This window comes from Bacillus kwashiorkori (assembly GCF_001375515.1).
Lineage (GTDB): Bacteria > Bacillota > Bacilli > Bacillales > Caldibacillaceae > Bacillus_BK > Bacillus_BK kwashiorkori.
Window position 1 is genome coordinate 1 of sequence record NZ_CTDX01000016.1, and the last position, 230,686, is coordinate 230,686.

Annotated in this window: 215 protein-coding genes, 21 tRNA genes, 2 riboswitches and 4 other annotated features (1 of these 242 cut by a window edge); of the genes, 186 read left to right on the forward strand and 50 right to left on the reverse strand. The window is 35.0% G+C overall.

The window, feature by feature from the left end:
• Position 1: 1 nt before the first annotated feature.
• The 14 genes from BN1242_RS09155 (at position 2) to BN1242_RS09220 (ending at position 1,320) form a co-directional block, all read left to right on the forward strand.
• Positions 2-77, forward strand: a tRNA-Lys gene (locus tag BN1242_RS09155).
• A gap of 3 nt (positions 78-80) precedes the next feature.
• Positions 81-162, forward strand: a tRNA-Leu gene (locus BN1242_RS09160).
• Positions 163-176: 14 nt separating this feature from the next.
• A tRNA-Gly gene (locus tag BN1242_RS09165) sits at positions 177-251 on the forward strand.
• 6 nt (positions 252-257) lie between these two features.
• Positions 258-346 (forward strand) — tRNA-Leu (locus BN1242_RS09170).
• A 7-nt stretch (positions 347-353) separates the two neighbouring features.
• Positions 354-430: transfer RNA gene (locus tag BN1242_RS09175), tRNA-Arg, on the forward strand.
• 9 nt (positions 431-439) lie between these two features.
• Positions 440-513 (forward strand) — tRNA-Pro (locus BN1242_RS09180).
• A gap of 10 nt (positions 514-523) precedes the next feature.
• Positions 524-599: transfer RNA gene (locus BN1242_RS09185), tRNA-Ala, on the forward strand.
• Positions 600-615: 16 nt separating this feature from the next.
• Positions 616-689 (forward strand) — tRNA-Met (locus tag BN1242_RS09190).
• Positions 690-722: 33 nt separating this feature from the next.
• Positions 723-799 (forward strand) — tRNA-Ile (locus BN1242_RS09195).
• A 9-nt stretch (positions 800-808) separates the two neighbouring features.
• Positions 809-901: transfer RNA gene (locus BN1242_RS09200), tRNA-Ser, on the forward strand.
• Positions 902-955: 54 nt separating this feature from the next.
• A tRNA-Met gene (locus BN1242_RS09205) sits at positions 956-1,029 on the forward strand.
• Between the two features lie 4 nt (positions 1,030-1,033).
• A tRNA-Asp gene (locus tag BN1242_RS09210) sits at positions 1,034-1,110 on the forward strand.
• Positions 1,111-1,138: 28 nt separating this feature from the next.
• Positions 1,139-1,214: transfer RNA gene (locus BN1242_RS09215), tRNA-Phe, on the forward strand.
• 30 nt (positions 1,215-1,244) lie between these two features.
• A tRNA-His gene (locus BN1242_RS09220) sits at positions 1,245-1,320 on the forward strand.
• On the opposite strand, the gene BN1242_RS13660 is transcribed toward BN1242_RS09220, so the two are convergent.
• On the reverse strand, positions 1,309-1,503 hold the full coding sequence (locus BN1242_RS13660) for a hypothetical protein (RefSeq protein WP_158661064.1): 195 nt from the start codon (positions 1,501-1,503) through the stop codon (positions 1,309-1,311). The genes BN1242_RS09220 and BN1242_RS13660 overlap by 12 nt on opposite strands.
• Before the next feature lie 268 nt (positions 1,504-1,771).
• Here BN1242_RS13660 and BN1242_RS09225 point away from each other — a divergent pair.
• The 5 genes from BN1242_RS09225 (at position 1,772) to BN1242_RS09245 (ending at position 2,194) form a co-directional block, all read left to right on the forward strand.
• Positions 1,772-1,845, forward strand: a tRNA-Gly gene (locus BN1242_RS09225).
• A gap of 10 nt (positions 1,846-1,855) precedes the next feature.
• Positions 1,856-1,929, forward strand: a tRNA-Ile gene (locus BN1242_RS09230).
• A gap of 18 nt (positions 1,930-1,947) precedes the next feature.
• A tRNA-Asn gene (locus BN1242_RS09235) sits at positions 1,948-2,022 on the forward strand.
• Between the two features lie 6 nt (positions 2,023-2,028).
• Positions 2,029-2,116 (forward strand) — tRNA-Ser (locus tag BN1242_RS09240).
• A gap of 6 nt (positions 2,117-2,122) precedes the next feature.
• Positions 2,123-2,194, forward strand: a tRNA-Glu gene (locus BN1242_RS09245).
• A 316-nt stretch (positions 2,195-2,510) separates the two neighbouring features.
• On the opposite strand, the gene BN1242_RS09250 is transcribed toward BN1242_RS09245, so the two are convergent.
• Entirely contained in the window at positions 2,511-3,464 is a 954-nt protein-coding gene (locus BN1242_RS09250) for a 1,4-dihydroxy-2-naphthoate polyprenyltransferase (RefSeq protein WP_062354770.1), read from the reverse strand.
• A gap of 308 nt (positions 3,465-3,772) precedes the next feature.
• On the opposite strand from BN1242_RS09250, the gene BN1242_RS09255 reads away from it, so the two are divergent.
• From BN1242_RS09255 to BN1242_RS09275, 5 genes are all read left to right on the forward strand, one after another.
• Positions 3,773-5,173 (forward strand): isochorismate synthase, encoded by a 1,401-nt coding sequence (locus BN1242_RS09255; RefSeq protein ID WP_062354774.1) that lies wholly within the window; start codon positions 3,773-3,775, stop codon positions 5,171-5,173.
• Positions 5,166-6,911 carry a 2-succinyl-5-enolpyruvyl-6-hydroxy-3-cyclohexene-1-carboxylic-acid synthase gene (menD, locus tag BN1242_RS09260; protein ID WP_238985127.1) on the forward strand — a complete coding sequence of 582 codons (1,746 nt, stop codon included), beginning with the start codon at positions 5,166-5,168 and terminating at the stop codon, positions 6,909-6,911. Before BN1242_RS09255 ends, menD begins: the two co-directional genes overlap by 8 nt.
• A gap of 25 nt (positions 6,912-6,936) precedes the next feature.
• On the forward strand, positions 6,937-7,749 hold the full coding sequence (gene menH / locus BN1242_RS09265; protein WP_087941745.1) for a 2-succinyl-6-hydroxy-2,4-cyclohexadiene-1-carboxylate synthase: 813 nt from the start codon (positions 6,937-6,939) through the stop codon (positions 7,747-7,749).
• 16 nt (positions 7,750-7,765) lie between these two features.
• Positions 7,766-8,584, forward strand: a complete 819-nt coding sequence (gene menB, locus BN1242_RS09270; RefSeq protein ID WP_062354778.1) for a 1,4-dihydroxy-2-naphthoyl-CoA synthase — start codon at positions 7,766-7,768, stop codon at positions 8,582-8,584.
• A 100-nt stretch (positions 8,585-8,684) separates the two neighbouring features.
• Positions 8,685-10,169: an o-succinylbenzoate--CoA ligase gene (locus tag BN1242_RS09275; protein WP_062354780.1), complete on the forward strand. Its 1,485-nt coding sequence runs from the start codon at positions 8,685-8,687 to the stop codon at positions 10,167-10,169.
• Between the two features lie 67 nt (positions 10,170-10,236).
• On the opposite strand, the gene BN1242_RS09280 is transcribed toward BN1242_RS09275, so the two are convergent.
• Positions 10,237-11,268, reverse strand: a complete 1,032-nt coding sequence (locus BN1242_RS09280) for a metal ABC transporter solute-binding protein, Zn/Mn family (RefSeq protein ID WP_062354783.1) — start codon at positions 11,266-11,268, stop codon at positions 10,237-10,239.
• Between the two features lie 296 nt (positions 11,269-11,564).
• A complete protein-coding gene (gene yidD / locus BN1242_RS09285; protein ID WP_420806030.1) occupies positions 11,565-11,804 on the reverse strand; it encodes a membrane protein insertion efficiency factor YidD in 240 nt (79 codons plus the stop codon).
• A 305-nt stretch (positions 11,805-12,109) separates the two neighbouring features.
• On the opposite strand from yidD, the gene BN1242_RS09290 reads away from it, so the two are divergent.
• A complete protein-coding gene (locus BN1242_RS09290; protein ID WP_087941746.1) occupies positions 12,110-12,544 on the forward strand; it encodes a Dps family protein in 435 nt (144 codons plus the stop codon).
• A 57-nt stretch (positions 12,545-12,601) separates the two neighbouring features.
• Here BN1242_RS09290 and BN1242_RS09295 read toward each other — a convergent pair whose 3' ends face one another.
• From BN1242_RS09295 to BN1242_RS09300, 3 genes are all read right to left on the reverse strand, one after another.
• Entirely contained in the window at positions 12,602-12,856 is a 255-nt protein-coding gene (locus tag BN1242_RS09295) for a DUF6154 family protein (protein ID WP_062354793.1), read from the reverse strand.
• A 159-nt stretch (positions 12,857-13,015) separates the two neighbouring features.
• Positions 13,016-13,174 (reverse strand): DUF6612 family protein, encoded by a 159-nt coding sequence (locus BN1242_RS13850; RefSeq protein ID WP_338022896.1) that lies wholly within the window; start codon positions 13,172-13,174, stop codon positions 13,016-13,018.
• A gap of 52 nt (positions 13,175-13,226) precedes the next feature.
• Complete coding sequence (locus tag BN1242_RS09300) at positions 13,227-13,862, reverse strand: DUF6612 family protein (protein ID WP_062354796.1); 636 nt, start codon at positions 13,860-13,862, stop codon at positions 13,227-13,229.
• A gap of 163 nt (positions 13,863-14,025) precedes the next feature.
• On the opposite strand from BN1242_RS09300, the gene ytkD reads away from it, so the two are divergent.
• A complete protein-coding gene (ytkD, locus tag BN1242_RS09305) occupies positions 14,026-14,499 on the forward strand; it encodes an RNA deprotection pyrophosphohydrolase (RefSeq protein ID WP_062354800.1) in 474 nt (157 codons plus the stop codon).
• 60 nt (positions 14,500-14,559) lie between these two features.
• On the opposite strand, the gene BN1242_RS09310 is transcribed toward ytkD, so the two are convergent.
• From BN1242_RS09310 to BN1242_RS09320, 3 genes are all read right to left on the reverse strand, one after another.
• Positions 14,560-15,312 (reverse strand): ABC transporter permease, encoded by a 753-nt coding sequence (locus BN1242_RS09310; RefSeq protein ID WP_420806031.1) that lies wholly within the window; start codon positions 15,310-15,312, stop codon positions 14,560-14,562.
• Between the two features lie 34 nt (positions 15,313-15,346).
• Positions 15,347-16,120 (reverse strand): ABC transporter ATP-binding protein, encoded by a 774-nt coding sequence (locus BN1242_RS09315; RefSeq protein WP_062354806.1) that lies wholly within the window; start codon positions 16,118-16,120, stop codon positions 15,347-15,349.
• Between the two features lie 96 nt (positions 16,121-16,216).
• A complete protein-coding gene (locus BN1242_RS09320; RefSeq protein WP_062354810.1) occupies positions 16,217-17,209 on the reverse strand; it encodes an ABC transporter substrate-binding protein in 993 nt (330 codons plus the stop codon).
• A gap of 679 nt (positions 17,210-17,888) precedes the next feature.
• Between BN1242_RS09320 and BN1242_RS09325 the strand changes: the two genes are divergently transcribed.
• The 5 genes from BN1242_RS09325 (at position 17,889) to opp4C (ending at position 23,656) form a co-directional block, all read left to right on the forward strand.
• Complete coding sequence (locus tag BN1242_RS09325) at positions 17,889-18,920, forward strand: ABC transporter ATP-binding protein (RefSeq protein WP_062354814.1); 1,032 nt, start codon at positions 17,889-17,891, stop codon at positions 18,918-18,920.
• Positions 18,917-19,930 carry an ABC transporter ATP-binding protein gene (locus BN1242_RS09330; protein WP_062354817.1) on the forward strand — a complete coding sequence of 338 codons (1,014 nt, stop codon included), beginning with the start codon at positions 18,917-18,919 and terminating at the stop codon, positions 19,928-19,930. Before BN1242_RS09325 ends, BN1242_RS09330 begins: the two co-directional genes overlap by 4 nt.
• A 74-nt stretch (positions 19,931-20,004) precedes the next feature.
• Positions 20,005-21,741, forward strand: a complete 1,737-nt coding sequence (opp4A, locus tag BN1242_RS09335; protein ID WP_238985128.1) for an oligopeptide ABC transporter substrate-binding protein — start codon at positions 20,005-20,007, stop codon at positions 21,739-21,741.
• Positions 21,742-21,768: 27 nt separating this feature from the next.
• A complete protein-coding gene (gene opp4B / locus BN1242_RS09340; RefSeq protein ID WP_062354820.1) occupies positions 21,769-22,734 on the forward strand; it encodes an oligopeptide ABC transporter permease in 966 nt (321 codons plus the stop codon).
• Positions 22,735-22,747: 13 nt separating this feature from the next.
• Positions 22,748-23,656 carry an oligopeptide ABC transporter permease gene (gene opp4C / locus BN1242_RS09345; RefSeq protein ID WP_062354824.1) on the forward strand — a complete coding sequence of 303 codons (909 nt, stop codon included), beginning with the start codon at positions 22,748-22,750 and terminating at the stop codon, positions 23,654-23,656.
• A gap of 145 nt (positions 23,657-23,801) precedes the next feature.
• Here opp4C and pckA read toward each other — a convergent pair whose 3' ends face one another.
• Positions 23,802-25,391, reverse strand: coding sequence for a phosphoenolpyruvate carboxykinase (ATP) (gene pckA / locus BN1242_RS09350; protein ID WP_062354827.1), 1,590 nt, complete (start codon positions 25,389-25,391; stop codon positions 23,802-23,804).
• Between the two features lie 436 nt (positions 25,392-25,827).
• Positions 25,828-25,955, forward strand: a riboswitch (SAM riboswitch).
• A gap of 191 nt (positions 25,956-26,146) precedes the next feature.
• Between pckA and metK the strand changes: the two genes are divergently transcribed.
• Positions 26,147-27,349, forward strand: coding sequence for a methionine adenosyltransferase (gene metK, locus BN1242_RS09355; protein ID WP_062354829.1), 1,203 nt, complete (start codon positions 26,147-26,149; stop codon positions 27,347-27,349).
• Between the two features lie 32 nt (positions 27,350-27,381).
• Here metK and BN1242_RS09360 read toward each other — a convergent pair whose 3' ends face one another.
• Positions 27,382-27,909, reverse strand: coding sequence for a gamma carbonic anhydrase (locus BN1242_RS09360; RefSeq protein WP_062354831.1), 528 nt, complete (start codon positions 27,907-27,909; stop codon positions 27,382-27,384).
• A 323-nt stretch (positions 27,910-28,232) separates the two neighbouring features.
• Here BN1242_RS09360 and BN1242_RS09365 point away from each other — a divergent pair, with 323 nt between their 5' ends.
• Entirely contained in the window at positions 28,233-29,303 is a 1,071-nt protein-coding gene (locus BN1242_RS09365) for a tetraprenyl-beta-curcumene synthase family protein (protein WP_062354833.1), read from the forward strand.
• Positions 29,304-29,510: 207 nt separating this feature from the next.
• On the opposite strand, the gene mnmM is transcribed toward BN1242_RS09365, so the two are convergent.
• Both mnmM and mnmL read right to left on the reverse strand, forming a co-directional pair.
• The gene (gene mnmM / locus BN1242_RS09370) at positions 29,511-30,083 is read right to left on the reverse strand and encodes a tRNA 5-(aminomethyl)-2-thiouridylate-methyltransferase MnmM (RefSeq protein ID WP_062354835.1); all 573 of its coding nucleotides are present in this window, start codon (positions 30,081-30,083) and stop codon (positions 29,511-29,513) included.
• Positions 30,070-31,053, reverse strand: a complete 984-nt coding sequence (gene mnmL / locus BN1242_RS09375) for a tRNA modification radical SAM protein MnmL/YtqA (RefSeq protein ID WP_062354838.1) — start codon at positions 31,051-31,053, stop codon at positions 30,070-30,072. The genes mnmM and mnmL overlap by 14 nt, the downstream gene beginning before the upstream one ends.
• A gap of 259 nt (positions 31,054-31,312) precedes the next feature.
• Here mnmL and BN1242_RS09380 point away from each other — a divergent pair, with 259 nt between their 5' ends.
• From BN1242_RS09380 to BN1242_RS09395, 4 genes are all read left to right on the forward strand, one after another.
• The gene (locus BN1242_RS09380) at positions 31,313-31,579 is read left to right on the forward strand and encodes a YtzC family protein (RefSeq protein ID WP_062354841.1); all 267 of its coding nucleotides are present in this window, start codon (positions 31,313-31,315) and stop codon (positions 31,577-31,579) included.
• Positions 31,580-31,874: 295 nt separating this feature from the next.
• On the forward strand, positions 31,875-33,071 hold the full coding sequence (locus tag BN1242_RS09385) for an MDR family MFS transporter (protein ID WP_062354844.1): 1,197 nt from the start codon (positions 31,875-31,877) through the stop codon (positions 33,069-33,071).
• 82 nt (positions 33,072-33,153) lie between these two features.
• Positions 33,154-33,390, forward strand: a binding site (T-box leader).
• Positions 33,391-33,495: 105 nt separating this feature from the next.
• The gene (leuS, locus tag BN1242_RS09390) at positions 33,496-35,913 is read left to right on the forward strand and encodes a leucine--tRNA ligase (RefSeq protein ID WP_062354848.1); all 2,418 of its coding nucleotides are present in this window, start codon (positions 33,496-33,498) and stop codon (positions 35,911-35,913) included.
• Between the two features lie 109 nt (positions 35,914-36,022).
• Positions 36,023-36,205 (forward strand): sporulation protein Cse60, encoded by a 183-nt coding sequence (locus BN1242_RS09395; protein ID WP_062354851.1) that lies wholly within the window; start codon positions 36,023-36,025, stop codon positions 36,203-36,205.
• 166 nt (positions 36,206-36,371) lie between these two features.
• Here the strand turns inward: BN1242_RS09395 and BN1242_RS09400 are convergent, their stop codons facing one another.
• Entirely contained in the window at positions 36,372-37,634 is a 1,263-nt protein-coding gene (locus BN1242_RS09400; RefSeq protein ID WP_062354856.1) for a BaiN/RdsA family NAD(P)/FAD-dependent oxidoreductase, read from the reverse strand.
• 329 nt (positions 37,635-37,963) lie between these two features.
• On the opposite strand from BN1242_RS09400, the gene BN1242_RS09405 reads away from it, so the two are divergent.
• Complete coding sequence (locus tag BN1242_RS09405; protein WP_062354860.1) at positions 37,964-39,571, forward strand: putative polysaccharide biosynthesis protein; 1,608 nt, start codon at positions 37,964-37,966, stop codon at positions 39,569-39,571.
• 92 nt (positions 39,572-39,663) lie between these two features.
• On the opposite strand, the gene BN1242_RS09410 is transcribed toward BN1242_RS09405, so the two are convergent.
• Entirely contained in the window at positions 39,664-39,891 is a 228-nt protein-coding gene (locus BN1242_RS09410) for a hypothetical protein (RefSeq protein WP_238985129.1), read from the reverse strand.
• Positions 39,892-40,109: 218 nt separating this feature from the next.
• Between BN1242_RS09410 and BN1242_RS09415 the strand changes: the two genes are divergently transcribed.
• Positions 40,110-40,823: a pseudouridine synthase gene (locus BN1242_RS09415; RefSeq protein WP_062354863.1), complete on the forward strand. Its 714-nt coding sequence runs from the start codon at positions 40,110-40,112 to the stop codon at positions 40,821-40,823.
• A gap of 83 nt (positions 40,824-40,906) precedes the next feature.
• On the opposite strand, the gene BN1242_RS09420 is transcribed toward BN1242_RS09415, so the two are convergent.
• The gene (locus tag BN1242_RS09420; RefSeq protein ID WP_062354866.1) at positions 40,907-41,128 is read right to left on the reverse strand and encodes a DeoR family transcriptional regulator; all 222 of its coding nucleotides are present in this window, start codon (positions 41,126-41,128) and stop codon (positions 40,907-40,909) included.
• A 238-nt stretch (positions 41,129-41,366) separates the two neighbouring features.
• Between BN1242_RS09420 and pepV the strand changes: the two genes are divergently transcribed.
• From pepV to BN1242_RS09445, 5 genes are all read left to right on the forward strand, one after another.
• Positions 41,367-42,785, forward strand: a complete 1,419-nt coding sequence (gene pepV / locus BN1242_RS09425; RefSeq protein WP_062354869.1) for a dipeptidase PepV — start codon at positions 41,367-41,369, stop codon at positions 42,783-42,785.
• Between the two features lie 231 nt (positions 42,786-43,016).
• Positions 43,017-43,592 carry an RNA 2',3'-cyclic phosphodiesterase gene (gene thpR, locus BN1242_RS09430; protein WP_062354872.1) on the forward strand — a complete coding sequence of 192 codons (576 nt, stop codon included), beginning with the start codon at positions 43,017-43,019 and terminating at the stop codon, positions 43,590-43,592.
• Between the two features lie 12 nt (positions 43,593-43,604).
• Complete coding sequence (locus BN1242_RS09435) at positions 43,605-44,555, forward strand: NERD domain-containing protein (RefSeq protein ID WP_062354877.1); 951 nt, start codon at positions 43,605-43,607, stop codon at positions 44,553-44,555.
• Positions 44,556-44,604: 49 nt separating this feature from the next.
• A complete protein-coding gene (locus tag BN1242_RS09440; RefSeq protein WP_062354881.1) occupies positions 44,605-45,537 on the forward strand; it encodes a diacylglycerol/lipid kinase family protein in 933 nt (310 codons plus the stop codon).
• 156 nt (positions 45,538-45,693) lie between these two features.
• The gene (locus BN1242_RS09445; protein ID WP_062354886.1) at positions 45,694-46,467 is read left to right on the forward strand and encodes a phosphotransferase family protein; all 774 of its coding nucleotides are present in this window, start codon (positions 45,694-45,696) and stop codon (positions 46,465-46,467) included.
• A gap of 124 nt (positions 46,468-46,591) precedes the next feature.
• Here BN1242_RS09445 and BN1242_RS09450 read toward each other — a convergent pair whose 3' ends face one another.
• Positions 46,592-46,870: a YtzH-like family protein gene (locus BN1242_RS09450; RefSeq protein WP_062354889.1), complete on the reverse strand. Its 279-nt coding sequence runs from the start codon at positions 46,868-46,870 to the stop codon at positions 46,592-46,594.
• 184 nt (positions 46,871-47,054) lie between these two features.
• On the opposite strand from BN1242_RS09450, the gene trmB reads away from it, so the two are divergent.
• Positions 47,055-47,708: a tRNA (guanosine(46)-N7)-methyltransferase TrmB gene (gene trmB, locus BN1242_RS09455; RefSeq protein ID WP_062354892.1), complete on the forward strand. Its 654-nt coding sequence runs from the start codon at positions 47,055-47,057 to the stop codon at positions 47,706-47,708.
• Positions 47,709-47,785: 77 nt separating this feature from the next.
• Positions 47,786-48,628, forward strand: a complete 843-nt coding sequence (locus BN1242_RS09460; RefSeq protein WP_062354895.1) for a YtnP family quorum-quenching lactonase — start codon at positions 47,786-47,788, stop codon at positions 48,626-48,628.
• A 253-nt stretch (positions 48,629-48,881) separates the two neighbouring features.
• Here the strand turns inward: BN1242_RS09460 and BN1242_RS09465 are convergent, their stop codons facing one another.
• On the reverse strand, positions 48,882-49,199 hold the full coding sequence (locus BN1242_RS09465; RefSeq protein WP_062354899.1) for a PepSY domain-containing protein: 318 nt from the start codon (positions 49,197-49,199) through the stop codon (positions 48,882-48,884).
• A gap of 163 nt (positions 49,200-49,362) precedes the next feature.
• Here BN1242_RS09465 and BN1242_RS09470 point away from each other — a divergent pair, with 163 nt between their 5' ends.
• The 12 genes from BN1242_RS09470 (at position 49,363) to BN1242_RS09520 (ending at position 60,859) form a co-directional block, all read left to right on the forward strand.
• Positions 49,363-50,436 (forward strand): M42 family metallopeptidase, encoded by a 1,074-nt coding sequence (locus BN1242_RS09470; protein ID WP_062354902.1) that lies wholly within the window; start codon positions 49,363-49,365, stop codon positions 50,434-50,436.
• A 68-nt stretch (positions 50,437-50,504) separates the two neighbouring features.
• On the forward strand, positions 50,505-51,038 hold the full coding sequence (locus tag BN1242_RS09475) for a DUF84 family protein (RefSeq protein WP_062354905.1): 534 nt from the start codon (positions 50,505-50,507) through the stop codon (positions 51,036-51,038).
• 23 nt (positions 51,039-51,061) lie between these two features.
• The gene (locus BN1242_RS09480) at positions 51,062-51,574 is read left to right on the forward strand and encodes a hypothetical protein (RefSeq protein WP_062354907.1); all 513 of its coding nucleotides are present in this window, start codon (positions 51,062-51,064) and stop codon (positions 51,572-51,574) included.
• A 138-nt stretch (positions 51,575-51,712) separates the two neighbouring features.
• Entirely contained in the window at positions 51,713-52,027 is a 315-nt protein-coding gene (locus BN1242_RS09485; protein WP_062354909.1) for a thioredoxin family protein, read from the forward strand.
• A gap of 11 nt (positions 52,028-52,038) precedes the next feature.
• Positions 52,039-52,848, forward strand: a complete 810-nt coding sequence (locus BN1242_RS09490) for a DUF1444 domain-containing protein (RefSeq protein ID WP_062354911.1) — start codon at positions 52,039-52,041, stop codon at positions 52,846-52,848.
• 30 nt (positions 52,849-52,878) lie between these two features.
• On the forward strand, positions 52,879-53,484 hold the full coding sequence (gene ytpR / locus BN1242_RS09495) for a YtpR family tRNA-binding protein (protein ID WP_062354913.1): 606 nt from the start codon (positions 52,879-52,881) through the stop codon (positions 53,482-53,484).
• A gap of 129 nt (positions 53,485-53,613) precedes the next feature.
• Complete coding sequence (locus tag BN1242_RS09500; protein WP_071435507.1) at positions 53,614-56,244, forward strand: DNA translocase FtsK; 2,631 nt, start codon at positions 53,614-53,616, stop codon at positions 56,242-56,244.
• A gap of 278 nt (positions 56,245-56,522) precedes the next feature.
• A complete protein-coding gene (gene murC / locus BN1242_RS09505; RefSeq protein ID WP_062354915.1) occupies positions 56,523-57,830 on the forward strand; it encodes a UDP-N-acetylmuramate--L-alanine ligase in 1,308 nt (435 codons plus the stop codon).
• A gap of 216 nt (positions 57,831-58,046) precedes the next feature.
• On the forward strand, positions 58,047-58,502 hold the full coding sequence (locus tag BN1242_RS09510) for a DUF948 domain-containing protein (RefSeq protein WP_062354917.1): 456 nt from the start codon (positions 58,047-58,049) through the stop codon (positions 58,500-58,502).
• A gap of 11 nt (positions 58,503-58,513) precedes the next feature.
• Positions 58,514-58,924, forward strand: a complete 411-nt coding sequence (locus BN1242_RS09515) for a YtxH domain-containing protein (RefSeq protein WP_077216179.1) — start codon at positions 58,514-58,516, stop codon at positions 58,922-58,924.
• Between the two features lie 76 nt (positions 58,925-59,000).
• Positions 59,001-59,138: a hypothetical protein gene (locus tag BN1242_RS13535; RefSeq protein WP_203226054.1), complete on the forward strand. Its 138-nt coding sequence runs from the start codon at positions 59,001-59,003 to the stop codon at positions 59,136-59,138.
• A gap of 203 nt (positions 59,139-59,341) precedes the next feature.
• Complete coding sequence (locus tag BN1242_RS09520) at positions 59,342-60,859, forward strand: FAD-dependent oxidoreductase (protein ID WP_062354923.1); 1,518 nt, start codon at positions 59,342-59,344, stop codon at positions 60,857-60,859.
• Positions 60,860-60,921: 62 nt separating this feature from the next.
• Here BN1242_RS09520 and BN1242_RS09525 read toward each other — a convergent pair whose 3' ends face one another.
• Positions 60,922-63,060, reverse strand: a complete 2,139-nt coding sequence (locus BN1242_RS09525; protein ID WP_062354926.1) for a cell division protein FtsA — start codon at positions 63,058-63,060, stop codon at positions 60,922-60,924.
• Between the two features lie 202 nt (positions 63,061-63,262).
• Here BN1242_RS09525 and BN1242_RS09530 point away from each other — a divergent pair, with 202 nt between their 5' ends.
• The 4 genes from BN1242_RS09530 (at position 63,263) to motS (ending at position 67,400) form a co-directional block, all read left to right on the forward strand.
• Positions 63,263-64,333 (forward strand): bifunctional 3-deoxy-7-phosphoheptulonate synthase/chorismate mutase, encoded by a 1,071-nt coding sequence (locus tag BN1242_RS09530; protein WP_062354929.1) that lies wholly within the window; start codon positions 63,263-63,265, stop codon positions 64,331-64,333.
• 369 nt (positions 64,334-64,702) lie between these two features.
• A complete protein-coding gene (ccpA, locus tag BN1242_RS09535) occupies positions 64,703-65,701 on the forward strand; it encodes a catabolite control protein A (RefSeq protein WP_062354935.1) in 999 nt (332 codons plus the stop codon).
• A gap of 104 nt (positions 65,702-65,805) precedes the next feature.
• A complete protein-coding gene (gene motP / locus BN1242_RS09540; RefSeq protein ID WP_062356949.1) occupies positions 65,806-66,612 on the forward strand; it encodes a flagellar motor protein MotP in 807 nt (268 codons plus the stop codon).
• On the forward strand, positions 66,612-67,400 hold the full coding sequence (motS, locus tag BN1242_RS09545) for a flagellar motor protein MotS (RefSeq protein WP_062354937.1): 789 nt from the start codon (positions 66,612-66,614) through the stop codon (positions 67,398-67,400). Before motP ends, motS begins: the two co-directional genes overlap by 1 nt.
• A gap of 146 nt (positions 67,401-67,546) precedes the next feature.
• On the opposite strand, the gene BN1242_RS09550 is transcribed toward motS, so the two are convergent.
• Genes BN1242_RS09550 through BN1242_RS09560 form a run of 3 tightly spaced genes read right to left on the reverse strand, consistent with a single transcriptional unit; the run spans position 67,547 to position 70,009 of the window.
• Positions 67,547-68,716, reverse strand: a complete 1,170-nt coding sequence (locus BN1242_RS09550; RefSeq protein WP_062354941.1) for an acetoin utilization protein AcuC — start codon at positions 68,714-68,716, stop codon at positions 67,547-67,549.
• Complete coding sequence (locus tag BN1242_RS09555; RefSeq protein WP_062354945.1) at positions 68,713-69,360, reverse strand: acetoin utilization AcuB family protein; 648 nt, start codon at positions 69,358-69,360, stop codon at positions 68,713-68,715. Before BN1242_RS09555 ends, BN1242_RS09550 begins: the two co-directional genes overlap by 4 nt.
• A gap of 16 nt (positions 69,361-69,376) precedes the next feature.
• Positions 69,377-70,009: a GNAT family N-acetyltransferase gene (locus BN1242_RS09560; RefSeq protein ID WP_062354949.1), complete on the reverse strand. Its 633-nt coding sequence runs from the start codon at positions 70,007-70,009 to the stop codon at positions 69,377-69,379.
• A gap of 162 nt (positions 70,010-70,171) precedes the next feature.
• On the opposite strand from BN1242_RS09560, the gene acsA reads away from it, so the two are divergent.
• A complete protein-coding gene (gene acsA / locus BN1242_RS09565) occupies positions 70,172-71,881 on the forward strand; it encodes an acetate--CoA ligase (protein WP_062354952.1) in 1,710 nt (569 codons plus the stop codon).
• Between the two features lie 83 nt (positions 71,882-71,964).
• Here the strand turns inward: acsA and BN1242_RS09570 are convergent, their stop codons facing one another.
• Complete coding sequence (locus tag BN1242_RS09570) at positions 71,965-74,769, reverse strand: transglycosylase domain-containing protein (RefSeq protein ID WP_071435509.1); 2,805 nt, start codon at positions 74,767-74,769, stop codon at positions 71,965-71,967.
• A gap of 115 nt (positions 74,770-74,884) precedes the next feature.
• Positions 74,885-75,105: a binding site (T-box leader), on the forward strand.
• 152 nt (positions 75,106-75,257) lie between these two features.
• Here BN1242_RS09570 and tyrS point away from each other — a divergent pair.
• Positions 75,258-76,514: a tyrosine--tRNA ligase gene (gene tyrS / locus BN1242_RS09575; RefSeq protein WP_062354955.1), complete on the forward strand. Its 1,257-nt coding sequence runs from the start codon at positions 75,258-75,260 to the stop codon at positions 76,512-76,514.
• A gap of 46 nt (positions 76,515-76,560) precedes the next feature.
• Here the strand turns inward: tyrS and BN1242_RS09580 are convergent, their stop codons facing one another.
• Positions 76,561-78,108 (reverse strand): glycosyltransferase family 2 protein, encoded by a 1,548-nt coding sequence (locus BN1242_RS09580; protein ID WP_062354958.1) that lies wholly within the window; start codon positions 78,106-78,108, stop codon positions 76,561-76,563.
• Between the two features lie 194 nt (positions 78,109-78,302).
• Between BN1242_RS09580 and BN1242_RS09585 the strand changes: the two genes are divergently transcribed.
• The 10 genes from BN1242_RS09585 to BN1242_RS09630 all read left to right on the forward strand — a co-directional run bounded on the left by BN1242_RS09585 (position 78,303) and on the right by BN1242_RS09630 (position 87,982).
• Entirely contained in the window at positions 78,303-78,857 is a 555-nt protein-coding gene (locus BN1242_RS09585; RefSeq protein WP_062354962.1) for a DUF2238 domain-containing protein, read from the forward strand.
• A gap of 588 nt (positions 78,858-79,445) precedes the next feature.
• Positions 79,446-79,784 (forward strand): hypothetical protein, encoded by a 339-nt coding sequence (locus BN1242_RS09590; protein WP_062354965.1) that lies wholly within the window; start codon positions 79,446-79,448, stop codon positions 79,782-79,784.
• The gene (locus tag BN1242_RS09595; protein ID WP_062354968.1) at positions 79,762-81,708 is read left to right on the forward strand and encodes a V-type ATP synthase subunit I; all 1,947 of its coding nucleotides are present in this window, start codon (positions 79,762-79,764) and stop codon (positions 81,706-81,708) included. The genes BN1242_RS09590 and BN1242_RS09595 overlap by 23 nt, the downstream gene beginning before the upstream one ends.
• Positions 81,709-81,778: 70 nt before the next feature.
• The gene (locus BN1242_RS09600; protein ID WP_062354971.1) at positions 81,779-82,258 is read left to right on the forward strand and encodes a V-type ATP synthase subunit K; all 480 of its coding nucleotides are present in this window, start codon (positions 81,779-81,781) and stop codon (positions 82,256-82,258) included.
• A 54-nt stretch (positions 82,259-82,312) separates the two neighbouring features.
• On the forward strand, positions 82,313-82,870 hold the full coding sequence (locus tag BN1242_RS09605) for a V-type ATP synthase subunit E (RefSeq protein WP_062354973.1): 558 nt from the start codon (positions 82,313-82,315) through the stop codon (positions 82,868-82,870).
• A 10-nt stretch (positions 82,871-82,880) separates the two neighbouring features.
• Positions 82,881-83,882 carry a V-type ATP synthase subunit C gene (locus BN1242_RS09610; RefSeq protein WP_062354976.1) on the forward strand — a complete coding sequence of 334 codons (1,002 nt, stop codon included), beginning with the start codon at positions 82,881-82,883 and terminating at the stop codon, positions 83,880-83,882.
• Positions 83,875-84,180 (forward strand): V-type ATP synthase subunit F, encoded by a 306-nt coding sequence (locus BN1242_RS09615; protein ID WP_062354978.1) that lies wholly within the window; start codon positions 83,875-83,877, stop codon positions 84,178-84,180. The genes BN1242_RS09610 and BN1242_RS09615 overlap by 8 nt, the downstream gene beginning before the upstream one ends.
• 12 nt (positions 84,181-84,192) lie before the next feature.
• Positions 84,193-85,956, forward strand: a complete 1,764-nt coding sequence (locus BN1242_RS09620; RefSeq protein ID WP_062354981.1) for a V-type ATP synthase subunit A — start codon at positions 84,193-84,195, stop codon at positions 85,954-85,956.
• The gene (locus tag BN1242_RS09625) at positions 85,949-87,346 is read left to right on the forward strand and encodes a V-type ATP synthase subunit B (RefSeq protein ID WP_062354984.1); all 1,398 of its coding nucleotides are present in this window, start codon (positions 85,949-85,951) and stop codon (positions 87,344-87,346) included. The genes BN1242_RS09620 and BN1242_RS09625 overlap by 8 nt, the downstream gene beginning before the upstream one ends.
• Positions 87,347-87,982, forward strand: coding sequence for a V-type ATP synthase subunit D (locus tag BN1242_RS09630; protein WP_062354988.1), 636 nt, complete (start codon positions 87,347-87,349; stop codon positions 87,980-87,982).
• Positions 87,983-88,164: 182 nt separating this feature from the next.
• Here BN1242_RS09630 and BN1242_RS09635 read toward each other — a convergent pair whose 3' ends face one another.
• The 3 genes from BN1242_RS09635 to BN1242_RS09645 are packed head-to-tail and all read right to left on the reverse strand — an operon-like array spanning position 88,165 to position 89,830.
• Entirely contained in the window at positions 88,165-88,404 is a 240-nt protein-coding gene (locus BN1242_RS09635; RefSeq protein WP_476693109.1) for a thioredoxin family protein, read from the reverse strand.
• Between the two features lie 39 nt (positions 88,405-88,443).
• Positions 88,444-89,451 (reverse strand): permease, encoded by a 1,008-nt coding sequence (locus BN1242_RS09640; RefSeq protein WP_476693110.1) that lies wholly within the window; start codon positions 89,449-89,451, stop codon positions 88,444-88,446.
• Positions 89,423-89,830, reverse strand: coding sequence for an ArsR/SmtB family transcription factor (locus tag BN1242_RS09645; RefSeq protein ID WP_238985130.1), 408 nt, complete (start codon positions 89,828-89,830; stop codon positions 89,423-89,425). The genes BN1242_RS09640 and BN1242_RS09645 overlap by 29 nt, the downstream gene beginning before the upstream one ends.
• A 301-nt stretch (positions 89,831-90,131) precedes the next feature.
• Here BN1242_RS09645 and BN1242_RS09650 point away from each other — a divergent pair, with 301 nt between their 5' ends.
• The 6 genes from BN1242_RS09650 (at position 90,132) to BN1242_RS09675 (ending at position 95,488) form a co-directional block, all read left to right on the forward strand.
• Complete coding sequence (locus BN1242_RS09650; protein WP_062354995.1) at positions 90,132-90,476, forward strand: ArsR/SmtB family transcription factor; 345 nt, start codon at positions 90,132-90,134, stop codon at positions 90,474-90,476.
• Between the two features lie 14 nt (positions 90,477-90,490).
• Positions 90,491-91,786, forward strand: a complete 1,296-nt coding sequence (locus BN1242_RS09655) for an arsenic transporter (RefSeq protein WP_062354998.1) — start codon at positions 90,491-90,493, stop codon at positions 91,784-91,786.
• Positions 91,787-91,801: 15 nt separating this feature from the next.
• A complete protein-coding gene (arsC, locus tag BN1242_RS09660) occupies positions 91,802-92,221 on the forward strand; it encodes an arsenate reductase (thioredoxin) (RefSeq protein ID WP_062355001.1) in 420 nt (139 codons plus the stop codon).
• Positions 92,222-92,578: 357 nt separating this feature from the next.
• A complete protein-coding gene (locus tag BN1242_RS13490; RefSeq protein ID WP_062353753.1) occupies positions 92,579-93,796 on the forward strand; it encodes an IS1182 family transposase in 1,218 nt (405 codons plus the stop codon).
• On the forward strand, positions 93,775-94,377 hold the full coding sequence (locus tag BN1242_RS13855) for a transposase (protein ID WP_082412274.1): 603 nt from the start codon (positions 93,775-93,777) through the stop codon (positions 94,375-94,377). The genes BN1242_RS13490 and BN1242_RS13855 overlap by 22 nt, the downstream gene beginning before the upstream one ends.
• A gap of 358 nt (positions 94,378-94,735) precedes the next feature.
• Positions 94,736-95,488, forward strand: coding sequence for a hypothetical protein (locus BN1242_RS09675; RefSeq protein ID WP_062355008.1), 753 nt, complete (start codon positions 94,736-94,738; stop codon positions 95,486-95,488).
• A 97-nt stretch (positions 95,489-95,585) separates the two neighbouring features.
• Here BN1242_RS09675 and BN1242_RS09680 read toward each other — a convergent pair whose 3' ends face one another.
• Together BN1242_RS09680 and BN1242_RS09685 are read right to left on the reverse strand one after the other, a co-directional pair.
• Positions 95,586-96,320, reverse strand: coding sequence for a hypothetical protein (locus BN1242_RS09680; RefSeq protein ID WP_062355011.1), 735 nt, complete (start codon positions 96,318-96,320; stop codon positions 95,586-95,588).
• 26 nt (positions 96,321-96,346) lie between these two features.
• Entirely contained in the window at positions 96,347-96,715 is a 369-nt protein-coding gene (locus tag BN1242_RS09685) for a hypothetical protein (RefSeq protein ID WP_062355014.1), read from the reverse strand.
• Positions 96,716-97,373: 658 nt separating this feature from the next.
• On the opposite strand from BN1242_RS09685, the gene BN1242_RS09690 reads away from it, so the two are divergent.
• From BN1242_RS09690 to tnpC (BN1242_RS09715), 6 genes are all read left to right on the forward strand, one after another.
• Positions 97,374-98,771: a DEAD/DEAH box helicase family protein gene (locus BN1242_RS09690; protein ID WP_238985131.1), complete on the forward strand. Its 1,398-nt coding sequence runs from the start codon at positions 97,374-97,376 to the stop codon at positions 98,769-98,771.
• 63 nt (positions 98,772-98,834) lie between these two features.
• On the forward strand, positions 98,835-99,035 hold the full coding sequence (locus tag BN1242_RS09695; protein WP_062355021.1) for a hypothetical protein: 201 nt from the start codon (positions 98,835-98,837) through the stop codon (positions 99,033-99,035).
• A complete protein-coding gene (locus tag BN1242_RS09700; protein ID WP_062355023.1) occupies positions 99,035-99,238 on the forward strand; it encodes a hypothetical protein in 204 nt (67 codons plus the stop codon). Before BN1242_RS09695 ends, BN1242_RS09700 begins: the two co-directional genes overlap by 1 nt.
• 369 nt (positions 99,239-99,607) lie before the next feature.
• Positions 99,608-99,802 carry a hypothetical protein gene (locus BN1242_RS09705; protein WP_062351737.1) on the forward strand — a complete coding sequence of 65 codons (195 nt, stop codon included), beginning with the start codon at positions 99,608-99,610 and terminating at the stop codon, positions 99,800-99,802.
• The gene (gene tnpB, locus BN1242_RS09710; protein WP_062351739.1) at positions 99,799-100,152 is read left to right on the forward strand and encodes an IS66 family insertion sequence element accessory protein TnpB; all 354 of its coding nucleotides are present in this window, start codon (positions 99,799-99,801) and stop codon (positions 100,150-100,152) included. Before BN1242_RS09705 ends, tnpB (BN1242_RS09710) begins: the two co-directional genes overlap by 4 nt.
• A 91-nt stretch (positions 100,153-100,243) precedes the next feature.
• Positions 100,244-101,815, forward strand: a complete 1,572-nt coding sequence (gene tnpC / locus BN1242_RS09715; protein ID WP_062352944.1) for an IS66 family transposase — start codon at positions 100,244-100,246, stop codon at positions 101,813-101,815.
• 568 nt (positions 101,816-102,383) lie between these two features.
• On the opposite strand, the gene BN1242_RS09720 is transcribed toward tnpC (BN1242_RS09715), so the two are convergent.
• A complete protein-coding gene (locus tag BN1242_RS09720; protein ID WP_338022903.1) occupies positions 102,384-104,933 on the reverse strand; it encodes a Spaf_1101 family AAA-like ATPase in 2,550 nt (849 codons plus the stop codon).
• Positions 104,934-105,071: 138 nt separating this feature from the next.
• On the opposite strand from BN1242_RS09720, the gene BN1242_RS13955 reads away from it, so the two are divergent.
• Positions 105,072-105,293 (forward strand): DUF7695 domain-containing protein, encoded by a 222-nt coding sequence (locus BN1242_RS13955; RefSeq protein ID WP_062355027.1) that lies wholly within the window; start codon positions 105,072-105,074, stop codon positions 105,291-105,293.
• A 585-nt stretch (positions 105,294-105,878) separates the two neighbouring features.
• Here the strand turns inward: BN1242_RS13955 and BN1242_RS09730 are convergent.
• A complete protein-coding gene (locus BN1242_RS09730) occupies positions 105,879-106,523 on the reverse strand; it encodes a hypothetical protein (protein WP_062355029.1) in 645 nt (214 codons plus the stop codon).
• A gap of 260 nt (positions 106,524-106,783) precedes the next feature.
• Here BN1242_RS09730 and BN1242_RS09735 point away from each other — a divergent pair, with 260 nt between their 5' ends.
• From BN1242_RS09735 to BN1242_RS09760, 6 genes are all read left to right on the forward strand, one after another.
• A complete protein-coding gene (locus BN1242_RS09735; RefSeq protein ID WP_062351737.1) occupies positions 106,784-106,978 on the forward strand; it encodes a hypothetical protein in 195 nt (64 codons plus the stop codon).
• Positions 106,975-107,328, forward strand: coding sequence for an IS66 family insertion sequence element accessory protein TnpB (gene tnpB / locus BN1242_RS09740; protein WP_062351739.1), 354 nt, complete (start codon positions 106,975-106,977; stop codon positions 107,326-107,328). Before BN1242_RS09735 ends, tnpB (BN1242_RS09740) begins: the two co-directional genes overlap by 4 nt.
• Before the next feature lie 91 nt (positions 107,329-107,419).
• The gene (gene tnpC, locus BN1242_RS09745; protein WP_062352944.1) at positions 107,420-108,991 is read left to right on the forward strand and encodes an IS66 family transposase; all 1,572 of its coding nucleotides are present in this window, start codon (positions 107,420-107,422) and stop codon (positions 108,989-108,991) included.
• Positions 108,992-109,120: 129 nt separating this feature from the next.
• Positions 109,121-109,342, forward strand: coding sequence for a hypothetical protein (locus tag BN1242_RS09750; protein WP_062355032.1), 222 nt, complete (start codon positions 109,121-109,123; stop codon positions 109,340-109,342).
• Between the two features lie 131 nt (positions 109,343-109,473).
• A complete protein-coding gene (locus BN1242_RS09755) occupies positions 109,474-109,692 on the forward strand; it encodes a hypothetical protein (protein ID WP_062355035.1) in 219 nt (72 codons plus the stop codon).
• 327 nt (positions 109,693-110,019) lie between these two features.
• Entirely contained in the window at positions 110,020-110,271 is a 252-nt protein-coding gene (locus BN1242_RS09760) for a hypothetical protein (RefSeq protein ID WP_238985132.1), read from the forward strand.
• A gap of 502 nt (positions 110,272-110,773) precedes the next feature.
• Here the strand turns inward: BN1242_RS09760 and BN1242_RS09765 are convergent.
• Positions 110,774-111,772: a replication-relaxation family protein gene (locus BN1242_RS09765; protein WP_062355038.1), complete on the reverse strand. Its 999-nt coding sequence runs from the start codon at positions 111,770-111,772 to the stop codon at positions 110,774-110,776.
• A 512-nt stretch (positions 111,773-112,284) separates the two neighbouring features.
• Positions 112,285-113,655: a hypothetical protein gene (locus BN1242_RS09770; protein ID WP_062355041.1), complete on the reverse strand. Its 1,371-nt coding sequence runs from the start codon at positions 113,653-113,655 to the stop codon at positions 112,285-112,287.
• 451 nt (positions 113,656-114,106) lie between these two features.
• Between BN1242_RS09770 and BN1242_RS09775 the strand changes: the two genes are divergently transcribed.
• Together BN1242_RS09775 and BN1242_RS09780 are read left to right on the forward strand one after the other, a co-directional pair.
• Positions 114,107-114,496, forward strand: coding sequence for a type II toxin-antitoxin system MqsR family toxin (locus tag BN1242_RS09775; RefSeq protein ID WP_062355044.1), 390 nt, complete (start codon positions 114,107-114,109; stop codon positions 114,494-114,496).
• Between the two features lie 17 nt (positions 114,497-114,513).
• Complete coding sequence (locus BN1242_RS09780; RefSeq protein WP_062355049.1) at positions 114,514-115,527, forward strand: type II TA system antitoxin MqsA family protein; 1,014 nt, start codon at positions 114,514-114,516, stop codon at positions 115,525-115,527.
• Between the two features lie 216 nt (positions 115,528-115,743).
• On the opposite strand, the gene rpsD is transcribed toward BN1242_RS09780, so the two are convergent.
• Complete coding sequence (rpsD, locus tag BN1242_RS09785; RefSeq protein WP_062355053.1) at positions 115,744-116,346, reverse strand: 30S ribosomal protein S4; 603 nt, start codon at positions 116,344-116,346, stop codon at positions 115,744-115,746.
• 382 nt (positions 116,347-116,728) lie between these two features.
• Here rpsD and BN1242_RS09790 point away from each other — a divergent pair, with 382 nt between their 5' ends.
• Positions 116,729-117,310 (forward strand): hypothetical protein, encoded by a 582-nt coding sequence (locus tag BN1242_RS09790; protein ID WP_062355056.1) that lies wholly within the window; start codon positions 116,729-116,731, stop codon positions 117,308-117,310.
• Positions 117,311-117,332: 22 nt separating this feature from the next.
• Positions 117,333-119,171 carry a sensor domain-containing diguanylate cyclase gene (locus BN1242_RS09795; protein ID WP_062355058.1) on the forward strand — a complete coding sequence of 613 codons (1,839 nt, stop codon included), beginning with the start codon at positions 117,333-117,335 and terminating at the stop codon, positions 119,169-119,171.
• A gap of 209 nt (positions 119,172-119,380) precedes the next feature.
• Here BN1242_RS09795 and BN1242_RS09800 read toward each other — a convergent pair whose 3' ends face one another.
• A complete protein-coding gene (locus BN1242_RS09800; protein WP_062355061.1) occupies positions 119,381-119,860 on the reverse strand; it encodes a GAF domain-containing protein in 480 nt (159 codons plus the stop codon).
• A 258-nt stretch (positions 119,861-120,118) separates the two neighbouring features.
• On the opposite strand from BN1242_RS09800, the gene ezrA reads away from it, so the two are divergent.
• The 5 genes from ezrA to BN1242_RS09825 all read left to right on the forward strand — a co-directional run bounded on the left by ezrA (position 120,119) and on the right by BN1242_RS09825 (position 126,386).
• Positions 120,119-121,804 carry a septation ring formation regulator EzrA gene (ezrA, locus tag BN1242_RS09805; protein ID WP_062355064.1) on the forward strand — a complete coding sequence of 562 codons (1,686 nt, stop codon included), beginning with the start codon at positions 120,119-120,121 and terminating at the stop codon, positions 121,802-121,804.
• A gap of 114 nt (positions 121,805-121,918) precedes the next feature.
• The gene (locus BN1242_RS09810) at positions 121,919-123,064 is read left to right on the forward strand and encodes a cysteine desulfurase family protein (protein WP_062355067.1); all 1,146 of its coding nucleotides are present in this window, start codon (positions 121,919-121,921) and stop codon (positions 123,062-123,064) included.
• Positions 123,065-123,068: 4 nt separating this feature from the next.
• The gene (thiI, locus tag BN1242_RS09815) at positions 123,069-124,274 is read left to right on the forward strand and encodes a tRNA uracil 4-sulfurtransferase ThiI (RefSeq protein WP_062355070.1); all 1,206 of its coding nucleotides are present in this window, start codon (positions 123,069-123,071) and stop codon (positions 124,272-124,274) included.
• A 110-nt stretch (positions 124,275-124,384) separates the two neighbouring features.
• Positions 124,385-124,582: an alpha/beta-type small acid-soluble spore protein gene (locus BN1242_RS09820; protein WP_062355073.1), complete on the forward strand. Its 198-nt coding sequence runs from the start codon at positions 124,385-124,387 to the stop codon at positions 124,580-124,582.
• Between the two features lie 175 nt (positions 124,583-124,757).
• A complete protein-coding gene (locus BN1242_RS09825; RefSeq protein WP_062355076.1) occupies positions 124,758-126,386 on the forward strand; it encodes an amidohydrolase in 1,629 nt (542 codons plus the stop codon).
• Between the two features lie 80 nt (positions 126,387-126,466).
• On the opposite strand, the gene BN1242_RS09830 is transcribed toward BN1242_RS09825, so the two are convergent.
• Positions 126,467-127,270, reverse strand: a complete 804-nt coding sequence (locus BN1242_RS09830; protein WP_062355079.1) for an NAD kinase — start codon at positions 127,268-127,270, stop codon at positions 126,467-126,469.
• Positions 127,271-127,388: 118 nt separating this feature from the next.
• Between BN1242_RS09830 and sppA the strand changes: the two genes are divergently transcribed.
• From sppA to BN1242_RS09870, 8 genes are all read left to right on the forward strand, one after another.
• Positions 127,389-128,399, forward strand: coding sequence for a signal peptide peptidase SppA (gene sppA, locus BN1242_RS09835; protein ID WP_062355083.1), 1,011 nt, complete (start codon positions 127,389-127,391; stop codon positions 128,397-128,399).
• Between the two features lie 13 nt (positions 128,400-128,412).
• Positions 128,413-129,042 (forward strand): RDD family protein, encoded by a 630-nt coding sequence (locus tag BN1242_RS09840; protein WP_077216182.1) that lies wholly within the window; start codon positions 128,413-128,415, stop codon positions 129,040-129,042.
• A gap of 248 nt (positions 129,043-129,290) precedes the next feature.
• Entirely contained in the window at positions 129,291-129,959 is a 669-nt protein-coding gene (locus BN1242_RS09845; RefSeq protein ID WP_062355086.1) for a DUF2953 domain-containing protein, read from the forward strand.
• Positions 129,960-129,972: 13 nt separating this feature from the next.
• Complete coding sequence (ytfJ, locus tag BN1242_RS09850; protein WP_062355091.1) at positions 129,973-130,419, forward strand: GerW family sporulation protein; 447 nt, start codon at positions 129,973-129,975, stop codon at positions 130,417-130,419.
• A gap of 206 nt (positions 130,420-130,625) precedes the next feature.
• Complete coding sequence (gene tpx / locus BN1242_RS09855) at positions 130,626-131,126, forward strand: thiol peroxidase (protein ID WP_062355094.1); 501 nt, start codon at positions 130,626-130,628, stop codon at positions 131,124-131,126.
• 204 nt (positions 131,127-131,330) lie between these two features.
• Positions 131,331-132,314: a class I SAM-dependent methyltransferase gene (locus tag BN1242_RS09860; protein WP_062355098.1), complete on the forward strand. Its 984-nt coding sequence runs from the start codon at positions 131,331-131,333 to the stop codon at positions 132,312-132,314.
• 279 nt (positions 132,315-132,593) lie between these two features.
• Complete coding sequence (locus BN1242_RS09865) at positions 132,594-133,787, forward strand: acetate kinase (RefSeq protein ID WP_062355101.1); 1,194 nt, start codon at positions 132,594-132,596, stop codon at positions 133,785-133,787.
• A gap of 135 nt (positions 133,788-133,922) precedes the next feature.
• Positions 133,923-134,756 (forward strand): EcsC family protein, encoded by an 834-nt coding sequence (locus tag BN1242_RS09870; RefSeq protein WP_062355105.1) that lies wholly within the window; start codon positions 133,923-133,925, stop codon positions 134,754-134,756.
• A gap of 110 nt (positions 134,757-134,866) precedes the next feature.
• Here BN1242_RS09870 and BN1242_RS09875 read toward each other — a convergent pair whose 3' ends face one another.
• Positions 134,867-135,319 (reverse strand): universal stress protein, encoded by a 453-nt coding sequence (locus BN1242_RS09875; protein ID WP_062355108.1) that lies wholly within the window; start codon positions 135,317-135,319, stop codon positions 134,867-134,869.
• Between the two features lie 830 nt (positions 135,320-136,149).
• Here BN1242_RS09875 and ald point away from each other — a divergent pair.
• Positions 136,150-137,283, forward strand: a complete 1,134-nt coding sequence (gene ald, locus BN1242_RS09880) for an alanine dehydrogenase (RefSeq protein ID WP_062355111.1) — start codon at positions 136,150-136,152, stop codon at positions 137,281-137,283.
• Between the two features lie 109 nt (positions 137,284-137,392).
• Here ald and BN1242_RS09885 read toward each other — a convergent pair whose 3' ends face one another.
• Positions 137,393-138,490, reverse strand: a complete 1,098-nt coding sequence (locus BN1242_RS09885; protein WP_062355115.1) for a M24 family metallopeptidase — start codon at positions 138,488-138,490, stop codon at positions 137,393-137,395.
• Between the two features lie 353 nt (positions 138,491-138,843).
• Here BN1242_RS09885 and BN1242_RS09890 point away from each other — a divergent pair, with 353 nt between their 5' ends.
• The 3 genes from BN1242_RS09890 to BN1242_RS09900 all read left to right on the forward strand — a co-directional run bounded on the left by BN1242_RS09890 (position 138,844) and on the right by BN1242_RS09900 (position 141,458).
• Complete coding sequence (locus tag BN1242_RS09890) at positions 138,844-139,524, forward strand: metal-dependent hydrolase (RefSeq protein ID WP_062355119.1); 681 nt, start codon at positions 138,844-138,846, stop codon at positions 139,522-139,524.
• A 280-nt stretch (positions 139,525-139,804) separates the two neighbouring features.
• A complete protein-coding gene (locus tag BN1242_RS09895) occupies positions 139,805-140,035 on the forward strand; it encodes a hypothetical protein (RefSeq protein ID WP_062355122.1) in 231 nt (76 codons plus the stop codon).
• 118 nt (positions 140,036-140,153) lie between these two features.
• Positions 140,154-141,458 (forward strand): DRTGG domain-containing protein, encoded by a 1,305-nt coding sequence (locus tag BN1242_RS09900; protein WP_062355125.1) that lies wholly within the window; start codon positions 140,154-140,156, stop codon positions 141,456-141,458.
• 43 nt (positions 141,459-141,501) lie between these two features.
• Here the strand turns inward: BN1242_RS09900 and BN1242_RS09905 are convergent, their stop codons facing one another.
• Positions 141,502-141,807 carry a YtpI family protein gene (locus BN1242_RS09905; RefSeq protein ID WP_062355128.1) on the reverse strand — a complete coding sequence of 102 codons (306 nt, stop codon included), beginning with the start codon at positions 141,805-141,807 and terminating at the stop codon, positions 141,502-141,504.
• Between the two features lie 144 nt (positions 141,808-141,951).
• On the opposite strand from BN1242_RS09905, the gene BN1242_RS09910 reads away from it, so the two are divergent.
• Positions 141,952-142,890 carry a DHH family phosphoesterase gene (locus BN1242_RS09910; protein ID WP_062355131.1) on the forward strand — a complete coding sequence of 313 codons (939 nt, stop codon included), beginning with the start codon at positions 141,952-141,954 and terminating at the stop codon, positions 142,888-142,890.
• A 64-nt stretch (positions 142,891-142,954) separates the two neighbouring features.
• Here BN1242_RS09910 and ytrI read toward each other — a convergent pair whose 3' ends face one another.
• Together ytrI and ytrH are read right to left on the reverse strand one after the other, a co-directional pair.
• Positions 142,955-143,458 (reverse strand): sporulation membrane protein YtrI, encoded by a 504-nt coding sequence (gene ytrI, locus BN1242_RS09915; RefSeq protein WP_062355134.1) that lies wholly within the window; start codon positions 143,456-143,458, stop codon positions 142,955-142,957.
• Positions 143,455-143,787, reverse strand: a complete 333-nt coding sequence (gene ytrH, locus BN1242_RS09920; protein WP_062355139.1) for a sporulation membrane protein YtrH — start codon at positions 143,785-143,787, stop codon at positions 143,455-143,457. The genes ytrI and ytrH overlap by 4 nt, the downstream gene beginning before the upstream one ends.
• 223 nt (positions 143,788-144,010) lie before the next feature.
• Here ytrH and dnaE point away from each other — a divergent pair, with 223 nt between their 5' ends.
• The 8 genes from dnaE to BN1242_RS09960 all read left to right on the forward strand — a co-directional run bounded on the left by dnaE (position 144,011) and on the right by BN1242_RS09960 (position 154,757).
• Positions 144,011-147,379, forward strand: a complete 3,369-nt coding sequence (gene dnaE, locus BN1242_RS09925) for a DNA polymerase III subunit alpha (protein WP_062355141.1) — start codon at positions 144,011-144,013, stop codon at positions 147,377-147,379.
• 155 nt (positions 147,380-147,534) lie between these two features.
• The gene (gene ystJ / locus BN1242_RS09930) at positions 147,535-148,761 is read left to right on the forward strand and encodes an NADP-dependent malic enzyme (RefSeq protein WP_062355144.1); all 1,227 of its coding nucleotides are present in this window, start codon (positions 147,535-147,537) and stop codon (positions 148,759-148,761) included.
• A gap of 20 nt (positions 148,762-148,781) precedes the next feature.
• The gene (locus BN1242_RS09935; RefSeq protein ID WP_062355148.1) at positions 148,782-149,390 is read left to right on the forward strand and encodes a FadR/GntR family transcriptional regulator; all 609 of its coding nucleotides are present in this window, start codon (positions 148,782-148,784) and stop codon (positions 149,388-149,390) included.
• A 125-nt stretch (positions 149,391-149,515) separates the two neighbouring features.
• Positions 149,516-150,391, forward strand: a complete 876-nt coding sequence (accD, locus tag BN1242_RS09940) for an acetyl-CoA carboxylase, carboxyltransferase subunit beta (protein WP_062355151.1) — start codon at positions 149,516-149,518, stop codon at positions 150,389-150,391.
• Complete coding sequence (accA, locus tag BN1242_RS09945) at positions 150,376-151,353, forward strand: acetyl-CoA carboxylase carboxyl transferase subunit alpha (RefSeq protein WP_062355155.1); 978 nt, start codon at positions 150,376-150,378, stop codon at positions 151,351-151,353. Before accD ends, accA begins: the two co-directional genes overlap by 16 nt.
• A gap of 162 nt (positions 151,354-151,515) precedes the next feature.
• On the forward strand, positions 151,516-152,475 hold the full coding sequence (gene pfkA / locus BN1242_RS09950; protein WP_062355157.1) for a 6-phosphofructokinase: 960 nt from the start codon (positions 151,516-151,518) through the stop codon (positions 152,473-152,475).
• 20 nt (positions 152,476-152,495) lie between these two features.
• The gene (gene pyk, locus BN1242_RS09955) at positions 152,496-154,256 is read left to right on the forward strand and encodes a pyruvate kinase (RefSeq protein WP_062355160.1); all 1,761 of its coding nucleotides are present in this window, start codon (positions 152,496-152,498) and stop codon (positions 154,254-154,256) included.
• Between the two features lie 114 nt (positions 154,257-154,370).
• The gene (locus tag BN1242_RS09960) at positions 154,371-154,757 is read left to right on the forward strand and encodes an FxsA family protein (RefSeq protein WP_062355164.1); all 387 of its coding nucleotides are present in this window, start codon (positions 154,371-154,373) and stop codon (positions 154,755-154,757) included.
• Positions 154,758-154,821: 64 nt separating this feature from the next.
• Here the strand turns inward: BN1242_RS09960 and ytvI are convergent, their stop codons facing one another.
• Positions 154,822-155,928: a sporulation integral membrane protein YtvI gene (gene ytvI, locus BN1242_RS09965; protein WP_062355167.1), complete on the reverse strand. Its 1,107-nt coding sequence runs from the start codon at positions 155,926-155,928 to the stop codon at positions 154,822-154,824.
• A gap of 70 nt (positions 155,929-155,998) precedes the next feature.
• Between ytvI and BN1242_RS09970 the strand changes: the two genes are divergently transcribed.
• The 25 genes from BN1242_RS09970 to BN1242_RS10090 all read left to right on the forward strand — a co-directional run bounded on the left by BN1242_RS09970 (position 155,999) and on the right by BN1242_RS10090 (position 182,303).
• Positions 155,999-156,457: a DUF441 domain-containing protein gene (locus BN1242_RS09970; protein ID WP_062355170.1), complete on the forward strand. Its 459-nt coding sequence runs from the start codon at positions 155,999-156,001 to the stop codon at positions 156,455-156,457.
• A gap of 680 nt (positions 156,458-157,137) precedes the next feature.
• Positions 157,138-158,253, forward strand: coding sequence for a citrate synthase (citZ, locus tag BN1242_RS09975; protein WP_062355173.1), 1,116 nt, complete (start codon positions 157,138-157,140; stop codon positions 158,251-158,253).
• A gap of 77 nt (positions 158,254-158,330) precedes the next feature.
• Positions 158,331-159,599: an NADP-dependent isocitrate dehydrogenase gene (gene icd, locus BN1242_RS09980; protein ID WP_062355176.1), complete on the forward strand. Its 1,269-nt coding sequence runs from the start codon at positions 158,331-158,333 to the stop codon at positions 159,597-159,599.
• A gap of 350 nt (positions 159,600-159,949) precedes the next feature.
• Positions 159,950-160,684 (forward strand): response regulator transcription factor, encoded by a 735-nt coding sequence (locus BN1242_RS09985; RefSeq protein WP_062355179.1) that lies wholly within the window; start codon positions 159,950-159,952, stop codon positions 160,682-160,684.
• Entirely contained in the window at positions 160,681-162,447 is a 1,767-nt protein-coding gene (gene pnpS, locus BN1242_RS09990; protein ID WP_062355182.1) for a two-component system histidine kinase PnpS, read from the forward strand. Before BN1242_RS09985 ends, pnpS begins: the two co-directional genes overlap by 4 nt.
• Positions 162,448-162,553: 106 nt before the next feature.
• Entirely contained in the window at positions 162,554-163,528 is a 975-nt protein-coding gene (hflK, locus tag BN1242_RS09995; protein ID WP_062355185.1) for an FtsH protease activity modulator HflK, read from the forward strand.
• Positions 163,521-164,444, forward strand: coding sequence for a protease modulator HflC (hflC, locus tag BN1242_RS10000; protein ID WP_062355187.1), 924 nt, complete (start codon positions 163,521-163,523; stop codon positions 164,442-164,444). Before hflK ends, hflC begins: the two co-directional genes overlap by 8 nt.
• A 139-nt stretch (positions 164,445-164,583) precedes the next feature.
• Positions 164,584-167,217 (forward strand): DNA polymerase I, encoded by a 2,634-nt coding sequence (gene polA / locus BN1242_RS10005; protein WP_062355189.1) that lies wholly within the window; start codon positions 164,584-164,586, stop codon positions 167,215-167,217.
• Between the two features lie 27 nt (positions 167,218-167,244).
• On the forward strand, positions 167,245-168,072 hold the full coding sequence (mutM, locus tag BN1242_RS10010; RefSeq protein ID WP_062355192.1) for a DNA-formamidopyrimidine glycosylase: 828 nt from the start codon (positions 167,245-167,247) through the stop codon (positions 168,070-168,072).
• Between the two features lie 183 nt (positions 168,073-168,255).
• Positions 168,256-168,888 carry a sporulation membrane protein YtaF gene (gene ytaF, locus BN1242_RS10015; RefSeq protein WP_062355195.1) on the forward strand — a complete coding sequence of 211 codons (633 nt, stop codon included), beginning with the start codon at positions 168,256-168,258 and terminating at the stop codon, positions 168,886-168,888.
• A 70-nt stretch (positions 168,889-168,958) separates the two neighbouring features.
• The gene (gene coaE, locus BN1242_RS10020) at positions 168,959-169,558 is read left to right on the forward strand and encodes a dephospho-CoA kinase (RefSeq protein WP_062355198.1); all 600 of its coding nucleotides are present in this window, start codon (positions 168,959-168,961) and stop codon (positions 169,556-169,558) included.
• Positions 169,559-169,847: 289 nt separating this feature from the next.
• Positions 169,848-170,879, forward strand: a complete 1,032-nt coding sequence (locus BN1242_RS10025) for a glyceraldehyde-3-phosphate dehydrogenase (protein WP_062355201.1) — start codon at positions 169,848-169,850, stop codon at positions 170,877-170,879.
• A 485-nt stretch (positions 170,880-171,364) separates the two neighbouring features.
• The gene (gene speD / locus BN1242_RS10030) at positions 171,365-171,748 is read left to right on the forward strand and encodes an adenosylmethionine decarboxylase (protein WP_062355205.1); all 384 of its coding nucleotides are present in this window, start codon (positions 171,365-171,367) and stop codon (positions 171,746-171,748) included.
• Between the two features lie 158 nt (positions 171,749-171,906).
• On the forward strand, positions 171,907-172,296 hold the full coding sequence (locus tag BN1242_RS10035; protein WP_062355208.1) for a hypothetical protein: 390 nt from the start codon (positions 171,907-171,909) through the stop codon (positions 172,294-172,296).
• A gap of 69 nt (positions 172,297-172,365) precedes the next feature.
• Positions 172,366-172,833, forward strand: coding sequence for a transcriptional regulator NrdR (nrdR, locus tag BN1242_RS10040; protein ID WP_062355211.1), 468 nt, complete (start codon positions 172,366-172,368; stop codon positions 172,831-172,833).
• 122 nt (positions 172,834-172,955) lie between these two features.
• On the forward strand, positions 172,956-174,329 hold the full coding sequence (locus BN1242_RS10045) for a replication initiation and membrane attachment family protein (RefSeq protein WP_062355214.1): 1,374 nt from the start codon (positions 172,956-172,958) through the stop codon (positions 174,327-174,329).
• A 41-nt stretch (positions 174,330-174,370) separates the two neighbouring features.
• Positions 174,371-175,303, forward strand: a complete 933-nt coding sequence (gene dnaI, locus BN1242_RS10050; RefSeq protein WP_062355217.1) for a primosomal protein DnaI — start codon at positions 174,371-174,373, stop codon at positions 175,301-175,303.
• A gap of 90 nt (positions 175,304-175,393) precedes the next feature.
• Positions 175,394-176,251: a putative sporulation protein YtxC gene (locus BN1242_RS10055; protein ID WP_062355220.1), complete on the forward strand. Its 858-nt coding sequence runs from the start codon at positions 175,394-175,396 to the stop codon at positions 176,249-176,251.
• Positions 176,252-176,276: 25 nt separating this feature from the next.
• Positions 176,277-176,526, forward strand: a binding site (T-box leader).
• A 136-nt stretch (positions 176,527-176,662) separates the two neighbouring features.
• Complete coding sequence (gene thrS / locus BN1242_RS10060) at positions 176,663-178,603, forward strand: threonine--tRNA ligase (protein WP_062355223.1); 1,941 nt, start codon at positions 176,663-176,665, stop codon at positions 178,601-178,603.
• Positions 178,604-178,804: 201 nt separating this feature from the next.
• A complete protein-coding gene (locus tag BN1242_RS10065; RefSeq protein ID WP_062355227.1) occupies positions 178,805-179,566 on the forward strand; it encodes a kanamycin nucleotidyltransferase C-terminal domain-containing protein in 762 nt (253 codons plus the stop codon).
• A gap of 139 nt (positions 179,567-179,705) precedes the next feature.
• Positions 179,706-179,838, forward strand: a sequence feature (ribosomal protein L20 leader region).
• A 96-nt stretch (positions 179,839-179,934) separates the two neighbouring features.
• Positions 179,935-180,438: a translation initiation factor IF-3 gene (gene infC / locus BN1242_RS10070; protein ID WP_062355230.1), complete on the forward strand. Its 504-nt coding sequence runs from the start codon at positions 179,935-179,937 to the stop codon at positions 180,436-180,438.
• A gap of 23 nt (positions 180,439-180,461) precedes the next feature.
• On the forward strand, positions 180,462-180,650 hold the full coding sequence (rpmI, locus tag BN1242_RS10075) for a 50S ribosomal protein L35 (protein ID WP_062355235.1): 189 nt from the start codon (positions 180,462-180,464) through the stop codon (positions 180,648-180,650).
• A 38-nt stretch (positions 180,651-180,688) separates the two neighbouring features.
• Positions 180,689-181,048, forward strand: a complete 360-nt coding sequence (gene rplT, locus BN1242_RS10080; RefSeq protein WP_062355238.1) for a 50S ribosomal protein L20 — start codon at positions 180,689-180,691, stop codon at positions 181,046-181,048.
• Between the two features lie 202 nt (positions 181,049-181,250).
• Positions 181,251-181,511 carry a DUF1294 domain-containing protein gene (locus tag BN1242_RS10085; RefSeq protein WP_062355242.1) on the forward strand — a complete coding sequence of 87 codons (261 nt, stop codon included), beginning with the start codon at positions 181,251-181,253 and terminating at the stop codon, positions 181,509-181,511.
• Between the two features lie 210 nt (positions 181,512-181,721).
• The gene (locus BN1242_RS10090; protein ID WP_338022898.1) at positions 181,722-182,303 is read left to right on the forward strand and encodes a TVP38/TMEM64 family protein; all 582 of its coding nucleotides are present in this window, start codon (positions 181,722-181,724) and stop codon (positions 182,301-182,303) included.
• Positions 182,304-182,584: 281 nt separating this feature from the next.
• On the opposite strand, the gene BN1242_RS10095 is transcribed toward BN1242_RS10090, so the two are convergent.
• Complete coding sequence (locus BN1242_RS10095; protein WP_062355249.1) at positions 182,585-182,992, reverse strand: hypothetical protein; 408 nt, start codon at positions 182,990-182,992, stop codon at positions 182,585-182,587.
• 145 nt (positions 182,993-183,137) lie between these two features.
• Here BN1242_RS10095 and BN1242_RS10100 point away from each other — a divergent pair, with 145 nt between their 5' ends.
• Entirely contained in the window at positions 183,138-183,635 is a 498-nt protein-coding gene (locus BN1242_RS10100) for a dUTP diphosphatase (RefSeq protein WP_062355253.1), read from the forward strand.
• A 152-nt stretch (positions 183,636-183,787) separates the two neighbouring features.
• On the opposite strand, the gene BN1242_RS10105 is transcribed toward BN1242_RS10100, so the two are convergent.
• From BN1242_RS10105 to BN1242_RS10115, 3 genes are all read right to left on the reverse strand, one after another.
• Positions 183,788-185,671 (reverse strand): ABC transporter ATP-binding protein, encoded by a 1,884-nt coding sequence (locus BN1242_RS10105; protein ID WP_062355257.1) that lies wholly within the window; start codon positions 185,669-185,671, stop codon positions 183,788-183,790.
• Positions 185,668-187,395 (reverse strand): ABC transporter ATP-binding protein, encoded by a 1,728-nt coding sequence (locus BN1242_RS10110; protein WP_062355260.1) that lies wholly within the window; start codon positions 187,393-187,395, stop codon positions 185,668-185,670. Before BN1242_RS10110 ends, BN1242_RS10105 begins: the two co-directional genes overlap by 4 nt.
• Positions 187,396-187,481: 86 nt before the next feature.
• Positions 187,482-187,901, reverse strand: a complete 420-nt coding sequence (locus BN1242_RS10115) for a MarR family winged helix-turn-helix transcriptional regulator (RefSeq protein WP_062355263.1) — start codon at positions 187,899-187,901, stop codon at positions 187,482-187,484.
• A 214-nt stretch (positions 187,902-188,115) separates the two neighbouring features.
• On the opposite strand from BN1242_RS10115, the gene BN1242_RS10120 reads away from it, so the two are divergent.
• The 4 genes from BN1242_RS10120 (at position 188,116) to BN1242_RS10135 (ending at position 192,794) form a co-directional block, all read left to right on the forward strand.
• The gene (locus tag BN1242_RS10120) at positions 188,116-189,204 is read left to right on the forward strand and encodes a M42 family metallopeptidase (RefSeq protein ID WP_062355266.1); all 1,089 of its coding nucleotides are present in this window, start codon (positions 188,116-188,118) and stop codon (positions 189,202-189,204) included.
• A 573-nt stretch (positions 189,205-189,777) separates the two neighbouring features.
• Positions 189,778-191,010 (forward strand): ABC transporter substrate-binding protein, encoded by a 1,233-nt coding sequence (locus tag BN1242_RS10125; protein ID WP_062355269.1) that lies wholly within the window; start codon positions 189,778-189,780, stop codon positions 191,008-191,010.
• 95 nt (positions 191,011-191,105) lie between these two features.
• Positions 191,106-191,966, forward strand: a complete 861-nt coding sequence (locus BN1242_RS10130; protein WP_203226056.1) for a carbohydrate ABC transporter permease — start codon at positions 191,106-191,108, stop codon at positions 191,964-191,966.
• Between the two features lie 3 nt (positions 191,967-191,969).
• Positions 191,970-192,794 carry a carbohydrate ABC transporter permease gene (locus tag BN1242_RS10135; RefSeq protein ID WP_062355272.1) on the forward strand — a complete coding sequence of 275 codons (825 nt, stop codon included), beginning with the start codon at positions 191,970-191,972 and terminating at the stop codon, positions 192,792-192,794.
• 83 nt (positions 192,795-192,877) lie between these two features.
• On the opposite strand, the gene BN1242_RS10140 is transcribed toward BN1242_RS10135, so the two are convergent.
• Positions 192,878-193,690, reverse strand: coding sequence for an MBL fold metallo-hydrolase (locus BN1242_RS10140; RefSeq protein WP_062356967.1), 813 nt, complete (start codon positions 193,688-193,690; stop codon positions 192,878-192,880).
• 208 nt (positions 193,691-193,898) lie between these two features.
• A complete protein-coding gene (sspI, locus tag BN1242_RS10145; RefSeq protein WP_062355276.1) occupies positions 193,899-194,108 on the reverse strand; it encodes a small acid-soluble spore protein SspI in 210 nt (69 codons plus the stop codon).
• Between the two features lie 159 nt (positions 194,109-194,267).
• On the opposite strand from sspI, the gene BN1242_RS10150 reads away from it, so the two are divergent.
• From BN1242_RS10150 to BN1242_RS10230, 16 genes are all read left to right on the forward strand, one after another.
• Positions 194,268-195,017: a TrmH family RNA methyltransferase gene (locus tag BN1242_RS10150; RefSeq protein ID WP_062355279.1), complete on the forward strand. Its 750-nt coding sequence runs from the start codon at positions 194,268-194,270 to the stop codon at positions 195,015-195,017.
• Positions 195,018-195,658: 641 nt separating this feature from the next.
• The gene (gene pheS / locus BN1242_RS10155; RefSeq protein ID WP_062355282.1) at positions 195,659-196,699 is read left to right on the forward strand and encodes a phenylalanine--tRNA ligase subunit alpha; all 1,041 of its coding nucleotides are present in this window, start codon (positions 195,659-195,661) and stop codon (positions 196,697-196,699) included.
• Positions 196,700-196,786: 87 nt separating this feature from the next.
• Complete coding sequence (gene pheT, locus BN1242_RS10160; protein ID WP_062355286.1) at positions 196,787-199,201, forward strand: phenylalanine--tRNA ligase subunit beta; 2,415 nt, start codon at positions 196,787-196,789, stop codon at positions 199,199-199,201.
• Between the two features lie 249 nt (positions 199,202-199,450).
• Positions 199,451-199,714 carry a cell division protein ZapA gene (zapA, locus tag BN1242_RS10165; RefSeq protein ID WP_062356973.1) on the forward strand — a complete coding sequence of 88 codons (264 nt, stop codon included), beginning with the start codon at positions 199,451-199,453 and terminating at the stop codon, positions 199,712-199,714.
• Positions 199,708-200,244 carry a CvpA family protein gene (locus BN1242_RS10170; protein ID WP_062355289.1) on the forward strand — a complete coding sequence of 179 codons (537 nt, stop codon included), beginning with the start codon at positions 199,708-199,710 and terminating at the stop codon, positions 200,242-200,244. Before zapA ends, BN1242_RS10170 begins: the two co-directional genes overlap by 7 nt.
• An 84-nt stretch (positions 200,245-200,328) precedes the next feature.
• On the forward strand, positions 200,329-202,059 hold the full coding sequence (polX, locus tag BN1242_RS10175; RefSeq protein WP_062355292.1) for a DNA polymerase/3'-5' exonuclease PolX: 1,731 nt from the start codon (positions 200,329-200,331) through the stop codon (positions 202,057-202,059).
• A gap of 33 nt (positions 202,060-202,092) precedes the next feature.
• Positions 202,093-204,441, forward strand: coding sequence for an endonuclease MutS2 (locus BN1242_RS10180; RefSeq protein ID WP_062355295.1), 2,349 nt, complete (start codon positions 202,093-202,095; stop codon positions 204,439-204,441).
• A 73-nt stretch (positions 204,442-204,514) separates the two neighbouring features.
• The gene (locus tag BN1242_RS10185) at positions 204,515-204,928 is read left to right on the forward strand and encodes a DUF350 domain-containing protein (protein WP_062355298.1); all 414 of its coding nucleotides are present in this window, start codon (positions 204,515-204,517) and stop codon (positions 204,926-204,928) included.
• A 599-nt stretch (positions 204,929-205,527) separates the two neighbouring features.
• Positions 205,528-207,225 (forward strand): long-chain-fatty-acid--CoA ligase, encoded by a 1,698-nt coding sequence (locus BN1242_RS10190; protein WP_062355302.1) that lies wholly within the window; start codon positions 205,528-205,530, stop codon positions 207,223-207,225.
• Positions 207,226-207,500: 275 nt separating this feature from the next.
• On the forward strand, positions 207,501-208,088 hold the full coding sequence (locus tag BN1242_RS10195) for a TetR/AcrR family transcriptional regulator (RefSeq protein ID WP_062355305.1): 588 nt from the start codon (positions 207,501-207,503) through the stop codon (positions 208,086-208,088).
• A 49-nt stretch (positions 208,089-208,137) separates the two neighbouring features.
• On the forward strand, positions 208,138-208,911 hold the full coding sequence (locus BN1242_RS10200; RefSeq protein ID WP_062355308.1) for an enoyl-CoA hydratase: 774 nt from the start codon (positions 208,138-208,140) through the stop codon (positions 208,909-208,911).
• Positions 208,912-209,054: 143 nt separating this feature from the next.
• A complete protein-coding gene (locus BN1242_RS10205) occupies positions 209,055-209,828 on the forward strand; it encodes an electron transfer flavoprotein subunit beta/FixA family protein (RefSeq protein ID WP_062355311.1) in 774 nt (257 codons plus the stop codon).
• Positions 209,829-209,921: 93 nt separating this feature from the next.
• A complete protein-coding gene (locus BN1242_RS10210; protein ID WP_062355312.1) occupies positions 209,922-210,899 on the forward strand; it encodes an electron transfer flavoprotein subunit alpha/FixB family protein in 978 nt (325 codons plus the stop codon).
• 256 nt (positions 210,900-211,155) lie between these two features.
• On the forward strand, positions 211,156-211,470 hold the full coding sequence (gene trxA / locus BN1242_RS10215) for a thioredoxin (RefSeq protein WP_062355315.1): 315 nt from the start codon (positions 211,156-211,158) through the stop codon (positions 211,468-211,470).
• Positions 211,471-211,602: 132 nt separating this feature from the next.
• A complete protein-coding gene (gene uvrC, locus BN1242_RS10220) occupies positions 211,603-213,381 on the forward strand; it encodes an excinuclease ABC subunit UvrC (protein WP_062355318.1) in 1,779 nt (592 codons plus the stop codon).
• Positions 213,382-213,509: 128 nt separating this feature from the next.
• A riboswitch (Lysine riboswitch) is annotated at positions 213,510-213,688 on the forward strand.
• A 169-nt stretch (positions 213,689-213,857) separates the two neighbouring features.
• Entirely contained in the window at positions 213,858-215,090 is a 1,233-nt protein-coding gene (locus tag BN1242_RS10230; protein WP_062355324.1) for an aspartate kinase, read from the forward strand.
• Between the two features lie 157 nt (positions 215,091-215,247).
• On the opposite strand, the gene BN1242_RS10235 is transcribed toward BN1242_RS10230, so the two are convergent.
• A complete protein-coding gene (locus tag BN1242_RS10235; protein ID WP_077216185.1) occupies positions 215,248-215,697 on the reverse strand; it encodes a YslB family protein in 450 nt (149 codons plus the stop codon).
• Positions 215,698-215,982: 285 nt separating this feature from the next.
• On the opposite strand from BN1242_RS10235, the gene BN1242_RS10240 reads away from it, so the two are divergent.
• The 17 genes from BN1242_RS10240 to lonB form a co-directional block, all read left to right on the forward strand.
• Entirely contained in the window at positions 215,983-216,597 is a 615-nt protein-coding gene (locus BN1242_RS10240; protein WP_062355327.1) for a succinate dehydrogenase cytochrome b558 subunit, read from the forward strand.
• A gap of 110 nt (positions 216,598-216,707) precedes the next feature.
• Positions 216,708-218,459, forward strand: coding sequence for a succinate dehydrogenase flavoprotein subunit (gene sdhA, locus BN1242_RS10245; RefSeq protein WP_062355330.1), 1,752 nt, complete (start codon positions 216,708-216,710; stop codon positions 218,457-218,459).
• A gap of 16 nt (positions 218,460-218,475) precedes the next feature.
• A complete protein-coding gene (gene sdhB / locus BN1242_RS10250; RefSeq protein WP_062355332.1) occupies positions 218,476-219,237 on the forward strand; it encodes a succinate dehydrogenase iron-sulfur subunit in 762 nt (253 codons plus the stop codon).
• 145 nt (positions 219,238-219,382) lie between these two features.
• The gene (locus tag BN1242_RS10255) at positions 219,383-219,862 is read left to right on the forward strand and encodes an acyl-CoA thioesterase (protein WP_062355335.1); all 480 of its coding nucleotides are present in this window, start codon (positions 219,383-219,385) and stop codon (positions 219,860-219,862) included.
• Between the two features lie 204 nt (positions 219,863-220,066).
• A complete protein-coding gene (locus BN1242_RS10260) occupies positions 220,067-220,291 on the forward strand; it encodes a helix-turn-helix domain-containing protein (protein ID WP_033828593.1) in 225 nt (74 codons plus the stop codon).
• Positions 220,292-220,526: 235 nt separating this feature from the next.
• Positions 220,527-220,967 carry a MarR family winged helix-turn-helix transcriptional regulator gene (locus BN1242_RS10265; protein ID WP_062356979.1) on the forward strand — a complete coding sequence of 147 codons (441 nt, stop codon included), beginning with the start codon at positions 220,527-220,529 and terminating at the stop codon, positions 220,965-220,967.
• Positions 220,968-220,996: 29 nt separating this feature from the next.
• Entirely contained in the window at positions 220,997-221,794 is a 798-nt protein-coding gene (racE, locus tag BN1242_RS10270) for a glutamate racemase (protein ID WP_072136186.1), read from the forward strand.
• Between the two features lie 295 nt (positions 221,795-222,089).
• Positions 222,090-223,127 carry a GerMN domain-containing protein gene (locus BN1242_RS10275; protein ID WP_062355338.1) on the forward strand — a complete coding sequence of 346 codons (1,038 nt, stop codon included), beginning with the start codon at positions 222,090-222,092 and terminating at the stop codon, positions 223,125-223,127.
• Positions 223,128-223,258: 131 nt separating this feature from the next.
• Positions 223,259-224,011 (forward strand): ribonuclease PH, encoded by a 753-nt coding sequence (rph, locus tag BN1242_RS10280; protein WP_062355341.1) that lies wholly within the window; start codon positions 223,259-223,261, stop codon positions 224,009-224,011.
• Between the two features lie 27 nt (positions 224,012-224,038).
• Entirely contained in the window at positions 224,039-224,662 is a 624-nt protein-coding gene (locus tag BN1242_RS10285; protein WP_062355344.1) for an XTP/dITP diphosphatase, read from the forward strand.
• Entirely contained in the window at positions 224,643-225,140 is a 498-nt protein-coding gene (locus tag BN1242_RS10290) for a metallophosphoesterase family protein (RefSeq protein ID WP_062355347.1), read from the forward strand. The genes BN1242_RS10285 and BN1242_RS10290 overlap by 20 nt, the downstream gene beginning before the upstream one ends.
• 391 nt (positions 225,141-225,531) lie before the next feature.
• A tRNA-Arg gene (locus BN1242_RS10295) sits at positions 225,532-225,605 on the forward strand.
• Positions 225,606-225,774: 169 nt separating this feature from the next.
• Positions 225,775-225,848, forward strand: a tRNA-Arg gene (locus BN1242_RS10300).
• Between the two features lie 214 nt (positions 225,849-226,062).
• Complete coding sequence (locus BN1242_RS10305; protein WP_062355350.1) at positions 226,063-227,040, forward strand: tetratricopeptide repeat protein; 978 nt, start codon at positions 226,063-226,065, stop codon at positions 227,038-227,040.
• Between the two features lie 160 nt (positions 227,041-227,200).
• A complete protein-coding gene (gene tig / locus BN1242_RS10310; RefSeq protein WP_062355354.1) occupies positions 227,201-228,493 on the forward strand; it encodes a trigger factor in 1,293 nt (430 codons plus the stop codon).
• Positions 228,494-228,995: 502 nt separating this feature from the next.
• The gene (gene clpX, locus BN1242_RS10315) at positions 228,996-230,258 is read left to right on the forward strand and encodes an ATP-dependent protease ATP-binding subunit ClpX (protein ID WP_062355356.1); all 1,263 of its coding nucleotides are present in this window, start codon (positions 228,996-228,998) and stop codon (positions 230,256-230,258) included.
• Positions 230,259-230,598: 340 nt separating this feature from the next.
• Positions 230,599-230,686, forward strand: partial view of an ATP-dependent protease LonB gene (gene lonB, locus BN1242_RS10320; protein ID WP_062355359.1) — the 5' end (the start) only. 1,589 nt of this gene lie beyond the right edge of the window; only the first 88 of its 1,677 coding nucleotides appear in the window; it begins with the start codon at positions 230,599-230,601; its stop codon lies beyond the right edge, outside the window.

Here is a 230,686-nt window from a genome sequence, read left to right on the forward strand (position 1 = left end):
CGAGCCATTAGCTCAGTCGGTAGAGCATCTGACTTTTAATCAGAGGGTCGGAGGTTCGAGTCCTCCATGGCTCACCATTAGCGGGTGTGGCGGAATTGGCAGACGCACTAGACTTAGGATCTAGCGCCGCAAGGCGTGGGGGTTCGACTCCCTTCACCCGCATAAACTTATTTTTTGCGGAAGTAGTTCAGTGGTAGAACACCACCTTGCCAAGGTGGGGGTCGCGGGTTCGAATCCCGTCTTCCGCTCCAAAGTGTGCCGGGGTGGCGGAACAGGCAGACGCACAGGACTTAAAATCCTGCGGTAGGTGACTACCGTACCGGTTCGATTCCGGTCCTCGGCACCATTTACAAGCGCCCGTAGCTCAATTGGATAGAGCGTCTGACTACGGATCAGAAGGTTATGGGTTCGACTCCTTTCGGGCGCGCCATAGAATTAACGGGAAGTAGCTCAGCTTGGTAGAGCACATGGTTTGGGACCATGGGGTCGCAGGTTCGAATCCTGTCTTCCCGATAGTAAGTTTGGGGCCTTAGCTCAGCTGGGAGAGCGCCTGCTTTGCACGCAGGAGGTCAGCGGTTCGATCCCGCTAGGCTCCACCAATAAAAATATTATTATGGCGGCGTAGCTCAGCTGGCTAGAGCGTACGGTTCATACCCGTGAGGTCGTGGGTTCGATCCCCTCCGCCGCTATTTATTTTCCATAATAATATATTAAAATCAGTTGGACCTTTAGCTCAGCTGGTTAGAGCAGACGGCTCATAACCGTCCGGTCGTAGGTTCGAGTCCTACAAGGTCCACCATAGTATTGCGGAGGAGTACCCAAGTCTGGCTGAAGGGGTCGGTCTTGAAAACCGAGAGGCGGGTCAAACCGCGCGGGGGTTCGAATCCCTCCTCCTCCACCACATTAGCACTACACTATTTGCGTCAAGAACCCTTCATTTTATTAATAATATCGTCGCGGGGTGGAGCAGTCTGGTAGCTCGTCGGGCTCATAACCCGAAGGTCGTAGGTTCAAATCCTATCCCCGCAATATTGGTCCGGTAGTTCAGTTGGTTAGAATGCCTGCCTGTCACGCAGGAGGTCGCGGGTTCGAGTCCCGTCCGGACCGCCATTATTAACAAATTCTTTTAACTAATTTCGGCTCGGTAGCTCAGTCGGTAGAGCAAAGGACTGAAAATCCTTGTGTCGGCGGTTCGATTCCGTCCCGAGCCACCATTTATTTTAATAGCCACTTAGTCAATTATGGCGGCTATGGCGAAGTGGTGAACGCATCGGATTGTGGCTCCGACATTCGTGGGTTCGATTCCCACTAGTCGCCCCATATAAACAACATAAAATATAATGCGGGTGTAGTTACGAGCGAAGCATCTTTGAAAATACGACGAGTTGCCCCGAAGCCCCCATCACCTCTGAAAAAGCTAGAAGATGCAGGGGCATAATGGTAAAACCACAGCCACGAGCGACTCAACCGTGAATCATCTACGAGTTGCCTCGACGCATCCATCCTCTTCGAATAAGCTATCAGAGGAAGATGCATGACAAGGAAGGCTGTCCGTTCTCAAGAACAAATACTTAAAAAATAACCATAATTTTATAATGCGGGTGTAGTTTAATGGTAAAACCACAGCCACGAGCAATACATCTTTGAAAATACTACGAGTTGCCTCGACGCATCCAACATCTTCGAATAAGCTATCAGAGGAAGAGGCATGACAAGGAAGGCTATCTGCTTTCAAGAACAAATACTTAAAAAATAACCATAATTTTATAATGCGGGTGTAGTTTAATGGTAAAACCACAGCCTTCCAAGCTGTTGTCGTGGGTTCGATTCCCATCACCCGCTCCATTAACATAATGGGCCTGTAGCTCAGCTGGTTAGAGCGCACGCCTGATAAGCGTGAGGTCGATGGTTCAAGTCCATTCAGGCCCATTTCTATAAATTTATTATTCCGCAGTAGCTCAGTGGTAGAGCTATCGGCTGTTAACCGATCGGTCGCAGGTTCGAATCCTGCCTGCGGAGCCATTAATTGGAGAAGTACTCAAGTGGCTGAAGAGGACGGTTTGCTAAACCGTTAGATCGGGTTACCGGTGCGCGGGTTCGAATCCCGCCTTCTCCATACTGCGGCCCGTTGGTCAAGCGGTTAAGACACCGCCCTTTCACGGCGGTAACACGGGTTCGAATCCCGTACGGGTCATAATAATTTCGGTCTAGAGATTATTTAAAAGTTATTTACTTTTAAATAATCTCTTTTTTTTGGCTCTATACTAAAGACTCTAAACCATATGTTGGGGATAAAGGTCAATTTATGTAAGCATAAAAAAACACGCTATCTCCAATTTCTTTTATACTTGAATTGACAAAGATACAAGTTAAAAGAGGAGAAGCGTGTATATGAATAATACCATATTTTTCCCAGGTTTAGAAGATGCAATTGTTACAAAAAGAGAAGAATAAATGGAACTATTCGAAGTCTGTAGCTTACAACGAGCGTCTATATAATTGATAATTTCTTAAAATAAATAAGAGAATAGGAATGCAATAGATACTAGAATGCCAAATAAAGTATTTGTTTGAGCAGTTGCTTTCATGGCAGGCATCATTTCTAAAGGCTTTGTTTTACCAATAAATTGTTTTACAGCTTTTATTGGTTTCGGTAAGCTTATTAATACAATTAGTAACCATGGTGTTAAATCATTAAAAAGTATGAGTGCAAAAACAAATAGATAAGATACGATAAACATTGCGGCTAAAATTTTGATAGCATTGTTTCTTCCTACTAATATCGCTAAAGTTTTTCTACCATTTTCTTTATCCCCGTCCAAATCACGAATATTGTTTGATAAGTTAATGGCCCCTATTAAAATAGCGATAGGGATTGAGACAAGGATGCTAATATCAGTTATTACGCCAGTTTGAATATAAAATGAAATTAAGATTATTACTACTCCCATAAATAGTCCTGACATTAATTCACCAAAAGGAGTATAAGCGATTGGAAATGGTCCCCCTGTATATAAATACCCTACTAAAATAGAAATAGAGCCAACAAGGGCAATCCACCATGTGCTATTCATACAAATATAAATTCCTAATAATACCGCTCCAATACATAGACTAATAGCTAATGTTAATATGGTTTTCGGTTTGACACCGTCTCGGACGATTGCACCGCCGATTCCAACTGAGTGTTCATTATCAAGACCACGTTTATGATCATAGTACTCATTAAACATGTTTGTTGCTGCTTGTATGAATAAGCTTGCGGTTAACATTGCTAAAAACAACCCAACATGTAAAGATTGATTGTATTGATAGGAGATTACTGTGCCGATAAATACTGGTACAAATGCTGCTGTTAAAGTATGTGGTCTCGTTAATTGCCACCAAACTTTCCAGCCTTCATTTCTCTCAATAGGTATATGTTCAATACGGCTTGTCTCCTTTGCTTGCATTCTTGGTTGCATGAAAATCTCTCCTCAGCAGTATTTTTGAATAACTTGTGAACAGTATCTTATTTTAAGTTTATGAAATACGAAGATAGGTGTCAATGAATTAATATTTTTATCGAATATGATTTTTAGCAAGTAAGGGAAAAATTTCAAAAAGAGGTATATTGGAAATAACACATACAGCTTTTCAATGCAGTTAATTTTTTTTATTCATGGTATAATTAATTTTAGTTACATATTTGAACAAACAATATAATTAGTTAACTAGGTTTATTTTAAACTAATACTAGATTTTTAGAAGTTTTTATCGAGGTGAATAAACAATGGCTCTAGATGGACATAGTTCATTAACAATAAATAAGCTATTAGAAAATGGAATTCAAAAAGCACAGGAAAAAGATAGCAATATCTTAATAAGTATGGTAAACAAGATAAATTTTTATCCAAAAAATCCATACTTGAAAGGTCAAAAGTTTTTTTGGAAAGATAAAAGTACTAGTATATATGGTTTTGGTTTTGTAAAATGCATCAAAATCGGAGCAACAGATGATCGGTTTAAAGAAGTTTCAGATCAATGGGAGCAAATAAGAGCTAATGCCATTATTGATAACCCTTTTGAAGAACAAGCAGTAGGACCTTTGCTTTTTGGCAGCTTATCATTCGATCATGTTCACTTAGATAATCAGTTGTGGAAGAATTTCCAAAATGGTCTTTTTTATATACCCGAGTTCATGATTACAGTAACAGAAAATGGCAGTTTTTTAACAATTAATATAGTTTGTACAAATAAATCTGATCCGTTGGAGTTGACTAATCAGCTAATTGAAAAAAGAGAAAAAATTATTAATTGTATAAAAAAGCAAACCGATAACTATATTCGTCTAGAAGAAATGGAACCAAAAATTTTGGATGATCAGGCAGATAAATGGATAAATAATGTTCAAGAGGCAATTACATTATTAAATGATCATTATCTCCAAAAAGTTGTACTTGCCCGTGAAATTCGTTTAGCATTCGATAATGATATATCTAATGAACATATAATTCAAAAATTAGTATCTGAACAGCAAGATAGTTATGTATTTGCATTAGAAAGTAAAGAAGATATATTTATTGGTGCAAGTCCAGAACGTTTAGTGAAAAAAATAGGGACAAAGGTGTTTTCCTCCTGTGTCGCAGGTTCGGCAAAGAGGGGGAGTAACAAGGATGAAGATAATTTTTTAGGCGAACAATTATTAAATGACAAGAAAAATTTAGCAGAACACCAATTTGTTGTGCAAATGATTACGGATGCATTTTTTAAATACTGTGATTCAATAAAAAAGCCTAATCGACCAGATTTAATGAAAATTAGGGATATTCAACATTTATATACTCCAGTCGAAGGACGGTTAATGGATCATCATACTATTTTCGATTTAGTTAGCGAGTTACACCCAACACCAGCATTAGGAGGTACACCGAAAGAAACGGCACTATCCTTGATTCGTGATTTAGAGTTATTTGAAAGAGGTATGTACGCTGCCCCAATTGGCTGGGTGGACTATAGAGGCAATGGAGAATTCGTTGTAGGTATCCGTTCAGGACTGTTACAAGGGAAGGAAGCGTCTATTTTTGCCGGTTGTGGAATTGTAAAAGATTCTGATCCACAACTAGAATACGAAGAAACGAATATAAAATTTCGCCCAATGTTACGATTATTAGGAGGACAACTGGATGATTAATTACACACAAGCTTTAACGAGATACATTGGTGCCTTTGTAGATGAATTAGCTCAATCTGGTGTAAAAAGAGTCGTTGTTAGTCCTGGGTCACGTTCCACACCGATTGCTATGTTACTAGCTGAACATCCTGAAATTAATGTGATGATGCATATGGATGAACGATCAGCAGCTTTTTTTGCTTTAGGAATCGCCAAAACTGCCAATGAGCCAGTTGCAATCGTTTGTACTTCAGGGACAGCCGCGGCAAACTATTTTCCAGCAATTGTTGAAGCAAAATATGCAAGAGTACCATTAATTGTCATAACAGCGGATCGACCACATGAACTTAGAGATGTTGGTGCTCCTCAAGCAATTGATCAAATCGACTTATACGGTAAACATGTAAAATGGTTTATTGATTTACCTTTACCGGAAGATACACAATCAATGTTGCATTACATTCGAACAGTATGCTCAAGAGCAATTAATAGGGCAAAGCAAGCCCCATTTGGGCCAGTTCATTTGAATTTTCCGTTACGGGAACCACTTATTCCAAATATGGAAGATCCATTAAAATTTGCTCGTAATAATCGGATAAAAACAGTTCAGGTGAATAATGGGCAACTGGATTTATTAGATAGTGATTATCGAAATATTGCCGACTGTCTCCCAAAAAAAGGAGTCATTATTTGCGGTCCAATAGACAAGTATGATGAAGGATTTGCGAATGCGATTTTCGCTCTTGCGGAAAAACTTCAGTATCCAATATTGGCGGATCCTCTTTCCCAATTGCGATCAGGTATTCAATATGGCAGACAAATTATTGATGGCTATGATACATTTTTGCGTGACCGGACGGTGAGAGATTCATTAAAACCAGAGTTAATTGTAAGATTTGGTGCAATGCCTATTTCGAAGGCGTTATCATTTTATTTGAAAGAACACCAGGAAGTATCACAAATGGTTATTGATGAACGTTCAGGTTGGCGTGATCCGGTAGCAAGTGCATATAAAATGATTTATTGTAATGAAACAATTTTTTGCAATCGGCTTTATACTTATTTGAATAATTATGAAGCTGTGACCGATTGGAATGATAAATGGGTTGAACTTAATCATTTTGTGAAGAATGCTTCAAAAATAATCAATGAATCCGAGGATAGTATTAACGAAGGGAAAATATTCCATTTGCTGTCCTCTTTATTACCTGATGAAGCTACTGTAGTAATAGGTAATAGTATGCCAATAAGGGACGCAGACTCCTTTTTCCAATACACGAAGAAAAAAATAAAACTTCTTGCAAATCGAGGAGTTAACGGTATTGATGGAGTAGTGTCTACCGCATTAGGAACTAGTGTGATTGAAAAAAATACGTACTTAGTTATTGGTGATTTAAGTTTTTATCATGATTTAAATGGATTGTTGGCTGCTAAATTACATCACTTAAAACTAACGATTATCTTGATTAATAATAACGGAGGTGGTATTTTTTCACTCCTCCCACAAAAACAACATCCGAACCATTTTGAAACATTATTTGGCACACCGACAGATTTACAATATGAGTATGCGGTAAAAATGTACGATGGCACATATTTTAGTGTGGAAAATTGGCATGAATTTGCAAAAGCCATGAAAGTTTCAGAGGAAAATACCGGATTGACTGTCATAGAAGTATTTACAAATCGAGAGGAAAATGCAAATTTGCGTCGAAATTATTGGGATTATGTTTCCCAGGAAATAAGAAAACTACTTTAACTTTTTTTGTAAGGTGCGATAAAAAGTGAATGTATTGATAAATGGAATGTCATATAGTTTTAATTTGTTTGGTCCTGAAGATGGAGAACCATTACTGTTACTACATGGGTTTACAGGAACGAAAGAAAGTTGGGCTCCAATACTCCCGCAGTTAAGTTCAAAATTTCTTGTAATTACTCTTGATTTACCAGGTCATGGGCAGACAGATAGCTCGGCAAATATTAAATATTTCACTATGGAGTCTGTTGTTGAGTCCATATCAGTATTATTAACAAAATTAAAGATAGAGAAAACGAATATATTAGGTTATTCAATGGGTGGACGTGTAGCATTATCTTTCTTATGTATGCAGCCAGACCGTGTGAAAAAATGTGTTTTGGAAAGCAGTTCCCCAGGTTTGAAAACAAAAGAAGAAAGACTGCAAAGACAATGTAATGATAAAAAGTTAGCAAATTTCCTCTTGGAAAAGGGAATAGAAGAATTTGTTAATTATTGGGAGAACATCCCTCTTTTTTCAACTCAAAAATTATTAGATGAACAAACAAAGAAATATATAAGACAGGAAAGAATATCTCAAAATCCTATTGGTCTAGCAAATAGTTTAAAAGGAATGGGGACTGGGGTACAACCTTCATGGTGGGGGCATTTGTCTAAAATTACACACCCAGTTTTAATTTTAACAGGGGAAGAGGATCGAAAATTTTGTGAAATTGGTAAAGAAATGGTAAGTTTATTATCTAATGGTATATATGCAGAAATACATGATTCTGGACATGCAATTCACGTGGAAAAAAAAGAAAAATTTGTTAAAATGGTAATGGACTTTTTAAATGAATAGGATTGGAGGACAAAACATGGTAAGAGAATGGGTTAATGAGAGAAAGTATGAAGATATTTTATATGAAACATATAATGGTATCGCGAAAATCACTATAAATCGTCCCGAAGTAAGAAACGCTTTTCGACCTAAAACAGTGATGGAGCTTATTGATGCTTTCAGTTATGCTCGCGATGATTCAAAAATTGGAGTTATTGTTTTAACAGGTGCTGGAGATAAAGCATTCTGTTCTGGCGGTGATCAAAAAGTTCGTGGCCACGGTGGCTATGTAGGAGAGGACCAAGTTCCACGGCTGAATGTTTTAGATTTGCAACGATTAATTCGAGTTATTCCGAAGCCAGTTATCGCCATGGTTGCAGGATATGCCATTGGTGGAGGTCATGTGTTACATATCGTTTGTGACTTAACGATTGCCGCTGACAATGCGATTTTTGGACAAACAGGGCCAAAAGTAGGTAGTTTTGACGGTGGTTATGGAGCTGGATATTTAGCAAGAATTGTTGGACATAAAAAGGCTCGTGAAATTTGGTATTTATGTCGTCAATATAATGCACAAGAAGCATTAGAAATGGGACTGGTAAATACAGTTGTACCACTGGAACAATTGGAAGAAGAAACAGTGAAATGGTGTGAAGAAATTTTAGAGAAAAGTCCTACAGCAATCCGCTTCTTAAAAGCAGCCTTCAATGCTGATTCTGATGGACTAGCGGGAATTCAACAACTTGCTGGTGATGCTACGTTATTGTATTACACAACCGAGGAAGCGAAGGAAGGACGCGACGCATTTAAAGAGAAGCGGAAGCCTGACTTTGATCAATTCCCACGTTTCCCATAATAAGGAAAGTCTTTAAGTAATATGAGCGGGACTGTCAGAGGAGGCATTTTTCTAGACAGGCCCGCTTCTTTATGTAGGAAAATGTAAAGGAGGGGAAATTTTGCATTCCACAGAAGTTATTCCTAACTGGCTTGTAAAGCGTGCGTCGTTAACACCTAATAAAATCGCAATCGTTTTTCAAGGGCAAGTATTAACATTTCAAGAGTTATTTGTACAGGTTAAATGCACGAGTAAAAGGTTAACAACTTTAGGTATTAAAAAAGGGGATAGAGTGGCAACATTTCTTAACAATCATATTGATACGGTAATTACCCTTCACTCCCTTCAATTAATAGGCTGTACAACCATTTTATTAAATACGAGACTATCTGAGCAGGAACTACTATTTCAATTAACTGATAGTGGCGTAAAGCACCTCATTGTCGATCAAAGTATTTTTCCAATTAAAAGTAAAATTGGTGTTCAAATAATTACAAAGGCTGAACTAGAGCAGGCGGAAGAAGCAGAGTTCCCACTAGTTAGGGAGTTTACGTTAACTGACATATGTACAATATTATACACATCAGGGACTACTGGATTTCCGAAAGGTGTATGCCAATCCTATGGCAACCATTGGTGGAGCGCAATTGGATCGGCACTAAATCTGGGGCTGCACGATAATGATACGTGGCTCCTATCTGTTCCGCTTTTCCATATTAGCGGCTTTTCCATTCTAATAAGAAGTGTTATATACGGAATTCCTATTATCCTTCACGAAAAGTTCGATGAGAAAAAAATAAATGACGAACTTATTAGTGGGAGAACAACTATTATTTCTGTTGTGTCTACGATGGTTAGCCGACTACTTGAAGACCTTGAAAATCGTAACTATCATCCAAATTTCCGTTGCATGCTTTTAGGAGGGGGACCAATTTCACAAAGTTTATTAGAGAAATGTAAAGAAAAAAAGATTCCTATATTTCAAACGTACGGTATGACGGAAACTGCTTCACAAATTGTTACATTAAGTCCAGAGTACAGCATGGTGAAATTAGGGTCTGCGGGGAAACCACTGTTTCCAGCTCAATTGAAAATCATAAAAGATGGAATGGAATTGCAAGCTATGGAGATCGGCGAGATTGTTGTCAAGGGACCAAATGTAACTAGTGGTTACTATAATCGCCCAACTGCGAATAAAGAAAGCTTTACGAGCGATGGCTGGTTTTTTACTGGTGATGTTGGCTATTTAGATAAAGAAGGCTTTTTATATGTAGTTGACAGGCGTTCAGATTTAATTATTTCTGGCGGAGAGAATGTTTACCCAGCTGAAATTGAGAACGTTATCCAAAGCCATAAAGCAATTGCGGAAGCGGCTGTTACTGGTATCAATGATCAACAGTGGGGACAAGTTCCGATTGCCTTTTATGTCGTTAAAAAAGGATACCAAGTTTCAGAGGTGGAACTTATTTCGTTTTGTCAGCAAAGATTAGCTAAATACAAAATTCCTAAAAAATGGCGAGAAGTGAACGAGCTGCCTCGCAATGGTTCTAATAAAATATTGAGGAGATTGTTAAAACAGCTTGTTATTGATGAAAGGATAGACTAAATTCTAAACCGTATGTAAATTGATAAAAAACTGAGGCAGAAAGCATTTTTCACCTCAGTTTATTTGTTTAATCATTTAACGCTTTTTGTAAAGTTTCTAAGTTCTTTTCCATTAAAGAAAAATAGTCTTCCCCAGCTTGAATATCTTTTTCTGTTAATACAGAAAGGTTATGAATCGGCAAAGAAGAAATCCCTGCTTCTTTTCGAATAACATCTACTAGTCTATTATTAATATTTTGCTCTACTAATATATAGTTTAATTTTGCTTCTTTTACAGTATCAATAATTTCTTTTAACTGCTTTTGTGATGGCTCTTGAGATGTTGAAATTCCACTGACACTTAACTGATCTAAATGATACCGTTTTTCCCAATAGCCATATGCTGCATGGGAAACAATAAATTGCGAGCGTTTTTTATTATTCGATAGTTCAACATATTTTTCATGTAAAGCTTGTAAATTTTCTGCTAACTCATCGTAATTTTTCTGGAAGTACTCCTTCTGTTCAGGCATTTTTGCACTAATATTTTCAAAAATGACCTTTGCTAACTGTTTTGCATATAATGGGTCAATCCATAAATGGGGATCTATCGAACCGTGATTGTGCCCGTCATGCTCATTCTCATCATGTTCGCCATCCTGGTCATGTCCATCGTTTTCATCACCATGGTCATGTCCTTCTTGCTCATCATCGTGGTCATGTCCTTCTTGCTCGTTATCCAAATGAATTAACTCTCCTGTTGCGATTACTTTTACTCCTTCTTTTTCCATAATGGATTTGGTTTTATTGACAAATCCTTCTAAATTATAGCCAATATAGAAGAATAGATCACTGTTAGCAATGTCGATAATATCTTTCTGAGATGGCTCATAAGTATGTTCGTCTACACCAGGGGGGTAAATGGATTGAACATGAACGTATTTTCCTCCAATTTTTTCCGAAAAAGTTTGTAGCGGATAGACGGTTGTATAAATAGTTAAAATGACACTATCTTTTTTATTACTTGTTTCTTTAATGTTACAACTAGCAAGTAAAATTGTAATGGCAAAGATTATTAAAAAACTTATTCCCATTTGTAAAAACTTATGTTTATGTTTCATCCTAATTCTCCCTTCAGAAATAGTCCCTGTATAAATCGTATTGATTACGATTTATATCCCTTTTGTATATTACACGACATTAATGGTGATTGCAAGAAAAAATTTTTTTAACAGGAGTTTTGGATTTGTTGAAAACATAATTGACTAATCAATTTCTGTATTAGAATATGTACATTTTGCGGCATCTCATTCAAAATACAAAAAAAACAAATAAGCCGGACTTGCACAGCGATTGAATGCGAAGTCGGCTTAAAATTGATTATTCGAATAAAATAGTTCATTCACTAATAACGTCCCTAATTATTTGTCTTCTTTTTCGGCCATTCTAATGGTACATAGTCAATACCGCCAGGGTGTAACGGGTGACATTTTAGAATACGTTTGATTGTTAAATATCCCCCTTTTAAAGCTCCAAACCTTTCCACCGCTTCTAAACCATAACTTGAACATGTTGGGTAAAACCTACATGTAGGAGGCTTTATTGGCGATATGAATTTTTGATAAAAACGTATGAAACCTATGAAGGCTTTTTTTATCATCGTTAGTCTACTTCCTTTAGTTTGTTATTAATGATAAAGTGTATTCGTAATATTAGCTGATGTCAATAATTCTTAAATGAATATTCATCATTCTTTCACAGATTTATCCAATGTATGGAAATCGTTATGCTATTATATGGAAGTAAGGAATTTTGCTACTTAAATGTGTATCGTTTTATATTATTGTTTGCTCAATAATTCACTTACCCCTTTTTTCCATACATAATTGTAACACGAAAGGAAAAAAGTAGATAAAGAAAAGCATGATTTCCTTAACTTTAGTATAATTTGGAGGGATTACAATGATTAATAATGAGATTAAAGGAAATTTAAATGGACTTTTAGCAGACTTTACTGTCATGTATATGAAGCTCCATCATTATCATTGGTTTGTTAAAGGACCTCATTTTTTCACATTACATGAAAAATTTGAGGAATTATATAATGAGGTTACTGGTCATGTTGACGACATCGCAGAGCGTTTATTAACAGTTGGAGAAACTCCTATTTCAACATTAAAAGAATGCTTAGAAACAGCGACAACCAAAGAAGCAACAACTGTAGGAACTGAAAAGGAAATGGTCGAAGAATTATTAGCAGACTTCCGCACAATTATGGATAAATTAAATGCTGGTTTAGCACTAACTGAAAACGAGCCAGGAACAAACGATTTATTATTAGGCATCCTTACTAGCTTGGAAAAACATAGCTGGATGTTACGTGCATATATAGGTTAATGAAAAAGCTCGCCTTAACATGGCGAGCTTTTTACTAATTGATTTCATGAAGAATTTTTAGTGAAAGAAGTTAGGTTTATCAATACTTTCGGTATCTTTACTTTCTTTATTAATCATTTTTTCTTTCAACTGATTAACCATATATGTTCCAGTTATTTCAAATAACTCTTCATAACTAAGTTCAGCTAACAATAATAACATATCTTCCCGAGAAAGTTCTTGCAGTATTGCTCCGACTAGTAAATCAATATCTTCTTCATCTGCTGTTAGCCGATCCTTATAATAATTATACACATCATCGATGAATTTCATTGTCAGTCCTCCTATATTTGTTGGAGCATTCATTATTACAGACTATTTTCCCTGCTAATGAAAAATTAAACATGATTTTTGAATTACAAAAGGTTGCTCCTATTATAGTGAGCAACCTTTTGAAAATTATTAAAGTGCTATTTCATTTATTAATTGTTTTTAGCTTCCAAAATCATATTCAACAGCAGCATCTAATACTTCTTTTGGAACAATAATTTGATCAATTTTATCAAAATTTGATAGCTTCATCGTCGAAGTTTGACTTGTTGTTAATGTTTCTCCTTCCATAGTAAAACTCATATCTAAATCAATTTTCATATTCTCAGGATAAAAAGTATTTTTATTTATATAGATTTCATATTGTAATTTTTCAATTATGAAACATATCTAAAATATCTAATTCACCAAGAACTGCTGTTTCTGAAATAGGTGCTAATTCTTTCATAATATCTTTAAATTTATCACCAGCTGCATTTAAATGAAGAATATAGTGATTGTCGTTCTGTTCGAATGTAAAATCTTTAATAAACTGTTGCAGAACTTTCAGTTGTTCATTAATGTCTAGTTGATTAGTAGGCATTTGACTTATCTCTTCGTACATTTCATTTGGCATTTTGATCCATTCATTAGATTCTGGTGCAAAGAAATATACTCCGTCTTGCGTTAAATAGAGTTCCACTTCTGTTTCAGGTGTTACTTCCATCCCTTCCATTCTAATTGTTTGATGCATGGAAAGCGGATCAATTAAAACGTCTGCATCCGTATTCATTGTAATTGAGATCGGTTCACTATCTGCACCAAATTGCATCTTTTGTAACATATCCATATTTAACGTTACACTTTTTAAGTTACTTGTTGCCGTTAATGACTTTTCATACACTTGTTCTAATGTCAATGAACTATTTCCACTAACTTTTCCATCGCCCGTTGGTTTTGCAGTAGTTCCGCAAGCAGAAATAAATAAAAGAACTATACCTATGAATAAAATTTGAATCCATTTTTTCATCGATTTTCACACTCCTAATTTTTTCGTATCGACAGTTATTGTACGATATAATTGCTGTAAAAGGTTCAATTTTATAGAAAATCCTACTTAATACCTAGATTAGAAGTAATCGGATGTCAAAAATATGCTAAAATAACATTACGAATATAAAGGAGTGAAAACTTTGGAAATTTTTTTAGATAAAAATGGACAAAAGGTGCAATTATCATTCCAAAAAAATAAATTTCCACTAAGGTCCATTCATGTTTTAGTGATATGTAGTTATCTTGATAAATGGGTATTAACAAAGCATAAAGTAAGGGGCTTGGAATTTCCAGGTGGTAAAGTTGAAAAAGGAGAAACGTTGGAAGAAGCGGCAAGACGGGAAGTACTAGAGGAAACTGGTGGAATCATCGAAGAAATTCGATTTGTTGCGGAATATTTAGTAGAGGCTAAGGATAATCCATTTGTTAAATCTGTTTTTTATGCAAAAATACAAAAATTTGACGGAAATCAAACATACTTTTTTGAAACAGATGGACCTGTCTTAAAGTCGAAGGAGCTCCTCCAAGAAAGATTGAGTAAAGAGTATAGTTTTATCATGCAAGATGAAGTAATACCTAGTTGTTTGAACTTCATTGAAAGGCATTTACTATAAATATCGATATAAAAAAAGATGTCCCTAAAAAATAAATTAAAGGGACAGTTTCTTGCTAGCTTAATGTCTGATTAATTTTTTCTCTACTAATTCGACTAATTTATACATAATAGTCGCAAATATGGCAATTATTAGTAAAGATAACATAACGAGGGTAAAATTAAATACTTGGAAACCGTAAATAATTAAATATCCTAAACCTTGTTTAGATACGAGAAATTCTCCGACAATGACACCGACCCAGGATAGACCGACATTAACTTTTAATGTCGAAATAATAGTTGGAAAAGAGGAAGGCAAAATCGCTTCTTTAAAAATTTGTGATCTTGTGGCACCGAATGTTTGCAGTACTTTTACATAATTAGGATCGACTTCACGGAAAGATGTATATACGACAATTGTTGTAATGATGATAGAAATGATAGCTCCCATTGCAATAATGGAAGTCATTTTTGGCCCGAGTGCAACGATTAAAATTGGCCCGAGTGCAACTTTTGGCATGGCATTTAAAATTACTAAATAAGGATCTAATATTTTGGAAAGCAGCGGTGACCACCAAAGCATTGCAGCAAGAAGTGTTCCAAGCACAGTTCCTAGGATAAATCCAAGCACCGTTTCAAACAAGGTAGTCGTAATATGAGTAATGAGCGAACCATCAACGATATTTTCCCAAAATAAACTCGATACTTTTGATGGTGAGCTGAATATTAATGGATTCACCCATTTAAGTTGACTGGCTAGTTCCCAAGCAGCGAAAAATAATAGAAAGATGAAAAGTTGGAAAAAGATGACGATGCGTTTTTCTCGAATCATTGATTGTTTATATTTGGAGTGTAATAGATCAATATCAATTTTCTGTTTCAAAACTTTCCAACTCCTTCCATATTTGTTGGAAATATTCATTGTAATTCGGATGGTTTCTTGCTTCAAATGGTGTCAGTTGTTTCAACTCATCTGGAATCGTAAAAACTTTAAAAATCGTTCCCGGGCCTTTAGACATGAGAATAATTCGATCGCTCATTGCAATTGCCTCGCCAATATCATGTGTGACAAGTAACGCGGTTTTTTTATATTGTTTTAAAATTTCAAAGACGAGATCTTCTAATTTTAACTTAGTCTGATAATCTAAAGCCGAAAATGGTTCATCTAAAAGAAGTAATTTCGGATTAGTAGCAAGTGTCCTTACTAATGCTACTCGCTGTCGCATTCCCCCGGACAACTGGGTTGGAAACTGTTCTTCAACTCCTGACAAGCCAATTTCGGCTAACAATTGCAAAGACTGGGTTGTTTTTTCTGCTGTTAACTTTCCGTTTATTTTTAATCCTAATAAAATATTTTCTTTTATTGTTTTCCAAGGAAATAAATAATCTTGTTGCAACATGTAGCCGATTTGTTTCTTATTCTCTTGTACTGTTTCCCCTTCTATAACAACCTTCCCGACTGTTGGGCTAATTAAGCCAGCAATAATAGAAAGTAGTGTTGATTTACCGCAACCACTTGGACCAATTAATGAAACAAATTCTCCCTCTTCAATAGAGAGGGAAATATCCATGAGTGCCGTCGTTTTTGAATTTTTTGAGAAATAAAGATGGGTAACATCATTAACCGATAAAATGCTCATGTACGGCCTCCTTAAATTTATAATGAAAAATACTATACTAAAAAAGTATTTATATAGTAGAAACTCGGAAAAAAGTAATTGAAGCAGGAATGAATATTATTTCATAATTTTTTCTGCAATCTCTATATTAACTAATGTTCCATGGTCTACCCGTTCTGGTAATTCACCAGCTTCTTCCATAATATCTTGTAAATTCTTCCACTCTTCTTCATCTAATAAAGGATTCTCAGCAAACGATTTTTGTCCTTTATAACGTTCCACAACCATTTCAATTATTTCTAATTCAGTGTCTTCAAAGTAAGGCTGGATTATTTTTGCAACTTCTTGTGCTGGCTGGTCATACACCCATTGTTGTGCTTTATAAACTGCACGTGTGAAACGTTCCACTAAATCTTGATTATCGTTAATAAAACTTTCTTTCGCCATAAAAGTTGTATATGGAACATGGCCGCTTTCAGTTCCGAAAGAAGCAACAATATAACCTATTCCTTCTTGTTCAAACATGCTCGCTTGCGGTTCAAATAATTGGACAAAATCTCCTGTGCCCGATGCAAATGCATTAGCGATATTTGCAAAATCTATATTTTGTAATAACTCTAAGTCGTTATGAGGATCGATACCGTGTTTTTTTAAGACGAACTCACCAACCATTTGTGGCATACCACCCTTCCTTTGACCTAAAAAAGTGGAATCTTTCAACATCTCCCATGTAAAGTTGTCAAGCTTTTCTCGAGAAACAAGAAATGTTCCATCTGTTTGAGTTACTTGGGCAAAATTAATAACTGGATCGTCACTGCCTTGTGTATAAACATAAATGCTAGTTTCTGAACCAACTAAAGCAATATCAGCACCATCTGATATTAACGCTGTCATCGTCTTATCTCCACCCCAAGTAGTTTGTAATTTAATTTCTATACCCTCTTCTTCAAAAAAACCTTTTTCAATAGCTACATATTGTGGTGCATAAAAGATGGAACGGGTAACTTCAGCAATCCGAATTGTATCCTTGTCATGTTTGCCACAAGAACTTAACGACAAAAGCATCATAATACTTATAAAAACGACACATAACTTAATGAATTTTTTCATAAATTATCCTCCCCAAATTAATTCAGCAAAATAAAAAAAGACTTTCCAAGTTACTTCAACTTAACTGACAAACTAGCACGAAGGAAAAATGAACAGTCCTAATAAATGACTTTGTTGTACATGTCGATAATAAGATTTTGTAAGCAAGGAAATAAATGAGTAAACTGGTTAAATGTATTTGATACATTATTCTATGTAAAGAGATAAAAATGTGTGTATGCCTAGAACAACAAGACATTAATTATATTTAAAAATAATAAAACAAATCGCTGACTTCATATGAAGCCTGTCAAACAGGTTTCATAAAACTAATAATTAGCATTGTTTTGTTAATAAAAAATTTCTGAAAAAAATTAGGACAAAGTACTTGAATTATCTATATTTAGATAGTATTCTATTAATAATATAAAAAGTAAGTATTAGTTAATTCAACTTTATCAGAATAACAATGTATATTAACAAAATTTTTTTTATAGGAAAATAATAAAAAAGTCTTGCAATTGTAATGTAACTGTAATATTATTTAATCTAAATACATGGCAGATAAAATTAAATAATCAAATAATATCCGGACCCAGCAATATGGAAAAGAATTTATTCTTAAATTCCATAAGTACATAAAAAAAGTAGATTTATTGAAACTTAATTGACAGAATATTTAATAAATTAGAGGTGTGTCATGAATAACAAACACGGAACAACTAAAGGGGAAACAATATTATTAGAGGTGAACAGCTTAGAAACAGCATTTAAAATTGATGGGGAATATTACAATGCTGTTGATAATGTCTCGTTTAAAGTGAAAAAAGGTCAAGTGCTAGGTATTGTTGGTGAATCTGGTTGCGGAAAAAGTGTTATGTCACTATCTATCATGCACTTGTTGCCAAAAGGAATCGGGCAAATCCGTAATGGTGAAATTACCTTTAATGGAACGAGAATTGATCAGCTATCAGAAAAGGATTTTAATAAAGTCCGCGGTAAGGATATTGCAATGATTTTCCAAGAACCGATGACATCTCTTAATCCAGTCTTTACAATAGGTTATCAATTAACAGAAGTTTTATTTAACCATATGAAAATATCAAAAGAAAAGGCGCGAGTGGAGGCTGTTACGCTTTTAAAAAGTGTCGGTATCTCTCGACCAGAAAAAATTGTAGATGAATATCCACACCAATTATCTGGTGGAATGAGACAAAGGGTCATGATTGCGATGGCAATCGCCTGCCAGCCGCAATTACTAATTGCTGATGAGCCAACAACAGCTTTAGATGTAACAGTCCAAGCCCAAATATTAGAATTATTAAAAAATATTCAAGATAGAAATGATATGTCGATCATTTTAATCACCCATGATTTAGGGGTAGTTGCAGAGATGTGTGATGAAGTTATCGTCATGTACGCAGGGAAAATTGTTGAACGGACAAATGTAGAAGAGCTATTCTACAATCCAAAGCACCCTTATACGAAACTTTTAATGGGATCCATACCAAAAATGGAAGAGGTAGTGGAAAAGCTAGCTTCTATTGAAGGAATTGTTCCTTCGTTAAAAAATATGCCAAAAGTTGGATGTAGGTTTGCTAATCGCTGTCCAGTGGCCACACCTGAATGTTTTGAAATAACACCAGTACTAGCAGAAGCAGAAAAGGGACACGAAGTTGCATGCTTGCTATTTGAAACGAGCAAGCCGAAAGAAGGGATGATACAATCATGAGCATCACAGAGAGAGATTTGAATCATTTTGGAGAAACGAATGCAGCAAAGGACAAATTATTAGAGGTTAGAAATCTAAAAACCTACTATCCTATAAAAGGCGGTTTTTTTCGCAGAACAATTGGTCAAGTAAAAGCGGTGGACGACATATCCTTTGAAATAAAAAAAGGAGAAACGTTAGGCCTCGTTGGAGAATCAGGTTGTGGCAAATCAACAGCAGGTAGAACAATTTTACGTTTGTTAAATGCAACGAGCGGCCAAATTATTTTCGATGGGAAAGACATAACGAATGTCCGTGGTAAAGAATTACGCCAAGCAAGAAAGGACTTCCAAATGGTTTTCCAAGATCCATATGCATCATTAAATCCGATGCAAATGATTGGTGATGTAATCTCTGAGCCTTTCAAAAACTTTGGTTATAAGAATAAAAAAGAGATTAAGGAAGAAGTAATGAATTTACTTAACCGAGTTGGTCTTCCAGAAGATGCTTATTATAAATATGCTCACGAATTTTCAGGGGGGCAACGGCAACGGATTGGAATAGCAAGGGCATTGGCATTGAAACCTAAATTAATTGTTGCAGATGAGCCCGTTTCAGCTTTAGACGTATCCGTACAATCGCAAGTTCTTAATCTATTAAAGGAATTACAGTCAGATTTTGATTTAACCTATCTTTTTATTGCTCATAACTTAAGTGTTGTAAAACATATGAGTGACAGAATTGGCGTTATGTATTTGGGGAACTTAGTCGAACTTGCAGATAAAAATGCAATTTACGATGAACCCCTTCATCCATATACACAGGCATTAATATCCGCAATACCAGAGCCTGATCCAAAAAGAAAACGGGAAAGAATTGTATTGACAGGTGATCTGCCAAGTCCGGCCAATCCGCCGACTGGTTGTCCATTCCATACAAGATGTCCTGTTGCTAAACCAGAGTGTTCTGAAGTAAAACCAACATTTAAGGAGGTGAAGCCTGGGCACAAAGTCGCTTGTCTCTTATATTAATGTCATCATAGGTCAGTCATTATTTATGGAAAATGAAAAAGCAGTACAAAATTAAATCAAACGGGGGGAATATCATGAAAAAGAAGTTATTACTTCTAGTATCTATGATGCTAGTACTTTCCTTGTTCTTAGCTGCATGTGGCGGCAAAAAAGAAGAAAGTAGTTCAAACAATAATAATAACAACAATAATCAAGGTGAAGAGAAAAAAGAAGATCCAAATAAACCTCAAGATGGAGGAACATTAAACTACGCATTAACATCGTCTTTTAATGGACTTCTAGATATTAACTTTTATGAAAATGCAACTGATGGAGAAATTATCGGATTCTTCCAAGAAGGTTTCATCAAATATGACGAAAATTTAAAGCCTGTGCCACATTTAGCTGAGTGGAAAACAGAAGATAATAAAGTCTATAACTTCAAAATTAAAGAAGGCGTAAAATGGCATAACGGTGATGATTTAGTTGTTGATGACTGGATTTTTGCACTTGAAACTATTGCAAAAGTAAAAGATCATCCACGTTGGACTAACGTTTCTACAATTGTTGGTGCGGCTGATTTCAAAGATGGAAAAGCTGATTCCATCGCTGGATTAAAGAAAATTAGCGATCATGAAATTGAAATTACTTTCGAAGAGGCAGCTATTAACAACTTAGAAAACTTATGGACATATCCAATGAACAGAAAGCATTTTGAAGGAATAGATCCTAACAAAATGTCTGAGTCCACACAAGTACGGACAGAACCAGTAGGTACAGGTCCATTTAAAGTACAAAATGTCTTACCAGGTGAGTCTGTTGAACTTGTTAGAAACGAAAATTATTGGGGTGGAAAACCACATATCGAAAAAATCATCATTAAAGTTTATGATGCTTCTCTAGTTGTAAAATCTTTAGAAGCTGGCGATATTGATATGGTTTCTATCGCTCCTGCACAGTTACCAGAAATTGAAAAATTAACAAATGTAAAAGTTGAAAGATATCCTGGTTTATCTTACTACTACGTAGGATTTAAATTTGGGGAATTAAAAGACGGAAAAGTTGTCATGAACCGTGATAAATACAATGACAAAAACTTAAGAAAAGCAATGATGTATGCATTAAATCGTGAAGAATGGATTAATGCATTCTGGGGTGGATTAGGAACACCAATTAACAGTGTTATCCCATCTTCTCACTGGATTGCAGCAAGTTCTTCTGAATTACCAAATGACTATAAGTATGATCCAGAAATGGCGAAGAAAATCTTAGCTGATGCAGGTTGGAAAGATGTGAACGGAGACGGTTTCGTTGAAGATCCAAATGGTAACGAGTTCGTTATCAACTTCGGTCACTATGCTACAACTAACCCAACATTTGAAACTCGTGCACGTCAGTTAACACAATATTGGGAAGAAGTAGGTTTAAAAACAAAACTTACTATGACTGACTCAAACCTTTACTATGATCAGATTCAAAAAGATCATAAGTCTGTAGAAGTATTCTTCGGTGGATGGAGTACTGGTGCAGATCCAGATCCATGGGGATTATGGGGCGATGACACAAGCTTCAACTACCCACGTTGGACAAATGACAAAGCACTACAAATTATGAAAGATGCGGTTAACCTTGATGTAGTTGGTCAAGATACAGATAAGCGTAAAGCATTATACGTTGAGTTCCAATCTATCATTAACGAAGAGTTACCAATGTTACCAATCCTAGAGCTTGAAGATGCTTCCGCATTAAATAATCGTTTACAAAACGTTACATTTGATGTAAGTGGCACAAACTCTCCACATGAATGGTGGTTAAAACAAAACGAAGAATAATGTTTTGCTAGATAAGGAGAATTGCATATGCTAAAATATACACTTCGCAGAATTCTCATAATGATACCAATGCTTTTCCTTATCTCCGTAGTGGTGTTCACCCTGGCAATGTTAATGCCAGGGGACCCATTTACTGGAGAACTGGATCCTAATATTCATACAGAAGAATATATCCAGGAAATGAGAAAAGAGTTAGGTTACGATGACCCAATTCATGAGCAGTATTTTCGCTGGATAAAAAATTTTGTCCAAGGTGAATTTGGGAAATCGACGAGATATAAAGTACCAGCAAATGATATTATTATGGAACGAATACCAAATACAGTATTTTTGGGGATAACATCCATATTAATAACCTATTTTTTTGCGTTTTTAATGGGGAGATATGCTGGTCGAAAACCATATACACTTGGTGATCATGCAATCGGTACTTTTAACTATTTAGGATTAGCATTACCATCATTCGTAGCTGGTGTTTTTGCCATTTATTTCTTTGCATTTGGTTTAAATTGGTTCCCATCGAACGGTTCTGTAGACATTTCTTTAGAAAAGGGAACATTAGATTATTGGCTCAGCCGTCTGCATCACGTGTTATTACCAGCAATAGTACTTGGACTGTTAAGTACTGCTAGCTATACACAATTTTTACGGAATGATATTATTGAAAATAGTCGTAAAGATTATGTACGAACTGCAAGGGCAAAGGGAACGAGAGAAAGTAAAATATATAATGTTCATATTTTAAGAAACTCAATTATTCCACTAGTTACATTTTTAGGATTTGATTTTGTTTCTATAATTGGTGGGGCAATTATAACGGAAACAATTTTTACGTATCCTGGAATTGGACAATTATTCCTAAATTCTGTTACAACCCGTGATTATCCAATTTTAATGACTTTAACGATGATCTTTTCAACATTAACATTGTTAGGTAACTTAATTGCTGATTTATTATATGGAATTGTCGATCCAAGAATTAGGGTAGAATAGGAGGAATGGATACATGGAAGCAACACGGGAAACTTCAATTAATCTTAATGTCAAACCACCAAAAAGTATGTCGCCATGGGCCATTGCTCGGAGAAAATTCCTAAAAAATAAATTAGCAATGGTAAGCTTAGCATTTCTACTATTTGTTGCCATCGTTTCTATACTAGCACCTTTTATATCTTCACAAGATATAGTAAAAGTGAATATTTCAAAAATGTCGTTAGAACCTTCTTCCGAGCATTTGTTAGGGACGGATAAGAGTGGGCGCGATGTATTTACAAGATTACTCTTTGGCGGTAGAATTTCTTTACTAATAGGGTTATCGTGTACTTTCTTTGTAATAATTTTAGGAACAATTGTAGGTTCTATTGCAGGGTATTTTGGTGGAGCTATTGATAACTTATTAATGCGTTTTACTGATTTAGTGTTAACTTTCCCATTTATAGTATTTGTTATCGTCCTTAACGCAATTTTGGATGGGAAGGTAAATGGTGTTTGGGTATTAATTGGTACGATTAGCATTTTGAGTTGGGGTGGAGTTGCGAGGATTGTCCGAAGTAAGATTTTAGCGGAAAAAGAAAACGAGTACGTACTTGCTGCTGTCTCTATAGGGTGCAGACCTTCTATAGTTATTGCGAAGCACTTATTACCGAATGTATTATCTACAATTATCGTGCAAGCTACAATACTTTTTGCGAGTATGATTGTAGCAGAATCTGGACTAAGTTATTTAGGTTTCGGTGTTCCAGTTGAAACTCCAAGCTGGGGTAACATGTTATCTTACGCAAATGAACCAGATGTATTATCAAGTAAACCGTGGATTTGGATTCCACCAGCATTAGCAATTACTTTGACAATCTTATCGATTAACTTTATCGGTGAGGGAATTAAAGATGCATTGAATCCAAAGTCTATTCGTTAAAATCTACCTTTTAATATTGGTAGATTTTTTTCTTTAAAGTAGGGAGAAACTTCCTAAATTAAGGACAGTAAATGAAAAAGGTCTGTTCCACACAAGTGGTGGTATCAGACCTTAATCTCATTGGCTACTATTGTTCATTTAATACTCAACGTAAAACCGGACCGCCATTAGTAATAATTTCTTTTGAGATATCCGTAAACTTTTTAAAGTTATCTTCAAATTGTGTTACTAGTTGACGAGCTTTTTCCTCATATTCTTGTTCATTTTTCCATGTTTTTTTAGGTTGTAATACTTCGTTAGGAACTCCTGGTACGTGCAGTGGGATATGCAATCCAAAGAAAGGTTCTTGGATTGTATCCATATTTGTTAACTTGCCTTCAATTGCAGCTTGGACCATCGCTCTAGTAAATTTTAAATTCATTCGTTCACCAACACCATACTCTCCACCAGTCCAACCAGTATTAACTAGAAAGACTTCAGCACCGTGTTCATCTATCTTTTCACCAAGCATTTCCGCATATCGAGATGCAGGTAATGGCAAAAATGGTGCACCATAGCAAGTGGAAAAAGTTGCAGTTGGTTGCGTTATGCCGCGCTCTGTTCCAGCTAATTTGCTCGTATAACCACTTAAGAAGTGGTATATGGCTTGTTCTTTCGTTAATTTTGAAATTGGTGGTAAGATACCGAACGCATCAGCAGTTAAAAATACAATTGTTTTCGGATGTCCTGCTACACTGGATTCAACAATATTCTCGATATTGTGAATAGGATAGGCAGCACGAGTATTTTCTGTTAAACTCCCATCATTATAATCTGGTATTCTTGTCTTCTCGTTAATAACGACATTCTCTAATACAGAACCAAAGGTAATTGCATCAAAAATTTGTGGTTCTTTTTCACGTGATAAATGAATACATTTCGCATAGCAACCGCCTTCAATATTAAAAACACCATCTGCCGACCAGCCATGCTCGTCATCACCGATGAGTCTACGTTTCGAATCATTTGATAGAGTTGTTTTACCAGTACCAGATAATCCGAAAAATAATGCTACATCCCCATCCTGACCAACATTTGCCGAACAATGCATGGAAAACACATTGTTTTCAGGTAATAAATAATTCATGACTGTAAAAATAGATTTCTTCATTTCCCCAGCATATTCGGTTCCACCAATTAAAACAACCTTTTGTTCGAAAGAAATAATAATAAATGTTTCTGATCTTAGACCGTCTTCAATTGGATCTGCCAAATATTTCGGTACAAAAATTAAAGAGAAATCGGCTTTATGATCCATTAATTCTTCTTCGGTCGGCCTAATAAATAATTGCTGAGCAAATAAGTTATGCCAAGCATATTCCGTAATTACTTGAATTGGCAATTGATATTTTTTATCGGCACCAGCATACCCTTTAAAAACAAACAATTCATCTTTCGTTTTTAAGTAGTGGAGAACTTTTTCATAAAGTCGATTAAATATTTCTTCAGAAATCGGTTGATTAACTGAACCCCAATCAATTTTATCTTTTACAGAGCTTTCCGCAACAATATATTTATCCTTTGGAGATCTTCCAGTATACTGGCCTGTTGTTGCGGAAATAGCACCAGTATTTGTTAAAACTGCTTCTTTTCTTTCTAAGATTTTTTCCACTAATTTTGCTACAGGCAGTTGGACACGTGCATTTCCTTTTGTCAAGATGGTTTGCAAGTTATTAACTGTACTAATAGTATTCATTAGTTAAACCCCTTTTTTTATTTTCTGTTATTTACCTGCTAATTAGTATAACATATTTATTGTATTAGTCTATACTATTTGCTCAAATTGTTGCTTGTTTATAGAATCTTTTTTATAATCCATTTTATGTAAATGGATAAATGATAAATAATTCTCTCTACTATTATACAAGAATTATAAAAAAATCGGAATTTTTTACGTCTGATAAATTAGCTTTTGCATTAAAATATGTCGGTATCCAACACACTAGTGTAGAAGTAAAGTAACAATATTTAATTAGATTAATCGCTCATCACTAGATGTAACATTTTTTTCAAAGAACGGGTAATTTGCAAATTTGAATAAAAACGAGTTCGTACTTGGCATACTATATATAAAGTATAAAATGAATTGACATCAATAAATATGTATAGTATTATTTCAAGATGAACGGATACTCTTATCCTGAGATGGTGGAGGGACAGGCCCTATGAAACCCAGCAACCTGCTTACACGCAATTACTAACAATTGAGGTGTAAGAAAGGTGCTAACCTGAGGCAAGGATATTCCTTGATCGATAAGAGTGAAAGGATACGGAATGTTCACCTTTCCTCTTTAGGAAAGGTTTTTTATTTATAAATCATCTCGTTATTTGCCTGTATCTTATCATGATTTTCATGGTTATTTGATAAATTTTATTTCTTTTACCATACTAATTATAAGAACGTGGGAAAGGGCAAGGTATCCGTGAAATTATTATTATGGGAGGTATAAAATGTCTAAACGTTTATTTACTTCTGAATCTGTAACAGAAGGTCACCCAGATAAGATTTGTGATCAAATTTCTGATGCAATCCTAGATGCGATTATTTCGGATGATCCCAATGCACGGGTTGCTGTTGAAACATCTGTAACTACCGGACTGGTGCTAGTCGCTGGAGAAATTACTACAACTTCTTATGTGGATATTTCTAAAATTGTCCGTGATACGGTTCGAGATATTGGATATACACGAGCAAAATATGGATTTGATGCCGCAACTTGTGGTGTATTGACGTCAATCGATGAGCAATCACCAGATATTGCGATGGGTGTCAATCATGCTTTAGAAGCACGTGAAGGTTTAATGTCTGATGATGAAATTGAAGCAATTGGTGCAGGGGACCAAGGACTAATGTTTGGTTTTGCTTGTAATGAGACAAAGGAATTAATGCCATTACCAATCTCTCTTGCCCATAAATTATCGAGAAGATTAGCTGAAGTAAGGAAAGAAGAAATTTTACCTTACTTAAGACCTGATGGGAAAACACAAGTAACAGTTGAATATGATGAAGGTGGGAAGCCTGTTCGTATTGATACAATTGTTATATCTACCCAACATCACCCAGAAGTATCATTGGATCAAATTAAGAAAAATATTAAAGAGTATGTAATCGACTTTGTCGTACCTGCAGAGTTAATGGATAGCAAGACGAAGTTATTTATCAATCCAACTGGACGCTTTGTAATTGGTGGACCACAAGGGGATGCAGGCTTAACTGGAAGAAAAATCATCGTTGATACATACGGTGGCTATGCACGGCATGGAGGTGGAGCGTTTTCCGGTAAAGATCCAACAAAAGTTGATCGTTCCGCTGCATATGCTGCAAGGTATGTCGCAAAAAATATTGTGGCAGCTGGATTGGCAGATAAGTGTGAAGTTCAACTGGCCTATGCAATAGGTGTTGCCCAACCAGTTTCCATTTCTATCGATACGTTTGGCACTGGTAAAGTGAGTGAAGAACGGATGGAAAAATTAGTTCGAGAATTTTTCGATTTACGGCCTGCCGGTATTATTAAAATGCTAGACTTACGGAAACCAATTTATAAACAAACAGCAGCATATGGACATTTTGGTCGGACAGATGTAAATCTCCCATGGGAAAAAACGGATAAAGCAGAATTATTAAAAAAGGCGGCACAAAGTACTAATAGTTAAAGAGGCGAGAGGCAATCAACATTGATTTGCCTCTATTTTTTATCTGCTTGCATTTGTTTATATACTTGGGCTTTTTCACTGTATTCTTTGACGATTCTTTCCATATCTTTTTTGTCTTCCTCTGTTAATGTTCGGATCACTTTAGCAGGTCTGCCAAAAGCTAAACTGTTCGGAGGGATTTTTTTCCCTGGTGGAACGAGACTCCCGGCACCAATAAATGCGCCCTCACCAATTTCCGCTTTATCTAAAATTATCGAACCCATTCCAATTAATGCATAGGAATGAATAATACAGCTATGTAATGTAACTTGATGACCAACCGTTACATAATCATGTATGATTAGCGGGTTATTTGGGCTTTGATGCAAACAACAAAGATCTTGTATGTTAGAATGCATCCCAATTTTTGTAGGTGCCACATCTCCACGAATAACCGTTTGAAACCAGACACTGGAATGATCACCAATTTCGACATCTCCCGTAATTGTGACAAAATCAGCGATATAAGCAGTTTCGGCTATTTTAGGGTATAATTCTTTGTAAGGATAAATTTTGTACATACACTCACTCCTAATAAAATATGATTTTTAAGCTCTTTCCCTCTTTACTTCAATTGGACAATGATGTGGATTACTCGAGGCAAAAAATGTAAAATAAGCTTGCAATTTTGGAGAAATCCTTTTACTAAAAGTCTATTATGGAAGAATAAAAGGTCCTCTCACTAATGGAAGTCACTTATATTTTACAGTAAAATAGAAAATAATGCTTTTAAGATGTTGTTTCAACTTTATGTTCATCTTTTAATGGGAGCAAAAGCATGTTCATATAACAGCAATCCGCATTCCTACTTTATCAGGGCTTTATTATATAATGAGGTGATATTTTGTCTGTTCCAACGACTCCAGTACGATTAATGTATGTTTGTTATAAAAAAGTATTTCCAATCGTTCACCAAGAACTAGACTTTTGGAAAAAATTAGCTTCTGACATTCCTAATGAAGAACTACGGAATCAAGCACTAGCTAGTATTAAACATAAAACATTTCATTGTGAAGGCGGTTCAATTTTAGGGTTATTAGCAGAGAACTCTTTAAAGGATGCGATCAAATTTATTGTTGCATATCAAACAATTAGCGACTACTTAGATAATTTATGTGATAGAAGTACATCGCAAGACCCACAAGATTTTCGTGCATTACATGAGTCCATGATTGACGCAGTAACATTAAATAAAGAAGATAAAAATTATTACCGCTATCGCGAAGATCAAGATGATGGTGGTTATTTGCAGCATTTAGTAGCTACATGTCAACAGGTGTTAATTAAAATTAAAAATTACGATCTCATTAGAGACGAACTGGCTGAATTGTGCAGTTATTATTGTGACTTACAAGTACATAAGCATGTGAAAGTTGAAGAACGGGTTGAGCGTTTACAAGTGTGGTTTAAAAAGTATGAAAAGCATTTACCGAATATGGAGTGGTATGAATTTTCTGCCTGTAGTGGTTCCACTTTAGGAATCTTTTGCTTAGTTTCCTATGCGTTACGTGGTGATTTAACGAAGGAAATGAGTGTGGCAGTGAGAAACAGCTATTTTCCGTATATTCAAGGTTTACACATTTTGCTCGATTATTTCATCGATCAGGAGGAAGACCGTGAAGGTGGTGATTTGAACTTTTGTTTTTATTATGAGGACGATGAAAAAATGTTTGATCGCTTTCAATTGTTTATGGAAGAGGCAGACAAACATACTCGCTTACTTCCGAATCGCCACTTCCATCAATTAATTAATCGTGGCTTATTAGGAGTTTATTTATCCGATAATAAAATTAAAACACAAGCAAAAGTGAAAACTGTTGCGAAAAAAATAATAAGGCTTGGCGGATTTACTAGTGCTTTCTTTTATTTAAACGGAAGAGCTTATCGAAAAATTCAGCAAGTGTTTGCACAGTAAAATGAAGTATGTTTGATGCATTTTAAGCGGAATAAAGTGATAATGATGTCACCGACGTTTCTGATTCGTATCATTTTTGTTACCAGAAAAATCGATGTTTTGATTAAATAGTCTTGATGAAGGACAGTCTAATATTTCGATACAAGTAAAGATTATCAACTGTTTCGAATTTATTTCCGACTGTCCGTATTTGATTATAAGAAACCATTACCTTTTTTCAATTGCAATAATAAATGGTGGATCATTTATTTGGTTAATGAATTCGTATTTTAATACATGAGCGTTTTTCTGATCTATTTGTTTTGCGAATTGTAATAATGCTTTTTTTTCTGTTTTCCCTTCTGGATGTCCGTGATAGACAACGAGTATGATTAACCCGCCTGCGGGCATTATTTCTAGCAGATTGGATACTGCGGTAATGGTCGTTTGCGGCTTTGTAACGATATTGTGGTCACCACTAGGTAAATAGCCTAAATTAAAAATAGCTGCTGTAATTTTTTCGTACTCGTTTGGCGGTATATAGTTTTGCAAATGCTCGTGCCCAGAATGAATTAAGTTAATTTGTGAATATAGTCCTTTTGCTCGTAACTTCTCCGTTGTACGGATAATTGCTTCCTCTTGAATATCAAAGCCATATACTTTGCCATTAATACCAACAAGGTTAGCGAGCAGTAGTGTATCATTGCCGTTACCTACTGTCGCATCGATGGCAATATCGCCAGGATGGACAACAGTCGTTAATAACTGATGTGCAAAAGGGATAACCCTATTTAGTATCATGGATTATTTCTCCTTTATTAACCGTATTGGACGATTGATGATAGTATTTCCCTTGCCAACTATTTCGTTTTAATAACTCTGAATCAATGGCATTTAAAACTTCCCACTTATTGACACTCCACATTGGACCAATCATTAAGTCAATGGGCCCATCACCAGTAATTCTATGAACGATCATTTCAGGCGGTAAAATTTCTAATTGATCACATACTAATTGGACGTACTCATCAAAACTCAAAAATTGTAGCAAACCTTTTTCATATTGTTTAACCATTGGAGTACGTTTCAACAAATGAAGTAAGTGGATTTTAATTCCTTGAACATCTAAATTAGCAACAGCTTTAGCCGTTTCTAACATCATTTCAGGTGTTTCTTGAGGCAAACCGTTTATAATATGACTACATATCCGAATATTATGTTTGCGTAATTTTTCAACCCCTTTAACATAACAATCAAAATCATGTGCACGGTTGATTAAATTGGCTGTTTTTTCATGAACAGTTTGCAGTCCGAGTTCAACCCATAAATATGTTCGTTCATTTAATTCCGCTAAGTATTCCACAACATCATCAGGAAGACAGTCTGGTCGGGTTGCGATAGAAATACCTACTACCCCTTCTTGCTTAAGAGCGGTTTCGTATTTTTCGCGCAATACAGCTACTGGTGCATGTGTATTCGTAAATGCTTGAAAATAAGCGAGATATTTACCGTCTTTCCATTTTTTATGCATTACTTGTTTTATATTTTGAAACTGAACTTCTATTGGCTCGGCTCTATTTCCAGCAAAATCTCCAGAACCGGAGGCACTGCAAAAGGTACAACCACCATACGCAACTGTCCCATCCCGGTTAGGACAATCGAATCCACCGTCAATGGCAATTTTAAAGATTTTTTCTCCAAACTGCTTCCTTAAGTGATAATTCCATGTATGATACCGTTTCTGATCAAATGTATATGGAAAAGGATTCATTATAAAGACACCTTTCTAGTTAAATGTAACAACTCTAAAAAAATATTTTACCATGAATAATAAAGATGATAAAGATGTTGACGAGGAAGTACTATTTGTCTCATTATAAAAGTGGTATAACATGTTACATTTAATTACCATGTAATAATTATCGTGGTTAAGTGAAAATTATGATGGAAGAGCTGACTCTTCGTTTTTCATGTACCTATATAGGCTGAGTGTATTGCATTATTAATAAAAATTCAAAGGGGGAGTAGCGATGACTACAAGAGATTCCCTGGAACAATTTATTAATAAATGTGAAGAAACACTGGAAGTCGCCAGACAGGAATATACGGATGGCTCACGGCAAGGATATTATTTTGATGATGAATATAGCCAGGCGCAACAGTTGTTAGAAGATAGATTCAATGAGTTAATGGCTATGTACCATTCAGCCAATGCGGTACAGCGTGAAAGACTTGATCGAATGAGACTGCAAATTCAACAGCTGCAAAATCAAATGATTATTATTAATCGACCGTAACTATATAGGTTACCCAATAACAAATCTTTTGCTGTTGGGTAACCTTTTTTTGTTCTATTTGAATACCCCTTGATAATGTTCTTTCAAATCAAGTAATTTTGCGAAATTGTAATACAAAAAATGGTAATGGTTTTTTTAAAAAAAACAGTTTTCTATTGTAAACCCTTTCATTTATTCATTTTGCTAATACGTTAAAAAGAAAATGATTTTCCATAAATAATTCATTGCACTTTACTTGAAAGTCATCTAAAATTATTCTGGTATTCGAAATAAGTTCGGTAAGGAGGCGGTTATTATGCCGCGTGCACTATGGCTTATCGTTATTGGAATGGCCGTTAATGTTACTGGCGGTTCTTTTTTATGGCCATTAAATACCATTTATTTACATGGAGAACTTGGGAAATCATTAACATTAGCAGGATTTGTCTTGATGCTAAACTCAGCTGCAAGTATTATAGGTAACCTTTATGGTGGTTATTTATTTGATAAGATTGGCGGCTATCGTTCTGTTATGTTAGGTATAATAATCACGCTTGCTTCCCTAATTGGTCTCACCTTTTGGCACGGTTGGCCACATTATCCGATTTTCCTTACAATTATTGGTTTTGGTTCTGGTTTAGTGAACCCTGCCATGTACGCTTTCGCCGGTTCTGTTTGGAAAGAAGGGGGAAGAAGGGCGTTTAATGCGATGTATGTTGCTGCAAATATCGGTGTGGCCATTGGCTCTGCTCTAGCTGGATATGTCGCCCATATTTCTTTTAATTTGATTTTCATCGCAAACACATCCCTTTATATCGTATTTTTCTTCATTGCATTTTTCGGTTATCGTAACCTTGCAGATAATCCAATTGGTCCAACTGTCATTCAGCAACAAACGCCGAAAAAGTATGAGAAAAACAAGAAAAAATTAACCGCTTTGCTCATTCTTTCCATTGGATATGCACTCTGTTGGTTAGCATATGTTCAATGGCAAACAACGATTGCAACTTACACGCAAGAATTAAAAATAACACTGGAACAATATAGTCTTTTGTGGACTGTTAATGGTGCCTTAATTGTTTTAGCACAACCACTAATGTCCAAATTTATTCAAAAGTTCGCGAAAACATTAAAAATACAAATTATCATAGGGCTATGTATTTTTATTATTGCGTTTAGTGTTGCGTCCGTTTCCACTGTATTTCTTGGCTTTGTTACTGGAATGGTTATTATGACGATCGGAGAAATGCTCGTTTGGCCTGCAATTCCGACAATTGCTGATATGCTTGCACCTAAAGGAAGAGAAGGCTTTTACCAAGGAATTGTGAATAGTGCAGCCACTGTTGGTAGAATGATTGGACCGATTTTAGGCGGTTTTCTCGTTGATATGTATGGGATGAGTGTATTATTTATTATCCTTTTGAGCTTGTTTATCGTAGCAATATTTACAACGATTATTTACGATAGAGGTTTAAAAGCTACAGAAAAAAAATCGAGTAGTTTATCCATTTAGCCTGAAAAAAATAATGAGATAGCTTGCATTTAATAAAAAGATTTACTATAATATTCGATAATATCAATGAATAAAATATTGGAAAAAAACTGTGAGAAGGAGTAGTAGTGATTAAGTACTTGTTAAGAGAGCTGACGGTTGGTGTGAGTCAGTCAAGTGCAGCACGAACTCGCCTTTGAGTCGCAAATATGAACGATATAGTAATATTTGCCGTTACCTACGTTACAGGATAATGAAGTGAACAATTTTCTTGTTTTGCAAAATACAAGAAATGTTAAAATGGGTGGTACCGCGGGAGCCAAATCCTCTCGTCCCAAATTATAATTTTTGGGATGGGGGGATTTTTTGTATTTTAAATACGCAAATAAGTGGCAGTACTAAAAATTATGAAAACAGTCATATTGAATAGGAGGCGTTTTAACAAATGAGCTTTAACCATAAAAAAATGGAACAGAAGTGGCAAAACCATTGGTTAAAAAATAAAACTTTCCAAACGACAGAAGATTCATCAAAACCTTTCTTTTACGCTTTAGATATGTTTCCATATCCTTCTGGAGCAGGATTACATGTAGGTCATCCGAAAAGTTATACAGCAACAGATATTTTAGCACGGATGAAACGGATGCAAGGTTATAATGTGCTTCATCCAATGGGCTGGGATGCATTTGGTTTGCCAGCAGAACAGTATGCTATTGATACTGGAAATGATCCAGCGGAATTTACCCAAAAAAACATTAATACATTTAAAAATCAGCTTAATTCCTTAGGTTTTTCCTATGATTGGGATCGTGAAGTAAACACGACTGACCCTAATTATTACAAATGGACACAATGGATATTTACAAAGCTGTATGAAAAAGGTTTGGCATATATTGATGAGGTTGCTGTTAACTGGTGCCCAGCTTTAGGGACAGTACTTGCAAATGAAGAAGTTATTGATGGGAAAAGTGAAAGAGGTGGCCACCCAGTTATACGGAAACCGATGAAACAATGGGTGTTAAAAATAACCGAATATGCTGACCGTCTCCTGGATGATTTAGACGAAGTAGATTGGCCAGAAAATATTAAAGATATGCAAAGAAATTGGATTGGCCGGTCAGAAGGGGCAGAAATCACGTTCCAAATAGACGGTCATGAAACGGAGTCCTTCACTGTTTTTACGACTAGACCTGATACACTATTTGGCGCAACATATGCAGTGTTGGCTCCTGAACATCCGTTAGTAGACAAAATAACGACGAGTGAACAAAAACGAGCAGTGCAAGAATATTTGGAGGCAATTAAATCAAAATCAGATTTGGAAAGAACGGATTTAGCGAAAGAAAAAACAGGTGTATTTACTGGCGCCTATGCGATTAATCCAGCAACGAATGAAAAAATGCCAATTTGGATTGCTGACTATGTGCTTATCACTTATGGAACTGGAGCAATAATGGCTGTACCAGCTCATGATGAAAGGGACTATGATTTTGCGAGAAAATTCGATTTACCTATTACAGAAGTTGTCCAAGGCGGAAATATAAATGAATCAGCCTATATAGGTGACGGTATTCATGTGAATTCAGGGTTTTTAAATGGGCTTCAAAAAGAAGAGGCAATTCAAAAAATGATTGCTTGGCTTGAAGAAAAAGGAATTGGTACGAAAAAAGTTTCTTATAAATTACGCGATTGGTTGTTTAGCCGTCAACGTTATTGGGGTGAACCGATTCCAATTATCCATTGGGAAGACGGAACGATGACGACTGTACCTGAAGATCAATTACCGTTAACGCTTCCTGTCATGGACCATATTCAACCATCAGGAACGGGTGAATCGCCATTAGCAAATGCTACCGATTGGTTAGAAGTAGTTGATCCGGAAACTGGTAAAAAAGGTCGAAGAGAAACAAATACGATGCCACAATGGGCAGGTAGTTGCTGGTATTTCTTAAGATATATTGATCCTCATAATGAAGCGGCATTAGCCGATGCGGAAAAACTAAAGCAGTGGCTTCCTGTTGACATATATATTGGTGGTGCTGAACATGCCGTACTTCATCTATTATATGCTCGTTTCTGGCATAAGTTTTTATACGATATAGGTGTAGTACCAACGAAGGAACCATTCCAAAAACTATTTAATCAAGGAATGATACTTGGTGAAAATAATGAAAAAATGAGTAAATCTAAAGGAAATGTTGTAAATCCGGATGAAATAGTTGAAAGTCACGGTGCAGACACGCTACGCCTATATGAAATGTTTATGGGACCGTTAGACGCATCTATCGCTTGGTCTACAAAAGGGCTAGACGGAGCAAGGAGATTTTTAGATAGAATTTGGCGTTTGCTAATTAATGAGGATGGCTCAGTTACGGAAAAAATTGTTGCTAAAACAGGTGGTCCGTTAGAGAAGGTATATCATCAAACGGTGAAAAAGGTTACCGAAGATTATGAAGGATTACATTTTAATACAGCAATTTCACAAATGATGGTCTTTATTAATGAAGCATATAAAGTGGAGGAACTTCCGAAAACATATATGGAAGGATTTTTACAATTACTATCGCCAATTTGTCCACATATTGCGGAAGAATTGTGGGAAAAACTCGGAAATAATGACTCGATTACTTATACAGAATGGCCTGTCTATAGTGAAGAAAAATTAATTGACAATGAGGTAGAAATAGTAATTCAAATTAATGGAAAAGTCCGTGCGAAAAAATTAGTAGCAAGCGATATGACAAAGGAAGAACTAGAAAAAATTGCGTTAGAAGACGAAACAGTCAAAAATCAACTAGACGGAAAAACAATTCGTAAAGTTATCTCTGTACCTGGCAAACTCGTTAATATTGTTGCAAACTAAATACTTTTTCGAAAAAAACTGTCCAATCCATTTGGACAGTTTTTTTGTGTTTTAAAATTCTAACTATTTGTCCAAAATATAAATATCAATTATTTGGGGAGAGAGAAAGATGGTCAAGGTAAAAGTATTTGATTTAGAACATGAAAAGGATTTGGAATTTGAAGTAAATAAATTTTTGCAAAAGATTGATGAAACGCAATTAATAGACATTAAATATGACGTAGCTGCAATTGCAGAGGAAGATGAGGAGCAAATTTACTGTTTCTCGGCCATGGTCATCTACCGTTCATAAGAAGTTGCTGTTCTTTTTTAGCCAGAATAAGACAAGTTTCTCCTGGAAAATTTTTAGCTGATAGTCAGCTAATGGGAGAAACTTGCTTGAAAATGCTAAAAGTGAAGAATAGATGAATTGAAGGGAATGTTACAAAATCACGTATAAGACACTATATAGATATCATTCACTTACAAAATTTTGCTGCATTTAAACCAGCTAACCTTCCAGTTACGAAGGCAGAAGTAATATTATAGCCACCAGTATAACCGTGAATATCTAACACTTCACCACAAAAAAATAGTCCTTTCGTCATCTTGGAAGCCATCGTTTTCGGTTCAATTTCTTTGATGGAAACCCCACCACCTGTTACGAATGCTTTTTCCAACGGCTGCGTACCGTTCACGGTAAAACGAAAATCTTTACATAGCTTAGCCAATTGTCTTAATTTTTCTTTAGAGATAGTGTTTAATGGTGCATCTTGGTCGATCTTTGCCTGATTTAATAAAAACAATAAATAACGTTCTGGCAGATGTCCTTTAATACTATTTTTTATCGCTTTTTTTGGTTCTTCTTTCGTTTTTTCTATAAATTCTTGAAAAATTTCCTCCTCCTTTTTTTCGGGAAGGGAATCGAGTTTCATCACCACTTCTGACAATTCCCATTTTTTTAATGCTTTGACAACGAATTGACTGCAGCGTAATACTGCAGGGCCAGAGACACCAAAATGGGTAAAAATCATATCCATTTTGTGCGTGATAATCGTCTTTCCTTTCGGGTTAAGGACGGATAATGCTATGTTTCTTAAAGATAACCCTTGAAGTTGCCGGTTTTGAATAAATTCTTCATTTGATAATAACGGCACTTCCGTCGGATAAAGTTCTGTAATAGTGTGACCTGCTTTTTCAGCCCATGGGTAGCCGTCGCCAGTTGATCCTGTATGTGGAACAGATTTCCCGCCAACAGCGATTATAACTGCTTTTGGAATTATTTCATTACCGTTTTCTAGTAATACTTTAACTACTTTTCCGTCTTCATATAAAATATCTTTTACAGGAGTGTTTGTTAATATTTTTACATTTAATTCATTGAGCCGGTGAAGAAGTGCTCCAACAACCGATTTTGCATCATTACTTACGGGGAACATTCTGCCATGGTCTTCTTCTTTTAATTTTACACCGAGGTTTTCAAAAAAATGAATAATATCTTCATTATTAAATTCAGCAAAGGCACTGTATAGAAAACGGCCGTTTCCTGGTATATGTTTGACTATTTCATCTATTGGTAAACGATTCGTAACATTGCAGCGTCCGCCTCCAGAAATGGCTAGTTTTCGTCCTAACTTATTTCCTTTATCAATTAATGTAACACGAACATTTGACTCACCTGCAGCGATAGCAGCCATCAATCCTGCTGGTCCTCCACCGATAACTAATACATCTGTTTCCATTAAATCCACCTTTACTTTTTGAATTAATAATGCTAAAACTAATTTCTAGGCAAAGTTTTATTCATTATATAAAACTTAAAGGTAAAATAAAAGATTGCCAATGACTTTAAGAAATATTAAAGGGTATATTCCTTTATATACTCACAAAAAAAAGATAGTTCTATAAATTCGACAAAACTTGCAAAATGAAATTGTCAAACCATGTCATTAACATGTACACTACTTATAGTGACTTAAATCTAATTCATTAGTGATTGTAACATATACTTTTTGTTCATATAAAGAAATCATTGAATATCGGAATATTTTCTGAAGTAGGAAGGGATTGTATGTCTTCAAAATTATTACGGGGGACTTTTATTTTAACAATTGGAACATATATTTCAAAATTTCTCGGTTTATTTTACGTTATTCCATTTGCTGCATTAGTGGGTAAGCAAGGTGCTGCCCTCTATTCATATGGCTATGTACCGTACAATATTTTCTTAAGTATTGGTATTGGCGGGATACCTTTAGCTGTTTCAAAATTTGTTGCCAAATATAATGCACTTGGTGAATACAAAGTAGGCAGACAATTATTTAAGTCTGGTTTACTCATTATGATGACAACAGGATTCATCACATTTTTGGCCCTTTATTTTTTAGCCCCGTCTTTAGCGGGTATTATTATTCCTGATGATGATTTAACTTCGCGTCCGGAAGATGTTGTTGCTGTTATTCGCTCGATTAGTTTTGCACTTATTGTCGTTCCGTTTATGAGTTTAATCCGGGGATTTTTCCAAGGACACCAGTCGATGGGTCCTTCTGCAGTTTCTCAAGTGATTGAACAAATTGTCCGGATTACCTTTCTCTTAGCAGGGGCGTATATCGTTTTAAAGGTAGCCGATGGTACGGTCGTTGATGCGGTAAAAATTGCTACTTTTGCAGCATTTGTCGGCGCGATAGGTAGTTTAATTGTTCTCATTATGTATTTTATTAAACGGAAGCCTTACTTAGATGAATTGTTAGAGCATGATAAAGGACAAATGAAAATTTCTTATCGAGAAATATATAAAGAGGTCATTAATTATTCAATTCCGTTTATTTTCGTCGGATTAGCTAACCCTTTATTTCAATTAGTGGATACGTTAACTTTTAATCAAGCAATGGTGCAAATCGGCCTAGCAGATCAATCGGAGAATTATTTAGCGACGATGAATTTTTATGCCCATAAATTAGTCATTATTCCTGTGTCATTAGCAACCGCATTTTCTTTAACATTAGTGCCACTTATCACAAGTGCTTTTGTAAATCAACATCGTGATTCATTGCAACAACAATTGGATCAAACGTTTCAAGTCGTTATGTTTTTAACGTTACCAGCTTCTCTTGGGATATCTATTCTTGCAGAACCAATTTATACAGTTTTTTACAGTCATGATATATTAGGAGCGAATATCCTTGCTGCCTACGCTCCAGTAGCTATTTTGTTCGCTTTATTCTCTGTTTCAGCTGCTATATTGCAAGGGATAAATGAACAGCGGTTTACGATTTTTAGTTTGTTACTCGGGTTGTTAATGAAATTAGTGTTGAATATTCCATTAATAAAAGCGTTTGAGACATATGGCGCGATATTAGCAACAACAATTGGTTATTTAGTAGCTATCGTAATTAATTTTATCGTGATAAAACATTACACCCAATACCGTCTAAAGCTCGTAATAAGAAGGACGATACTTATTTTCATTTTTAATGCAATTATGTTAGTGGTTGTGTTTTTTGTTTATAAATTTCTTCATTTCTTTTTATCACCTGAATCCATTATTCCATCCGTTTTAATCATTCTAGTTTGTGTTATTTTTGCGGTGGTAGTTTATTTTTATTTAGGTCTTAAATCTAAATTGATTCAATTGATTTTAGGTGACCAAGTACAAAAAATTAAACGTCGGCTAAGTTAAAGTGATTTTTATATTTAAAAAGGGTGCTCATGAACATGAAGCACCCTAACTGTATATATTTTTATAAAGTTTGCGTATTTTTCTATAAAATATTAAAAGCCTAATCGTCTTTCGATGCGTCGAACGCGGCGGTCAAGTTGGTTATATTGGTTTTGCAGTCGATTTACTTCCCGTTCTAGTTGATTGAGTCTTCCAGAAACTCCAGGGAGTGGGAAAAAACCGCCTTGTCCACCCGGTCCTCCAAATCCACCAGGCCCACCTTGATATTGTGTAGGGGATACACCCTGCTGTGGAAATTGCATTTGACGATAATCCATCATTCACATACCCTCCTCTTATTTAAAGATGTTATAGTGTATGATACATATGGGGAAGATGAACTAGGTAAGAGCCTATTTTTATATGTCTTGTTATTTTTTGGGAATTAACGGGAAATTGCTAAAGTATGGATTTGAATAATGCAGTCTGGAGTAGCTTCCACAAAGTTATTTACTCAAATGAAAAATTAATATCATTTTACGAAAAGGGGAAATATTAGATGAGAATGGATAAATTATTAGCAAACGTTGGATTTGGGACAAGAAAAGAAGTGAAACAATTAATAAAAAGTGGTGTCGTATTAGTTAATAACGAAATAGTGAAGGAAGGAAAAAGCCATGTCGATCCAGAAAAAGATACGATTACTGTTCATGGAGAACAAATAGTTTATAAAGAATTTTATTATTTCATGATGAATAAACCGGCGGGTGTTATTTCGGCGACAGAAGATATGAAAGATGAAACGGTAATTGATTTATTATACATAGAAGACCAACGTCCAAATATTTTCCCAGTCGGAAGGTTAGATAAAGATACAGAAGGCTTATTGCTGTTAACGAACGATGGACAGTTAGCCCATCAACTTTTATCACCAAAGAAGCATGTACCAAAAACATACTTTGTAGTCATTGATGGATCAATATGTGAAGAGGAACGGCACGCAATTGAAACAGGTGTACAATTAGACGATGGATATGTAACGAAACCAGCTAAACTAAAAGTAATCAAGAATGGAGAAATTCGTTCGGAAGTAGAATTGACAATTACAGAGGGGAAGTATCACCAAGTAAAAAGAATGTTTCAAGCAATTGGAAGAACTGTAGTTTATTTAAAACGGATGACGATGGGTCCTTTAAAATTAGATGAAGATTTAGCTTTAGGAGAATATCGTGAATTGACAGAGGAAGAGATACAATTGTTAAAAGGAAAATAATTACATAAAATACCACTAAACGTTGAAATAGTCTTAAGCAAAAAGAAATCGCCGATTTTGGGCGATTAATAATATATGAAGTTCTAAGATGACAGTTTTACTTTTTTATTTGTTGCGGTCCATTTTCCGCGGCTCGGACTTTTCACTAAGTCATTGTATTCCAGTACGTTTAAGTCTCTTTGAATCGTTCGAGGAGTAATGCCAAACTCGTCTACAAGTTCCTGGGTCGTAACAGTCCCATTTTCTTGGATAAACATATAGACTGATTTGATTCGAGTTAGCATTCGGTCAGTTGAATTTCTCAAAAAACCACTCCCTATCAAATTTTTATAGAGATGATGAATAATTTTTTGGAGACGCATTCCAAAAATAGAAAGCTATTTCATCTCTTAATACATTATACTTAAAAAGTAATATAAATATTATAACAAATTATTAATTAAATAGCTACTTTTTTCGGAAAGATTGTACAATTTTTTTCATAATCTAACAAGATAAAACAGATTTTTTAGTATATAATACTTTTTAATAAGAGGTGATTTTTTGGATAAAATAAATTGGCTTGAAGAAGTAATAAAAAGAAAAGAAGAGCTAATCGCAGATTTGCAAGGATTATTACATATTAAGAGTGTATTAGATGAAGAAAATAGGAAGCCGGATGCACCCTTTGGAGAAGGTGTGAAAGAAGCACTACTTTATATGCTTGAAAAGGGAAATAATGCAGGTTTTCAAACGAAAAACTTGGATAATTTAGCGGGACACCTGGAATTCGGCAATGGAGAACAGTTGCTCGGTATCCTTTGTCATGTAGATGTCGTTCCTGAAGGTGATGGTTGGAATTATGATCCTTATGGAGCTGAAATTCATAATGGAAAAATTTATGCAAGAGGAGCTCTCGATGATAAAGGTCCAACCATTGCCGCATTTTATGCAATGAAAATTGTCCACGAGTTGAGGTTACCTTTATCTAAAAGGGTGCGAATGATCATCGGAACAGATGAGGAAAGTAAATGGAGATGTGTTGAGCATTATTTTAAATCTGAAGAAATGCCAACTATTGGTTTTGCACCGGATGCTGATTTTCCAATTATACATGCAGAAAAAGGGATGGTCGAATTAGAGTTAACGTACGATGAAGAACTTGCAAAGGACGATAAGTCGTTATTCGAAGTTCATTCCTTTCATTCGGGAAGACGCTATAATATGGTTCCAGATTATGCGGAAGTAATAATGAAAACAACAAGCAACTTCGACGATTTGATTGCGAACTTCGAACAATTTTTATCAGAGAAGAAATTAAGTGGCCAAGTAGAGAAAAAAACCGAAACCGAGTTGCGTTTCGTTTTAAAAGGGGTTTCCGCTCATGCGATGGAGCCAAATAACGGGAAAAATGCTGGCTTATATTTAGCCGCTTTCTTAGCAGAACAAAATATTGATGGACGTGCAAAACAATATTTCCAATTTTTGACGAACTATTTCTTCGAAGATTCTCGTGGCATTAAATTAGGAATTAATTACCGTGATGCTGTTAGTGGAGATTTAACGGTAAATATTGGAATTTTAAATTACGAAAAATCACAAACAGGGAATGTCGGTATAAATATCCGCTATCCGGTTACTTATCAATTCGAAGGGGCGAAAAATATCATTGATCGACTTGTTCAAGATTATCCATTTCATGTAACCCATTATGCAAATTCCGAACCCCATTATGTAGAAGAGAGTCATCCGTTAATTCAAACTTTGCAAAAAGTATATGAGCGACAAACTGGAGAAAAAGCGGAGTTGCTCGCAATCGGTGGAGGAACATATGCAAGATCATTGAAAGCAGGTGTCGCATTTGGTCCGCTATTCCCTGGAAGACAAGACGTAGCCCATCAAAAAGATGAATATATGGAACTGGAAGACTTATTGAAAGCAACTGCCATTTATGCTGAAGCTATTTATGAATTAGCAAAGTAATTTTTCCATACTTAAATGTCTGGCAGAAAAGTTCCCTACCGTTAGAATGGTGATAACAGACTACCATAACGGTACGATAGGTGAGGGAATGAAAATAAATGTTCAAATTCTATGATGAGAAGTTTTCTCCAATTTTGAAACAACGACTACAATAATTAAGTATTACAACGGATGCTAAAATGCATCCTTTTCTTTTAATAATTTTAACTATAAAGATGGGGGATATTGCCAATGGATTTACATTATTTTTTTGCTGTCAAACTTCCAGATGAAGCGAAAGAGGTAATAAATGAATGGATACAAAAAAAGAAAAGCCATTTTCCTTTTAAAAATTGGGTTCATCCTCAAGACTATCATATCACTCTTGCGTTTTTAGGCAGTTGTAAAAAAGACCGATTGGACAAATTAAATGTCAGTATGGAAAAAATGTTATGGAAAGAAGAAAGCTTTTCGCTTACTTTAAACGAGTTAGGATTTTTTGGATCGGAGAAGCAACCGCGAGTTTTCTGGTTAGATGTATTACCTTCAGAATCTTTATTACAAATACAGAAAAAAGTGTATAATCATTGTATAGATAGTGGATTTATTTTAGATAAAAAGCCATTTCGGCCACATATTACTTTGGCAAGAAAGTGGCAAGGAGAAACCCCGTTTAATAAATCAAATTTAGTTAAAATACAACAAAAAAGTGAAAAACTATACACATTCATGATTGATTCAATCGTTTTATATGAATCACATGTAAAAGAAACACCTAAGTACTACGAGTATTTTCGCTACCCTCTAAGCGATAGTTATCATAAATAAAGGAATGGTATTATGGGGCAATTAGTTAAATTGCAAGATTATATCTCACGTTATGAGCTGGACATTTATCGGTATCCGCCACGTTTTATCAAATTAAAAAGAGAACAGTGGCAAAAATTAAAGCATGCTTGGGAAACAGAACAGTGGCCAATTTATGAGGAAGAGCTAGAAGAAATGAATTTAAGTTTCGAAAAGTCTTCACCGAAATTCATTCAAAAATTAAAGATGGTATTCAATAAGCAGAATGAAATTAACTCTATTATAAAGGAAGATGATTATATACCTACTTCGGATGAGGGCATAAATATATTTCAAAAGCAAATCGAACGTCCGCAAAATTTAGAAGAATTAAAAAACCTTTTTTTACAAGAAATATTTGAAACACAAATGATTTGGGCAAGTTCCACTATTACAGAGAAATCTTATATTGACTCAAGTTATTATCGGGAAGAAAAGATAAAGTTATTTTTGCAGCGTTTCCCAGATACGTTTTTACTTTTTTATCGCCCTGTTTTCTTAATAAATAGAGCATTGTTTGAAAGTGAAATCATTTTATTGTCTCCAACAGATTTATATTGTATTTCCTTTTTAGAAGCAGAAGATGACACGGTATTTGTTGGCTCGGATGAACGTTTTTGGGAAAAAAGAGGTAGTAATGAAACTTCTAAAATAGTTAATCCTTTAATTTCTCTTACTCGGACAGAAAATGTTATTCGTAAATTATTGCAGGCACATAACATTGATTTTCCGATTCAAAAAATATTAATTTCAAGAAGCGGCTATATAGACTATTCGTTAATCCCATTTGGAACGACCATTGTGGATAAACGAACTTTCCGAACGTGGTTTGAAACAAGCCGAAAGATGCCTTCTCCCTTAAAACATATGCAGTTAAAAGTTGCAAAAACATTATTAGATTATTGTCATACTGTTTCCGTAAAGCGGCAAGAATGGTCATTTTAAAAAGTGGGTAGTTAGTAAGTTATTAATTTTATTGAAAACGAGGGATTTTATGGACTTACATTTTATCATTAATCCCGCAGCGAAAAACGGGTATAGTTTAAAAATATGGCAAAAAATAGAAACCATGCTAGAGGAAAAACAAATAAAGTTCAAAAGACATTTTACGAAAACTAGTGGAGACGGGACAGTTTTGGCAAGAGATATAGCTAGTAATTCTGTTGGACAAGTATATATTATTGCTGTTGGTGGTGATGGTACAGTCCATGAAGTTGTGAATGGTGTTTATCTTTATTCAAATGTAATCATCGGCTATATACCTGCTGGTTCTGGGAATGATTTTTCAAGAGGATTTTCCTTTTCACTTAAACCTTATGAAGCATTTCAACAAATAATGGACTACTATGAGAAAAGAGCATATAAGCAATTTGATATTGGTTATTTTATAAAGCGGTCAGGGATTACTGGGGCATTTATTAACAACTTTGGCTGTGGTTTTGATGCGAAAATTAGTCGAAGTGCTAATCAATCTAAACTTAAACCAATATTAAATAAATTTTCAATGGGTAAATTAATTTACGTGTTCTATTTAATAAAGGAAGTGCTTTTGTATCAACCATCCAAATTACAATTATGTCTCGATGGAAGATCATATACATTTGATAACACATGGTTTGTTACTGTCTCTAATCAACCTTTTTATGGTGGTGGAATGGAGATTGCACCAATGGCAGAACCAAACGATGGCGTTTTTGATATAATTGTAGTTAATAATATTTCTAGATTAAAATTACTTTTTTTATTTATTACTGTGTTTTGGGGTGGACACACACGTATGAAGGAAGTTTCGACATTTACTAGTAGAGAAATAAAGATAAATACTGCTACCGAACTACCGCTACACGCAGATGGTGAAGATATTGGTTTGGGAGTGGTAAATATTACCATTAGGCGAAATGAAGTTTCTATTTTAAGTAAAAATTAATGCCAGATTTTTCCTATATTTGTCTAGCTAGTATTTACTCTTGACTTGTTTAGCTAATAACCGATAAAATCAAAAAGCGACTATTTATTTTTCCTAGTGTCGTGTTACAATAAAAATAGCTTAACAGAATTACATGGCTTATTGAAGGTGAATCTTGTGGAACACATATTTGGTAATGGTTGGGAGATTACTCCTGCTGGTGGAATTACTGGTGAAGCATTTTATGCTCAACATGAAAATGAAAAATTATTTATTAAAAGGAATTCATCACCATTTTTAGCAGTTCTTTCAGCAGAAGGAATAGTCCCTAAACTAGTCTGGACAAGAAGGTTAGAAAACGGTGATGTTGTTACTGCGCAAAAATGGATAGCAGGGAAGAGACTAGAACCTTCTGATATGGTAGGGACAAATGTAGTGAAACTTTTAAAGAAAATTCACTATTCTAAACCTTTGTTATCTATGTTAAAAAGGTTAGGAAAATACCCTGTTTTACCAACCAGTTTAGTCGCAGATTTAATAAATAAAATGGATGGAGAGTTAAAACAACAATCCATTATTAGTAGTACGCTAAATTACTTAAATAACCATTTACCAAATGTTCATCCGAATAAATTAACTGTTTGTCATGGTGATGTGAACCACAATAATTGGATCATTACAGAGAATAACCAATTATACTTAATTGATTGGGAAGGTGCGTTAATAAGTGATCCAGCGTTGGATCTAGGTCCACTATTATTTTGGTATGTTCCCGAAAATCAATGGACTTCATGGTTGAAAATGTACGGATTGAAATTAGATAAAGAATTAATGCAACGCTTAAAGTGGTATGTGTTATATCAAACGATTGAAACAATTATTTTATTTAAAGATAGAGATAATAAAGAAGAAGAGACGTTTTGGAAGCAGTATTTAGAAACTATTTTATAATTTTTTTAAATGTGAATATTCAGAGGGAGCTGTCTTTATATGGCAGCTCCTTTATTGTTTTTGCTTATATTTATTTGTATTCTGTATTCTTTTTAACTACGAACGTCTTGTGACGCATTACTTTTTACGAATAATCCCCTATACTATTAACCCATTGTGATAAATTATTTTGATTTTCTACAATATGATTGTCAATATTATTCGTATATTGACCGCCTTGGCCGTAATTATAAATTTCTTGTAAGACCGCTTTTACATTTTGGTCAATATTTTCATTTACCATTAAAGATTTCACGAGTCTTTCTATTTGTTGATATTCAGAAACTGCTCCACAACAATCCGTTTGTTGGTTTTGTAAAATATCCTTTAATAAGGTTAGTTGATGAGTATGGTCAATTGGCATTCATTCTACACTCCTTACGTTATACTTCAATTATAGATTGTGTTAGTGTAGCTATTTTATTCCACTGAAGATAATGTAAATCACGCTATGTTTTTATAGAGGAATATGTTATTTTAAACAAGAGACGGGAAGTGTAAATAGACGAGTCATGTCCTATTGAACAATATACATAAGAGGTGGAAACATGCGTTTAAGAAATAAACCAGGTGCAAAAGAAAAGTTGCTTGACTATCCGCAATACGTAATCCATGAACCAGAAAATAAGCGGGGAAATTGGCAACAAGTATTTAATAATACGAATGAAATTCATATTGAAGTTGGTACGGGAAAAGGTCGTTTTATTACAGAAATGGCAAAAGCCCATCCAAATATTAATTATATCGGTATTGAAGCATATACAAGTGTGATAGTATCGGCTCTTGATCGGGCTATTGAAGCGGAAGTACCCAATTTAAAATTGTTAAATATGAATGCGCAAAAATTAGAAGAAATTTTTGCAAACGGTGAAGTCGCTCGAGTTTATTTAAATTTTTCAGATCCATGGCCAAAAAATAAACACGAAAAACGTCGGCTTACTCATCGAAACTTTTTGCAAATGTATGAAAATATTATGAAAACTGATGGTGAAATCCATTTTAAAACGGATAATCAACATTTGTTTGAGTATTCGTTAGTTAGTTTTTCCGAATATGGATTAAAATTAAAATATGTCAGTTTAGATTTACATCATAGTGATTTTGAGGGGAATATCATGACCGAATACGAGGAAAGGTTTTCTTCCATCGGTAAGCGAATTTTTCGTTGTGAAGTACAACTACCATTGGTGGAGAAAGCTTAATCGTATTTGTTGCTACTTTTAATGTGGGGAAATGTTCTAGTGGCAAGTTGTAGGAATGAATCAAAGGGGGAAGAAGATTGGAACAATTACAAGTGGGGAATATTAAATTAACATGGTTGGATGGCGGTGTCACCCATTTAGATGGAGGTGCAATGTTCGGGGTAGTTCCGAAACCACTTTGGTCAAAAAAATACATTAGTAATGAACGAAATCAAATAGAGCTAAGAACAGATCCAATACTCATGGAAGTTAATAATCGGTATTTTTTGTTAGAGTCGGGAATTGGTAATAATAAGTTAACAGATAAGCAAAAGCGAAATTTTGGCGTGACTTCTGAGTCAAATATTCACAGTTCTTTGGAAAAGTTAGGTCTGACTGTTCATGATATTGATGGAGTATTAATGACTCATTTACATTTTGATCATGCTTGCGGATTGACAGAGAGTGTAGGAGATGGTTACGCTTCTACTTTTCCAAATGCAAAAATTTATGTTTCCAAAGTAGAATGGGATGAAATGCGTAATCCAAATATTCGTTCGAAAAGTACTTATTGGGAGATAAATTGGCGCGCTATTGAAAAACAGGTCATCACATTCGATGAAGAGCTAGAGGTAATAGAAGGTGTTCGCTTAATTCATACGGGTGGTCATAGTGATGGTCATAGTATTGTTATTATCGAATCAAAAGGTGAGTTAGCCGTCCATTTAGGGGATATTTTGCCAACTCATGCCCATCAAAACGTATTGTGGGTAATGGCATATGACGATTATCCGATGCAGTCCATTGCCGAAAAACAAAAATGGATTCCGTACGCCATTCAAAGGAATGCATGGTTCACCTTTTATCACGACGCCTATTACCGCGCACTAAAATGGACCAATAACGGCGAAGTAACAAGAAAAGTGGAGGTGACTGTTTAGAAACGGGTGGACTGGAGGGAGCCCAGAGCGAGATAAAGGAATCACGACGAGGAACGAGTCGATGATGACTTATCGAACAGAAGCTTGGTGAAGTTCGCTAGCCGCTAGGAGCCGTAGCTGGACATCAAGGTTCGCAGACTAAGTACGCGGCGTCCTGCCGCAACGTCTGCATGACCAACGTCGTGTTGGCCCAAGCGAAGGCGACTGTTTAGCGGCGTCCGACTTCCCCAACTACTTTACAATGTTATTCTACTTAGAATAAATCAAGAATAGTTCCCGTTTTTGCATCTGCAATAAATTCATATGTCGTTTGTTCGTTGTCAGTTAACATTGTCACTCCTCCACGGAATACTTTATACGTTAACATATCTTTTACAAATTTTTCTGGTGTACAAACGATCCATGAACCAATAATTTTCCGAGTTTTTCCGCTGTTCACTAGTTCTTTTTTTACTTTATGTAATACTTCTTCTGAACTGAAGTTTTTTTTCTCCACTAACGTTTTACTTGCCCACCCTATAGCTAAACCACAAACAGTTCCGATAATAATTCCTTTCCATTTTTTATTCATCTCAATCCTCCTTTAAATTTTAGTATAACGTTTTCTTTGCAATTATGTTAATAAAAGTTGAGTATTTTATAAAGAATTGATAACTAATATAGCGAATTTGTATAAACTTCTGTAAAATAAAAATGTACATATTTAGGATTTCTAAATGAAATGGGGTAGGAAAATGAATCAAGAAACATTAAATCTCTTTAAAACGTTAACAGAACTGCCAGGGATAGCTGGAAATGAACATTTCGTTCGTCAATTCATGAAGGAACAATTAAGCAAATACGCTGATGAAATTGTACAAGACGGATTAGGAAGTATTTTTGGTGTTAAATTAGGTGATACAAATGGGCCAACTATTATGGTTGCTGGACATATGGATGAAGTTGGATTTATGGTTACATCTATTACAGAAAATGGTATGATCCGTTTTCAGCCAATTGGTGGTTGGTGGAATCAAGTATTATTAGCCCAAAGAGTACAAATTATTACGGATAATGGTCCAGTAATAGGAGTAATTGGATCCATCCCTCCACATTTATTAGATGCGGAAACACGGAAGAAACCGATGGACATAAAAAACATGTTGATTGATATCGGTGCAGATAATAAAAACGATGCAATAAACATTGGCATAAAACCAGGTCAGCAAATTGTTCCAGTTTGTCCTTTTACACCTCTTGCAAATAAAAAGAAAATAATGGCAAAGTCTTGGGATAACCGATATGGATGTGGTTTATCTATCGAGCTGTTAAAAGAGCTTCAAGGAGAAGCGTTGCCGAACATATTATATTCTGGAGCAACCGTTCAAGAAGAAGTAGGTCTTCGCGGTGCTAGAACTTCCGCAAATATGATTCAACCGGATTTATTCTTCGCACTAGACGCATCTCCAGCAAATGATATGACTGGGGACAAAAAAGAATTCGGTCATTTAGGTGAAGGGGTATTGTTACGAATTTTAGACCGTTCCATGGTAACACATCGCGGAATGCGTGAATTTATTCTTGACACTGCGGAGTCTAATAATATACCTTACCAATACTTTGTTTCCCAAGGTGGTACGGATGCAGGGCAAGTTCATATTTCCAATGAAGGAATCCCGAGTGCTGTTATCGGTATTTGCTCACGCTACATTCACACTTCCGCTTCAATTATACATGTCGATGACTATTTAGCAGCTAAAGAGTTACTCGTGAAATTAATCAAGTCATGTGATAAAACAACTGTTGAATCAATTAGAAAAAATAGTTAACAATAACTAGTGACTATTTTATACGAATAATCTTACTTTTGACGATAAATGAATGAGGGATTTCTTACATGAGAATCGCTGTAGGGACGACGAATCCAGCAAAACTCCAAGCAATTAAAAATGTCTTTTCAGAGCAATATACAACAATAACTTACGGAAAAGTACCATCTAATGTACGTGAACAGCCGTTTTCTGATGAGGAGACAATCCAAGGAGCTATAAACCGAGCAAAAAATGCGTTAGATCAATTATCAGGTGATATTGGAATTGGTTTGGAAGGTGGAGTTACCGAGACACCGTTTGGGCTATTTCTTTGTAACTGGGGGGCAATATTTGTGCCAGATGCACCGCCGATTATTGCTGGCGGTGCAAGAATCCCTCTACCGGAAAAAATAAGCGATAGGCTTCGTCATGGCGAAGAACTAGGACCAATTATGGATGACTTTTGTCATAGAGAAAATATTCGCTCCCACGAAGGTGCTGTCGGTATTTTTACAAATGGTATTATTAAACGCGACCAAATGTTCACCCATGTCGTGCAATTATTAAAAGGGCAACTGCAAAAAAAATGGGGGAAAGATCCCCGTTGCTTTAAAGCATAAAAAGTGATTAAAGGAGGAGTTGAATGAAGAGGTACATAGTACTACTAGGATTCGTTTCCTTTGTTCTTTTATTGACGGCTTGTTCAGGTACTATTAATGAAGAGCAAAAGAAAGCACGGGATGCTGCGAAAGAAATATTTGAATCAGAAACGGTAAAAGCAAATAAAGAGTCAGAGGCGATTTCATTTTTTTTACCAAGCAGTATGAAAATAGAAAGTGAAGATGCCAATAACCTTTTACTTGCAAAAGGTTCTAAGCTATATATTTTATTTCATAATCCTAATGAAGGAAAAGATAGTAATGTACTTTATGACACAACATTAAAAAGTGCGAAGGAGTATCGTTTGAACGAGAAATTTTCGAAAGAGGGTGAATTAGGATTTATTTTCATTAAAGATCTTGAGGAAGAAAAATACGAATTAATTGTTGGAATTGGCGGCAGTAAAATTACGACAGAAACGACGGTAAAAGATTTGGCAGATGATGCTGAATTAATGATGCGCATCGTTTCTTCTGTTACAATGCCAGAAAAGTAATCAATTGGTTCCTCACACTTTCATTAGAGTGGGGAATTTTTTCGTATAAAAGTAAAATCGGATTAATTGGCTTGTTAATTTATCTTTGTTAGTATTAAAATACTAGAGGAAAAGTTTTACTTATAGGAGGAATGGATAATGGAAAACTTAAAATCGGTAGAACAATTCAACACATATAAAAATGAAGGGAAATATATATTTTTATTTACTGCTAATTGGTGCCCAGATTGTCGTTTTATCGAACCGTTTTTACCTGAAATAGAAGAAAAATATGCTGATTACCAATTTATTTCTGTAAATAGAGATGAGTTTATTGACCTATGTAGTGAATTAAATATATTCGGTATTCCGAGCTTTATCGCATTTAAAGATGGAAAAGAAATTGGCCGCTTCGTTAGTAAAGACCGCAAAACTAAAAATGAAGTTGAACAATTCATCGAATCTCTTAACTAAGGATGTTTTAAATGAAAATGACTATTGCAAAACTTCGAAAAATGCTGGAAGAACGATTGTCACAAGAGGAAAGAAAAATCAATTATGACCGTGAAAAAGAGGAGCTTCGCATTGAAAATAAAGTAACAGGCAAAGGAATCACGGTTTCTTTACCACCTATGCTTGCCAAATGGGAACGTGAAAAAGAAAAAGCAATAGATGAAATTTGTTATTATGTCGAGGAAGCATTAACCGTAATAAAAGAGCATGCACAAATTACTGGTAACGAGAAACGTATTTTTCCGGTTATTCGTTCTACATCATTTCCAACAGAAACTGCTGATGGGAAACGACTATTGTATGACGAACATACAGCAGAAACTAGGGTGTATTACGCGATTGATTTGGGGAAGTCGTACCAGCTGATTGATCGGTCAGTAATGGAAAGCGAGCAATTGAATGAATCAGCTATTAAAGAAATAGCATTATTCAATTTACGCTCGTTACAAAATCCAATTAAAAAAGATACAGTTAGAGATAACGATTTTTATTTTTTAAATACAAATGACGGTTATGATGCGAGTAGAATATTAAATGATACTTTTCTGAAAGACATGAAACAAAAAATAAACGGAACAATGACCATCTCCGTTCCCCATCAAGATGTGCTTATTATTGCAGATATAAAAAATAATGCAGGATACGATATTTTAGCTCAAATGAGTATGAGCTTTTTTACCAATGGAAGGGTACCAATTACCTCTTTATCGTTTTATTATGAAGATGGTAAGCTAGAACCGATTTTTATTTTAGCAAAAAATCCCCCAACAAGGAAAAAGTAGATTTCTTTAATGCAAGGAAGGAGCAATAAGATGAATGTTTTTTATAATAAAGAAGGGGTTGGAGATACGTTACTCATCTCACTTCTTTCTGAAAATGTATCAGAATTAAAATACGAAAAGCAAAACGACATTGTTAAAATATTGGATGATCAATCAAATACACTTGTTGGTTACAATATTTTTCACGCCTCAAAATACTTTCAATTAGACAATTATAATGGACCAATCGATTTAACAGAAGGTTTCCTAAACGACATTAATCATGTATTAACGGAAAACGGATTGGAAGCATTGGAAGTCGATTTATCTCCGAAGTTTGTTGTCGGCTTTGTAGAGGAAAAAGCAAAGCATCCTAATGCGGATAAATTAAGTATTTGTCTAGTGGATGTTGGTACAGAAAAATTACAAATTGTTTGTGGTGCTCCGAATGTGGATGCGGGACAAAAAGTAGTTGTTGCTAAAGTTGGTGCCGTCATGCCAAGTGGACTTGTTATTAAACCTGCTGAGTTGCGTGGTGTTCCTTCTAAAGGAATGATTTGTTCTGCACGTGAGCTGGAATTGCCGAACGCCCCACAAGAAAAAGGAATTCTCGTATTGGAAGAACATTATCCAGTCGGAACAGAATTTAAATTTTAATTTCCTACAGATTAAAAATTGCAGACCTATACATTTTTAGATGGATGTATAGGTCTTTTACTGTTTTTGTAGTAAAATAAGTATCAAAGTTATTTAAAAAAGTGTATGGATGAAAGAAAGAGTGATTATATGGATTGGTTTAAAAAGTGGTTTTTTTTAACAGATGATCATTTAGAATTAGACAGGAAAAACGATACTGATAGAGTAAGAGATATGAAGAAAATAAAGGATTCAAAAGGGGAAAACCAATCAAATATACATAAAGAAGTCGAAACGAGAATTGCGTTTAAATATCCGAAAAATCCAGCCCCAATTCCAAAACATAAAATTGTAACGAGACAAAATCACCGGTTGAAATCAACAAGCATTAATAAAAATATAGCAAATGACCGAGAAATGAGTGAAATAATACCTAAAAAAGAACAATTGCAAGAAAGACGGAAACAACGTAAACAATTACAGGATAATCAACAAACTCCATCAGCTAAAAATAACCGCAATTTGCTAAGAGAGGAAAAAGTAACACAAAATAAAAGAACACGTCCATTTCGTCCGACAGAAGTCCCTTCACCAATATATGGTTATAAGCACCGTCGCCCTTCAGTTGAAAATGGAGAGTTTGAATTAACAGGATTGGAATTAAATAAACTAGATATAAAGTATGAAGAGTTATTAAATGATTGCAACTCGGATGTAAAAACTAAATATATTGATGAGGAAATGCAAAAAGAAGTTTTAAATTCATGGCAAAGTGAAACGGAGCATGATGACATTCCTATTTATCAAGATGAATTAGAAAACAAGACCGATAAAGTGAATTTGCCTTTTCCTTTGCTTGATACAGGGGAAACTAGGGAAAATGGTTCACTGTTCAATAGGGATGCACAAAACCTAGAACCAATAGTTGACAAACAAAAACACATTCAAGTAGTAAAACAAGATGGGCCACATGATTTGAAACGAGAACCGTACAAAGAAGTGGAACGAGAACTAGAAGAAAGCGACGTAAAAATAACACAAAGTATGGAACAAATACAGGAACAACAATCAAACCATATGCCAAATCATGAATCGAAAGAAAATATAGAAGAAATGCATAGGAATGATGATGAACAAGCGGTAAAATTCAATGAACTAGAAAGTAATTCTGCATATAATAATGTCAGGCAAGAATCTAAAAGAAGTCATATACCGTTCAACGTCCTAATGTTAAAAAAAGATAAAGAGTCATTGGCAAAATCTATGAACAACCATCATAACCTTGAAACTTCCAAAAATATTGCTAACAAGGACGACGTCAATGATGTTTCAGTTAAAAAATCTTTGCAAGGTGAAAATCAAAGTCAAGTTTCTTATACGAAACCTCCTTTTGAATTGCTCGAAGAACCGATTCGTCATAAAAGAAATCATGAATGGTTATCGGAACAAGCTGTTATTTTGAACAACGCATTAAAAAGCTTTAATGTTGGAGCACATGTTGTCGGTGTATCTGAAGGTCCGTCAGTAACAAGATTTGAATTATCACCGGAACCTGGTGTAAAGGTAAACCGAATTACTAACTTAAGTGATGATTTAAAGCTAAGTCTAGCTGCTAGAGATATTCGCATAGAGGCACCAATTCCTGGCAAACATACGGTAGGAATAGAGATACCGAATAAAACTAGTCGTCCTGTCTTTTTAAGGGAAATTATTGAAAATAGCTATTTTTTAGAAGCAAACTCACCTTTAACAGTTGCTCTCGGATTAGATATTAGCGGCAAGCCGATTTTTACAGACTTACAGAAAATGCCTCATGGACTAATTGCTGGAGCAACCGGTTCAGGGAAAAGTGTATGTATTAATTCGTTCATCGTAAGCCTACTTTATAAAGCAACACCGGAGGAAGTGAAATTACTGCTAATTGATCCGAAAATGGTGGAACTAGCACCATATAACAATATTCCGCATTTGATAAGCCCAGTTATCACTGATGTAAAAGCAGCTACTGCCGCATTAAAATGGGCTGTGGAGGAAATGGAACGTCGCTATGAATTATTTGCTGCTACAGGCGTACGAAATATTGCTAGCTTTAATGAAAAGGCAAAATTTGCAGAAGAAATCACGTTGCCTTATATTGTTGTTATTATTGATGAGTTAGCTGATTTAATGATGGTTGCAGCAAGTGATGTAGAAGAGGCTATTTGTCGTATTGCTCAAAAAGCTAGAGCTTGTGGAATTCATTTGCTGATTGCCACACAAAGACCTTCCGTTGATGTAATTACTGGTCTTATTAAAGCAAATGTTCCAACCAGAATTGCTTTTTCTGTTTCCTCTCAAGTTGATTCGCGAACAATTATTGATATGAACGGTGCTGAGAAATTGTTAGGAAAAGGAGATATGCTCTTTTTAGGAAACGGTACATCCAAACCAGTCCGTCTTCAAGGCGCATTTATTTCGGACATGGAAATAGAAACGGTTGTAGATCATGTAAAAGCACAAGGAGAACCAGATTATTTATTTATGCAAGAAGAACTTATCCAAAAATCTGACCTTTCCGAACAAGATGAGTTATTTTATGAAGCTTGTGAATTTGCCGTTCTTCAAGGAAATATATCTACATCTAGTTTGCAGCGTCATTTTCGAATTGGATATAATCGGGCGGCGAGGTTAATCGAGTCAATGGAAGAACAGGGCTTTATTTCAGAAGCACGCGGAAGCAAACCACGTGATGTGTTAATTACGGAACAAGACTTGCTCCATGGGGCTGCCAATAGTCAATAGTTCATTAGACAGACACTTTGCTTAAATGGAATGTAGGAAAATCTGAAAATGTGTTTCTTGGACATTGATTACAAGATTTAAGTTTAGTTAACGATTTGAAGACAGAAACAATACGAATGAATAAATCATACGTAGAAGACATAGTTTTTTTAGATATATAGTGATATAATTGGTTGATGTAAATGCACTAACATATACTATGTGTAGTTAGTTTAGCAAAGCGATTATGTATGACATATACTATTGCTACATAGAGATTTTGTTGGAGGTTCTAACATATGACAATATATCATTTTGTAGGAATAAAAGGTTCTGGTATGAGTGCGTTAGCACAAATTCTTCATGATATGGGCTATTCAGTTCAAGGATCAGATGTAGAAAAACGTTATTTTACACAAAGTGCACTAGAAGCTGCTGGTATTAGTATTTATCCTTTTCAAAAGGAAAATATTAAACCGGGGATGACAGTGATTGCTGGAAATGCATTCTCAGATGACCATGAGGAAATACAAATGGCAAAAGAATTGGGTTTAACAGTAATTCGCTATCATCGCTTTTTAGGTGACTTTTTACAAAAGTTCACAAGTATTGCAGTGACAGGCTCACATGGTAAAACATCTACAACTGGATTACTTGCCCATGCAATGGAAATAGCAAAACCAACTTCCTACTTAATTGGTGATGGAACAGGAAAGGGAGACCGTAACGCGCAATATTTTGTATTTGAGGCTTGTGAATATCGCAGGCATTTCTTATCCTACTTTCCAGACTATTGCATCATGACTAATGTGGACTTTGATCATCCTGATTATTATGCAAATATAGAAGATGTTTTTTCCGCATTTCAAGAAGTTGCCCTACAAGTTAAAAAGGGAATTATTGCCTATGGTGATGATGAATACTTACAAAAAATTCAAGCAAAAGTTCCAGTATTATTTTATGGTTTCGGTGAAGAAAATGATTTTCAAGCAAGAAATATTGAAGTAACAAGTGAAGGGACTAAGTTTGATGTATTTGTAAGAAATACATTTTATTCTTCATTTTTTATTCCGATGTTCGGAAAACATAATGTATTAAATGCATTAGCAGTTATTACCATTTGTCATTATGAAAATATCGATGCTGCAAAAATAGCAGAAGGATTACATTCATTCCATGGAGTGAAACGGAGATTTACCGAAAAAGTAATTGGTTCGCAAATTATCATTGATGACTATGCCCATCATCCGACGGAAATTAAAGCAACGATTGATGCAGCAAAACAAAAATATCCAGACAAAAAAGTAGTAGCAGTTTTTCAGCCGCATACATTTACGAGAACACAAACATTTTTGCAAGAGTTTGCTGATAGTTTAAAATTAGCCGATGAAGTATTTTTATGTGAGATTTTTGGTTCTGCCAGGGAAAATCACGGGAAATTATCAATCGACGATTTACGTGAAAAAATTGAAGGGGCAAAAATTCTTGATGAAAAAGATCCATCCCCATTAATACATTTTGATAATAGTGTTATTCTTTTTATGGGCGCTGGAGATATTCAAAAGTTCCAATCTGCCTATGAATTATACTTACAAACGAATCAATAAAATAACTCAGCTAGTGCCGTCTATGAAATTCATCTTTGGATTTCTACCTTAGACAGCTGGCTGAGTTTTTTTCATTTTCGCTTGGGTAATGTTTCACTTTAGCAATTTATGAAAAAAATTACAAAGAAACTCGCTTATCCTTTAAAAACATGTAATAATAGTTATAATTAAAGTAACTAGTGAATCTCGCATCAATGAAAGGAGAATCAAGCTTTTATGCAAATTATTTTATACATAAGTGTAGCGCTAATAGCCATCGCATTTACCATTTTAGTTGTTTACTTAATTAAAACATTAAAAACTCTATCTGAAACATTGCAAAAAGTTTCTGGCACTTTAGAAAACGTCGATTCGCAATTAAAAGGGGTAACAAAAGAAACAGAGGAATTATTACGGAAAACAAATTCACTTGCAACGGATCTTCAAACAAAAGCAACCAAACTAAATACTGTTGTAGACGCAGTGAAAGAGGTTGGTGAAACTGTGCATCAGTTTAACTCATCTTTAAAATCAGTTTCTAGTTCTGTTGTTGAAACATTGGAAGTAAATAAAGCGAAAGTATCACAAATTATTCAAATTGGGAATATTGCTGTTGAGCTAAAAGATAAATGGGATGAAATTCGTGCCAGAAGAAAAAATGAAAAAATAACAGCAATGAAAATTAATGATTAAAGGAGGAGAAAATGATGGCAGAAAATGAAGTGAAAGGGCAAAGCGGGACAAAAGACTTTTTACTTGGGGCACTAATTGGAGGAATCGCTGGTTCTTTAGCTGCACTATTGTTAGCTCCAAAGTCCGGTAAAGAGTTAAGGAAAGACATTAATGCTCAAGTAAATAGGGTAGTGGATGCAACAGATGATTTTCGGCAAACGGTCATTCAGAAAGGGGAAGAATTTAAGCATTTTGCCAATGAGGCAAAAGATAAAGTGACGAAAACGGTTCAAGATCAAACTACGGAGCTTATTGATAAATTCCAATCGTTGAAAAATAATGTGAGCGAAAATGCAGAAGAGTCATTGGAAGATGCAAAAAAAGCAATTGCAGACCTATCTGATGAAATAGACAAAAAATTGGAAGATCTGAAAAACCAATAATGGTTAACTATATAAAAGCCTCATCTGGTCGGTATGATGAGGCTTATTTTTTTAGGTTGCACGCATAAATAAGGGGATGGAGGCTTTAAAAGCAGCAACTATTTACGAAGCTTCAGTGCCGGAATTGCTAAAACCAATGAGTATTCTCATGCTCATGGGAGTAATCTTGATGGGAATTGGTATAAATATTATGGAGAGAAGAACAGTAAATTAATAAATTTGGAAACTTCTTGCAAATTTTGATGGAATCGTTAAACAATGCCGCGTTTCGGGCAGTCGTTTATATGGTTTCATCTTTTTTTATTGTTCTAAAGAGTTTTCAATAAATCTTGAATAAAATGATTCTCTTTATAAAACGATATATTTGAACTATTACTAAGAAAAATTATTGAATAAGAAGAGATGAGGGTGAGCACGATGAATAAATCTCTACCTAAAGAAACAAAGCCATATTGGCTCGATTCCGTCGAGTTACCAACTTTCCCGTCGTTAAATGACGACTTAACATGTGATGTCGCCATTATTGGTGGGGGTATTTCCGGAATAATGACTGCTTATTTGCTAATGGAAAGCGGAATAAAAGTAGCTTTATTAGAGGCAGATACATTATTGAGTGGAACGACAGGGCACACGACAGCAAAACTAACTGCGCAGCACGGGTTGTTTTATGATGAGTTAATTCAACATTTCGGTATTGAAAAGGCGAAACAATATTATGATTCAAACCAACAGGCAATTGAATTTGTCAAAACGATTGTGAAAAAATATCAGATTAAATGTGATCTAACAGAGGAAGCTGCGACGATTTACACACAAGATACGCAGAATGTAACAAAGTTAGAAAAGGAAATGGAAGCTTATACTAAGCTCCAAATCCCAGGTCGACTAACAGAAACGACTCCATTACCATTCCATATTAAACAAGCGATAATTATGGATAAACAGTATCAATTTCATCCGTTAAAATTTCTAAAAGTTATTGTTGAAAAATTGAAGGAATCTAACTGTTTAATTTATGAAAAAACGGTAGCTTCAAAAGTTGAAATGGGTAATCAGCCAAAAGTACTTTTGAAAAATGGAAAAGCAGTAGTTTGCGATTATGTTGTCAGTTGTTCTCATTTTCCTTTTCATGATGAAGGATTTTACTTTGCCCGGATGTATCCAGAAAGATCGTATGTCGTTGCAGCATTAACTAATACAGACTTCCCTGGTGGAATGTATATTAATGCGGAGCAACCAACACGTTCCATTCGCTATACACCATATAAAGAAGGAAAGCTAGTGCTTTTTAGCGGTGAACACCATAAAACGGGGCAAGGGGTTGATACGTATAAGCATTATGAAAATTTACAGCAATTTGCAGAAAATACTTTTGGTGTTCAATCTATCATTTATCGATGGTCGGCACAAGACTATTCTACATTAGATAAGGTTCCTTATGTAGGTTATGTGACTAATTCGAATCGGAACATTTTAGTAGCAACAGGATTCAGAAAATGGGGAATGACGAACAGTATTTCTGCTGCTCATTTATTAGCGGATTTAATAATGAATCGGGATAACCTTTATGTTGATCTATATACTCCTTCTCGTTTTCAAACAGACCCGTCTGTAAAACGTTTTCTCCAAACGAATATAGATGTAGCAAAGCAGTTAATAGGTGGAAAATTGGAGAAATTATCGAAAACGGTGGAAGATTTGAATAATAATGAAGGAGCAGTTATTGACTGGAACGGACAGCGAGCAGGCGGGTATAAAGATGGAAAAGGAAAATTATTTGTCGTTGATTCGACATGTACTCATATGGGGTGCGAATTAGAATGGAACAGCGGGGAACGTACTTGGGATTGCCCATGTCATGGATCAAGATTTTCCATTAAAGGGGAAGTAGTGGAAGGACCAGCAGAAACACCGTTAAAATTATTAAATCAATGATTTTTGGTTAACGGAGGCTGGGATAAGTTGACTTTTTTCCCAGCCGTCCTTTTTAAAGGTTGCTATTGTCGAAATTTGATTTCCAATTGATCTCCTGGATTGATTGGATCATAAAATGTTGCATTTTGACCGTTTATTAATATGTTATACGTCCCACTTATTTTTGTCGGAAGCTCAAACTGAACAAAACGAAAAACATCTTGAAAAATAAAGGGTGAGACAGATCTTTGTTTAATCTCTAACTCATTACCTGGATAGACGGTATCTTCTTTTGATAATTGTTCCCCATTCCGATACACTTTCGTACTTTCTTTTTTAAGGAGCACCTTTTCTCCGTTAAAAAATACTTCTATAGACTGTTCGAGTTGCCAATTTTCTTCTTTTGCTAACTGCTCTACTGATGGACATTGTAAAGGTTGAAAGGTTAGCTGATCGCCATTTTTAATAGTATCGGCTAAATTAGTTTGCTTCCCATTTCTGTAGAGACATGAAGAAAATTTATCTGGAAACGATTTTTTTCTTCCGTTTATTACAATATGAAAAGTTTGATGAAGTTCGAGCAACTCCTCTAATTGTAAGTAAGTAACGATTTCCTCAATCGTTTTAGGTAAATTATATTCTATGATATCTCGATCATTAATGCGATAATCTAAACTTTGTTTTACTCCGTTAACAAAAACAACGGGGTCGATTGTATATAGTTTATTGTTAATATATATTTTTTCTGGCCTGTCTTCCATTAAATCTTTGACTGTTAGAACAGTTTCATCACCTGCAGCGCCTTGTTCAGCGGTAATTTCGTCTCCATCTTTAATCACATCGTCAAATGACGCAGGACTTCCATTTAATAACAACAACGGTTGTTTTCCATACTTACCAGGAATGGTAACAGATTGATTATTAACTTGAATGATTTTTGCAAGACCAGGTTTTCCATATAATTGGCTTATTTTTATTCCTGCAGCGATTAAACAATCACCAACAGTTAATTTCTTCGCCTCAAATAAGCGAACTGGAATCCCATTGACTGTGGCTGTTAAATAATGAATTGGATTTTTCCTTGCAGCTAATCCAATTCCAATTGGTGTGATAAATTCAGGACCTTCATAAGCATCATTCACAAAGACAATATCAGCAATAGCTTCAATACCTCGCATTGCCACTCTATTTTCTGGCAAATTTAATTTTTTAGCAATAATTTTCGCTAACTGAGGTGTTAAGCTTCCACCACCGACAAGCATAACTGCCATTGGCGATTTCATGGAGTTTAAACGAAGGATCTCCTCAACTATTAAATTTGCTGATTGTTCAATAGTTGGTAATATAGATTGAATGATTTCTTCTGGAGAATAGCTCTGTTCAAAACCGAGAATATCCGTCATCGAAATAGAGTCATTCGTTGCAAGTTTCCTTTTTACCTTCTCTGCATTTGGAAAATCTAATAAATAATAATCACTAATTGCCTCTGTTATTTCATCTCCAGCAACTGGCACCATTCCATAGTTGACAATCGTTCCACCACTCGTAATGGCGATATCTGATGTGCCGGCACCGATATCTACTAAAGCAACATTTAGTCTGCGCATAGACGGAGGTATTAACACATGAATAGCAGCGATTGGTTCTAAAGTTAATGCTGCTAACTCAAGATCAGCATGTTTGAGTGAAATCGCTAATGAATCAATTACTACTTTCGGTAAGAAGGTAGCAATTACTTCAACAGAAGCGTTAGTACCAGTTTGATCAATCAAATTTCCGATTTTTTCTTCATCTAAATAATAATAAAGAACGGAATAACCTACACAAAAGTATTGGCTTGTTTGTCCTGCTGTTTTATCTATTAATTGCTTTTGTGCTTCTTGTACAGCCACTAATTCTAAGTGTTTGATGTCTTCTTTCGTTAATAATTTACCTTTTATCGGTATTGTTGCTTTTGCTTGTTCCGTTTTCAATGCTCTTCCAGCTGCTGCAACATAAGCATTTTTTAACGGACCATATATTGCCTCAAGTTCACTTTTTACTTCCTTAATTAAATTTGCGACAGCAAGTACATCGTGAATTTGCCCATCAAACATCGCTCTTTCTGGGTGTTCTTTCACTACGATATGTTTTACAAAAGTTTTTTCGCGAATTTCTATTATTGTTCCGATAATCGTCCTTGTACCAATATCAAGTGAGAAAATATAATCTTGTGTATCCATTTTATACACCTACTTTTAAAAGTCATTTACGTTCAATTTTTCCCATTTCGTGACAATATGGAAAGAATCTTTTATAATTAAGTATTGAGTCAAAAGAATAATGCTGCTTTTAAACATTCAGTATTAAAAAGGTTCTATTTGAAATTTACCATATTTAATAGTTTGGATAAAGAAAAAGTGGAAGTTTAGGAAGGTGTTTTACTTGAATCATCAAGATTTAGATAGTTTGAGACAAAAAATAGATGAAATTAATTTGCAATTACTTGATTTAATATCCGAAAGAGGACAGCTTGCGAAACAAATTGGGGAAATAAAAAAAATGCAAGGAATAAATCGTTTTGACCCAATACGAGAAAGACGAATGTTAGATGAACTAGTCAGTAAAAATAATGGTCCATTTGACAATACAACGATTGAACATTTATTTAAAGAAATTTTTAAAGCGGCATTAGAATTGCAAGAAGATGACCACCGTAAAACATTGCTCGTCTCTCGAGATAATCAGCGAGAAAATACGATTGTACATGTGAACGGGGCTTTGTTTGGCAATGGAGAACCACATTTTGTATTTGGTCCTTGCTCAGTGGAATCCTATGAACAAACGGATGCAGTTGCAAAATCATTGAAAGAAAAAGGGCTCCGTTTAATACGGGGAGGTGCCTTTAAACCGCGAACATCTCCGTACGATTTCCAAGGTTTAGGTTTTGAAGGATTGAAAATATTGAAAGAAGTTGCTAACAATTATCAACTTGCTGTCGTTAGTGAAATTGTTAATCCATCCCATATTGAAAAAGCTTTAGATTATATAGATGTCATTCAAATAGGGGCACGCAATATGCAAAACTTTGAATTGTTAAAAGCAGCTGGTTCTGTAAATAAGCCTGTATTATTAAAGCGTGGACTAGCTGCAACAATTGAAGAATTTATCCTAGCGGCAGAGTATATCATTGCTAACGGAAATAATCAAATTATTTTATGTGAACGGGGAATTCGAACATATGAAAAAGCAACAAGAAATACGCTAGATATTTCAGCCGTTCCAATTTTAAAGAAAGAAACTCACCTGCCAGTTATTGTTGATGTAACCCATTCTACTGGGCGCCGTGACATTTTAATTCCATCAGCAAAAGCAGCGATTGCCATTGGTGCAGATGGTGTCATGGCAGAAGTTCATCCAGATCCTGCGGTAGCACTTTCTGATGCAAGACAGCAAATGGATTTAGAGGAATTTGAAGAATTTTACGAAGAGATTACTGCATTTTTAAGAAGATAGTTTATTACTGTATGGACCTATAGTTATTGTGTTTTTTTTAACATAAAATAATAAATAAGTAATAATTTATGTTATAATATATAAAATCCCTTCTGGATAATTTCTCAGAAGGGTTTTCCCTGTTATATATTGTTTTTTGAAAAAATGATGAAACTGTTTGCAGAATTTTGTCATACTAGCGTATGATAAATACATAGAACACGGAAATGAACGGTAGCTTTGTTCGTACCATTAAGTAAATAGTTGAAAAAATATATTTGTGGGAAAAATAAAGAAAGATAATTCTTTAACCTTTTTATGTTAACATTAATAATAAAATCAAACGATGATTCAAGAATGATGGATAAAAGATAAGGAGATGGACGTAAAGTGAATATAACAATTTATGATGTTGCCCGTGAGGCAAATGTCTCAATGGCAACCGTGTCCCGTGTAGTAAATGGAAACCCAAATGTGAAACCTGCAACAAGAAAAAAGGTGTTGGAAGTAATTGATAGACTTGGTTACCGGCCAAATGCAGTTGCTAGAGGGTTAGCTAGTAAAAGGACGACAACGGTCGGAGTTATTATTCCAGATATCTCCAATACATTTTTTGCGGAGTTAGCTAGAGGGATAGAAGATATTGCAACTATGTACAATTATAATATTATTTTGAGCAACTCTGACCAAAATGAAGATAAAGAATTACATTTGTTAAATACAATGCTTGGCAAGCAAGTAGACGGAATTGTATTTATGAGCGGTAACATTACGGAAAAATTACGGGAAGAGCTAGAGAAATCACCTGCTCCTATTGTATTAGCTGGTGCCATTGAAGAAACTGGAAAAATTCCTTCTGTAAATATTGACTATGAACAAGCTTCTTATGATGTAGTAAAATATTTTATTGATAAAGGTCATCAAAATATTGCATTTGTTGTTGGTCCCCTTAATGAACCAATTAATCAACATAAAAAATTAGTTGGTTATAAAAGAGCGCTAGAAGAAGCTAGAATAGAATTCAATGATGAATTTGTAATCGAAGGAGACTATACGTACGATTCTGGATTAGAGGTGGCAGAACGTATTTTAGAATTAGAAAATAGTCCAACGGCTATTTGGGTTAACTCAGATGAAATGGCTGTCGGTGTTATTCACGGCCTTCAAGATAAAGGATATTTAATTCCAGATGATTTTGAAGTGATTTCCTCCGATAATACACGACTAGCATTAATGGTTCGTCCGCAACTATCATCGGTTGTACAACCATTATATGATATTGGTGCAGTTTCAATGAGATTGTTAACAAAATATATGAATAAAGAAGAAGTAACAGAAAATGTTGTAATTCTGCCACACAGAATTGAATATCGCCACTCAACAAATTAAATTAAGAGACGATATAAAGGAAGAGAGATTTTTCATCTTCCTTTTTTTATTATTTTTTATATAGGAGGATGGATAAAAATTCCAGATTATTTGGGAGATTAATTATGAAAAAGTTTGATTCATTAACACCAATAGGATTACTAATCGGCATATTAATCTTTATTTTTGGCGTTGTATCTGAAAAGGGGCTTACAGGTTTTTTACGGTTTATTGATTTATCTTCAATGATCATTGTCTTTGGCGGACTGACCGCTGCAATGTTAATTAGCTTTTCGCTAAAAGAAATGCGCCTATTGTTCACAGTTATTAGACAAGCCTTCTCAAGACAAGATAATAATCTGTCCCAGTTAATTCAATTGTTCGTAAGGTTGTCTGATAGAGCTAGAAGAGAAGGGTTGCTAGCATTAGAGTCAGAAATTGAGGAAATTGATGATCCATTTATTCGTAAAGGAATGTTGCTCGCAGTAGATGGAATGGATTCAGATGTAATTATTGATATAATGAATGCTGAAATATCGGCAATGGAAGAGCGTCACCGTAAAGGTAGAAGTCTTTTAGAAAAAGCTGGGGAGTATGCTCCTTCTTGGGGGATGATTGGTACTTTAATTGGATTAATATTAATGTTAAATGATTTAAACGATCCATCAACACTAGGTCCAAATATGGCTATAGCGTTAATAACTACTTTATATGGGTCATTATTGTCCAATTTAGTATTTATACCTTTAGCAGCGAAGTTAGCATTAAAGACAGAAAAAGAAGTTTTCATGAAGCAAATTGTTATTGAAGGTGTCATCGGCGTTCAATCGGGGCAAAATCCGAAACTATTAAATGAAAAACTTAGTGCCTTTTTATCTGGAAGTGATTTAGAAGAAAATACAAGTGATAATATGGTTGAAGGTGATGAATAATGAAGAGAAAAAAAACACCTCCTTCTCAGAACAAAGGTGCGCCGCGCTGGATGGTTACTTATTCAGACTTAGTTACATTAGTTTTAGTATTTTTCATTTTGCTATTTTCTATGTCACAAATTGATATGCAAAAGTTTCGTGCAATCGCGGATTCCTTTCGCGATCGTAATATTTTTGAATTTTATCCATCTGCGATACAACTTGACCAACCGCCCCAACAAATTTTAGATGGAGACGGAGATAATAAAGAGTTAAATAGTATGACTGACGCAGAAAAAGCAGAAAAGGAAGCGGATAAAAGACTCGATAATCTACTTACAGAGGTTTCAAAGTATATTGATGAAAATGATTTACAAGATATCATTGTTATAACTAGAGTAGAGCGAGGGGTAGTACTTGTTTTACCAGAGCAAATCCTTTTTAATACTAGTGAAGCAGTTATTTTAAATAGCGGACTGCCTTTTTTAAATAAAGTAGGTTCCTTGTTAAAAGACATACCGAATATTGTTAAAGTGGAAGGCCATGCCGATGGGAGACAAATTAATACTGTTCAATATCCGTCTAACTGGGAATTGTCTACTGCACGGGCAAGTAGTGTTATCCGCTACTTCATTGAACAATTCAACATTGACCCTACCAGATTCATTGCTACTGGCTATGCTGAAACAAGGCCAGTAGCACCAAATGATGGACCAGATAATTGGCAAAAAAACCGTCGTGTCGAAATAGTAATCATGGATCCTACCTATGTTGACCATGAAGAGGGAAAAACGGTAACCGAGGAGTAAAAAAGCCGACTAAAGGAAGTGAAATTACCTTTAGACCGGCTTTTTTTCATTAATGCGGAGCAAGGAAGCGGCTTCAACAATAATTAGCATTATAATAAGCATTGATAATTCATGAATCATGTATGAAGTATTAATAAAAGTTAACGTTATTTTTTCGTATTTGAATTAGAGCGGTTAATGATTTGTAATACTTTATCTACTGTTATTCTATTTTTTTCGTTAATTTCTTTTCGCCTTGGAATGGGAGGATAAATATTGTCCTCATCTTCCCACTTTGTTGGCAATGAAACAGGTGCATGTTTCTGCCATTGATGAAGCCACTCTTCTGGCAGTTGTCCCTCAAGATGATGGTCTATCATCTCTAGCCAAAGGAATGCCCAGGCACGTGGAACGACCCGCCAAATATCATAACCACCTCCGCCAACAGCTATCCAGCGACCATTACAATATTGATGGGCTAGTTCGTGAGCAAGTTTAGGAATTTCACGATATATTCTCATCGTTGCTGATAAATGTGTGAGCGGGTCGTAATAATGGGCATCTGCACCATTTTGTGTAAAAATAACATCTGGTTTAAAATATTCCACTATTTCTACTAATGCCGTTCGATAAGCATGCATAAACGATTCATCTTCCGTGAATGCATCTAACGGAATATTAAAAGTATAGCCATAGCCCTCACCGTGACCTCGTTCATAAATAGAACCGGTTCCAGGGAATAAATACCTGCCTGTTTCATGAATCGAGAAAGTACATACATTGGGATTATCGTAAAACGCCCATTGGACTCCATCCCCATGATGAGCATCGGTATCTATGTATAAAACTTTCGCTTGATATTTTTGTAAAATATATTTAATAGCTATTGAGCAATCATTATAAATACAAAATCCAGATGCTTTTCCTTGTAATCCGTGATGCAACCCGCCACCAAGGTGGAGAGCATGTTCGTATTCCCCTTGCATTACTAAATCTGTAGCTGTTAATGTTCCTCCGACGATTAAGCTGCTAGCTTCATGCATATTTTGAAAAATGGGCGTATCTTCCGTCCCCAAACCATAACTTTCAGCAGTGTCCGCTTGTAGCTCCCCCATTCCTGCCTTTTTCACCGCATTTATATATCGTTGGTCATGGGCAAGCAATAGCTCCTCTTCTAATGCGAAACGTGGTGGAATGATGTCTTTATCAGATATTACTTGACTATGTTGTAATAAATCTAACGTCATTTTTATGCGTTGTTGATTGAAGGGATGGTTTGCATGAAATTTATAGTTTAATAATTGATCTGAATAGACAAAAGCGGCTTTATTTTTCATGGTGAAATCCTCGGCTTTTTCGGCCAAAGTACCTCATAGTCATTTGCTAAAATAGCATCCACTATACTATTTGGATTGATTGTTTCTATCCGAAATACAAGAATTTTCTTATCTTGGCTCGATTTGTCTGGATAGACGAATATACTTTGAATATTAATATGATGCTGGCGTATTATTTCTACAACATCAGCCAAAATACCAGGTTTATTTTTCACGCGAACTTCCAAATGACTACCTGGCTGATTAACACCGGTAAGTTCAACAAATGTTCTTAAAACATCTGTTTCTGTAATAATACCGATTAAGCGATTATGTGCGACGATAGGCAGACAACCGATATTTTCCCGATAAAAAATTGCCGCTACTTCTTCAATAAAATCTAATGGATGGGCGGTAATGACATTCGTTGTCATTATTGATTCAATCGGTCTCGAAAATACATCGTGCTGTTCTTCTGAATAAAAGATGGAAGGGACTGCAGAACGAATATCTCTATCGGTTACAATCCCGATACAGGAATAGTCGCTGTCTACAATGGGGATATGCCGGATTTGCCGATCTTGCATTAATTCTATAGCATCTTTGATCATATCTGTTTTGTTTAAAGTAAAAACTCTTCGAATCATTACGTCTTGTATGAGCATTTCAATCCCCCTTTATTTAATACATAAATCGGTTCATAAAGCGCAGACGATCAAATTTTTCAATATCATCTTGCTTTACACGACTGCCAATTCTTACCATCAAGCAGTTTGCCGGATGTGAACTAATTTCAGGGTCATCTGTTGCAAACCAAACGAGCCCTCCTGCATTCATCATTTTTTCCATTACTTTTCTATATTCCCAAACATTTAGTCCAGTCCCTTTTAAATCCCAATGCCAATAATATTCTGTCGTAATGATAATGTAGTCTTCCATTGCGTCATCCATCATCGAAACGATGAGTAATTGTTTACCGATGGATAAACCGCGATAAGGCGGAGCAACTTCAATGGCGCCAAGTTCGAGAAGATTCTCCATATTACCTTCTGACCACCGTTCTAGTGGATCTGGATATAAATATGTTACATAGCCAACAATAATATTTTGTTGGCGGGCAATGATAATCCGACCCTCATCTAAATTAGCAATTTCCACTAACGCTGTTTGTTGTTCTTTTGGCGGGCGGAATGCAACAAGTCCTTCATGAAATTGATAGCTTGCTAATGTTTCCGATGATACAGGACCTTCAATAATTAATGTCCCTTTAGGTGTTTCTATACTTTTTTTAAAATATTGTTTCTTATGTTCCATCCCCTCACCTAACCCTTTTTATTTTCTATAATTATATTATACAAAAAAGTAAGAAAGAAAATATAATTTTATGTAGAAAGTATAGACACTTAATGTAATTAAAAAATTGAGAATTGGTGTAATATACCCTATAATAAAAACTGTATTAAACAACAAGGGGGAATATATGTGAAAGCGCTATCGGCTAAATCAGGGGATTACAATTTACTAAATTATGATGAAACGTATGCAAACTTCCGTTGGGAAGATGCTGAGCAAAATTTTACCTGGTACAAAACAGGGAAAGTTAATATGGCTTATGAGGCGATTGATCGTCATGCAGACAGTTTTCGTAAAAATAAAGTCGCTCTTTTCTATCGTGATCTAAATAGAAATGAAAAATATACGTTTAAAGAAATGAAAGAATGGTCCAATAAAGCAGGAAACGTATTCAAAGATTATGGGGTTACGAAGGGAGAGCGTATTTTTATTTTTATGCCACGGTCTCCTGAACTTTATTTTTCTTTATTAGGTGCTATTAAGCTCGGAGCAATTGTTGGACCACTATTTGAGGCTTTTATGGAAGGCGCTGTCCGCGACCGATTGGAGGATAGTGGAGCGAAATTTTTAGTCACCACTCCTGAATTATTGCCGCGAGTTCCAGATTTACCACAAATAGAAAAAATTTTCTTAGTCGGTGATAACGTTGAAGAAACAGATAAATTTATTGATTTAAAGCGTAGCATGTCTAAAGCGAGTAACCGTATGGATGTTGTTTGGGTCGATCGTGAAGACGGGTTAATTCTTCATTACACATCTGGTTCCACAGGTAGACCAAAGGGAGTTTTACATGTACATAATGCAATGATTCAACATTATGTAACAGCAAAATGGGTTCTTGACTTGCGGGAAGAAGACATTTATTGGTGTACTGCTGATCCAGGTTGGGTTACAGGCACATCTTATGGCATTTTTGGCCCATGGTTAACAGGTTCAACGAATGTAATTGTCGGGGGGAGGTTTAGTCCAGAAGCATGGTACCAAACGATTGAAGACTATGGTGTAACCGTTTGGTATAGTGCCCCTACGGCTTTTCGGATGTTGATGGGTGCTGGTAATGATATTGTAAATGAATATGATCTCACTTCTTTACGTCATATTTTAAGTGTTGGGGAACCGCTAAATCCGGAAGTAATTCGTTGGGGTGCAAAAGTGTTCGGCTTAAGAATTCATGATAATTGGTGGATGACCGAGACAGGAGCACAATTAATTAGTAATTATCCATGTATGGATATTCGACCAGGTTCGATGGGGAAACCAATCCCAGGTATAGAAGCAGCTATCGTTGACAATCAAGGAAATGTATTACCCCCATATCAAATGGGGAATTTAGCCATTAAAAAAGGCTGGCCATCCATGATGCGTCAAATCTGGAATAACCCCGAAAAATATGAATCCTATTTTTTCCAAAATGGATGGTATATTTCAGGTGATTCCGCTTATATGGATGAAGACGGTTATTTTTGGTTTCAAGGAAGAATTGATGATGTAATTATGACTTCTGGGGAGAGGGTTGGACCTTTTGAAGTGGAAAGTAAATTAGTGGAACATCCGGCAGTTAGTGAAGCAGGGGTAATAGGAAAACCAGATCCAGTCCGTGGAGAAATAATTAAAGCCTTTATTGCTTTACGGGAGGGATATTCACCTTCCGAAGATCTTAAAGCGGAGATCCAATCATTTGTTAAAAAAGGCTTAGCGGCTCATGCAGCTCCGAGGGAAATCGAATTTCGTGATAAGCTTCCAAAAACGAGAAGCGGAAAGATTATGCGCCGTGTTCTCAAATCATGGGAACTAAATTTACCGACTGGTGACCTTTCAACTATGGAAGACTAGACTAGTCAAAGTGGAAGACTAAAAATAAGCAGGCAAGTGGAGAAAGCCACTTGCCTGTTCGTATTATCCCACATTAATCATAACTATTCTTCACTGTCCCTCGGTCTTGGAAGCTCAATTATGATTTCATCTTCATCTCCATCTTGCGGAATTTCGATTATTAATCCTCTTTTCACTATATTTGATAAGTCTGACTCGTTACCAGCAATATCAACGGCAGTAATTGCATATTGCCCCATTGACGGTATTCGATAAGAAAGCTTCGTTCCAGAGGAGATGCTAGCAACTTTTTCTCTATTTCCGTTAACAATCTTATATACCCGATAACCAATAATATCGTTTTCTTTATGTTCATTCCACTGAATAGTGTTTCCAGACAATTTAATTTGAACAGGTGCAGGAACTTTTCCATTCTCATCAATTTTTGCATCTGGTACTAATACGTTTGCCCACTGACTAGTATTTGGTATCAATTGGTCAATATCTTTTAATGTTGCTGGTGCAATTTGTTTTATAAAGTCCAGATTAAGCATGATACCTTCGTACGCAAACTCATCAGGAGTGGAAGCCATTGCTAAATATTTTTTGTTTTTAATTATTACATATTTACCATTAATGATGCTGTTATCCTCTTCGGTCGGTACATATTTATCGATAAAATAGTCGGACATTGCAAATCCAGCTTTTTTACATGCTTCCGATGGCAATAACCCGGAGACACCACAATATTCACGCTTGACAATTCCACCTGGCATTTTAAACGTATCTTTTGCACCTACGATTTCAGGAACAATTTTATTCGTTGCATTCATTAGTTCAGCCCAAAGTTGCAAATGTTTTAATGTATAAGAATTAGGAATTCTTGCTGGAGTATCATAACCCATCCAAATTCCAAGGGTAACATTTGGATTTAAACCAACGAACCATATATCTCTAGCATCATTAGATGTTCCGGTCTTGCCCGCAAAATCTGCTGAGAAATTTAAGTAATTGGCTAAAGAACGAGCAGTTCCTTTTTTCACTACATCACGCATCATATCTACAGTTAAATAAGATGCTTGCGGGGAAAAAACTTCCACCGGTTCTGCCTTATGTTCAAAGATTACATTTCCATTTTGATCGACAATTTTTTCAACTAAATTAGAGTCAACAAAGTTACCATAATTTCCAAATGTAGCAAAAGCATTTGTATTTTCCTCGACACTAATATCGGGTGCTCCTAATGCAGTGGAAGGAGCGGTATAATGATCTCGCCTTAAAGAAGTGATGCCCATTTTCTCCAAATAATTTTTCACAGGGTCTCGTGGTAAAATTTGGTTAAAAAAGCTAACCGCCGATACGTTATAGGAATGGGTTAAAGCTGTTCTTGCCGAAGTTAAACCATAATAACGTTCACTAAAGTTTTGTGGCCACGCCCTGCCGTTAATTCTAATACCTAAGTCGACATCTGCAACAACGGTTCCTGGTGATATTAAGCCCATATCAATTCCTGGACCATATACAACGAGTGGTTTTGCTGTAGAGCCAATCGGTCTAAGTGCTTGACTATGATCGGTTTGCTCCCGGCTAAAATCTCTTCCGCCAGAAAAACTAAGAATATTCCCTGTTTTATTTTCGATAAGCATAACACCGACTTCAATCGGTTCAGTTGCCATATATTCTTCTTTTGTTTCGGGGTCTTCTTTCTTTACTTTACGGGAAGGTGCATACGCTTTAAAGTTTTTAATAACTTTTTGGTATTCTTCATACAGTTTTTTATTAACAGTCGTATATATTTTGTAACCGTTTCGGCGCAAATCTCTTCCTGCAAGTGTTTTATATTTATCACTAAGAATTTTACTGTTTTGCAAATCTTCTTTCGAATATCCATCTTTTTCAGCTAAAACGTAGCTTAAAATTTCTTTCGCCCGGTCTTCTACTCGAAAAGTTAAATAAGGGTATTTATCTAACGGATTTGCTCTAGATGGAATAAAGTCTTTTACAATATCATATTCTAGTGCATCTTCATATTCCTTTTTGGAAATGGCACCTGCTTCATACATTCTTTGTAAAACAACTTTTTGCCGACTAAGGCCTGGTTGCAAATATTGTTCCTCTTTTATTTTCCCTTCCCGAGTAAAAGGAGTGTATCGAAAAGGACTTTGAGGAAGCCCAGCAATAAAAGCAGCCTGGGGAATATTTAAATCTTTTGCTTCAACTCCAAATATTCCTTTCGCAGCCGCTTGGACACCGGCAATATTACGACCAGATGAGTTTCTGCCGAATGTGGAAACATTTAAATATGCTTCCAAGATTTCCTCTTTGTCAAAAAATTTCTCTAATCTCAAGGCAAGTAAAATTTCCTTCGCCTTTCTTTCAAATGAAACTTCATTAGTTAAAATTTGGTTTTTAATTAGCTGCTGCGTGAGCGTACTACCACCAGACTGTGTAGAAGAGTTTGTTACTTCTTGAAAAAGGGCCCGAAAAACAGCTTTAGGGACTATCCCTTCATGATCGAGGAAATTTTCATCTTCGGTAGCTATCACTGCATCCTTTAAATATTCTGAAACTTGATCAATACTTACTTCTTCTCGTTCTAAGTCTGTTCGTAGTTTTCCTAAATACGTGTTATTAGCAAAATAAACTTCGGACGTTTCTTCGTAGTTATAAATATCTCTTTTCATGCTTTCATAGGAACGTGGTTTTTCATCTTTTACTAAAGATGCGAAATAACCTACACCGACACCCATCCCGAGTACTACAATTAAAAGGCCAATAATCAGAAAAACTAATATAAGATTCCATATAACAGAGTAGGTTATGCGAAAGGTCATTGCTGTAGTCGGATGAACTAATACCGTTTTGAGCGACCTAAAGGTTTCTATTACTTTTTCATAAAAAGCTCTCATCTCTATCCCTCCAAAGACAAATTATAACATAGATTGATTTGTGTAACTGTATTTTTTACATTGACAGTTAAAATTTCTTATGGTATAAAAGTTATTAATATTACAACTGGATAATGTTAAAGCGATGAGAGGAATAAGTAGCGTTACTTTCCCTGTTGAAGAGAGCTGGTGGTAGGTGCAAACCAGTACAAAAAGTTAATGCGAATTACATCCTTGAGCATTCATTGTGAAGAGAAAACAAGTAGCAATGAACGGATAATATACCGTTATACAAATGAGCGGAGGAAAGTTACTTTTCCTCAAGTTGGGTGGTACCGCGATATAATCGTCCCTTCGAAAAGTATTCGAAGGGATTTTTTGTGTGTTTAAAGGGAGTTGAAATTTCTCTAAGAAAATAAGCAATATATCTGGTAATATTCCTGAACACGTTAAGTCTTTAACATCAGCTTTAGCAAAATTAGTGAAAAACATGCAAAGGAGCAGATAAAATGAATTTACTGGAAGATTTACAGTTCCGTGGTTTAATTAATCAAATAACCGATGAAGAAGGTTTAACAGAGCTATTAACGACCCAAAAGATAAAATTATATTGTGGATTTGATCCAACAGCAGATAGTTTGCACATTGGCCATTTACTGCCCATATTAATGTTGCGTCGGTTCCAACAAGCTGGACACCATCCTATTGCTCTTGTCGGTGGGGCAACAGGACTTATTGGTGATCCGAGTGGAAAAAAAGCCGAACGAACATTGAATTCTGCGGATGTCGTTTCTGAATGGAGTAACCGTATAAAAGAACAACTTTCTCGTTTCCTGGAATTTGATAATGTAGAAAATCCAGCAAAAATGGCGAACAATTTTGATTGGATTGGGAAAATGGATTTAATTACTTTTTTAAGAGATGTAGGGAAAAACTTTGGATTAAATTATATGTTAGCAAAAGAAACGGTACAGTCCCGAATTGATTCTGGTATTTCCTTCACAGAATTTAGTTATATGATCATGCAATCTTTAGATTTCCTCATGCTTTATAAAAATGAAAATTGTCGGTTACAAATCGGTGGCAGTGACCAGTGGGGGAATATTACTGCGGGACTAGAATTAATTCGTAAATCGGTAGATGATGCAAAAGCATTCGGATTAACGATTCCTTTAGTAACGAAGGCAGATGGAACAAAATTCGGCAAAACAGAAGGTGGGGCAATTTGGCTAGACCCAGAAAAAACTACACCTTATGAGTTTTATCAATTTTGGATTAATACTGATGACCGTGATGTAACGAAATATTTAAAATACTTTACATTCTTGTCTCATGAGGAAATCATCCGTTTAGAGGAAGAGACAAAGTTAGCACCGGAAAAAAGGGTAGCCCAAAAGACACTAGCAGAAGAAATGACCCGTTTAGTACATGGAGCAGAAGCACTTCAACAAGCGAAAAAAATTACGGAAGCATTGTTTAGTGGAAATTTAAAAGAATTATCCGCAACAGAAATACTGCAAGGATTTAAAGATGTTCCTTCACATAAAGTGGAGACTGATTCCATTGGGTTAGTAGATCTATTAGTAGATGCAAAAATTTCCCCTTCGAAACGTCAAGCACGGGAAGATATTCAAAATGGTGCAATATATATAAATGGGGACCGGATTACAGATTTAAGTTACATTATTACTAGTGAAAGTAAAATTGAAGGCCAATTTACGATCATTAGAAGAGGGAAGAAGAAATACTATTTAATCACATATTAATCAGTTTGAAAATGGTGAGCCACTACATACAGGCTCACCATTTTTGTTACGATTGTCTAATTTTTAATGCAACATTAGAAAAGGCTGTATGGTAAAAGGAGAATATTCGATTTTCATAACGGTGTTTTAGCTCATTTTTAATTAACTGACGAATGTTCATCTTCTCATAGTCGTTATAACGGACAAAAATTGAATAATTAGCAGGGGGGAAACTTTTTATTTCATCTAATGGTATTTCGATAACTCCAGCTCCATTTTCGCTAATTTGAACAGGTAAAGTATATTCATTGTGAGCATCCTTACTATCGCGGATTAAAACATCGGTTATCGAATGTAAATGATCCCCATATACTTGGAAATGTAAAATATATCGATTATGTTCACAAAGATGTTGCTTAAATGTGAAATAAAGTGGTATTGGAATGTATCGATATTTTTCTTCCAAAAAAGGAATGACAACAAAAGGCTTTTGTTTTTTAATAATTATTTCCTTTACTTTAGTATTTCTTTCCCACTCTAGAAGGCGAGTAACATCCCGGTAACGTTTTTCTAATATTAGTTCGTAAATAACTTTATGAATCGGCTGCAAAAAATTATCAGTGAAATCATATTTTAACTGTTTTGCTGTTTTCACAATCCGTTTAAATTTATAATAGTAGAACAGTTTTAATTTTGTACTTTGAAAATGGGGTGTTGTAAAAAATCTTCTTATTAAATCGTATTCATAAATTCGATTAACAATCATTTTTTCGATTTGACTATCCAATTTTCGATTTAAAATGTAATGGATGACTTGCAAATTATAATTTGTTTTCTGTAATATGTTCGTCTGATTGGTCAAACGTGTTTTTATAGTTTCTTCCAGCCGGTTGACATAATAAATTGGTTTTGTTGTTGTAGAGATCTTCTGACAGCTTGTTAATACATCGATAAAAAATTGCTTATCTTCAGCGAATTTCATTTCAGGAAATTGAATTCTCTTCCTCTTAATAAAGCTCGTCCTCATCATTCTAGCAGTTGGACCTAAATGGTGAAAAATATGTGGTATAGAAAATGGTGAGACACTTCTCCTTTCCTTACATGACTGATGTTCCCCAACGACTTTAGACCTTCCTTTTTCTATTTGTATTGTTTTTCCTACTACATATGGATCACCAGTTTCCTCTAAAATCTCATATAAGATTTTTAACCCATCATAGTGTAACCAATCATCCGCATCTAAAAAAGTAATGTATGGAGAGGTCGCTAACTCAATACCTATATTTCTCGGATATCCAGGTGAACCAGAATTACAGTCGAGTAAAACGACTCTAATATTGTCGTAACACTCAACATAATTTAATAAAATTTCACGAGAATGATCAGTGGAGCAATCGTCTATTAATATATACTCAATATTTTCAAAGCCAATGGATTGGTTCATTACTGATTCTATGGATTGACTAATGAATTTTTCTGCATTATATACAGGTGTGATAACTGTAACGAGATAATTTCTCTTTTGCCGCTGCTTGCTTATGACAGTATAAGCCCCTCTTTTATAATATGGGAAAAGTTTTTGGAAGTGATTTTGCCAATTTTTAATTTGTAACATAATGCTTCACGTCTTCCTTTAATGATTTGAATAGAAAAGCCCATTATTTTTCTAACCAAAATTTGATATTTTATTCAAAACTCTGACGTAAATAATTGGTAATAGAGAATGAAAAAAGGTAATATCCTGCTATAATGAAAATTAATGGGGAAATGTTTAACTAATATGCTGAAAAAGGAGGGATTATTTAACTGATGATAAAGCAGAAGTTTGTCGTCGGCCTTTGTTCGTCCTATTCATTATTTATGGTAGTTATAATGATTTATTATTATTTACAAGCTGACTCTTTTAAAGCACTAGTTGCTGTTGCAGGGATAGTTTGTGGACTAATTCCACTATTATTAAGGATACGATTCAATAAGCCGCTAATAATTTCGTACCTTTTATTTTTATTTGCCTCCCAATATTTAGGTTCCATTCGTGGGTGGTACAGTTTAGGGTACTGGGATACAATATTGCATTTTTTAAGTGGAGTGTTGCTTGCATTCGTAGGAATTGCTCTATATGAACATTTCATAAGCCAAGCGGTTGCCGTACTCATCTCTCCACTTTTCTCCTTTCTATTTATATTTGCATTTGCCACTTTAGGCGGAGTGATATGGGAAATATATGAATTTAGTGCCGATGAACTTTTTCATCTTACCCTACAAGGTGGTGGAAACCGCGATACGATGATTGATTTAATCGCCGATGCAGCTGGTGGTTTCTTCATTGGTTTGGTGTATTCGATTGTGCGAAGAAGCAGATAGACTTAGTTTGATGCTTTTCTTTGTTAAAATGAGTGAGTTTGTGAAACTTTTCCTTTGCAAGTCCGTATTAAAAACAAGGATTATTTTTTCATTACTAGCTTTTAGTCGTTGTAATATTGACAATATGATTAAATTCTCCTAAACAATCTTGTAACAATGATTTTTAAGTTGTAAAATTATTGTATAGTTATTTTTTACTAAAATTTCTTTTTTTATAGGCTACCCTGAAAATATAGCTATGTTCATGTACTATGGTGAAAAATCGGTTTTATGGGTTATGTTATTGTTTATTGTTGATTTTTAGTCAGTTGTTGATTGTAGTGTAGGGCGGCGGCGAGTCCTCGAAAAAAGCATTTGCTTTTTCCTTCGTGCGATGCATCGCTTCCGAAGCGTTTCTTGTCCACGGGAACAGCACGAGCCGAAGACCCTACAGACGCGTAGCGTTGAAGCGGCTGAGGCCGTGCCCGCGGAAAGCGTCCGCCTGAAACGGAAATCAACACCAATCTGTAACACAGCCTTTGTATAACTAAAGCTTCTAAAGTTTCTATATTTGTGATTGATTATACATTTCTAATAGGAGGGGTGAGAATGATAACAGATTTAGATCATGCGATTACTACAATAAAAGCTGCCGAAGAAAATGCCCAACAGCTCATTATAAAAGCAAAAGAAAAAGAGCAGGAGATTGTTGAAGAAGCTCATTTGTTAGCGAAAAAACAATATGCAGACATAATTGAAAGTGCTTACAAAGAAGCACAAGTGCTAAAACAGTCAGCAAAGATAGAAGGGGAAGCGGAGGCGAAAAAATTAAAGGAGTTAGGTTACGAGTCGCTCGTCTCATTAAAGCAGATTAGTGAAGAACAAATTAACGAAGCAGTAATGATGATAATGGAGAGGATAACAAATGGCAATCGTTCAAATGAGTAAATTTAAGTTAATTATCTTTTCTAATAATCGAAACGCTCTCCTCCATGAATTACAAAACTTTAAATACGTCCATTTTCATAATTTAAATGAAGATAATATTCAAAAGGAAATTGGGTTTTCTCATATTGATGTAGATGACAAGCTTACCTTTATCAATGAGGAAATACAAAAAGTAAGCTTTGCGATTGAAACATTATCAAGTTATGAAACAAAAAAAACAAAATTAGAGGAAATAAAAACTGGAATTGCCTCGTATGAGCTTACGGAAGTAGAAAAAGCGGTTAACTCCTTTCAATTCGATCATTTTTATCGAAAATTTCGGGAATTAATTAGTGAAAAGGAATATCTCGAAAATTCAATCGAGAAAATATTAATGCGAATTAACGAACTATCTCCATGGCTTTCTATTACTGAGCCAGTATCACAACTTCATTCTTTTCAACATTGTACCGTCGAAATAGGAAATATCCCAAAAAAACTGAAGAAAAACATCGAACAACAAATGGAGCAATTAAAGTTGACTGTCTACAGCTTTATTTGTGAAGACAAAGACAAACTGAATGTATTGATTGTTGCCCATCGAAATGAAGTGGACCAAGTTCAAGAAATATTACGAAATAATAGTTTTTCAAGAAGTAATTTGAATATACAAGATACACCTGAAAAGGAAATTTCACGACTACAAACAGAAATGAAACAAATGAGAGAAAAATTACAAACTATTAAAACTAAACTACAAGAACTGGCCATTCATATGAGGGAACTACAATTATTATATGATTATTTAATGATGGTCAAGTTAAGGATTTCCACAAATCAGAACTTTTTAGCGACAGATTATTTTAATATTATTGAAGGTTATGTACCAACCAAATTAACGAACGAATTTACACAGACATTACAAAATAATCTAGGTGAAGATTATTACCTTGATTTGAATGTTGCAGACGATGAAGATCCTAATGTACCGATTCTACTAGAAAATTCTAAGTTTGCACAGTCATTTGAGTCGCTAACAGAAATGTATGCGCTTCCGAAGTATAAAGAAATTGATCCTACTCCACTTTTTTCAATCTTTTATTTACTGTTTTTTGGAATGATGGTGGCAGATATAGGGTATGGAGCATTAATGCTAATTGGGACGTATTTTGCATTGAAACTTTTGAAACTAACGAATAAGCAGCGAAGGTTTATCCGGTTTTTCTATTATTTAAGCTATTCTACTATCTTTTGGGGAATCATGTACGGGTCTTTTTTTGGAGACGTTATTGCTATGCCGGCAGTAATCCATGCAACAGAACAATATAATTTATTATTAATTTTAGCGATTGCTCTTGGTGTTGTGCATATATTCTTTGCGTTAGCTATACAAGGTTATATGCATATCAAAAATGGAAGATTCATAGATGCCTTATTTGATGTAGGTTTTTGGTATTTAACTTTAGGAGGCGGGATCGCGTACTTATTATCTTTATTTGTGAATATACCTGCAGTTATCAAAATGATTGGCTTAGTAATCATGGTAATCGGTATGATTGGGATTGTAGCTACTGGTGGTAGAGAAAGTAAAGGATTAGGCGGTAAAATTGGTGGTGGTTTATACAGTCTTTATGGAATTTCCAGTTATATAGGGGATTTCGTATCTTATTCAAGACTAATGGCTTTAGGCCTTTCGAGCGCTTTTATTGCATCAGCGATAAATATGATGGTCGGTATGTTATTTGACCTAGGATTTATTGGTATCCTATTTGGAATTGTTGTATTTATCGTTGGCCAAGCCTTTAATATATTTTTAAGCATCTTAGGTAGTTATGTTCATACAATCCGCTTAACATATGTTGAATTCTTTGGAAAGTTTTACGAAGGCGGAGGAAAGGCATTCAAAGCTTTTCAAAGTGAACCAAAATATATTCAACTGAAATAGTAATAGAACAAAACACTTTTAAGTAATAATTAAAAACTATAAAAATGTAACTATTTAGGAGGTATTTTTCATGAGTTTTGCTGAAGTTTTTGTGAATTTTGGTGGAGTTGTATTTGGTGGTTTAGGAGCTGCATTAGCAGTGATTATGTCAGGAATTGGGTCAGCACGCGGTGTGGGTCTCGTTGGGGAGGCGGCTTCAGGTTTGATGATTGAAGAACCAGAAAAGTTTGGGAAATCATTAGTATTGCAATTGTTGCCTGGTACTCAAGGACTTTATGGCTTCGTTATTGGATTATTAGCTCTCACACAATTATCAGCCCATATGGATTTAGCACACGGCTTATATATGTTAATGGCGTGTTTACCAATAGCCTTTGTAGGCTGGAGATCTGGAATTTTTCAAGGGAAAGTTGCCGCAGCAGGTATTACAATCTTAGCGAAAAATGAAGGACAGACAACGAAAGGGATTATTTATTCCGTCATGGTTGAAACGTACGCACTGTTAGCTTTTGTTATCTCCCTTATATTATTAACAACGGTTAGTTTTTAATTTTTTTCTATAGTGGAAGAGTGGTAGTACTTGATAAGGTGAGGATGTGAGAAAATGACGAGAATAAATCAACTTACTGCAAAAATAATGGATGATACAAATCAAGAAGTGGAGAAAATAATCGAAAGAGCAGAAGAAAAGAAAGTAAAAATAATTCAAGAGACAATAGCAGAAGCACATAGAGAACGCGAGAAAATTATCGGAAAGGCAAAATTTGATGCTAATTTATTGAAAGAACAACTAATCTCTAATGCTAGAAGAGAAATCCGCGATGAAAAGTTAAGAGCGAAACTAGATATAATTGAAGAAGTCTTCATAAGTGCGGAAGAAAAGTTAGTAAATATGAATGACGCTACTTATGTACAAATATTAACAAAACAATTACAAACAAAAAACTTTACAGGGACGGAAGTACTAGTAGTTCCCGAAGATAAAAGAGCTATTGTGAACAAATTGCAGCTTCCAGTCAAAGTATCTGATACTGAAACAATTGATTCAGGCTTTTTGTTAAAAGACGAACAGTCCATCTTTAACTATTCATTCACTTTTTTATTACAATTTTACAAGGATGAACTAGAATTGGAAGTTGCCAAAGTATTGTTCGATCATTAGGAGTGATTTCATGAATAGAATGGACTTTACCCAAGGTGTAGTTCGTACAAGGGTACTTGAAAAAAAGCTTCTCACCAAGTCTAGGTATGAACAAATGATTGAAGCAGAACATGTCGATGAAGTGCAAAAAATTTTAAGTGATACTAACTATGCAACTACAATGACAGAAACATCTGCAGAAGGAATCAGCGATCAGTTATTCACGAAAGAACTAGTAAAATTATATGAAATAATGTGGGAACTGTCTCCTAACCGGAAAATTATTGACTTGCTTGCCCTTAAATATGATTATCATAATTTAAAAGTATTAATAAAAGAAATTATACTAGAAAAAGATTTTTCCCATCTTTACATTCCAATCGGTATATTAAATATAACGAAAATTAAAACAGCATTAATCGAAGAAAATTTAAACTCGATTGAAAAGCATGTTCAAGCAGCAATTGTGGATGTGCTAGCAGATTATAAAGTTTCTCGTGATCCGCAGCGGATAGGCATCATTTTAGATCGTTTATATGTTACCCACTTATATAAAGCAGCAACAGAAACAGAAATACCTTTATTTATTGAGTTCGTGAAAACAATGATTGATTTTATTAATATCCGTACCCTTTTACGCCTTCAAAAACAAGGAAAAGAAATAGGATTTTTCCAAGAAGTTCTTCTCATGAACGGTTATATCAACAAAGAGGCGCTGATGCTAGCTTACAATGATACAATTAATGATTTAAGGAATAAATTGAAAAATACAAAAAGTGGTGACTATCTAGTAAAAGCTTTGGAACTTTACGAGCAAACGCATCAATTATCAGATTTTGAGAAAGTAATGGAGAAAAGTCTTATGGATATTGTAGCAGTTGCGAAAAATATCCATTTCGGTCCGGAGCCACTTTTTGCCTACGTCTTTATGAAGGAAGCGGAATTAAAAAACTTACGGATCATTATTATTTCAAAAGCGAACCAAATTCCACCTGAATTAATTAGGAAGAGGGTGCGTGATATTCATGTATAAAATTGCAGTAGTAGGTGATAAAGAATCGGTTCTTGCCTTTCAAGCACTTGGGGTAGAAGTATTTACTGTGAGTGGTGAAGTCGAAGCGAGGAAAATAGTGGATACATTAGCAAAAGATTACGGAATTATTTTTATTACTGAGCAGATTGCCAGTTTAATAGAAGATACGATAACAAGATATGATCATCAATTTTCTCCAGCGGTCATTTTAATTCCAAGTAATCAAGGCACATTAAATATCGGTATGAGACGAATAAATGAGAACGTCGAAAAAGCCGTTGGATCAAATATATTATAGGGAGGGTCTATCTTGAAAGTTGGCGAAATTATTAAAGTATCCGGTCCATTAGTAGAGGCCCGGGGAATGGATGAAGCGAATGTCTATGATGTCGTTCACGTTTCCGAAGATAAATTAATTGGCGAGATTATTGAAATGCGCGGGGATATTGCCTCGATTCAAGTATATGAAGAAACTACCGGCATTGGACCTGGGGATCCTGTATATACGACAGGAGAGCCTCTTTCTGTTGAACTTGGTCCAGGGATTTTAGAAATGATGTTTGACGGAATCCAAAGACCGTTGGAATCGATTAGAGATTTAACTGGCGACTTTTTAACAAAAGGAACGAGCGTACCGAGCTTAAATCGTGAGAAGAAATGGTATTTTACCCCAACAGTTGCTATCGGTGATGAAGTTTCTCAAGGAGATGTGATTGGCACTGTTCAAGAAACACCAGTTATTTTGCATAAAGTAATGGTTCCATTCGGTGTATCGGGCACTGTAACAGCAATTTACGAAGGTGAATATACGATAGTGGATACGATTTGTATATTAAATGGTGAGACTGAATTGCAAATGAGTCAAAAATGGCCGGTACGGCGCAGTAGAAGTTACCGAAAAAAATTAAATCCGACAGAACCGCTATTAACTGGTCAACGGGTCATTGACACATTTTTCCCGGTAACAAAAGGCGGAACTGCATCAATTCCAGGACCATTCGGATCAGGAAAAACGGTCGTACAGCATCAGCTTGCGAAATGGGCCGATGCAGAGATCGTCGTGTATGTTGGTTGTGGAGAACGAGGAAATGAAATGACGGATGTATTGATGGAATTCCCAGAAATAAACGATCCTCATACTGGTCAGTCTTTGATGAAGCGAACAGTGTTGATTGCGAACACTTCTAATATGCCGGTTGCTGCTCGGGAAGCATCTATTTATACTGGTATAACTATTGCAGAATATTATCGAGATATGGGTTATTCAGTGGCCATTATGGCAGACTCCACGTCTAGATGGGCTGAAGCGTTACGGGAAATGTCCGGTCGGCTAGAGGAAATGCCAGGCGATGAAGGTTTTCCTGCCTATTTAGCGTCTCGAATCGCCGAATTTTATGAAAGAGCAGGGAAAGTCATTTGTCATGGAAAGGATAATCGCGAAGGAGCGGTAACCATTATCGGTGCAGTTTCTCCTCCAGGCGGTGATATTTCTGAACCTGTGACCCAGGCGACATTGCGGATTGTGAAAGTGTTTTGGGGCTTGGACTATGCACTTTCTTATGCAAGACATTTTCCAGCGATCAACTGGCTTAATTCTTACTCTCTTTATCAAACGAAAATTGATGCATGGATGAATGAACATATCGATAGTGATTTTTCAAAAAACCGGCAATATGCCATGAACTTGCTGCAAGACGAAGCGAAGTTGCAAGAAATCGTCCGTCTCGTTGGTCGTGATTCATTATCTGAACCAGACCAATTGAAGTTAGAAGCGGCAAAATCGATTCGGGAAGATTTTTTACAACAAAATGCATTCCATGAATCCGATACTTTCTGTTCTTATGAAAAGCAAAATAAAATGTTGAAGCTAGTATTAGAGTTTTACCGACAAGGAATTCGAGCACTGGATTCTGGAATATATATAAAGGAATTAGAAAGGTTACCAATTCGGGAAAAAATTGCTAGAGCGAAATATATAGAAGAGGGACAAATCGATCAAATCGATCAAATCTATAATGAATTAGTAACTAGTGTGACAGAGTTAATTAGTAAGGCAGGTGTCGTAAATGCCTAAAGAATATAAAACAGTAACAGAAGTTGTCGGCCCCTTAATGGTTGTAGAAGGGGTAGAAGGAGTTAAATACGAAGAATTAGTTGAAATAGAGTTGCAAAATGGGGAAATGCGTCGCGGAAGAGTGCTCGAAGTGAACCGGGATAAAGCTATGGTTCAACTTTTTGAAGGTTCCAGTGGAGTCAACTTAAAAAATACGCGCGTTCGCTTTTTAGGCCGTCCCCTAGAACTAGGTGTATCACCTGATATGATCGGTCGAATCTTTGATGGATTAGGACGACCAGTTGATGACGGGCCGAAAATTATTCCTGAAAAGAGACTAGATATTAATGGGGTACCAATTAATCCGGTCTCTCGTGATTATCCCAATGAATTTATTCAAACGGGAATCTCTTGTATAGATGGACTGAATACGTTAGTCCGTGGTCAAAAATTGCCGATTTTTTCCGCATCGGGATTACCTCACAATGAAGTGGCGGCACAAATTGCTAGACAAGCATCCGTTCTTAGTTCTAATGAAAAGTTTGCTGTTGTCTTTGCAGCGATGGGAATAACGTTCGAAGAAGCACAATTTTTCATGGATGATTTTACGAAAACAGGAGCGATTGATCGTGCAGTGATGTTTATTAACTTAGCTAATGACCCAGCAATTGAAAGAATTGCCACACCAAGGATGGCACTCACTTGTGCGGAATATTTAGCATTTGAACAAGACATGCACGTATTAGTTATTTTAACTGATATGACGAACTATGCCGAGGCATTACGGGAAACTTCTGCAGCAAGGAAGGAAGTTCCAGGTCGCCGGGGCTACCCAGGTTACTTATACACGGACTTATCAAGTATTTATGAAAGAGCAGGAAAAATAAAAGGGAAAAACGGCTCTATCACGCAGATTCCTATTTTAACGATGCCAGAAGACGATATAACTCACCCGATACCAGACTTAACTGGTTATATAACAGAAGGCCAAATAATTCTTTCCAGGGATTTATATAAACGTGGAATCGAGCCACCGATTAATGCGGTACCTTCTTTATCCCGCTTGAAAGATAAAGGAATTGGTACGGGTAAAACTCGGGAAGACCATGCAGACACGATGAACCAGTTATATGCGGCATATACATCGGGAATTCAAGCGCGTGAGTTAGCAACAATTTTAGGAGAGACAGCACTTTCGGATGTCGATAAAGCGTTTGCTACTTTTGCTGAGGCATTTGACCAAAAATACGTTAATCAAGGATATTTCAATAATCGTAGTATTATTGAAACATTGAACTTAGGTTGGGAATTATTAACATTAATTCCGCGAGAAGAACTGAAAAGAATCCGCTTTGAGTTTTTAGAAAAATATTTGGCGCAAGATAAAAAGGATAAAAAAGGGGTTAGGTAAATGGCTAAATTAAATGTGAATGCCACCCGTATGGAATTATCTAACTTAAAAAAGCGTCTCGAAATTGCCGAAAGGGGCTACAAATTATTAAAGGACAAACAAGATGAGTTAATGCGCCAATTTATCGTTTTAATAAAAAAGAACAAACAATTGCGCTCGGAAGTGGAAAGCGAATTGGAAACATCTTTTAAAAACTTTTTCTTAGCAAGTAGTGTTATGTCACCTGAAATGCTAGAGGAAGCTGTCTGCTTTCCAAAAGAATCGATTAATCTTGAAATCAAACAGAAAAATGTAATGAGTGTTCATGTTCCAGTAATGAATTTTAAAAGAAAATTAGCTAGTGATGGGGGCAGTATTTATCCATACGGGTTTGTCCAAACGTCCGCTGAATTGGATGAGGCAATTGGTACATTGTATAGCATTATGCCAAAACTGCTTGAACTAGCAGAAGTGGAAAAAGCATGTCAGCTTATGGCAGATGAAATCGAAAAAACACGCCGCCGCGTGAATGCCCTTGAATATCGAACAATACCAGATTTAGAAGAGACGATTAAATTTATTCGCATGAAACTAGATGAAAGTGAAAGAAGTACGATTACGAGGTTAATTAAGGTGAAAGATATTATAAATAAATAAGTTGGAACGATTGATAGGAGCGGTAACCTGAGAACGATGTAGCAAGTCCTACTGCTCCTTCAATTTTTTGCGTGTTGGATTTAAACAAGAATGTTGATATATCAAAGGTTTGAAATATAAAGAGGGGCATCCAGAAGTTGAAAATACGACTTTCTGGACCAGCCCCGTCCTTTTATTTAAATCTATTGTAAATACTTTTTAATTTCCTCAGATTTAGGAACTTTTCCTGAAACTATTAACTGTTCGTCAACAACGAGTGCAGGTGTACTCATAACCCCATATTTTGCGATTTCTTTAAAATCTGTTACTTTTTCAATAGAAGCATCGATACCAAGTTCTTCAACAGCTACTTCTACGTTATTTGCTAATCTTTTACAATTTGCACAGCCGGGTCCCAATACTTTAATAATCAATTTAAGCATCTCCTTAAAAATATAATATAGTTAATATGGCAATCCCTATTAAAATAGGAAATCCAGTGAGTTAAATGTGTAACCAATAATAATCATTCCTATAAAACATATAGTGATAAAGGTAGCTAATAATTTCGGCTTCACTACTTTACTTAACATAATTAGAGAAGGTAGGGATAAAGCTGTAACGGCCATCATAAAAGAAAGGATAGTTCCTATTTCTACACCTTTTCCGAACAAAGCTTCCGCAATTGGTAAAGTTCCAAAAATATCAGCATAAATAGGTATGCCAACAATGGTTGCAATTAAAACAGCAAATGGGTTGTTCTCACCGATAACTGTTTCAATAACCGATTGTGGAATCCAATTATGAATCAATGCACCAATTCCAACACCAATTAGAATGGCGAACCAAACCTTTTTATAGATGGACTTTACTTGTTCAACAGAATAGTTGATTCTGTCCTTAATAGTTAGTTCTTCTAATTGTCCCTCTAAGTTGCTATGCCCTGATGTTACAAAGGAATCTACCTGATCTCTCATATTCAATTTATCAATAAGTGTACCGCCAATGATGGCAAGGAATAAACCAACAATTACGTAAATAGCAGCAATTTTCACCCCGAAGAATGACGTTAATAATAGAAAAGAAGCAAGGTCCACCATCGGTGAAGAAATTAAAAAAGAGAAAGTGACACCTATTGGTAATCCCGCAGAGGTAAAACCAATAAATAAGGGAATACTGGAACAGCTACAGAAGGGAGTAATCGTTCCGAGTAAAGCACCAAAAATATTTCCTTTTACCCCTTTAATCCCGGCCAAAAGTCTTTTTGTCCTTTCAGGTGGAAAATAACTTTGGATATAGGATATGAAAAAGATTAAAACAGTCATTAAGATAAAGATTTTAATGGTATCGTAGATAAAAAAATGTATACTTCCTCCTAGCCTTTCATTTATTGGGAGTTGAAAAACTCTTTCTACAAGCAATTTGACTAATTCGAAAAGCCATTCCATTTTGAAAAGCTGATCATTCAGCCATGAAAATACCTCCATCATATTTTCCTTCTTTCTTTAGTTCTAACTTTAAATAAGGAAGAACCTTTTCTTTTTGCAGACGATAGACAGTGAAACGTCCTTCTTTCCGGGACTCAATCACACTTCCTCGTTCTAAAAGTTTCAAATGGTGGGAAACAGTAGATGATGGAATATTTAATCCAGAAATAATTTCACACATACATAAGTCATCAATCGCTAACATTCCAATAATTCTTAATCGCGTTTCATCTCCCAACGCTTTGAAAAACTCTGCTTTTTCCACTCGTTTATCCTTTTGTTTTAAAAATGGTAGTTCTTCTTCAGATTGAATGACAATGTTTTTAGTTTCTTGATTATCTTTTACAGCAGTTTTTGTTGTAAGTGGTATTTCCATATGCATATGATTCAACCTCCTGTTATTATTATAAAACTAGTTTTCTAGTTTTCTAGTTTTTTATTATGAACTATTAGTGAACATGCGAATGCTCTATTAAAAAATCTTAAATGAGTTAAGAAGGATTTCGAATTAAAATAGAAATAATGTTAGTTCAAATCATACGAAAATACAGTTAAGAATATAGAGCTAAATGAAAACATGAATAATTTTTAACGAAAAATAGTTGCAAAATATATATAAGCAAACTATTATATAAGTGAATTATTATTTGCTTATATTTACGTCAATGTGGGAGGTGTTCATCTTGAATTTAGCCACGGTAGAGATTGAAAAAGTTGCAGCTATCTTAAAGCTCTTAGGTGATAAGACAAGATTAACTATGGTTAAAATGCTGGCCACGAATGATTATTGTGTTTGTGAATTTGTTGAAATTTTTAAAGTAAGTCAGCCAGCTATTAGTCAGCACGTCCGTAAATTAAAGGATCTGGGAATTGTTACAGAAACTAGAAAAGGGCAATGGATTATTTACTCATTGAATACAGATAGTGATTATTATCCATTAATCACAGATTTACTGCGACATCTTCCTAATCAAGATTATAAACTACAGGAATTAGAGGAACAGGGATTACGTATCTCTTGTGACTAATGGAGGTAAGAAATTTGATAACAGCAATATTAGCAACACTTATTTTTCTAGCAACACTCATTTTAGTAATCTGGCAGCCTAAAGGATTGAATATCGGATGGTCTGCCTGTGGTGGAGCCCTCCTAGCTTTACTAGTTGGTGTAGTCGGTTTGAACGATGTGTTCGAAGTTGTCGGCATTACTTGGAACGCAACATTATCTTTTATCGCTATTATCATTATTTCATTAGTTTTAGATGAGATTGGATTATTCGAATGGGCCGCACTGCATATGGCGAGAGCTGCAAAGGGTAATGGAGTAAAAATGTTTGTCTATGTCAGCATTTTAGGAGCGATTGTTGCTGCATTATTTGCTAATGATGGGGCTGCCTTAATTCTGACACCGATTGTCCTAGCGATGGTGCGTAATTTGAATTTCAAAGAAAAGCTGGTATTTCCGTTTATTATGGCAAGTGGGTTTATAGCAGATACAACGTCTCTTCCGTTTGTTGTCAGTAACTTAGTTAACATTGTATCTGCCGATTTTTTTGAAATTGGTTTCGTAGAATATGCTTTCAGGATGGTTATACCGAACTTTTTCTCATTAATTGCAACGATTACGGTATTATTAGTGTATTTTAGAAAAAACATCTCTAAAACGTATGATTTATCTAAATTAAGGCAACCGGAAGACGCCATTAAAGATCCAACAATGTTTCGTCTCTCATGGGGTGTTTTGGGGATATTACTCATTGGATACTTCTCAAGTGAATTCATAAATATTCCTGTTTCAATTGTGGCAGGTATAATTGCCATTGTCTTTTTACTGGTGGCTAGAAGGAGTAAAGTCGTTAATACAAAGGCAGTTATTAAAGGCGCCCCGTGGAATATCGTTTTTTTCTCAATTGGAATGTACATTGTTGTATATGGTTTAGGAAATGCGTGGCTAACCCATTCATTAGCGAGTGTTATTCAGGCAACTGCCGATCAAGGATTATTTGTTGCCACGATCGGAATGGGCTTTATTGCAGCTTTCCTGTCATCCGTCATGAATAATATGCCGACTGTTATGATTGATGCATTAGCGATTGCCGAAACAAATACTTCAGGTGTAATTAGAGAAGCACTAATATATGCAAATATCATTGGCTCAGACTTAGGTCCAAAGATTACACCGATTGGTTCTCTTGCAACCTTAGTGTGGCTTCATGTTCTATCACAAAAAGGGGTTAAAATTTCATGGGGAACTTATTTCAAGACGGGTATTGTTTTAACAATCCCAATCTTATTTATCACTTTACTAGGTCTATTTTTAACTTTATTAATTATCTAAAAGGAGAATGATATGATGTCTAAAAAAACAATCTATTTCTTATGTACAGGTAATTCATGCCGTAGCCAGATGGCAGAAGGATGGGCTAAAAAGCATCTCGGTGAGGAATGGGAAGTTAAAAGTGCGGGAATTGAAGCACATGGATTAAATCCAAATGCTGTTAAAGCAATGAGTGAAGTAGATATTGACATTTCAAATCAAACTTCAGACATAATAGATCCTGAAATTCTAAATAATGCGGACTTTGTTGTAACTTTATGTGGAGATGCTGCAGATAAATGTCCGATGACACCCCCGCATGTAAAACGTGATCATTGGGGCTTTGATGATCCGGCAAAAGCAGAAGGTACAGAGGAAGAAAAGTGGGCTGTATTCCAACGTGTTCGTGATGAAATTGGTGAAAGAATTAAACGCTTTGCGGAAACGGGAGAATAACGAGACACGATACTAACTAACCAGTAATCCTAAAAAATTAACGGAAAAAGTAATAGAAGAGGAAATAAATATTAGAAATCATATCTAAATTTCTTCACCCTTATAATCAAGATCTGTATCTGAACTAAGTCATAAAGAGAAGGTTTGGTTAGAGACAAGAGACAGAGAATTAATAACATATAAATATGCGGAGCAGCTAAGTTCTAGTTAAAACAAAGGGGCTGTCCAAAAAGTCATAGCTTTTGACTTTTTCGAGGCCCATAATTTTTTATTTTTTCCAAAAAAGAGCACAAAAAAATCGCCTTTTCTAGTAAAATGTAAGTGACCAAACAAACATTAAAGAAAGGGCGATTTTTTATGAGCAATCAAATGATTACTACTCACAATGATACCATTCAAATGACACTTTTTCCAGAGGTACAGGAAGAAAAGACTCCCCAAAAAAGAAAGCTGGCTCCTACATTTAAACCTTATAACAATCGTCAAATCCAAGCCATTTTTGATCTTGAAGCTCTCATACCCATAGATCATGAGGCACGGGTAGTAGATGAAATGGTTGAAGCTGTGCCTGACGAACAACTTTTCTCTCATTATGAAGGTGGTGGCAGAGCTCCTTACCATCCGAAAATGATGCTTAAAATTATATTGTACGGATACACTCAAAAAGTTTATTCTTGTCGTGGAATTGCAAAATTAACAAAAGAAAATATTCCTACGATGTGGTTAGCTGCGATGCAACAGCCAGATTTCCGAACGATTAATGAATTCCGTGGGAATCGGATGCAATATTTAATTGATGAATTATTTGAAACCATGATTCAAAAATTGATTGAGGAAAATTACATAACATTTGAAAACTACTTTTTAGATGGGACAAAGATCGAGGCTGATGCCAATAAGTATTCCTTTGTTTGGAAAAAGGCTACTTCCAAGTTTGAGGCTAAATTAAAAGAAAAAATCCATGAAACCATAAAGCACATCCATGAAATCACCGAATTAGAGACTGAAGAAAATCGAAAAGAAATGGATCAAAATAAAGAAATAGACGAACAGGACTTAACGGAAACGGCCATTGTGCTTGAAGAAAAAGTAAAACAACTAACGGAGGAAATTAAAAAAGAGAAGGATCCGTCCGTTCGCAAAGAGAAACGGAAAGAGCGTAGTCAGATAAAGAAGTGTGTAAAACAAATACAAGAAGACTCTATTCCGCGATTGGCAAAATACAAAGAACAAAACGAGATTTTTGGTGATCGTAACAGCTACTCGAAAACAGATAAAGACGCCACCTTTATGCGCATGAAAGAAGACCATATGAAGAACGGTCAGCTGAAACCTGGATATAATGTACAAATGGCTACTGAGAATCAATTTATTTTGTTTTACACCATCCATCAACGCCCGACGGATACACGTTGCTTCATCCCCCATATGGAGAAATTGGCAGCCACTTCTTTACCAATGCCGAAAACAGTTATTGCCGACGCAGGTTATGGGAGTGAAGAAAATTATGTCTATGCCGTAGGCGATGAAAAGAGCAGCAATTCGAGTTCCTTATTCCTTATGGTTCGTACTTAAAGGAACAAACGCGAAAATATAGAAATGATATAAAAAATGCGAAAAATTGGACATACGTGGAGGAAGATGATTATTTTATATGTCCGAACGAACGGAAAGTGACATTTAAAAAATATCAAAATAAAAGGAATCAATCCGGCTATGAGCAGAGCTTCAAAATATACGAATGTGAGGATTGTACGGATTGCCCACTAAAACCACAATGTACAAAGGCAATCGGCAATCGGCAAGTTCATTGGAATACCATTTTTGAAGAAATGAAAGCTAAGGCCAAAGCAGCCCTTGAATGTGAAGAAAAGGCCGCTATCTATTCTCAACGGAAAGTTGAAGTAGAAAGTGTGTTCGGTCACATCAAGGGCAATCGGTCGTTCCGCAGGTTTTCGTTGCGGGGACTCGACAAAGTTCATGTCGAGTTCGGAATCGTGGCATTAGCCCACAACATACTGAAAGTGGCTGGCATCCGCCAGCTACTTTCAGAAAATAATCCAGATAATAGAAAAAGCAAGTGGAGGAAAACAAAACTAATTTTCTCCACTTGCTTTATTTTAGGGACTTATTGGACAGCCCTGTTTTCTTTTTGAGTTATGATTTACGAATATTAATAAATATACTGCCAAACATACACCAATTAGGTTCTTGTCAACTAACTTTGGAAAGAACCATCAATTGATTGCCAAATACACGAATCCAAAAGTATTTCTCAAGTCTCATTTTGTAACTCCTTATCTTTTATTTTCATTAACTCGTTATTTTTAAATACTAAGCCATACTATTATCAATTTTAAAATTTTACGAAAATAAGATAGAAAGGTCATAAAATCTGTGATTAATGGCCCATTAATGATCAAATTTTTTAAAACTATTCGAATCAATAAAAATCACTGTTAAAATATTTTCACCTTTGAACTACTTGTCTCAATCTATTAGGGAGTGACCGCCTTGATTTTGACAGCGAGATATAGGGATAAATTCAGAATAAATATTATAAATTTAGGAGTTGAATATACGAAAATGCATAATGGCATGAAATTAACTAAGGAAGATTATGAAAAATTCCAAGAATATTTGTTAAGCATTAATGAAGAGAACATAGATGGAGCGTTTTTTGTTAAAAATGAGGAGGATTTAAAAAAGCAGGTTTTTGAATATGTCATGAACGAAGACAACAATTTATCTTTACGAGAAACAATACAATGGGAAATAGAGAATTTACTAGAAGAAGGCAATAATAAAGGGGAAGTAGTCGAGAAGGTAATTGAGACATTTATTGATGATTTACGATGGACAGGAGAAGGGATGTATCATCTATGGGGAATTCATTTTACTTCTGATGTAACAGTTGCTAATACAGTCGAAATTTTTGAAGCAGAAACAGGTGGTTTTGATCATCAAGCTTATCTGGGGAATAGGGACGCACTTGAACAGGTAGGAACTAAAATACTTGGAGCCAATAGTTATGTTTATCTTATCTATTCGGTTGACACCAACAATTTTGAAGGACCTCTTTCATTTAAAGGAATAGTTGATAGTAATGCTCCCTTAAATGAAATCGAGGCTATTGCTAAATATTTAGGTTTGAGTGAAAGTGACGCTTTGCGTGACAAGATTTTTCATAATTATTCAAGTATTGAAGTTCGTGATTTAGATATCGACCTATTAGTCAAATATTATAGAGAACGCTCAAGATATTAAGAACTAAAAGGTTCATAAAGAGTTTGTTTAGAAGAAGTGATGAAACCCATGTCAATATTCCGTACTTACGGAATCTGTCATGGGTTTTTGAGTTATTCTATTTATCTAATTGCATCTCAGGCAATCTTCCACGACTGAACTCTTTTACAAGGCCAACAACAAATAATTGCTGTATAAAATTCAATAAATCCTTATCATTATCCTTTTTAATTTCTACTTCGGGTAAAATGATAAAATCTCCTGATACTTTCAGTTCAAAATTGTCTTCTAGTATATTTAAAATTCTTGGCTTTAATTCTTTTCCGACACCGAGTATTTTGTATTCGGGCAACAGCTTTGCATATCTTGCATTCAAGAATTTATGAAATCCATATTGAGTTAGCCCATCATAATTATTAGTTGACCTTTGTTTTTTCAATTCAATGATAAGGAATCGTGAAAAAGCATCTTCATATACAGAAGCCGGTTCACCCCGATTTCCCCAATTAGAAAGTAGCAATCGGCCTTCACGTAGCAATTTTCCATGCTGAAATAATTTATATGGCAAAAAGCTTCCGATTACTGAACTGTCAATATCTTTATGTTCCAACCAGTTATTTTCAAAACAAATCTCAATTGAGAGTGGGAGCGACATGGACTTTGATGGTATTAAGGACATAACTTGATAAAAAAGGGTGTCCACTAAGCTTTGATTAAGTAATAAATCATTAGACAAAACTTTACTATGATCTGAATGTTTATTTGTCCCATGTTTTACTACAAAGCGGTTAGGATTCTTTTCTCTATATTTCATATGTTCAGCATAAGCTGCACGTTCATGAAACCAACTCATGGGATGCTCCTTCCAAAATATTATTTCTATCTTAAATATTTTTTTGAGATTGCTATCTCAAGCAACTTACCAACATTGTTATCCGTTAATGAAAATGCATTTTTAATCGCCAAGCATAACGAAAATATCAATTCAGATCCTTCAGATTGCTCGAATTGAATGCCGAATTGATTCATTAAAAAACGACCCATTTCCCATCTCTCATCATAATTTATTTCTTGCATATAAAAATCTCTTTTTGCTAATTCTTGACAAGCCTCTTCAATCTGAGCAGGGTATTTAGTTAAATAGGCTTCGAGTAATGAAGAATATTGATAAGATCCATTTATACTTTGGGAATAAGCTGATGAGGGGATGCTCAAAATGAACTCAGTATTTAAGGGAGTATTTAACATTTTCCCATAAGTACTTTTTATAAACTTTCCAAACGACTAGGAAGTAGTTCAATTTACATACCTTAATTTCAAATTTCTCCAACTCTATTATATAATAAGATCGATAAAAGCTATATCTAAATGACTAGTTTCTAAGAGATTATTATCGCAATCTATAATTTTTTCTCGTATCTTTGTATAATCTTGGGGGAAAATGGGAGGTTTGAATGAAAGGTGAACTCAAATCAAATTGATGCTGGTGAGATAACCAACATTTATAAGTATATAGATCAAACGCTTACTAAATTAAAATTTGAAGTGAAGGAACCTATCAAACAAAGCAAATTTATCTAAATGGAACAGCAAAGCCGGTTGGTGCTATTCAATATGAAGGTAGCAATGATTACGAAAAAAAGTTGCCTACAATCGTAAGTCTACGATTCAATCGACTAAACATTCCTGAACAATGGAAAGAGCAGCTAGAGATAGAAGACCCACCATATAGACAAATTTTAAAAACCGTTGTTACACATAAATTTTCGAGCTTTAATGAAAAAACGAAGGAATACATTGATGCTTTATGTGCCGACCTGCATAAAGTTCTTAGATGATTTAGGGAATCAAGCTGTTTAATTTATGATTAACATTATTAAAATAATAATGACCAATGGAGTAGACATTGGAAAAGGAGAAGAATATTTTGCAAGCTACTACGATAAATACTGAGGGATTATTCTATAGTGAATTTAAAGAAAAGAATAATTACTCTTCAGATACAAAGCAATGTATTGAAAATACTTTAATCCATCTAATGAAAAATGACACGACTGTAAGTAGGCCCGGTATGTTATTAGGGAAAATTCAAAGCGGAAAAACAAGAACATTTATTGGAATTACAGCTCTGGCTTTCGATAATGACTATGACATTACGATTGTACTAACAAAGGGGACGAGAGCTTTAGCACAGCAAACTTTTGAACGATTAAAAAAGGAATTTGAAGATTTTAAGGATGATGATGTATTACAGATTTTCGATATCATGACTTTGCCCGACAATTTAATAGACTATGAGTTAGAGCAAAAGTTAATTTTTGTGGTTAAGAAGGAAGCAAATAACCTAAGAAGATTACAAAAAGCATTGTTCGAAACATATCCTGATCTTGCAAATAAGAAAGTGTTAATTATTGACGATGAAGCGGATTTTGCAAGTATCGGATTCTCTAAAACCCAGAAAGAGATATATGAAATCAATGTCATTGCCGGTTTAATTGATAATATCCGTAAAGAGTTAAGCAGTGCAGACTTTTTACAAGTTACAGCTACCCCGTATTCATTATATTTGCAGCCAGAAGATTTGAAAATAGATGGCACAACTAAAACATTTCAGCCGATTAAACCTGCCTTTACAGAATTGGTTCCTGTACCTGATGCGTACATAGGTGGTGAATATTATTTTGAGGAAAGTGAAGAACATGATTCAATAGCTTCTCATATTTATGAACCAATTTCTTCGAACGAATTATTAATTTTGAAAAAGGCTGATGGAAGAAGATTTAAATTAGAAGATGTATTAACAAGCAATAAGATCAGTTCACTTAGACATTCCATTATTAACTTTATTGTCGGTGGTTCGATAAGAAGAATTCAAGATAAGAAAAAAGGTGTTCGACAGAAAAAATATAGTTTTATAGTACATACTGAGCAGGCAAAAGCTGCTCATGAATGGCAAGAAATGATTGTTTCAGAAATGAAAGACCAATTAAAGCAAATACTTGATCAAAACCCTATTTTACTAAATGAATTAATTCAAGAATCCTATGAAGATTTAACTAGATCTCTTAGTTTGATAGAGAGCTACATCCCAAGTTTTGAAGAAGTTAAAGATGAAGTACTAGCAGCCTTGAAGAAAGATTATTTGATGATTACAAAGGTAAATTCTGAAAAGGATATAACGCAATTACTTGACGACTCTGGACAATTAAAACTCCGCGCTCCGCTTAATATTTTTATTGGTGGTCAGATTTTAGATAGTTTAGACACATTGATTTATCAAACCTGCTTAGTACATGTATTATGACGGATATAGTGGGATGGTATTTCTTTGTTTTACTAAGAAAAATAAAAATATTAGGAGAAGATAATGAAGAAATTAAACGATAACATAGAATATTGTCCTCATTACGGAGCGAACTTACAAGGAGAGCCAATTCCCGAAAAAGAGCAGCATCATTATGGTGGTGCTACTCATTTTACAAGAAAGATCGGCATTTCAAGTCTGGAATTGGACCGAGTGATCAAATGGCAATGTCCCGACTGTAAACAGGATTGGGAGCGGGAGTAGTGAAGAGATATGTCGTTATTGGTTTTGGCTCCGGAAAACATATCGTAACCGGTAAAGTATTTGAAGGTAAGGAAGAAGCCGATGAATACCTGATATACTTATGTTCAAAAATGTTTGGAAAAATTATAGGAATAGAAAATACCAAGCTAGAAGATGTAGACATATTTGAAATGGATTATGTTCCTTTTAAAAATAACCGATGATCAATCTATTAGAGAAAAACCTTTCTGTGAAAACAAGAAAAATAAGGTGAACCTATACAGAATATGTATAAAAGGAGAAAGAAAGCAAGATTAGTAGATATTTTTTATCGAAAAGTTTCAATCAAAATGAGAATAGTTCTAGGAACGCTTTGCATTCGTGAATGCAGGCGTTTTTTGTTTCTGATGATAGATTTTGAGATGCTTTTTAATTGCTCTGTAAAACGGTATTGTGCGAAATAATGCTTTTAGAAGAGAGCTGTTCGGTTACTGTAATGAAATTTGGTAGTAAGCCCCCATTCAAACAACGCATATAATTGAGCAGCACCTCTTGATAAAATTTAGATATCGATTAAAGGAGGTGCTTTTCATATGCCTGAACAAAAACTTACTATCATCCCCGTTACATTGCATCCCGAAACCGAAAAAGTTACATCTTCAATACCAACAAAAACTTTTTTCAATTCAACTTGTACGATCAAATCGGGCAACGTTGAAATTTTCCTCTCTAACGGCGTTGATGAGCACATCATCCAAACCGTAATGAGGGAGATGAAAAATCTATGAGGCACGATTATACGAGTGTCAAAAACATCTACATTATCTGTGGTAAAACAGATATGAGAAAAGGAATCGATGGGTTAGCTACTCTCATTCAAGATTCCTTCGAACTTGATCCATACGGAGATTCGATTTTCTTATTTTCCGGATGGAGCAAAGATCGCTATAAGTGTTTATATTTTGACGGAGATGGCTTCGCCATGCTTTATAAGCGTTTAGATAAAGGAAAGCTCCAATGGCCAAAAAACGAAAACGAAGTGCAAAACTTAACGCAGCAAGAGCTTCGCTGGCTTCTTGAAGGGTTATCAATTCAACAGCCAAAAGCTATTCAGCAATCATCAAAAGGAATCTTTTGATTTCTATTAAAATTTAACTTTTACTATTTTCCCACTGATGTTCGAATGATATACTTGAACTATCTTATTTGAACGAAAAGTGGTGAATCTAATGGCTAATGCTTCTACTAATAATCAGAATCAATATAAGAAATTAATTCAGCTTCTCGAAGAACAATTGGCTCATTCTAATCAACAGAATGAAGCATTATCCAAACAGATTGAATCATTAACCGAGCAAGTTCGCTATTTAACGAAACTTTTATATGGATCAAAAACAGAGAAATCTAAATATAATGCGCCCAATGGACAAACATCATTATTTGATAATGATCCGTCTTTTAATGAATCTGAGCACACAGAAGAACAAAGCCAACAGATGGTATCTTATACTGTTGTACGTAAAGCTCAAAATAAAAAACGAAATGATTCATTACATGACAATGTTGAAGTGAAGGCTATTCATCATCATCCAGAGAATACAATTTGTGACTGTTGCCAAGGCCAAATGACAGAAATAGGTAGCAAAGTCATACGTGAGGAAGCTAAATTTATTCCAGCAAGAATGGAGAAAGTTCAGCATATTGAGCATGCCTATGAATGTAAAAAATGCAAAAGTGACTTATATCAAAAATCGCAAATAAAGCGCGGCAAAGCACCACAGCCTCCCATTCAACGGAGCATCGCAGGTCCTAGTGTACTCGCCAAAGTAATTTACGATAAATTTTCACAATACTTACCTCTTTACCGACAGGTAAAGGAATGGGAACGTTTCGGTTTAACTACGAATGATAAAAACCTCTCGAATTGGGTTATTCGAGCATCACATGATTGGCTCTTGCCTATTTATGACCGAATGAAGTGTATATTGTTGGCTAAATCAATATTACACGTTGATGAGACTTATGGGCAAATTATCAATCGGTCAGATGGAAAACCTGGTCAGTCTAATGCTTATAATTGGGTTTACCGAAGTGTGCCTAATCAAGGTCCAACCATCGTACTTTTTCAAAGCTCTTTATCACGAGCTCGATCTGTTCTTGAGGGCTTCATTGGTGATTATTCTGGAACGATTATCTGCGATGGTTATTCCGCTTATGACAATATTAAAGGGGTCAACTTCGCAAATTGTTGGGCTCATGTTCGCCGTTATTGGTTAAAGGCCGAAAGTAAAAATGGACGAATCGGTGTAAAATATTGCGATGATTTATTTCAACTTGAAAGGGAATTTAAACATTTGTCTCCAGGCAAACGTAAAAAGAAACGCAAAAAATATTCGAAACCGATTGTTGATAAGTTCTTTAACTGGGTAGAAAACTCACCATTCTTTGGGAAAAATGCAATCGCTAAAGCAGCTGAGTACACGCTCAAACGAGCGAAGGAACTAAAGGCATTTCTAAATGATGGCAGAATTGAAATGCATAATAATCCCGCTGAAAACGCCATCCGTCCTAATGTTATTGGACGCAAAAATTGGCTGTTTTCTGTTAGCGAAGCTGGAGCAAAAGCAAATGCAATTTGTTTAAGTATCGCAGAGACAGCTAAAGCAAATGGTGTGGATTTTTATCGGTATCTTGTAAAATTACTGAAGGATTTACCAAATTTAGATATTCATAGAAATCCAGATGTTATAAATTTGTACTTGCCTTGGTCGAAGATGATCCGAAAAGAATGTAGCATATAAAATGAAATAACCGTGAATCCGAATTGAAAAATCAGGATTTTACGGTTATTTGGCATGCGTACCCTTGAAGGTGCGCATTTTCTTATTTCGGGCTTACGTATCATGCCAGTCTTTGGGGGGAAATTAAAATAAATTAATGTCTATTTCCGAAGGTTTTTCCGGTATTTAACCGAACCGATAGACTTTCGGTTTCTTTTTTCTAAATCGGAAAATCAGCAATGTATTCCTTCTCTTTTTCAATAAGTGTAGACTCTTTTGTGTATATATCCTCCAATATGATACGCAATTGTTTTTTCTGATAACATAAGGAAACGAAAAATACTCAACAAACGGGCGCGTTTGTTCAATATCTCCAATTTTTAATAAGTCGAAAATATGCAGTTTTTTTTTCATTTCTTTGCATATTTTCGGCTTATTTACATTCAAAAAACATTCCGCCATAAACAGCATTATTTAATTGCCAAATACACCCCAATACACAAGGTATATTTCTTGAGTACGGGAGCTTCTCTATTTTCGACAATTACACATGGGAATGATAAATTCAAACTTCTTGTAAACTTTTATTTTATTTCCCATCTAAAATATCTTGATAAAGAAATTGTTTATGTTTAAAGGATTCTACCCCACCTTCAAGTAAATTTACTATGTGTAATAAAATTGATTTTTCAGTAGGATATCCAGTCGCTTCAACCCAACCATTCGTGTTATTCGATGCCATAACAATAACTTGTTCTGCCTTAGAATTTGTAACAATGGTAGAATTGTGTGTTGCGATAATGACCTGTCTTTTTGACTTCGCTTTTCTTAAATCACTGACTAAGTTCTTATAAATATACCTATTATCCAAATTATCTTCAGGTTGGTCAATGATAAGGGGGGTATAATCATTCGAAAAATCACTATAGGATAAAATAAATGATAACATAGCAACCACTTTTTGCCCCAACGATAGTTCTTTCACGCTTTTAAATATTTTTCCAACTGGTTTGTTCATTTCCATGTTATTTATATTAAATTCTAAATCAAATTCATCAAAATCCAGTAAGTAGTTTTTTATTAGTTCGACTGCATGAGGTAATCCGTTTTCCAGTACTCTCCTGCGTATAATATCAAAAAATGTTGTTACATTATTACTCGATATATCAACAATTCCCTCGTTTACTTGTTTTTTAGATAGGGAAGAAGTATGTTCTTTGATATTCTCCAAATCTAATATTTTATTATAATTCTTTTCGCTGAGTAATAAAAAAACATTAATAGGATCAGATTTTTCACTTAAAAGAGATAAGTATTCAATTAAATCCTCAATTTTTATATTGAATTTTTCAAAATAGTTGTCTGGATCTTCCATTTTCACTTCTAAAATTTCAACCCAGTTAAGTATAAACTCATTAATATTATTTTGGTAGTAGGTGATTTTTAATTGATTTACATGGTTAGCATTAAAACTGTCAAGTGTATTATGAACAGTAATCTTCCTATCTTTTAAGATAGCTGGTAACTCTTTGTATTTCTGTTTTAAACCTTTAATAGTAGTAATATTACCTACTTTTCTTTTGTCGGAGAGTACTTCATTTTTGAACATCATTTCCCGGATAAAATCAGTAATCTCATCTGAACTGGAGGTTCTTACCAACTCATTCACAGAATATCTTCTATAAAAAAAGTTTGAAAGAAGACTTTTCTTATTCCTTGTTATTTCTTCAATATACTCTTGATTTTGAATGATGGTTTTTTTAAAGAGTTGAATATACCTTTCTATTGATATATCTTTTATTTTTTTAGGATCAAATATAAATTTCTTGTCATATTTATAATTGTCAAGGTCATTGTTAAAATACCCTAAGATAGAAGTGTACTGCTTTTTATCCATTTTAGGAGTATTGAAAATAATATAATAATCCTCACCATTGTATGAGCAAACAACACAAACCCTGCCTTGATTACAAATGTTTTCCAAAGCTTTCTCATCGTAAACATTTTGAGAAAGGACGAAATTGATGGTATTTAAAACAGTACTTTTTCCTGTTCCCCTACCGCCTATGAAACAATTAAGTGATTCAGAAAATGATATACCGAAATTTCCGTTTCCATTTATTCCAGAGAGAAATCCATCTTCTTCAACCACGATACCTTTAATGAATACATTTGGTTTTTCTGGTTCCTTATATTCTGTTGAAATTTCAAAGTCTCTGATTGCATTTTTTAACATGGTAAAGTTGACTTTTTGTCCTTTAATCCAAAAGGGTTTAGTTGCTAAGTTATCTAAACTATGTGAATCCTCATCTAATACAAAATTATAATTCCATTTGGTGTATCTTTTTAAATTTTCCATCACTCTCGGAATGTTATCTAAATGAGACACACCTAATAATTTATTATCTATTGAATTAAACAAACGATCTTTGTATCCACCACTTAGAAAGTCCGGCTTAAAGATATCCGAACTATTTATATGGGCAATATAGCCAATTCCACCAAATTCGTTTATTTTTGTTAGGACATTCAAACTTGTTTGATATGTCCCGGATATACAATCCATTATGTCACTATAAATCCAATTGTTTAGGAGGCTAATTGTCTCTTCCTTAGCATCAAATATACCTACTACGTGACATTTATCAGCACAGGAAATTTCAATTCCTAAAAAAATATCTGTATATATTTTATACGAAAAAGAATTATTAATAATATCTATAGCATTAACGAGCTTTTCATATCCTGAGATGGTATTGTGATCAGTAATGACAGCTAATTTTACATTCTCATCAGCCAATTTTTTGGCAATTAGTAAGTATGTTAAGTATTCTTTTAATGTTTCAAAATAATTATTTTGGTTTGCAATTTCCATTGCTTCTTCAAAAGTTAAGCTGTTTTCAGGAAATAGTAGTTCCTTTATGGCTATTCTAAATAAATCTTCATTTGACAATTCCGTATATTTTTCAGCTGTTAAACTTTCAAATAATCTATAATCATGAGAAGCTGGTGTATGAATATGGAATACTGATTTATGATAGTCTGCGTATTTTTTTCTTTTTGAGTTGATTGCTAAATCAATATCATTAACAAAACTGTTTTTTAAAAGTGTTTTATTGTAGGTTAAATTTATTTTAATTGCCTCCTAACTATTAACGCAATCTACGATTATAGTATAATTTTACTAGATATTTAATAGTTCGGATAGATGGAGTAAACAAGAAAAACGATTGAAAATGATGGATCCTATATCAAGAAACTGGAAAGGGATGATCCTATGAAAAAAATACTTATAAACAAAGTACGTTGCAAAAAGTGCAATGACATCATCGAGTCAAAACATAGCAATGATTTTAAGCGATGTAAGTGTGGTGCAATTTTCATAGACGGTGGTAAGGACTTTCAACGTTACGGATGGGGAATCAATCATTCTGAAGAAAAAGCTCATCTAGACGATTATATTGATTTTAGTTACTCTGTTTATAAAGAAAATAGTTGAATAGCTGCTAGGCGGCCTAGCGTGAATTAATACTGGGTAAGATAGAGAGTGTTCGCTTTGTTAAATGGTGAATTATAAGGTAAGTAAGTAAAATCATCCTTGATATTTATGGATAAGTTTGGAATAATATATTTGCATGAAGCGGCCTCTGTCTGGAAATTTTTATGGTTTTTGGTAGGAACCATAAAAAATTAGGTTCCACAGTTCAAAGCTGTGTGGACCTTTTTACATTTTAGATTCGAATCTTACGTTAAATGAAAAGCTTTATACAATCGGGTCAGATTGTGGAGGAACTCAGGTATTTGTAGTAGACTAAATGTTGCGCAATAAACAATCTCTTTTTCAGAGCATTTTGTGAAGAATTCCGCTTAAACAAACGGATAGAAGCTTAATAAGCTAATCTATAAAGAGGCATAGAACCATAAGGGTTTATGTCCTTGTTAATTGAATATTCGATTGTGTAGACAAAAAACAAAAATGGCAACGTTCAATATGATTAATTAAATGCCAGAATAGTTCATCCAAGATAACTTGGTATTTTGTTGTGTTGGAAACCTTTGAATATACTAATATAAGCTATATTTTTCATTCTTTTATGTTCAAATCTATTTGTGGCTGGTTAGAGTATAATTCATTAACTAGTAGTATCAGAGCTTCATTCAATTCATATCGTGCAATTTTCCCTCTGAACTCTAAACCACGGATGTAGTCTATTCCACTATCTTGGGTGTCGAATACGCGATTCTCTTGATTTGGTAATATAGATGCAAGGTGAAGATCATGTAGCCTATCAAAAAAATTAGGAAAGCCCTCTGCTGAAAGAAACTTGTTAAAAGACTCTCTCATATGTTTCCTCATGTAAGATGCTTCATTTTCAGGGTGAGTAATTTCTCTTATGGCTTTTATTGCTTCGCCATTCAAGCCCATATAAGAACACGCCTTCTCCACTGAAAACGAGATTTCATCAGTTTCACCAATGAGATAGCCAACATCTACACTAAAGAAATCTGCAATTAGATGCATAGTATCGAATTTAGGAAAGCCAACTTCTCCATTTTTATTTTTGGCTCCTGTATTCATCCATCGGCTAACATCTTTTTGGCCATAACTAGTTCCATATTTATTGTTTAAGGCTTCAGCAAAGGACGCTTGAGTATATCTGCCTGCATCCATACACTTTTTTAATCTAATTTTCCAGTATATTGCCTTTTCTATTAATAAGTCATCCATGTTATAGAGAACCTCCATTCGAGATGGATTATATACCTTGAGTAAGTCTTGTGCAACCTAAAACTACACGCTATCATTATGTTAGAAAAGCCAAAGGAACTGCAAAAAAACGAGAAAGGAAACTTTTTCATGCAAAGGGCGTATTAACAAAAAAGAGACTAACGGCGGTAAATACCGTAAGCCCCCATTCAAACAACGCATATAATTGAGCAGCACCTCTTGATAAAATTTAGATATCGATTAAAGGAGGTGCTTTTCATATGCCTGAACAAAAACTTACTATCATCCCCGTTACATTGCATCCCGAAACCGAAAAAGTTACATCTTCAATACCAACAAAAACTTTTTTCAATTCAACTTGTACGATCAAATCGGGCAACGTTGAAATTTTCCTCTCTAACGGCGTTGATGAGCACATCATCCAAACCGTAATGAGGGAGATGAAAAATCTATGAGGCACGATTATACGAGTGTCAAAAACATCTACATTATCTGTGGTAAAACAGATATGAGAAAAGGAATCGATGGGTTAGCTACTCTCATTCAAGATTCCTTCGAACTTGATCCATACGGAGATTCGATTTTCTTATTTTCCGGATGGAGCAAAGATCGCTATAAGTGTTTATATTTTGACGGAGATGGCTTCGCCATGCTTTATAAGCGTTTAGATAAAGGAAAGCTCCAATGGCCAAAAAACGAAAACGAAGTGCAAAACTTAACGCAGCAAGAGCTTCGCTGGCTTCTTGAAGGGTTATCAATTCAACAGCCAAAAGCTATTCAGCAATCATCAAAAGGAATCTTTTGATTTCTATTAAAATTTAACTTTTACTATTTTCCCACTGATGTTCGAATGATATACTTGAACTATCTTATTTGAACGAAAAGTGGTGAATCTAATGGCTAATGCTTCTACTAATAATCAGAATCAATATAAGAAATTAATTCAGCTTCTCGAAGAACAATTGGCTCATTCTAATCAACAGAATGAAGCATTATCCAAACAGATTGAATCATTAACCGAGCAAGTTCGCTATTTAACGAAACTTTTATATGGATCAAAAACAGAGAAATCTAAATATAATGCGCCCAATGGACAAACATCATTATTTGATAATGATCCGTCTTTTAATGAATCTGAGCACACAGAAGAACAAAGCCAACAGATGGTATCTTATACTGTTGTACGTAAAGCTCAAAATAAAAAACGAAATGATTCATTACATGACAATGTTGAAGTGAAGGCTATTCATCATCATCCAGAGAATACAATTTGTGACTGTTGCCAAGGCCAAATGACAGAAATAGGTAGCAAAGTCATACGTGAGGAAGCTAAATTTATTCCAGCAAGAATGGAGAAAGTTCAGCATATTGAGCATGCCTATGAATGTAAAAAATGCAAAAGTGACTTATATCAAAAATCGCAAATAAAGCGCGGCAAAGCACCACAGCCTCCCATTCAACGGAGCATCGCAGGTCCTAGTGTACTCGCCAAAGTAATTTACGATAAATTTTCACAATACTTACCTCTTTACCGACAGGTAAAGGAATGGGAACGTTTCGGTTTAACTACGAATGATAAAAACCTCTCGAATTGGGTTATTCGAGCATCACATGATTGGCTCTTGCCTATTTATGACCGAATGAAGTGTATATTGTTGGCTAAATCAATATTACACGTTGATGAGACTTATGGGCAAATTATCAATCGGTCAGATGGAAAACCTGGTCAGTCTAATGCTTATAATTGGGTTTACCGAAGTGTGCCTAATCAAGGTCCAACCATCGTACTTTTTCAAAGCTCTTTATCACGAGCTCGATCTGTTCTTGAGGGCTTCATTGGTGATTATTCTGGAACGATTATCTGCGATGGTTATTCCGCTTATGACAATATTAAAGGGGTCAACTTCGCAAATTGTTGGGCTCATGTTCGCCGTTATTGGTTAAAGGCCGAAAGTAAAAATGGACGAATCGGTGTAAAATATTGCGATGATTTATTTCAACTTGAAAGGGAATTTAAACATTTGTCTCCAGGCAAACGTAAAAAGAAACGCAAAAAATATTCGAAACCGATTGTTGATAAGTTCTTTAACTGGGTAGAAAACTCACCATTCTTTGGGAAAAATGCAATCGCTAAAGCAGCTGAGTACACGCTCAAACGAGCGAAGGAACTAAAGGCATTTCTAAATGATGGCAGAATTGAAATGCATAATAATCCCGCTGAAAACGCCATCCGTCCTAATGTTATTGGACGCAAAAATTGGCTGTTTTCTGTTAGCGAAGCTGGAGCAAAAGCAAATGCAATTTGTTTAAGTATCGCAGAGACAGCTAAAGCAAATGGTGTGGATTTTTATCGGTATCTTGTAAAATTACTGAAGGATTTACCAAATTTAGATATTCATAGAAATCCAGATGTTATAAATTTGTACTTGCCTTGGTCGAAGATGATCCGAAAAGAATGTAGCATATAAAATGAAATAACCGTGAATCCGAATTGAAAAATCAGGATTTTACGGTTATTTGGCATGCGTACCCTTGAAGGTGCGCATTTTCTTATTTCGGGCTTACTAAATACCTTATGAGGATGTCTGCCGGAATGATTGGAAAAAGAACTAGGAATGACAGTTAAAGAAGTATATTTGCTCTTGAAAGACAAGGGCTTCCTCGATGGCGAAGAAGGCAATTGGTCCTTAACGGAATTAGGTAAGCAAGTTGGTGGTCAAGTGAGGCAAAAAGATAATGGAGAGGGAGGGTTCTGTAGACGCACATGGTCAGTTTTATCGTGGAATGAAAAAATAGTCAATAAATTGAAAAAGAAATAATCCAGTAGCAATTATAGCTCTAATTGCAACTATGACAATCATCCCCATTGTTAGAGCGGTAATTAAAGCAATTCTGGATTCAAGCAAATTGCAAAAAATACTAAATCAAATAGCTAAGGGTGATGATTAAAATGGAAAATAACAAAAATGAAAAAGATTATGCCGAATATAACCATGATAACAAAACGGTTAGATTTGGTGGTAAGCCAGCTATTATTGTTTCAGTGTTTGCAGGTGTAACTTTAGTAGGACTTGCTGGAGGAATTACATATATAATGACTAGAAATCCAGAAGCAACAAAAGAAGTAGCAACTAAAATATTTAAGGAAGTAACAAAACACGCAGCATAAAAACATCATTGATAACTTTGAAAAAAGCCACTAAACATTGTAGCGGCTTTTTCTAACTTCTTATTATGTGATATGGATCAGACTAATCGACTTATAATAAGTAAATTTGTTGTTTTAAGAGGCAAATTTAATGGAATGGGTTAAAAAGAGGTAATGTGTAATATAAAATGATAATGTAATAGATATTTTATTTTCTTTTTATGAACTAATTTAATAGAATGGCCTTTTGGTCAAGGTATAAAAATCATCGGTAAGATGTGTGACGAGAATAATCGTTGGCACTCTTAGCGATGATTTTTTATATAAAAAATTAATGGAGGAACCAAAATGAATCAAATGGAAACGTATTATGTAGTAAGAAGAACGGAGAAGAAGGATGAGGAATTTGCTGTGATTGATGCAATGTCACTGGATGAAGCAAGAGCGATCTTTGAAGTTCGGCATAAATCAGATAAGGAGGCAATGACAGAAGGAGAGGCATTTTACATCTATCAAGCAAACGAGCAACTGACGTTTGATGAAAACAATCGAATAAAATTTCCGTCTGGCAGAAAGGCAATTATTCAAAAATTAGCCTAAAAATGAAAAGACTTCTGATTGAAAACCTTATCAGAAGTCTTTTTTGTTTTGCAACAACAGTTTAAAGTTTTGTCCTAAATATTAGTGTTTAGCTATTACTTTATTTCGTCAACACCTGTTTTTTATCATATATGGTAACGATTAAAAGTAACTAACATTAGAAACTAGATGTAAGATTAATAGATAAAGTCAATAAAATGATGAATTTTCAAATGTTTGTCATGGTATCTATTAATCGTTACCAATCTCATGATAAAGGCTATTCTTGGAGTGAATAACGATCATATAAGTGAATTTCTTCGAATAATGGTTACCATTTATCGTAACGAATAGGAAGAAGGAAAGAAAAATAAGAAGGCTTAAACGAGGAAAATATTGATATTTCAGCGTTTCGTCATAGTATCTATTAATAGTAACGAATGGTGTATTCTGATAAATATCACTTTAACTTAGTATGTATGTAAGTCATTCAAATTGAATGACTATACGAAAAAAGGATTGATTAGTATTTACGTAGTGCTTTATATATTGTTTCATCATTTTGTTCCAAAATTGAAACAACTACTTTCAAACCAGATTGTATCGCTAGATTTGCAACTGCAGCATCTGATGCAAATTGTTTCATAATGTTCTCTCTCCTTTTAATTCCATTGTTAAGTGTAGAACGGTTTGAGAAGCTGTTATCCGCTATTACAATGTTCATAATGTGAAGGACGTCCGGGTTCTTTTTGGCTAGAATGGCATATTTAAATACCTTTTGGACCAATGTTTCGATGGGTTCCGTTCCCATATCTAATTCAATATTTATAATCGCATCCCTTGATTTCCTGCTTCCTTTTAATTCAATAATCCAATCTGGTTTTACAATCGTCATTGTGGCTCCATTTATCTTTGTGCCAGTTTTATTTACTGTCATATACTTTGCAACTTTCGCATGATATGCCCCGTTATTTTGTCGATGTAGGTTTTTGTCCTTCTTTATCCATTCTGTGTATGGGAAGGTAGCTGGTGAATGGGAGAATGACGTTAAATCGTATAGAATAGAATATTTTATTTCGTCTGTATTTGGATCTCTTACTACCTCAGTGTTTAAATAAGTTAAAATATTGATAGCTGCCTGTTGCGTAAATAAAAAATGCATCAGATTCTTTTTTTGATTAAATTTATAAATTTTTGGTTTGTTGTATGTGCTATCCAATAAATTGTTTTCTATTAATAAATCAACGGCCTTGCTTCCAATACACAAGAATTTGAACCGTTCTCCATTAAAACCTTCACTATAATGTTCGCCGCGAATTAGTTGATAATCCTCAAATTTTCGGATTCGATTCTTAAAACTATATTCAGTGATATTCATTTCAATTAAGTGTTTGGCAGCTTGATATAATTGCTTTAGCGTTAACATTCGTTGCTGTTCTAAGAATACTAATAGCTTTAAATCAGATTTGGTTAGTTCCAACCGCTGTCTTGCATTTTTCTTTAGGACAATTTTATCTTGCATTGTATTTTCTCCTTTCTTTAGGGTGAATGATATTTGTTTGGCAGAACACCTTTGAAGGTTTATTTTTCACTATTATTGTCAGCACAAAAAAACTCGCATCAAACATTGCCAATTATGTGAGTAATAGACTTTTCACAAGTAATATAGTTTGTCCGATCAATCTTTCTCGACAAAGCACATTACTTAGGCAACACTATTTAATAGGAAGTGTGTTCTTTAAATAGTGTACTTTTGAATTTTGATATTTCTAGTCGACTCATAAATAACTTTGGGAAAAATTAAAACACGCAGGGAAATACAAAATTTTTAAAGAAAAAGGATAGAGAGCAAGGATTTAATTAGAATGCCAATAGGCGGTGTTCGAAGGGGATTATAAGAAACAGATTAACTAGAAGACAGGATTGAGTGAATTATCTGTTTTATTAGAATCTTAACAAAGGGGAATAAGCGAAGAGCAAAAGAGCAAAAAATTGAAGAGTTGGAAAAATGACTATTGGTGGGAAGACCTAAATTTAATTTAATAAATATAGGTCTTCTTTAAAAAGGTTAAAAGGATGAGCATTAAAAAATTTCAGGTTATTTTTTGGGCAAGAAGATTTTTTACTATTTTTTTGTGAATGAATTCGGTAGCTTTCTTTTTCACAACCTTCTCCCCAATTATTAATCCAGTCTATAAAAATCCCCGGAGTTGATTTTACCTCAAGCATTTTTTCGTATTTATGATATGCATAAGTGTTATGTATATGGCAATATGCACATAATACCATACCACACCACAATTCATTGGCATATAAAGGAAAGTGTTTTTTAGCATAGAGATGATGAGCGTGCATTTCTAATCCGGATCCAGAATAGCCACAGTTAAAGCAAGTATAATTTTGGTTGATTTTGATTTTATCTGACCACTGTTGCAGGATGTTGTTAGGTTTATTATAATAATTTAAGTTGCAAACTGGACAGCCAGAGGTTAGTATATCCCTGACTGGTTTGAAGCCACTATATATTCTGCAGTTTTCACATTTATTTTCAATTCTATATGAGTTATTTTTGTATTCTAAATTAAATTTTCCCTCAGTTGTAATTAGCAATAGCCCTTTTATTTTAAATCTATTTACAACCTCTTGATAAGTTAATCTACGATCGATATTAATGAACTCACTTGAACAATGCTTATGCATAAGATGATGAGCTTTAATATCTTGTAATTTTCCCTTTTTTTCTTTTCCGCAATATACACATGTATATCTGATTTTAAAACTATCGCTTTTTCCTTTATAATTTTCGTATTCTGTCCTTGTTGTCAAAAGTTTAATACTAGGATACAAATATTTAAGTTGAGAAAACAATGTGACAACTTTATCGTAAGGGAAACGAAGTTTATTTCTTTTTCTTTCGTCACCACATATTTCGCAGCATCCTTGAAAAATTGATGAATAATACATATGTATTTTGTGTCCTTTTGGACATTCAATCAAATGTTTCTTATGGTAACCTTTGTAATTATCAAGTAATTTATATCCAAGATCTCTTGCCTTTTTTTCTGCATCAAACTGAGATAACCCTCTTACAGTAACTAAACAAAAAGAACAAATCTGGCCTTTATTGATTGTTTCAAGACAAGTATTAAAAGAATGGTTATGGATGATACATCTTACATTAAATGGGGCTTGCCAGTTATTATACTTAAAATTTTTATCTACCGGTACTAGGTTTAATATATCGAGCAACTCTAATATTAATGGAGTATTCCAAGATATTCTTTGCTTGAATTTTAGAATATCCTTCTTTTTATCTTTAAAATTGGTAATAAATCCCTTCACTAATTTATGCTTTAAACCCCAATTTGCATCTAAATAATCATCAGGTAAATGAAATTTTTCCATATATATCACCAAAACTTAATTTTTAATATATATATCCAATTTTTAAAACTGATATTCATGTGTATCAACAAGAATATTGAGCCCCCATCTTTGAAAAATAGACTCTTATCACGGAAAAAGCAAAGCACTATCTTGGCAATAAATCTAGCTAAAGCGATACAATTAACCATTTATTGGAACATCCAATTTTTATCAGGTAATTTCAAGGTGGAAGGGACTAACTGGCAAATGCTTAGAATCGATTTGTAAGTGAAGGTGGTTCTTTTTATCAAGGATACAAAATAGAAAAAGACTTAATGGGATTATAAGAGAATATTTGCTGTTTAATAATTAATTTAAGTGGAAATAATATTTATTACTGTTATCGGATGATAACAAAACAATTGACGTTCGGCAATGTTCAGGATATTATATATGTAGATAGAAAGGTGATCTAGGGTGTGAATTAGTATTGAATGTAGCTTCTAAGCAACAAATAAACTCCATTCTTTTAAAAATTAAAGAAAGTATACAACAGGAACAAGGTAAAAACTTCATCTTTAAAAACAGGGATAAAAATAAGGCAACCTTAACCAAGTTAGGTTGGCTACCGTCTCATGTTAAACAAGAAATTTTGACATTAACCTATAAAAATTACAGCAAAGGTCCTGAACAGAATAAAAGTAGTAGTGGAAACAACAAAGGTTCGGTCTGGACCTTTGGAAAGAAGATTGAAGGTTTAGATATCTATATTAAAGTGCATGTAATTCCTTTTGGAGTTACTCAATGCGTGTGTATTTCCTTTCACGAGGAAGATTTGGAAGAAGGAAAACTAACTTTCCCATATGCAGATGAAAATTAGTCTTGGAGGTGCTTTTTATGGCATTTGAACATTTCTGTCCAGAATGTTTAGAGACGAGGGGATTTGAAAGTATTTTCATCGAAGAGGACTACCCTGTTAAGAATGAAGTAATAACGATTGATTCACATTATTATAAGTGTAATGAATGCGGAGAGCTTATTCTTGATCCGGAAAATGAAGATGAAAATTACGTAAATGCTTATAATGAATACAGAAAAAGAAAAAACTTATTGTTTCCAGAGGAAATAATAGAGATACGGGAAAAGTATGACATAAGCCAAAGACAAATGGCTAAAATTCTTGGCTGGAGTCACGCAACATTGTCCCGTTATGAAACTGGAGCTTTACAGAGTCAGAGTCATAATAATGAACTTGTCTTACTGCAAGACCCAGTAAATATGTTGAAGATCATTGAACGGAACAAAGATAATTTAACAAAACAGGGATATGATCGAATTAAATCTAAAGTTAAAACAATGATAGTCGACCATAGTAGCAAAAGTTTATATACCATGGTAGAAAGTTCTTTTATAACTGAGCCAAGTGAATATAATGGTTTTACCACATTTAATTTAGAGAAACTAATTAATGTGGTTAAATACTTTCTTTACAGAGACTCACAGGTATATAAAGTGAAATTAATGAAATATCTTTGGTTCACTGATTTCTTTCACTTTAAAAATTGGACTGTATCTTTAACAGGGTTGAAATACGCCAAGTTACCGATGGGTCCAGTACCTGACAACTATGATATGTTAATTTCCTTGATATTAAATGAAGATAAGTTAATTAATCGGGAATATATTGACTTTGGAAATGGTCAAGGAGAGTTATTCACTGTAATTGAAGATTTTGACTCGTCATTATTTACAGAAGAGGAAATAAAAACATTAGAGATCATATCTAAACTTCTTCAACCTCATAATTCAAGATCTGTATCTGAACTGAGTCATAAAGAGTTGGCTTGGTTAGAGACAAGAGACAGAGAATTAATAACATATAAATATGCGGAGCAACTAAGTCTTAGTTAAAACAAAACCACAAGTGGAAAAGCATCTTGTGGTTTTTGTTTTATGCTACGTCTGTCCACACTAAATATACTCTAATAAGTCCCCCCAAAACCTCCCCCAGATCGTTGGGGGAGAATACATTATTCTACAAAGCTGAATACAAACAAAAAACCCTAGAACCATTGATATATCAAGGTTTCTAGGGTTTTTGAATATGCTATTTACAAAGCATATTAATTAACGAGAGTAGAACTCAACGATAAATGCTTCGTTAATTTCTGCTGGAAGTTCAGCGCGTTCTGGTAGTCTGTTAAAAGTACCTTCTAGTTTATCAGCATCGAAAGTAACATAATCTGGAATAAAGTTAGTTGCTTCGATAGCTTCTTTAATGATTACTAAATTGCGTGATCTTTCACGTACGCCAATGGATTGACCAGGTTTTACGATGTAAGATGGAATATCAACGCGACGACCATCCACTAAAATATGGCCATGGTTTACTAATTGACGTGCTTGACGACGTGTACGAGCTAAACCTAGACGATATACTAAGTTATCTAAACGAGATTCAAGAAGAATCATGAAGTTTTCACCATGAACACCTTTCATTTTACCAGCTTTTACGAAAGTGTTATGGAATTGACGTTCGTTTAAACCGTACATATGACGTAATTTTTGTTTTTCTTGTAACTGTAAACCATATTCGGAAAGTTTTTTCCGTTGTCCTGGGCCATGTTGACCTGGTGCATAAGGACGTTTTTCTAATTCTTTACCTGTACCGCTTAAAGATATACCTAAACGGCGGGAAATTTTCCAGCTTGGACCTGTATAACGAGCCATTGAAAGCTCCTCCTTTTTGTTTTTATTTGGTAAAATAAAAACAGTTACATTCACTGTCTATGTCATTTTGTTTTCATGTACCATCGCCCCAGCAGCAGAGGGTTACACGATACAGCTCGCAACTATCCTTTTCAATAACAAATCTATTAGTTGCCGAGCAACAAAATGAGTCAATAAACTTGAATGCATAGGCTGCAATATTTTACACAAAGTACATTATAGGAGAAAAAGATTATAAAGTCAAGGACAACAAGATAGTTCTGTATTATATCATTATCTAGAACAATGCTTTTACAAACATGAAAAAATTTTTTGTAAAAATAAAAGGTTTGCAAAATGCTATGTTATAATGAAGTAAACTGTTAATTGAATGGATATGAAAATGGAAAGTTTCAAAGATAAAATAACACGTTATAGTTTCATAATTATTGCTATCGGTTTAGTTATAGCTGGCTTTTCGCTACAAAAAGGAAGTAATAACAATAGTGTAGAAAAAACTGCCATCGTTATTCATGAGTCAAATGATATAAATGATAAACCACTTGTGGCAATTTTATCATATGACCATAAAAAATACATGTTGAAGTTGTTTCAAGTGGATCGACTGGATTCGAATAAATTTCATTTAATCAATGAAATAAGTCAGGCAGAAAAACCGTTAGAAATGCGAAAAGATAAAGAAACAAATGGTTTATGGTTACATTTTAACAAAAAATGGGTATATTTTAATGAATACCTAGAAGAAGAAACTAGAGATAAAAAATATAGATTGGATCATAGGAACAATCGGATCAATTGGGAAAAAGAAAATAATCTAATAACTTTAACATCACTAACGGATGATAGTATTTATTCTTTTCCGATAAACGAAAATGATAAAGTCCATTTTATTGCACCACTTGCAAAAGATAACTCGTTATGGTTAGCAATTATTAATAATGAAGTTAAAGTACTACTCTTATAAATTTCAGCAATTAGGTGATTTTATGATAAATGAGCGCGAGTCACATTTACTAGTTCAATTTAAAAGCGATCTTTTTGAAAATTTATATGTAAGTAAGGAAGAATTTTTACTAGAAAAAAGCTTGAATGAGTTAATCAACAAATTTTGTACATTTTTTCAAACAAAAAATGTCCAATTTGTCATTAATAAAAACAACCTTGTGAAAGATGAGAGTTTTTTCTACACAGTTGTTTTTGAGAGTATTGAATTTATTGAGGATTGGCGTTTAAGTCCTTTCTACTTACAGTGGGAAGATGATGTGAACGTAAAATTAGTAAGGGGAACACATTCAATAGAAACGTTGGTTTTTTTGAAGGATAGAAACTATGAGTGTTTTGGTGTACTAATACTAGATAAAGTGAATGAAACTTACTCGAACGCTTTTTGGCAACAATTTTCCGCAACCGTGTATCACTTTTTACAACAAGTATTTCAATCAGCAGCAATGTTTTTTGAACAATTACGATTATCTTTATTGCACGATATTACTAGAAAATTCCATGCAACGATGGATGTCGATGCTGTATTAACGGAAATTACTCACTCTTTACAGGAAATTTATCCAATTTTTCGTTATTATTTATATTTGTCCAATGACAGTACAGACAGTCCGAAAATTCCTTTTAAACTGCTGGACTATAATGAAAATGATACACCAGCAATGGAGTCCTATGTTACAGGAGAGTTGCGAAAAGAAATACAAGCGGATAAACAACGGTTATATTTTCCTTTGAAAGGAAAGCAAGCGGTTTATGGTGTGTTAGAAATAAGTGCCGATGTTACAATAACTATATCGACATCAGAGATCCAATTTATTTCAAATTTAGCCCAGACAGCTGGAAGTGCGATTGAAAATGCCCATTTATATCAGCAGTCAAAACAACTTGTAACTGATTTACGGTTAGTTACAAAAATATCTCACCAACTAAACCGAAATCTTAACATGAATGAAATCATAAAATATATAGTAAGTGAATTAAAGCAATCGTTTTCAGCAGATGAAATCGGATTTATTAGTTTAGTAGACAATGAACCAAAAATTCTGCAAGGAAGTACCGAGTATTTCTACGATGAAAAATTTCAAGAATGTTTCCAATTTATTCATTCCCGTATTCAAAGAGGAGAAGACTCATTATTTATTGGGGACCTTTCTAAAGAAAGAAATGGACAAGTTCAAAAGTTTTTGTCGCTAATGGTCGAACCGATGAAACAAGAAAGCGATATTATTGGTTATGCAATTGTTTTACATAAACAACCTTATTATTTTTCATTTGGTACGTTTAAACTTTTCCAATCGATTACACACCATTCTTCATTAGCTCTAACGAATTCATTACTGAAGGAAGAATTAGAGCAATTAGTGATTACTGATTATTTGACGAAATTATATAGTCGTAACTATTTAGATGATATTCTTCACCAATCGATGATAGATGATTCGGAAGGAGCTTTTGTCCTAATCGATATCGATAATTTCAAGAAAGTGAATGATACGTATGGGCACCAAGTAGGTGATGTCGTTCTCATTCAAATTGCAAAATTAATTAAAAACAGTACGAGTAAATATGAAATTTCTTCTCGGTGGGGCGGTGAGGAAATCGCTATTTATTTGCCGAATCGTTCTCTTGAAGATGGATTTCACTTTGCGGAAAAATTGATTGACTTAACACCGAAACATACGAGTCCGCAAGTAACAATTTCTTGTGGAGTATCTCATTGGCAAAAGGGTGATGACAACAATCCGTTTAAATTATTTAAAAAAGCTGATGAAGCGTTGTACTATGCGAAACGGGCAGGGAAAAATCGGGCATGTACTCCATAATTTTTTACTATATGGGAACGGGTAGCAAAATAGTAGGTATTAAGAAAATAAAAAATCAGTGGCTGAAGTTTTGACCACTGATTTTTTGTCCATATTGGGCTTTTTAATTGAACCTATTAGGGGAATGTCCGATAAAGAAATACGAAATGTACTACTCTATAAAGAGCTTCCATCTCCTACACACACTTGTCTTTTCCTTTAAGTATAGATTAAATATACTTCACTAATGTGCCGACAAATTGCTCTAATTTTAGTTGATCTAGTTCATTAAAGCGATTTTTAATCGGGCTATCAATATCAAGTACGCCGATTACTTCGCCATTTTTGATTAGCGGGATAACAATTTCCGATTGACTTTGAGCATCACAGGCGATATGACCTGGAAACTCGTGTACATCTGGTACAACGAGGGTGCGTTTTTCATTTGCTGCAGTTCCACAAACTCCTTTTCCAAGGGGAATTCTTACACAAGCAGGCAATCCTTGGAACGGGCCTAATACTAGTTCACCATCTTCCATTAAATAAAAACCAACCCAATTAATATTTTCAAGAAATTGATTAAGCAATGCAGAGGCATTACTTAAATTTGCAATGCAATTTCGTTCATCTATAATTAATGCTTCCAATTGCTTTATAACTAAATCATAATTTTTTTCCTTTGAATCCACATATTTTTGCACCTTGAACATGACTAGCCCTCCTTTTTTCCTACCATTTTATCAGACTTTCAATCAAACTGTCGAATATTTTTCCTATCCATGATAATATTTATTTAGAAAAAAATAAGAATGAGTTCTAAAGAGAAATTTTTAATGATAAATACAGATATTTTTCGTCAAAAATCGTCAATATCATGGTATGATATATACATTAGAAACTAGTAAAATTAATTTGTGAAAGATAACATATATATAGATGATTTTTGTTAAGAAACAGGGGGCAGTTGTATGGTAGAGTTCATCATCGGTTTCGTATTATTATTAGTTGTTTTGCTGATTATCGGTTTTTTCGTAAAAAGGAAGTATTATGCTGAAGTAGATCGATTTGAATCTTGGAAAATAGAGATAATGAATCGCCCTGTTCTTGATGAAGTCGTAAAAATAAAACAACTAAAGATGGTAGGACAGGCAGAAGAGTTCTTTGAAGATTGGCGAAAAACATGGGATAGAATCGTTACGGAACAATTACCAAATGTGGAAGAATGGTTGTATGATGCAGAAGATTATGTTACAAAATATAGAATAAAAAAAGCGAAATCTATTTTTACTAGAATTGAAAATACATTAAAAGATGCAGAAATGAAAATTGAAGAAATGGTTGACCAACTTAATGAATTATTAAGTAGTGAAGAAAAAAATCGCGAAGAAATTGGTCAAATTCAAGAATTATATAAAAGTCTTCGCAAAAGTTTATTAGCCCACCGCCACGCTTTTGGAAAAGCTAGTGAGCCATTAGAACAAAGTTTAGCACAAATCGGAGAGAAGTTTACTGAATTTGAGCTGGCGACAGAAAGTGGTAACTATTTAGACGCTAGGGAAATTCTAACTGCAACAAATGAAAATTTACATGAAATAAATGATAGGATGGAAACAATTCCATTTCTTCTAAATGAGTGTAAACATGAATTGCCTAACCAAATAAAAGTCCTCAAAGATGGTTTGAAGGAAATGAAAGAACAAGGATACTCTTTAGAGCATATCAATGTTGAAAAAGAATTGTCCAAAATTGAAAAACAATTGAATGCATATGTTGATTTTATTGAAAAAGCAGAAATTGCCGAAGTAGTCGCTGGTATCGAGGAGTTACGGGAACAAATTGATTCGATGTTTGAGTTATTAGAAATTGAAGTAGAGTCAAGACAATATGTGCAGGATAATCAGAAAAAGGTGAGTCGCTCATTAAATACGATAGAGAGCATGTATGATCAGTTAAAAGAAGAAGTTGCTAATGTACAATTAAGCTACCAACTTACTTCTGAAGATGAAGAATTATTGAATAAAATTGCCGATTGGATTGAACATTTACGAAAAACGGTTGCCCTCTTGTCTGTTAACGGCAATCAATCAGCCTATTCAGCAATAAAAGATAAGTTAGTGGCAATGTCAGAAGAAATTGCTGAAGTAGAGGAGATGCAAATCGAATTCGCTAATATGTTAAAAGCATTACGAAAAGATGAAATTAATGCACGAGCAAAAATGCAAGAATTAAAACGAAAAATTCAAGAAACAAATCGACTGGTGACTAAAAGTAATATTCCTGGGCTACCTTCGTCATTAGAAATTCTGTTTGTGGAAGCAGCAGAGTCATTGGAAGAATGTATGAAATATTTAGAGCAAAAACCATTATTAATGTTAGCTGTTCAGAAATCACTAGCTCAAGCGGAAGAACGTGTTGAATCTCTATCTAGTCAAGTAGAAGAAATGATTGAAAATGTATATTTAATTGAAAAAATTATACAATATGGTAATCGTTACCGTAGCCGTAACCATCTAGTCAATGAAAAATTAACTGTTGCGGAAAATGCATTTCGCAGATTTGATTATAATCTAGCTTTAGAAGAAGCGGCATCCGCAGTAGAGTCTGTTGAGCCAGGAGCTTTGAAAAAAATAGAAAATATATTAAATAATAATTAATAAAAACAAGGGCGAGATTTTCAAAGCCCTTTTTTGTTTGAAATAGCATATTTCCTAATTGGCTATTGAAACTAACGGTAATCCAAATTTTCCATTTAGAAAGGGGATCCTTTTTTGATATATTTAGATAACAGTGCAACGACAAAACCAAAAAGAGAAGTGTTAGATACGTATGTAAAAGTTTCGGAATCTTTTTATGGCAATCCCTCTTCTTTACATCATATTGGAATTCAAGCAGAAAAATTACTAAATCAAGCACGTCAACAAATTGCTTCACTATTAGGTGTTAATAATAACGAAATGATTTTTACTTCTGGTGGTACAGAAGGAAATAATATGGCAATAAAAAGTATTGCCTTAACATATAAAAATCGTGGCAAACATATTATTACTTCTAGTGTTGAACATCCATCTGTCATCGAAGCATGTGAGCAGTTAAAATTATTAGGCTATGAAGTAACTTATTTGCCTGTCAATCATGAGGGAAGAATAAATTTGGAAGACTTAAAACTAGCTATCCGGCCCGACACTATACTAGTATCTGTTATGCATGTGAATAATGAAGTTGGTACGATACAACCTATTAAACAAATTGGTGAAATATTGTCTCAATATCCTAAAATATTCTTTCACGTCGATTATGTACAAGGGGTTGGTAAAGTTCCATTACCACTTCACGATTGTCACGTTGATTTAGCGACCATTTCTGCTCATAAGTTTCATGGTTTGAAAGGTGTCGGTGCTCTATATATCCGTTCTAGTATTAGGTTGCAACCTCTTTTATCTGGGGGTGGACAAGAAGGGAAATTACGCAGTGGAACAGAAAATGTCGCGGGAATCGTGGCGATGGCTAAAGCGTTACGACTGACAATGGAACGAGCAGACACTAGCCAACCGAAGATGGCTGCGTTAAAAAATCAAATGAGAGAGGCACTTTCATCCATTAATGGAGTCCATATCCACACACCAATTGACCACTCTGCACCACATATATTAAACTTTTCTGTAGAAAACTTTAAAGCAGAAGTACTTGTACATGCGATTGAAGAGGAGGAAGTGTTTGTTTCTTCCACGAGTGCTTGTTCATCCAAATTGGCAGAACCGAGTAAAGTATTGCTCGCTATGGGTGTTTCTGAAAGATTAGCACTATCTTCTATCCGTATTAGTCTTTCAGACGACACTACAGAAGAAGATATTCGAATAGCGATAAATGTGATAAAAAAGAGTATCAATAAATTGCAAAAAATAATGAGGAGATAGCAAAATGATGTACGATCAAATTTTAATCCGATACGGTGAATTATCTTTAAAAGGGCGTAATCGCAATCTTTTTGTAGACAAATTAAGACGTAATGTTCAATATGTGTTAAAGGATTTTAAAAATATAAAAATTCATGCCAATCGAGATCGAATGTACATTAGTTTAAATGGTGAAAACTGGCATTCTATTTCGGAAAAGCTGTCAAAGGTATTCGGAATTCAATCATTTAGTCCTGTATTAAAAGTCGATCGAGATATAGAAAATGTAAAAAAACAAGCAGTTCATCTTTTCAATGAACTAAATGCCACTGGGAAGAAATTTAAAGTTTCGGCAAAAAGAGCGGACAAAACATATGAATATGATACGAACGATTTAAATCAAATGATCGGTGGGCATTTATTAAAAAATATAAATGACTTAACTGTTGATGTTCATCATCCTGATGTAGATTTAAAAGTTGAAGTTCGAAAAAATGCGATTTATTTAACTTGTGAAATTATTAAAGGTGCGGGCGGACTGCCTGTTGGCTCTAGTGGAAAAGCTATGCTCATGTTATCGGGTGGGATTGATAGTCCAGTAGCAGGTTATTTAGCTATGAAACGAGGTTTATTAGTAGAAGGTGTTCATTTCTTTAGTCCGCCCTATACTAGTGAGCGTTCGAAGGAAAAGGTACTCGATCTAGGAAAAAGATTAGCTGAAGTGAGCGGTATGTTCAAGCTTTATATTGTCCCATTCACAGAAATTCAGCAGCATATTATTCAACATATTCCTGAAAACTATACGATGACCGTTATGCGGAGAGTAATGTTACAAATAACGGATGCAATACGTAATCGAGAAGAAGGATTAGCTATCATTACTGGGGAAAGCCTAGGACAAGTCGCCAGCCAAACTTTGGATAGTATGCATGTGATTAATGAAGTGACAAATACCCCGGTTATCCGGCCGCTAGTGACAATGGATAAAGATGATATTATCCGTATTGCTCGGGAAATAAATACGTTAGATATATCGAACCGACCTTTCGAAGATTGTTGTACAATTTTTACGCCATCACAACCGAAGACAAAACCTAAAAAAGATAAAGTTCATCAATATGAAATTCGGATGAATATTGAACCTTTCATTGAACAAGCTATGGAAGGTGTCGAAATCGTTGAAATTCATGCAGGACAAGATATGAACCAAGAAATAGAATCATTATTTTAGTGTAATCGCGTTACCATTACGAAAAAAATTACTAACATTTACCTGTAAATTATAAGTATGAAGCCATCTGTTTTTACATACTCTAATTGACACAAGGAGGTGAAAAACAAATGGCTTCCAATAACAACAGTAACCAATTGTTAGTTCCAGGAGCAGACCAAGCTCTTCAACAAATGAAATATGAAATTGCTCAAGAATTTGGTGTTAATTTAGGTGCTGAAACTACATCACGTGCTAACGGTTCTGTAGGTGGAGAAATTACGAAACGTTTAGTATCGATGGCACAACAACAATTAAGCGGTCGTTAATATAACAAATATGCATGGCTTAAGGGCGGGGTTTCCCGCCCTATTTTATTTTGTCCATTGGCTGAGTAATTTTTTCCAATAGACTGTTCACCGCCAATTTCTCGTACATTTTGCCCACCGCTTTCATTGTATGATAATATGAAAAAAATATACATATTTTTTTGGAGTGATTACATTGGGAACATTATGGTTCAATGGTCATATTTATACGATGGAAGCAGAAGGGGAAAAAGTAGAGTCCATCTTCACAAAAGATGGTACAATTATTGCTGTCGGGAAGAAACAGGAAATATTAAAGAAGTATCATGATGAAATCGGCAGAAGAATTGATTTGCAAGGGAAGACATTAATTCCAGGATTAGTAGACAGTCATTTACATTTAATTGGCTTTGGTGAAACATTTCTCAAATTAGATTTAACAAAATATAAATCGAAAGAAGAAGTGTTACAGGCAGTTCAAATGTTTGCAGAAAAATCCTATGACAATGAATGGATCATTGGTGAAGGTTGGAATGAAAATCAATGGATACATAACGAAAGAATAACGAAAGAAGATATCGATCATATCATCCCACATCGACCTGTCATTTTAAAACGTATTTGTCGCCATACTGCAGTTGTAAATTCGAAAGCTCTACAGCTAGCCAATATAACGAAGGATACCGTACAGCCAACAGGTGGGTATATTGATAAACAGACAGATGGAGAGCCAACAGGAATATTAAGTGATAATGCTCTAAATTTAGTTTCTCAAGTTATGCCAAAAGTGAATAAAACATATTTAAAACAAGCGCTCCGAAAAGCAGTCGAACAATGTCATCAGTTAGGTATTACAGGTGTCCACACCGAAGATTTAAATTATTATGGTAGTTATCATGAAACGCTTGCTGCATTCTATGAAGTGTTGGAAGAAGAAGGATATTTACTTAGGACACATTTATTGCTTCATAACGGAATCATTGACGAATGGTATAATGAAGGAAATGCATATTTAGGCGGGACAAACTTAATTGAATATGGTGCAATGAAAATATTTGCTGATGGTTCTCTCGGCGGGAGAACGGCATTATTAAGCTTTCCTTATGTCGATGATCCAAGTACGACGGGAGTAGCTATTCATACGAAAGAAGAATTAACAAATTTAGTAAAAAAAGCCAGGGAAATGAATGTACCAATTGCTGTACATGCGATTGGTGACTTAGCATTACAGTGGGTCATTGATGCAATTGAAACATATCCAGCTCATAAAAATACTCCCGATAGAATTATTCATGCTCCGTTAGTACAAAAAGGCGATTTCGAACGTCTGTGTAAATTACCGGTTGTTTTAGATATCCAGCCCGGTTTTTTAGCTTCAGATTTTCCATGGGTATTTGACCGAGTGGGAGTTGGAAAAATTGACTACCTGTATGCATGGAAATCGTTCTTACAAGCGGGAATAGCGTGTGCTGGTGGTTCCGATGCTCCAATTGAACCAATCAACCCACTTCTAGGTATTTATACAGCAGTAACACGAACAAGAGAAAATGACAAAGATAAAAATGTGTATAGTCCAGAAGAAAAGTTAACGCTTTTTGAAGCGGTATGTTTGTATACAAAAGGAAGTGCCTATGCTTGTGGTCATGAACATGATAGGGGGATGATTAGTCCCGGTTTTATTGCGGATTTTACCATTTTTGATGAGGATATTTTTCAAAATTCAGCAGAAAAGCTATTGTCGACGAAAGTTGCGATGACGGTAATCAACGATCAAATTGTTTATCAAAATGAAAATATCCTAAGCTTTGCTTCGTTTGAAAATTAATTAAAAAGAAGACCTAATACTACATGCTGCAAGCAGTTTTCCTTAGTATTAGGTCCTTAAATTTAACTTTTCATGTTATCTCATAAAAATGTTCGCTGCACGCGATTCCAAAATGAATTATCTTTCAGCTTTACGGTTTTAATTACTTTTCCGCTTAATTGTATTTCCGCTTTTTTCATATGACTAATTCCTAATGCTTCGTTATCCATGCTAACCATCGGATAGTCATTACCGTCTTGAACAATTTCTAAGCGCAGCTTTCTATCGCCGCTTAATATAAAAGAAGAATCTAATGTCCGGTACTTATTATTATTTAAAGAAGCAAGCTCACTTACTTGGAAACAAGGGAGAAGGGGGTCTACAACTGCACCGTGCACCGATTTATTATACCCTGTACTACCAGTTGGGGTAGAGATTACCATCCCATCTCCACGGAATGTTTCAAAATGAAAATCATCGATATAAACATCCATTACAAACGCCTTCACAATAGATGAACGAATCGTACATTCGTTTAAACAATAAAAGGATGGTTTTTCGTCATCAATTGTGACCTCAATTGTTGGAAACTTCCTCACTTCGATCACTTTGTTATTCGTTGCTTCAATCATTTTATCTATATCGTCTATGTAAAAATCACAATAAAAACCAAGTTGCTTGTCTATAGACACTCCAACGTATAAACAGTCATCGCGGAATCCGGTTTTTCTAACGGTTTCTAAAAAAGTACCATCGCTACCAACACTAACAATAATATTTGCGTTATTTGGTTGGTCGACTACGATAAATTCATGTTGTCGCGCTAAGTTTTGCAAATGCTCAACCTTATTTCTTATTTCTATCTTATTACTCGAATAAAAATATATGTTACGCCTATTTTCCATTATAGTTAATTCCCTCCAAATTTTTTTTAATAAAACAAGTTATTTGTTATAATTTAAAAGTATATTTATTATTAGTTTATCATTAATTGTTAAACAAACCAATTTAGAGGAGGATTATATGAACGGAAAACGTTGGGCAGCATTAGGTATTGCTGCAGCAGTTTTAATTGTTTCAACCATTTTTTCAGCTTTTACTAGTTTTTTCTTTAGTGATAGGGAAGAATCTTTGAGCAATTTACTTCTTAGTGATTCACCGTTTATGGAAGAAGTATTGGAAGATGGAGATGCTTCTAAAAAAATTGTTGTTTTAGATGTGGAAGGAGTTATACAAGATACTGGGGCTACCGATTCATTTTTTGCTAGCACAGGCTATAACCATCAATTATTTATGAAAAAATTAAATGCTATTAAAGATGATTCATCAGTTAGAGGTATCGTATTAAGAGTCAATTCACCTGGTGGCGGAGTAGTAGAAAGTGCAGAAATTCATGATAAGCTAGTGGAAATATTGAAAGAAAAGAAAAAACCAATATATGTATCCATGGGCTCTATGGCTGCATCGGGTGGTTATTACATATCTGCGCCAGCTACGAAAATTTTTGCTAGTAAAGAAACATTAACTGGTTCGCTAGGGGTAATTATGGATAGTATGAATATTACCGAACTAGCTGAGAAGCTTGGTTTAGAGCATATAGTAATTAAAAGTGGGCCACATAAAGACATTATGAGCCAAACGAGGAAAATGACTGAAGAAGAAGAAGCTATTATGCAAGCAATGATAAATAATTCCTACGAAGGATTTGTAGAAGTTATTGCCGATGGACGAGGAATGTCTAAAGAAGAAGTAAGAAAAGTTGCTGATGGAAGAATTTATGATGGATATCAGGCGAAAGAATTAAACTTAATCGATGAATTTGGTTATTTAGAAGATACAATTGCAGCTCTGAAAAAAGACCAGAAGCTACAAGGAGCTCAAGTAGTCCGTTATACAGATAGTGCTCTCGGTCTGGGGTCCTTATTTGGATTAACAGCTAAAAAAATCGTCGGAGAAAATCCTGAAACCACTTTTTTAATTAACTTATTAAATAACCGCAACTCTCCAAGACTAATGTACTTATATTCTGAATAAGGGAGGGTGGAAAATGAATAAAGATTTCGAGCAAAATAATTTAAATCATACTGAAATAGAGGAATTAAAAACTAAGTTTAACAATCATGATAATGATACAACGAGGAAAATCGAAAAAGATATAGAAGAAAAAGTATTAGAGCAACGAGTAGTAACTGGCCAGTTGCAAACAGAAGAACCGAGTGGTAAAGATCCAGTGGACAATCTAGTTTATGCTGGCTTTTGGATGCGTTTTTGGGCCTATTTAGTCGACATTATTTTAATTGCTGCAATAACAGGAATGATAATTACACCACTTTTCCGATATTTTGATTGGCCAATGAACGAAATTAGCCTTTTTTCACCTTACACATTGGCAACTGCAGCAGTTTTTTATTTATATTTTATTTTAATGACGAAATTTTTCCAACAAACGTTAGGAAAAATGATTTTCGGTTTAAAAGTTATTCCATTAAAAGAAAAATCGTTAACTTGGGGGACGGTCATTTTTCGTGAATGGATTGGCAGATATATTTCTGTTACGGTAAAGATTTTATACTTTTTAGTTATTTTCTTACCTAAAAAACAGGGTCTACATGATATATTTGCAGATACAGCCGTAATTCATGAGAATGTTGTAAAAAAACAACCTGCAACTATATAAGGTCAATGATAATATTGGGATTGCCCAAAATATGAAGTCTAATGGACTTACTTGAAATTTTGTAGTGAGCAACTACATTATTTTCGGTAGTTTAAAGATTTCATTTGTGGGGCAATCCCTTTTTCCTTTTCAAGCATGATTATTGAGAGTTTGGTTTGATAACTGGAAAATCCACAAAGTTCCGCCTTCTTCATGTTTATTTTTTTCGGTAACAGTCGATACTGTTCATTTGAAAGGTTGTGGAAAATTTGGTCTGGTTAATAATTATAGTTGCTCTTATTTTACTATTACTAGTTGTCATTTTTTCAAAAGTGAAACTTAAAGTTACATATTCTCATGCTAATAGTAAAGACCTTCTACAAATAGTAGTAATTTTATTATTTGGCATTATTAAATTTAAAATAAATTTGTTAGATGGAAAAAATAAAGATGATCAACCGGAACAACAAAATAACAATGACCAAATGGCAAAACAACAAGATGTAGAGGATAGTGGGTTAAAGTCACTCCATGATATAAAACTTGTCGTTAATCGAGTAATTGGTTTGAATAAAATAGTCCAAACTTTTCTCAAGAAAGTGCAGATTATAAAATTCGATTGGAAAACTGTTATTGGGACAGGAGATGCTAGCCAAACAGGGATGATTACGGGAGTAGCTTGGGGAATAAAGGGAGTTGTCGTAGGCCTTTTAAGTAAATTCTTTTCTTTGAAAGTATATCCAAATATCCATATAGCCCCAAGTTTTCAACAAAAAATTGCAAAAACAGAGCTTTTTTGTATGATTCAAGTTCGTATCGGGCATGCTATTTTAGCAGGTATTAAAATTCTTAAATATTGGCGCGGAAGCAAACCAAAGTTTAAGTCAAAACCATTGACTAAATTGAATATGCAAAAAGATGAGCATACAGCGCAATGAGGAGGTTATTAAGATGTCAGAACATCCACTTCAAGGTTTAATGACAACTGCAATGGAAAATTTAAAAGAGATGATCGACGTTAATACGATTATTGGTGATCCTGTTGAAACGCCAGATGGTAGTGTTATTTTAACGGTATCCAAAGTTGGATTCGGTTTTGCAGCAGGTGGGAGCGAATTTATGTTAGATAACGAAGAGAAAGAGAAACACCCGTTTGGCGGAGGTAGCGGTGGTGGTGTTTCTATTACGCCAATTGCCTTTTTAGTTGTCAATAGTTCTGGAGTAAAAATGTTGCATTTAGATGAAAACACCCATTTATTTGAAAAAATTCTTGACATAGCACCACAAGCAGTGGAAAAAATTCAGCAAATGATGTCTAAAAAGGGAAATAACCAAAGTGACCAAAGCAGTCAATCGTCACAAAACAGTTCTAACTCAACTGATAGCTTTAGTATTTAATTTCACATAACTTCAATATTTTAGGATGTTCCTTTGCAGAGTGACATAATAATCCGATATAGTAACGGGTTGTTCATACTCTTCTGGAACATCCTTTTGATTTGTTATTAAATGATGGAATATGTTTAGATTTTTGATTATAGTTAGTGACTGATGTATTATAAATATATCCAAACTGGAAATTGTCTTAATTAGGAGGTTAAGAAATGGTTCAAGTTACATTTAAAGGAAATCCTGTAACACTTGTTGGTGATCAAGTAAAAGTAGGTGATCAGGCACCAAACTTTACCGTTTTAACGAATGACTTAAAAGAAGTAACCTTAAACGATTTTACAGGAAAGGTAAAGTTAATTAGTGTTGTTCCATCGATAGACACTGGGATTTGTGACGCTCAAACACGTAAATTTAATGAAGAAGCTGCAAAATTGGACAATATTCAAGTACTGACAATCAGTGTTGATTTACCTTTCGCACAAGCACGTTGGTGTGCTGCTGCTGGTATTGATAATTTACAAACTTTGTCTGACCATCGAGACTTGTCATTCGGTGATGCATATGGGGTTCATATGAAAGAGCTACGCTTGTTAGCTCGCTCCGTTTTTGTTATTGACTCTTCTAATACTATTACATACGTACAATATGTTCCGGAAGTTGGTGAACATCCGGATTACGATGCAGCCATCGCCGCAGCTAGAGCGGCAAAATAAATAGTTACATTAACTTTTTGGGTTTCTGTCCAAAATTATTCTTTATAGTGATACTTAAGTCCTATAAACGATATTTGGAGGGTTACCCTTTTTTTCTGTCCAATTTTAGAAACACCTTAATTCATTTCAATAGGAAATAAATTTATGCTACAATAGGTAAATGCCCAATATGGTATATAGTAGAGAAGTACGAGGAGGATGAAAATGAATCAAACCCCAGTAGAAGCAATATTCTCGGTATTAAATGATTCAGCCAATATATTAAAAAATGAACTAGACTGTTCTTTTTTAGAAGCTTTAGCAGAGACGGGGGAAAATATTTTTCATGATACCGTGTTGCAAGAGGAAATAAGTGAAGTAGCAAAAAAACGATTGGATAAAACCTATCAAACATTACCAAAAATGGCAACAAATGAAGACTTCCGTAAAGCGTTTCAACTTGCTTGCTTGAAAGGAATGAAAGAAAATGTCCAACCGAATCACCAAATGACACCCGATTCTATTGGAATTTTCTTATCATTCTTAATTAAAAAGCTCCATCACCACTACTCCCATTTATCGATTTTAGACCCTGCAGTCGGAACAGGTAATTTATTATTAACGATTATTAATCAGCTGGAAGGATTACACATTGAAGCGACTGGGATCGAAGTAGATGATATTTTACTTCAACTTGCTTATGTTAATGCGAATATGCAACAGCATGCTGTCCAATTTTTTAACCAAGATAGTCTAGAACCGCTATTTGTGGACCCAGTTGATATAGTTATTTGTGATTTACCAATTGGATATTATCCAAATGATCAACGTGCGAAAGATTATTTTTTAAGTTCGGAAGAAGGTCATTCCTACGCCCACCATTTATTCATTGAGCAAAGTACGCGCCATACGAAAGAAGGCGGATATTTATTTTTTGTCATTCCTAATAATTTGTTTGAAAGTTCGGAGGCAAAAAAATTACATGTTTATTTGAAAGACCACTTACATATTCAAGCTGTTATACAATTACCTGAATCCATGTTTAAATCAAAGCAGTCGGCAAAAAGCCTTTTTGTATTACAAAAACAAGGAAAGAATGTAAAGGCACCTAAAGAAGTTTTATTAATTAATATGCCGCAACTAACAAATAAGCAGGCAGTTCATAATATCATGCTGAAAATTGATCAGTGGATTAGAGAAAATAAGTAAAACAGATCTATTAACGGTCTGTTTTATTTTTATATAAAAATATATTTATAATAAAAACATTCCAAAAAACGGAATATATCCTCTTGTGGAAATCATCACAAAAAAATTACTTTTTATCGAAAACGTTACCACTTATAGTAAAGCATTGAAAAAATGTACAACGAGTGATTAAATGGAAATGATATGCTTGAGATATACTTCACAATATAATTATTTATACAAATGACAGTTTAGGTCATAATAAAAAAAGCAATACGATACAGATGAGGAGCGAGATATATGTCGAAAATTTTAGCAGTTAATGCTGGAAGTTCATCTTTGAAATTCCAATTATTTGAGATGCCTGAAGAACATGTAATTACGAAAGGTCTTGTAGAAAGAATAGGCTTAAATGATAGTATCTTTAGTATAAAAGTGAATGGCGAGAAAAAAGAATTCACTCAAAATATTCCTAATCATGAAGTAGCAGTAAAATTACTTTTAGATGAATTATTATCCAATGGTATTATTCAATCTTTTGATGAAATAAATGGTGTTGGTCACCGAGTATTACATGGTGGTGAAACTTACACAGATTCGGTATTAATTACTGATAAAGTGATGGATAAACTCTATGAATTAGTTGATTTAGGACCACTACATATGCCAGCTAATATTACAGGAATTAAGGAGTTCACAAAAATATTACCGAATGTTCCACATATAGCTGTGTTTGATACCGCCTTTCACCAATCAATGCCACCTAGTTCTTATTTATACAGCTTGCCTTATGAATATTATGAAAAGTATGGTATTCGTAAATATGGCTTCCACGGGACATCCCATAAGTATGTAACACAAAGAGCAGCGGAATTATTGGAACGTCCAATTAAACAACTGCGGTTAATTTCCTGCCATTTAGGGAATGGTGCTAGTATTGCAGCAGTTGAAGGCGGAAAATCAGTGGATACTTCAATGGGATTCACACCATTAGCTGGGGTTACAATGGGAACACGTTCTGGTAACATTGACCCCGCTTTAATCCCGTATATTATGGAAAAAACAGGGGAATCAGCCGAAGAAGTAATTGATACATTAAATAAGAAAAGTGGTCTCCTTGCAATCTCTGGTTTTTCTAGTGACTTACGCGATATTCAAAACGAGGCAGAAGCAGGTAATGAGCGTGCGGAACTGGCGTTAGAAGTATTTGCTAACCGAATTCATAAATACATCGGTTCGTATGCTTCAAGAATGAATGGTGTCGATGCAATTATTTTTACTGCAGGAATTGGCGAAAATAGTGCCATAGTGCGTGAAAAAGTGCTTCACGGTTTAGAATTTATGGGTGTATATTGGGATAAAGATGCTAATAATGAGGCAATTGGTGTAGAAAAATTCATTAACTATCCATTTTCACCTGTAAAAGTAATCGTTATTCCAACAAATGAAGAAGTAGTAATTGCTCGTGACGTAGTTAGACTAGCTAATATGTAATTATAAGGATAATATAATTCAGCAACCTAATCATTTTATTTGATGACTAGGTTGCTTTTTTCATAATGTAAAAAAAATATTAAATATGCTATACTAATTGGTAATTACTATTGCTACATATGTTGAGGTGTGATGATGGAACTGACAAAATATGAACGAGAAATTTGGGAACAAATAAAAAATTGGGAACAAGAACAATTGAATTATGTAGCCTATGATTTTGAGTATAAGGTTGATCAATGGATAGAGGCAACTGTATCTAAATTACCTGAAAATATACAAAATCAATTTTTCAAGCAATTAGATCAGTGGATATTTTTTATTCAAACTGCCATCCAACAAACGGAGAGTTTAGACAAGAGAATCGAGCGTTTATTAACAGAAGCGAAAACAACTCATACCGAGATTGAAACAATTAACGATTTAAAAATATTGCCAATTGAATATTTAAATTTATTTGCAGACAGGCAATCATCCATCCATCAACTTTATTCCTTATTTCAAGGTGCATCACTAGGAACTAAAAGCAATATTTTATTACTGGCAGACTTACCAGCTATGGCTGTAATTAACTTACGAGCTATTCAACTTATTAGTATTTCATATGGATATGATGTAAAAAAACCGTTCGAAATGATGATGGCTCTTAAAATATTTCATTGTGCTACTTTACCGAAAAGATTTCGTAATAAGGCATGGTTTGATTTACTAGATGAAGTAAAGAAGGACGAAGTGAAATATTTTTATGATGGGAACGAGCAACTTACAGATACCACTTGGTTAACTGCTCCGATTATGCAGGTGTTAAAACTTTTACTAATCACTTTATTTCGAAATAAAAAAGAAGATCGTTTTTCTTTCGTTAGTATGTTTTTCGGTGCAGGATTGAATTACCATTTCACAAAAAACATAACAGAATTTGCGAAAAGGTTTTATCAGTATCGCTATATTAGTGAAAAAATTACATAATCGTTACTGAATGGAAAAAGGGTCTGTTCCGAAGTAATGGAACAGACCCGTATAATTAGTGAAAATTCATTGGAATTTTTTTGCTAATAAACTTTCTACTAGTCTAACGTTCAATGTTCTTCTTTGTCCGTTCGTACCACTAACACATCACATGGTGCATAACGAACAATATGTTCGGAAACGCTTCCGATTAAAAAACGTTCTACCGCATTTAATCCAGTTGCACCACAGAGGATTAAATCTGCCTGATATTTTTTTGCAAGATCTTTTGGGATTTTCACTTTTGGGGATCCATAATCAATTACTGTTTTCGGATCTTTACAACCTGCTAGTAATGCTTCATGCCTGTATTCTTCTAACAATTCTTTCGCATAGTTGTCTGCTCTTTCTGCAATCGTTTGATCGTATGCTTCCAAAGTGGCAAATGTCCGGATGTCGATTATATGGACTAAGTATAATTGACTATCATTTCTAACGGTAATGTCCACTGCTTTTCTAAATGCCCAATCAGCTTCTTTTGAACCATCTAATGCAACAATTATATTTTTATAAGTCTTTACCATAGATAATCCCCTCCTTTATATTTATATTATACTATAAAAAATATAGTAAGTCTGTATATTATTTAACAAAAGTTAGAAAATTGAAAGCGCTTAATAAAAGTGTTATACTGTTCAAAAAGTAGAAACCTATTGTAGAATGAAAAGAAAAGCGGAGGCGACTGTACAGAAACGGGGGGACTGGAGGGAGCCAAGAGCGAGATAAAGGAATCACGACGAGGAACGAGTCGATGATGACTTATCGAAGTGGAGGCGAGCGAAGTCCACCCGTTTCTAGGAGCCGCAGCTAGCCAAAGAAAAGCGAAGGCGACTGTTTAGCGGCGTATGGACTGGACCCAAACCGCAGGAGATAAAGGAAACACGATGAGCCCTGCGAATCGATGTTGACTTATCGAACAGAAGCTTGGTGAAGTTCGCTAGCCGCTAGGAGCCGCAGCTGGACAGAAAAGCGGAGGCGACTGTACAGCGGCGTACGAACTGGAGCCAAGCTGGCGGAGATAAAGGAAACACGGCGAAGAATGAGCCGATGTTGACTTATCGAACAGAAGCTTGGTGAAGTTCGCTAGCCGCTAGGAGCCGCAGCTAGCCATCAATGTTCGCAGACTAAGTACGCGGCGTCCTGCCGCAACGTCTGCATGACCAACGTCGTGTTGGCCCAAGCGGAGGCGACGTTTTACTAAGTTTTCTACAGTGGAAAGAAGAAATATGTTTTTATATTTTTCGAAAAATAAGTTTGAAGTTTAGTTGTATGTCTTTTTTAGAATCGAGTTGTTAGTGAAGATATTTTACTTAACTAACAATCTAACAGACATTAAAAAAAATGGAGGTATATTATGAAAATCGGAATCCCAAAAGAAATTAAAAACAATGAAAACCGGGTAGCAATGAGTCCCGCTGGAGTAATTCATCTTGTCAATCATCAACATACCGTCTTTATCGAAACAGGTGCTGGTTTAGGTTCTGGTTTTACTGATGAAGACTATCGCAAAGTGGGAGCAATAATTGTGGAAACTGCGAAAGAAGCTTGGGATAAAGACATGGTAATGAAAGTAAAAGAACCGCTTCCAAGTGAATACAAATATTTCCGTGAAGGATTAATTTTATTTACATATTTGCATTTAGCTAATGAATTGGAATTAACAAGGGAATTATTAAGGAAAAAAGTGGTGGCAATCGCCTATGAAACCGTTCAACTGAATAACGGGAGCTTGCCTTTGCTTACACCGATGAGCGAAGTTGCTGGACGAATGGCCGTTCAAGTTGGAGCACAATATTTAGAGAAGGTGAATGGTGGGAAAGGAATCCTTCTATCTGGAGTCCCAGGTGTTCAAAGAGGAAATGTTACCATTATTGGTGGTGGTGTTGCTGGAACGAATGCAGCTAAAGTAGCTATTGGTCTTGGAGCAAAAGTGACGATATTAGATGTTAATCCTGATAGATTAAGACAAATAGATGATATTTTCCATTATGAAATAAATACATTAATGTCGAACCCTTACAATATTGCAGAATCAGTGAAAAATGCTGACTTAGTCATTGGAGCAGTTTTAATACCTGGTTCAAAGGCACCAAAGATAGTAACAGAAGATATGATTAAGGGAATGAGCGCTGGTTCTGTTGTAATAGACATCGCGATAGATCAAGGCGGTATTTTCGATACGACCGACCGCGTAACAACTCATGATGACCCTATTTATATCAAACATGATGTTGTCCATTATGCCGTTGCAAATATGCCAGGTGCTGTGCCTAGAACCTCTACACTCGCACTAACAAATGTAACGATTCCTTATGCATTACAAATAGCTTCAAAAGGATATAAGAAAGCATGTTTAGAAAACGAAACATTACTAAAAGGTATTAACACATTAAATGGATATGTGACACATAAAGGGGTCGCAGATGCACATCAGTTAGACTATGCGGATACGAAGTCACTATTATTAGTCGGTGAAATGGTAGGTTAAACATTGATGATAGTCTAATAGTAAATTAAGGCAAGTGGAAAATTAATCAACCACTTGCCTTTTATTAAAAGAACTTCAGCGAGTTTTGAAGGAAGTTTCCAACAAAAAGTTATTTCACAATTTGTAAGTTCTTTGGATATTTTGTTAAAAGACGAGCACCTTGGTCGGTAATGAAAACATCATCTTCAATTCTTACACCAATGTCATTTGGGATATAAATTCCTGGTTCGATTGTATATACCATCCCACTTCTTAACGTTAAATCATTCGTTTCAGTAATTGAAGGATATTCATGGATACTAATTCCGAGTCCATGTCCAAGTCGATGGGTAAAGTATTCACCGTAACCAGCTTCCCTTATAATATTTCGTGCTGTTTTATCTAAAGTTGCACAACTTACCCCGGGAACACTTATAGCAATCGCTGCTTCTTGCGCTTTTAACACGGTTTCATAAATTTGGACGTGTTCTTCTGTCACATCACGGAATGCAACGGTCCGGGTAATATCGGAACAATAACCTTTATACACAACACCTAAATCAAATAAGACAAAGTCTCCTGATTGCACTTTCGTTAAACCTGGTGTGCCATGTGGGGAAGCCGCATTTGCACCGGTCAGTACCGTTGTGGCAAAGGACATTTGTTCGACACCTTTTTTCTTCAACTCGTATTCAATAGCAGCTACTATTTCCAGTTCAGTAACGCCTTCGCGAATCGTATTGACGGCAACTTCAATAGCATAATCAGCTAGCTCACAAGCTTTTTGAAGTTTTTCCACTTCTTGTTCATCTTTTAACAAACGTAATTCATTTAAAATATCTTCTGCTTGGATAAAAGCAGAATTTGGGAAAATCGCAGCCAATGTTTCATAACGTTCGATATTCATATGTGTTTTTTCTACAGCTATTTTTTGAACATTACCAACACGTTTATTTATTTCAGCTTTCACTAAGTCCCACGGATTTTCAGTATCACTGTATCCGAGCACTTGATAAGCGAATCCGGCATTTTTTGCACTTGTTACTTCCATTTGTGGACAAATTAAAAATGGTTCTTGTTCACGGAATAAAACAATGGCTAATAGTCTTTCGTGTGGGTCACTAAAAAATGAGCTAAAATAAAATACATTTTCTGAAGAAGTTATAATTGCCGTATCGGCATCTTCTTTTTGTAGCCACTCCATCATGGCATTAATACGATGTAACATAAATTTTCACCTCAAAAACCAGTTATATACGGTATGTCATATTTTTAATTTATGGCTATGTTAAAGATTGGTGTTGATTTCCGTTTCAGGCGGACGCTTTCCGCGGGCACGGCCTCAGCCGCTTCGACGCTACGCCATCTCGTTATTTCTTGCTCATTCTGTTCCCGTCGGAGTCGCCGCCTTACACTACAATCAACAACTGCCTAAAAAAATAATAAACAATAACATAGCCTAATTAATAAAAATAGAATAGCACTTTGTTTCACATTCGTAAACCTTCAAAACTTGGCAGGATTATTTAAAATTATCGAGAATCTATATATGAAAGATGAATATGAAGGGAGAATATGTTGATGAAAATTTCTTATCATGGTCATTCTGTTGTAAAAATTGTTTCGAAAGGAAAAACAATTCTCATCGATCCGTTTATTACTGGAAATGGATTAACAGACCTGAAAGTCGAAGAGGAGAGCCCGGATATCATCATTTTAACCCATGGCCACGGGGACCATCTTGGGGATACGATTGAACTGGCTAAGAAAAAAGATGCACTTGTCATTGCAGTGAACGAATTAGCCGTATATTTAGGCTGGAAAGGGTTAAAAACGCACGGTATGAATATTGGTGGGTCTTATACTTTTGATTTTGGTACGGTAAAATTTACCCAAGCTTTCCATAGTAATAGTATCGAAATGGATGAACAAAATTTTGTCTATTTCGGAATGCCAGCAGGTGTCTTGTTAATGATGGAGGATCGCACAATTTACCATGCTGGAGATACGGGGTTATTTTCCGATATGAAATTAATTGGTGATCGCCATTGGATTGACCTTGCTTTTCTTCCAATTGGTGATAATTTTACGATGGGACCAGAGGATGCGGCATACGCAGCAGAGCTTCTTCAAGCTGTTACAGTGGTGCCGATACATTACAATACTTTTCCAGTTATTAAACAAGACCCAGAGAAGTTTATTCGCATGCTGAAACAAGATAACGGTAAAATTATGTTACCCGGAGATTCCTTCGAGTTATAAATAGTCGGTAAGTTATGGACGCTCAGTTTATATGGCGTCCATATAATATTTTTATAGGAAATTCCACAAGATAAAAATTAAATAGCATGTAAAAATCATTAAACTAACAAAAGGGGGTTCAGTTTTTTTAATCTGAACCCCCTTATTGTTGTTTTGCTAACTATGCAAGACATCGAAAAGGAGAACTTTTATGGCTGGTATTAGGTGAAACTTGTACATTTTTCTAGCAATCTCGCATATACTGAACCAAGTTCATATATTATGGAAGGGAAGTGTTACAATGAGAAATCGCTATATATTAGCGTTATTATGCTGTGGGGTGCTACTATATTTTGCACTGCCTCGGTTAAGTTTAAAAGGAAACGGCATGGAACTATACTTCTCCTGGTTTTGGCTCGCCTTTTTATTAATGGCAATCGCCGGAAATTTATATGCGGTGTTATATAGTCCGAAAAAACAGAAGAAAATGTTACAAAAACAATCCGTAAAGAAAGTACGAGTATATGAATAACGGAACAATTCACTAATAAAGCAGGTATTTTATTGAATGTGGAAATGGTTCACCTTATAATAAATACTATAGCTTGAGTAGAGATTCATAATAGACAACTATTTTGTAGGTGAAACCATTGACAAAACATGAATTGATTTTGAAGTATATTGAAGATTTACCAGTTGGAGGAAAAATATCCGTTCGCCAAATCGCAAAAGATTTAAATGTTAGTGAAGGAACAGCTTATCGAGCAATAAAAGAGGCAGAAAATAAAGGGTTTGTTAGTACTATTGAACGTGTCGGTACTATTCGAATTGAACAAAAGCGGAAAGAAAATATTGAAAAATTAACGTTCGCTGAAGTAGTGAATATCGTTGATGGTCAAGTTTTAGGTGGTAAAAGTGGTTTGCATAAAACGTTGAACAAATTTTTAATCGGTGCGATGAAATTAGAAGACATGCTACGTTATATAGAAGCTGGAAATTTATTAATTATCGGTAACCGCTCCGATGCACAAAAAGAAGCATTAAAAAAGGGAGCAGCCATCTTAATTACTGGTGGATTTAATATTGAAGAAGAAGTAAAAAAACTCGCAGACGAATTTCAATTGCCAGTAATTTCGACAAGTTATGATTCTTTTACTGTGGCAACCATTATCAACCGCGCCATTTATGACCAATTAATTAAAAAAGATATTTTATTAGTGGAGGATATACTAATTCCGAAAGAAGATACATACTATTTATTTGTCAATGATAAGGTAGAAAAATGGCATGAACTGAATAAAATCTCAAGTCATACTCGTTTTCCAGTTGTTGATCAGCAATTGAAAGTAGAAGGGATGATTACTTCTAAAGATGTCATTAATCAAGAGAAAAAGCGACTTGTTGAAAAGATAATGACAAAAAATCCAATCGTTACAAATAGTAATATGAGTGTCGCATCTGCTTCTCATTTAATGATTTGGGAAGGAATCGATTTATTACCAGTAGTAGACGAGCAAAATCGTTTACGAGGAATTATTACGAGGCGGGATGTGTTAAAAGCATTACAAACTAGTCAGCGCCAACCTCATGTAGGTGAAACAATCGATGATATTATTTCCAACAATTTAACAACCATTGACGATAATGACCATCTATTCACATTTGAAATTTCTCCACAGATGACTAATCATCACGGTACTCTCTCTTACGGTGTGCTCACTTCAATTGTAATAGAGTCTGCTAGTAGGACATTTCGCCTAACGAAACGGGGAAACTTTGTAGCTGATCATTTAATGATTTATTTTATTAAACCAGTTCAAATTGATGGTAAAGTGGAGGTCTCGCCCAAAATATTAGACATGGGTAGAAAATTCGGGAAAATCGATGTGGAAGTTTTTCATGAAGGACAAATTATTGCGAAAGCGATGATGACTTTTCAATTTATTGATAGATAAAAAAGTAGAGTGGGTACTGCTCACTCTACTTTAAAATCGTCTATTAATTTTGTTGGCTTTCTCGATATAGATTGGCGATATGTGGTAAATAGTACTTATACGCCTTGTAACTAGTCCAAATACTAAACAGTCCCACAATAATAAAAATGCTGCCAATGACAATCGAGATAGTTGTATAGTTTAAATAAAGCTGATTAATCCCGAAAAAACAAACGAAAGCACCTAACGCAATACTGGATTTCGTACCAATCCATCTTTTTTCTAATACATTTTTCGTTCGGAATGATTTAATTTTATAAAATACATAAAATGATAATGATGCAACAATTAGAATAACAATAACCGGCATGCGAATCCCCCATCTCCTAAATCTGCTATCATTTTACATGGAAATTTAAATCAATGCTAATATAACGCTTTTTTTAACGATAAACTAGGAAGCCACCGCTTTCCATTTACATAATAAATATTCCTGTGAAAGAAGGAGAGAAAAATGACGAAAGACGAAATATTATTGAAGATTCGAGAATATGAAAAGATTATCATTCATCGACATATACGCCCTGACCCAGATGCTTACGGTTCGCAAGGGGGGCTTGCCAAAATAATTCAAGAAAGTTTTCCAGCGAAACAAGTTTTTACTGTAGGTGATAATGAGGAAACTTTACTATTTTTAAATACAATGGATGAAGTCCCTGATGAAATGTATGAAGGAGCATTAGTTATTGTATGTGATACAGCTAATCAAGAACGCATTTCTGATCAACGATATAAAAAAGGCGACTATTTAATTAAGATTGATCACCATCCAAATGAAGATCCATATGGTGATTTGTATTGGGTGGACACCGGGGCGAGTTCCACAAGTGAAATGATCTATGAATTATATTTATTTGGAAAAAGTAACGGACTAAAATTAACAACAGAAGCAGCTGAACTTTTATATGCAGGCATTGTTGGCGATACGGGAAGGTTTCTTTATCCTAGTACAACGGATAAAACTTTTTCCTATGCTAGTGAACTAGTGAAGTATCCTTTTTCCAGGAATGAACTATATGATAAAATGTATGAGATGAAACCAAATATGGTGAAATTAAAAGGATATATTTATCAAAATTTTGAAATTATTGGTAATGGGGTAGCGAAAGTACTAATTTCAAAAGAAATGCTTGCTAAATATCAATTGCGTGCTGCAGAGGCATCCTTACTAGTTAGTTCGTTAGGGAATATTGCTGGATTAAAAGCATGGGCTTTTTTTATTGAGGAAGAGGATCAAATTCGAGTGCGCCTCCGTTCAAAAGGCCCAGTTATTAACGGGATAGCAAAGAAATACGAAGGTGGAGGCCACCCACTTGCAGCAGGTGCTTCTATTTACTCTTGGGACACGGTAGACTCAGTAATAGCCGATTTGGAAGCAGTTTGTACGGAGTAAAAAACATAGAACTATTAGGAGAAAAGGCTATCTAAAATTGTTAGATAGCCTTTTTTTTCCAATCTTAATCCGCTAAGCGTAGTTCCAACTGAATAGTTAGCGTTGTATAAATAGTTATTTGTTTTATTTGAAGACGATACCGCTTATCGTTAATTTTTAATATTTTATTCTCAATTACTTTTTTTAATAAATCTGTACTTTTAGCAACTAAACTTAAATCCTTTGCCAGCATCATATTAATATCTTCTTTAACAGATTCCTCAGCTTTTACTTTACTAAGTAGATCGAGATTATATTTATGAGCATTAGAAATTTTTACTTTAATCTCATTTACTGTTAGTAATTTTTTATTTTTTTCATTTAACTCCCGAAAATCTTCTTGCCAAATTCTTTTCTCTCGTTCTAGTTCTTCAATTAAATTTTTTTGTTCGGCTATTTTTTTCGTTTGTTCTTCTTGATACGAACCGAACATATATAAAAATAATAGCCAGCTTACAAGTGCACCTAATACCATTCCGAAAAAAAATCGCTGGAACGTTGGTAAGCGGTAAAAAGGCGGAATTCTCATGGCATCTGCTCCTGTGTTAACCAAGTAATAATCGTCGAGCCTGTTTGTGCACCGCCCAATGCCGATAATATAAGTAAAACTTGTTTCACTAGGCTAAGTGTTTCACCTTGTAAAAGTCCGCGTTCAAAACTATATACTGCATCGAACGTTCCTCCAATCGCTGCGACAATCGCCCAAATTCGTAAGCTATTAGATAAACGGGAAATTTCTGTTAATGGTGGGTTCCCTGTGAGAAAAGCTGCTAACCCGCCAATTAACGATCCACCGAGTATGACTCCTAGCGCAATGAAAAAGGTGTGAACAAAGGTTGGTACAAAAGCTTCATTCATTTCTGTCAACCCCGATTCTATTAGGTTTTATAGCAAGTAGGACATGCTTTAGTTATAAATATGGTTAGTCCTTCAAATTTATGCAACGACATGAAGAAGAATTTTCTTCTCCATGACTTCTTCTTCCATTGGCTTAACAATGATAAAACAATGTAAAAGGCAAAAAAATATACTATAATGTAGAAAATGAACAATAAGTAAAATAGAAATGGTGGGGAATAGTATGAGTTTTATTCACCTGCACACATATAGTGCTTACTCGCTATTATCAAGCACAATAACACCACAACAATTAGTAAAAACGGCAAAACAAAGAGGATATGAGGCGATTGCTTTAACAGATAAAAACGCCCTGTATGGGTTAATTCCTTTTTATAAAGCATGCCTCGAAAATCAAATAAAACCAATTATTGGTCTAACAGCAAATATTTTACATAATAAAAACGGAAACATAGAAGACCAATCTGGAACATGGAAAAAAGTACAAACATATCCACTCATTTTTTTAGCAAAAAATCAAAACGGTTTAAAAAATTTATTAAAAATTTCTAGTGCGATTCAGACCCAGTCACCTTCAGGCATTCCATTAAAATGGCTTAACCATTATAAAAAAGATCTTTTTGTTATCTCTCCAGGGATGGAAGGGGAAATTGAACATTTATTGTTAGCGGGAAAAGAACGTGAAGCAACTTCATTAGCAAAATTTTTTAATGAATATTTTGGGAACGGTAATTTTTATTTATCGATTCAAAGTATCCCTACAAGGGAAAGTAACGTATTGCTGCAACAAGTATTACAATTATCGGAAACAATATCATTCCCGTATATTCCAACAAATCCTATTTATTTTTTAAATAAAGAGGATTACTTTTCATGGAAATGTTTGCAGGCAATTAAAGATAATACAACGATTGATAATATCAACACAAGGTCATCCGTTGAACATTATTTTTTAAAAGATCGTGAAGCAATAGAACTACTATTTGAAAATTATCCAATCGCTATGAAAAATTTAGAAAAACTTACACAAAATTGTAATGTTACAATCGAATTCCATCAATCGCTCCTTCCAAAATATCCGCTTCAAAACAAGACTGCTAGTGAATATTTGCGCGAGCTTTGTGAAAAGGGACTGTCCTGGCGTATAGAAAATCCGCCACAAAAATATTTGGATAGGCTTAATTATGAATTGAAGATCATCCAAGAAATGGGCTTTAGTGATTATTTCTTAATAGTTTGGGATTTCGTTCGGTTTGCTAGATCGAAAGGAATTACGGTAGGACCTGGAAGAGGATCAGCAACGGGTTCACTAGTAAGCTATGTGTTAGGAATAACCGATGTGGATCCAATCAAATTTGATTTATTATTTGAGCGTTTTTTAAATCCAGAAAGGGTAACGATGCCTGATATCGATATTGATTTTCCTGATCATCGGCGGGATGAAGTAATCGAGTATGTTGCAAAAAAATATGGGAAAAACCATGTGGCGCAAATTATTACGTTCGGAACGTTTGCAGCAAAACAAGCACTCCGTGATGTCGCCCGCGTATTCGGATTATCTAGTAAAGAATTAGAACAATTTTCACGATCTATCCCTAGTAAATTAGGTATTACATTAACAGAAGCGAGAAAAGAATCGGCAAGTTTACAAAAACTTCTTCTAAATGAACAGTATCAAAAAATTTATTCGATAGCGATGAAAATTGAAGGATTGCCGCGCCATACTTCTACCCATGCGGCAGGTGTAGTCATTAGTGACCTTCCTTTAGTAGAATTAGTTCCGTTACAAAACGGCACAGGCAATGTTTTATTAACACAATATCCAATGGGGACTATTGAAGAACTTGGCTTATTAAAAATGGATTTCTTAGGACTTCGAAATTTATCATTACTTGAATCTATATTAGCAAACATTCAATATTATGGAGGAAAGAGACTAGCTTTAAAAGATATTCCAAAATATGATGAAGCAACATTTAAGCTTTTGCAAAGAGGCGCAACGACAGGTATTTTCCAATTAGAGTCAGAAGGAATGCGGAAAGTATTAATGGAACTAAAACCGACGGAGTTTGAAGACATTGTGGCCGTAAATGCTTTATATCGACCAGGTCCAATGAGCAATATCCCTGTGTATATTCGCAGGAAGCATCAACAAGAAGCGGTTACCTACTTGCACAAAGATTTAGAGCCAATATTAAAACGAACATACGGGGTTATTGTTTATCAAGAACAAATTATGCAAATTGCCTCAAAAATTGCAGGGTTCTCGTTAGGTGAGGCAGATCTTCTTCGGAGAGCTGTTTCTAAGAAAAAACGTGAAATATTAGATAGAGAGCGGGCTCATTTCGTTCTTGGTGCCAAAGGAAAGGGGTACGACGAAGAAGTTGCAAATGCGCTTTACGATTTAATTGTGCGTTTTGCTGACTATGGGTTTAATCGAAGCCATGCGGTTGCATATAGTATGATTTCCTATCAACTAGCCTATTTGAAATCCCATTACCCGTTACCATTTATGGCTGCTCTTCTAACTTCCGTAATTGGTAATGAAGAAAAAATAGCGGAATATGTTAGAGAAATAAAACAAATGGGCTATACTGTGTTAGGACCTTCCATTAACAAAAGCAGTTATCGCTTTCATGTAGATAATAACAATATTCGCTATAGTTTGGCTGCCATTAAAGGAATTGGTATCCAAGCGTTAAAAGAAATTACTCGTGCTAGAAAAGAAGGGGAATTTACAGATATCTTTGATTTTTGTTTGCGAGTCTCCTTAAAGATTATTAACCGTAAAACGTTGGAATGCCTTATTTACTCTGGCAGCTTTGACGAATTTGGTTATGATCGGGCAACCCTTTTAGCAACATTAGATGTTGCAATTAACCATGCTGATTTTATGAAGCCAGATGAAGATCAGTTGAACTTACTAACAGATTCGATAAAACCAAAATATGAAAAAGTGGAACCGATGCCTATAGAAATTAAATTAAAAATGGAAAAACAAGTTTTAGGATTATTTCTATCAGAACATCCTGTTTCTATTCATCGTGAACTATTAACTTCTGCTGGAGCAAAACTACTTGATGAATTAACAACACAAATGCGTGGAGAAAAAGTTGGTGCATATATTACCCAAATGAAAAAAATCCGAACAAAAAACGGTGAAGTAATGGCGTTCTTGACACTTAATGACGAATACGCTGAACTGGCTAGCGTTATTTTTCCAGACATGTTTCGAAAATACGGTTCTCTAATAAAAGAAGGAACTACCGTATTATTGACAGGGGTAAAAGAAGTTCGAAATGGAAACCCCCAGTTCATTATTCAGGAGGTTCAATCAATAGAAGAACTGAAAGGTCGGATGAAATTAAAATTATATATTAAAGTACCCGAACAATTGCATCGGAAAACAACATTGATGAAATTAAAAAATATATTAACGAAACATATTGGTAATACTCCGGTACTAATATATTATGAACAAGACCATCGAACTGTCCAACTTTTACCCGATAATTGGATTAATATTGAAAGTACAAGCATTACTGAATTAAAACAGCTTTTAGGAGAAAATAATGTTGTATTAAAGGAATAATTTTCGGTGTCATTACAAACATTTAACATCTGTTTTTATTACCTAGTAACAATTTATTTCTTTACAAACAATCATTTTATGTTAAGATGAAAAAAGAGATGTATGTGGTCAGACCACTTAGTGAAAAAATCTCTTATTAATAGGAGTGAGTTTCTTTGACGTTTAAGGAAGAAGCATTGCATATGCATCGTGTTCATGAAGGAAAGTTAGAAACAACCCCGAAAGTAGTTGTCCAAAATGCAAAAGATTTAAGTTTAGCATATTCTCCAGGAGTTGCTGAGCCTTGTAAGGTGATATACGATCGCCCTGAAACGGTGTATGAATATACGATGAAGGGAAATACCGTTGCAGTCGTTTCCGATGGGACAGCAGTTCTAGGTTTAGGTAATATTGGACCAGAAGCAGCAATGCCAGTAATGGAAGGGAAAGCAGTCCTTTTTAAAAGCTTTGCAGGCGTTGATGCATTTCCCATTTGCTTAAATACGACAAATATTGAAAAGATCATTGAAACAGTAAAATTATTAGAACCAACTTTTGGTGGAGTTAATTTAGAAGATATTGCAGCCCCGAATTGTTTTGTTATTGAAGATAGATTAAAGAAAGAAATGAATATTCCTATCTTCCATGATGACCAACACGGTACTGCAATTGTTACAGCAGCAGGGCTCGTGAATGCACTTAAAATTACTGGCAAAAAAATGACAGAAATAAAAGTTGTAGCAAGCGGTGCAGGTGCTGCGGGAATAGCCATTATTAAGCTACTTTACCATTACGGTGTACGAGATATTATTATGTGTGATTCCAAAGGGGCTATATATGAAAATAGACCTTTTGGAATGAATGAAGTGAAAACAGAGATTGCGAAGTTCACAAACCGAGTTAAAAAACAAGGTTCTTTAGCAGAAGTAATCAAAGGTGCAGATGTATTTATCGGTGTATCTGTTGCAGGTGCTCTTACGAAAGAGATGGTTCAAACAATGAATGACAAACCAATCATCTTTGCTATGGCCAATCCTGTTCCAGAAATAATGCCAGAAGAAGCAAAAGCAGCCGGTGCTGTTGTTGTTGGTACTGGGCGTTCCGATTACCCAAATCAAGTAAACAATGTTTTAGCATTTCCAGGTATTTTCCGTGGTGCATTAGATGTTCGAGCAACACAAATAAATGAAAAGATGAAGCTAGCAGCAGTGGAAGCAATTGCTTCATTAATTAATGATTCGGAGCTAAATGAAGATTATGTAATTCCAAATCCATTTGATTCTAGAGTAGCGCCAGAAGTTGCCGCAGCAGTAGCAAAAGCAGCAATGGAAACAGGTGTGGCAAGAATAAAAATGGACCAAAATGAAGTAAGAGAAAAAACAAAAAGACTAGCTTCTATATAAAGGCGCGTGAGATGTGAGAAATGAGCCAAGCAGAAATTCAATCTAAAGTTTATTTAGATGTGGTAGAAAAGCTAAAAGAAATAATTGATGAACAACAATTGCGAACAGGGGACAAGCTTCCGTCTGAACGCGACTTAGCCGTTCAACTAAACGTCGGTCGCTCCTCTGTTCGAGAGGCTTTTCGTGCTTTGGAACTTTTAGGTTTGATTGAAACGAGACGTGGAGAGGGTACATTCATTGCCGATTTCCGCAATCATCGATTAGTAGAAATATTAAGTGGTTTTATTTTAAGAAATGATGTCGCTAAAAACGATGTGTTAGATATGGTGAATTTGATTGAAATCGGCAGTCTTTATACTTTAATGGAAAAAAATATTCAGCTTGAATTGGAAAAATGGAAAAATAGGGATATAAATGGATATGATTTTTTTAAATATATCATTGAAAGTACAGAAAACCGACTACAATTAAAGATTTGGAGAATATTATCTAAATTTGCCCAATCTTTATCCATTCTTCAACATTCAAATTATGAACGAGACTATCTTGATTTAATAGAGGCAGTTAATGCAAGAAACAAAGATAAAGCTTTCCTGTACTATCGGAAAATTGTAAATGTCGAACGATAAGGACAGATTTCGACAAACTTATTAATTATTATACGGTAAAGTAATTGTACAACCATTAAATATGGGAATAAGTAATGTGTAAAATCCAATAAAATATGGGTTTTTCGAACAAGGGAGGAAGTACCTTGCTTAAAGATATTTTTACAAAACAAAAGAAAAAATATGCAACCATTCAGGTTGAAAATGTAAAGAATGATATTCCTGAAGGCATCATGACAAAATGCCCACAATGTAAAAAAATTATGTTCACAAAAGAATTAGAAAAAAACTTAAAAGTTTGTTTACACTGTAACTACCACTTTCAATTGACTGCGAAGGAAAGAATAATTACCTTTTTAGATGAGAATTCATTTCAAGAAATGGACAAAGATTTAATCTCAGAAAATCCGTTGCAATTTCCAGAGTACTTAGAAAAGTTGGAAAAGGATAGACGAAAAGCAAAGATAAATGAAGCGGTCGTAACTGGAAAAGGAAAACTACAAGGGAATGAAGTAGTTATCGCAATAATGGATTCTACTTTCCGTATGGGTAGTATGGGTTCGGTTGTTGGTGAAAAAATTACGAGAGCAATTGAGACAGCAGATGCTAATAAACATCCTTTTATCATTTTTACTGCATCAGGTGGAGCTAGAATGCAAGAAGGGGTATTAAGTTTAATGCAAATGGCGAAAACGAGTGCAGCTTTAAAGAGGTTTAGTAATAATGGTGGCTTAATTATTTCTGTCATGACCCATCCGACAACAGGCGGTGTATCAGCAAGTTTCGCATCTTTAGGTGACTTTAATTTTGCAGAACCAGGTGCTTTAATTGGGTTTGCTGGAAGAAGAATTATTGAACAAACGATACGGGAAGACTTGCCAGAGGATTTTCAAACGGCAGAATTTCTCTTAAAACATGGACAATTAGATGCGGTCATTCATCGGAAAGACTTAAAGGAGAAACTCGGCTTTCTAGTGGACTTGCATCAGCCTGGGGGGGAATTATCTTGGTTCAGGAATTAGAATTTGAAAAACCAATAATAGAATTGCGCAATAAAATTATGGAACTAAAGGAGTTCACGAAATCGGCTGATGTAGATTTAAGTTCGGAAATCGCAAAATTAGAAAGTAGACTCGCCAACCTAGAAAAGGAAATTTATAAAAACTTAAAACCGTGGGATCGTGTCCAAATTGCCCGTCACCCTAATCGTCCAACGACATTGGATTACGTCGAACATTTATTTGAAGACTTCTTTGAATGTCATGGTGATCGTCTTTTTGGAGATGACGAAGCAATAGTTGGCGGAGTAGGTCGATATAAAGGATTAGCTGTTACGGTAATTGGGCATCAAAGAGGAAAAGATACGAAAGAGAATATTCGTCGTAATTTTGGTATGCCTCATCCAGAAGGCTATCGAAAAGCATTGCGCCTAATGAAACAAGCAGAGAAATTTAACAGGCCAATTATTTGTTTTATTGATACGAAAGGTGCCTACCCAGGGAAAGCGGCAGAAGAAAGAGGTCAAAGTGAAGCCATTGCTCGTAATCTGTTTGAAATGGCCGGACTAACTGTACCAATTATTTGTATTGTCATTGGTGAAGGTGGTTCAGGTGGTGCTTTAGCACTCGGTGTCGGCAATAAAATTTTCATGTTGGAAAACTCCACATATTCCGTCATATCCCCGGAAGGTGCAGCAGCATTATTGTGGAAGGATGCAGCGCTAGCTAAAAAAGCAGCTGAATCGATGAAAATTACTGCACCAGACTTAAAACAATTAAATATAATCGATGAAATTATTCCGGAAGTTAAGGGTGGTGCCCACCATAACATCGCAAAACAAGCAGAATTTATTGACAATATGTTATTGGATGCGCTAACGGAACTATTGCCACTTTCCAAAGAAGAATTAGTGAACGAGAGATATAATAAATACGCCCAAATTGGCAGTTTTATTAGTAAAAATGAAGTAATCGGGTCAAAATAAGAACATGCTACTTTCTCAGCATGTTCTATTTTTTTTAGTCAAATTCATGGCAGTTATTGAGTAAATTTTCAACTCATGGTATGTTTATTGTATATTCCTTAACAAAGTATATAAAACTACTGATTAAGGTTATGATATTATTTGCTTTTTCGAGGTGATTGCATGAAAAGGATTGGTGTTTTAACAAGTGGCGGTGACTCGCCAGGAATGAACGCGGCGATTAGAGCTGTCGTACGAAAAGGTATTTACCATAATTTAGAAGTCTATGGTATTTATCAAGGCTACCAAGGGCTTATTAATGGAAATATAGAAAAGCTGGAAATAGGCTCCGTTGGTGACATTATTCAACGTGGAGGTACATTTTTACGCTCTGCTCGTTGTCCAGAATTTGTTACGAAAGAAGGACAACAAAAAGGTTATGAACAATTGAAGAAATTCGGTATTGATGGCCTAGTCGTAATTGGAGGCGATGGCTCTTACCGTGGCGCCAATGCAATTTCAAAATTAGGTATCCCTTGTATCGGTGTCCCTGGAACGATTGATAATGACATTGTTGGAACTGACTTTACTATCGGTTTTGATACAGCTGTTAATACGGCAATCGATGTTATTGATAAAATCAGAGATACTGCATCTTCCCATGAAAGAACTTTCGTAATTGAAGTTATGGGAAGAAATGCTGGTGATATTGCACTTTGGGCAGGTCTATCCGGTGGAGCAGAAACAATACTAATTCCAGAAGAACCACAACAAATGGATGAAGTTATTGAGAAATTAAATCGTGGAAAAGACCGTGGCAAAAAGCACAGTATTATTGTAGTTGCTGAAGGTGTTACGAACGGTGTGAAATTTGCGGAGGAATTAGAAAGAAGAACACAATTAGAAATTCGTGTGTCCGTTTTAGGCCATATGCAAAGAGGTGGATCACCAACGGCAACAGACCGAGTGTTAGCAAGTCGATTAGGTGCTTATGCAGTTGAATTGTTGTTGGAAGGTAAAAGCGGACGTGCTGTCGGTATTATGAATAATGAGTTAGTTAGTCATGCTTTAGATGAAATTCTAGATGCACCACATACTATTGATAAAAAGATTTATCAATTATCACAAGAATTGTCGATATAATATTGGGAGGCTATATTTAAATGAGGAAAACTAAAATTGTATGTACGATTGGACCAGCAAGTGAAAGTATTGAAAAATTAGTGCAATTAATGGAATCAGGAATGAACGTTGCAAGACTAAACTTTTCCCATGGAGATTATGAAGAACATGGTCAAAGAATAAAAAATATTCGCGAAGCAGAAAAGATTACTGGAAAATCAGTAGCAATTCTTTTAGATACAAAAGGTCCTGAAATTCGTACGAACAATATGGAAAATGGGGCAATTGAATTAGTTGCAGGTAATAATATTATTGTATCGATGACTGAAGTGCTAGGTACAACAGAAAAATTTTCGATTACATACCCAGAATTAATAGATGATGTACATGTTGGATCCAGAATTTTATTAGATGATGGATTAATTGGTTTAGAAGTATTGGAAATTAATAAAGAAAAACAAGAAATTTTAACTAAAATATTAAATAACGGAACATTAAAAAATAAAAAAGGTGTCAATGTACCTGGAGTTTCTGTAAGCTTACCAGGTATTACAGAAAAAGATGCGAACGATATTCGTTTCGGTATTGAACAAGATATTGATTTTATTGCTGCATCTTTCGTTCGTCGTGCTTCTGACGTCCTTGAAATCCGTCAATTATTAGAAGAAAATAATGCTGCGCATATCCATATTATTCCTAAAATTGAAAACCAAGAAGGTGTCGATAATATCGATGAAATTTTGGAAGTAAGTGATGGACTAATGGTTGCTCGTGGAGATTTAGGGGTGGAAATTCCTGCTGAAGAAGTACCTCTAGTGCAAAAAATGTTAATTAAAAAATGTAATAAACTTGGAAAACCAGTTATTACTGCAACACAAATGCTTGATTCCATGCAAAGAAATCCACGTCCAACTCGTGCAGAAGCAAGTGACGTAGCAAATGCGATTTTTGACGGAACAGATGCAATTATGCTTTCTGGTGAGTCAGCTGCTGGTCTATACCCTGTAGAAGCAGTTCAAACGATGAATAATATTGCTTTAAGAGCTGAATCTGCTTTGAATCATAAAGAAATTTTATCATTACGCAGCAAAGAAACAGAACATAATTCAACAGATGCAATTTGTCAATCAGTAGCACATACTGCCATTAATTTAGATATCGATGCAGTGATTACTCCAACAGAAAGTGGACATACAGCTAGAATGGTATCTAAATACCGTCCAAAAGCTCCAATTGTTGCTGTTACTTGTCATAAAAAGACAATGAAACATTTATCATTAGTTTGGGGTGTTTATCCTTGCCTAGGTCAAGAAGCGACCTCTACCGACGGAATGCTTGAGTCTTCCGTTAAGGAAAGCTTGAAAACAGGTATCGTAAAACACGGAGATTTAGTAGTAATTACTGCTGGAGTACCAGTTGGGGAAAAAGGTACAACAAATATTATGAAGATCCATGTAGTTGGGAATATTTTAGCGAAAGGACAAGGAATCGGTCGAAAAACTGCTTTCGGTAAAATTGTCACTGCAAAAACAGCCCAAGAAGCGATGGAAAAAGTAACAGATCGTTCAATTTTAGTTACGTATTCTACTGATCGGGATATGGTACCTGCAATTGAAAAATGTAGTGCTTTAATTACAGAAGAAGGCGGATTAACTAGCCATGCAGCGGTAGTAGGCTTAAACCTTGGAATTCCTGTAATTGTAGGGGTAGACAATGCATTGGAAGTCTTAAAAGACGGCGTTGAAGTAACTGTAGACGCTGGCAGTGGAACAATTTATGAAGGACATGCGAGTGTACTTTAATCATCCAATCACTTATAATTAATTTATTCAGCTTGTCCCTTGCTTTTTGAAAGCAAGGGATGACTGCTAATAAGCGGATGTATTACAAACTCTTTTTTTAAGGGCGTGATTGGTATGCGAGTACTATTCCCAATAATTGTTATCGTTCCCGCAATTGAAATTGCCTTATTCCTATTATCTGGGAAATTAATTGGAGTTGGTTTTACCTTCTTGTTTATTTTAATAACTGGATTTTTAGGAGCATATTTTGCAAAAAAACAAGGACTAGAAGTCATTCGAAATGCTAGATTCCAAATGACTTCAGGACAAATGCCTCATGATATATTAATTGATGGTATTTGCATTTTAGTAGGTGGGTTATTTCTGCTAACGCCTGGATTTTTTACAGATATAATTGGTTTTTGTTTGGTATTACCTTTTACAAGAAAGTTAATAAAACCATTCTTGAAAAAATGGATAACTAAGTGGATTAACCAGAATACGATAACAATTATTCGCTAACCGCACAAAAACACGGATCTAACAAGGATATCCTTTGATTAGATCCGTTTTCATTTGTGTGATTTTAACCTTTAATAAAATACCAAATATTATGGAATACTTTCCCTTTATAAAGGGCGCTAATAATTACTAGTGTAATCGGGCCGATGATTAATCCAGCAAAACCTAATAATTTAAGTCCGACGAAAATAGAAATCAACGTAGCGAGGGGGCTAACGCCGATATTAGTTGATACGATTTTTGGTTCCATTAACTGTCTCTGAACGAGAACAATTACATATAGGACAGTTAATCCGATAGCTAATGAATAATTGCTCGTAATAAATTCATAAATAATCCATGGCACAAATACGAAGCCCGTTCCTAAATATGGTAGTAAATCAATAAAACCGATAATGAAAGCTAAAGCAATAGCATAATTAACACGTAAAATTAATAGACCAATTAATACGATGACAGCAGTGATAGAGATTAATGTTAATTGGGCACGAATAAAACCGAATAGGGCTTTTCTTAAATCATAATAAATGCTAATCCCGCTTTCCTTTGCTTTTTGTGGAATAAAATGGCCGACTAACGTTTTTAAACGATACCAATCTTTACTGATAAAAAATGCAGCTAAAATTGTAAAGAGAGTAGCGGTTGCTGCATTCGGAAACCAAGAAAAAATTGCTGGCAATTTAGTTACAATCGTTTGTAGTAAAGTGGCAATATAAGCTGCAAAATCAGTACCAATTTGTTGTAAATTATTTATAATAGTATCTTGTTGGCCCTCTTGTAAATTATTAAACATATTCGTTATTTGGTTAAAAAACGGAATTACTGTTCCCGTTATCCACTGTTCGATGTATGTAATAAATGTCTCGATATGACCTGGAATTGTTTTTGCGAGATACTCTGCACCAGAAAACAATTCATACACTAACAAAGTGAGGAGACTTGCAATGATTCCAAAAATAAATATGAGTACAATTAATACAGAAAGTGCCCGCGGCATTTTCCCTTTTACTTGTAAAAAATTAACAAGCGGATTCATTAAAAACGCAATAAACCAAGCGATAATAAAAGGGTAAAGTAAGGATGATAAGAAATAGAAGCTGACTAAAGCAGCTACAAAGCCTAATACTATACTTAATAACCGCAAGAACCTTTGTAATAATATTGTATTCACTGCAAATCCTCCTAATATTTAATCTCCTACTTTAATATTACAAATTTTTATATGAGAAAGGAAGTTATCTATGCAAGCTTTTATCTTTTTATTTATATTACTTATCATCGGATTTATAGCTAAAAACCAATCATTAATGATTTCTGTAGCGTTTTTAATTTTACTAAAATTAGTCATCCATGATGATAAAGTCTTTAACGTCATTCAAACGAAAGGTATTAATTGGGGAGTAACAATAATTACGATTGCTGTTTTAGCACCAATTGCTACTGGTGATATCGGGTTTAAAGAGTTGCTCGAATCATTAAAATCACCATATGCGTGGATTGCACTTTTCTCTGGTGTAGTAGTTGCGCTTTTGGCGAAAAACGGAATAGTTCTACTTGCTAAAGATCCACATATAACAACAGCACTCGTATTGGGGACAGTACTTGCCGTTACCTTCTTTCGTGGAGTTGCGGTTGGACCGTTAATTGGTGCAGGAATTGCATGGTATGCGATGAAATTTATGGAAGTTTTTACTAAGTAGGTGAGACGATTTTATTATCGAAAGCAATAATGAAAACTTATATTTATATTAATATAAAGTTAACAATCATTTATGAGTGGGAAAAATCGAATACATCATCATAAAATGTAATCTTTTTAGGTTACATTTTTTTAATGTAGACGAGCAAATTCTTCATTTTAACTAAAGGAATGAATCGGTTTTAATAATAAAAAATTGCGTATTTGAATTTGTTTATAATTAACATTAAAAACAAGAATTTGATCTAAAACAGAAAATATGAGCACGAACAATATTGTTCGAAAAGTTTTTTCAATTTGTTTTTCTGATAAAATAATATTTTCTTCACATTATATACACTTTTTATTCACAAATGCTCTTAAATTATTTATAATAATACTTAGATAAAAAATACTTCTCTTTTTTCGTTAAATAGAAATTTCGTTTTGTTAACAATATATAATTTTGTAAGCATTTTCTTTTCCTTTTTCTTAAAACCTATATTAAAATAGATTATAGTACCACATATTAATGTTATTGTAGTAAAGCTTTTGGGTAAGGAATACTAATTTGAAGTTATTTTTTATATTAGGTAACGAACATCGGGGATTTACAGCTTGATTTTTAAAAATTTTAATAACTATCATTATTATTATACTATGATAGATAAATATAAATATCACAGAAAGGGAGAGTTTTTTATGAGTGTAACGAAAGGGTTGGAAGGAGTAGTTGCAACTACATCATCAATCAGTTCTATTATTGATGATACTTTAACGTATGTTGGCTACAATATTGATGATTTAGCGGAAAATTCATCCTTTGAAGAAGTCGTTTATTTACTTTGGAACCGCAGACTGCCCAACACATTAGAATTGGAAGATTTGAAAATCCAGTTAGCTGCCAATGCTAGCGTTCCTGAAGAAGTATTAAACCATTTTAAAACATTTCCAATAGATAAAGTTCATCCAATGGCAGCATTGCGAACAGCAGTTTCTTATCTAGGATTATTTGATGAGGAAGCTGATAATGCAACGGATGAAGCAAATCTTCGCAAAGCCATTCGTTTGCAAGCGAAAATGCCGACATTGGTGGCAGCATTTGCTAGAATTAGAAAAGGACTGGAGCCAGTTGCACCTCGCAAAGATTTGGGTGTTGCTGCTAACTTCCTTTATATGTTAACAGGCGAAGAGCCAGATAGTATAGCAGAAGAAGCATTTAATAAAGCTCTCGTTTTACATGCAGACCATGAATTAAATGCATCGACCTTCACAGCAAGAGTTTGCGTGGCAACGTTATCAGATATTTATTCTGGTATTACATCAGCCATTGGTGCATTGAAAGGGCCATTACATGGCGGTGCCAACGAACAAGTGATGAAAATGTTAACTGAAATAGGTTCTGTCGAAAATGTGGAAGATTATATTAATCAAAAACTAGCAAATAAAGAAAAGATTATGGGATTTGGTCACAGAGTATATCGTAAAGGAGATCCGCGTGCGAAACATTTGAAAGCGATGTCGGAAAAATTAACGAAACTAACAGGCGAACCGAAATGGTATGAAATGTCTGTGAAAATTGAAGACTTGGTGACGAACCAAAAAAATATTCCACCAAATGTCGATTTCTATTCTGCATCTGTTTATCATAGTTTAGGAATTGAACATGATTTATTTACACCAATATTTGCTGTCAGCCGGGTTTCTGGATGGTTAGCACATATATTAGAACAATATGCAAATAACCGTTTAATTCGTCCACGCGCCGAATATAATGGTCCAGGCATGCAATCATATGTGAGACTAGAAGATCGCTAATTTTAACTTTTTTTAATATACTTATAGGTTAGGAGCATGTCTCCTAACCTATCAATATGAACATGGAGGGAAACATAATGACACAAGGAGAAAAAATTACTGTAAAAAACGGGGTTTTAAATGTTCCAAATAACCCAATAATTCCTTTTATTGAAGGTGACGGTACAGGTCCTGATATTTGGGCAAGTGCTTCCCGAGTTTTAGATGCTGCAGTAGAGAAAGCGTATAATGGTGAAAGAAAAATTGTTTGGAAAGAAGTTTTAGCTGGAGAGAAAGCATTTAATAAAACAGGAGAATGGTTACCGGAAGAAACGTTAGACACGATACGTGAAAATATTATCGCAATAAAAGGTCCGTTAACGACACCAATTGGCGGTGGGATTCGCTCGTTAAACGTTGCATTACGTCAAGAGTTAGATTTATTTGTATGTCTTCGCCCAGTGCGTTGGTTTGAAGGTGTTCCATCACCAGTGAAACGTCCACAAGATACGGATATGGTAATCTTCCGTGAAAATACAGAAGATATTTATGCTGGTATTGAATATCAAGAAGGTTCAGCTGAAGTGAATAAGCTTATTGAATTTTTACAAAATGAAATGAGTGTGAAAAAAATCCGCTTCCCAGAAACATCTGGTATCGGAATTAAGCCTGTATCTAGAGAAGGAACAGAACGTTTAGTACGTGCAGCGATTAATTACGCTTTAAAAGAAGGCCGTAAATCTGTTACTTTAGTACATAAAGGAAATATTATGAAGTTTACAGAAGGGGCATTCAAAAATTGGGGTTATGAATTAGCAGAAAAGGAATTTGCCGACAAAGTTTTCACTTGGGCAGAATATGATCGTATTAAAGAAGCGGAAGGGATTGAAGCTGCCAATAAAGCTCAAGCCGGTGCAGAGGCTGCTGGCAAAATTATTGTGAAAGATGCTATTGCCGATATTTTCTTACAACAAATTTTAACTCGGCCTAAGGAATTTGATGTAGTTGCTACAATGAATTTAAATGGTGACTATATTTCTGATGCACTTGCAGCACAAGTAGGTGGAATTGGTATTGCCCCAGGAGCAAACATTAACTATGAAACTGGTCATGCAATTTTTGAAGCAACCCATGGTACAGCTCCAAAATATGCTGGATTAGATAAAGTGAATCCTTCATCGGTTATCTTGTCGGGTGTATTAATGCTTGAACACTTAGGTTGGAATGAAGCTGCTAACTTAATTATTAACTCTATGGAGAAAACAATCGCATCAAAAGTAGTTACTTATGATTTTGCTCGTCTTATGGAAGGCGCAACAGAAGTGAAATGTTCAGAGTTCGGTACAAAATTAATTGATAATATGTAACAAGAGATTTTGAGGCTGTCCTATTAATTTGACAAAACACGACAAAATGATGACTTTTAGTTTAGGCTGTCATTTTAGTATTGTTGTGTAGTGCAAATGAGGGGGACAGCCTCTTCGTTTAACTCAAGCTTAACCATTTGGTTGTTTGTTTTTTACTTCTCCTTCATGTGTGACTAGTCTACAATAGTGGTCTAGGCGCCTACTCCATGCGATACCTCGATTTCCATTTATTCACGTATCATTCCTATTTAATTGCTATACATTATTTGTTAATATGAATCAAATTGTTATAATAAATATAGTTGCTTTAAATATTAATAGATAGCGAATAATCGGAGCTGGAGGATGTCATGAGTAAAAAAATATTAGTTGTAGATGATGAACAATCGATTGTAACTTTATTAGACTATAATCTTCGACAAGCAGGTTTTCAAGTGATTACAGCATATGATGGACAAGCAGGGTTACAGATAGCTCTTTCAGAAAATCCCGATTTCATCGTATTGGACTTAATGTTACCGTTCAAAGATGGGATTGATGTCTGTAAAGAATTGAGAAATAAACAAGTTACAACCCCAATATTAATGTTAACGGCAAAAGATGATGAAATTGACAAAGTGTTAGGTTTAGAACTTGGTGCTGATGATTATATGACGAAACCTTTTAGCCCGAGGGAAGTTGTTGCAAGAATTAAAGCAATTTTAAGAAGGACACAAGAATACAATGAAGTAAATGTAGACAAGTCAGATTTTGATCAAGACTCGGAAGAATCACTGAAAAAAATACAAGTGAGTGCTTTGACCATTTTTCCAGAATCTTATGAGGCTTATTTTGATGGGACGCAGTTGAATTTTACTCCAAAAGAATTTGAATTACTATTATATCTCGTACAAAATAAGGGGAAAGTATTATCACGTGAAGTTTTGTTGAATGCTGTCTGGAATTACGACTTTGTTGGGGACACGAGAATTGTGGATGTTCATATTAGCCATTTGCGTGAAAAAATCGAATCAAATTCTAAAAAACCACAATTTATAAAAACGATAAGAGGCTTAGGTTATAAATTCGAGGTTCCGAAAGAATGAAAAAATTCCGTAATAGATCTATCATTACTTTATCACTTTTAATAATTTTTGTATTAAGCGCACTTGGAATACTGATGGGTGTCCTATTTAAAACGTATTATTTTCATACGGTAAAAGATCATTTAGAAAAAGAAGGTTTGCTTTTAGCTAGATATATTGAAAAATCTGGAGGTATTAGTTTCGTTGATGAAGATATGCTATCGGAAACGAAAAACATATTAAATGCTCGAATAGTTGTTGTGAATCCGAGCGGGTCACTAATATATGATAGTGGCTCCACAGATGGGCAGAAACATAATATTGAAAAGCTAATTACAGAAATTACTAATAACAAAACGCAAGACTCCGGTTTCTTTATCGATGATGAGGAAGAAGTAGAAAAAAATTATTATTGGAAAAAGATTGAAAGTGGAAATGAATCAGATGTGTTAGTTGTTGGAACAACTGGTGACTATTTTCAAACAGCATACCGGCAAATATGGTTCATTTTAATTTCCTGTTTAAGTATTGCCTTCTTATTAATATTATTTATAAGTAAATCCATCATTGATAAAGTATTTAAACCTGTTGACTCTGCAACAAAAGTCGCTATCGAGTTAGCGAAAGGAAATTATCGTGCAAGAACTTATGAAGAAACAAACAAAACATTTAATGGCTTAACTAGTTCGATTAATACGTTAGCTCGAAATTTACAACTTATTACAACGGAGCAAGAGATTCAAACAAATCGTTTAATGACGTTAATCGAAAATATGGGAAGCAGCTTAATCTTTATTGATGATAAAGGCTATATAGTGTTAATGAATCGCATTTTTAAAGAAGTGTTCCATATTGATGACACGAACGGAATTGGTAAGTCTTACCAAGACGTAATAGATGATGAAAACATAAATAAGTTAATAGCGGAAGTTTTTATGACGGAACAAAAAATCCGTAGACAAATTGCTGTGCCAATTGGAATAGCATTCAAGTTCTTTGAGATTTATGGTGCGCCTATTATTAGTCATGACAACGAATGGAAAGGCAGTGTATTTGTTTTTCACGATATTACAGAATTGAAAAAACTAGAGCAAGTTCGGAAAGATTTTGTTGCTAACGTATCCCATGAATTAAAAACTCCGATTACTTCTATTCGTGGTTTTGCTGAAACGTTATTGGATGGGGCATCACAAGATAAAGAAGCGTTAAATTCGTTTTTAACGATTATTTTTAAAGAGAGTGAAAGACTAACTTCCTTAATTCAAGATTTATTAGAATTATCAAGAATAGAACAATCAGGCTTTACAATGCAGATTGAAAAAGTGAATCTCGTTACCGTTATGAGTGAAGTAGTGGCGATTTTAAAAGAACGAGCAGATAAAAAGCAAATTGAGGTAAAGTTCCCTCTTCAACACACTTCATTTTTCATTGAAGGAGATGCACTCCGAATAAAACAAATCTTCATTAACTTGTTATCCAATGCAATAAGCTATACGCTTAATACCGGTGAAATTTCGATTAATTTCCAAGAAGACGATGAAAATATATTTGTCTCCATTACAGATACAGGGATTGGTATGGAAAAAAGTCAAATTCCGAGGATATTTGAACGCTTTTATCGCGTAGACAAAGACAGAAGCAGAAACTCTGGAGGTACTGGATTAGGACTAGCAATCGTGAAACATTTAGTGGAAGCACACCATGGTGAACTTGATGTTCAAAGTGTAATAGGCCAAGGATCTACTTTTACAATAAAGTTTTTTAAAAAATTTCCGCAAAGATAGTTTTTACGATTTTTGTACCTTTTACCATATTGTTATTCAAAAAAATGAAACCTCCATACTACCATTACCGTAATACTAAGTAAGTTTTCATAGAAAGGGAGATTCGATGACTAGTTTAAAACAAATTTATATGATAACAGGTATTGTCATTGGAATAATTTTCTTGGCAATTGTCGGCTTTACTAGCTGGTATACTGTGGATGAATCAGAACAAGCAATTGTTCTAACATTTGGAAAGGCAGAGCCACCAATAACGGATCCAGGGTTAAAATTCAAATTACCTTGGCCAATTCAAACGGTAGAAAAATTATCAAAAGAAACATTTATTGTCCAATTTGGGTATGAAGAAAAAGAAGGGAAATTAATTTCTGAAAATGAAAAAGACACGAAGATGATCACTGGTGATGAAAATATCGTCATCGCAGATTTAGTTGTTCAATGGAAAATCACTGATCCAGCGAAATTTTTATTTAACGCAGATAATCCGAGAGAAATCATTTACGATGCTACAAGTGCATCATTAAGAAGTATTATCGGAAATTCCAAAATAGATGACGCATTAACTTCTGGTAGAGCAGAAATAGAAGGAAATGTTCGTGAACTATTAACGAATTTAATTACAAAATACGATATCGGTGTTTCCATTCTAGCTGTTAAACTACAAGATGTAGAGTTGCCGAATGAGGAAGTGCGGAAGGCATTTACTAATGTAACAGACGCTCGGGAAACGATGAATACGAAAATAAATGAAGCGAATAAATATAAAAACCAAAAACTTAATGAAGCACTCGGTGAAAAAGATGCGATTATTTCTAAGGCAGAAGGGGAAAAGGCAGCCCGATTGGAACAAGCCCGGGGGGATGTTGCTGTTTTTAGTAAGTTATATGAGCAATATAAAACAAACCCAGCTGTAACTAGGGAACGATTAATAATTGAAACATTGGAACAAGTATTACCAAATGCAGAAATTTACATTATGAACGATGATGGTAATACGTTAAAATACTTCCCAATCCGTCCGTTAGAAAATACACAACCAAAGACACAAACTCAGGAAGGAAGTGGCAATAATAATGAGTAATGTCGTGGATATGGAACAAAAAAATGACTTTCCGGTTAGAAAATTTATCAAAATTGGTATTTTCTTTTTCGTGTTAATTGCAGTTCTCGTTTTAGTATTGACTAATGTTTTTATTGCGAAAGAAGGAGAGTATAAAGTAGTTCGTCAATTTGGGGAAGTTGTGCGCATTGAAGACGAACCTGGTTTATACATTAAAATACCATTTATTCAAACTGTTACTACTTTACCAAAATACCAATTAACATATGATGTAACAGAAGCAGAAATTAATACGAAAGATAAAAAACGGATGCTAATAGATAATTATGCAATTTGGCGCATTGCCAATCCGAAAGACATGATAAGTAATGCGAGAACGATTGAAAACGCAATGTCCAGAATGGATGAATTTATTTATTCTGTTGTTAGATCAGAACTTGGTCGCCTCAATTATGATGAAATAATTAATGATGAAAAATCATCTCGCGGCAGTCTCAATGATCGAATAACGGAACAAGTGAATCATTTATTAGCCAATGATAAATACGGTATTATCGTAACAGACGTCCGGATTAAACGGACGGACCTACCTGAAGAGAACGAGCAATCTGTTTATACGAGGATGATTTCAGAACGGGAATCAACAGCTCAGGAGTATTTATCGAAGGGGGATGCAGATAAAAATCGGATTATAGCAGAAACTGACCGGGAAATCCGAGAAATGCTTTCAAAAGCTCAGGCAGATGCAGAAGTAATTCGCGCTGAAGGGGAAGGGGAAGCAGCAAAGATATATAACGAAGCATTCTCTAAAGACCCAGAATTTTATCAGCTGTATCGTACGTTAGAATCATATAAGAAAACAATTAATGATAGAACAGTTATTGTGTTACCGTCTAATTCTCCTTACGCTCGACTTTTACAAGGGTATTTAGATTAATAACGTTCCTTCCTTAAAAGTGTGTAATGAATTTATAAAGCCCGTCGTTTAATTATTTCTTTATTCCGTGTTAGAATAAAGGGAGGAAACGACGGGTTTTTTATGTTGATAATATAAAAAAATAGGGAGGCAATGTCCTTTGAATAAAAAATTAGTTTTAATTGATGGAAATAGTATTGCATACAGAGCATTTTTCGCTTTGCCATTACTTAACAATGATAAAGGAATACATACAAATGCCATTTACGGTTTTGCAATGATGTTAGCAAAGATAATTGAAGAAGAAAAACCGACACATATGTTAGTTGCATTTGATGCGGGGAAAACGACGTTCCGACATTCGACATTTAAAGAATATAAGGGAGGAAGACAAAAAACGCCACCCGAATTATCTGAACAATTTCCGTATATTCGTGAATTATTAAATGCCTATCAAATTGCTCAATATGAATTAGAAAATTATGAAGCAGATGATATTATCGGTACGTTAGCTAAACAGGCAGAGGAACAAGGTTATGATGTGAGAATAGTCTCTGGAGACAAAGATTTAACCCAATTAGCATCTGAGAAAACAACTGTTTATGTAACGAAAAAAGGTGTTACTGATATGGAAGTATATACACCGGATCATATTCTCGAAAAATATGGCTTAACAGTAGAGCAAATAATTGATATGAAAGGCTTAATGGGCGATGCAAGTGATAATATTCCAGGGGTACCAGGTGTTGGAGAAAAAACGGCGATAAAATTATTAAAGGAATATACAACAATAGAGAATCTACTTTCTTCTTTAGATAAAATAAGTGGTAAGAAATTAAAAGAGAATTTGACAACGTATCAAGAACAAGCATTAATGAGCAAAGAATTGGCAATGATTGAACGCAATGCTCCAATCGATATATCACTAGCTAAAATTCACTTTTCCGGTGCAAATGAAAGTCAACTAACTTCTTTATATAAAGAATTAAATTTCCAATCATTGTTAGAAAAAATGCCATCTGCTGCAACTGCCGTTGAAAAACGAGAATTAACTTCTATTAACTTTAAGTTAGTTGAAAAGATATCAGAAGAAATGTTATCCGACAATAGTGCTTTTTACATAGAAATATTGGAAGAAAACTATCATTATGCACCAATATTAGGGTTTAGTATTGTTAATGATTCAGGAACATATTATATTCCACTTCATGTAGCGTTACAATCGGAAACATTTAAAGCATGGTTAAGTAATGAGAAGAGCAGTAAATTTGTATATGATGTAAAACGTTCCATCGTATCATTAAGAAATCATGGGATTGAATTAAAAGGTGTGCAATTCGATTTACTAATTGCGTCCTATCTTTTGAATCCTTCAGAAACTATTCAAGATTTTAGTGATGTTGCCAGAACCCATAATTATACGGAAGTCCTTTCTGATGATGTTGTTTATGGGAAAGGGGCAAAACGGTCTCCATTAACAGATGAAAAAAGAGCAGAACATATTGTAAGAAAAGCAGTTGCTATTTATGAATTAAAAGATATACTCCTAAAGGAACTAACCGATAATGAACAATTTGATTTATATAAGCAATTAGAAATGCCATTATCGGTTATTTTAGCAAAAATGGAAAGTACTGGAGTAAAACTGGATATTCAGCGAATACAAGAAATGGGTACCGAAATATCTGGACAATTAAAAGCTATAGAAGAACGAATATTCGAGTTGGCAGGGGAAAAATTCAATATTAACTCTCCGAAACAATTAGCAGTTATTTTGTTTGAAAAACTGGGCTTGCCAGTGATTAAAAAGACAAAAACTGGTTACTCCACAGCAGCAGATGTGTTAGAGAAATTGCAACATGAACATGAAATTATTGAACAAATATTACATTATCGTCAGCTCGGTAAGCTCCAATCAACTTATATTGAAGGATTATTAAAAGTTGTTAATAAAGAAACTGAAAAAGTGCATACTCGTTTTAATCAAGCATTAACACAGACAGGACGATTAAGTTCTACTGACCCTAATTTACAAAATATCCCGATTCGTTTAGAAGAGGGGAGAAAAATTCGCCAAGCATTTGTTCCATCCGAACAAGATTGGGTCATATTTGCAGCCGATTATTCTCAAATTGAACTACGCGTATTAGCTCATATTTCTGGTGATGAACGGCTTATTGATGCTTTCAAAAATGGACATGATATTCATACAAAGACGGCAATGGATGTTTTCCATGTATCGGAAGAAGAAGTAACAAGTAATATGCGCCGCCAAGCAAAAGCTGTTAACTTTGGGATTGTATATGGCATAAGTGATTATGGCTTATCACAAAACTTAGGGATTACGAGAAAGGAAGCAGCTCAATTTATAGATAAATACTTTGAAATCTTTCCGGGCGTGAAACAATTTATGAGTGATATCGTTCAAGAAGTGAAACAAACTGGTTATGTTAAGACCTTGCTAAATCGACGCCGTTATATCCCGGAAATTACGAGCCGTAATTTTAATATTCGCAGCTTTGCTGAACGGACAGCGATGAACACACCAATTCAAGGTAGTGCTGCGGATATAATTAAAAAAGCGATGGTAGACATGGCTGAGCGATTGACGCAGGAAAAACTGAAAGCACGACTATTATTACAAGTACATGACGAATTGATTTTTGAAGCACCGAAAGAGGAAGTAGAGAAACTTAAAATCATTGTTCCAGATGTAATGGAAAATACAATTGAATTAAAAGTACCATTGAAGGTGGACTATGCATACGGCCCAACTTGGTTTGATGCGAAATAAAAGCGTAAGTAGAAAGAAGTGTAATAGATGCCTGAATTACCAGAAGTAGAAACGGTAAGAAAAACGTTGGAAAAATTAGTGATTGGCAAAACAATTGCTTTTGTAGAAGTATATTGGCCGAAGATTATTAAGGAACCTGCTGATATCGATGAGTTTAAGCTTTTGTTAAAAGGACAAACAATAAGAGAAATTGGTAGGAAAGGAAAATTTCTCATTTTTTATTTAGATGATATCGTACTCGTATCTCATTTGCGAATGGAAGGGAAATATGGAGTTTATCCAAAATCCGAACAATTAGATAAACATACCCATGTCATTTTTTCTTTTACCGATGAAACGGAACTACGCTATCGAGATGTTCGTAAATTTGGGACGATGCATGTTTTTCCGAAGGGGACAGAGTTTGACAAGCTGCCGTTATCCCGTCTAGGACTAGAACCCTTTACTAAACAATTTACAACAGCCTATTTAAAAAAATCTTTAGAAAAAACGACAAGAAATATTAAAGCAGTTTTACTCGATCAAACAATTGTCACTGGCTTAGGTAATATTTACGTGGATGAAGCATTATTTCGTGCAAAAATTCACCCTGAAAGAATTGCTAACACTCTTTCTGATAATGAAATAAAACAATTAAGAAAACAAATAATTGCCACGTTAGAAGAAGCGGTAGCAAAAGGGGGAAGTACCATTCGCTCCTATGTTAACTCCCAAGGAGAAATAGGCATGTTTCAATTGGAATTAAATGCTTATGGTCAAACAGGTCAGCCGTGCAAGCGCTGTGGCACTGCTATTGAAAAAATAAAAGTTAGCGGGAGGGGCACTCATATTTGTCCTAAATGTCAACGACTATAAACTTACCTACGTGAAAGCCACCCACCTTATCATTTGAAATAATGAAAAGTACGTAAATTGTGGAAGAAATACCCATTCATGTTCATTTTAGTAATAGCGTAAGCGTAAAGAACGCTTTGAACAAAAGAAAAGCTCCCCTCATACAATAGGATAGGTGTTGTAGAGGAGGGAGTTTTTTCGTTTATGGATATTTTCGTCCTATTGTTACTAGCATTAGCAGTAAGTATTGATAGTTTTTCAGTCGGTTTTACTTACGGATTAAGGAAAATGATCATTCCGTTTCATGCAATCGTTATTATTGCATGTTTTTCAAGCTTGTCACTATTTTTTGCTTCAGTTTTAGGAAAATATATTGGGAAAATATTATCAGAAAATGTTAGTAATACAATCGGCGGGATAATTCTTATCTTACTAGGCGTGTGGGCACTATTTCAATTTTTTCGTGAGCATAAAGAAGAAGTTGTAACGAATGAAAGTAAAGTTTTGTTCAAATTAGAAATGAAATCAATTGGGGTAGTTATTCATATATTAAAAAAGCCGATGTCTGCGGATTTAGATCGTTCTGGGTCCATTAAAGGTTTGGAGGCAGTATTGTTAGGAATTGCATTATCCTTAGATGCATTAGGCGCAGGACTTGGTGCATCTATGCTCGGGTTTTCACCAATTTTACTAGCAATTACCGTTGGAATCATGAGTGCCGGCTTTGCTTTTATAGGAATAAAGATTGGCGCATCGGTTGCAAATGTCAAATGGGTCGAAAAATTTTCTTTTATTCCAGGGTTATTACTCATATTAATCGGTTTATGGAGGATATAAACGATAAAATGTTCGCTTTTTTCCATGAGATAATGCTAAAATAGAGGAAAAACTTGGAGGGACTCGACGTATGACAGTGACGATAGCAATTACTGGTGGAATCGCGACAGGAAAATCAACCGTCAGTAAGATGATTCAAGAACTAAAGTTTACAGTTATAGATGCAGATATGGCAGCGAGGAAAGTCGTTGAGCCCAATGAATCCGCATATAAAGAGATAGTTGAAAAATTCGGGAAGGAAATTTTACAACCTGATAAAACAATTGACCGTGCAAAGTTAGGTTCGATAATTTTTCATGATGAAAACAAGCGAAAACTACTGAATTCTATTGTTCATCCAGCAGTTAGAAAGCAAATGCATGAAGAAATAGAGTCTGCTGTTCAACGGGGTGAAAGGGCTATTTTCTTGGATATCCCGCTATTGTATGAAAGTAATTTAACACATATGGCAGAAAAAGTGATTGTAGTTTATGTTGATCAAGAGACACAGTTGGAGAGATTAATGGCTAGAAACCATTTGTCAAAGGAAGATGCTCTTGCTAGAATTCAATCTCAACTTTCCATTGAAGAAAAGCGGAAACTAGCAAATGCAGTTATCGACAACCGTAGTACAATTGCCTATACAAAGCAACAACTAATGAATATATTGACTGAATGGGGCATTCTGTAAGTTCAGAACAACAATGAATACTTCTATAAAACAATTTTCATCAAGATAATCAATAACCATGGCATCTTAAAAGGAAAGTAGCTGCCATGGTTTTTTTATGGAAAATTTAATGTAAAAGTATAACACATTTCCTATTCTTTCCAAAAACAGAATGGAACGCTTGTCGAAATATAACTCTAAATAATTAATTGAAAAAACAAGGCAATATTATTATACGTCTTACATAATATATGTTATACTAATTAACGGTAATATAACAAAATGTACATCATAAAACAGGAGGCTCATGATGGGGAGAAAAATAGCAATTAACGGTTTTGGCAGAATTGGGCGGATGGTTTTTCGAAAAGCAATGATGGATGAAGAATTGTCAGTAGTAGCAATAAATGCAAGCTATCCAGCGGAAACGTTAGCACATTTAATTAAATATGATACAGTACATGGGAAATATCCTCATGATGTTGAAATTGGTGAAAATAGTTTAATAGTTAATGGGAAAAAGGTTCTATTATTAAATAACCGAAATCCAGAACTATTACCGTGGGATAAATTACAAATAGATATTGTCGTGGAAGCAACAGGAAAATTTAATTCGCGTGACAAAGCAGAATTACATTTGAAGGCAGGTGCAAAAAAGGTAGTATTAACTGCTCCTGGGAAAAATGAAGATGTCACAATCGTTGTAGGGGTAAATGATTGTGATCTTGAGATTGATAATCACCATATTATTTCCAACGCATCTTGTACTACTAATTGTTTAGCACCTGTAGCTAAAGTATTAGATGAGCAGTTCGGAATTGTAAACGGTTTTATGACGACGGTTCATGCTTATACAAATGATCAAAATAATTTAGATAATCCGCATAAAGATTTACGTAGAGCTAGGGCTTGTGCACAATCCATTATACCAACTACGACAGGAGCAGCGAAAGCAATTTCAAAAGTATTGCCACAGCTATCAGGAAGACTGCATGGTATGGCATTACGAGTACCAACACCGAACGTTTCTTTAGTTGATTTAGTAGTTGATTTGGAAAAAGAAGTGACGATAGAGGAAATAAATGCAGCATTCCAAACAGCCAGTGAAAATAAGTTAAAGGGAATTCTAGATATCACATTCGAACCACTCGTTTCCACTGATTTTAATACAAATGATCATTCCTCGATTGTTGATGGTTTATCAACAATGGTAATTGATAGTAAAAAGGTGAAAGTTCTAGCTTGGTACGATAATGAGTGGGGATATTCCTGCCGTGTCGTTGATTTAGTAAAAATAGTTGCCAATGAAATGAATAAGCAGATGGAACTAAGTACAATTTAACTGTCCTTTTCTTTTATAGTTGATTATCATATAGTGGATACTTTATGTGCAGTTGAAAAATTCCACTTGCAACAATCAGCTCTTGTCCATATATACAAATAAATATGAAAGCAAGGCTTAATTCCAAAAAAGGTACAAAACATGAAAAATTGTCTTTGTACCAGGGTTAAGCCTTTTTTATGTTAGTGACAAGTATGACTAACTTAAAAAAAGCATAAAATGATTAAGATGGATGGAAGAGAAACTCTTGTTTCAACGAAATAAGTGGAGATGAAGACTTTCGACTGATGGATTCTGCATTTTTTGCAGTTTTTTATTGAAAAGTAAATAGAAACAAAGTATACTAGGAATCGTGTAACAAAATTAACTACTTAAAGGGTTAGGACCTCTTCGGACTAACTTTCCCCCGTGGTAGTTATACGTTTCATGTACACTCTTTTGAAACTAATTGTCTGTACAGGAAAATTGGAAAAGGGGGGGCTCATATGGAAACAGTGGGTCGACATGTCATTGCAGAATTATGGGGTTGTAACTTCGAAAAGCTCAATGACATTGATAAAATTGAAAAGATTTTTGTGGAAGCTGCATTAAAATCAGGAGCAGAAATTCGTGAAGTTGCTTTTCATAAATTTGCTCCACAAGGTGTGAGTGGTGTCGTTATTATTTCAGAATCGCACTTGACCATTCATACATTTCCAGAACATGGATACGCTAGTATCGATGTATATACTTGTGGTGATTTAGATCCGACAATTGCAGCAAATTACATTGCCGAAAGCTTAGAAGCAAATTCCCGGGAAACGGTGGAATTGCCTAGAGGAATGGGCCCAGTTCAAGTGAAAAAGGTTAGAGACTCCTTTGTTTACTAAGGCTCTTTTCAAAATGAACGTTGTTTTTTAAAAAAGTATTAATCCAGGTGTTGTATATTTACGTACAATGCCTTTTTTTATTTAGTGAAAATGTAGTAAAATAATAATATATTTAAGAAAAAGTTATAAATAATAGAGAAGAGAGAGGTAAATATTTTATGAGTAGAAAAAAATCTATATTCCAACGTTTTCATAAACAACTTGAAACGAGAGACGACCATTTTGATGATGAATTAAGAAGCCATTATTATAAAACATCTTTTGATAAAGTTTTTCAAGCCGTAACAGAAGTGTTTCAAAAAGATCAAACAATGGAGATTTCTTCCACTTCAAAAGAAAGAGGAGAATTAGCCATTCACATGAAAAAAAATCCACATGCATTTATCGTAGTAACGGTTATTCAAACCCGTCCATTTGAAACTGCTGTAGATTTCATGGTATCTTCTGATAAGTTTTCCATTATTGGACTTTACCCAGCATTAAAAAAAATAGTCGTTGGATTATATAAAGAATTGGATAAAAAGCTACCATCCATTGGCGTTAAATGACAAATACCTCAGTAAGCTCTTAAGTTCTATAGAATGAGAGAAAATATAATTTAGTCGGAGGTGTTATCTTTGAGATGTCCAACATGCTCATCTGCTAACTCAAGAGTTATTGATTCTAGACCAGTGGATGAAGGCCGTTCCATTAGAAGACGGAGAGAATGTGAAGATTGCAGTTATCGATTTACAACATTTGAAAGGGTTGAAGAGTATCCGCTAATTGTTATAAAAAAAGGCGGTACCCGTGAGGAATTTAGTAGAGATAAAATATTGCGCGGATTAATTAAAGCGTGTGAAAAACGTCCAGTAACATTAAATCAATTAGAGAATATTACAATGGAAGTAGAAAAAGAACTACGAAATATTGGGATTCGTGAAGTAAAAAGCGAATCTATAGGTGAAATGGTGATGGACAAGCTAGCGAAAATCGATGAAGTATCCTATGTTCGTTTTGCTTCCGTTTATCGTCAATTTAAAGATATTAATGTATTTATTGATGAACTGAAGGAGTTACTTAGGAAAGACGGAAACGAAAAATGAAAAACTGATAGAAGTTAATAATGTAGGTTAATGTATTTGTTGAAAAGTGAGTGCTTGGACCGATAACCAACAATTAAGTTTGGAGACGCTTTGTATTAAATAAAATTAATGGGGTTGTTTGTATGGAGCTACATTGGAAAGAATTAATACCTGGTGATCAATATGTCGTTTCAGTGGATGGCCCTTTTAATGAAGGTGATCGAAAGGTATTAACATTACTTTACCAACCACTCATTGGACCATTATGTATAAGTTTATACATGACATTGAAAAATCAGCTGGAGGAGAATCGACTACTTTCAGAACCTGTATCACATTATTTTTTAATGAACATCTTAGATGAAAATTTGAAAAACATTTATTATGCACGGTTAAAATTAGAAGCAATCGGTTTACTAGAGACATTTGTAAAAACCGAGGATGAAACACGATCTTTTCTTTATAAGCTAAACGTTCCTTTATCTGCTAGTCAATTTTTTTCGGATGGCTTATTAAATATATATTTATATCAAAAAATTGGTCGAGACTATTATAATCGGCTTCGTCATTCATTCATTGATAAACCGATAAATCTGACGGAATATGAAAAAACAACGAAAGCGTTTCATGAAATTTTCCATTCTGCTAATCCATTGGCAGTAATGAAAAATGCGGATATAGAAATAGAGAACCCGAACACAATTATACAAAGTAGAGGAGAACCTGCTCCAATCATTATTGAACAAGACTTATTTGATTTTGATTTACTATTCGCTGGGATAAATGAACAAATTGTTCCTTTAAATGCTTTTACACCACAAGTGAAACATGTAATTACAACACTTTCTTTCTTATACGGAATTGATCCGATACAAATGAAACATCTCGTAATTGAAGCTAGAACGGAACAACATACGATAGATATTGAAAAGTTACGGAAAGCTGCAAGGGATTGGTATTCCATTGAACATTATAACAAATTACCGCAATTAGTAGATCGTATTCAATCCCCAGTTTATCATTCCGCTATTGATCAACCGAGAACACAGGAAGAACGATTAATTCGTTATTTAGAAACAGTGAGCCCGAGAAAATTGTTAGAAGATTTATCTGATGGCTCTGAACCAAGCACATCGGACATTCGGCTAATTGAAGAAGTGATGTTAAAGCAAAAACTAACACCGGGTGTCACCAATGTACTTATTCAATACTGTTTATTAAGAACGGATATGAAGCTTCAAAAAACATATGTTGAAAAAATTGCATCTCATTGGTCGCGAAAAAAAATAAAAACTGTTCCAGAAGCAATGGAATTAGCGAAAAACGAACACCGCCAATATATTGAATGGCAACAAACGAAAAAAGAGAAGAAACAGCCTGTAACAAGAAAACCAATCCGTACCGAAAAAGTACCAAGCTGGTTCGATAACAAAGAAACAACAGAGACGCCAATAGACATAGAAAAATTCGAAGAAGAAAAACGAAAAATGGAAGAACGCTTAAAAAAATATAAGTGAAGTCCACCCGTTTAGTAGAGTTAGAAAAAAGGAGGTGCGAGATGGAGAAAATAAGCGATACGTTAAAAAAATTTAAAGGTCGTGATCATATTCAAAATCGCCTTGCAGCGATGCGTGAAGAAATATTGGCGAATGAAGATGTCCGCCGCTTTATTGCCGAAAATAAGAATCAAGTAACCATGAAAATGATTGACCAAAGTTTAAATAAATTATATGAATTTATTTCACAAATAAAAGAAAATAAAGAAAATCATACGTTAGCAGAATGTCCAAACTTAATTCCAGGATATGAACCGAAACTTATTATTAACAGGAATGTCATTGATATAAAATATGTTCCATGTAAATGTAAAATCGTAGCAGACGAACTTAAAAGTAGAGAAAAGTTAATCCAGTGCATCCATATTCCGAAAGAAATTGTCGAAGCAACGATGAGTGAGGTTATTCTTGATACCCCAAACCGGATTAAAGCAATTGATAAAATAGAACAGTTTATTACGGAATATGAAATAGGTAATTTTCGAAAAGGTTTGTATTTATACGGACCATTTGGAACAGGAAAGACGTATTTATTAGGTGTAGTCGCAAATGAATTGCAAAAGAAAAATATTGCTTCCACCATTGTCTACGTCCCCGAATTTATTCGGGAAATGAAACAAGCAATCAGTGATGGTAATTTGGATAATAAAATTAATGCACTCAAAACAGCTCCATTATTAATGTTTGATGATATAGGGGCAGAAACAGTTTCTAGTTGGGTTCGTGATGAAGTGATAGGACCGATTCTTCAATATCGAATGCTGGAGAAATTACCGACATTTTTCACTTCTAATTTTGATTTAACAGAATTGGAACACCATTTAACATATTCTCAACGTGGTGAAGAAGAAAAAGTTAAGGCGCGACGCATCATTGAAAGAATACAATTTTTATCAGAACCGATAATGATTGACGGAAAAAATAAAAGAAATTAATCACCTTTGAAAATAATATCAAATTAACTTCTAAATTGACCAAGCTCCCCATATATATGAAACAGGAATTCCTCATAGGGGGGACAAAGCTTGGTCATTTTTTTTGATAATCATAATGATATCCAATATTTATACGTGATATTGCAGAAGCAAAAGTTGAACGTTCAAAAAAGACAACTGGAACTTATCATTCAGCATGAAATAAATGAACAAAATGTTATTTTTAAAAAGCTGCACTATGCATTGAAAAAATTAATAATGGAAAAAAAACGTAATGAAATTTGTAAAAAAATTTTACAAGAAGACTATTTTTACCATGATCCAAATGAACAGGAACAAATCATTCAAATGCTACAATCGATATTAACAGGAAAAAGAAAAGACTTATATATCGAGACTGATTTCGTTCAACTTCAAGAAAAAGTGGATGATGCCATAATAGAGGTGTTGCAATTAAACACATCCTTCTCATTTGATGCTTTTCTCACCTTCAGACTTCGTTTTTATGTAGAAAAATTTCCGACATTACTTGAAACTGCCATTGATGAATACAAGCTAGAGCAAGAATACCAAATGTTTATCCATTTTTTACGAGGATTTTTAACTGGCAGAAAGTCACAAATGGATTGTGTGTATATAATTAATGAAGAAGATTTTATTTTCTTAGATGAAAAAAAGCAACAAATGAAACGTTCTGATTTAAATCGGCGGATTGATCGGAAATTAATTTCAAACCATCCAATCTATGTTGATTCTACAACGATTGCACCGTTAATCTCGCTTGCACCGAAGCAAATATTTTTATACACAAATAATCCGGATCAAGGCATTATCCAAACATTGAAAAATGTATTTGAAGAAAAATTAATCGTCTTGCCATTACAATCAATAGCGGAATTGAAAAAGATGATAAAAAATCCTTGCTTTTTATCTCGTGAAAAACTATAATAATACATAATTTAATCGGAATAAACGAAAAGTGATGCAAAGGACATGGGTTTTTTATTACGGTTTCCAGAGAGGGAAGCATTGGTGAAAACTTCCTAACACGAATAAAAAGCTTACCACCTTTAAACTGCAGTTATGAAAAAGTGAGAAACTTGAGTATTATCTGCCGGCAACAACCGTTACTGTACTGAGTCGTCTTATTTTCTTGGTTTTTTTCAGAGAATTCTGACGAGAATCAGGGTGGAACCACGGGTATAATTTAACTCGTCCCTATATGAGGGACGGGTTTTTTATTTTCCCAAACTTTGCATTTACAATTATTTCGGAATGGAAAGATGTGTTTGTACGATAAAAACTTTATCGGAACAAAACGGATTTTGAAATGTTTTTCACTAAAAGGAGGATTTTACAATGTCTGAAATGATTCAAGTTACTTTCCCAGATGGAGCAGTGAAGGAGTTTCCAAGAAGTACAACAACAGAAGATATTGCTGCATCGATTTCCCCAGGATTAAAGAAAAAGGCATTGGCTGGAAAATATAACGGTGAACTAGTGGATTTACGCACACCGCTTGAAGCTGATGGTGCTATACAAATAATTACTGAACAAGACGATGAGGCATTGGAAATCATGCGCCACAGCACTGCCCACTTAATGGCACAAGCGATTAAACGTTTATTTAAAAACGTTAAACTCGGTGTTGGTCCAGTTATTGAAAATGGGTTTTATTATGATATGGACCTCGAGGAATCAATCACACCAGAGGATTTACCAGCAATTGAAAAAGAAATGAAAAAAATAATTAATGAAAATTTAGAGATTCACCGTAAAGTCGTTAGTCGGGAAGAAGCAATCCGCATGTATCAAGAAATTGGCGATGAATATAAATTAGAACTTATTGAAGCAATTCCTGACGGAGAATCGGTCACTATTTATGCACAAGGGGAGTTTTTTGATTTATGCCGTGGTATTCACGTCCCTTCAACAGGAAAAATTAAAGAATTTAAATTATTAACTATTGCTGGTGCTTATTGGCGGGGTGATAGCAATAATAAAATGTTGCAACGAATTTATGGAACAGCATTTTTCAAAAAGGCTGATTTAGAGGCCCATTTAAAAATGATAGAAGAGGCTAAAGAGCGAGATCATCGGAAGCTCGGTAAAGAATTAGAAATATTTGCTATCAACCAACTAGTTGGTCAAGGTCTTCCATTATGGCTTCCAAAAGGAGCAACTGTGCGCCGGACAATCGAACGTTATATCGTTGATAAAGAAATTAGCCTTGGTTATGATCACGTTTATACACCAGTTCTTGCCAATGTCGATTTGTATAAAACGAGCGGCCACTGGGATCATTACCATGAAGATATGTATCCACCAATGGATATGGGCGATGGGGAGGAATTAGTCTTGCGACCGATGAACTGCCCACATCATATGATGGTTTATAAAAATTCCATGCATTCTTACCGCGAACTGCCAATTCGAATTGCAGAACTTGGTACAATGCATCGTTATGAAATGAGTGGAGCTTTGTCAGGTCTTCAACGGGTACGTGGAATGACGTTAAATGATGCCCATATTTTTGTTCGGCCAGACCAAATTCAAGAGGAATTCAAACGAGTAGTTGAGTTAATTATGGAAGTATATAAAGACTTTAACATCACAGATTATTCATTCCGATTAAGTTACCGTGACCCAGAAGATACGGAAAAATATTTTGACGATGATGAGATGTGGGAAAAGGCGCAAAGTATGCTGAAGTCGGCAATGGATGACTTACAGTTGAATTATTTCGAGGCAGAGGGAGAAGCTGCTTTCTATGGTCCAAAACTCGATGTTCAAGTAAAGACAGCAATTGGAAAAGAGGAAACTTTGTCTACAGTTCAATTGGACTTCCTACTACCTGAACGGTTTGATCTAACTTATATTGGCGAAGATGGCAAACCACATCGACCAGTCGTCATTCATCGTGGTGTCGTTTCCACGATGGAACGTTTCGTCGCTTATTTAATCGAAGAATATAAAGGAGCTTTCCCAACATGGCTTGCACCAGTTCAAGTACAAGTTATTCCAGTTTCTCCAGAAGTTCATTTTGATTATGCTAAATCTGTCCAAGAAGAGTTGAAACGTGCTGGAATTCGAGTTGAACTAGATACTCGTGAGGAGAAAATTGGCTATAAAATTCGTGAAGCTCAAATTCAAAAAATCCCATATATGCTTGTTGTCGGTGATAAAGAAGTAGCAGAACAAGCGGTGAACGTCCGGAAGTATGGTGAGCAAAAATCAGAAACAGTGTCATTTGCCAACTTCCTTGAACTTATTAAAAAAGAAGTAAACATATTGAAGTAAGTTTTTAGATAAAATTATGGTTTGCTTAGTGGTTGATTTAAATGATCGTCTCGAGATAACGGGGCGATTTTTTTTCACAGTTTTTTACTGAAGAGGTTTAAAATCATAACGGGATGAAAAAGGTAAAATATTCATTATTTAGGAAAAAATCTATTCATTCCCGGTTCTATAAGATAAATGAAAAAAGAGAAGGGTGAAGTAATGTTAAAATATCCGGTGCAGACAAGTTTAGAAGATAAGCTAAAAATTGTCGAGAAAATTAAAGATAATTATTTAAATCAATATAGAGCGCACATAATAGCAATCGGAGTATATGGTTCTATAGGAAAAAATATAGCTGGGCCGTATTCAGATATAGAAATACATATTGTAATTGAAGAAGAGGCAATTGTGGCAGAATATGAATTTATTTACGAAAATATTAAAATTGAAATCGATGTGAACACGAAATCACAACTGCTAAAAGAAGCGCAAACGATTGATGAAATGTGGCCGATTGTTGCAGGTTCTTATGCAGAAGTGTTGAAAATTTATGATCCTACAGATTTTTTTTCTGAACTTAAAACAACGGTTTTAACATATGACGAAGCAAAGTTTACAAATGCCATCCGCCAATTTATGATTGATGAACTATACGAAACGATGGGGAAAATTAGAAATAATTGGTACAATGGAAATCTCAATTATTTGCCTCAAGGAGCAATGGATTTTGCTTGGGAAATCGCCGTATTAATCGGCCTTGTGAATAAGAAGTACTATACAACAAGGGCAACTACTCTGCAAGAATCATTAAAAATGAAATACATACCGGAACACTATCATGAACTCGTTACACTTATTTTAGAGGGTGATCTTCAAAATAAAGAAAAACTATATAAGTACTGTGAATCCGTTTGGACGGCTGTTAATCAATGGTTAACAAAACGTGGTATTCAATATTTTGTAAATGAACTTCCTTGTTAAGCTCTAATATAGTAAAAATAAAATTATCTATTGTCAGCGACGTTTTTTTTTGTTATATTATTACTTGTGTTTTAAAAAAACGAATTTGACATCATGTCTGACATATGCTATATTAAGTGAAGTGAATTGAATACAGTTTGTGGATAAGAAGAGGCACCCGCTTCTCACCTGAAAAGACGCTTTCAAAGCTGTTAACAGGTTAAAACAACAAAACTTATTTGTATATATACAGATATGCTGTGCGGGTGTTCGACCTGCACTTTTTTATTGCCTGAAAATGGCAGTAACCGGTTTAGCGAATACTTTCTTTCCCCCAAACGAACGTATTCAAGAATATCCCTTGGAGGTGTCTTAATATTAGCAAAGATATGTTGGTAAACGAGGGCATTCGTGCTCGCGAACTTCGTGTAATTGATGCGAATGGCGAACAATTGGGCATTAAATCTAAACAAGAAGCATTAGAAATTGCTTCTAAACGGAACTTGGATCTAGTTCTAGTTGCCCCAAACGCAAAACCACCTGTGGCTAGAGTTATGGACTATGGAAAATTCCGTTTCGAGCAACAAAAGAAAGAAAAAGAAGCGAAAAAGAAACAAAAAGTCATCAACATTAAAGAGGTTCGCTTCAGTCCAACGATTGACGAACATGATTTTAATACGAAATTACGTAATGCCCGTAAATTCCTTGAAAAAGGCGACAAAGTAAAAGCATCCTTACGTTTTAAAGGGCGCGCCATTACTCATAAAGATATTGGTCAAAAAGTACTTGATCGCTTAGCAAAAGAGTGTTCAGATATTGCACAAGTAGAGTCTGCTCCGAAGATGGAAGGACGCAGTATGTTTCTAGTTTTAGCACCAAAAACAGAAAAGTAATGATTTTTAAGGAGGACTAAATTATGCCTAAAATGAAAACTCATCGTGGCTCTGCAAAACGTTTCAAGAAAACAGGAACTGGCAAATTCAAACGTTCCCATGCATATACAAGCCACTTATTTGCAAATAAATCACAAAAACAAAAACGTAAACTTCGTAAAGGTGCAGTTGTTTCAACTGGAGACTTCAAACGAATTCGCCATATGATCTAATTATTTGACTATGAAGGAAATTTAGGAGGGACTAAATTATGGCACGTGTTAAAGGCGGTACAGTTACCCGCAAACGTCGTAAAAAAGTTTTAAAGCTAGCAAAAGGTTATACAGGTTCTAAACACCGTTTATATAAAGTAGCAAACCAACAAGTAATGAAATCATTAATGTATGCATACCGTGACCGTCGTCAACGGAAACGTGAATTCCGTAAATTATGGATTACACGTATTAATGCAGCAGCACGTATGAACGGTCTTTCATATAGCCGTTTAATGCACGGATTAAAACTTGCTGGTATTGAAGTGAACCGTAAAATGCTTGCAGATTTAGCTATTTCTGATGCAAATGCGTTCAGCCAACTTGCAAACTCTGCAAAAGAACAATTAAGTAAATAAATTTACACTCAATAACAGTCATTCTCCCATTTAGGAATGGCTGTTTTTTCATATCTTTGTTTTGCAAAAATTCGTTCTGGATTATCACAATCTATATTACTCCAATCACATGTTATAAAAATCCACCTTATTGTTTAACAGTAACGATATCCAATTTCGAGGGATATTAAAGAAAAAGATAATAGTAAGCGAGGTCGTTCATTTGAATGAATTATTTTTATGGTCTTATGTTGGGATAAATATTGTTGGTTTTTTAATTATGGGAATAGATAAAAACAGGGCAATAAAAGGAAACTGGCGAATAAGTGAAAAAACAATATGGTTAATAGCTATTTTTGGTGGTGCCATCGGTGCGTTCATCGGTATGAACGTATTTCATCATAAAACTAAGCATATTCATTTCAAACTAGGTCTCCCTGCTCTCAGTTTTATTCAAATTGTTGCATGTATTTGGTTTTTTTAAACTATTATTATAAGTTACAGATTCATAACAGCGAAACAAATTTATTACAAAATTGCATACAGGCATATGTTGCTTTATTTTTGTATATGTTTTAATAGAGTCTTATTTTTTATTAGCCATTTTCATTGCGAATACTAATCAGCTTGATACGCATATACAATAACCCTACATAAGAATGTACAACAAAGAATAGCATCTTGATCCGAAGGGGTGTTTTCATTGGATGATAAAACAACTTATGTCTTGTCATTTTTAGAGATGAGTGGGATTTTTGCACCGTTGGCATTTATTGCTTTTCATACATTTCGGCAATTTTTATTTATTCCTGTTGTCGTTGTCTGTTTAGTTGGCGGCTTGCTTTTCGGTACAGTTCTAGGCTCCATTTATTCATTAATCGGACTAACGCTATCTAGTTTCGTATTTTACTTGATTGTAAGATTTGTACCAGCTTTTTATCAAAAACTGCATTCCATTAAAATAAAATGGTTCGGTCCGTATTCGAATTTCACTGCGGGACAATTAGCGGTATTAAAACTCATTCCTTTTATGCATTTCCAATTATTATGTTTTTGTTTATTAGAACGGAAGAAATCATTTAAAGAATATGCAACTAGCTCGTTTTATACGAATATTCCGGTCGTTATTTTTTATACCGTGTTTGGGCAGTTTTTTAAACAATTTTCGCCTTCGATGGTCATTATTTTTCTCATCGCTTTAACAGTACTTCTTGTTGTTTTACGGGAAAAAGTTGTCATTATTAAATGGAAAGATTTTTTCAAATCGGCAGCTTAAGAAAGGACAAATACAGTGGGGGTTTCGTTGAATTAATGTATTGAATTATTCCAACCAAAAAGTGGTTCGGACTAAGTATTACAGATAAAAGAAAAGCCGAACTACCGTACGAAAATCTAGTAAAGTACTTCGTAATAGTTCGGCTTTTTTATTTTTATTTCTTAATAAAAATAGTTGTATTTTCAAGGTAGCCCAAAAAATAAAAATGTCTCTACTTTAACAATAGACAATTTAGTTAGGTCCCAGCCTCAAAAACTATTTACACATATTGCTATAGCAATTTAAAATTCCTCATGGAGATTATCTTCTTTTTGCATGAACTCCTTAATTGGGCTTTTCCATTCAATATTTGCTTTCGGATAATGTTGTAATATATGTTGTTCAATTGTCTTAAAATCAGCTCGTGTCATACCTTTTAAGGCATTAACGTTTTTCGGAAAAACAAAAATGGAAATGACATCAAACGAATCAGCAGTCGTTCCTAAATACTTTTCCCCTTCAAAGAGAACCCCTTTAAACGTGAGGATAAAATTTTTCCTAACATTATTCACGTCGTCAAGAAAATAAAATTTCTTTTGTTCATGGGCTAGTTCCAATTTCCTTTTTGGATGAGTTAAATATTTTATACCACTATAAAGCAATGCAACAATGAGAATGATGACAATAATCCGTGTAAGTATTGCAACCATACGTATCCCTCCAAAAAAAGTTGGAAATGAAAATTGAACATAAATTCATTCTAATACAATACATACGAAAAGATACTTCGAAAGGTTTCGTTTTTCCGCTGATCTGATATAATTTTTTATATGGAAAATTATCGAGGTGACAATCATGAATTTACAAGAAATGTTCCAATTACAAAGAATATTAGATGAGCGTATTGAAACAGAGCACGAGCTTTTAAATGAAGATTTATTTGATAAGAAGGTATTAGCTTTACTCGTGGAAGTAGGTGAACTAGCGAATGAAACCCGTTGCTTTAAATTTTGGAGTGAAAAAGCTGCTTCACCGAAAGAAGTAATATTGGAAGAATTTGTTGATGGGCTTCACTTTATCCTTTCCCTCGGTATCGTCCTCAAGTTTCATGACTATGTGAATGACATTCCGTTGGCAGGCGAAATTGGTGAAATGGATGCAACAGCTAAATTTATTGAAGTTTTTGCCCAAATACAAGCACTTCAGCAAAAAAAATCGGAAGCAGCCTATTGGAAACTGTATCAATCGTATTACGAACTTGGTAAAATTTTAGGATTTACGCCGGAAGAAGTTGAAGCAGCCTATTTGGCGAAAAATCAAGTGAACCACAAAAGACAAGATGAAGGCTATTGATAAAAGGAAGGGATGTTTTTTTACGACATCCCTTTTCAAACTGTTGTATCAACAAACTTACGGTTTTACCATTCAAGTTTATTCAATCGAATAGGTATGTTGGTTAACCTTAAGCTACATTTGATTGATACACGACAATACAAAAATCCAATCTACCCAATTTCCCGCTTATTCGCAAATTGGCTATTATATAAATCTGCATAAAAGCCATTTGCAGCAAGTAATTGTTCGTGTGTCCCTTTTTCTATAACATCTCCATGGTCCATGACGAGAATTAAGTCCGCATTACGAATCGTCGATAAACGGTGGGCGATGACAAAGCTCGTTCTTCCTTTCATCAGTTCATCCATTGCATGTTGAATAGCAATTTCTGTTCTCGTGTCGACACTGCTTGTTGCCTCGTCCAAAATCAAAATTTTTGGATCGGAAAGAATCGCCCTTGCGATAGTAAGCAATTGTTTCTGCCCTTGGGAAATATTAGATGCTTCTTCGTTTAGGACCGTTTCATATCCGTCCGGTAATGTCCGAATAAAGTGGTCGGCGTGTGCACCCTTGGCTGCTTGAATAATTTCGAGTTCAGTCGCATCTTCACGACCATAAGCAATATTATCTTTAATTGTACCGTTAAAAAGCCATGTATCTTGAAGTACAATACCAAAAAGGTTACGCAATTCACTTCGTTTCATATCACTAATGTCTATTCCATCAATGGAAATCTTGCCATCATTAATTTCATAGAAACGCATAAGTAAATTCATTAAAGTCGTTTTTCCAGCACCAGTTGGACCAACAATTGCAACGGTTTGTCCAGCGTTGACAACAATATTCATATTTTCAATCAATGGTTCGTTCGCTTTATAGCGGAACTTAACTTGTTCAAATTGTACATTCCCTTTAGGATTAGATAGAGCAATTGCTTCCGATTTGTCGGCAATTTCCTCCTCTTCATCTAACACTTCAAATACCCGTTCTGCTGATGCAATTGTTGATTGAATAATATTAGCAATATTCGCGGCTTGCGTAATCGGTTGAGAGAACTGGCGCGCATATTGGATAAAAGCTTGGACATCCCCAACTTCTATTGTTTTTTTCGTAACAAAAATTCCACCAACAACGGAAACGAACACATAGCCAATATTATTGACAAAACCCATTAATGGCATAATAATTCCAGAAATAAACTGGGCTTTCCATCCCGAATCATACAGTTTCTCGTTAATTTCTTTAAACTCAGCCATCGCTTTTTTTTCATGACCGAACGCCTTTATGATTTGATGCCCGGTATATATTTCCTCAACATGGCCATTTAATTCCCCAAGCGCAACTTGCTGACCTTTAAAGAATTTTTGTGATCTTTTTACAATCATCGAAGTAATAATAAAGCTTAAAGGTAAAGTAAATACGATAATTAACGTCATAATTGGACTAATCGAAAGCATCATAACGACTACTCCAACTAATGTAACGAGAGAAGTAATTAATTGGGTAAGACTTTGTTGTAGTGTGCTACTTATATTGTCTACATCATTCACGACTCTGCTCAATATTTCCCCGTGAGTTCGGGAATCATAATATTTTAACGGTAATCGTGATAATTTTTCATCTAATTCTTTCCGCAATTGATACACGGTCCTTTGTGCAACACTTGCCATAATATATTGTTGAATATACGTAAAAGCAGCACTAAAAAGGTAAAGGCCGATAAGAATATAAATGATATGGCTAACATAAGTGAAGTCTATGCTTGCACCACGTATTCCTTGAAATTTAGCCATTAATCCTTCAAAAATTTTCGTTGTTGCCTTTCCAAGTATTTTTGGGCTAAGGATCGAAAATACGGTACTTAGGATTGCAGCAATAAATACGACGAATAATGCGTATTTGCTCGGTTTTAAGTAATGGATTAATCTCTTTAATGTTCCTTTAAAATCTTTTGGTTTTTCTCCTGGCATTCCCATTCCGTGAGGTCCTCTTGGGCCATGGCCACGGTGGGAATGTGGACGATTACCTTTAACAGTTTCTTCGTGTTTACTCATCCTATCTCCTCCTCTGAAAGCTGTGAGGATACAATTTCGTGATATACTTCACACGTTTGTAAAAGTTCCCGATGTTTGCCAACTCCAGCAATTTTTCCTTCATCTAGAACAATGATTCGATCCGCATCCATAACAGTGCTTACTCTTTGAGCAACAATAAAAACTGTTGCCTCTTTTGTTTCTCCTTTTAATGCAGCCCTTAATTTAGCATCTGTCTTAAAGTCTAAAGCAGAAAAACTATCATCAAAAAGATAAATTTCAGGTTTTCGTATTATAGCTCTAGCAATCGCGAGACGCTGTTTTTGACCTCCGGAAACATTTGTGCCACCCTGAGCAATTTCTGTATTTAACCCTTTTTTCATTTCTTGAATAAATTCTGTAGCTTGGGCTATATCGATTGCGCGCTTCAATTCCGCCTCTGTTGCATCTTCTTTGCCGAAACGCAAATTATCAGCAATAGTACCAGTAAATAAGCTGTTTTTTTGCGGTACAAAACCAATTTTTCCCCGTAATTCTTCTAAATCCCAATCCCGAATATCGATTCCATCCACTAAAATTTTTCCATCTGTAACATCGTAAAAGCGGGGGATTAAGTTTAGTAACGTTGATTTACCTGATCCGGTACCACCAATGATAGCCGTAATTTCTCCTGGTTTTGCTTCAAAATTAATATGAGAAATAGCTGGACTTTCAGCACCAGGGTAATAAAAAGTAACATTTTGAAATTCAACATACCCTTTTTGCTGAGTAGCCCTCTTACTATTTTCTGGATTTTTAATGACGGATTCCATTGTTAAAATTTCGTTAATACGGACAGCAGAAACTTGTGCCCGTGGAATCATTACGAACATCATGGAAACCATAATGAGTGAAAACATAATTTGCATCGCATATTGGATAAATGCCATTAAGTCGCCAACTTCCATACTACCTTGATCAATCCGCAAACCTCCAAACCAAACGATAGCGATAGAGGAGAAGTTCAATATTAACATCATAACAGGCATCATTGCCGCCATAATTTTATTCACTTTTATCGTCGTTTCCGTTAAGTCACTGTTCGCTTGATCAAAGCGTTTTTCCTCATATCCTACTCGGTTAAAAGAGCGAATTACGCGCACGCCGATTAACTTCTCCCTTAATACGCGGTTTACGTTATCAATTTTCTTTTGAATCTCTTTAAATAAAGGGATTCCTTTTCTAGCTATGAGAAAAATGGTTCCAGCTAGCATTGGTAATATGACAACGAAAATTAGGGAAAGTTTCGTATCTTTTGATAATGCCATAATGATTCCGCCAATGGCCATCATTGGTGCCATTAACATAATTCTTAGCATCATCATAAACACGTTTTGTACTTGCATAATATCATTTGTAGTTCTTGTAATTAATGAAGCAGTACTTAATTGGTCGAATTCAGTTTGAGAAAAAGTTTCAACTTGTGAGAAGACTCTTTCTCGAAGATCACGACCAAAACCAGTTGCTGCCTTTGCAGAAAAGAAACTGGCTAAAATGGAACAAATCATTCCACCCGCAGCAACGAGCAACATAAAGCCTCCAATTTTCCAAATATATGGTATATCGCCATTTACAACACCGTTATCAATAATATCGGACATTAAAGTTGGTAAATATAAATCTGATAGTGTTTGTAAAAAGACGAGTAATAAAACAAAAATAATCGGCATTCGAAATGGCCGTAAAAATTTTGCTAGTTTTTTCATTCAATCCACCTCTACGTATTAAGCTAGAAACATTTATTTTGCTTTATATAGTCTTCTTTTGCTAAAGAAAAAAACTTATGAAGTTGCTATTTCATTTCCTGCTTTTTGTTCACAACTTTTTCAATAATATCCGTAAGCTGTAAAATTTCTTCAGGTTCAAGTAATGCCAAGTACGTTTTAATGATGGCATTACGCTCTTCAATCGCTATTGTTAACATTTCTTTTCCAAGGGGGGTTAATTGAACGATAATGGATCGCCTATCATCTGGATCATGGGTTCGTTTCACAAATCCCGGTTTTTCTAACCGATCAATCATTACTGTAATCGCACTTGGTTTTACTGCCATTTTCTCCGCTAAATCTGTTAACTTACTTTTTTCTGCTTTATCAATTAAATGAAGCATTAACAGTTGCGGGGTAGTAATGGAAACTTTTTGTAAATCAGTAGCAATGCTTCGTTTCAATTTTTCTACTGCAAGCTGAAGTCGCTGAATAATTTCCTCCATTTCTATCCTCCTTACATATTGACAGTGTGAAACATTAACTTGATTAATTATTAAACTGTTTAAATATTAAACCTGCTAAGTTTTTCTGTCAATATCGAATTTCAAAGTGGAAATGCTATTGCCATCTGCTAGACATTGAAATGAAAAAAATTTAGACGTATCCTGTGGTTTTTAGTATAATAATTGTATATTTGTAAGATTGGAGGAATTTTGATTGGTACAATTAGATGAAACTTTAATGATGCTTAAAGATTTAACCGATGCCAAAGGTATTCCTGGAAATGAAAGAGAAGCCCGGGAAGTAATGAAAAAATACATAAGTTCTTATGCAAATGAAATTACGACAGACGGGATTGGTAGTTTAATTGCTAAAAAAGATGGTCAAGCAGATGGCCCGAAAGTTATGATTGCTGGTCACCTTGATGAAGTTGGATTTATGGTAACGAATATTGATGATAGAGGATTCGTTCGTTTCCAAACAGTTGGCGGTTGGTGGTCCCAAGTCATGCTCGCTCAACGGGTAACTATCGTTACTTCTAATGGAGATACAGTAACTGGTGTAATTGGTTCAAAACCACCACATATTTTATCACCAGAAGCACGGAAAAAGCCGGTTGACATTAAAGATATGTTTGTGGATATTGGTGCAACAAGTAAAGAAGAGGCAAAAGCTTGGGGTGTTTCACCAGGGGATATGATTGTGCCATATTTCGAATTCACTGTAATGAAAAACGAAAAGCATTTACTAGCGAAAGCATGGGATAACCGTATCGGTTGTGCGGTAGCGATTGATGTATTAAAGAATTTACAAAAAGAAAACCATCCAAATGTTGTCTATAGTGTTGGTGCTGTTCAAGAAGAAGTTGGCTTACGGGGTGCAAAAACAGCCGCATACCAAATTGAACCAGACATTGGTTTTGCCCTTGATGTTGGAATTGCTGGTGACACTCCAGGAGTAACGGAAAAAGAAGCGCTTGGAAAAATGGGGAAAGGTCCACAAATCGTTGTTTATGACGCATCCATGGTTTCTCATAAAGGGTTACGTGATTTTGTCACAGGAATTGCTGATGAACTACAAATTCCTTATCAGTTCGAAGCTATTCCTGGTGGTGGAACTGATGCTGGATCGATTCATTTAACGAAAACAGGGGTTCCATCGCTTGCCATTACCATTCCAACACGTTATATCCATTCGCACGCTGGAATTTTACATCGGGATGACTACGAAAATACAGTGAAATTATTAACAGAAGTAGTGAAACGATTGGATTGGGATACGGTAAATAAAATTAAGTTTGATTAATTTTTCATCATCAATTTCTTTAATAAGAGAAAGGCAATTAGTGAAAATGTTGATTTTACTATTTGCCTTTTTTGTCTCTAGTGATAATTTAAAATTTCCGCTTCATGAAAAACTTATCCTCGAAATGAGTCCCTCATTTTATATGCTTTTCTTGCGAATGTTAAAAAAAATTCGTTTAACCCATTTTTGATCTTAACAAAAATATTAATAAAATTCCCAAAAAATTAATATAACTTCACTAAATTTCCAAATAAACTAATCGTTATAACATATTATTACCATATTCTTTAAAATATGGAAGCGTTTATCTTTATATAAGCATATTTTATAAAGTGTTAATGATTTCCGTAGTCTGCATGGAAAATTCTATCCTACAAATAGTTACTTGTAGGTAGAGAAAAGAAATTTTTTACAAAGTATTAAGTAGAAGGGGGATAACGCAACAAAACTTCATTAATTAAAAAAACTTACGAGTATAAGATTAAACAATTAATAAAAAATAGTAAAGATATGAATCCTTACAAACGAAATGGTTCTAATTTTTGGTCAAAAATATTAAAGGAGAGAGATTCAATGAAATGGATAAAAGGTATAGCAATAATCTTATTAAGTTCTCTATTATTAGCCGGCTGTAGCGGTGGTGATAATGGCGGAAAAGATGGACAAGTAACGTTAGAACTTTTTTCTAATAAATCAGAAAGTATCGAGACTTATAAAGGGTTAATTAAAGAATTCGAAAATCAAAACCCAAACATTAAAATTAAGTTTAATTCACCACCGGAAGCTGAGACGGTATTAAAAACTCGATTAACGAAAAATGATTTACCAGATATTATGTCCATAAATGGTAATGCTACTTTCGGAGAACTTGGCCGAGCAGGAGTATTACATGACTTTACAGACGATGATGCAATAAATCAAGTTCAACCGCCATATGTTGATATGTTAAATCGTCTAGTTGGTCCAGATGCTGATGGTGTATATGGTCTGCCTTATGCAACGAATGCAAATGGTGTAATTTATAATAAAACAAAGTTTGAAGAATTAGGATTATCCATTCCAAAAACTTGGGATGACTTTATTGCAGCATTAGACAAGGCAAAAGCTGCTGGTGAAAAACCTTTAATGTTCACATTAAAAGACGCTTGGACTGGTTTGCCAATGTGGAATTCATTATCGGGAAATCTTGTTGGGACTGACTTTGCCGAAAAGAAAAATGCTGGGGAAACATCTTTCCAAGAAAGTTATCCTGCAGTCGCCGATAAAGCCCTACAACTATTAAGTTATAGTGAAGGAGATGTATTCGGTGTTGGATATGGAGATGGAAACAATGCCTTTGCAACTGGTGATGGAGTTATGTATTTACAAGGAAACTGGGCAATTCCGGAAATACTGAAAGCAAATCCAGATGCGCAAGTAGGAATGTTTGCTTTACCTGTTACAAATAATGCTGATGAAAATAAACTTGTTTCTGGTGTTGATGTTGTATTAGCAATTAACGAAAATACGAAACATAAAGAAGAAGCAATGAAGTTTGTTGAGTTTATGTTAAGTAAAGAAATCGCTCAAAGATATATTCAAGAACAAGCAGCTTTTTCTGCTGTAAATGATGTTTTACAAGAGGATCCAGTATTTGAAGGAATTAAAACAAACTTTGAAAATGGCTCCATCGCAAGCTTTGTCGATCACTATTATCCTGCAGGAATGGGAGCCGAAAACCTCATCCAGGATTTTTATATTAATAAAGACAAGAATGCGTTTTTGAAAAAAATTGATAACGAATGGGATAAAGTTGTAAATCGATAAGAGAAATAAGACTGTCCCAAATGAATGATAGGACGAAAAAATTTTGTCAGTAGTGAACAGTTTGGGACAGTTTGTTTTTTATGGGAGGTTTTTAAATGATTAATCGGAAAACCACGTTTATGTTAATTGCCATTCCTGCCTTCCTCCTGTTTTTCACCTTTCATACATATCCTGCCTTACAAGGTATTTTTTATAGTTTTACGGATTGGAAAGGGTATGGGAATTGGAATTTTGTCGGGTTTAGTAATTTTATCAATGTATTTAAGGATACCCGTGTGTTAAGTGCCTACGGTTTTACATTTCAGTTTGCCATCGTTGCTACAATTATTGTCAATATTATTAGCCTTTTAATTGCGATGGGCTTGAATTCTAAAATTAAATTTCTAAAAACATTAAGAGCTATATACTTTTTGCCGTATATATTAAGTGTTCTAATTGTTGGATTTATTTTTAACTATATTTTTACTCATTTAGTACCGAGTTTTGGGCAATCTTTACAAATAAATGTCCTGTCGAAAAATATACTAGGTGATCAAAATCTAGCCTGGCTTGGAATTGTTATCGTAGCAGTCTGGCAAGGTGTTGCCTTAAATACAATTCTTTATTTAGCAGGACTTGTTACGATACCGGAAGAAGTGTATGAGGCCGCAGTAATTGACGGTGCTGGTCCTTGGAAAAAGTTTTGGAAAATTACCTTTCCACTAATTTCTTCGTTCTTCACCATTAATATGGTTCTTGCGATGAAAAACTTTTTGATGGCATATGATCAAATTGTCGCAATGACTGGCGGTGGACCAGGTACAGCAACAGAATCTGTTTCGTTGTTAATTTATCGTGGAGGTTTTGAAGGTGGGCAGTTTGCTTATCAATCGGCAAATGCTGTAATTTTCTTTGTAGTTATTGTAGCAATATCTTTATTCCAACTTAGAGTATTAGAAAGAAGAGAGGTGGAGTAATCGATGATAGGAAGTAAAAGATCAAACTTTGTCATAACACTTCTCTTAATATTAGGAGCTTTATTTATTCTATTTCCGTTATATTTGACGATCACTATTGCATTCAAAACACCTCAAGAAATGGCGGGCAATTTGTTAGCACTGCCAAAAAATTGGTCCATTCAAAACTTTCTTGATGCGATTGAAATGACAAACTTTTTCAATGCTTTTCGCAATAGTGCTTTTGTTACAATATTTGTCGTTATTTTTACCGTATTAACAAATTCTTTAGTAGCGTATGCGATTGCAAGAAATATGCATAAAAAATGGTATCGGGGACTTTATTATTACTTCGTCAGTGCGATGTTTATCCCTTTTCCGGTTATCATGCTTCCAATCGTTAAACAGACTAGCGCATGGGGAATGGATAATCTAGTCGGACTAATCATTCTTTACATTATCTTTAATCTATCTTTTAATACCTTTATATACGTCGGTTTTATACGGAAAATTCCTTTAGAACTGGAAGAAGCAGCGGTAATGGATGGTGCTAGTACTTGGCAAATTTTTTGGAAGATTATCTTTCCATTACTTGGACCGATGAACGCAACAGTAGCTATTTTAGCTGGATTAGGTGCCTGGAATGACTTCCTACTGCCTTTAGTATTATTAAGTGAGCAAGATATGGCGACATTGCCTTTAGTACAATATGTATTCCAGTCACAGTTCAGTACAAATTATAACTTAGCCTTTGCCTCTTATTTAATGGCAATATTACCGATGTTAATAATTTATATATTTGCGCAAAAGTGGATTATTTCTGGAGTATTGCGAGGATCAGGGAAATAAAACTATTTACGATGTATTGGTTTTGCTGTGCAATGAGAAATGATAGAGGGGCCCCTATGTTGGGAGCCCCTCGTTTTGTTTCTTTATACGTATTTCCCATAATCAGGTATCTCTGTTTCACCAAAGTTTTGTGCTAGCTTTCCTAAACCAGTCTTTAATTCCTCACCAGCCATTGGCAATCCGTGCCCGGTAATGGCTACTTCTGGTTTCAACGTAGCTAATTCTTTTACGGAATCCCAGGCAGCTTGCCAATCAGTCGTTAAATAGCGCGGTGGTCCGTGTAGTTCTTGCTTTTGAACAAGTACTTTGTATAATGAATCTTGTTTGACGGTAACAAATGCATCTCCAGCAATTAATGTTCGATCACTTTCTCTAAACAAGGAAATATGTCCTGGGGAATGGCCAGGTGTATGAACGTATCGCCATTCTTGTAAAACAGGAATAGTTCCATCATCCGGAAGAGCTTCGACTTTACCTTTCAAGTTAATTCCATTGTGCGGGAATGTTGGCGATAATTTCGCAACGAGACCACCTTCAACTGTTCCATCTGGTTCGGGGTAATTTATTTGTCCAGTTAAAAATGGTAGTTCCAATTTATGCGCATAAACTGGTACATCCCAATGGTTTAATAGTTCTTCTAAGCCACCAATATGATCAAAATGGCCATGGGTTAAAATGATTGCTATCGGTTTTCTATCTTCACCAAATTGGTCTTTGATTGTAGAAATAATAGTAGTACCTGATTCAGGCATTCCAGCGTCAATTAACACAAATCCATCGTGTAAGTCTATAATTGCTATATTGACTATTTGTACAGTATAACTATAAACATCCTGGGCAATTTGTTGTAAAAGTCCACTTGCAACAGAAGTCATCGGCATATATTTACCTTGCATCGTTTGCTCGGTTGGGTTTGGGTTTTGTTGGAATTGATCCAAAATAAACACCTCAATTTACATTTTTATCCTTAACTGGAGTTAATCTACTCCAAAATAATGGTAACAGGGGATTAAATCATTGTTCCAACGAATAGTGGACCAATGATGTCTCTTTCTTTTTTATTGAGGCAGCTAAAAAGCAAATGGGTAGGTTCTCTTCTACTATTTACCTTTTCAAACCTTGTTCTAACGTCTCTAACATCGTTTGTTGTTCTTGTGTATCGGCATTTTTCCAAATGACTTCGAATAGTACCCCTAAACCTGGTAGCATTTTTTCTTCTCCTACTTGGATTGCGTCAACGATTGTATCTTTTAATTGATCTTGTGTATTCCCAGAAACGTTTTGAATTATTGCTTGTCTTAAGTTAAAATTCATAAGTAATACCTCCTTAGATTTTTATCCGTAATATTGTGCTACTTTTCCGTCTGTAATATGTATGACAGTCCAGTTTTAATAAGGAAGGTATCGATGAATTTTTGTTGATAAAAACAAATGTCGTTTATGCATTATTAAAAGGAAAAATGGGTGAAGCAAATGAAATTAATCCAATCGCCAAAAAATGAAAAGGTAAAACAGTGGAGGAAACTGTTAACGAAAAAAGGAAGAGATACAACGAAATCGTTTCTTGTAGAAGGGGAACATTTAGTAGAAGAAGCACTGCGAGCAAATCTTATTCAAGAATTAATTGTAACGGAAAATTATTATGGAAAACTGGCGAAAGCAAAATATGCCTCCTTAGAAATGTTTGTCATTTCGAATGAGGTAGCGAAAGTAATATCAGACACTGAAACTCCACAAGGAATCTTTTCTGTCTGTAAACAATTGAACGAAACAAACATTGAAGGTTCAAAATTTCTACTTATTGATGCCGTCCAAGACCCAGGAAACTTAGGAACGATGATTCGCACAGCTGATGCAGCAGGAATAGATGCGGTAATTGTTGGAACGGGCAGTGTAGACATATACAATTCTAAAGTAATACGGTCCGCCCAGGGAAGTCATTTTCATTTACCAGTTGTCCGCAGTGAGTTAACAAGGTGGATTAATCAATTGCAACAACTCAATATCCCAGTTTATGGAACTTCATTAGAGAACGGTATAAGTATGTATGAAATTACCCCAAGTCATTCTTTTGCATTAATTGTCGGGAATGAAGGACAAGGGATGAGCCAGGAACTGCTAAAATTAACCGAGAAAAATTTATACATCCCAATTTACGGGAAAAGTGAATCATTGAATGTCGCGATAGCAACTGGTATTTTATTGTATTATTTACGCGGATAGAAACATTTCGTTTCATTCGGCAGTTAATTACGTTAAAGAGGAAAACGCCTTTATAAAATAATTGTTCGCGTTAATTTTTGAAAAGCAATTGAAATTGTTGTGTAACATGGCTATAATTAACATTAAAAGTTTATGAAAAGTAAATAGTTGTAAAAGCAATGAATGAGGCAAGTAGTTTGGAAATAAGGAAACTTATGGCTATAGTAAAGGAAGGTTGTTTTCTCCTATCAAGTACAACCGAGTTTCCTTACAAAAGCAATAACTTATTTGAATACAGTCTGTTTTCAGGGAAAAAATGTCATGACTGCAAGCATTTTTAACAGACACCAAACGAACATTCACCTCACGAGCTCACATCAGGACCACTGCTAGATTAGCTGTGTAAAGATGTTGCGGCCTAAAGCCGTTATGAAAATGAAGTGGATACAACTAACTTGATTAAGTTGTATCAATTAGGGTGGTACCGCGATCAACCTCGTCCCTTTTTTAGGAGCGAGGTTTTTTTATGTTTTCCTATATACCCTTTCGTTTAAATGTGTGAAAGTAACCAATAAAGGTAAACAGGAATCTTACTTAACCATCATTACAGTAAATAAACTTTATCATTTCACTGCTATAAGAAGCTAGAGGAGGGTTTAAACGTGAAAGAGCGTTTAAAGGAATTGGAATTAGAAGCAATTGAAAAAATTAATCAAGCATCGGAATTAAAGGAGCTAAACGAAGTTCGAGTATCTTTCTTAGGAAAAAAAGGACCAATCACGGAAGTTCTCCGTGGAATGGGAAAATTATCAGTAGAAGAACGACCGGTCATTGGTGCACTTGCTAACGAAGTAAGAACAGCCATTGCTGAAAAAATCGACGAAAAGCAAAAGATTCTAGAAGCTGAATTAGTGCAGCGGAAACTTGCTAGCGAAACTATCGATGTCACTTTGCCAGGAAGACGAGTGAATATAGGCAATCATCATCCATTAACAAAAGTTGTTGAAGAGATAGAAGATTTGTTTATTGGTCTTGGTTATACCGTTGCTGAAGGGCCGGAAGTGGAGACAGATTATTATAATTTTGAGGCACTCAATTTACCTAAAGGACACCCTGCTAGAGATATGCAAGATTCTTTCTATATTACAGAGGAACTGCTTATGCGAACACATACTTCACCAGTCCAAGCAAGAACAATGGAAAAACACGGTGGGAAAGGTCCGGTCAAAATAATCTGTCCAGGAAAAGTGTTCCGTCGAGATAACGATGATGCAACACATTCCCATCAATTCATGCAAATTGAGGGGCTCGTTGTGGATGAAAACATTCGTATGAGTGATTTAAAAGGGACGTTAGAAGTGTTTGCGAAAAAGATGTTTGGTGAAGATCGAGAAATTCGACTCCGTCCTAGTTTTTTCCCATTTACAGAACCGTCAGTAGAAATGGATATTTCGTGTAAAATTTGTGGTGGAAAAGGTTGTAACGTTTGTAAAGGAACTGGTTGGATTGAAATATTAGGTGCTGGAATGGTTCACCCTCGTGTATTAGAAATGAGCGGTTTTGATTCGAAAAAATATACAGGATTTGCCTTCGGTATGGGGGCAGAACGAATCGCAATGTTGAAGTATGGGATTGATGATATTCGTCATTTTTATACAAATGATATTCGCTTCTTGAAACAATTTTTACCGACTGATAGATAATGAACGGTTTATCTGTAAATGAGGTAGTTTTTCACGAATACAGGTTGACTTGAAACGAACGTATAAAAAAATAGGAGGAAAGAAGCAATGCTTGTATCATATAAATGGCTGCAATCTTTTGTAGACTTAACAAATGTTACTCCGGAAGAACTTGCAGAAAAAATAACAAGAACTGGAATTGAAGTGGAAGGGATTGAACAAAAGTCCAAACAAGTTCAAAATCTTGTCGTTGGTCATGTGTTGGAATGTGAACAACATCCAAATGCAGAGAAACTAAATAAATGTTTAGTCGATATTGGTGAAGAAGAACCAGTCCAAATCATTTGCGGTGCACCGAATGTTGCTGCCGGTCAAAAAGTAATCGTAGCGAAACCAGGTGCCAGACTCCCAGGCAATTTAAAAATTAAACGTGCGAAATTACGTGGAGAAGTATCGAACGGGATGATTTGTTCTTTACAAGAAATTGGGATTGAAGGAAAAGTAGTACCGAAAGAGTTTACGGACGGTATTTACGTTTTACCGGAAGATAGTGAAGTAGGTAGTGACGCAATTTCCCTATTAAATCTCGATGATGCGGTGTTAGAACTAGGTTTAACTCCGAACCGTGCGGATTGTATGAGTATGATTGGAGTGGCCTATGAAACATCTGCTATTTTAAGTCGTCCTGTTCAATTGCCGAATATAAAGAAAGCTGCTTCTCAAGAAAAAGCAAGTGACTATATTTCGGTCAAAGTGGATGCACAAGAGGATAACCCACTTTACACAGCAAAAGTTATAAAAAATGTAAAAATCGGACCATCACCATTATGGTTACAAACTCGTTTAATGGCTGCTGGAATCCGACCACATAATAATGTCGTTGATATTACGAACTATATCTTACTTGAATATGGTCAACCGTTACATGCCTTTGATTATGATCGGTTCGGCTCAAAGGAAGTAGTAGTACGCCGAGCGAACGATGGTGAAAAATTAACAACATTAGATGATGTCGAAAGATCATTGAATAAGGAGCACTTAGTAATTACGAACGGGCAAAATCCAGTCGCACTTGCTGGGGTCATGGGTGGTGCCGATTCGGAAGTACAAAATGACACTACGACAATTTTATTAGAATCCGCATATTTTTCTGGGAATGTTATCCGGAAAGCCTCTAAAGATTTCGGTTTGCGTAGTGAAGCTTCTAGCCGGTATGAAAAAGGGGTTGACCCTAACCGTGTTCGTGCGGCTGCAGAACGAGCAGCAGAACTAATGGCACAATATGCCGGTGGAGAAGTACTTGATGGTATCGTTGAATTTGATGTGTTGTCAGCAGAATCGGTTCAGGTGCATGTGGAATTACAGAAAATAAATCAATTCCTTGGCACAGATTTAACTGTGGATGATGTTACAGCTATTTTAAATCGACTGCAATTTCCTTTTGAAATGAACGAAGAGAACTTTAACGTAACTATTCCTTCACGCAGATGGGATATTCATTTACCAGAAGATTTGTATGAAGAAATAGCGAGAATTTATGGCTATGATAGACTACCTACAACCTTGCCAACTAGCGCCCAATCTGCTGGTGGACTTTCTTCTTATCAACATAGGAGAAGAATTGTTAAAGAGGTGTTACAAGGTGCCGGTCTAAATCAAGCAATTACGTATTCATTAACAAGTAAAGAAAAATTTGACCAGTTTGCCTTAACGAAAAAGGACGCAGTGGAACTGGCAATGCCAATGAGTGAAGAACATGCTATTTTACGTTTAAGTTTGTTGCCGCATTTATTAGACGCAATTTCCTATAATATTGCTAGGAAAAATGATAATATCGCTCTGTTTGAAATTGGCTCTATCTTTTTATCGAAAGGAGCAAATGTTCAACCAGAAGAGCGGGAACATTTAGCAGGTGCACTTACAGGCTTATATGTAAGTAATCCGATTAAAGGGGAAAAGGTACCAGTTGACTTTTTTGTCGTAAAAGGTATATTAGAAGCCCTGTTTATGAAGTTCCAAGTAACTGACTACATTCGTTTTGAAAAGGCAGAAGTGGAAGGGTTACATCCAGGTCAAACAGCTGCGATTACATTAAACGGTGAAACAATCGGCTTTATTGGAAAAATACATCCAGAAGTAGAAAAACGATATGATGTGAACAATGTGTTCGTCTTTGAATTAATGATGGAAAAATTGGTGAATTTCAATACTACTCCATTAGTTTATGAAGCAATTCCAAGATTTCCTAAAGTAACTAGGGATATCGCAATTATCGTTGACCAAGGTAAGCCAGCTAATGAACTGGAGATTATCATTCGTGGTGCAGGTGGCAAATTGTTGAAAGCTGTTCATGTGTTTGATGTATATGAGGGAGATAAAATGGAAGAAGGGAAGAAATCTATCGCCTTCTCATTAACCTATTTCGATCCAGAACGAACATTAACAGATGATGAAGTAACGAAAGTACATGAAAATGTATTAAAAGAACTAGCTGACAAAGTAGGCGCTAAATTGCGGGGGTAGTTATAAGGGTCTTACTCCTTGTTGCATAGTATTTGCTAATGATTCATTCATTATGGTTGAATATTATGGATAAGGGGGAAAGACCCTTTGTCTGTTATAAAGGCGTAATTTCTTCAACAATTATGAAAACTAGTTGTCTATTGATCCTTATAAAAAACAATTGTATATATTTTCCCCTTTTTCCTTCCCATTTTATTTTTTTTCATGGTATCATATATTCTAGGATTCTTTTGAATGGGGGCAATTGATTTGTCTGATGAGCCAAAAAACCGGATTACCGTCGATATTTATGGACAACAATATACAATCATTGGGGAAGAAAATGCGAGCCATATTCGAGCGGTCGCTGCAATTGTTGATGAAAAAATGCGTGAGATCAACAAAAGGAATCCTTTATTAGATACGACGAAACTGGCTGTACTAACTGCTGTTAACGCAGTACATGATTATATGAAACTGAAAGAAGAAATGGAACAACAAACTGAAAATCAAAAGGATGAAAGAAAATGGTAAGTTTATTAATTTTAATTTTTTTAATGGTCGGCTTTATTGTCGGTTTGAAAAGAGGATTTATTCTGCAACTCATCCATCTCACCAGTTTCTTTATTGCATTCTTTATTGCCGTTTTATATTATAAAGATTTAGCTGAAAAATTTACATTATGGATTCCTTATCCGCAAATCGGCAATAATGAGACGTTACAATTATTATTAAATACGGTAAATGCGGAAAATGCATATTATAATGGAATTGCCTTTTTTACGATATTTTTTGGTGTGAAAATTATTTTACAAATTGTCGGCTCCATGCTGGATTTTGTTGCGAATATTCCAATTATTAAACAATTGAACATTTGGGCAGGCGGTGTTCTCGGTTTTGTTGAAACATACTTAATAATATTTATCCTTCTATATATGGGGTCACTATTGCCAATAGCACAAATTCAAGCATTGTTGGACAGTTCAGAAGTTGCCAAAACAATTATCGAAAAAACTCCAATCTTTTCACAGCAATTGAAAGAAATGTGGTTTAATGGTAAATAGTAGAAACTTCTCTCTCGTTAGAGAAGTTTTTTATTTGGAGAAATAATGGTAAAGTTATAGTTAGAAAATAAGTGGGTGATAAAGATGGCAACGACTAAAAAGGAAATTATTCGGTTATTAGAATCCATTGCTATATATATGGAACTAAAAGGGGATAATCCGTTTAAATTATCTGCTTTCAGGAAAGCCGCAAATGCATTGGAATTCGATGAGAGAGACATTGCCGAAGTGGAAGATTTCACTACAATACCTGGCATTGGCAAAGGAACAGCAGCTGTTATTATGGAATATATAGAAACTGGTTCGTCTTCCGTCTTAGAAGAATTAAAAAAAGAGGTTCCAAAGGGTTTGATTCCATTATTGCAAATCCCTGGCTTAGGTGGAAAAACGATAGCAAGGTTATATAAAGAACTTCAAATAGAAAATATAGCAGACTTAAAGACCGCATGTGAAGTGGGAAAAGTAAGAATACTAAAAGGGTTTGGAGAAAAAAAAGAAGAGAAAATATTAGCGGCGATTGAAAGTTTAAGTAATAAACAAGACAGATTACCGTTAGCGATGATGATCCCCATTGTGGAATGGATTGAAGATAAGTTAACAAATATTCCTGAAATTAACGAGTTTTCACGGGCGGGAAGCATAAGAAGGGTAAAAGAAATGGTGAAAGATCTCGATTTTGTGATTGCTACGGAAAATCCTGAAATAGTAAGGGAGCAATTGTTGCAGCTACCAAATATAAAAGAAAAAACGAATCAAGGGGATACGAAAGTTTCTATTGTTTTTTCCTTTGATCATGATGTTTCGGTTGATTTCCGACTCGTTCAATTAAATGAATTTGCGACAACGCTCCATCATTTTACTGGATCGAAAGAACATAATGTGAGAATGCGGCAAATTGCCAAGGAACGCCATGAAAAAATTAGTGAGTACGGTGTGGAAAATTTAGAAACAGGCTCTGTGCAAACATTTTCTAGCGAAAAGGAATTTTACCGACATTTTCAATTGCCTTATATATCGCCAGAACTACGGGAAGATGGAACCGAAATAGATAAGCTCGATTTACTTGATTCGTTAGTAGAAAATATTCACGGAGATTTGCATATGCACACGACATGGAGTGACGGGAATCATTCGTTGGAGGAGATGATTGAAGCCTGTTTGCGGTTAGGATACGAATATATGGCAATTACGGATCATTCCCAATACTTAAAAGTAGCAAACGGTTTAACACGTGACCGCCTTTTAAAACAAAAGGAAGAAATTGCTCGCCTAAACGAAAAATATCGTGATATTCAAATTTTATCTGGAATTGAAATGGATATTTTACCAGATGGGTCGTTAGATTTTGAAGATGAACTGTTGAAAGAAATGGATTTCGTTATCGCTTCCATTCATTCTGCATTTAGTCAGAGTGAAGAGTTAATTATGAAGCGGTTGGCCAATGCTTGCAAAAATCCTTACGTACATATGATTGGTCATCCAACAGGTAGAGTGATCGGAAGAAGATCTGGATATCCCGTGAATATGGATGCGTTAATAAAAATTGCGAAAGAAACGAATACAATTTTAGAATTAAATGCAAGTCCGAAACGACTGGACCTTCATTTAGAACATTTACAAAAAACAGAAAAAGCAGGCTTGCCAATCATAATTAATACCGATGCACATCATACGGATACGTTAACAAATATGGAACTTGGTGTGAAGTATGCAAGAAAAGCTTGGATTCAAAAAAATACTGTATTAAATACTTTACCTAAACATGAATTTCTCCAAGTGTTAAATAAGAAACGTGAAAGTTTCCAAAATAGATGAAAGTTAAATTTAGCATAAAAGGAGGCACACTCCGTGAATGAAAGAGCATTAGAAACGTTGGAATTCAATAAAATTCGTAATCAATTAATAAAATATGCAGCGTCAGAACTTGGAAAAAGAATGGCAGAAACGTTAATGCCGTCAACTGATTTTCCAGTAGTCGTTCGATTACAAGAGGAAACAGATGAAGCCACGACGATTTTACGTTTAAAAGGTCATATTCCTTTAGCAGGAATTTTTGATATTACACCGAGCATAAAGCGGGCTGAAATTGGTGGAATGCTAAATGCCCAAGAACTAGTAGAGATAGCAAGTACAATTCGTTCAGGCAAGCAACTGAAAAAATTTTTCTCGGCTATATTGGAAGAAAAGGATTTACCAATTTTATCGGAATTAACGAATGATATGAATCCTCCGCACGAGTTAGAACGTATTATTAGTAATGCAATCAATGAAAATGGAGAAATATTAGATAGTGCTAGTATCCCTTTACGTACTATTCGTCAGCAAATCCGTAATTTCGAATCGAGAGTCCGGGAAAAATTAGAAAGTATTATCAGGTCTAACAGCGCGCAAAAAATGTTATCAGATGCAGTGATAACTATTAGAAATGATCGGCTCGTCATTCCAGTAAAACAGGAATATCGTTCTCACTTTGGCGGTATGGTTCATGACCAATCGGCATCTGGACAAACATTATTCATCGAACCACAGTCTGTTATGCAATTAAATAATGATTTGCATCAGTCACGAATGAAGGAACAGATCGAAATGGAACGCATTTTAACGGAACTATCTAACGAAACAGGGAACTATAGCAACGAACTTCGCCAGTTAGTTTCAATTTTACAGCAAATCGATTTTATTTTTATGAAAGCAAAATTTGGGGCGAGCATGAAAGCAACGAAGCCTAAAGTAAATGACGATGGTTACATCAAACTAAATAAGGCTCGTCATCCATTTATCGCTCCCGATGAAGTAGTTCCAAATGATATAGTTTTAGGGAAAGATTTTACAACAATCGTCATTACTGGACCAAACACGGGTGGGAAAACCGTTACTTTAAAAACAGTTGGACTCCTTACGTTAATGGCGCAAGCGGGGCTGCAAATTCCAGCGCAAGACGGCTCGGAAATAGCGGTATTTGCTTCTGTATTTGCGGATATTGGGGATGAACAATCGATTGAACAAAGTTTAAGTACATTTTCTTCCCATATGGTGAACATTGTAGACATTTTAAAATCTGTCGATCACCAAAGTTTAGTGTTATTTGATGAATTAGGGGCGGGTACAGATCCCCAAGAAGGTGCTGCATTGGCGATGGCATTGCTAGATGAAGTTCACAATCGCGGCGCAAGGGTAATCGCCACAACCCATTATCCCGAATTAAAGGCTTACGGCTATAATCGTGCTGGAGTAACAAATGCAAGTGTGGAATTTAATGTAGAAACGCTAAGTCCGACATATCGATTACTGATCGGTGTCCCAGGTAGAAGTAATGCCTTTGAAATTTCTAAACGACTCGGTTTGCCAAATGAGATAATAGAACGGGCAAAATCCCATATTCATTCCGAAACGAATAAAGTAGATCAAATGATCGCTTCCTTAGAAACTAGTAGAAGGGAAGCAGAAGAGGAAGAAAAAGAAGCGAAAGAGTATTTGAAACTAGCGGAGAAGCTCCATCGCGACTTGCAACAAGCGATTATGGAATATTACGAGCAGAAAGATGAACTAATCAATAAGGCAAAGCGCGAAGCAAAAGCTATCATTAAAAAGGCAGAGTTTGAAGCTGAAGAAGTTATTAAGGAATTACGGCAAATGCAGTTCGAAAAGGTCGCACAAATTAAGGAGCATGAACTTATTGAAGCTAAAAAGAGATTACAAGAAGCTGCTCCTCAAGTGGAGGAACAAAAACAGTTACAACGAAAACAAAAGCAAAAACTTCGACCTGGTGATGAAGTAAAAGTATTAACTTTCGGTCAAAAAGGTAATCTATTAGACAAAATTTCCGATGATGAATGGCTAGTACAAGTTGGAATTTTAAAAATGAATGTAAAGGAAGCAGATTTAGAATTAATTAAGTCTACGCCAACAATCGAAAAAAAACCGATAACAACAGTAAAAGGAAAAGAATATCATGTAAGTTTAGAATTAGATTTACGTGGGGAAAGATACGAAGACGCCATAGTAAAATTAGAGAAATATTTAGATGACGCATTGTTGGCAGGTTATCCACGTGTTTCTATTATTCACGGAAAAGGAACCGGGGCATTGCGTACAGGAGTGCAACAATACTTAAAAAATCATCGTCATATTAAATCTTATCATTACGGGCATGCCAATGAAGGTGGCATCGGCGTAACAATTGTTGAGCTCAAATAAGCTTTGTAATGTGAATGTGAAAGTTTGAAAATGAATGATACGTTCATTAAGAGAAGTCAAGGGAGATATAAATATGGGCGGATTTTGGGAAAATGACTTAGTTATACAAACGGCAAATTACAGTGTAGCTGTTTTATGTACATTAGTCTTTTTAGTAACCTTTGAAATGATAACAAAATATAAAGGCTGGGAAGAAATAAGAAATGGCAATATTGCTGTAGCGATGGCAACCGGTGGAAAAATTTTTGGGATTGCTAATATTTTCCGTTTTTCCATCATGCATCATGATTCCATTCTCATCATGGTAGGTTGGGGCTTTTTCGGTTATTTTTTATTGTTAACTGGTTATTTTATATTTGAATTTTTGACCCCAAAATTTAATATTGATGAGGAGATTGCAAAGGATAATCGGGCAGTCGGATTAATTGCGATGGTTATATCAATTGGGTTATCCTATGTAATAGGAGCAGGTATTATTTCCAGTTAAAGTATTTTAAGAAAATTATTACGATAGCTGGACTTGTAATCAGGATCTTTGGCATTATTCCAAGTTACTGTTTCGAATAGTCATTTAATATAGGACAGGGGAGAAGGGCGCTGGAAAAACTAGGGAAAATATTAATTATTACTTGTGGCCTATTTGTTTTAGCAGGAATTATTTATTTGCTGTTTTTTGCATAGTACATTTCTGGAAGTGCAATGGCAAGTATTTGTTAATTTTCATTTCCTGATTAAAATGAAATTTTCGCTTTGTTGATAATCTTTAATTTACCTGTTTACTAATATTGATATAATGAAGTGGCAATCCACGAAAGTCAAGAATCTGACTTTTTAGGATAGCCACTTCGTTTAATTCCTCTTTGATTATTTAATCCATCCGCTTCTTGATTTACACCCACTAATAGACTCGTCTCCTATTGTACGTCATATCGGCTGTTGATGGAAGTTTTCACTTGTGAAACGTGTTCCTCATTTAAATAGCAGTTTGATATACAAAAGACTTGTAACCGTTATCATTTTCAGCTATGATATTTAAAAGAACAATTTGAAAGTTCTAATTGTTTTTTTACAAAGGGGAGGGAGTGTATGAATAATAAACCGTGGTTAAATCTTTATCCGGATTCTATTTCACACGCGCTTACATATGAGAATAAATCTCTGCAAAGTATGTTAGCAGATACAGCAAAAAAGTATCCGGATAAATGTGCAGTTCATTTTATGGGGAAAGAATTGACGTACCGAGAGATTTATGAGGCAGCATTGAAATTTAGTAATTATTTGCGGAAAATAGGCATTCAAAAAGGGGATCGTGTAGCGGTGATGTTGCCGAATACCCCGCAATCGATTATCAGTTTTTATGGGATATTACTCGCAGGGGGTATAGTTGTTCAAACGAATCCGCTCTACACTGAACGGGAAATTGCATTTCAAATGAAGGATTCGGGCGCAAAAGCGATTGTGGCATTAGATATTTTGTTCCCAAGAATAACAAAGGTGCAGAACGAGACAGATTTACAACACATAATTATCACAGGAATTAAAGACTTTTTACCTTTTCCAAAAAATCTTCTCTATCCGTTTGTTCAGAAAAAACAATATGGGTTCACGGTCAAAGTAGAACATAGTGGAAATAACCATTTATTTAAAGAAATCTTAAGACGTTCTGAACTAGAAGAACTGGAGCAAACAGCTAATTTTGACGAGATTGCGATACTGCAATATACAGGTGGAACAACCGGTTTTCCAAAGGGAGTAATGCTCACTCATAAAAATTTAACGGCAAATGTCAAACAATGTGCAGAATGGTTGTATAGGGCAAAAGAAGGGGAAGAAGTAGTTTTAGGTGCGTTACCGTTTTTTCACGTATATGGAATGACGACAGTCATGATCTTATCTGTAATGAAAGCGTTGAAAATTGTCCTTCTACCAAAACCTGATCCAGATACAATGTTAAAGACGATTCAAAGTCAGAGACCGACGATCTTTCCGGGAGCTCCGACAATGTATATTGGGCTATTAAACCATCCTGATTTATCGAAATATGATTTATCATCGATTGATTCTTGTATTAGCGGGTCTGCACCACTACCTGTTGAAGTACAAGAACAATTTGAAAAAATCACTGGTGGAAAGTTAGTAGAAGGTTATGGATTAACTGAATCATCTCCAGTAACCCATGCAAACTTTCTTTGGGATGGTGAACGAATAAAGGGCAGTATTGGAGTTCCATGGCCTGATACTGAAGCAGAAATTCGTTCTCTTGATACAAATGAACCACTTCCTCCTGGTGAAGTTGGGGAGTTAGTTGTTAAAGGACCACAAGTAATGAAAGGGTACTGGAATCGGCCAGAAGAAACAGCTCAAACATTACGAGATGGTTGGCTCTATACAGGGGATTTAGGATACATGGATGAGAAAGGTTATTTTTACATTGTTGATCGGAAAAAGGATATGATTATTGCAAGTGGCTATAATATTTATCCACGTGATGTGGAGGAAGTATTGTATGAACATCCAGCAGTTAAAGAAGTAGTAGTTGCCGGTGTGCCTGACTCTTACCGCGGGGAAACGGTGAAAGCCTATATTGTCGTAAAAGAAGGGGCATCTGTTACTGAGAAAGAATTAAATGAGTATTGCCGTAAGCATTTGGCAGCTTATAAAGTTCCACGAATATATGAATTTCGGGATGAATTACCGAAAACGGCTGTCGGTAAAATATTGCGGCGTCAATTAGTGGAAGAAGAAAGAAAAAAGCAAAACGAGCTTCTGGATAAGAAAGCATAGATTCTTATAAAGATAAAATTATTGATGATTGCCTGGGCCGATTTATAGCGGCTCATATTCTTGTGGAATAGTGAGACAAGCAGAATCTTTTTTATTGACAATCAAATAAAAACAATTTATCATAAAATATGAATGAATGGTCATTCATATTTTTCTTTTTAACAATGAAATTTTTGGAAATGGTAATAGTGGAATAGTACTTCCATACAGAAGGAAGGGCTAACATTAAAAAATTGGCAACTAGATTGAACGAAAAGTATGGAAGGTGAACTAAAATGAAAACCCAAAAGCCAAAATATAAACAAATAATTGATGCTGCAGTAATAACTATAGCAGAAAATGGCTATCATCAAAGTCAAGTGTCCAAAATCGCAAAGCAAGCAGGTGTTGCGGATGGGACAATATATTTATATTTTAAAAATAAAGAAGACATTTTAATTTCTTTGTTTCGTGAAAAAATGGGCCAGTTTATTGTAAGTCTCGAAAAAGTCATAAAAAGTAAAAACAAAGCATCTGATAAATTGTTGCTATTAATAGAAAACCATTTCCGAATTCTATCAGAAGATCATTATTTAGCAACGGTTACCCAATTGGAATTGCGACAAACAAATAAAGTTTTACGACTAAAGATTAATGAAATTTTAAAAGGGTATTTAAAACTAGTCGATCATATTTTGATTGCTGGTATTGAAGATGGGGAATTCGATAAAAATTTGGATATCCGTTTGGCAAGACAAATGATTTTCGGCACGATTGATGAAACGGTCACAACATGGGTTATGAATGAGTACAAGTATGATTTAGTACAACTTGCACCAAGAGTTCATCAACTAATCATTCACGGTTGTGGAAAAAGGGGTTAGACGAGGTAATTACCTCATAACATAATGTCTTATAAATGGGGGATGGGAAATGTCATATATTACATGGGAATTAGATGGAAAAACAGCAATAGTTACGTTAAACCGGCCACCAGCCAATGCATTGTCTACCGATTTATTGCAAGAACTTGATTTCCTACTCAATGAATTAGCGAACAATAATGATGTTCGTGTTATTGTATTACGTGGAGAAGGAAGATTTTTCTCGGCTGGAGCTGATATTAAAGAATTTACTGTCGTACGTTCTGGCGAGGAGTTTTCCCAGCTTGCGGCAAATGGACAAAATTTATTTGAGAAGATGGAGAACTTTGAAAAGCCAATTATTGCTTCGATTCACGGTGCAGCACTCGGCGGAGCATTAGAGTTAGCGATGGCTTGTCACATTCGCCTTGTTAGCGAAACAGCAAAGCTTGGCTTACCGGAATTACAGCTTGGCTTAATTCCTGGATTTGCGGGTACACAAAGATTACCTAAATATATCGGTACCGCGAAAGCACTAGAATTAATGATGACGAGTGATACAATAACAGGGAAAGAAGCAGTACTACTAGGGCTTGCAAACAATGCTTATCCAGAAGAACAATTATTTGATAAAACGATGGAATTAGCAAGAAAAGTTGAGAAGAAGAGTCCAATATCGGTTTCATCTGTTATTAAACTATTAAGATATACGAAAGACGCTGAGTACTATCAAGGTGTTCAAGAAGAAGCGAAGTTATTTGGTACTGTTTTCGAATCGAATGATGCAAAAGAAGGAATTCAAGCCTTTATCGAAAAACGACAACCGAACTTTGTAGGCAAGTAAACGGTTGTTGCTACGGTTCGATGAGAGCAACGAAGATATGAGGAAAAGATGAAAGTTTATAAAGGTTAACAAAACGGAGTGCAATTTGTTATCAACATTTAAATATACTTACCATTTACAAGACAAACGGGAGGGGCAAATATATGAACATTTACGTTTTATTAAAAAGAACTTTTGACACTGAGGAAAAAATTGTCATTAATAATGGCTCTATTAACGAGGATGGGGCAGAGTTTATCATCAACCCTTATGATGAATATGCAGTCGAAGAAGCAATCAAGGTTCGTGACGAACATGGCGGCGAAGTAACGGTTATTACTGTCGGAAATGAAGAAGCGGAAAAACAACTGCGTACAGCTTTAGCAATGGGTGCTGATAAGGCCGTTCTTATTAATATTGAAGACGATGTCGAAGAAACAGACCAATTCACTACGGCAAAAATATTAGCTACTTATTTACGTGATAAGGAAGCCGATTTAATTTTAGCAGGTAATGTAGCCATTGATGGTGGCTCTGGTCAAGTTGGGCCACGAGTTGCAGAATTGTTAGGAATTCCATATGTAACAACAATTACAAAGCTTGATATTAATGGGACAAATGTAAGCGTTGTACGAGATGTGGAGGGCGATGAGGAGAAAATAGAAACTTTCTTGCCATTATTAGTAACAGCACAACAAGGATTAAATGAGCCAAGATATCCTTCGCTTCCAGGTATTATGAAAGCGAAAAAGAAACCGCTTGAAGAACTGGAATTAGATGACTTAGATTTAGATGAGGACGATGTGGAAGCAAAAACAAAAACAATGGAAGTGTTTTTACCGGCAGAAAAGGCCGCTGGAAAAATATTAGAAGGGGAACTCGCTGATCAAGTAAAGGAACTAGTTAGTCTTTTGCACACAGAAGCTAAGGTTATTTAATAGAACAATATGCATATCAAGAAGTCAATATATTTTTGAACGAAAAACGAATAGAATAATATTTTTGGAGAGACGAACAGGAGGGTTTTTAACATGGCGAGAAAAGTCATTATTTTAGGTGAAGTGAAAGATGGCTCATTACGAAATGTTTCCTTTGAAGCAGTTGCTGCTGGAAAAACAATTGCGGATGGTGGCGAAGTAGTAGGAGTTTTAGTTGGAAAAGATGTTGCGGGATTGGCAAATGAAGTAATTCAATATGGTGCAGACCGTGTTGTTTTAGTTGAAGATGATAAGTTGGATCACTACACATCCGATGGATATTCCCAAGCGTTGATGGCGGTTATAAATGAAGAGAATCCAGATGGAATTGTGTTTGGGCATACAGCTTTAGGTAAGGATTTAGCACCGAAAATTGCAACGAAAATTGATTCTGGATTAGTATCTGATGTTACTGCAATTGAAGAAGTAGGCGGTAATCTTGTATTTACTAGACCAATTTATTCGGGGAAAGCATTCGAAAAGAAAATCATCACTAGTGATAAACTATTTATAACCATTCGTCCAAACAATATTGCTCCGCTAGAAAAGGATGATTCGCGTACAGGTACAGTATCCAGCATCTCAGTAGAAATTAAAGATTTACGAACGATTATAAAAGAAATTGTGCGCAAAACGAGTGAAGGTGTTGACTTATCCGAGGCTAAAGTCGTTGTCGCAGGTGGACGTGGTGTGAAGAGTGCGAGTGGATTTAAACCATTACAAGAATTAGCAGATGTGTTAGGTGGCGCAGTTGGAGCTTCTCGTGGAGCATGTGATGCTGATTACTGTGATTATTCATTACAAATTGGCCAAACAGGAAAAGTTGTTACTCCTGATTTGTATATTGCTGTCGGAATTTCGGGTGCGATTCAACATTTAGCAGGAATGTCCAATTCAAAAGTAATTGTTGCTATCAACAAAGATCCTGAAGCGAATATTTTTAAAGTAGCTGATTACGGTATCGTTGGTGACTTATTTGAAGTTGTACCGATGTTAACAGAGGAATTTAAAAAATTATTAGTTAATGCATAATTAAGAGTGAATTGGTTGGACCGTTTGCTTTCCGAGCACGAACAATACCCCTTATAGTATAAAATATTAGATTGTCTTGCAAGCAACATCTACGTTTAGTAAAAATTCGTAGTGTTGCTTTTTTCTGTTTTACTCATCATCTTCGGTTATTTTTTTCAGATTAGGGAAAAATGTTTTTGAAACTTTTTATTCGCATCCTTTTCCAAACAATGGTATACTGTCTTTAGATTTAAGTACTAAATAGGAGGTAAGCTGTATGGCAATTGTTAACGCTAATGATCAAAGTTTTAGCCAAGAAATTAGTTCAGGTCTTGTTTTAGCTGACTTTTGGGCAACTTGGTGTGGACCTTGTAAAATGATTGCACCGGTATTAGAAGAAATAGACGGAGAAATGGGCGATAAAGTTAAAATCGTTAAACTAGATGTCGATCAAAATCAAGAAACGGCCGCACAATATGGGGTTATGAGTATCCCAACTTTAATTTTATTTAAAGACGGCGAAATCGTCGATAAAGTAATTGGCTACCGTCCAAAAGAAGCGTTACTTGAAGTAATTAATCCACATCTATAATAAATAAACTCTTTCAAATGTAAAAGCGGTCCATTGTGGCTGCTTTTTTATTTTCAGTGTAATAACTAATAATCAGACTATTAATGTATAATATGGATATCATTTATTTTTCGTACAGGTGGAGTTGAAACAATGGTATCAAACAAAATTAAAGAAAAACTTGCCCTCTTACCTGACCAGCCTGGTTGTTATTTAATGAAAGACCGGCAAGGAATAGTTATTTACGTAGGAAAGGCGAAAATATTAAAAAATCGTGTTCGTTCCTATTTTACTGGCTCTCATGACGGAAAAACACAATCATTAGTGAACGAAATTGAGGACTTCGAATATATCATCACTTCATCAAACATTGAAGCATTAATATTAGAAATGAACTTAATTAAACAATACGACCCAAAGTACAATATTATGCTGAAAGATGACAAAAGCTATCCTTTCATCAAATTAACCGCCGAAAGACATCCTCGGTTAATTATTACAAGAAAGGTGAAACGGGATAAGGGGAAATATTTTGGACCGTATCCAAATGTGCTAGCTGCGAAAGAAACAAAAAAATTACTCGATCGACTGTATCCGTTAAGAAAATGTTCGACACTTCCAGATCGTGTTTGTCTTTATTACCATATCGGTCAATGTTTAGCTCCATGTATCTATCCAGTTTCAGACGAAACATATAAGGAAATGACCGAAGAAATTACCCGTTTCCTTAATGGAGGGTATAAGGAAATTAAAACAGATTTAACGGCAAAGATGCATGAAGCTGCGGAGGCACTTGATTTTGAACGGGCGAAGGAATATCGTGATAAAATCGCTCATATTGAAGCAACGATGGAAAAACAAACGATGACACAGACCGATTTTGTTGATCGCGATGTGTTTGGTTATTCAGTTGATAAGGGTTGGATGTGTGTTCAAGTATTTTTCATTCGTTCCGGAAAAATGATTGAAAGGGACGTATCAATGTTCCCCGTTTATGGGGAACCTGAAGAGGAAATGTTAACGTTTCTCGGCCAATTTTACGACCAACCGAATCATTTTAAGCCAAGAGAAATTTTAATCCAAGAAAAAATAGATGAAGAATTAGCGAAAGAATTATTGAAGGTAAAAATAGTTCAGCCAAAACGTGGGCAAAAAAAGGACTTAGTCGATTTAGCAGTTAAAAACGCAACTGCTGCTTTAAAAGAAAAATTTTCCTTAATCGAACGGGATGAAGAAAGAACGGTTAAAGCTGTCGAAAAGCTAGGAAAAATAATGGGAATTTATACACCTTATCGCATTGAAGCATTTGATAATTCGAATATACAAGGGACAGATCCCGTTTCGGCAATGGTTGTTTTTACGAACGGGAAGCCAGACCGAAAGCAATATCGAAAATATAAAATAAAAACAGTAGTTGGACCAGATGACTATGAATCGATGCGTGAAGTTGTCCGAAGGCGTTACACAAGAGTATTGAAGGAAAATTTGCCACTGCCAGATTTAATTATTATTGATGGAGGGAAAGGCCAAATTGAAGCAGCCCGTGATATTTTAGAAAATGAGCTAAGTTTAAATATTCCCATTGCAGGGTTAGCAAAAGATGATAAGCATCAAACGGCCGATTTACTGTTTGGTGAGCCACTCGGGATAATTCCTCTTTCTAGAAGTAGCCAGGAATTTTATTTACTGCAACGAATACAAGATGAAGTTCATCGCTTTGCCATTACTTTCCACCGACAATTGCGCGGTAAGTCGATGTTCCAATCTATTTTGGATGATATCCCAGGTATTGGTGAAAAACGAAAAAAATTGTTGCTCAAACATTTCGGCTCTGTAAAAAAAATGAAGGCAGCGACGATAGATGAGTTTATTCAAATCGGCTTGCCGAAGAATATTAGCGAAGCATTAATAGAAAAACTTCAAGGAGAATAAGGCGAACTTCCTCGTGAGATTTTGATTTTGTGGGTGCATTGTTAATTTATATTATATATTGAAAAAAATAATTGTTAATTTTTTATATATATGCTATGATTAGAAAAATTGAATTTAACCACTTAAATAGTGATGATAGAGGTGCGAACTTTAATAGTAAATGTTTGGAGGGGAATGAGCCCCAAAGAAAAACATGGAAAGGAAAGTTTGCCGAAAGAAAAGTAAGCTCACTTCTTATTTTTCTTGGTTTTGTTATTGAATAAATGCAAAACTGTCAAGACTTTTTGCTTGGAGAGCTATCTCACTGTGAATACAATTATTTACTTGTATGCACAGACAATGGGATAAACGCCCCATTGTCTTTTTTTTTATTTTTTATTCAACAACACAGTTAAACAGCGTCTTATTGAAAAAAATGATTGTAAACAGAAAATGATCAAAGAAAAGTAATGAGAAATTATCTTGGAGGGCTTGAAATGGCAATTATCGTTCAAAAATATGGGGGAACATCGGTAGGTACGATAGACAGAATTAAAATGATTACTTCAAGAATCATTGAACAAATTAAATTAGGCAATCAAGTAGTCATCGTAGTCTCAGCAATGGGAAAAACGACAGATTATTTAGTGGATTATGCAAAACAAATTACCGCCAAACCGAATAAACGTGAACTGGACATGCTTTTGTCGACAGGAGAACAAGTGACAATTGCTTTATTAACGATGGCTTTACTAGACAAAGGATACGAAGCTATCTCATTAACTGGTTGGCAAGCAGGGATTAAAACGGAACCATTCCATAACAATGCACGAATTGTCGATATTGATATAACTAGACTGAAAACAGAGCTTAATAACAATAAAATCGTTATCGTTGCAGGCTTTCAAGGTATTTCAGAGTTAGGAGAAATAACAACATTAGGTCGAGGTGGTTCAGACACGACCGCGGTAGCGTTGGCGGCAGCATTGAAAGCGGAAAGATGTGAAATATATACAGATGTAACAGGGGTATTCACCGCGGATCCGCGTGCCATCCGTAATGCTAGACAACTGTATTCTGTTTCTTACGATGAAATGTTAGAGTTGGCAAATTTAGGAGCAGCCGTTCTCCATCCACGGGCTGTAGAATTTGCGAAAAATTATCACGTCGAATTAGTTGTTAAATCAAGTGTAGAAAATAAAACCGGAACAATTATTGAGGAGGAAACAACGATGGAAAATCATTTAATCGTAAGAGGAGTCGCATTCGAAAAACATATTACTAGAATTACGGTTTTTGGCTTGCCCAATGCTATTAATAGCCTTTCTTCCATATTTACATCTTTGGCAAAAAATCAAGTAGACGTTGATATTATTATTCAAAATACTACTGATAACTCTTTAAATAATCTTTCCTTCTCCGTAAAAACGGATGATTTAGAAATAGCAATGGATGTTCTCAATAAACAAAAAGATCTAATTCAATTTGATCATATTGAGTGGGAAACTGGACTGGCAAAAGTATCAATTGTAGGATCAGGAATGGTTTCCAACCCTGGTGTCGCTGCTCAAATGTTTGAAGCTTTAGCAAATGAAAATATTTTTATAAAAATGGTCAGTACTTCGGAGATTAAAATTTCCGTTGTTGTCGCTGAAGGAGAAGTAATCAAAGCTGCCCAAACGTTACATAATATTTATAATTTAGGTAAAGTGGAGGAAAAAGTACGTTAAAAGTATCGAAAAGGAAAAGGCTGCCTGAAAAAGTGGTTAGGGAAGTTATCGAATACGAGACGTTTTCAGACAGTCCTTTTTCATTTAATTTGTTTAGTTTGAATAGCAAATAGTGTATTGTTTGTCCAAAAAAATACGGACCTATACAATTGGTTAATCATTCATTAAAGGGAATATGATCCCATTTAACGGTAAATGTAACAGTATAATTGCGTTTTTTTGGATGTTCAAACGTTTCCGCATAAACTTTCCGCATTTGTTGGATTTGTTCTGCTAAAAAGCCAGCCTCCAACTGAAAGGTAGGATTTACTTTCGTTTCCAATCTATGGTGAATCAAATCTCCAGAAAGTTCAAAGGTGATTTCGTTATTCTTTTCCTCCAATAAATGTAAATTTCCCCATCCGGCGTTTTGGAAAAAGTCACGGATTTCGTTTATCGTAAATAATGGATAATTTCGTGCTATTCTTTTTCCTGCCCAGTATAATATAATAGGGGCATCGTTTCCTAATAAATCTGTCAACAGTTCTTCCCGTATGAGTTCATACCCGAAAGCTGGTATGGATAATTCTAAAGTACTTTTTCTTTCTTCCAAAATCTGTTTTTTCACATTGCTCCCCCTCTTCTATGATTCTATTATATACAATTTGGTAAAAAATATTTATGAATTTTTTCACTGGAAAAAAATTATATTAGTATATTGAAAGAAAATATTTCCACATTAGGAAAAGCCTTAAAAACAAATATTTAAAACATTCAAACATAACTAATTTACTTTTTGAATATTATTGATGTTGGTACCGTTTTCTTGACGCTTTCAGAAAATAGGGGTAAAATGAACTTGTCACAAATTAGTAAATTATTATTTTACTAGACCAAGGGGGTACTTACAAAGATGGCGAAAGAGCGAGAATTTGTGAACCGGAGAATTCACTCATTGCTTGGTGTTATTCCGGTTGGACTGTTTTTGACTCAACACTTAATTGTGAATCATTTTGCAACAAAAGGTCCAGAAGCATTTAATAAAGCAGCTGGATTCATGGAAAATCTACCGTTCCGCTATTTCTTAGAAATATTTGTGATTTTGTTGCCATTATTATACCATGCAGTTTATGGTGTATACATTGCATTTACGGCAAAAAACAATATTTCTAAATATGGTACTTTTCGAAACTGGATGTTCTTTTTCCAAAGAATTACAGGAATTTTCCTCATTGTTTTTATTTCCTGGCATGTATGGGAAACAAGACTTGCTGCCCAGTTCTTCGATGTACCTGTTAATTTCCAAATGATGGAAAATATTTTATCGAATCCGTTTATGTTAGGATTTTATATTGCTGGTGTAATATCGGCTGTTTTCCACTTTGCCAACGGTTTATGGTCTTTCTGCGTAAGTTGGGGGATTACGGTTTCACAACGTTCGCAACTAATATTTACCTATGTTTCATTGGCAGTTTTTGTTGCCCTTTCTATCGTTGGAGTTCGCGCATTATTTGCATTCGTAGCGTAGTAGGCAATTAAATTTCAGAAATTATCATTTATTATAATTGTTACATTTTTAACAATGAAAATATTATTTACGAGCAAAATTCAGAGATTTTGAAGGAGTGAGTCGCAAATATGAGTAAAGGAAAAGTTATTGTTGTTGGCGGTGGTTTAGCCGGTCTAATGGCAACAATTAAAATAGCAGAAGCAGGCGTACCGGTGGATCTATTTTCACTTGTTCCAGTGAAACGCTCTCACTCTGTATGTGCACAAGGTGGTATTAACGGAGCAGTAAATACGAAAGGTGAAGGAGACTCACCTTGGAAACACTTTGATGATACTGTTTATGGCGGGGATTTCTTAGCAAATCAGCCTCCAGTAAAAGCAATGTGTGAAGCTGCTCCAGGCATTATCCATTTACTAGACCGGATGGGCGTCATGTTTAACCGTACCCCAGAAGGCTTACTTGATTTTAGACGATTTGGAGGAACATTACACCACCGAACCGCTTATGCAGGTGCAACAACCGGTCAACAATTATTATATGCATTAGATGAACAAGTTCGTCGTCACGAAGTAGATGGCATCGTGACAAAATATGAAGGTTGGGAATTTTTAGGTGTTGTCCTTGATGACGACCAAGTAGCACGAGGAATGGTTGCGCAAAACTTAACAACGATGGAAATTAAAACATTCCGTGCCGACGCAGTTATTTTAGCAACTGGTGGACCTGGTATTATTTTTGGAAAATCAACGAACTCTGTTATTAATACTGGTTCTGCTGCTTCTATTGTTTACCAACAAGGGGCATACTATGCAAATGGCGAATTTATCCAAATTCACCCAACGGCTATTCCAGGGGATGATAAGCTCAGATTGATGAGTGAATCCGCTCGTGGAGAAGGTGGCCGGGTATGGACATATAAAGATGGAAAACCGTGGTACTTCTTAGAAGAAAAGTATCCTGCATATGGAAATTTAGTACCGCGTGATATCGCAACGAGGGAAATTTTCCACGTCTGTGTGGATTTAAAACTCGGGATAAATGGCGAAAATATGGTATATCTCGATCTGTCTCATAAAGATCCGCATGAATTAGATGTAAAACTTGGTGGAATAATTGAAATTTATGAGAAGTTCATGGGCGATGATCCTCGGAAAGTACCGATGAAAATCTTCCCTGCTGTTCATTACTCGATGGGTGGACTTTGGGTGGATTATGACCAAATGACAAATATTCCTGGACTTTTTGCAGCTGGTGAATGCGATTATTCTCAACATGGTGCCAACCGCTTAGGGGCAAATTCACTTCTATCGGCAATCTATGGCGGAATGGTTGCAGGTCCAAAAGCAGTGGAATATATTAGTGGTCTTGAAACAAGTTCGGAAAGTCTTTCATCTACTATTTTTGACAAGTATCAAAAACAAGAGGAACAAAAATGGGAAGAAATCTTGGCAATGGATGGAACAGAAAATGCCTACGCATTGCATAAAGAATTAGGAGAATGGATGACAGATAATGTAACCGTTGTCCGTTATAATGATAAGTTGTTGAAAACAGATGAAAAAATTCAAGAATTATTGGAACGCTATAAAAATATTAACGTTAATGATACTTCACGCTGGAGCAACCAAGGAGCAATGTTCACAAGACAACTACAAAATATGTTGCAACTAGCTCGTGTAATTACGATCGGGGCATACAATCGGAACGAATCTAGGGGTGCTCACTATAAACCAGACTTCCCAGAACGTAATGATGAAGAATGGTTAAAAACAACCATGGCTAAGTTTGTTGCACCGAATGAGGCACCTAACTTCCATTACGAAAATGTGGATGTATCATTAATCAAGCCACGTAAACGGGATTATACGAAAAAACATTGAGAGGGGAGATAAATAAATGGTTGAAAAGAAGAGTACGATTCAATTAATTATTACTAGACAGGATAGTCCAGATTCTCCCCCATATGAGGAGAAATTCGAAATACCTTATCGTCCTAATTTAAATGTTATTTCCTGTTTAATGGAAATTCAACGGAATCCTGTCACAGCAGAGGGGAAAAAGACGACACCAGTTGCATGGGAAAGCAACTGTTTGGAGGAAGTTTGTGGTGCTTGTTCGATGGTTATTAATGGCAAGCCGCAACAATCTTGTACAGCATTAGTGGATAAGCTGGAACAACCAATCCGGTTGCAACCTATGAAAACTTTTCCAGTCGTTCGTGATTTAGTGATTGATCGTAGCAGAATGTTTGACGCATTGAAGAAAGTTAAAGCATGGATTCCAATTGATGGGACTTATGATTTAGGACCGGGTCCAAGAATGCCTGAAAGTAAGCGTCAATGGGCGTATGAATTATCAAAATGTATGACATGTGGTGTCTGTTTAGAAGCATGTCCGAATGTAAATGCTAATTCTAATTTTATCGGTCCAGCGCCACTTTCTCAAGTACGTCTTTTTAACGCTCACCCAACAGGTGCTATGAATAAGGCAGAACGTTTAGAAGCTATTATGGGAGAAGGTGGACTTGCAAACTGCGGTAATTCGCAAAATTGTGTGCAAGCATGTCCGAAAGGCATTCCTTTAACTACATCTATTGCGGCTCTTAACCGAGAAACTACGGTTCAAATGTTCCGTAACTTCTTTGGTAGTGATTATTAATTATAAAAAGGTATCTTAATAGATTCGTAGTTGGTTCACATGTGTGTGAACCAACTTTTTCCTCAGTAAATGAATGAATAATCATTCATTTACTGAGGAACACTTTTTCAACCGATTATCATACAATAAAAGAGAGGTCAATATTATGAAAAAAATTCCATATATTGCTGATTTTGATAAGTGGCTGCAAGAATTTGAGTTTTATTATCCGATTAAAGTACGTTTTTCTGAAACAGATATGTTCGGCCATGTGAATAATACGGTTCCTTTCGTTTATTTTGAAATGGCGAGAATTGAATATTTTAAGTCACTCGGTTTTATGCAAGACTGGTCTCATCCAAAAAGTGAGACAATTCCAGTAGTAGCTGACCTTCAATGTGATTTTTTGGCACAAATGTTTTTTGATGAGGAAATTCGTGTGTATGTGAAAGCAAACCGAATTGGAACATCATCTGTTGATTTACACTATCTCGGCAAAAAGAGAGACGGATCCATTTGTTTCACAGGAAGAGGAACGATGGTCCACTTTAACCGCAAATTAGGGAAAGCAGAAGCGTGGACACAAGAGATGCTCAAAAGCTTTGAAAGAGTAAAAAATATAATGGAAAACTCAATAAGTAAGTGATGATCGTAGTCATAGGTCTCCTGTTACAAGGAATAAAATTAATGAAACTTTTTACCGTCCTTGCCAGGTGTTTATCTTTGCGCCTATTTTCTTACTTATAGGTTTTTGTAGTCACTTACATACGTTTGTTCACATATGATATGGTGACGATATATACCCATCCCCGCGTTATCTAGCTGGCGAAGGCAAGGAGGGTTCATGTATTTGAAGGAGAATGATTTCACTCACAAGCCATTGTTAACAAAAAGAGAAAGAGAAGTATTCGAACTGCTAGTACAAGATAAAACAACGAAGGAAATAGCACAGGAGCTATTCATTAGCGAAAAAACAGTTCGAAACCATATTTCAAATGCCATGCAAAAGCTTGGAGTAAAGGGGCGTTCACAAGCTGTCGTCGAACTTCTCCGCATGGGGGAATTAAAGCTTTAAAAAATACCGGCCTATCCGATTCAGGGGGCCGGTTTAAATTTGTTAAGTTCGTACGATTTTTATTATATTAGCAAGGGACCGTAAATTAATTTGTCCTTGAATTTTTCTAAGAAACATTGGACAATAAAGTATAGGCATAAAGGCAGAGATTATTTATTGTACATGTACTAATACTTGATAGGAAATGCATTTTTATGAATGAACTATAGGAGGTGCTTATGTGGAAAAAGAAATAATGAAACAAACCGATTTAGTAACAGTTGCTGAAATTGAAAAAGATTTACGTTACATCTCTGGATTAATAAAACAAAAGGGACGGGAAATTTTAAGTACATATACGATAACACCACCACAATTTGTCGCTTTACAGTGGCTTTTTGAAGAAGGTGATATGACTATTGGGGAACTTTCTAATAAAATGTATTTAGCTTTCAGTACGACAACCGATTTAATTGATCGAATGGAAAAAAATGAGCTCGTGAAACGGGTGAAAGATGAGAAGGACCGGCGCGTTGTTCGGATTCATTTACTGAATGAAGGTGTACGAATTATCGATGAAGTGATTAAAAAACGGCAAGTTTATTTAAATGATATTTTAGCGAACTTTTCCGAGGAAGAAGTTAATTTTTTACAGAAGAATTTAAAAAAACTTCATGAAAATATGAAGAAATCATAAACTGTAATAGAAAGATTGAGGCGAGTTATTTGAACACGAAACCAATTGGCATCTTAGACTCAGGCGTTGGCGGACTAACCGTCGTAAAAGAAATGATGCGTCAATTGCCCCACGAACCGATTGTGTATATTGGAGATACGGCACGCTGTCCATACGGTTCTAGACCTAGTGAGGAGATTAAACAATTTACTTGGGAATTAACCCGCTATCTTCAAAAATTTGATATTAAAATGTTAATTATCGCTTGTAATACAGCAACTGCTGTCGCGTTACCGGAAATTCGCGCAGAGCTATCGATTCCCGTTTTAGGCGTTGTTCATCCTGGTGCGAGGGCAGCTATTAAAATATCTAGAGGATATCATATCGGAGTAATCGGAACCGAAATGACCATTCATAGTAAAGCTTATGAGAAGGCGTTAAAATCAATTAGAAAAAAAACGAAAGTTACTGGCCTTGCTTGTCCGAAATTCGTTCCAATCGTTGAAAATGGAGAAATTGAAAGTCAAGAAACGAAACAGATTGTAGCGGAAACATTAGCCCCATTCAACAATGAAAAGCTGGACACGTTAATTTTAGGTTGCACTCATTATCCACTGCTACAACCGGTAATAGAGGAGTATTTTGGTAATAATGTAAAAATCATCAGTTCTGGGGAAGAAACAGCAAGGGAAGCAAGTGTCATTTTGGATCATACAAATATGTTGAATAAATCGAATGAGCAGCCAGAACATATCTTTTTAACAACAGGTTCGGTCGATCGATTTAAACAAATTGCCGAAAACTGGCTAGGAACAAATGATTTGCAAGTAGAAAATGTCCAACTATGAGGGGGCTGTCTAGAAAGTCATCATTGACTTCTGGACAGTCCTTGTTTTTGTTGTTATATCGATATTTTGCTTATTTAACTTTGGAAGTTTCCCTTTTAGGACGACTATTTTGTTATTAATGTATGATTTTTTTAAAGACTCTTTTCTCATTGATTATTACCATCTCTTTATAGCAGTTAATTACCCGCTCCATCATTCTAAAAAAAGATGTCCATTTTTCTAAAAGGAAACGGTCTACTTTAATAGGAGTGCTCGTATATATGTAGTACAAACTGTCTTAGGAGGGGTACAAGTTATGAAAAAGAAATTCTTTTTTCTGTTCATATTAACTGCTTCCATACTTTTATCGGGATGTGGTTTATTTGGAGGTAGTAAAGAAAAGATAGATCCACCGAAGTCGTCTGTTACCTATGAAGATGATTTGAATGTTAGCAAAGATGAGAAAGATGAAGAATCAGTTGATGAAAAAATTAAAACGGAGCTGTACTTAATCGATAAACATGGTTTCGTTGTACCACAAACTTTTGAATTACCAAAAACAACAAGTGTTGCAAAGCAAGCATTAGAACATTTGGTCGCTGATGGTCCGATATCTGAGATGCTTCCAAATGATTTTCGTGCAGTACTACCTGCTGGCACTGAGTTAACCGTCGATATTACGGATGATGGCGTTGCTACCGTTAATTTTTCAAAAGAATTTAAAGACTATGCTGCAGAAGATGAGTTGAAAATCTTAGAATCCATTACATGGACATTAACTCAATTTGACACTGTTACAAGTGTTAAACTGAAGCTGAATGGAAATGAATTAAAAGAAATGCCAGTGAATGGCACACCTATTTCTGAAGTGTTATCAAGAAAAACAGGGATTAACTATGATGTCAATGGTGTTGTCGATTTAGCGAATACGCACCCAGTTACGGTATATTATGTTGCCCAAACAGACTATAATAGTTATTACGTCCCTGTAACGAAACGAATTAGTAATGAAAAGACCGATAAAGTATCTTCCGTAGTGGAACAATTAATTAAAGGTCCAAATATTAATAGTCCGCTCTTCTCATTATTCAACCCTGATGCCGAACTACTCGAGGCAAAAGTAGAAGATGGAATTGCAACATTGAACTTTAATGAAAATGTGTTAGCAAACTTTGATAAAAACGTAATTAGTAATGATTTGTTAAACATGATAGTTTTATCATTGACAGAGCTAGAGGATATTAAAGGAGTTTCTATTCAAGTTAACGGTGATAGCTCTGTAGTAACACAAGAAGGTGAACCAATGACAGAACCTGTTACTCGTCCGAAAAATGTTAATACTGGTAGTTTTTAATGTATAAAATTTGATATACTATAAATAAATTGGCAGAGGTAGGTAAGCTACCTCTTTTTCTATTACTTAAAAGTAAGTTACATTTCGAAAAAAATCTTTTTTGTTGTGTAGCTATTTAGGAGGAATTAATCATGACAAGAGTGGATGGACGAGTCTATAATCAACTAAGACCGATTAAAATCACAACGAACTATATAAAACATCCAGAAGGGTCTGTTTTAATCGAGATTGGTGATACGAAAGTGATTTGCTCCGCAAGTATTGAGGAACGGGTACCACCGTTTATGAGAGGGACTGGAAAAGGGTGGATTACAGCAGAATATTCGATGTTGCCACGTGCAACGGGACAAAGAAATATTCGTGAATCCACCAAAGGGAAAGTATCCGGCAGAACGATGGAAATTCAACGCCTCATTGGTCGCGCCTTAAGATCGGTCGTTTTATTAGAAGTGATAGGAGAACGCACTATTTGGATTGATTGTGATGTTATTCAAGCAGACGGTGGCACTAGAACCGCATCAATTACAGGTGCATTTGTAGCATTGGCTATTGCCTTAAATAAATTGTATGAAGAAAAATCTCTTCCTAAATTTCCTTTAACTGATTTTTTAGCAGCAATTAGTGTCGGAGTATTAAAAAATAAACAAGCAGTGTTAGATTTGAATTATGCTGAAGACTCTGAAGCGGAAGTCGATATGAATATCGTTATGACTGGCCAATATCAATTCGTGGAAATTCAAGGGACAGGAGAAGAATCCACTTTTTCTTATGATGAATTGAATAATTTACTTCAATTAGCAAAGTCTGGGATTGAACAGTTAATATCCGAACAAAAGGATGTTTTAGGGGCAATCGCAAATAAAATATTAGAAGGAAATAAATAATATGTAATAAGAATTGAGAGGTCTGTTATGGAAATAATTATTGCAACGAAAAATCCAGGTAAAGCAAAAGAATTCCAAGAAATCTTTGCACCGCTAGGATACGAAGTAAAGACATTATTAGATTTGAAAGATATACCAGATGTCGAGGAAACAGGTACTACTTTTGCAGAAAATGCTATTTTAAAGGCGGAAATGACAAGTGTTTTATTAAATCAAGTGGTAATTGCTGATGATTCCGGATTAGTGATAGATGCATTAGATGGAAAACCAGGAGTTTATTCGGCAAGGTATGCTGGTCTAGAAAAAAATGATGATGCTAATATTGATAAAGTATTAACAGAACTGAACGGCGTACCACAGGAAAACCGGACTGCCCATTTTCATTGCACATTAGCTGTTGCTATCCCAGGACAAGAAACAAAGCTTTTTACCGGTATTTGTAACGGGTTGATTTTAACAGAACGAAGAGGGAATAATGGTTTTGGATATGACCCGATTTTCTATATTCCAGATTTAGGAAAAACAATGGCTGAATTACTACCAGATGAAAAAAATAACATTAGTCATCGCGGACAAGCAATAAAACAATTACGTAATTGGGTGAACAAACATTTTAAGAAAGGTGAAACCGATGAAAGTGCTAATTTGTAGTGATAGCCATGGATTAACAGATGAACTAATTCAAGTAAAACAGCGACATGAGGCGGATTTTTATATACATTGCGGGGATTCAGAATTAACTGCAGACCATAAAGCTCTTGAAGGATATGAAGTAGTAAGTGGGAACTGCGATTTTGAACCGAATTTTCCGAATCAACTTGTATTGAATGCCAAGGATCGTATTTTTGTCACCCACGGTCATTTATATAATGTTAAATCATCCCTTTTGTCGTTACAATATCAAGCACAAGAACATGATGCAAACATCATTTGTTACGGCCATTCCCACATATTAGGGATTGAAAAAATAAATAATTTATTATTTATCAATCCAGGGAGTTTAAGATTACCTCGGATGCGAAAAGAGAAAACATACGTCCTTTTACATATTAGTGAGGAAAAATGGCAAGTAGAAGTATTCGAGCTAACCGGTGAAAAAATCTTTGACCAAGTGTTTTCAAAAAATTAAACAGCATTTGTAACGGTGTATCGTTCCCTTTTAAACGAATAAAGAGACTGTAAATAAAAAGAGTGTAATTCATATTATAGCTGGATTCACACTCTTTTTAGTGTCTCTTTTATTAAATATGGAGCATGATGTTTATGGATGTACATTTAGATTAAAAAAGAAAAGAATGCATATATCAAGACCCGGAAATGATTCCAACGAAAAAACAATTGAAATAAACCATTTTATCCGATAAAATAACTATGTTAAGAAAAATCGCTTAAATTGTTGCTTCAAAAAATGCATGCAAGTAGTTGAAAATGTCAGCTGGAAAAACTTTTATAAAAAACTGTTGACATTAAATAAAAAACCACCTATAATAAATCTTGTCTTTGAAAAAACATAAGTACTTGTCCCAGTAGCTCAGCAGGATAGAGCAACGGCCTTCTAAGCCGTCGGTCGGGAGTTCGAATCTCTCCTGGGACGCTAGAAATCGTCTAATCTTTATGTAAAGGTTAGGCGTTTTTTTTTCGGACGTAAAAGTCAAATAATCATCCACTTTATCATTTTTCATATAAGTGGAGAACAAAATATCGGTCTTTATTTTTCCGTTCTTCTATGTTAAAATATGTAAGTCGTAAGCGAGTACTGTCTTGTCCCAGTAGCTCAGCAGGATAGAGCGACAGCCTCCTAAGCTGTAGGTCATGAGTTCGAATCTCGTCTGGGACGCTATTGGAATTCTTTTATGCACCACAAAATGTTTGTGGTGTTTTTTTACGTAGATGATTAGTTCTTACGAAAATAGGACTCAATAGTTTTTAGAACAACGTGTATCATTAAAACGAAATACTTGTTTTCACCGATTATTTTCACTAATATGTAAAGCGTTGATCGCTAATGATAGAAGGCAGAGACTCCAAAAAATAAAAAGAGTGGGATATCTATGAAGGAAGACAATAATAAAATAATTCCATTTCCTAATTTAGAGCAGAGATTATTTCAAAAAGGGCTAGATTTGTTGGAAAATAATCATATAAATGAAGCAATAAATTATTTATTAGAAGCAAAAAGAATCGATGACGAAAATGAAAATATTTATTATACGCTAATAGCTGCCTATATGAAGCAAGGAAATTTACAAAAGGCTAGAAAATTATCGGAAGAGATGCTTCAGTTTCAAATCGGTGATGAGTTTCAAACACAAGAAATATACATAACTATTCTTTTTCAAATGCATGATTATGAAACCATTGGTACAGTTATTGAAAGGATGCGAAAGGAAAAGACGATACCTACAGAAAAATTAGACCAATTTAATTATTTGCTCGATCTAAGTGAAGCGATGCTAGTGGAAGAACGAGTGGAAGAAGATGATTTTTCATTAATCGAAGGAACTCAGGAAGAAATAATAAACAGAATTGCGAGATTGACACAAAAGAACATAGGCAAATATGAACAAGATATTGAACAATTTTTAGCCAGTGAGAAGAGCAATCCGTTGTTAAAAACGATTTTGCTGAATACGTTAAAAGAAATTTCTTATAAAAATGATTTAACTGTGGCAAAATTTGGTCATACTATCAATATTAATATTTTTGACTATGAAGCTTTATCCGACGTTCCATTCATAAAAAATGTTAAAACAATCCTGGAATCAACGTTTGAAAACGATTATCCGAGTATTGTTGAATTCGTTTTAACAATAGCTGATCAATTCTTTTTTGCAATCTATCCATTGGAAAAAAGATACATAGACGAAGTGAAGTGGTCGGCTGCTTTAGCCCATGTCGTAAGCATATATATGCAAGATGAGACGATCTCTAATTACTTTTTAAATGTTCATCAAGTTGATTTGCATGAGATTGAAGAAAAGGTTTCGTTCATTTTATTAGTGGATAAGAATTTTCAATCACAAATTTAAATCGATAACTTGAAACAAAGGAAACCTATGTTATAATGGAAAAGTTGAAGTATGTTCTTTTTTAAATATGCCTTATAATATATTTATTAACATGTAACGAAGAGGGCTACATATAAGAACAACCTATAAAGTTTAAAAATAGATTTTGGAGGGAAACGGTATGTCCGCAAAATGGGAAAAGTTAGAAGGCAACCGCGGGGAGTTAACGATAGAAGTTGAAGCGGAAGTCTTTAATAAAGCACTAGATGCTGCTTTTAAAAAAGTTGTAAAAGATGTTAATATTCCAGGGTTCCGTAAAGGAAGAGTACCTAGACCAATTTTTGAACAAAGATTTGGCGTAGAAGCGCTCTACCAAGATGCTCTTGATATTCTATTACCAGAAGAATATGCAAAAGCAGTGGAAGAAACAGGAATTGAGCCAGTAGCTCAACCACAAATCGATATTGAACAAATTGAAAAAGGCAAGAACTTAATTTTTAAAGCAGAAGTAGTTGTAAAACCAGAAGTAAAACTTGGTGAATACAAAGGTTTAGAAGTAGAAAAATTTGACACAGAAGTTACCGATGAAGATGTGGAAAAAGAATTAAAACAACTTCAAGAACGCCATGCAGAACTAGTAGTAAAAGAAGAAGGAACAGCAGAAAACGGTGATACGGTAGTAATTGATTTCGAAGGTTTTGTTAATGGGGAAGCATTCGAAGGCGGAAAAGCAGAAAATTACTCACTAGAACTTGGTTCAAATTCATTTATTCCTGGCTTTGAAGAACAATTGATTGGTATTGCATCAGGAGAAGAAAAAGAAGTGGAAGTTACATTCCCTGAAGAATATCATGCAGAAGAATTAGCTGGAAAACCTGCCGTATTTAAAGTAAAAGTTCATGAAATTAAAACGAAAGAACTACCTGAGTTAAACGATGATTTTGCCATTGATGCAGATGAAGAAGTAGAAACTTTAGACGAATTAAAAGATAAAATTAAACACCGTCTAACCCACGACAAAGAACATGAAGCAAAACACTTTGTTGAAAACACTGTATTAGAAAAAGCTGCAGAAAATGCAGAAATCGATATTCCTGAAGAAATGGTTGATACAGAACTTGATCGTATGCTAGGTGAATTCGAGCAAAGATTGCAATCCCAAGGATTAAATCTTGAATTATATACTCAACTAACTGGTCAAGATAAAAATGCATTGAAGGACCAAATGAAAGTAGATGCCAAAAAGCGCGTTCGAATCAGCTTAACATTAGAAGCAATCGTGAAAGCTGAAAATATTGAAGTAACCGAGGAAGAAGTGGAAGCTGAAATTGAACGCCTAGCAGGTCTTTACAATATGACTGCTGACAATATTAAAGAAGCTTTAGGTGCATCATTAGATGGACTAAAAGATGACTTGAAAATGAACAAAGCAGTTCAATTCCTTGTAGACAATAGTACAACTGTTGCATCATAATTTTAAATAAAACAAGGCGCGGAGGCATTTCATTCGTGCCTTGTTTTATCCTTAAGATTTTTTCAAATTATAGTTCAAAAAGCATCCTTCATTACATATATTTTTTACATACATATAATATTTTTGAATTTTTATAAGTTTATGACTGATTCTATTTTTTACCGAAAATGATTCCATAGAACTTGCATATGCTATACATATTCATTAAAATGATATTCTATAGTTTTTAAAATAAGTGCATTTCATTTCCTATAATTCAGAAAAATGTGCTACAATCCATTACATACTAAATAAATGAAGGATTAAAGATAAGTTCTCAACAGATTTAGCGATATAGGACAAAAAACAATAGAAAACGTTCCCATCTCAGTAAATGAGCTCGCATGATGTAAATGTTTAACAAATCCTTTTTACTGTATTTTCGTTTTATTTGTTTTACAATAAATATAATCGCTAAGCTTTGTAAAGAACCTCAGTAGAAAAGATGAAGGGGTGAACAATTTTGTTCAAATTTAATGATGAAAAAGGACAATTAAAATGTTCTTTCTGCGGAAAAACACAAGATCAAGTCCGTAAGTTAGTTGCTGGACCGGGTGTATATATATGTGATGAATGTATTGAGTTATGTACCGAAATTGTGGAAGAAGAATTAGGTACAGAAGAAGAAGTAGAATTCAAAGATGTACCAAAACCGAAAGAGATACATGAAATATTAAATGAATATGTTATCGGTCAAGAGCAAGCAAAAAAGACGTTAGCTGTTGCAGTATATAACCATTACAAACGAATTAATACAAAAAACAAAGTTGACGATGTGGAATTATCAAAAAGTAACATTTGTTTAATTGGTCCTACAGGTAGCGGGAAAACATTACTTGCGCAAACATTGGCGCGAATTTTAAATGTTCCGTTTGCCATTGCAGATGCTACATCGTTAACAGAAGCTGGATATGTCGGTGAAGACGTAGAAAATATTCTATTGAAATTAATTCAAGCCGCAGATTACGATGTAGAACGAGCGGAAAAGGGGATTATTTACATCGACGAAATTGATAAAATTGCCAGAAAGTCTGAAAATCCGTCGATTACAAGGGATGTATCTGGAGAAGGGGTACAGCAAGCGTTACTGAAAATTTTAGAAGGAACAGTTGCAAGTGTACCTCCACAAGGTGGTCGTAAACATCCACATCAAGAATTTATTCAAATTGATACGACGAATATTTTATTTATTTGTGGTGGTGCCTTCGATGGTATCGAGCAAATCATTAAGCGTCGTCTCGGACAAAAAGTAATTGGTTTCGGATCTGAAAGCACACAACTTGCTGATGAAAAAGATTTATTAACAAAAGTACTGCCAGAAGATTTATTGAGATTTGGGTTAATTCCAGAATTTATCGGTCGTCTTCCAGTAATTGCTAGCTTAGAAAAACTGGATGAAGCTGCTCTAATTCAAATTTTAACTAAACCGAAAAATGCATTAGTGAAACAATTCCAAAAAATGTTAGAACTAGATAATGTGGAATTGGAATTTGAAGATGAGGCACTTGGCGAAATTGCGAAAAAGGCAATTGAAAGAAAAACAGGTGCACGTGGCTTACGTTCCATCGTAGAAGGCATTATGTTAGAAGTAATGTTTGATCTACCATCTCGTGACGATATTGCAAAATGTATCATTACGAAAGATGCTGTTTTAAACACAAGTCAACCAAAGCTAGTATTAAAAGACGGTACCGTTGTAAATAAGGAAGAAAAAACTTCCGCTTAAACATACCGATGAAAAACATCCAAAAATACAAGCAATTCTTTTGTTAGGAAATTAGCTAACAGAAGAATTGCTTTTTTATTTTGTAACGACTATAACATTCAGAAAGAAAAAATTTTGCTAAAAGAAATACTTGCCACGTTAACGAAAGTCTCTTTGACAAATCAATCAAGACATTGAAATTTTTGTTTATTCCCACCAATTAAAGGAGATACTAGTTCGTATAAAAAGTTATTATATCCTTAACTGTTCACAGCAAAGATTGAATTAAATGTTGTTGAACTCGATTAGGAATTAAAGAAAAATAAGACAACGAGAGACTAGTTTTACTGGAGGGAATATGATGAATATCACTGGGTTAATTGTAATCATTCAATTATTTTTTGGTGTGATTATTGGACTTTATTTTTGGAACTTATTGAAAAACCAGC

Excerpts from the sequence above, each read along its gene's own strand:
- BN1242_RS13660 (WP_158661064.1), bottom strand. The coding sequence starts at position 1,503 with ATGGATGCGTCGAGGCAACTCGTAGATGATTCACGGTTGAGTCGCTCG.
- BN1242_RS09250 (WP_062354770.1), bottom strand. The coding sequence starts at position 3,464 with ATGCAACCAAGAATGCAAGCAAAGGAGACAAGCCGTATTGAACATATA.
- BN1242_RS09255 (WP_062354774.1), top strand. The coding sequence starts at position 3,773 with ATGGCTCTAGATGGACATAGTTCATTAACAATAAATAAGCTATTAGAA.
- menD (WP_238985127.1), top strand. The coding sequence starts at position 5,166 with ATGATTAATTACACACAAGCTTTAACGAGATACATTGGTGCCTTTGTA.
- menB (WP_062354778.1), top strand. The coding sequence starts at position 7,766 with ATGGTAAGAGAATGGGTTAATGAGAGAAAGTATGAAGATATTTTATAT.
- BN1242_RS09280 (WP_062354783.1), bottom strand. The coding sequence starts at position 11,268 with ATGAAACATAAACATAAGTTTTTACAAATGGGAATAAGTTTTTTAATA.
- BN1242_RS09290 (WP_087941746.1), top strand. The coding sequence starts at position 12,110 with ATGATTAATAATGAGATTAAAGGAAATTTAAATGGACTTTTAGCAGAC.
- BN1242_RS09295 (WP_062354793.1), bottom strand. The coding sequence starts at position 12,856 with ATGAAATTCATCGATGATGTGTATAATTATTATAAGGATCGGCTAACA.
- BN1242_RS13850 (WP_338022896.1), bottom strand. The coding sequence starts at position 13,174 with ATGAAAATTGATTTAGATATGAGTTTTACTATGGAAGGAGAAACATTA.
- BN1242_RS09300 (WP_062354796.1), bottom strand. The coding sequence starts at position 13,862 with ATGAAAAAATGGATTCAAATTTTATTCATAGGTATAGTTCTTTTATTT.
- BN1242_RS09310 (WP_420806031.1), bottom strand. The coding sequence starts at position 15,312 with ATGATTCGAGAAAAACGCATCGTCATCTTTTTCCAACTTTTCATCTTT.
- BN1242_RS09315 (WP_062354806.1), bottom strand. The coding sequence starts at position 16,120 with ATGAGCATTTTATCGGTTAATGATGTTACCCATCTTTATTTCTCAAAA.
- BN1242_RS09320 (WP_062354810.1), bottom strand. The coding sequence starts at position 17,209 with ATGAAAAAATTCATTAAGTTATGTGTCGTTTTTATAAGTATTATGATG.
- BN1242_RS09325 (WP_062354814.1), top strand. The coding sequence starts at position 17,889 with ATGAATAACAAACACGGAACAACTAAAGGGGAAACAATATTATTAGAG.
- BN1242_RS09330 (WP_062354817.1), top strand. The coding sequence starts at position 18,917 with ATGAGCATCACAGAGAGAGATTTGAATCATTTTGGAGAAACGAATGCA.
- opp4A (WP_238985128.1), top strand. The coding sequence starts at position 20,005 with ATGAAAAAGAAGTTATTACTTCTAGTATCTATGATGCTAGTACTTTCC.
- opp4B (WP_062354820.1), top strand. The coding sequence starts at position 21,769 with ATGCTAAAATATACACTTCGCAGAATTCTCATAATGATACCAATGCTT.
- opp4C (WP_062354824.1), top strand. The coding sequence starts at position 22,748 with ATGGAAGCAACACGGGAAACTTCAATTAATCTTAATGTCAAACCACCA.
- pckA (WP_062354827.1), bottom strand. The coding sequence starts at position 25,391 with ATGAATACTATTAGTACAGTTAATAACTTGCAAACCATCTTGACAAAA.
- metK (WP_062354829.1), top strand. The coding sequence starts at position 26,147 with ATGTCTAAACGTTTATTTACTTCTGAATCTGTAACAGAAGGTCACCCA.
- BN1242_RS09360 (WP_062354831.1), bottom strand. The coding sequence starts at position 27,909 with ATGTACAAAATTTATCCTTACAAAGAATTATACCCTAAAATAGCCGAA.
- mnmM (WP_062354835.1), bottom strand. The coding sequence starts at position 30,083 with ATGATACTAAATAGGGTTATCCCTTTTGCACATCAGTTATTAACGACT.
- mnmL (WP_062354838.1), bottom strand. The coding sequence starts at position 31,053 with ATGAATCCTTTTCCATATACATTTGATCAGAAACGGTATCATACATGG.
- BN1242_RS09380 (WP_062354841.1), top strand. The coding sequence starts at position 31,313 with ATGACTACAAGAGATTCCCTGGAACAATTTATTAATAAATGTGAAGAA.
- BN1242_RS09385 (WP_062354844.1), top strand. The coding sequence starts at position 31,875 with ATGCCGCGTGCACTATGGCTTATCGTTATTGGAATGGCCGTTAATGTT.
- leuS (WP_062354848.1), top strand. The coding sequence starts at position 33,496 with ATGAGCTTTAACCATAAAAAAATGGAACAGAAGTGGCAAAACCATTGG.
- BN1242_RS09395 (WP_062354851.1), top strand. The coding sequence starts at position 36,023 with ATGGTCAAGGTAAAAGTATTTGATTTAGAACATGAAAAGGATTTGGAA.
- BN1242_RS09400 (WP_062354856.1), bottom strand. The coding sequence starts at position 37,634 with ATGGAAACAGATGTATTAGTTATCGGTGGAGGACCAGCAGGATTGATG.
- BN1242_RS09405 (WP_062354860.1), top strand. The coding sequence starts at position 37,964 with ATGTCTTCAAAATTATTACGGGGGACTTTTATTTTAACAATTGGAACA.
- BN1242_RS09410 (WP_238985129.1), bottom strand. The coding sequence starts at position 39,891 with ATGATGGATTATCGTCAAATGCAATTTCCACAGCAGGGTGTATCCCCT.
- BN1242_RS09415 (WP_062354863.1), top strand. The coding sequence starts at position 40,110 with ATGAGAATGGATAAATTATTAGCAAACGTTGGATTTGGGACAAGAAAA.
- thpR (WP_062354872.1), top strand. The coding sequence starts at position 43,017 with ATGGATTTACATTATTTTTTTGCTGTCAAACTTCCAGATGAAGCGAAA.
- BN1242_RS09435 (WP_062354877.1), top strand. The coding sequence starts at position 43,605 with ATGGGGCAATTAGTTAAATTGCAAGATTATATCTCACGTTATGAGCTG.
- BN1242_RS09440 (WP_062354881.1), top strand. The coding sequence starts at position 44,605 with ATGGACTTACATTTTATCATTAATCCCGCAGCGAAAAACGGGTATAGT.
- BN1242_RS09450 (WP_062354889.1), bottom strand. The coding sequence starts at position 46,870 with ATGCCAATTGACCATACTCATCAACTAACCTTATTAAAGGATATTTTA.
- trmB (WP_062354892.1), top strand. The coding sequence starts at position 47,055 with ATGCGTTTAAGAAATAAACCAGGTGCAAAAGAAAAGTTGCTTGACTAT.
- BN1242_RS09465 (WP_062354899.1), bottom strand. The coding sequence starts at position 49,199 with ATGAATAAAAAATGGAAAGGAATTATTATCGGAACTGTTTGTGGTTTA.
- BN1242_RS09470 (WP_062354902.1), top strand. The coding sequence starts at position 49,363 with ATGAATCAAGAAACATTAAATCTCTTTAAAACGTTAACAGAACTGCCA.
- BN1242_RS09475 (WP_062354905.1), top strand. The coding sequence starts at position 50,505 with ATGAGAATCGCTGTAGGGACGACGAATCCAGCAAAACTCCAAGCAATT.
- BN1242_RS09480 (WP_062354907.1), top strand. The coding sequence starts at position 51,062 with ATGAAGAGGTACATAGTACTACTAGGATTCGTTTCCTTTGTTCTTTTA.
- BN1242_RS09485 (WP_062354909.1), top strand. The coding sequence starts at position 51,713 with ATGGAAAACTTAAAATCGGTAGAACAATTCAACACATATAAAAATGAA.
- BN1242_RS09490 (WP_062354911.1), top strand. The coding sequence starts at position 52,039 with ATGAAAATGACTATTGCAAAACTTCGAAAAATGCTGGAAGAACGATTG.
- ytpR (WP_062354913.1), top strand. The coding sequence starts at position 52,879 with ATGAATGTTTTTTATAATAAAGAAGGGGTTGGAGATACGTTACTCATC.
- BN1242_RS09500 (WP_071435507.1), top strand. The coding sequence starts at position 53,614 with ATGGATTGGTTTAAAAAGTGGTTTTTTTTAACAGATGATCATTTAGAA.
- murC (WP_062354915.1), top strand. The coding sequence starts at position 56,523 with ATGACAATATATCATTTTGTAGGAATAAAAGGTTCTGGTATGAGTGCG.
- BN1242_RS09510 (WP_062354917.1), top strand. The coding sequence starts at position 58,047 with ATGCAAATTATTTTATACATAAGTGTAGCGCTAATAGCCATCGCATTT.
- BN1242_RS09515 (WP_077216179.1), top strand. The coding sequence starts at position 58,514 with ATGATGGCAGAAAATGAAGTGAAAGGGCAAAGCGGGACAAAAGACTTT.
- BN1242_RS13535 (WP_203226054.1), top strand. The coding sequence starts at position 59,001 with ATGGAGGCTTTAAAAGCAGCAACTATTTACGAAGCTTCAGTGCCGGAA.
- BN1242_RS09520 (WP_062354923.1), top strand. The coding sequence starts at position 59,342 with ATGAATAAATCTCTACCTAAAGAAACAAAGCCATATTGGCTCGATTCC.
- BN1242_RS09525 (WP_062354926.1), bottom strand. The coding sequence starts at position 63,060 with ATGGATACACAAGATTATATTTTCTCACTTGATATTGGTACAAGGACG.
- motP (WP_062356949.1), top strand. The coding sequence starts at position 65,806 with ATGAAAAAGTTTGATTCATTAACACCAATAGGATTACTAATCGGCATA.
- motS (WP_062354937.1), top strand. The coding sequence starts at position 66,612 with ATGAAGAGAAAAAAAACACCTCCTTCTCAGAACAAAGGTGCGCCGCGC.
- BN1242_RS09550 (WP_062354941.1), bottom strand. The coding sequence starts at position 68,716 with ATGAAAAATAAAGCCGCTTTTGTCTATTCAGATCAATTATTAAACTAT.
- BN1242_RS09555 (WP_062354945.1), bottom strand. The coding sequence starts at position 69,360 with ATGCTCATACAAGACGTAATGATTCGAAGAGTTTTTACTTTAAACAAA.
- BN1242_RS09560 (WP_062354949.1), bottom strand. The coding sequence starts at position 70,009 with ATGGAACATAAGAAACAATATTTTAAAAAAAGTATAGAAACACCTAAA.
- BN1242_RS09570 (WP_071435509.1), bottom strand. The coding sequence starts at position 74,769 with ATGAGAGCTTTTTATGAAAAAGTAATAGAAACCTTTAGGTCGCTCAAA.
- tyrS (WP_062354955.1), top strand. The coding sequence starts at position 75,258 with ATGAATTTACTGGAAGATTTACAGTTCCGTGGTTTAATTAATCAAATA.
- BN1242_RS09580 (WP_062354958.1), bottom strand. The coding sequence starts at position 78,108 with ATGTTACAAATTAAAAATTGGCAAAATCACTTCCAAAAACTTTTCCCA.
- BN1242_RS09585 (WP_062354962.1), top strand. The coding sequence starts at position 78,303 with ATGATAAAGCAGAAGTTTGTCGTCGGCCTTTGTTCGTCCTATTCATTA.
- BN1242_RS09590 (WP_062354965.1), top strand. The coding sequence starts at position 79,446 with ATGATAACAGATTTAGATCATGCGATTACTACAATAAAAGCTGCCGAA.
- BN1242_RS09595 (WP_062354968.1), top strand. The coding sequence starts at position 79,762 with ATGGCAATCGTTCAAATGAGTAAATTTAAGTTAATTATCTTTTCTAAT.
- BN1242_RS09600 (WP_062354971.1), top strand. The coding sequence starts at position 81,779 with ATGAGTTTTGCTGAAGTTTTTGTGAATTTTGGTGGAGTTGTATTTGGT.
- BN1242_RS09605 (WP_062354973.1), top strand. The coding sequence starts at position 82,313 with ATGACGAGAATAAATCAACTTACTGCAAAAATAATGGATGATACAAAT.
- BN1242_RS09610 (WP_062354976.1), top strand. The coding sequence starts at position 82,881 with ATGAATAGAATGGACTTTACCCAAGGTGTAGTTCGTACAAGGGTACTT.
- BN1242_RS09615 (WP_062354978.1), top strand. The coding sequence starts at position 83,875 with ATGTATAAAATTGCAGTAGTAGGTGATAAAGAATCGGTTCTTGCCTTT.
- BN1242_RS09625 (WP_062354984.1), top strand. The coding sequence starts at position 85,949 with ATGCCTAAAGAATATAAAACAGTAACAGAAGTTGTCGGCCCCTTAATG.
- BN1242_RS09630 (WP_062354988.1), top strand. The coding sequence starts at position 87,347 with ATGGCTAAATTAAATGTGAATGCCACCCGTATGGAATTATCTAACTTA.
- BN1242_RS09635 (WP_476693109.1), bottom strand. The coding sequence starts at position 88,404 with ATGCTTAAATTGATTATTAAAGTATTGGGACCCGGCTGTGCAAATTGT.
- BN1242_RS09640 (WP_476693110.1), bottom strand. The coding sequence starts at position 89,451 with ATGATGGAGGTATTTTCATGGCTGAATGATCAGCTTTTCAAAATGGAA.
- BN1242_RS09645 (WP_238985130.1), bottom strand. The coding sequence starts at position 89,830 with ATGCATATGGAAATACCACTTACAACAAAAACTGCTGTAAAAGATAAT.
- arsC (WP_062355001.1), top strand. The coding sequence starts at position 91,802 with ATGTCTAAAAAAACAATCTATTTCTTATGTACAGGTAATTCATGCCGT.
- BN1242_RS13490 (WP_062353753.1), top strand. The coding sequence starts at position 92,579 with ATGAGCAATCAAATGATTACTACTCACAATGATACCATTCAAATGACA.
- BN1242_RS09680 (WP_062355011.1), bottom strand. The coding sequence starts at position 96,320 with ATGAGTTGGTTTCATGAACGTGCAGCTTATGCTGAACATATGAAATAT.
- BN1242_RS09685 (WP_062355014.1), bottom strand. The coding sequence starts at position 96,715 with ATGTTAAATACTCCCTTAAATACTGAGTTCATTTTGAGCATCCCCTCA.
- BN1242_RS09695 (WP_062355021.1), top strand. The coding sequence starts at position 98,835 with ATGAAGAAATTAAACGATAACATAGAATATTGTCCTCATTACGGAGCG.
- BN1242_RS09705 (WP_062351737.1), top strand. The coding sequence starts at position 99,608 with ATGCCTGAACAAAAACTTACTATCATCCCCGTTACATTGCATCCCGAA.
- tnpB (WP_062351739.1), top strand. The coding sequence starts at position 99,799 with ATGAGGCACGATTATACGAGTGTCAAAAACATCTACATTATCTGTGGT.
- tnpC (WP_062352944.1), top strand. The coding sequence starts at position 100,244 with ATGGCTAATGCTTCTACTAATAATCAGAATCAATATAAGAAATTAATT.
- BN1242_RS13955 (WP_062355027.1), top strand. The coding sequence starts at position 105,072 with ATGAAAAAAATACTTATAAACAAAGTACGTTGCAAAAAGTGCAATGAC.
- BN1242_RS09730 (WP_062355029.1), bottom strand. The coding sequence starts at position 106,523 with ATGGATGACTTATTAATAGAAAAGGCAATATACTGGAAAATTAGATTA.
- BN1242_RS09735 (WP_062351737.1), top strand. The coding sequence starts at position 106,784 with ATGCCTGAACAAAAACTTACTATCATCCCCGTTACATTGCATCCCGAA.
- tnpB (WP_062351739.1), top strand. The coding sequence starts at position 106,975 with ATGAGGCACGATTATACGAGTGTCAAAAACATCTACATTATCTGTGGT.
- tnpC (WP_062352944.1), top strand. The coding sequence starts at position 107,420 with ATGGCTAATGCTTCTACTAATAATCAGAATCAATATAAGAAATTAATT.
- BN1242_RS09755 (WP_062355035.1), top strand. The coding sequence starts at position 109,474 with ATGGAAAATAACAAAAATGAAAAAGATTATGCCGAATATAACCATGAT.
- BN1242_RS09760 (WP_238985132.1), top strand. The coding sequence starts at position 110,020 with ATGAATCAAATGGAAACGTATTATGTAGTAAGAAGAACGGAGAAGAAG.
- BN1242_RS09765 (WP_062355038.1), bottom strand. The coding sequence starts at position 111,772 with ATGCAAGATAAAATTGTCCTAAAGAAAAATGCAAGACAGCGGTTGGAA.
- BN1242_RS09770 (WP_062355041.1), bottom strand. The coding sequence starts at position 113,655 with ATGGAAAAATTTCATTTACCTGATGATTATTTAGATGCAAATTGGGGT.
- BN1242_RS09780 (WP_062355049.1), top strand. The coding sequence starts at position 114,514 with ATGGCATTTGAACATTTCTGTCCAGAATGTTTAGAGACGAGGGGATTT.
- rpsD (WP_062355053.1), bottom strand. The coding sequence starts at position 116,346 with ATGGCTCGTTATACAGGTCCAAGCTGGAAAATTTCCCGCCGTTTAGGT.
- BN1242_RS09790 (WP_062355056.1), top strand. The coding sequence starts at position 116,729 with ATGGAAAGTTTCAAAGATAAAATAACACGTTATAGTTTCATAATTATT.
- BN1242_RS09795 (WP_062355058.1), top strand. The coding sequence starts at position 117,333 with ATGATAAATGAGCGCGAGTCACATTTACTAGTTCAATTTAAAAGCGAT.
- BN1242_RS09800 (WP_062355061.1), bottom strand. The coding sequence starts at position 119,860 with ATGTTCAAGGTGCAAAAATATGTGGATTCAAAGGAAAAAAATTATGAT.
- ezrA (WP_062355064.1), top strand. The coding sequence starts at position 120,119 with ATGGTAGAGTTCATCATCGGTTTCGTATTATTATTAGTTGTTTTGCTG.
- thiI (WP_062355070.1), top strand. The coding sequence starts at position 123,069 with ATGATGTACGATCAAATTTTAATCCGATACGGTGAATTATCTTTAAAA.
- BN1242_RS09820 (WP_062355073.1), top strand. The coding sequence starts at position 124,385 with ATGGCTTCCAATAACAACAGTAACCAATTGTTAGTTCCAGGAGCAGAC.
- BN1242_RS09830 (WP_062355079.1), bottom strand. The coding sequence starts at position 127,270 with ATGGAAAATAGGCGTAACATATATTTTTATTCGAGTAATAAGATAGAA.
- sppA (WP_062355083.1), top strand. The coding sequence starts at position 127,389 with ATGAACGGAAAACGTTGGGCAGCATTAGGTATTGCTGCAGCAGTTTTA.
- BN1242_RS09840 (WP_077216182.1), top strand. The coding sequence starts at position 128,413 with ATGAATAAAGATTTCGAGCAAAATAATTTAAATCATACTGAAATAGAG.
- ytfJ (WP_062355091.1), top strand. The coding sequence starts at position 129,973 with ATGTCAGAACATCCACTTCAAGGTTTAATGACAACTGCAATGGAAAAT.
- tpx (WP_062355094.1), top strand. The coding sequence starts at position 130,626 with ATGGTTCAAGTTACATTTAAAGGAAATCCTGTAACACTTGTTGGTGAT.
- BN1242_RS09860 (WP_062355098.1), top strand. The coding sequence starts at position 131,331 with ATGAATCAAACCCCAGTAGAAGCAATATTCTCGGTATTAAATGATTCA.
- BN1242_RS09865 (WP_062355101.1), top strand. The coding sequence starts at position 132,594 with ATGTCGAAAATTTTAGCAGTTAATGCTGGAAGTTCATCTTTGAAATTC.
- BN1242_RS09870 (WP_062355105.1), top strand. The coding sequence starts at position 133,923 with ATGGAACTGACAAAATATGAACGAGAAATTTGGGAACAAATAAAAAAT.
- BN1242_RS09875 (WP_062355108.1), bottom strand. The coding sequence starts at position 135,319 with ATGGTAAAGACTTATAAAAATATAATTGTTGCATTAGATGGTTCAAAA.
- ald (WP_062355111.1), top strand. The coding sequence starts at position 136,150 with ATGAAAATCGGAATCCCAAAAGAAATTAAAAACAATGAAAACCGGGTA.
- BN1242_RS09885 (WP_062355115.1), bottom strand. The coding sequence starts at position 138,490 with ATGTTACATCGTATTAATGCCATGATGGAGTGGCTACAAAAAGAAGAT.
- BN1242_RS09890 (WP_062355119.1), top strand. The coding sequence starts at position 138,844 with ATGAAAATTTCTTATCATGGTCATTCTGTTGTAAAAATTGTTTCGAAA.
- BN1242_RS09895 (WP_062355122.1), top strand. The coding sequence starts at position 139,805 with ATGAGAAATCGCTATATATTAGCGTTATTATGCTGTGGGGTGCTACTA.
- BN1242_RS09905 (WP_062355128.1), bottom strand. The coding sequence starts at position 141,807 with ATGCCGGTTATTGTTATTCTAATTGTTGCATCATTATCATTTTATGTA.
- BN1242_RS09910 (WP_062355131.1), top strand. The coding sequence starts at position 141,952 with ATGACGAAAGACGAAATATTATTGAAGATTCGAGAATATGAAAAGATT.
- ytrI (WP_062355134.1), bottom strand. The coding sequence starts at position 143,458 with ATGAGAATTCCGCCTTTTTACCGCTTACCAACGTTCCAGCGATTTTTT.
- ytrH (WP_062355139.1), bottom strand. The coding sequence starts at position 143,787 with ATGAATGAAGCTTTTGTACCAACCTTTGTTCACACCTTTTTCATTGCG.
- dnaE (WP_062355141.1), top strand. The coding sequence starts at position 144,011 with ATGAGTTTTATTCACCTGCACACATATAGTGCTTACTCGCTATTATCA.
- BN1242_RS09935 (WP_062355148.1), top strand. The coding sequence starts at position 148,782 with ATGAGCCAAGCAGAAATTCAATCTAAAGTTTATTTAGATGTGGTAGAA.
- pfkA (WP_062355157.1), top strand. The coding sequence starts at position 151,516 with ATGAAAAGGATTGGTGTTTTAACAAGTGGCGGTGACTCGCCAGGAATG.
- pyk (WP_062355160.1), top strand. The coding sequence starts at position 152,496 with ATGAGGAAAACTAAAATTGTATGTACGATTGGACCAGCAAGTGAAAGT.
- BN1242_RS09960 (WP_062355164.1), top strand. The coding sequence starts at position 154,371 with ATGCGAGTACTATTCCCAATAATTGTTATCGTTCCCGCAATTGAAATT.
- BN1242_RS09970 (WP_062355170.1), top strand. The coding sequence starts at position 155,999 with ATGCAAGCTTTTATCTTTTTATTTATATTACTTATCATCGGATTTATA.
- citZ (WP_062355173.1), top strand. The coding sequence starts at position 157,138 with ATGAGTGTAACGAAAGGGTTGGAAGGAGTAGTTGCAACTACATCATCA.
- icd (WP_062355176.1), top strand. The coding sequence starts at position 158,331 with ATGACACAAGGAGAAAAAATTACTGTAAAAAACGGGGTTTTAAATGTT.
- BN1242_RS09985 (WP_062355179.1), top strand. The coding sequence starts at position 159,950 with ATGAGTAAAAAAATATTAGTTGTAGATGATGAACAATCGATTGTAACT.
- pnpS (WP_062355182.1), top strand. The coding sequence starts at position 160,681 with ATGAAAAAATTCCGTAATAGATCTATCATTACTTTATCACTTTTAATA.
- hflK (WP_062355185.1), top strand. The coding sequence starts at position 162,554 with ATGACTAGTTTAAAACAAATTTATATGATAACAGGTATTGTCATTGGA.
- hflC (WP_062355187.1), top strand. The coding sequence starts at position 163,521 with ATGAGTAATGTCGTGGATATGGAACAAAAAAATGACTTTCCGGTTAGA.
- mutM (WP_062355192.1), top strand. The coding sequence starts at position 167,245 with ATGCCTGAATTACCAGAAGTAGAAACGGTAAGAAAAACGTTGGAAAAA.
- ytaF (WP_062355195.1), top strand. The coding sequence starts at position 168,256 with ATGGATATTTTCGTCCTATTGTTACTAGCATTAGCAGTAAGTATTGAT.
- coaE (WP_062355198.1), top strand. The coding sequence starts at position 168,959 with ATGACAGTGACGATAGCAATTACTGGTGGAATCGCGACAGGAAAATCA.
- BN1242_RS10025 (WP_062355201.1), top strand. The coding sequence starts at position 169,848 with ATGGGGAGAAAAATAGCAATTAACGGTTTTGGCAGAATTGGGCGGATG.
- speD (WP_062355205.1), top strand. The coding sequence starts at position 171,365 with ATGGAAACAGTGGGTCGACATGTCATTGCAGAATTATGGGGTTGTAAC.
- BN1242_RS10035 (WP_062355208.1), top strand. The coding sequence starts at position 171,907 with ATGAGTAGAAAAAAATCTATATTCCAACGTTTTCATAAACAACTTGAA.
- BN1242_RS10045 (WP_062355214.1), top strand. The coding sequence starts at position 172,956 with ATGGAGCTACATTGGAAAGAATTAATACCTGGTGATCAATATGTCGTT.
- dnaI (WP_062355217.1), top strand. The coding sequence starts at position 174,371 with ATGGAGAAAATAAGCGATACGTTAAAAAAATTTAAAGGTCGTGATCAT.
- thrS (WP_062355223.1), top strand. The coding sequence starts at position 176,663 with ATGTCTGAAATGATTCAAGTTACTTTCCCAGATGGAGCAGTGAAGGAG.
- BN1242_RS10065 (WP_062355227.1), top strand. The coding sequence starts at position 178,805 with ATGTTAAAATATCCGGTGCAGACAAGTTTAGAAGATAAGCTAAAAATT.
- infC (WP_062355230.1), top strand. The coding sequence starts at position 179,935 with ATGTTGGTAAACGAGGGCATTCGTGCTCGCGAACTTCGTGTAATTGAT.
- rpmI (WP_062355235.1), top strand. The coding sequence starts at position 180,462 with ATGCCTAAAATGAAAACTCATCGTGGCTCTGCAAAACGTTTCAAGAAA.
- rplT (WP_062355238.1), top strand. The coding sequence starts at position 180,689 with ATGGCACGTGTTAAAGGCGGTACAGTTACCCGCAAACGTCGTAAAAAA.
- BN1242_RS10095 (WP_062355249.1), bottom strand. The coding sequence starts at position 182,992 with ATGGTTGCAATACTTACACGGATTATTGTCATCATTCTCATTGTTGCA.
- BN1242_RS10100 (WP_062355253.1), top strand. The coding sequence starts at position 183,138 with ATGAATTTACAAGAAATGTTCCAATTACAAAGAATATTAGATGAGCGT.
- BN1242_RS10105 (WP_062355257.1), bottom strand. The coding sequence starts at position 185,671 with ATGAGTAAACACGAAGAAACTGTTAAAGGTAATCGTCCACATTCCCAC.
- BN1242_RS10110 (WP_062355260.1), bottom strand. The coding sequence starts at position 187,395 with ATGAAAAAACTAGCAAAATTTTTACGGCCATTTCGAATGCCGATTATT.
- BN1242_RS10115 (WP_062355263.1), bottom strand. The coding sequence starts at position 187,901 with ATGGAGGAAATTATTCAGCGACTTCAGCTTGCAGTAGAAAAATTGAAA.
- BN1242_RS10125 (WP_062355269.1), top strand. The coding sequence starts at position 189,778 with ATGAAATGGATAAAAGGTATAGCAATAATCTTATTAAGTTCTCTATTA.
- BN1242_RS10130 (WP_203226056.1), top strand. The coding sequence starts at position 191,106 with ATGATTAATCGGAAAACCACGTTTATGTTAATTGCCATTCCTGCCTTC.
- BN1242_RS10135 (WP_062355272.1), top strand. The coding sequence starts at position 191,970 with ATGATAGGAAGTAAAAGATCAAACTTTGTCATAACACTTCTCTTAATA.
- BN1242_RS10140 (WP_062356967.1), bottom strand. The coding sequence starts at position 193,690 with ATGCAAGGTAAATATATGCCGATGACTTCTGTTGCAAGTGGACTTTTA.
- sspI (WP_062355276.1), bottom strand. The coding sequence starts at position 194,108 with ATGAATTTTAACTTAAGACAAGCAATAATTCAAAACGTTTCTGGGAAT.
- BN1242_RS10150 (WP_062355279.1), top strand. The coding sequence starts at position 194,268 with ATGAAATTAATCCAATCGCCAAAAAATGAAAAGGTAAAACAGTGGAGG.
- pheT (WP_062355286.1), top strand. The coding sequence starts at position 196,787 with ATGCTTGTATCATATAAATGGCTGCAATCTTTTGTAGACTTAACAAAT.
- BN1242_RS10170 (WP_062355289.1), top strand. The coding sequence starts at position 199,708 with ATGGTAAGTTTATTAATTTTAATTTTTTTAATGGTCGGCTTTATTGTC.
- polX (WP_062355292.1), top strand. The coding sequence starts at position 200,329 with ATGGCAACGACTAAAAAGGAAATTATTCGGTTATTAGAATCCATTGCT.
- BN1242_RS10185 (WP_062355298.1), top strand. The coding sequence starts at position 204,515 with ATGGGCGGATTTTGGGAAAATGACTTAGTTATACAAACGGCAAATTAC.
- BN1242_RS10190 (WP_062355302.1), top strand. The coding sequence starts at position 205,528 with ATGAATAATAAACCGTGGTTAAATCTTTATCCGGATTCTATTTCACAC.
- BN1242_RS10195 (WP_062355305.1), top strand. The coding sequence starts at position 207,501 with ATGAAAACCCAAAAGCCAAAATATAAACAAATAATTGATGCTGCAGTA.
- BN1242_RS10200 (WP_062355308.1), top strand. The coding sequence starts at position 208,138 with ATGTCATATATTACATGGGAATTAGATGGAAAAACAGCAATAGTTACG.
- BN1242_RS10205 (WP_062355311.1), top strand. The coding sequence starts at position 209,055 with ATGAACATTTACGTTTTATTAAAAAGAACTTTTGACACTGAGGAAAAA.
- BN1242_RS10210 (WP_062355312.1), top strand. The coding sequence starts at position 209,922 with ATGGCGAGAAAAGTCATTATTTTAGGTGAAGTGAAAGATGGCTCATTA.
- trxA (WP_062355315.1), top strand. The coding sequence starts at position 211,156 with ATGGCAATTGTTAACGCTAATGATCAAAGTTTTAGCCAAGAAATTAGT.
- uvrC (WP_062355318.1), top strand. The coding sequence starts at position 211,603 with ATGGTATCAAACAAAATTAAAGAAAAACTTGCCCTCTTACCTGACCAG.
- BN1242_RS10230 (WP_062355324.1), top strand. The coding sequence starts at position 213,858 with ATGGCAATTATCGTTCAAAAATATGGGGGAACATCGGTAGGTACGATA.
- BN1242_RS10240 (WP_062355327.1), top strand. The coding sequence starts at position 215,983 with ATGGCGAAAGAGCGAGAATTTGTGAACCGGAGAATTCACTCATTGCTT.
- sdhA (WP_062355330.1), top strand. The coding sequence starts at position 216,708 with ATGAGTAAAGGAAAAGTTATTGTTGTTGGCGGTGGTTTAGCCGGTCTA.
- sdhB (WP_062355332.1), top strand. The coding sequence starts at position 218,476 with ATGGTTGAAAAGAAGAGTACGATTCAATTAATTATTACTAGACAGGAT.
- BN1242_RS10255 (WP_062355335.1), top strand. The coding sequence starts at position 219,383 with ATGAAAAAAATTCCATATATTGCTGATTTTGATAAGTGGCTGCAAGAA.
- BN1242_RS10265 (WP_062356979.1), top strand. The coding sequence starts at position 220,527 with ATGAAACAAACCGATTTAGTAACAGTTGCTGAAATTGAAAAAGATTTA.
- BN1242_RS10275 (WP_062355338.1), top strand. The coding sequence starts at position 222,090 with ATGAAAAAGAAATTCTTTTTTCTGTTCATATTAACTGCTTCCATACTT.
- rph (WP_062355341.1), top strand. The coding sequence starts at position 223,259 with ATGACAAGAGTGGATGGACGAGTCTATAATCAACTAAGACCGATTAAA.
- BN1242_RS10285 (WP_062355344.1), top strand. The coding sequence starts at position 224,039 with ATGGAAATAATTATTGCAACGAAAAATCCAGGTAAAGCAAAAGAATTC.
- BN1242_RS10290 (WP_062355347.1), top strand. The coding sequence starts at position 224,643 with ATGAAAGTGCTAATTTGTAGTGATAGCCATGGATTAACAGATGAACTA.
- BN1242_RS10305 (WP_062355350.1), top strand. The coding sequence starts at position 226,063 with ATGAAGGAAGACAATAATAAAATAATTCCATTTCCTAATTTAGAGCAG.
- tig (WP_062355354.1), top strand. The coding sequence starts at position 227,201 with ATGTCCGCAAAATGGGAAAAGTTAGAAGGCAACCGCGGGGAGTTAACG.